Raw genomic sequence first — 171,455 nt, forward strand, 5'->3', positions numbered from 1 at the left:
GACCCGCACCCCGCCCGCTCGGGTTACCCTCGACTCAGCACGCCCGAGCATGGGGAATTACGTGACGGACACCCCTGGGGAATTACGTGACGGTCGACACTGGGGAGCCTCTCCGATCGCTCCGCGACGGAGTTGGAGTCGACCGCGATTATGTACAGGACGACCGATCACGCATACGCGGCTGAGCTCGATCGCACTCTTGTCGGGGAGAAGTGATGAGCAGCAATCCAGTCGATGCACTGACCGAACCCGATGGGTCCGACCCTGTTCCCGACATGCTCGAGAACGCCGTTGGGCTGTCGTTCCTGAGTCCCTCGTTCTACATCCAGCAGTTCTGCACCTCAGTGATCAAGTCCAATCCGTGGGACTGGGCGGCGGAACAGCTCTCGGGCGACTGGGATGGCGTGAAGCGCGCAGGGAACAGCGTCCAGAATCTGGCCGACTACAACGACCACTTCTCCGCAGCAATCCACGAGAGTCTTCGTGGCGTCGAGCCGTGGAGAGGCATCGCGGCCGACAACGCGCGCGGCTACTTTCAGAAGTTTGGTGACGCGGTCGGTAGCCAGGCGTCACCGCTTCGTTCCATTGCAGAACAGATCGACCAGATTTCCCTTGCCATGTATGAGCTGTCGAAGGCCGTAGGGGATGCCCTCTCCGCCATTACCGACATGGCAATCATCGCCCTCATCGAGATTGCCGCCGCAGAGGCGCTGACACTGACTGGTGTCGGCGTTGTCGGTTCAGGCGCAGCGATGGGCGCGGCCACGCTGCAGGTTCTGATGATCCTCGAAAAGTGGGGTGAGGTCCTCCAGTACTGGACAACAACATGGTCCGTCGTCCAGGCCCTTATGAGTGGTATCACCGGATCACTTGCCGGCAGCGAGTTCATCGATCTGCCCAGCCTTCCCGAAACTTCCTACGACCATCCGGGGGCGTGATGGATCAGCCTGAACGCACATTCGACGTGGCACGGGACGACCTCGGGGTGTCCCTTCACCTGAAGCAGTCGTTGACCGTCCTCGCGGCGAAGTCGCCGGATCCGGATTTTCGCCGCCTCGCTGCAGACGTCTTGTCGGGTGCCTTGGGCGTGCGCGACCTCGTAGCATCAGAGGCCTTCAACGCCACTCTCGACAGGGTGATCCCATTGGCCCTGGCCGACCTCGAATCACTTTCTGACGAGCAGCGCGAGCGACTTGCCGCAGAAACTCGCGAGCGGATGGACTCTCTCGCCGGCTCCATGGGCGCTCGCGACGACGCAGTGGCGCAGGGGGCGAACCCAGATGAACCGGCCGACGAGGACTGGAATCAGCAGGGCGGGATTCTGAGTTCCGACTGGTGACCCCACGTGAGTGGCAAAGCGTGCCCGAGCACGCCTTGCCACTCACGTCGGCGGGGTCATTTCCAGCCGCACACCGAGGAGTCGCACTTCCCGCTCGTGGTCGAGCCTGTCGACCAATGCTGTTGCCGCATCGGCGATCACGTCCGGGTCGAATGTCGGCTCCGGCAGCGGCTTGCTCGTCGTGTGGGTATCGAACGGGGCGTAGCGCACCTTCAACGCCACTCGCACCGCCCGGCGGTTCTCCGCGAGGATGTCCTCCCGGACCCGGGCGGCGAGACGACGGATCTCCTCGGTGACGGCCTCCCGGCCGGCGAGGTTCTGCTGGAAGGTCGTCTCCCGGCTGTGCGACCGGGCCACCCAGGGTTCCGCCGAGACCGGGGAGAGGTCGATGCCGCGACCGATCCTGGCGTACCACGGTCCCATGTTCGGACCGAGGGTCGCGGCCAATTCCTGATCCGAGGCGTCGGCGAGTTCCTGCACGGTGCTGATGCCCAGCGCGGTAAGCTTCTTCGCTGTCTTCTTTCCGATCCCCCACAGCGCGTCGGTGGGGCGCTCCCCCATGACGGCGAACCAGTTTTCCTCGGTGAGCCGATAGATGCCCTGCGGTTTGCCGAAGTCGGTCGCGATCTTGGCTCGTAACTTGTTGTCGCCGATACCTACTGAGCAGTGCAGCCCGGTCGCGTCGAGGACGGCGTCGTGCACGGTTCGCGCGAAGGCCTCCGGGTCGTCGGTCTCGACACCCAGAAACGCCTCGTCCCAGCCCATCACCTCGACGACGACGTCCAGTTTTCGCAACGTGTCCATCACGACGCCCGACACCTCGGTGTAGACCTCGGCGTCGACAGGTAGGAACACTGCGTCAGGGATCTTCCGCGCCGCAATCCGCATCGGCATTCCGGAACCGACACCGAACTCACGCGCCTCATACGACGCCGTCGACACCACCGCGCGCTCGGTGGGATCCCCGCGACCGCCCACGACGACGGGACGTCCCCGCAGTTCAGGATGCCGCAGCACCTCGACGGCGGCGATGAACTGGTCGAGATCGACATGCAACACCCACCGACGACGCGGCGGAATGCTCATGGAACCAGTGTGCCGGAATCGTCGTACCGCGACCCTCGAATCCTCGACTTCTGCGGCGGCGGAGGTCAGAACACGTCGTCGGCGTCGACAGACGGAATCAACTCGTCGGGGAACCGATACGAGCATCCGAGTTCACTGGTGGACCGGGTGCCCCAATTGTCCCGGAACCAGGCCACGCAGGTGTTCGCGATCAGGTTCACATCGCGACTGAAGAGATAGCCGTCCGTACAGTCTTCGAAGTGGCCGTCGAAATGCCACCTGTCGAGGGTCAGGTGCTCGGCCGAATAGTCGGCGAGCAGCAGGTGCCCGAGTTCGACGCGTGATCGCCTTAGCATCAACACACCGTCGGCCAGTACCTGAATCTGCGCGCAGACGACCTCTTCGTCGTCGTCCTCACTGACGTAGCTGTTCGGGCCGATCTCGACGATGAGCGCGACCGGTTGATCGACCAGCGAACCCGTCAACCACTCGACCATTCCCGCCCACGAAACCTCGGGCACCTCGGTGGAATCGACCATCGTCGTCAACCTCCCTCGCTCGCGACCGACTATTGCATGGACGTATCAAAGCAGAAGATTCCGACACATGTGGCCCGAAATCGTTCTGCGTCGAAGAGTGTCGTTTGCGTGATCGTCCGGCGACTGCCTGGAGCCATCGCCACCGCGTGAGTGCCATGTGGGCCGAAAGCAACTGCGCCCAAATAGGTTCGGGCGTAGTCCGGTGCTGTCACGACGTTGCCGACCTACATCGACAGCACCATCTGCGCGAGGAGCCGACCCCATTCGGGGTCCATGGGCTGGTCGCGCTGCACCCAGCCCTCGACCATTGCGCCGATCAGTTCGAGGAACGAGATCGTGGGACGTCCCATCCAGAAGACTTCTTCCCTGCCGACGATCGTGCCGTCGCTGGTCTGCCAGCCGAGGGCGGCGAGTCCCTCGGCGATCACGTCCCTGCGTTCGTCCGACGACGTGCCCGCGGCGAGTGTGAGAAGCACGAGGTATCCGGTCTCCCGCTCGATCTGTTCGGTGCCCAGCGGCAGTCGATCGAGCAGATGACGCCACATCTTTGTCGCGTTGTCCGCCATCGCCGTTCCGAGATTGGTTCGAACGAGCTTTCCCTTGTACTTGCGCACCAGTCCGAGTGTCTTGGCGTACTCACGGAGCAGGTGGACGGGCCGTTGGTCCGTCTCGCGGTTGCTGGTGGCGGGCCAGTCGTCGAAGCCCGGCAACGCCTGCCGCATCTCCGCCACCACGGCCGGGGGCAGGTAGCCCGCCTGAGTCAGCGTGATGCCGTCGGATCCGATGCGCTGCAGCAACCACCGCAGATGAAACGTCGCCGCTTCCTGGGCCGCAGGAAAGTCACCCTTCCGCGTCGTGAGCTGGGCGTGCTCGAGCAGCGAAAAGACGTGCGGGGCAGCTTGATGGGGGATCCGGCGCAGCAGTTCCGCGAACTTGGAATCGGTCACCGGACCGTGGTCACGAATCACGACTTCGATCCGCAGATTACGGTTCACGGCGTCGACGCCGAACGATTCGGGCGCGAAGCCCGGCCCGACCCACGCCCCGGCGTCGTGATGACCGGGGTGAGACGGGGTGGCCAGGACCGTCAGCAGGTCGGCGTATCCCCCCGGTCCGCCGCAATCCTCGGGCGGGCAGGCGCGGGCGCCGGCGAGGCAGGTCACCGTCGGCGCGGGCCCGTCGGCCTCGATCCGTTCGAGGACGATCGTATGGTCCCAGCCGTCGCCGAAGTCGTATTGATAGGACAGGAGCTCGCCGGGTTCGGCCAGAACCTGATCGAGCCGGACCGCGTCCTCGCACAGCTCGTCGTCCTCGTCGGCGAAGCCCTCTTCGATGCTCTCGCGCATCTCGTACCGCTCGGAGGCAGGCGGCTCACCGCCGACCCACGAATGCAGGTGGCTGTCCTGCCAGCCCATGACCGTCTGCACGATCGGATGCAGCTCGTTCAGCCGCAGGTTCGAGGGCACGACGAACTGCCGCCAGATGGCCGGCGACACGTCGTCGAGCTCGATCCGCAGGTGGAAACTCGCCACGTCTCGGCGACCCGGCCGCTCGGACGGCCGGACGATCACCGGCACGTCAGGAACGACGGACAGGTGTCGGCGTTTACCTGAAGCGGTCATGGCGTCATGTTAGACAGGAGGCAGCGGTGTCCGGCACAAGTGCTGACGATAGCGTGAGCACATGTCGGTGTCCGCAGTTCTCGCAGGTCGGTACGAGTTGCGGGGAGTGCTGGGGCGCGGCGGAATGGCCGACGTCCACGACGGATGGGACCTGCGCCTGCAGCGACCCGTGGCGATCAAAGTGCTGCGCCCGGAGCTCGCCTCCGTCCCCGACACGCGTCGGCGGTTCGAGGCCGAGGCCCGGCTCGCCGCCACCTTGAATCACCCCAACGTCGTCGCGGTGCACGACTGCGGCGAGGACGCCGGAATGGCGTACATCGTGATGGAGCGCCTGCCCGGGCGGACCCTCGCCGACGAGATCGCCGCCGGTCCCGTCCCGGACGCGCGGGTGCGGTCGATCCTCGCCGACGTGCTCGCCGCCCTCGGCGCCGCCCACGGAGCGGGAATCCTGCACCGCGACATCAAACCGGGAAACGTGCTGTTCACCGCCGCGGGCACGGTGAAGGTCGCCGACTTCGGCATCGCGAAGAGCGCCGCGTCCGACCACACCGCGACGGGACAGGTGCTGGGCACCGTGGCCTACCTCAGCCCGGACCGCATCATGGGCACACCCGCCACGACCTCCGACGACCTCTATGCCGTCGGCGTCGTCGGCTACGAAGCCGTCGCCGGGCACCGGCCGTTCGCCGGCGACAACATCTTGTCCCTCGCCCGGGCGATCATCGACGGCGCGACCCGACCGCTGCGCGAAGCCCGTCCGGACGCCGATCCGAACCTCGCCGACACGATCGAGCGGGCGATGGCCCGCGACCCTCAGCAGCGGTACGCCGACGCCCAAGCCATGCGGAATGCCGTCCTCGGAGCGTCCGGCCCGCATCCGCCGCCGACGAGAGCATTCACACCCACCACCTCCGTCCCTCAGCTGCCGCCCGAGCCACGGCGACCACGGCGGACCGGCCTGATCGTCGCCGCGATCGCCGCGGTGCTGGTGGCCGTGGTCGTGGCGGCGCTGGCCATCGCGTCTCAGAATCGGGACGGCACGGTCGGTCCCGGGCCGAGCACCACCGCGGTCGTCCCCGCTCCGGCGCCCGTCTCCGTCCCGAGCAGTGCGGTCGAGGTCAACCCGGTTGCGCCTCCCCCACCGACCGGCGCCCCGGCACCGAAGACCGGACTGGGAAACAACAACGGCAACAACGGCAACGGGAACAACAAGCCCAAGGACAAGGACAAGGAGAAGGACGGCAACTGAGCGAGTCGCGGTCGGGTCAAGCGCGGGCACCCGTTCCACGGCGCTCATCCACGGCGGCCCGAACGGCGGGCGCGACGTCGGTCGCGAACGTGCGGACCTGGGCGAGATCGTCGCCATCGGTGCCGAAGACGAACGTGTCCATGCCCGCGTCCACCGCGAGTTCCGTCAGTTGGCTCACCCACTGCTCGGCGGTTCCGTGGAACAACGTGTCCGACGGTGTGTCGCTCACCCCGCCGAACACGTTGTAGGCGCGGACGATCGAGCTCGGATCCCGGCCCGCATCCGCCGCGCCCGCGTCGATCCGCGCGTGCATGCCGGGCAGGACCTCGGGCGGAAAGTACGAACTCGACGGGACCCACCCGTCCGCCGAGCGTCCCAGCGCCCGCAGCAGCCGGGGGCCGCCGACGCCCAGCCAGATCCCGATCCGGTGCGCCGGGACCGGTCCGGGATGCACGCCCGCGAGGCGATAGTGCTCACCCTCGGAATACACGGCACGCTCACCGGACCACATCAGGCGGATCACCTCGACCGCCTCCTCCAACGCCGTCGCGGCCTGACCGGGCGTGCGCACGTCACCGCCCATCGCCCCGATCGCCTCCCAGAACGCGCCCGCACCCAACGCCAGTTCGAATCGGCCTCCCGACATCACGTCGAGGCTGGCCGCGGCCTTCGCCATCGTCGCCGGCGGGCGAAGCGGCAGGCAGGCGACGTCGGGGAACACGCGCACCCGCTCGGTCCGGGCCAGCAGCGTGCCCATCAGCGACCAGCAGTCGAGGAATTTCGCCTGGTACGGGTGATCTTGCACGCCGATCAGGTCGAGTCCGGTCTCGTCGGCGAGGGCGGCGAGTTCGAACGTGTTGGCCAGCAACTCCACCGACGGGGTCACGAACGCCCCGAACTGCACGGCCCTGCCGTAATCGGTCATGGCGGTCGCGTCCCCTCTCGGATCGCTGAGCTCCTACGATCATCCACCTCCGCGGCGTTCGGGAACACCCGCCGCGCAGCCGGAACCCCGCCGGGCGGCATAGTGGGTTCATGACAGACGACACGCAAGACGGCCCCGCACCCGACGTCCGGAACGCCCCCGAACTACACCGATTCGAGGTCCGCGTCGATGGTGAACTGGCCGGGTTCACCGAGTACCTCGACGACGCGAATCAACGGATCTTCTTCCACACCGAGATCGGCGAGCAGTTCGCGGGGCGCGGCCTCGCCAGCACCCTGATCCGCAGCGCACTCACCGAGACCGTCGGGGACGGCAAACGGATCGTGCCGATCTGCCCGTTCGTCGCCGGCTACCTGAAGAAGCACGACGACTTCGCCGACGACGTCGACCCGGTCACGCCGGCCGCGATCCAGGCTGTGAAGGATTCGCGCGGCTGATCAGGGTGCGCCGTCGGCAGCGCGCGCCTCTTCGAGCTGCCGGATGAGGGTGGCGGCGTCGTAGGGGCCGCTGTGCCGGGCGAGGTCGGTGCCCGTTGCACCGAGGTAGAACGTGGGGGTCCCCCGGAAATCGCTCGACTCGGCGTCGAGTTCGTCGTCGTCGATGCGGTGAACGTAGGTGCCCCTGCGGATGTCTTCCTCGAACCGGTCCATGTCGAGCCCCAGCTCGGCGGCGTAACCGAAGATCTCGTCCTCGGCGAGGGCGTCGCTGTTGGCGAACAGGTGGTCGTGCATCTCCCAGAACCGTCCCTGCGCGGCCGCCGCTTCGCTCGCCTGGGCGGCGAAACGCGCGTGCGGATGCACGGCGTCGAGGGGGAGATGCCGGAAGACGTAGCGGAGCTCGTCCCCGAAATGCGCCCGCACGTCCCGGATGCTGCCGGTGGCCTTGCTGCAGAACGGGCACTCGAAGTCGCCGTACTCGACGAGGGTGAGCGGCGCATCCACCGGCCCGCGCAGATGATCGCGGCCGGTGTCGACGGGCCGGAGCAGGGTGCGCCCGACGGCCTCCGTCGGCGGGTGCACCCAGTCCGACAGCCGGAACAGTGCCCAACCGAGGACGGTGGCGATGACCGCCGCCGTCAGGACACCCACCCGAGCGTCGTTGGCGAGCTCGGGTGAGTCGATGGCCAGGTCGACGATGAACAGCGAGATCGTGAAGCCGATGCCGGCCAGCGCGCTGCCACCGGCGATCTGGGACAGCGTCAGCCCGCGCGGCAGGCTACCGGGCCGCAGCTTCGAGAACAGGGCCGTGGCCGCGGTGATGCCGACGAGCTTGCCGACCACCAGGCCGAGCACGATGCCCCACGCCAGCGGAGACCGGGCCGCGTCCGCGAGGGTCTGCCCGGTGATGACCACACCGGCATTGGCGAGCGCGAAGATCGGGACGACGAGGAACGCCGTGTAGGGCTGGTAGAAGCGCAGCAACCGCTCGTTGACGGACACCGCGCGCAGCACACCGAGCTGGGCGGCGCGGGCGTAGTCGGAGTTGGGTGACTGCCGGAACGCGCGCGTGAGTTCACCCGCCCGCTCCACCTCGCTGCGCCGCGGCGGATACACGGGCAGGATCAGCGCGATCAGCACACCGACGAGGGTGGGGTGGACGCCGGACTCGTAGAACGCGACCCACGTGCCCGCCGCGACGATGAAGTAGGCGACACCACGCCACACCTCGAGCTTGCGCAACTGGATGATCAGCAGCAGTCCGACGCACCCGAGGAGCAGCGGCCCGAGCCGGAGGTTGTCGGTGTAGAAGAAGGCGATGATGGCCAGGGCACCGATGTCGTCGGCGACGGCCAGGGTCAGGAGGAACACGCGCAACCGGGCGGGGCATCGGGGTCCGACGAGTGCCAGTGCGCCCAGCACGAACGCCGTGTCGGTCGAGACGACGACGCCCCACGCGCTGGCCTCGGCGCCGCTGGGGTTGAGGATCAGGAACAGGACGGCGGGCAGCGCCAGACCCGCGATCGCGGCGAGAAGTGGGACGGCGGCACGGGCGCGATCGGTGAGTTCGCCCATCGTCAGCTCACGTTTCACCTCGAGCCCCACGACGAAGAAGAACAGCGTCATCAACCCGTCGTTGACCCAGTGCTTCAGGTCGAGGCTGATGCCGTAGTCGCTGATCTGGATGGTCACCGGGGTGTGCCAGAACGACTCGTACGAATCACCGATGTTGGCCCACACCAACGCCAGGATCGTGGCGACGAGGAGGAAACCGGCCGACAGCTTGTCGTCGTCGGTGTCGTCGCGGATCAGGGCCAACCGCGCCGACAGTCGCCGAAGTGTGGTGGGGCTGCTCTGCTCGACCGTCATCTGTCCCCTCGCTCACAGTTTCTGCCGCAGGTCAGCCTAATGCCCCTGCACATGAGCCGCCCCGCTGTCCGATCAACTCCGATCCGGCGGCGCCCAGGCACCTGTTCTCGGTCGCGTTATCATCTCGCCATGGGATCGAAGCGGAGTAGAAATCCGGGCCAGAAGCGTGCGGCAAAACAGCAGGCACGCCAACGAAGGAACCGCTCAACAGTCGCACCGCTGTTTCCCGCTTCCGCCGTCGACCCAGCGCTTATCGACAGCTTCGTTCAGTGGCTGCGCAGGGGCGATCTGACCGAGGACGCGGAACTCTTCGCACACCTCTTGGAGTCGACACTCACGAACCTCGCGCACGCCCACCCCGGTTTCCGTGCCACCGGCTGGCTCCCCGCGGACGCGCATACCCTCCTCGATGCCGCTGACGAACTAACCGCAGATAATTCCGAGGACATGGATGACATCGCATTGACGATTGTCGCCTCGGCACTGACGTTCCTCAACTTTCTCGACGAAAATCGGCTGTGGACCGGCACCGAAGAGAACCTCATACATTGCATCGAGGACCTCATCCATTTCGTCGAGCCGCAACCACCCGTCGTCCTTCCCGAAGACATCGCACTACCCGCCGTGGACGAGAAGGACGAACTACGCGCACTCACCTCCCTTCCGCTGATCGCCTCCCTCGTCGCACTCGTGGACTGGGTCGGGAAGGGTGCGGCCGTCACCTCGACCAAGGTGCCCAAACCCGCCTCTATCCCCGGTCTCGCTGACGCGTTGGGTGTCGATCTCGACCTCGACTCGGAGGGGTTTCCGCGTGCGCGCCGAATCCGCTCGATGCGCGACGTGCCCGAGATGCTGACCTACTGGGAAACTGCGGAAGAGATCGGCCTCATCACCGTCAACTCCACACGCGCGGTCCGCGGACCGAACGCGGAGCTGATCGCCGACCGGACGACCCGGGCGCTGCCGTTGATTCGTGCAGCTGTCACCGAATTCGTCCGCAGCCAACTCGTATCGACGCAACGTCACCCACTCGACCTCACGCAATTGACCGATGTGGTCGTGACGCAGGTGATCTTGGCGGGGATGACATCGGAGCCGCCTGTCGCCGACTCGGAAGACGCGCCATCCGGCGACGAGCAATCGCTCCTGGATGCCTTCGTCTATGACCGACTGGACAGGTTGGTGGAACAGAAGTGGCTGACCAAGGATGACGCATACCGGGTTCCGGCCGCGCTGCAGCCTGCCGTTCTTCGTGCCGTCCAACTCGCTGGCGCAGAGACCGAGTACGCACTGTCCGACATGGTGGATTCGCACGTTACATTGCGGATTTCATTGGAAGGCACCCACATTCCCGTCTGGCGCCGCGTTCGACTCGACGCCTCACTACCGCTTTCCGCTCTCCACGACATCATCCAGTCCGCGTTCGGCTGGGAAGACTGCCATCTACACGAGTTCTCTGCCGGGCCCGCGTACTCAGGCGGTAGGGTATTCATTCCGAATGAAGACTTCGCGCACCGCGACCTCGTAGGCCCCGCCGTCGCGGAGGAAGAGGTCCCCGTCGGTTCGCTGCTCAGCTCGGTCGGCGACCGTCTCACCTACCTGTACGATTTCGGTGACGACTGGATCCATCACATCGTCGTCGAATCGGTCGACAACCCCGCTCCCGAATCCCCTGTAGCGCTATGCCTCGACGGGCGCAATATGGCGCCGTACGAAGATTCCGGCGGCCCGTGGGGTTGGGCGAACATGATCGAAGCCAGCGCTGACCCGCATCACCAGGAACACTCGGAAATTCGGGACTGGCTGGGTCTGCGCCCCGATCAGCAACTCGATCCGACATCGTTCGATCGAAACGGGATCAATGAGGCCTTCGCGACGTTGTTCGGGTAGAGCGTCTGGCGGGTGTCCGCGCAGCACGCGCGGACCCCGACTCAGACATAGTTCTCGAGAACGAACTTGGTGAATCCCTTGCGGATCAAACGCACGGCCTGCTTCTGCCCCTGACGCAGCACGGACTTCGGCACCCACACCTTCGGCTCGACCGACATCGTGAGGTGAACCGACGTCCCGCGCGGGGTGGGGGTCAGCCGATACTCCCCCTCCTGGCACTTCTGCTTCTCGCTCTCGAGGAGCGTCCACGACATCTGCTCGTCCCCGAGCCACTTGTGCTCGGCCAGCTGCGTGTCCGCGACCCCGAGGACGGCGAGCGTCATCCGCACGGTGCGGGGGCGTCCGTCGTCGAATCGGGACTCGACGACCACCTTCTTGTGCACCACCGACCACTCGGGGATGCGTTCGACGTCCGCCAGCGCAGCCATCACCTGCTCCTGGGGCGCCTCGATCTCGAACTCGCCAGATACCGACAACGCCATCGATTGCTCTCCTTCTCGTCGGTTGTACATGCCCTACAGTTCGGACGCGTAGCGCTCCAGCATGGCAGCAAGTTCGCCGGGGCGCGCGAGTGCCGCCAGATGGCCCGTGTCGATGACGTCCGGTGCGATGCCCAGTCGCTCCCGGACGATCCGCTGCATGAATTCGAGCGGGAAGAGCCGATCGCGCCTCCCGGCGACGACCCGCGTCTTCACGTGCGGCCACCCGTCCGCCTGCCACACCGTCTCGAACGGGGTGTTCGACATGACGGGCTCCTCCTGGCTGAACGCCTCCTCGGTGACGTCGTCGGGCACGTCGTGGAAGAACAACACCCGCAGGTCGTCGGGCGCATCCGGGTCGCGACCCTCCAGCACGTCGAACGCCCGTTTCGCTTCGGCCTGACCGGTGGTCTCCCACCACTGCCCGGGTGCCTCCCCCGGCGCGGGCAGCATCGGTGCCAGGAGAACCAGCAGGTCGACGTCGACCTCGCCGCGCTGACAGACGATCGCGGCGGTGAACGCGGACATGGACTGCGCGACCAGCACGATCGAACCCTCGACGTCCTCGACCGCATCGACGACGACGTCGGCGAACTCGTACTGGCCCGCGTCGTCGTCGCCGTACGGAAGGTCGACGGCGATCACCGAGTGCCCGCTTCCCTCCAGGATCGGTGCGACGCGGTGCCAGTACCACGAGTCCGAGCCGGCGCCGGGCAGCAGAACGAAGGTTGCGGGCATCTCGACTCATCTCCTGTTTCCGGGACACGAACGAACGGTCGAGTCGAGCCTAAGCGCTACGTGCGCGCGAATGCGCGCCCCCTCACCTGCTCGTCGTGAAACGGAAGCGCCGCCGAGGGCGATACACCCAGTAGGTCGGACAAGAAAGTCCGACCGTGCCGGGATCCACCACACGTTACGAGAACTGAGCTGACATGTTCACCAACCATCTCTTCGGCGGAATGACCGAACAGGAAATCGACATCGAGATCGCCGACGAGCTGGCGGCCTGAGGTAGCTCCTTCGCACGCGAGTGGCGATGTGCACCCCGGCACGCTGCGCCACTCACCTACGAGTTACGTTCATGCTCAACACCGGTCGCCCGGTGAACCCTTCCGCACAGCGGTATCGGTGTCGTTGCGCTTCGAGGTTGCCGCCATCGGCGGCGTCGCGGGAGTCGTCGTTATGCCGGCTCTCTCATCACGCCGACGTGGCGCACCGTCCCGGAAAGGCCTGGGAGCTCTTGCACGGGTGACCAGGTGCGCAGCCCATCCGTGCTGTCGGAATAGAGATACTTTCCTTCGGTATAGGCGTCGAGATATATCCGCCAGGCGCCGCTCGGCAACTGAACCAGGGCTGGGCCCTCCACCAGCGAGCCCCAGTTTCCAGGCGGGACGAATGAATAGGGTCCCGTCACCGACGAAGCGACCGCATGCTCGACGACCTTCTTCGTCTCGTTCTTGGTAAACGCATGATAGGTCGATCCCACCTTGACCACGGTGGTGTCGATATGGTCCGCGCCGATCCCGGCGAGCGGAACAGGCGGGCTCCACAACCTGAGCGATGGTTCCAGCGCCGTCATCAGATACGGCACGAATCCTCCACCGGTCGACATCGACAGGATGACGTTGACCCGGTCGCCGTCCACGAACCATTCGGGTGCCCAGGCCTTGGTGGTGAACGGCGACAGCGACGGTCCGTCGCTGAACCCGGCCGACCCCGAGGAACCCGGCGGGCTCGCTGAGCCCGTTCCGTCTCCCGTGCCCGGCAGGAAGGCGCAGCAGAATGGGACCGGCCAGGCCCCAAGGAACTTCCAGTCCATGCGGTCACTGCTGCGTGCGAAGCCGATGTTCGCCCCGTCGATCGTCGTGTAGGTGAGGTAGTAGAACCCGTCCGTGTGCCGGAAGATGCTCGGGTCACGCACCACCCCTGACGGAGGCCGATATGCAGACAGTCGGAGGGGCTGGAACCCCGTGCCGTCCTCCGACTCGTATACATCCAGGTCGCGGTCGCTGACGTTGCTGAACGCCACCATCGTGGTTCGCCAGGCGAGCGGTGCGGCGCCGCTGCTCCCCGGGGCGGCGGCCAGCAAGCCTGCGACAGCGAGCATCACCATCGATATGGCGGAAAAGCAGGTTCGTTTGGGCAGCATCACCGGTGCAGTATCTATCACAGCAGGCGCACCATGCGTAACTTTGGCCGCAGGCAGCGGATCGTTACCGACGGCCGTGCAGTGACGCCGTATACGAACCCGAGGGCGCCACCCGCAGCAGCGGCGATCAATACTCCTGCGGCGCGGTCGGTCTACGCGCGAGCCTTATGCGTGACGGCATCTCGGCGTAGCGTCTCGGGGACACTGTCGACGGAGGAGTGCTCATGTCGGGCGAACTGTCATTCTTCGAATTGGGTGTGGCCAACACCGAGCAGGGCCGAAAGTTCTACTCGGCGTTGTTCGGCTGGGAATTCGAATCCGGGCCCGGCGGGTCGGGCTACTCCATCAACACACCGAACGTCCCAGGCGGGATCCACGGCGGCGACGAGGGCGCCGGCCCGTATGTCTTCTTCCGGGTGCCCGACCTCGACGCCGCGGTCGAGCAGGTACTGGCGCTGGGCGGCACCGTCGACGCCGTGGAGCTGGGCGAAGACCCCGATTCGGTGGCGAAGTTCGGGCGGTTCAAGCTGTGCCACGACGACCAGGGTTCCTCCTTCGGACTGCACGAACCGCCCTCCGGCAACTGAATCAGCGCGCCCCGGAACGGAGACTCCCGGGGCGCGCTGATTCGGATCGGTCGGTTTACGGCTCGTTCGGCGAGTCGCCTCCACCCTCGTCACCGCTGTAGGTGGCCGGTTGCGGCAGACCGTCCTCGGGTCCGTCGCACCAGTTGTCGTACTGGTTGTACGGGTCTGTGCCCCACGCCGGGACGTTGTTCTCGTACGGTTCCGCCCAGTCGTCGCAACCGGCCGGGCCGGTCGGCGGAACACCAGGAGGCAGTGGTGCAACCGTGTCCGGTGCGCGCACCGGTACGACTGCCGAGTCGAGCGCGTCACCCCAGGCGACACCGGATGTTCCCAAACCGATCGAGGCCGCGAACACAGCGACCGCAGCCAATCTCGAGCCGACCTTCATCGTTGCCTCCCATAGGTGAATAACGCTGCCTAAGGGCTGTACCCAAAGACAACGTAAACAATCCTTGAAGAGCGAATTTCGTGAATGAAATTTGACGGACGGTCGGTTTCAGTTCACGACCGGGTTACACGACGGCAAAATGCCTCGTGCGAACACTCACCGTCGAATCAGGGATTGACGATCCGGCCCTGCTCGTCATTGACCGGCGGCTGCTGCGCGGAAAGGCCGTCCTCGGGGCCGTCGCACCAGTTATCGAATTGGTTGTACGGATCGGTGCCCCACTGCGGCACGTTGTTCTCGTAGGGTTCCGCCCAGTCGTCGCATCCGATCGGACCGTTCTGCGGGAATCCGGGTGGCATCGGCTGAATGACATCCGGCCGGCGCACCGGCACGGCCGAGTCGAGACTGCCGCCCCAGGCGACACCGGATGCTCCCAATCCGATCGAAGCCGCGAATACCGCCACCGCGGCCACTCTCCTGCCCATTCTCATGACTGCCCTCCGTTGGTTACCTGGTCTTTCGTGGCGGTACCCAGAAACGCGAAAAACAATCCTCGAAGAGAGTGTTCGTCCAGAAAATTCGGCGATCAGTCGGTTTCCGGTCGGCAGCGCATGTACATCTCGGTCACCGAGGTCAAGACCTGCTTGCCGGATCCGTTGAAAATCTCCGCCGCGACGGTCACCAAGGCCCGTCCGCGATCGTCGGGCACCACATCCTCCACGACCAGCTTTCCGGTGAGCACATCACCCGGCTTCACCGGCCGGAGAAAGTTGACGTCGCGCATCCGCACCCCCGCAATAACGCTCCAGCCTGCATAAACAGTAGTCGCGGACAGTCGCTGGCACACCGCGATCGTGTGCACACCACTCGCGATGAGCCCACCGAAATAGCCGCCATCTGCAGACTCGCGGTCGATGTGGAAGGACTGCGGATCCCACTGCCCCGCGAACTCGACCAGTTCCTCCTCCGTCACCGTGTATGAGCCCAGCTCGAACTTCTCGCCCACCCGGAGGTCGTCCGCATACACGACGTCACATTTGCTGTCCACTACCAACCGTCCGATCATTCGCCCACGCCTCCACCGAACACGGAGGCTGACGTCGAGGATATGACCGGACGACGGCGGCGGTGACAGTGCCCTTCCGCCGACGGTGGGAAGAGGGCGTCAGTTCTCGTCGTAGCGCGGCCAGCCCGGATACGGAGCAAGCGTCGGGTAGGGGGTGTCGTGCGGGACGTTCGCCTTCTGCGGTCGCGCATCCCTCGCATCGGCCATGCGGAGTCACACTCCGCGTATGCGTTCTGATCGCGCGCGCCCTTTACGTGCTCAGCCAGCGTCCAACCGTCGAAGACATTGATGGTGGGCGCACGTTCCGGTCCGGAGGAATCTGCCGACGTCGCGGCCACGTCATTCGGTGCGATCACCTCCACAGTCTCCGCATTCACATACTTCGACCCGACGTTGTAGAACTTCCCGTCCTGACCCACTTCCATCACCGAGTAGTCGCCCGTGCAGATTGTGGCAAACCAACCACGCTCGGTCTTCGTCATCCACATCAAGTGTTGGAACTGGGTGCCGACGTATCGCCCTTCAGTCAGGTCGACGGGGTGGTCGAAGTCGGCTCGCTTGTGCTGGGGAACCGCCTCGGCGAATCCCGGATACGCGGCCGAGAGAGCGTTGGCGTCGATCGCTAGGTAGTAGGACTCCACATACGCACGAATGACCGTCGCCTGCCGGCTGTACAGATCGACGCCAGGGTCAGCAGACCACCGATAGTTGAACCCTATGTTGTTAGGAACCGAGTAGGCCGAGGCCGACTCGACCGCTGGGGGCTTGGTCCCACTCGATCCGCAACCTGCAACAGTCAAGACGATGGCCGCAAGGATCGGAAGCCGACTCTTCTCAAAATTCACGCGAATACCTTTTGCTCCCAAGCCGTTCGAGCGTTACCTGGGAGCCACCCACCCCCACCGACACTGATGTCATTCCTGGTCGCTCCTCGGCCAGCCTGGAATCGGCGCAAGCGACGGGTACGGGACGTCATGGGGCTGATTCACTTGCTGCGGCCGGGCCTCACGGGCGTCAGGCATGCGAGTGTCACACTGACGATCAGCTTCGATGTTGGCCGTAGCAGGTTGATGGTGTCGGATCGTCCATTCAGCGAACATGTCCCGCGAAGGTGCCCGCTCAGGTCCGGACGAATCTAGAGCACCACTCTCCGCGACGGGTGTGGGCGGTGCAACGATCTCGATCTCCTCGGTTCCGACAGCCGTGGATCCGACGTTGTAATACTTCCCGTCCTCGCCATGTTTCATCACCGCATAGTCACCAGTACACACAGTCGCAAACCATCCACTCGCGGTTGGGGACAGCCACAAGAGGTGTTCGAACTGGGTTCCGGTGTACTGATTGAGTGGCTGATTGCTCCTGCCGCCATAGTTCCAGCGTCCCAACTGCATAGCGGTCGCATCGGTGAAACCCGGGTAGCCCTTCTCCGAACTGTGGGCACCAAGCGCTATGTAGTACGACTCCAAATATGCCCTTACGACCGTCGATTCACGGCTGGTGAGATCGATACCCGACTCCGCTGTCCATCGAAAAGTGAAGCCGACGTTGTCCGGCACCGCGTACCCGCCCGATAGCGCTGGTTCTACTGGCCGATCGTCGGTATCACCACCGGGCCCGCAGCCAGTCAAGGCCATTACGACCATCGTCATCGCTACAAGGCGCGCCCTCATCGACCTGGCTCCGGCGCCAGAACTTCATCACGTCCGCCATTCACGGCGAGGGTGAACGAGTCGATGTCCGCCAAGCCGGCATTCACTATGTATCCGTTGAGTACGGCTTGTAGAACCGGCAGCGAACGTTCCGGCTCAACCGACGCGATCTCGTCGAAACTCTTCAGCGGACCGCCCGGGCTTTCAGTGAAGGAATCGAGTCGCGGGAACGGATCGAGAACGCCCCCGTTCTGCTGCTGAAGACCGAGTGCGATTTGGTAGTAGTGCTGAGCAAGACTCGTTTCGTATGTGACCTCGCCGTTTGCCTTGACAACAGCTTCGGGGACTGCGCCCATCACAGCACTCTTGAAGGTTGGATCGGCCAGATCCATACCGGTGGAGATCAAGGGGCCGGCCCCCGGGATGAACTCGACACCCTTTCCAATCGCAGTGCGGATGGTGTCGTACGCGACGCCTTTGTTCTCGAATCCTGCCGAGTTTTCGGAAGTGGCATCGCCCAGTCTGTCGTTGAACTCGAGATCGAGGCCCTTGTCGACGACCCCCTGAATGCGTCCGGCCCACGTGCCGTATTCCTGGGCCCAGTTCTCCGGATCATGCCCCCCGACCGCCCACGCCTGCTCGAGTTGTGCGGACATCCCGAAGGCCTGCGCATTGAGGTACGCCGCGGCATCAGCATTCGAATCGATCACCGAGAACAAGCGAGTGGCGTTATCGATGCCGAATCCTTCGTTGCCGGGCGGCCCTGCGAACCCATTGTTTCCGGTGAAGGCCTGTGGAGCACCCACCATTTCAGCCACGTAGGGAGCAACTACCTTCCCCAACGCCTGCGTGATTTCGGGGTTCACCTCACCGATTGCCTGCCCCTTCATTCCCGGGATGTCGAGCAGGTCGGCGTCTTTTGCGGCGAGGATTTGTGCGAGCCCGAATGCCGATTCGCCGGCTTGTGTGGACCGGAATATTTCGCCGGGATCGGACGGATCGGCGGGCCGGGCGTCGTCGGCGATCCAGTCGAACATCGCGGCGACGTTCTGTTCGCCGCCGTCGGCCCAATCGCGTTGGAGCAGGGGCATGATGACGTCGTCGCGGTTGTAGCCGGCCGGCATGCCGTCGCCGGACAGGATGTTGTGGACGGCGGCATGGTCGCGGCCACCGACGCCGACCATGTCCTGCAGGAGGGTGTCGACGCTGTCGCGGCCCAGAGCGTTGTGGTCGAAGGAGTCCCCGATCAGGAGGCTCTTGTCGTTGGTGGCCGAGGCGATCTCCCCGGCACGGGAGAGGAGGCTCTCGCTCAGCTCACTGCCCTGCTGCACGGCCGGGTCCGCCAGACCGAAGGCTTTGGTGAATCGTGCCAGGTCGTCGCCGTTGTTGACGACCACCGACGGTTGCGGTGCGTCGTGCGCGCCCTTCGTCAGGTTGCCGGTCGACGTCACCGGTCCCTCGAACAGTCCTCGAAGGCTTTCCGGAATGTGGCTCTGACCGCCGACGTCGCCGCTGGCACTGCCGACGTTGTAGTTCGACACCACAGCGAGGCCGTTGGACAGCGCGCTCGCGGCCTCGGTGCGTCCGTTCTCGCTGTACTGCTCGGACAGGGCGAGGAAGCCGTCCTTGCCGGCCGCGGTATAGAACTGCTGCAGGAAGTCGATCGTTCCCTGTGGAAGATCGGTGACCTTGCCGCCGTCGGCCAGCGTCTGCACTTGTGCGGGAGTAAGTCCCGCCGCCGCGATCTCCCGGGCGACACGGTCACGGACGTCCTGCGGAATGTCGGAACCGCCTCGCACCACCTGCTCGCCCAGCGCGGTGCCCTCGTGCCCCGACAGACCCGTGGTCGCCGGGGCACTCGCCGCCACGGCGCGCAGCGCGTCCCGGATCGCCGTCGCCATGTCCCGATCGGCATTGTCGAGTTCCGTCAGTGCTCCACCGAGTTGGCTGCGCCAGTACTCCATCAGCTCGGCATGCTCGGCGGCCTCGGCCTCGCTCATCGTCGTCGGCCGGCTGACGATCTGCCAGTCGTCGGAGACGGTGAATCCGTCGGTTGCCGCCTTGTCGATCACGGTGGCGACGTAGTCCCGCGCATGGCCGAGGCGATCGGCCCCACCGACGAGCGCGTTCGACAGATCCTCCAGATCGTCTGCGAGCCGGCGGATTTCCGTGCGCTCACTGTTCGCCCTCTGCTCGGCGGCCGCCTGCGCCGGACCGCGCCAGTCGTCGTGTCGGCCCAGATCTGCGACAGCACGCTGGACGTCGTCCGCCCGGCCCCGTGTGTCCTCGGCGGTCCGTCCGATCTCCTCGCCCGCCAGTGTCAGATCCCGCGGGTTCCAGACGTGCAGTTGCGACCGACGCGGAATCACATTTCCCCCATCGCCGACAGCTGCGACGCGAACGACGTGTCGGTGACCTCGTAGTTCTCGGCCCCGTCACCCGCGATGAACGCCATCTCGTCGATGCGACCGGCCGCGACTCCCAGCGCGGACGCGAGGATGTCGCCGGCTTCCTTGCATGCCGCCGCGGTGTCGGACCCCTCGACGGCCCGCACCGCGTGCTCGAAGCTACGCCGGCCACCCAACGCCTCGACCTCACGCGCGATGACGCCGAGCGCGGTGGACATCGCACGCAGCATGTCGGGGTCGACCTTGACGACCGCGACGTCCGGTCCACCGAGCACCGGCGCCAGCCCGGGGACGGCGGCCAGCGGAGGCTGCGTCGCACCGGTCCCGTCCAGCGACGCAATGACACTTTCCGGCCACGTCATATCGCCCTCTGACATCTACATCTCCCCCTGATAGCCGCATCGAGATCCACCCCCGGATCCGGGTCACCGACACGCTCGGCGACCCGGGGAGAGAATAGCGGACGCCGTCACACGGACGTGTGACCACAACACGGTTGTGCAACGGTTGGGCGGATTCGCAGATTGAGAATCGGGTGAACCGGGTATCGAGACCAGATGGCCATCACCGATATCAAGGAGTACAGCCACCTCACCGATGCGGATGTGGAGGCGCTGGGCGCGGAACTCGATGCGATCCGGGCAGACATCGAGGAGTCCCGCGGCGCCCGCGACGCGCGGTACATCGACCGGACGATCAAACTGCAGCGGTCGCTGGCGATCGCGGGCAGGGTCGTCCTGTTCGGCAGCCGGAAGAGACCGGCGTGGATCCTGGGTACCGCCTTGATGGGTGCGGCGAAGATCATCGAGAACATGGAACTCGGCCACAATGTCATTCACGGCCAATGGGATTGGATGAACGATCCCGAGATCCACTCGTCGAACTGGGAGTGGGACAACACGTGCCCGTCGTCGGGGTGGAAGCACTCGCACAACTACGTCCATCACAAGTTCACCAACATCGTCGGTCTCGACAGCGACGTCGGATACGGGATCCTGCGCATGACCCGCGACCAGAAGTGGTCGCCGGTGTACCTGGCGCAGCCGTTCTACAACGTGCTGCTGGCGTTGCTGTTCGAGTGGGGTGTCGCGCTGCACCACCTCGACGTGGAAAGCATCCGGCGCGGCGACTACGACCGCGCCGAAACCCTCCGCAACGCGAAGGAGGTGGGACGCAAGATCGCGCGGCAGGTCGGCAAGGACTATGTGGTGTTCCCGGCGCTCACCGGCCCGGCATGGAAGAGCACGCTGACAGCGAACATCACCGCCAACGTGATCCGCAACCTGTGGGCCTACGGTGTCATCTTCTGCGGCCACTTCCCGGACGGCGCGGAGAAGTTCACCAAGGAGGAATTCGAGAAGGAAACCAAGGCCGAGTGGTACCTGCGCCAGATGCTGGGCTCCGCCAACTTCAACGCCGGCCCGGTGCTGGCGTTCATGAGTGGCAACCTCTGCTACCAGATCGAGCACCATGCGTTTCCCGACCTGCCCAGTAACCGCTACGCCGAGATCGGCGTGAAGATGCGGGAACTGTGCGACAAGTACGACCTCCCCTATACGACGGGTTCGCTGCCCCACCAGTACGGACTCACCCTCCGCACCATCTTCAAGCTCGCCCTGCCCAACCGCTTCCTGTCGGCGTCCGCGGACGACGCACCGGAGACGGCCTCGGAACTCCGATTCCGCATCCGCGGTGGGATGAAGGAAGTGTTCGGCGTCGACCCTGCGACCGGGAAGCGGCGCGGACTGCGTACGGCGCTGGCGATGATTCGCAACTGACTCAGGACGTCCACGCGTACCGGAAGCGTTGCGCGACCTCGTCGACCGGTTTCTCCCGGTATTCGGCGTGCTCGTATTCCTTGACCGCCGCGAGCGCTTCCATGATCAGCGGTCCGAACAGGTCGCGCGCGAGCGCCGACGACTCGAACGCTCCGAGCACGTCGGACGGCAGGGTCGGGAGGAGATCCACGGCGCCGGTCAGGTCCGCGGGATCGACCGACACCTCGTCCGGGAGGGGAAGCGCACCGGCGATGCCGTCGTGCGCGGCGCCGAGAATGGCGGCGCTGCTCAGATACGGGTTCGCGGACGGGTCGATGGGTTTGATCTCCAGGTTCGCGCCGTGCGGGTTCCCGGCGGTGTCCGCGCAGAGGCGAACGGCGGCCTCGCGGTTCTCCAGGCCCCAGCAGCGGAACACGCCCGACCACATGCCCGGGCGCAACCGCAGGTGCGACAGCGCCGATCCGGCGAGAACGGCCGTGAACTCGGGTAGCGCCCGCAGAATCCCGGCGACCGCGGCGCCACCGGCAGGAGTCAGTCCGTGCGGGCCCGGGCCTCCCGACAGGATCGGCAGGTCACCCTCGGTGAACGACACGTGCTGGTGGGCACCATTACCCGCCCCGCCCGCGACGGGCATGGGTGAGAACGACGCCCGCAGTCCCTGGGCGCGTGCGATCCGGCTGATCAGGGCGCGGGCCAGCACCGCGTTGTCGGCCGCCTCGACGGGATCCGCGGGGGCGAGCGACACCTCGAATTGGCCGAGCCCGGCCTCGGCGTGGACCTGTTCGATCGGCAGGGCGGCCGTCGACGCCGCCGCGAGCAGGCGCTCGATGAATTCTTCTTGCGTGAGAACGGCATTGAGGCCGTAGGCGGACCATTCTTCCGTGGTCGCCGCGTCGAACAGCGCGAACTCGATCTCGTGGCCGATTCGTGCGGTCAGCCCGGACTCCGCCAGCCGCGCCGTCACCCGCCGCAGCGCGTACCGGGTGCAGGCGAGCGACGGCGTCCCGTCCTGCTCGGTCAGGCACGCCGGCGCCCAGTACGTGCCGTTGCCCAGGTCTCGCACGTCGTCGCCGTCGATCCGCAGCCGGAGGTCGCCGACGACGGAGAAGGATGGCGTGAATGCGAGGTGGTCGTCGACGCAGAACACAGTCCAGCTCGGCGATGCGCCTGCTCCGGAGTCGACGAAGGTGGACAGTCTCGAGATCGGCAGCACCTTCGCCCGGGAGACCCCGGCCATGTCGACGATCGAGCCGACGATGCGGTCCGTGTGGCCGAAACCATCCTCCGCGCCGGGCATCAGGCCCTCGCCACTGCGGTGGTCCGCGCGAGGAACCCGAGCACGCTGTGCACCGATTCGCGTTGCGCCCGGCCCTGACCTGCGCCCCCGCCGCCGAACGCGATGCCGCCGGTCCATTGCGCGTCGGCGGGGAACATTCCGAGGCGGAGGAGGTGGCCGGCGCCGTCGAACGTCCGGTGTTCGTCGCGGGTGCCGGATCGACGCCCGAGAACTGCCGTGGCCATCTCGTCCGACGGCCACAACTGGTCGTCCGCACCGGTCAGACACAGCACCGGCGCGGTCGCCCGTTCGGACCGCAGCGTCGCCTCGGCCGGTGCGGCCGCGAGCCCGGCCCGGTAGGCGGCACCCAGGCGCAGCAGGCTCGGGCGGTGCGCGGTGACGTCCTGGTGCGCCCGCCACGCGTTGCGGATCAGCTGGGGCATCAGCGTCCCACCCGGCAGCGGCGCCCACGGCACGGGCCGGCCGTTCCACGTCCACGACGGGGTGTCGGCGATCTCGCCGTCGGGGCCGATCGCCTGCCACGACACCGAACTCGGGCTGATCAGGATCAGCCCGGCGACGGGGAGGTCGCCGACGCACGCAGACGCCAACAGGCCCTCCGCACCCCGCGAAATGGCCATCGCGGTCACGCGATTCGCGTCCACCGACGGCTGCGCACCGAGAGCCTCGACCGCGGACGTGAACCGCTCGAGCGGAACGTTCACCAGCGTCGCGTCGGTGTTCGATTCGTCCACCCACGAATAGGCCAGTGCGGCATACCCGTTGGCAGCCAGCATTCCGACGGTGGAACGTTGGGAGTCGACGCCGCCCTCCGAGCCGCCGAAGCAGGCGACGCCCGGCCAACCGCCGCTCGGAGCGTCGCCGGCGGGCAGTGCGAGCAGCGCCGGTCGGTCGCCGACATCGAGGGAACGGACGGACACTCCCGGGGCGCTCACGTGACGCGTCACCGTCCGCCGCGACGTTCCGTCCGGAGTGCCCGCCTCGACGGTGACCAGCCAGGCGTCGGGCGGCGGCACGAAGAGGTCGGGAACCCGGCCCTCGGACACGAAACGCATGGCCCACAGCGGCGCGTCGGCGTCCGCCACGTCCCAGTCACCGTGGTCCGGAACCTGTCCGGCGACGTCGACGATTCCGTCGGCCGGGACGGTGAACGTGGCCTCCGCCCGCCACTGTCCACCGAACAGGTCGGTTCCGGTGGTGCGGACGGTCACCGACGATCCGGGCCGGGCGCCGCGGACGATCAGCGAGAACGCCTCGTCGTGACGCGACGACGCCGGAACGTCGAGTTCGAGGGACCCTGCCGACAGGTCCGCGGCCGGCGCGGGCTGCTCGGTTACCGCGGGCTCCGCCGAAGTGTGGGTCTCCAGCAGCTGCGACCGCTTCTCGAACCATCCGGGGAACACCGCGGACACGAGGCCCGCGACGCCCATGAGGGTGAACGGCAGCACCCAGTAGCAGACGACGGACAGGGTGTCGCCGGCGTCGCGCATGGTGGCGTCGCCGTCGACGATGGGTGGGATCAGCGAGAACACGGTCATCAGTCCGAACGCGGCCACCCACATCCACGTCATGGCCGTGGTGATGTATCGGAATCCGCCGCTCGCCGCCGTCCGGGCGTCCACGGTTGCCGCCGCGTACTCGCGCACGAACGGCCGCCCGATCAGAGCGCCCACCGCCGCGATCGCGAACAACCCGAAGTTGCTCAGCGGCTGAAGCCAGCGTTCGAGGACGGCGTCGTCCAGGGTGAGTGCCGCGATCAGCAACAGTGCGAAGACGGCGACGGTGCCGACCTCGAGGGTCCGCCAGGGCTGGCCCCGCAACCGTTGCAGCACCTGGCCTACGGCCGCGATACCGAACGCGATCGCTATGGCCGCGACGAATCCGGTGTTGCCCACCAGGATCCAGTAGACGATCCAGGGTGCGAATCCGATGATGAACCCCATTGCACTGCCCCACTGCTCGGCATATCCGAGCGGACGACGGCCGACCCACACATATTGTCGGCCCTCGGGCGGGCGCGGGGGCAGGATTCACCGAGCCGAGCGCGCGTCACCGCGCGAGAGTCTCCGCCAGTTCACAGAAACGCTGAACCGTGACGCCCGCGAACGTCGGGTTGTAGGCCACCGCCAACCCGATCGCGGGACGCGGCGCGGCGGGGACGAGCTGCCGGAACCGCACACGGGTACCCGCTCGCCGCGACGAGCTCGACGGAACGAGTGCCCAGCCGAACCCGCTCTCGACCAGAAACAACACCGTCTGCACTTGCACCGCCTCCTGGGAGACCCGGGGTGAGAACTTCGCTTCCTCGAACAGAATCGACGTCAGCGCGTGCAGGCCGGGCAGGTCCGAGGTGGTGTAGTCGATGAACGGCTCGTCCCGTAGGTCGTCGAGCGAGACCCCCTCCTTCGCTGCCAGCCGGTGTCGCGTGGGGAGGGCGACGACGAAGTGGTCACGCTCCACGGTGATGTAGCGAATATCGCTTCGCCGCGACAGTGGCACGCGCACGATCCCGACGTCGAGGTGATTTTGTTCGAGCGAGTCGATCAGCTCGGCGTTGGTGAGCTCCGAGAACTTCAACACGATGTCCGGATACTGCTTCTGGAATGCCGGCAGCAGCCGCGGGAGCAGGATGTTCTTGGCGGAACCGACGAAGCCCACGCGCAGCCCGCCGCTGAATCCGTGCGCCGTGGACCGCGCGACCCTGGCCACTTCCTCGGCGTGGAAAAGTGCCGCGCGCGCATCGGTCAGCGCCGCCTCGCCGGCCTTCGTGAGCCGCACCTGATGAGTTGACCGGACGAACAGTTCGGCACCGATCTCTTCCTCCAGCTTTCGGATTGACACGGACAGGGGCGGCTGCGTCATGTGCAGGCGTTCCGCCGCCGCCCGGAAGTTCAGGGTGTCGGCGACGGCGACGAATTGAGTCAGCTGACGTAACTCCATGGTGATACCCCGTCCGAATCAAGTGATGCCGATGAACACGCTTCGCTTGTATTAAACAGGTGCCGGGAAGCACTGTGACTCAGACAACAGTCTTCGAGCAATCATGCCCACCATCACCACGGAGGCCACCCATGCCACCTGAGAAACCAGTGCCCGCACTCGCCAATTTCGAGAAGGCGTTCCGCCCCCGATCCGTCGCGGTCATCGGCGCCTCCGACGATGCGACCCGCATCTCCGGACGCGCGCTGCACTACCTGATCCGCGCGGGATACCGCGGCGCCATCTATCCGGTCAACAACCGCCGCGAGACAGTGCAGGGCCTCCGCGCGTACGCCGCACTCGCCGACGTCCCCCAGACACCGGACATCGCATTGATCGCCCTTCCGTCCCGGCTGCTCGAGGGCGCCCTCACCGAGTGCTTGGAACAGGGCGTCGGCGCGGCAGTCGTCTACGCCGCGGGGTTCGCCGAGACCGGGTCCGACGGCGGTGCGCTCCAGGGCCGGCTCGCCGCGATCGCGGCGGCGGGCGACATCCGGCTGTTCGGCCCCAACTGTCTCGGCCTGCTTCACACCGACAGTGGATTCGCGGGCACATTCAGCAGCGCCTTCGACACGGCTCTGCCGACCCCCGGCGGCGCGGCCATCGTCAGCCAGAGCGGTGCCTACGGCGGGCATCTCGCGTACCTGTGCGAGAAGCGCGGAATCGGCGTCGGCTATTGGGTGTCCACCGGCAACGAGGCGGGCACCGACGTCGCCGACTGCATCCACTGGCTCGCCCTGCAGGACGACGTCAGCGTGATCCTGGCGTACGCGGAGGGCGTCCGTGACGGCGAGACCTTTCGTGCCGCCCTGCAGGCCGCACACGATCACCGCAAGCCGGTGGTGTTCATGAAGGTCGGCCAGTCCGCCGCCGGCGCAACCGCCGCACAGTCCCACACCGCGAGCCTCGCGGGAACCGACGCGGTATTCGACGCCCTCTGCAGGCAGTACGGGGTGTACCGGGCGCAGACCACACAGGAACAGGTCGATGTCGCGTACGCAGCCGACCGCGGACGCTTCCCGACGGGGCGCAGCCTCGGGATAATCACCGTGTCCGGTGGTTTCGGCGTGCAGTTGTGCGACGCCGCCGAACGCGGCGGGCTCGATGTCACTCCTCTCGCGGAATCGGGGCGGGCGAAGCTCCGCGAGCTCAATCCGATGGGCAGCGACAACAATCCCTGCGACACCACCGCCGGCTGGCTCAACGACATGAGTCTCATCACCAAGACGTTCGACGTCATGTACTCCGACGGCGGCTACGACAGCATCATCGGATCGTTCACCATGCTCCCCGACTCCCCCACCTACGGCGAGGAGATCCGCAAGGCCATCGGCGCCGGGACGAGCGAATTCCTCGACCGGCCGACGGCACTGTGCATGGAGGCGCGCACCGAGGTGGTCCGGGCGTACGAGCGCGACGGCTTCCTCGTCTTCGACGACTCCGAACGGGCCGTCACCGCGTTGAGCGCACTCGCGTACTTCGCCGAGCATTTCGACACGCCGGTCGTTCGCCGTGACCGAAAGCGAACCACGCGAGCCCCTCTCGGTAGCGATCCGCTGTCGGAACACGCCGCCCAGCAGATCCTGGCCGACGCCGGCATCCCCTTCCCCGCCTCGACCGTGGTCACCCACCCCGACGACGTCGCGAAGGCGGCCGCCGATCTCGGTTTCCCCCTGGTCATGAAGATCGTCTCGCCCGACATCGCACACAAGACGGAGATCGGCGGTGTCATCCTCGACGTCGAGGACGAGGCCCAGGCGAGCGCGGCTTATCTGACGCTTCTCGAACGCGCGAACGCAGCGGTGCCCGGTGCCCGCATCGAGGGTGTGCTCCTCGGCGTGATGTGCCCGAAGGGTGTCGAAACCATCGTGGGCGTGACCAACGATCCCGCCTTCGGCCCCACCGTCATGTTCGGGCTCGGTGGCATGCAGGCCGAATTGTTCCGCGACGTCGCGTTCCGCGTCGGTGAACTCGACCACGCCGAAGCTGTGAATCTGATCCGGGAGATCAAGGGTTATCCCCTTCTCACGGGGTTTCGCGGTGCTGCCCACGCGGATGTCGACGCGCTCGCGGACCTCCTGGTCGCCGTGTCGAGGTTCGCCGTCACCCACGCCGACCAACTCGACTCCCTCGACCTCAACCCGGTGCTGGTTCTCGAGGAGGGCCGCGGCGCGCTCGCCCTCGACGCACTGATCACGGTGCGGACCACCTCGTGATCACAGGCATCACCCCGACAACGAAGGCAGGAGCAATCCCATGGATCTGGAACTGACCGGCAAGGTCGCCATCGTCACCGGCTCGGCCCGCGGACTCGGCGAAGCCACCGCCCGAAGGCTCGCCGCGGAGGGCGCGCACGTCGTCGTCACCGACATCGACGGGGAGGCAGCGGCACTGACCGCCAAGGACATCGTCGCGCAGGGCCACAGCGCGCACAGCATCCGCGGCGACATCACCAAGTCCACCGACGTCGACGCTCTGGTCGTGGAGACAGTCGACCGCTTCGGCGGAATCCACATCCTGGTCAACAACGCCGGGTTTCCGCGCGACGGCGTTCTCACCAAGATGAGCGAAAGCGACTGGGACGACGTCGTCGACGTAATCCTCAAAGGCGCCTACTTCACCTGCAAATCGGTCATGCCGTATCTGATCGAGCAGCGGTGGCGCCGGATCGTCAACATCTCCTCACGCGCCCACTTCGGCAACCCCGGTCAGGCCAACTACGCCAGCGCGAAGGCCGGCCTCCTCGGGCTCACCCGCGCACTCGCACTCGAAGAGGGCCGGTTCGGAATCACCGTGAACGCCGTCGCGCCCGGTTTCGTTGCCACGGAGGCGGTCCGCTCGCTCGGACACTTCGAGAAGATCAAGGACAAGGCGATCGAGAGCACACCCCTGCGCCGCGTGGGGACGCCCGAGGACATCGCCGACGCCGTCGCCTTCCTCGCGTCCGAACGCGCGAGCTTCGTCAGCGGCGAAACGCTGCACGTGACCGGCGGCCGGTTCGGCTGACCCGACTCGACTTCCTCCCCCACCCCTCGACCTCGGAGACACCATGCCCCTCTCGGAGACCCACCCCAGTTCGGCGAGCCGCACGCGCCACACCGACGCACCCCCACCCGGCCGCACCAGAATCCGCTTCCTGATCGTCGCACTGCTCTTCATCGTGTCGACACTCAACAACGCCGACCGTGCGATCCTGTCGATCACCGGCACCGAGATCAAGGCCGATCTCGGTATCAGCGCCATCACCCTCGGCTACCTGTTCTCCGCGTTCGCGTGGGCGTACATGCTGGCGCAGATCCCCGGCGGACGGCTCGTCGACCGCTTCGGCGCCAAGCGGATGTATGCCATCAGCATCTTCGTCTGGTCACTCTTCACCCTGCTGCAGGGCTTCGTCCCGCTCATGGGGCTCGGCGCCGCGGTCGCCGCGCTGTTCGCCCTGCGCATCGGTGTCGGCATCGCGGAGGGGCCCGCCTACCCGTCTAATGGCCGCGTGGTAGCCACCTGGTTCCCGTCGTCCGAACGGGCCACCGCGTCCGCCATCTTCAATTCGTCTCAGTACGCGGCGGCGGTGGTGTTCACCCCGTTCATGGCGTGGCTCACGCACGCGCACGGATGGCACTCCGCGTACCTCGTCATGGGCGCCATCGGCATGGCGCTGAGCGCAGTGTGGCTGAAGTTCTACGACCAGCCACGCAAGCACAGAATGGCCAACGACGCCGAAATCGAGTACATCGCCGACGGCGGTGCGCTGGTCGACATCGAGGAGGCGAGTTCGGCACCGGACGCCCCGAAAATCAACACCTGGGAAGCGATTCGTCAGCTCCTCGGCAGCCGGATGATGCTCGGGCTGTATGCCGGCCAATTCTTCATCACCACCATCGTGTACTTCTTTCTCACCTGGTTCCCGATCTACCTCATCGAGGAACTCGGCATGCCCCTGCTCGACGCCGGACTCGCCGCGTCCATCCCCGCGATCTTCGGCTTCCTGGGCGGGATCCTCGGCGGAGTCCTGTCGGACCGCCTGCTCACCCGGGGCGTGTCCCTCACATGGGCCCGCAAGATTCCGATCATCACCGGTCTCACGCTGTCGACCGTCATCGTCCTGTGCAACTTCACCACTTCGCAGACCGTCGTCATCCTCTTCATGGTGCTGGCGTTCTTCGGCAAGGGACTCGGCAGCCTGGGCTGGACCATCGTCTCGGACACCTCCCCCAAGGAGGCGGCCGGACTGTCGGGCGGCCTGTTCAACACATTCGCGAATGCCGCGGGTATCACCACCCCGATCGCCATCGGCTACATCGTCGACACCACCGGCTCGTACGACGGAGCGCTGATCTTCGTCGGTGTCAGTGCGGCACTGGCGGTCTGCAGCTTCCTGTTCATCATGGGCAAGATCACCCGAGTCGAGTTGACTCCGGATCGGAACGGAGTCCGCCATGCCTGACGTGCACGTGCATCTCACGATCGAGAACGGTGTCGCGATACTGACCCTCGACAATCCACCGCTCAACGTCGTGACCCTGGAATTGACACGGCAGCTCGGCGACCGCCTCGACGCCCTCGCGATCGACGACACGGTGCGCGCCGTCGTCGTGACCGGTGCCGGAAGCCGGGCGTTCTGCGCCGGATCAGACATCTCCGAGTTCCACGAGATGATGGAACCGGGCCAGGTGGTGGAGAAGAAGCTGCGACGGCAGAATGAGATCTTCCAGTTCCTCGCACACTTCCCGAAGCCCACGGTGGCGGCCCTGGGCGGTCTCACCCTCGGCGGCGGACTCGAAATCGCCTGCTGCTGCGACCTGTTGATCGCCGAGGAACACGTCTCGCTGGCGCTACCGGAGATCAAGCTCGGGGTCTTCCCGAGCAGCGGCGGAACGTTCCGCACCACACGGCGGATCGGGATCGGCCGTGCCAAGCGGATGATGTTCTTCGGTGACCCGATCGATGCCCCGACCGCACTCGACTGGGGTCTGGTCGACGCTGTGGTTCCCCGGGGCACCGCACTTGCCGAGGCGCGGCGCTGGGCCGGGATCCTCACCCGTCGACCCGCTTTCGCTCTGGAGCTGTGCAAATCGGTGATCAATGCGGCCGGCGACCTGGACGAGGATCAGCTCGTGCAGAAATCCCTGACCGCGAGCGACCGTGTGTTCAGTTCCCCCGAATGCCGCGAAGGGGTGCGTGCCTTCTTCGCCAAGACGACCCCCGATTTTCGAATTCAGGAGCACTCATGAGAAGAGCCGCGATCGTCGCCCCGTCCCGGACCGCCATCGGCGCCTTCGGCGGTGCCCTGAAGAACGTCACCGTGGAGGATCTCGGTGCCGCGGTGGCCACAGCCGTGGTCGAGCGCAGCGGCATAGACCCCGCACTGATCGAGGACATGGTGTTCGCGCAGTCGTATGCGAACAGTGAGACACCGTGCGTCGGACGCTGGATCGCGCTACAGGCGGGCTTCCCCGTCGACGTCGCCGGAATGCAGCTGGACCGCCGATGTGGTGGCGGCCTGCAGTCGATCGCCACCGCGGCCATGATGGTGCAGAGCGGCGCCGCAGACGTGGTGATGGCCGGCGGCGTCGAATGCATGAGCAACGTCGAGTTCTACACCACCGACATGCGCTGGGGTTCCCGTCAGGGAACGGTGAAACTGCACGACCGCCTCGACCGCGGCCGGGAACGGTCTCAGCCCGTCGAACGATTCGGCTACATCTCCGGGATGATCGAGACGGTGGAGAACCTCGCGACCGGATACGGCATCTCCCGCGAGTCCGCCGACGCCTTCGCCGCTCAGAGTCATCACCGTGCCGCCGCCGCGTGGCACGAGGGACGCTTCACGGACGAGGTCGTGCCGATCAAGGTTCCGCAGCGCAGAGCCGAGCCCGTGATCTTCGACCGAGACGAGGGAATCCGGGCCGACTCGAGCGTCGAGAAGCTCGCGACGCTGCGCACCGTCATGCCGAACGGCACCGTCACGGCAGGCAACGCCTGCCAGCAGAACGATGCCGCCGCGGCGTGTCTCGTGGTCGCCGAGGATCAGCTGGGCCGGCTCGATCTCGAACCTCTCGGCTTCCTGCACGGGTGGGCAGCCGTCGGATGCGAACCCGCCGAAATGGGAATCGGCCCGGTCCCGGCGGTGCGGAAGCTGTTCCGAAGACTCGGACTGGGATTCGGCGACATGGACCTCGTCGAAGTCAACGAGGCCTTCGCAGTTCAGGTCCTCGCCGTGCTGCAGGGCTTCGGGTACGAAGACGAGTCGAAGGTCAACGTCAACGGCTCCGGAATCTCCCTCGGCCACCCCGTCGGCGCCACCGGTTCCCGGATCATGACAACACTGCTCCACGAACTGAAGCGTCGCGGCGGACGCTACGGACTGGAAACGATGTGCATCGGCGGCGGGCAGGGCATCGCCGCCGTCTTCGAATCCGCGTGAGCATTCGCGCTCGTCGTCCTGAACTCGGCGCGCATACCGGGGACAGCTTCACGGTCTCGCCCCGGATCGACGATGCGCGCCGGGTCTCGGCGAACTCGCCCCTCGATCAGCCGATCGGCTGCGGCATCCGGACTGTTCGGTAGCTGCAGCTGATTTCGTCACCGGTGGACGGATCACGCAGAGCGACCTTCCAGGAGTCGGCGAACTGGTTCACGCCGTGCCGCATCGAGATCGTCCCCGACACGAGAACGGTGCCCGGCGTGTGCAGTCCCCTCTCGCGAAGGACGTCGAGCCAGTACTTCGGTGCGAGCAGGTCGGCGAGCGTCCCGGTCTGGATCAGGGTGGACGGTTCGCCGTCGCCTTCGCCGACCCATGCCGACAGGGTGATGTCGTCGAGGCGGTCGGCGATATCCGACAACCGCCAGGCGCGGGACCCGAGAACGTCGGGTGCGGCGTTCTTGCTCCACGCCACGCTGTGTACCTCGAGGTCGCGGTCGGTGTGGTCGCAGGCGACGGTCAGCAGTACGTCGTCCTCGGTGATCACCAGGGCCCACTCGGCCTCTCCGGAGGTCCGGTCGTGCTGGACGAAGACCTCGGTGGTCTGCTGCGCAAGGTAGGGCGAGATGGGGTACATCGCAGGGATGGTCGTAGGCGCCGGTACGCCCAGTTCTGCAAGTTCGGCGATGTGCGACGCAACCTCTTCCTGGTTGCGTCCGGCATAACCGGCGTTGAGGAGGGTGGTGACCTCAACGGTGTCGACGGTGCCGTCCGGCAGGGTGAACGTGAGCTGCGACATTTGGAGAGTCTCCTGAAGTTCTGGCCCCGGTTCCCTCTCGAGATCAGGGCGTTTTGTTACTTTCTTGGTTTTTCTGCGCCGAGGGCTTGCGCATACGTCTTGTATACAGCAAGTATATGTCTAGTACAACGGCAGCGGTGAGCTGAACCACAGAAGAACCGGGCCGTGCGGGACCAGAATTCAACCCACAAGGAGTTGTCATGATCGGAGAGTCCACCTCCGTCGATGCCGGCAGGTCGGCACCCGTAGACAGGAAGGGACTGGCGAAAGCTTTCGCCGCCAGTCTCACGGGTACCGCATTGGAGTGGTACGACTTCGCGGTCTACTCGGCGGCGGCCGCCCTGATCTTTCCGCAGATATTCTTCCCGGACAGCGACCCCCTCACGGGAACCTTGCTCGCGTTCTCCACCTACGCCGTCGGCTACGTGGCGCGGCCGATCGGAGGGTTCGTCTTCGGACGCCTCGGCGACGTCATCGGACGCAAACAACTGCTGGTGATCACCCTGCTCCTGATCGGTGTGACGACCTTCGCGATCGGCCTGCTTCCCGGCTACGACCGTATCGGTATCGCGGCACCCGCCATTCTCGTGATCCTGCGGTTCGCGCAGGGCGTGGCGGTCGGCGGAGAGTGGGGCGGCGCCGTCCTCCTGTCGAGCGAATACGGCAACCCACGCCAACGCGGCTTCTGGTCATCCGCAGCTCAAATAGGACCTCCCGCAGGCAACCTGATGGCCAACGGAGCGCTCGCCCTCCTCACCATCTCCATGACCGAGGCCCAATTCGAGTCCTGGGGATGGCGTCTCGCCTTCCTTCTGTCCGCGCTACTCGTCGGCTTCGGCCTGTGGATTCGCCTGAAGCTCGAAGACACCCCTGTCTTCAAGGCCCTGCAGGAGTCCGGCGACCGCGCCGAAGCCCCCATCCGCGACGTACTCACAAAGCAGACCCGGCCACTCGTCGCCGCGATCCTGTCGCGTATCGCCCCGGACGTGATCTACGCACTCTTCACGGTCTTCGCGATCACGTACGGCACCCGTGAACTCGGCTTCGAGCGTGGCGAAGTACTCACCGCAATCCTGGTCGGCTCGGCATTCCAGCTGGGCCTGATCCCCCTTGCCGGGGCACTTTCGGATCGCATCAACCGCCGCCTGGTCTATGCCGTCGCCGCTGTCGGCGGTGTCGTTTGGAGCGCCCTCTTCTTCCTCGTCATCGGTGGCGGCTCATTCCCGCTGCTCATCGTCGGGGTGGTCGTCGGGCTCGCGTTCCACTCGTTCATGTACGGACCCCAGGCGGCGTTCGTCACCGAACAGTTCACGGTCGCCTTGCGCTCGACCGGCAGTTCACTCGCCTACACGATTGCCGGCGTGTTCGGCGGTGCGATGGCACCGCTGATCTTCACCTACCTGCTGAGCAGGACCGACAGCTGGGTGCCGATCGCCGTCTACGTGCTGATCGTCGGAGTGCTGACCCTGATCGGTCTCGCGCTGGGGCGCAACCCCGACCCGACCGAGGACGAGCACTACGCACTACTGGCCAGCGAGAACGCTAGGCACGCAAGAGAATCTGAAGCGTAACCTCGAGATGAGTGTTGATCTTCTCGTGCACCAGGCTCTCGTCGCCGGCTTCGAGCGCGTCGATGATGGCCTGGTGCTCGGCGCACACCCGATGTTGCCGATCGGGCGCACTGAAGAGCGCCGTCAGACCGACACGGAGCTGGCGCGCCCGGAGTCCGGAGTAGGTGCGCGACAGCAACTCGCTCCCGGCCGCATCGATGAGGAACTGATGGAAACGGCCATCCCAGTCGATGAAGGCACGGGCCGCTTCTGCGCTCGGATCGGTCGCGAACGCTTCCTGCTCCGCCAGCGCCGAACGCATCACTTCGAGGGGTACCCGCCCCTCCTCCAGGGCGCGGCTGGCGGCGTGACGTTCGAGGACACCGCGCAACTCCATCAGTTCCGCGATCTGCCGGCCCGACATCGCGGGGACGTGCGCCCCGCGCTTGGGCACCATTTCGACGAGGCCCTCCGCCTGAAGCATGAGCAGCGCCTCACGAACGGGAGTGCGGGACACGCCGACCCGCGTCGCGAGTTCCTGCTCGTTGAGAAAGGAACCGGTTGCCGCCGGCGACGTCAGCACCTGATCCCTGACGTACAGATAGGCCTTCTCTCGACCCGACAACTCGACAGCTGGACCCTCGGTCCCACCCATTTCTTGCATACAACATGTATACACCACATCACCAGCAGCTAGGAGCAATATAGTGACGCTACGCATCAGCCTCGCCCAGATCACCAGTTCGACGGACCCCGAGGCCAACCTGGCAGTGATCGACAAGCAGGTGGCGGCCGCCGTGGACGCGGGATCGCGTCTGGTGGTGTTTCCCGAGGCCGCCATGCAACGGTTCGGCGGACCGCTCACCCACGTCGCGCAACCGCTCGACGGGCCGTGGGCCGACGCCGTCCGCGAGTGCGCCGCCCGAGCCGGCGTCACCGTGGTCGCCGGTATGTTCACCCCCTCCGACGACGGCAGGGTCCGCAACACACTGCTCGTCACCGGCGGCGGCGTCGACACGCACTACGACAAGATTCATCTCTACGACGCCTTCGGGTTCGCAGAATCCGACACGGTCGCACCGGGAACCGAGCCGCTCGTCGTGACCGTCGACGGCGTCGGAGTCGGCATCGCCACCTGTTACGACATCCGCTTTCCCGGGCTCTTCCAAACGCTCGCCGATCGCGGTGCGGACCTGACCGTGGTCGCCGCGTCCTGGGGCAGCGGCCCCGGCAAGGTCGACCAGTGGACACTCCTCGCCCGGGCACGCGCCCTCGACTCCACGACGTTCATCGCTGCCTGCGATCAGGCCGACCCGGCAGCATCCGGCGAGGAAGTCCACGGCACGACGCCGCTCGGCGTCGGGCACAGCATCGTCGTATCACCCACGGGAGCTGTTCTGGGCCAACTCGACTCGGGCCCGGGGATGCTCACGGTGGACATCGACACGGACGTCGTCGCGCAGGTGCGAAAGGCATTGCCGGTCCTCGCCAATCGGCAGTTCTGATACACCCGGGTCGCGCGATCGGCGCGGTTACCGTCCGAGCAGCTGATGCGCCCGCAGACCGACGTACAGTTCGGCGGCGTCGATGGGATCGGAGAAATCGCGTCCCGTGAGGGTGTGGATCCTGCGCAGCCGGTACAGGACGGTGTTGCGGTGGTAGTGCAACTGGGTGGCCGCCGCGGTGGTGGAGCCGCGACAGGAGAACCACGCGTCGAGGGTGACGAGCAGACTCTCCTGTTCCTCGGCGGGTAGGGCCAGCACCGGTCCGAGGATCTGGTTCGATGCGAGCTTGCCGGCGTCGGGCACGCTGACCAGCAGCAGCGACACCGGCACCGACTCGTAGCGGGTGACGGTGCATCCGCCGTGTCCGGCGCAGCGACGGGCGATCCGTGCCTGCTCGACGGCCCGTCCCGTCCCGCCGGGACGTCCGAACACCGAGCTGACCCCGATCCATCCGTGACCGGTGCGGCCGAGGAGGTCCAGCGCGGATTCGAGCACCTCGGCGGTGGCCGCCCACAGCAGTCCGATCCGGCCGTCGACCTCCGTGTCCCACACCGAGTCGACACCCACACCGCGAAGGTCCGACTGGACGACGTCCGCGGCGGACGGGGACGCCGCCGCTTCCACGGACACGACGAGGAAGGTGCTGTTCTCCGGAATCCGGAACGTGCGGAGCGCGTCGGCGGCGCCGGCCGGGTTGGCGGTGTGGTCACCGAACAGCGTTCTGATCAGCCGACCGCGCGACTCGGCGTCCTCACGGGCGCGCAGGTCGGCGGTCTCCCGGTATGCCTCCGCGGCGCTGTCCGAGTAGACGTCCACGAGCGCCCACACCTGGGCGGCCATGTCGAGCAGGGCGTTGGTGGCGCGACCCTCCGAGCGGTCCATCAGTTCGTCCCAGATCAGGCGGCCGCCGAGCCGGAACGCGTGGAGCAATGCCGCGAGCGGCACACCCTGTTCGGCCTTCAACTGTCCGGCCGCACGCGCCGCCTCGAGCCGTACCGGAGCGCTACCCGCGAGGTTGCCCAGCATCGCCGTCAGATTGTCGACGCACGCCGCGTACAACTGCTCGGGGGTGAGGAGGGTCGCCTCCACGTAGCCGTGCTCGGCCGACAGGATGCGCGAGACGAGTTCCTCGGACAACTGGTCCACGGACTCCAGCATCGATCCCAGAAGATCGGTGGGCGACGGCGCGACATCCGAGCTGACAGTCATCCGGCAAGACTATCCACCGGGCGTGGTCCGCGCCATACCCTTTTTGTGCGACGGCATAGCCCGGATGTTCACATTGACAGCCGCTGCCTATGGCGCGGCGCCCGGAACTGGGACGAGAATCAGTAATCTACGCCACAGTAGTTTGTCCTTTCTGCGGCGCGGTCCTTCATGCACTCGACCCGAGCGGAGCTGTCCACAGTGAGCACTTCAGAACCCGAGGCCACCTCCAACACCCCCGGCGCGACTTCCCCACATCCGGACGTCGACGCGGCCCTCGCCGACCTCGCCGAGGGCGAGAAGACCTGGGCCGACCTCTCCCTCGCCGATCGCAGGAAACTTCTCGACACGGTGCACGACCTCACCGTGCAGCACGCCGCCGACTGGGTGGACGCCGCGGTCGCGATCAAGGGCCTGGACCCGAAGTCGCCGCTGGTCGGCGAGGAATGGATGTCCGGACCGTACCCGCTGGCCACCGGCACCGCGGCGCTGTCCGCGAGCCTGGCGAAACTCGAGGCCGGAACCAGCCCGCTGGACGGTGCCACATTCGGCACGGCCCCCGGCGGCCGCACCACGGTCAAGGCGCTGCCCCTGAACATCTTCGACAAGCTGCTGCTCAGCGGATTCAGCGCGGACGTGTGGTTGCAGCCGGGAATCGATCGTGCGACGGCACAGCGCGACGCCGGCCTCGCCCAGCGTGACCCGTCGCGGACACAGGGCATCGGCGTCGTCCTGGGCGCCGGCAACATCACCTCGATCGCCCCGCTCGACACCCTGTACGAACTGATCGCGCACAACCGCGTCGTCGCGCTCAAGCTCAACCCCATCACCGACCGCCTGCTGCCCGTGCTGACACGTGTCCTGGAACCGCTCATCTCGATCGGCGCGGTCCGGTTGCTGACCGGCGGCGCGGAGGTCGGGACGTATCTGGTGCACCACGACCTCGTCGACCACGTGCACATGACGGGCAGCGCGCTCACCCACGACGCGATCGTGTTCGGGACCGGCGAGGAGGGCGCGCGGCGCAAGGCTGCGAACGAGCCGATCCTCGGCAAGGCCATCTCCAGTGAACTCGGCGGTGTGTCCCCCACCATCGTGCTGCCCGGTGAATGGAGCCGCGCCGACATCAAGTTCCAGGCCGAACACATTGCGACGCAACGACTCCACAACGGCGGCTACAACTGTGTCGCGGCGCAGGCGGTGGTCGTGTCGTCCGAGTGGAAGCAGCGCGACGAGTTCGTCGCAGCCCTGAAGGAGGCCCTCGACACGGCACCGGACCGCGCCGCGTACTACCCCGGCAGCGACTCCCGGGTCGCCGGCGCCAAAGCGTCGTTCCCCACCGCCGCACGCCTGGGCGAGAACGGCGGACGCGTCCTGGTCACCGATCTTGAGCCCGGCGCATATGCCCCGCTCCTGCAGACCGAGTACTTCGCCCCGGTGCTCGGCGTGATCGACCTTCCCCACGGCGGCGCCGAGTTCGCGGCACACGCCGCGGACCTCGTGAACGAGGACTTCATCGGCACCCTCGGGGTCAACATCGTCGCCGCCCCGCAGACCATCCGCGAGCTGGGCGCGGAGTTCGACTCACTGCTCGAGAGCCTCCGCTACGGAACCATCGCCGTGAACGCGTGGACCGGCGTCGGGTACCTCACCGCCACCGCGACCTGGGGAGCCTTCCCCGGCCACACCCTCAACGACGTCCAGAGCGGCATCGGCGTGGTGCACAACGCCCTGCTCATCGACCGGCCGGAGCGCACCGTCGTCCGAGGCCCGTTCCGTCCGTCGCCGCGGTCGATCCTGAACCGTGAGATGTCCATCTCGCCCAAACCCCCGTGGTTCGTCACCAACCGAACCGCCGCCACGACAGGCCGATTGCTGACAGGATTTGCCGGTGCACCCTCATGGACCCGGCTGCCGGCGATCTTCGCGTCCGCGCTGCGTGGATGAGGGCTGCGTGTCCTCTATCCCTCACCCCCGTCGAAGTGGAGATGAACGATGAATCAGGAACTGTCTGTGGCCGACTACGTGATCGTGGGGTCGGGTTCGGCAGGTGCCGTGCTGGCCGACCGGCTCAGCGCCGACTCCGGCAGCGAGGTCGCGGTCCTCGAGGCCGGTGGTGAGGACAAGGACAAGTTCGCGCACATCCCCGCCGCGTTCTCGAAACTGTTTCGCAGCGAGATGGATTGGGACTACCTGACCGAGCCGCAACCCGGGCTCGGTGGGCGGAGTATCTACTGGCCGCGCGGCAAGATGCTCGGCGGCTCGTCGTCGATGAACGCGATGATGTGGGTGCGCGGATTCGCCGCCGACTACGACGAGTGGGCCGAACTCACCGACGACTCCTGGTCGTTCAAGGAAGTGGTCAAGTACTTCCGCCGCATCGAGAACGTGCAGGACGCGTCGGACGCCGACAGCGGAACCGGCGGACCGATCGTCGTCTCGCAGCAGCGGAGCCCGCGCGCTCTCACCGGGTCGTTCCTGGCGGCGGCCGAGGAGACCGGCTATCCCGTCGAGCGGGCGAACGCCACTCGACCCGAGGGTTTCTCACAGACCATGGTGACGCAGAAGCGGGGTGCTCGGTGGAGTACCGCCGACGCCTACCTCCGACCGGCGCTGAAACGGAAGAATCTGACCGTCCTCACCGGCGCCCAGGCCACCAGGGTTCTGTTCGAGGGCTCCGCGGCCGTCGGCGTCGAGTACGAGAAGGACGGGGTGCGACGCACCATCCGCGCCGCAAAGGAAGTGATCCTCGCCGGCGGGGCGATCAACTCCCCGCAACTCCTCATGCTGTCGGGCATCGGCGACGAGGCACAGTTGCGCGAGCACGGAATCGCGGTGCAGCAGCACCTGCCGGAGGTCGGGAAGAATCTGCTCGACCATCTGGTGTCGTTCCTCGGCTACAGCGTCGACTCGGACTCGCTGTTCGCCGCCGAGAAGATCCCCGAGCTGCTCAACTACCTGACCCGTCGCCGGGGCATGCTCACGTCGAACGTGGCCGAGGCGTACGGCTTCACGCGCAGTCGGGACGATCTGGCACTGCCCGACCTCGAGATGATCTTCGGGCCCGCGCCGTTCTTCGACGAGGGCCTCATCCCGGCAACCGGTCACGCCGCGGTGATCGGCACCATCCTCGTGAAACCCGAGAGTCGAGGCGAGATCTCGCTGCGGTCGGCCGATCCCCTCGCCAAGCCGATCATCGATCCCCGCTACCTCAGCGACAGCGGCGGAGTCGACCGGCGGGCGATGCTCGAAGGACTGCGCCTGTGCGACGCCCTCGCATCGGCTCCGGCGCTGAAGTCGCGGCTCGGCAACATGATTCGCCCGGCCGTCACGCCGAGCACGCCACTCGACGAGATTCTCGCCCGGGCACTGCAGGAGAACGCCCACACCCTCTACCACCCGGTCGGGACGTGCCGCATGGGCAACGACGACGCCAGCGTCGTCACGCCCGACCTGCGGGTGCGAGGGGTCGACAAACTGCGCGTCGCCGACGCGTCGATCATGCCCGCCATCATCCGCGGGCACACCCACGCACCGTCCGTTCTCATCGGTGAGCGGGCGTCGGATCTGATCCGGAACTCGTAGGGCGCTTCGCGCCCCGTGCGCCTTTTTGGTAGCGCTGGCAACCAGAAAGGCGCACGGGCGGCGGAGCCGCCTAGTACCGGCGCGCCGCGTAGAACGGCATCGAATCGAGGGGCGCCTGCTTCACCGGCTGCCCGGACGTGGGCGCGTGGACGACCGTGCCGTTCCCGGCGTAGAGCCCGACGTGGTTCGCCCCGTTGAACAGGACGAGATCACCCGGCTGCAGGCTGCCCTTGTCGACGGGCGATCCACCGTTCACCTGGTCGTAGGTGGTGCGAGGCACGGAGATGCCCGCCTGCTTGTACGCCCACTGCACCAGACCCGAGCAATCGAAGGCGTTCGGCCCCGTTGCGCCCCAGACGTACGGCGATCCGATCTTCGATTCGGCGGCCGCGAGAGCCTGCGCGCCGTGGGTGGACGGCAACGCCGGCGGGGCAGGCAACGGTCCCGGGAGAGGCCCAGGGTTCGGAGCCGGAGCCGGAGCCGGCGGCACCGGCGGCACGCCTGGTACCTCGAACGTCCCAATCCCTGGGATCGTGATCGGCTCCGCTGCAGCGGGAGCAACGGGAAGCAGAAATGCTCCCACTCCCACACCGGCGGCGATCAGAAGACCGCCGGTCGAAGACTGCAGACGATTGCCCCGACGCAATCTATGCTTGGCCATTGAGCTGAGTCCTTCAATTCATGAGGTTCCGGCGACATCAGCGCCGCTCGGACGAGACGTTAGATAACATCCCGGTCACGGACTCAGCGGACAACGGCCGAATGGCCCATACACATACCTATTTTCGCAATCCAGGTATATAACGATCAGATCTCGAACCGACCGGTCAGTCACGAAACTTCAGAAACAGGTATGCCTTCAGGCAATTCGGCCCGTTACCGAAGGCATGCGCGTCGTCCACGCTGTTGGGCGTGTCACTGATCCAGAATTCAGAACCCGAGATCTTCGGGGAACCCGCAGATGCGGACGCCGCGACCCTCACTGTCGTAGGGCGCGGCTCACCCGTCGTCTTCCTGCACGGATGGGGGCTCACCCCGCGGGTGTACGGCCGCAGCCTGTCAATGCTCACCCAGCAGGGGCATCGCGTCGTCACTCCGACCCTTCCCGGCTTCGGCGGAACTCCCGACCATCCGCCCGAGGCCCGCACCTTCGCGGGTTACGCGGCCTGGCTGGGACGGTTCCTCGACGAGGCGGGAATCAGCGAACCGGTGACACTGGTCGGCCACTCCTTCGGCGGGGGCGTCGCCATTCAGGCCGCCCACGACCTTCCGGAGCGGGTCGCGCGCCTGGTGCTCGTCAACTCCGTCGGCGGTGGCGCCTGGTCGTCCGACGGTTGGGGAATCCGGCCCATCGGCGAAAGGCCGCTGTGGGACTGGGGCGCTTCGGCGCTGGGTGAGGCGCTGTCGATCCGAACCATCGCGCACACGACGGCGTCGCTCGTCAACGGGTTCCTGCCCAACACGCTGCGGGATCCGCGTGCGGTCTGGCGCACCGCGCACCTGGCCAGACGGGCGGACCTGCGCCACGAACTCGGCGTCCTCGCCGACCGGGGCCTACCGGTCTCCCTCGTCTGGGGTCGCGCGGACCGGACGATTCCGCTCGCCAGCTTCGAGTCGATGCGGAAAGCACTCCGCAATCCGACCGTCCTCACCGTGACGGGCGGTCACGGCTGGCTGATCCACGACCCCACCTCGTTCGCCGACACCGTCCGCCGGGCACTCCGCAGCCCGTGAGTGGTTGACGAGTCCAGAGACTCGCTAACCACGCACGGGCGACGAAGCCACCGGTCGGACCAGCCGGGTCGATGAAGCGCTCGGCCGCCATGGGAACTGCGAGTACGCAGATTTCGACGCGTGGTGCCACAAGCCTCCGCGTCGGCCGTAACCTCGCTCCATGACCCCGCGCGAACCCCGCCGCAGTTCTGCGCGGCGAAGTCCAGTTCTCGTCGTCCTTGCCGGACTGCCGGGATCGGGAAAGTCGACGATCGCACGGGGGCTGGCGCAATCACTCGGTGCAGCACACGTGCGCATCGACAGCATCGAACAGGCCATTCTCGACTCGTCTCTTGCAGCACCGTCGGTCGCAGAGGCCGGCTACCGGGTGGGATACGCCGTGGCCCGCGACATCCTGCGCGGCAACGTCTCCGTTGTCGCCGACTCGGTCAATCCGATCGACGTGACCAGAGATGCGTGGCGGACAGTCGCGCGCGACCTCGATGCGTCACTCGCCGAGATCGAGGTCGTCTGCTCGGACGAGCAGGAACACCGGCGTCGCGTCGAGACCCGCGTCGTCGATGTGGCAGGTCTGCGGGTTCCCACTTGGTCGGACGTCGTCCGACGCGAATACCAGCCCGTCGATTCTTCCGTGCACGTCCTGGACACGGCAGGCCGGGACGCGACCGCGTGCATCGACGAAGCCTTGGCCGTGGTCAGCGCCGTGGGGCGCCCGCAGTAGCGGGACCGGGTCAGGACGCGACGGTGCGCAACCAGCGGAACCGGCTGCGGTGGAACACGATCGGCTCGATCTCGGACTGCACCCTCAGTTCGTTGATCCGCAGGACCACGATCGCGTGATCCCCGGCAGGCACCTGTTGGGTGACGGTGGTGTCCAGCCACACCGACGCTCCGTCGATGAACAGCGCACCGCCGTCGGTGGTTTCGGTGTCGAGGCCCGCGAACCGGTCGCCGGTCTTCGCGGCCAGCACGCGGGCGGCCGCGTCGTGCGCCTCACCGAGCACGCTGATCCCGACGTGGGCGAGGTCCGCGAGTTTCGGCCACGTGGTGGACGTGTTCTGCACGCAGAACGCGACCAGCGGCGGCTCCAGCGACACGGGCACGAACGTGCTCGCCGCCATCCCGACGCGCTCACCGTCGACTTCGGCGCAGACGGCGACGACACCGCTCGGGAAATGTCCGAACGCCTCCCGGAGCGAAGTCTTGTCCAGTGTGCCGTCCGCCTGCATCATGAGAGTTCCGTCCGGGTCCGGGCCGCCGCGGTGAGGATCGGACCCCACCGCTCGGCGTAGTCGGCGATACGTGAGTCGGTCGTGTAAGTGGTGTCGATGAGGTAGAGGCCCGGCGCCGGGGCCGTCGCGCCGAGTTCGACGAGCACCGGCTTGAGCAGCAGGTCCGGCGCCATGGCGTGGGCGGGCCCGCCCCCGAGCATCAGCGGCACCACCACGACGTCCTTCAGGCCGTCGCCGGTCGCGAACTGGTCGAGGAACAGCTTCAGCACGCCCGTGTACGACGCCTTGAACGTCGGGCTGGCGAACACGACGAGGTCCGACGACGCCACCGTCTCCACGGCCGCCGCGACCTTCTCGTCCCCCCACCCGAGCAGTCCCGCACCGAGCTCGATCAAGTCGACCGTGAAATCCGCGGCGGCACCCGTCACCGCGGTCGCGACCAGGCCGGCTGCGTCCAGCGTCCGTGAACCGGGCTTGGGATTGCCCGCCACTACCGTTACCTTCATTGCTTCATCACCTCTCGCATGCTTTCCCGCCACCCTAGAGCACTCGGTGGTTCCGGTCGAATACTGTAGGGCAGGAACGGAAGTCGAGACACGGTCCTTCGAATCAGGGCGATCCAAACCATTCCGCGCGGCGCCCGGAGGCGCTACCTTGCCAGTGGCCGCACTCCGTGGCCATTCGATCGATCGTGGGGATTTTCCGTGAAGTTCAGCCGTTCTCTCGCCCTTGCCGCCGTTCCTCTCCTGGCGGCACTGACAGCGTGCTCCGGTGGATCCGGCGGCGCCGACGGCGACACGGTCCGGATCGGAACCACCGAGGCCAGCGACCGCTCGTGGGAGATCTTCGAGGACAAGGCGAAGGACGCGGGTATCACGCTCGACGTCGTGAACTTTTCCGACTACTCGCAGCCGAACATCGCCCTGTCGCAGGGGCAGATCGACGCCAATCTCTTCCAGCACCTGCAGTTTCTCGGCGAGTACAACACCGGCGCCGACGACGACCTCACCCCGATCGGCGCCACCCAGATCGTGCCGCTCGGCCTGTACTCGCAGAAGCACCGGAGCCTCGCCGACATTCCGCAGGGCGGCGAGATCGCAATCCCCAACGACCCCAGCAACCAGGCTCGTGCCCTGTTCGTGCTGAAGGGCGCCGGCCTGCTCACGCTGACCGGCGACAACCCGTCCCCCACGCCCGCCGACATCGACACGACTGCGTCCAAGGTGAAGGTGACCCCGGTCGACGCCGCACAGACGGCGCTGTCGCTCGCATCCGTCGACGGCGCGATCGCCAACAACACATTCCTCGAGCGTTCGGGCATCGACCCCGCATCCGCTCTCTACAAGGACGACCCGTCGAGTCCCGCCGTAGATGACACCGATCGTCCGATTCGAATCCGTCACGAAAACCTTCCAGTCGGGAAAGAAGACGCTCACCGCTGTCGACGCCCTGGATCTCACCATCGAGAGGGGTGAGATCTTCGGGGTCATCGGCTACTCGGGCGCCGGGAAGAGCACGCTGGTTCGGCTGATCAACGGCCTGGAACGCCCGACGAGTGGGCGCGTCGTCGTCGACGACGTCGACATCACCGCGCTGTCGGAATCGAAACTCCGACACGTACGCGCGAAGATCGGGATGATCTTCCAGCAGTTCAACCTGTTCCGCTCGCGGACCGTCGCCGGGAATGTCGCGTACCCCCTCGTCGTGACGGGGTGGCCGCGGCAGAAGCGCCGCGAACGCGTCGCCGAACTGCGCACGTTCGTGGGCCTCTCCGACAAGGCACGGGTCTACCCCGACCAGTTGTCCGGCGGGCAGAAGCAGCGGGTCGGGATCGCCCGCGCGCGCGACGTCGCCGAACCTGCTGCTCGCCGACGAGTTCACCAGCGCCCTGGACCCGGAGACCACGCGGGACGTACTTAGTCTGCTCCGCAAGGTGAACCGGGAACTCGGGGTCACGATCGTGGTGATCACCCACGAGATGGACGTCGTCCGGGCCGTCGCGGATCGTGTCGCCGTCCTGGCGGAGGGTCGCGTCGTGGAGCTCGGCACGGTGTTCGACGTCTTCTCGGAACCACAGGCGCCGACGTCGAAGAGCTTCGTGAGCACGATCCTGCGCAACCGCCCGGAGCCCGCCGACCTGGAACGGCTGCGCTCGCGTTTCGGCGGCCGGATCGTCACCGCCGACGTGCGCGACGGCAGCCGGATCGGCGACGTTCTCTCCGACGCGGGCGGGCACGGTGTGCGGTTCGAGATCGTCTACGGCGGCATCACCACCCTGCAGGACCGCTCGTTCGGCAGTCTCACGCTCGAGCTCGTCGGTCCGGACGACGGCGTCGACGACGTGATCCGCCGGTTGCGGACCGTCACCGACGTCGAGGAAGTACAGGCATGACCACGAACTGGGACAAGCTGCGCCCCGTACTGTTCGAATCCATCGGCACGACCATCTACATGGTGGTGATCACGCTGGTGGTCGGCGGGCTGATCGGGCTCGTGGTGGGAACACTGGTGTACGCCACGAGGAAGGGCGGGATTCTCCAGAACACGGCGGCCTACACGGTGCTGAACATCCTGGTGAACATCGTCCGGCCGATTCCGTTCATCATCCTGCTCGCCGCACTGGGGCCCGTCACCCTTGCCGTGGTAGGCCGGACCATCGGAACCGAGGCCGCGATCTTCGTGATGATCATCGCGTCGTCGTTCGCCATCGCACGCATCGTGGAACAGAATCTGGTGACCGTCGACCCCGGCGTGATCGAGGCTGCCCGCGCGATGGGCGCGGGACCCCTGCGGATCATCGTCACCCTGCTGATCCCGGAAGCCCTGGGCCCGTTGATCCTCGGTTACACATTCGTCCTCATCGGCATCGTCGACATGTCCGCGATGGCGGGGACGATCGGCGGCGGCGGGCTCGGCGACTTCGCCATCGTCTACGGGTATCAGCGCTTCAACTGGCAGGTGACCCTTGTCGCCACCCTCGTCATCATCCTGCTCGTCCAGGCTTCCCAGTTCTTCGGCAACTGGCTGGCGCGAAAGGTGCTGCGCCGCTGACCCGTGAGTACTTGTTAACCGCCCGCGGTTAACAAGTACTCACGGGCGGGACGCCCTTGACCGGGATACTCGCCGCGAGTAAGGATGAATATGTTCTGTGCGCGGCGATGTCATTCCCGGAGAGAGGAATTCACACCCCCATGACCAATGGCGGCGCACCCGTTACCTACGGCCGCACGAGGGCCGCGCGCAGAGCGCGAGGGGATGTGTCATGGCAGACATCGAAGTCGACTATTGCGTCGTAGGCGCCGGATTCGCCGGACTGACGGCGGCACTGCGCTTGAAACAGGCCGGACAATCGGTCGCGCTGCTGGAGGCGCGTGACCGGATCGGCGGGCGGACGTTCACCATGGTCCGCGAGGACGGTTCGTGGATCGATCGGGGCGGTGCGTGGATCGGGCCGGGACAGGACCGGATCTACGCCCTGATGGACGAATTCGGCGTCAAGAGCTACAAGCAGTACACCGACGGCGAGGCGATGATGGTCGTCGACGGCAAGCAGTACCGGTACAAGGGGACGATTCCCCTGACGATGAGTCCCTGGGCGGCCGCGAATCTCGGCGCCGTGTTCGTCGAACTCGGCGAGATGTGCAAGACGATTCCGCTCGAGGCGCCGTGGGAGGCGAAGAAGGCAGCGAAGTGGGACGCGATCAGCCTCGCCAAATGGCTGGGCGACAACACGCTGTCCAAGCCGGCCCACGACCTTCTCGAGACCGCCATCGCCGGCTGCTACACGTCCGCGGCGTCCGAGGTGTCGATGCTGTTCGTCCTGTACCAGATGGCGTCCGGCGGCGGTCCGAGTTTCGTTCTCGGTGTGAAGGACGCGGCCGAGGACGCGCGGCCGGTCGGCGGAATGGGTGCCGTCTACCGTCCGATGGCGGCCGCGATCGGCGACGCACTCCATCTGTCACAACCCGTCCGGGACATCGCGCAGGACGGCGACGGCGTGACCGTCCGATCCGCGGATATGGCGGTGCGGGCCCGGAGGGCCATCGTCGCGGTCCCCCTCGCGATCGCGAGCCAGATCCTCTACGAGCCGCTCCTGCCGATGGATCGGTCCTTCCTGCACCAGAGGATGCCGAGCGGCGCGGTCATGAAGATCGCCGTCCTCTACGACGAACCCTTCTGGCGCGCGGACGGATTGTCCGGGCAGTCCGCGGCACCCGACTCCCCCGCGACCGTCACCATCGACGCGAGCACCGACACGGGGCGCCCCGGTGTTCTGTGCGTGATCGTCGAGGGACCGATCGCCCGCACGCTGGGGACGCTGTCGGAAGCGGAACGGAAGAAAGCGGTGCTCGGCGAGTTGACCGCGAGGTTCGGAGCCAAAGCTGCCTCCCCCGTCGACTACATCGAGCAGAACTGGAGCGTCGAGCGGTACTCCGGCGGCGGCATGCTCAGCCATGCGCCGACGGGAGTGCTCACCCAGTTCGGCCACGCCCTCCGCAAGCCGTGCGGTCGCATTCACTGGGCAGGCACGGAGAGTTCGTCCGTGATGTGCGGCTGGGTCGACGGGGCCATCCGGTCCGGGGAGCGCGCCGCCCGGGAAGTCACCGAACACGACGGCGCGCTGTCACCCGCCCGCGCTCAGTAATAGACGGCGCCCGGAGCACCCCCGCCGACGGCAACCGCGTCGCCGGTGATCCCGACGCTGCGCGGTGACGCCAGGAACGTGACGACGTCCGCGACCTCGCTCGCGTCGATCAACCGGTGGATCGAGTTGGTAGCCAGCCGCGACTCCAACTCGGCGACCGGCACACCTTCCGCCTCGGACTGCGCCGCCAGCCGGTCGACGAGCCGTTCCGTCCGCGTCAGCCCCGGATGCACCACCGTCACGTTGATTCCGTGCGGTCCCAGTTCGTCGGCGAGGTTCTTCGTCAGCGCCGACACACCGACGTTCCGCACGGTCTGCGCGATGGAATTGGCCTGGCGTGCACCGAGCCCGCTGATATTGATGATCCGTCCCCACCCCTGCTCCACGAGGTGCGGTGCCACCGCGCGGGCGGTCCGCAGGTAGCCGAGCACCTTGATCTCGAGTTCGGCGCGCACCACGTCGTCGGTGGTGGACGCGAAGTCGCTCGGCTTGCCCGCGCTCCACGGTGTGGCCGCGGCGTTCACGAGAATGTCGACGCCGCCGAGTTCGTCCACCGTCCGCTGCACGAGGGCGCGCACCGAATCATCGTCGCCGGTGTCGGTGGGTACCCCGATCACCCGCCGCCCGGTCTCCTGCGACAGCGTCTTCGCCGCCAGTTCCAGCGCCTCGACGCCCCTGGCCGCGAGCACCACGTCGACCCCCTCCGACGCGAGGCTGCGCGCGATCGCGAAACCGATTCCGCGGCTGCCGCCGGTGACGACGGCCCGCTTGCCGCCCAGACCGAGATCCATGTCGTTCTCCTCATCTCCGCTGTCCGCCCCTCGGTTCGAGGGTAGGACCGCGACGGTCGGGAGTCACCGATTCGGTTCAGCGTGAGGCCAATTGCGCTCCGCGCCCGTGCGCCTTTTTGGTAGCAGTCACTACCAAAAAGGCGCACGGGCGGCGAAGCCGCCTACCGCTGGATCGACTTGATCTCGAGGAACTCCTCGAAGTCGAGGACGCCGGCCTCGCGGCCGATGCCGAACTGCTTGTACCCGCCGAACGGGGCGTTGGTGTCGAACCTCCCGCCGTTCACCTCGACCTGGCCGGCGCGCAACTGTCGCGCGACGCGGTCGGCGCGGTCCTGGTCCCCGGACCAGATGCCGGCGGCGAGTCCGTACTCCGTTGCGTTGGCGATCCGCACCGCGTCGTCCTCGTCCCGGTACCCGATGATCGACAGGACGGGGCCGAAGATCTCCTCCTTGGCGACCACCTCGGGATGTCCGGCGATCGCCTCGCCCACGACGGGCCCGAATCCGCTGACGAGGTTGAACACGCCTGCCGGCAGACCGATTTCGTCGAAGATGTCGGTGAGCGCCTACGTGGCGAGCGGTGCCACCTCGGTCGGCTCGAGCACGACGGTGCATCCCGCGGCCAGAGCACCGCCGACCTTGAGCACCACCCGGTGGAGCGGGAAATTCCACGGGGTGATCGCCCCGACGACACCGACCGGCTCGCGCACGATCAGGGAGTTGCCCACCTCGTGGACGTCGAAGTCGGAGGTGGCGGCCAGTTCGGCGAACGCAGCGAGGTTCGCGAGCGGCATGCCGATCTGGATGGGCTTCGCGAATCCCAGCGGCATGCCCATGTCGCGGGACATCAGGGCGGTGAAGTCGTCGAGGCGCTCCTGGATCAGGGCAGCCGCTTTCTGGAGGTACTCGCCACGTTCCTTGCCGCTGAGCGCGGACGATGCGGGGAAGGCTGCTCGCGCGGCCTTCGCGGCGCGATCGACGTCGTCGGCGGTGCCCTCGGCGACTACCTGCGCCCCGCAGCCTACGACCGGATTCCTCCGGCAAGGGGCGAATGCGATCTCCCCGAACCCCGCACCGGGATGCCACCGATCGCGGACCATCGACGTACGGCAGCACATCAGCGAAGAGGAGCGATCAGATGCGCACGCAGTCACCGGCACGCACCCTTCTCGGCGTACTCGGAATCGCCGCCGTGCTCACCGCCTCGGCGTGCGGCTCGACGGACGACACGGGGACCGCCGAACCCTCGCGTGACATCACCTTCACGAGATCCGCGCCCACCGAGACGACCGCACCGCACCCCGACCGCTGCCTGATCGGCGAACTGCGGGTGACGCTCGGACAGGCGAGTGGGGCCGCCGGATCTCAGGAGATCCCGCTCGTCTTCACCAACACCGGCACCCGCGGCTGCGTCCTCCACGGATACCCGGGGGTCTCGTACGTCGCCGCCCCGAACGGTCCGCAGGTAGGTGCCGCGGCCGATCGGGACGGCGGCACCGAGCCTCCGGTGACGGTCGCCCCGGGCGCACGGGCCACCGCAGCGGTGCGTGCCACGGTGGTGCAGAACTATCCGGCCGAGACGTGTGACCCCACTCCGGTCGCAGGATTCCGGGTGTACCCACCCGACGACACCGGGTCGGTATTCCTCCCCTACCCCACCACCGGCTGTTCGCAGACCGGCGTGAAACAGCTGTCGGTGCAGCCCGTGATCGGGTGACCTGGTTCACCCGCCCCGGGTGAATCGGCTCACCCTGCCCTCGACCTACCGTCGGGCTACCGGCTCGCGTAGGAGGAAGGCGGAGGCATGTTCGAGATCATCCGCGAAGTGCATTCCGAAGTTCGGCACCGCCGTGGTCCGCGGCATCACCACCATCTCCTCACCCGAGCGGAGCGCCGGTCGCGGATCCTGAAGCACTTCCACATGTGATCCGCCGGGGCGGCCGACCCTCCGACCAGGCCTGTTCTTTGCCTTCGCTAACAATTGGCACGGATGGGTACTATCCGACGTCGTGACTGACAGCAGGCTGGAATCGGCGAAGGTGTCCAGAGACGACTCGGACGAGTCGCCGATCGGGACCCCGCCCCAGTCGTCTCCCCTCGATCAGTCGGTCCGCTCCGCCCGCCTTCTCGCGATCGTCGCCTCCGTCGTCGGAGTGCTGCTCACGTTGTCGCTCCCGTTCCTTCCGGTCGAGCAGGACAGCGCAACCCTCACCTGGCCGCAGAACGGCAGCACCGGAAGCGTCGAGGCACCGCTCGTCACCTACGCGCCGCTGAGCCTCGACGTGCAGATCCCCTGTTCGGCGGTCGGTGAACTCGCCGACCGCGGCGGGATCCTGACCTCCACCGCCCCCGCTGGCGCCGCCGACGCCGGGAGGTACGGACTGGTCGCCAGGGTGAATCCCGCGACCCCGGACGGTCCCGCCGGCGTCGAGGTGCTGTTGCGGAACAAGGTGCTGCTGTCGTCGCCGCTGGACCAGCTACCCGCAGACTGCGCGCTCGTGGTGTCGTCGGATTCCACGCGGACCACCGCGGGATTCGTCGCGGCGGGCCAGGACGCACCGACCGTCGTCGACGGCGACCTCCGCCCGCAGACGGTGGGCATCTTCAGCGACCTCGACGGTGCGGCGCCCGACGGACTGCAGGTGACGGCCCAGATCGACAGCCGCTTTTCGTCGACGCCGTCGACCCTCAAGTTCGTCGCCATGGTGGTGGGCGCGCTCGCGACGATTCTGGCGCTGGTGGCGCTGCACCGTCTCGACAACGTGGACGGGCGCCGGGCACGACGATTCCTTCCCACCCGCTGGTGGTCGTTCGGGGCCGTCGACGCCGTCGTCATCGGCACGCTGGTGCTGTGGCATTTCATCGGCGCCTCCACCTCCGACGACGGCTATCAGTTCAACATGGCCCGCACGTCCGAGGCGGCGGGCTACATGGCCAACTACTTCCGCTGGTACGGCGTCCCGGAGGCGCCGTTCGGGTCTCCGTATTACGACGTCCTCGCGGTGCTGGCGAACATCACCCCGGCGAGCCCGTTCGTGCGTCTGCCCGCGCTGCTCGCCGGCATCGTCGCCTGGCTGGTGATCAGCCGTGAGGTCGCACCGCGACTCGGCGCCGCGGTCCGGGGCAACCGGCTCGCGCTGTGGACCGGCGGACTGGTGTTCCTCGCGTTCTGGCTTCCGTACAACAACGGTCTGCGGCCCGAGCCGATCGTCGCGGTGGGCGTGCTGCTCACGTGGTGCTCGGTGGAACGTGCCGTCGCGACCCGGCGACTGCTGCCCGCCGCGGTGGCGATTCTGGTCGGTGCGGCCACGCTGACCGCGGGCCCGTCCGGGTTGATCTGTTTCGGCGCCCTGGTCGCGGGCGCCCGGCCGATCCTGCAGATCGTGATCGCGCGGGCCAAGACGGTCGGATACATCGCATTGCTGGCTCCGCTCGTCGCGTCGGGGACCGTGATCCTGGTGGCGGTGTTCGCCGACCAGACCCTCGCCGCCGTCATGGAGATGCAGCACGTTCACGCGATCGGCCCCAACGTCCCCTGGTTTGACGAATACCTCCGCTACCAGTACCTGCTGAACATCTCCGTCGACGGTTCGCTGTCGCGCCGGTTCGGCGTGTTCGTGATGGTGCTGAGCCTGGCCGTGACGGTCCTCGTGATGCTCCGCAAGGGCGGCCGGATTCCCGGGACGGCGGCCGGACCGTCGCGGCGGCTCATCGGCATCACGCTCGCCGCGATGGGGTTGATGATGTTCACGCCCACCAAGTGGACGCATCACTTCGGCATCTACGCCGGCCTCGCGGGGTCGCTCGCCGTCCTGGCGTCCGTGGCGGTGAGCACCGCCGTGGTGCGCTCGCCGCGCAACCGCGCGCTGTTCGCGGCCGTCGTGCTGTTCCTGCTGGCGATGTGCTTCACCAGCACCAACGGGTGGTGGTACGTGTCCAGCTACAGCGTCCCGTGGTGGGACAAGCCGGTGTCGATCGCCGGCCTCGGTGCCGGCACCATCCTGCTCGGCGCCACGCTGGTGATGCTGCTGATCGCGGCGTGGTGCTACTTCCGCGAGCCCTACACCCGGACCGAATCCGTGCGGCGACGCCGGTTGTGGGCGATTCCGCCGTTGACGGTGGCGGCCGCCGCGATGGTGCTGTTCGAGGTGCTGTCGATGGCGAAGGGCGCGGTCGCGCAGTACCCCGCGTTCTCCCTCGCCCGCTCCAATGTCGATGCCGTCACCGGCGCACCGTGCGGTCTCGCCAACGACGTCCTGCTCGAAACCGATCCGAACGCGTCGTTGCTGCAACCACTGTCCGGTGACGCCGCGACCGCTCTCGCGGGTGCGGGCACCGTCGGCTTCACGCCGAACGGCGTCGCCGGCGACCTCAGTGCCGACGAGGAATCGTCGGATGCGGGCGTCGCCAACTCCGTCAAGACCGACAACACCGAGCAGACGGCGTCGAGCAACGCCGCGGGCACCGGCGGCGGCGCCGGCGCGGTGGGTGTCAACGGCAGCGCCGTGGCTCTGCCGTTCGGCCTCGACCCCGACCGCACGCCCGTCCTCGGCAGCGACGGCAGCGACGGCGACGCGTCACTGACCACGGGCTGGTACCGGTTGCCGAACCCCGAATCGGACGCCGGGGCTGGTGACATCGTCTCCATCGCCGCAGCGGGCCGCATCCGCTCCGTCGACGCGGACGGCGTCGTCACCTACGGCCAGAACCTCGAGGTGGAATACGGCACCACGCAACCGGACGGCGCGGTCGCGGTGTCGGGACGCGTGACGCCGATCGATATCGGCCCGGCACCGTCCTGGCGGAATCTGCGCGTCCCGCTCGATTCCCTGCCGGACGATTCGGATGTCATCCGACTCGTGGCGTCGGATTCGGACAGTGATCCGCAGCAGTGGCTGGCGGTGACGCCGCCGCGTGTTCCCCGGACGCAGACACTGAACGACGTGATCGGATCCGACTCGCCCGTGATGATCGACTGGGCTGTGGGACTTGCATTTCCGTGCCAGCGACCGTTCGACCACCGCACGGGTGTCGCGGAGGCGCCCGAATACCGGATCCTCCCCGACCGTCCCGGCGCGATCATGACCAGCCTGTGGCAGGACCGGTACGGCGGAGGCCCGCTGGGCTGGATCGAGATGACCCGGGCGAGCCGCACCATACCGTCGTACCTGAGGGACGACTGGGACCGTGACTGGGGCGGAGTGGAGCAGTACTCCCCGCTCGACCCCGACGCGAAGACCGCGGAGATCGACACCACCCGGATTCAGCGTTCGGGCATGTGGAACCCGGCGCCGATCATCACGGCCTACTGAGCGTCGGTGACGCGCCCCTGAGCCGGGCGCGTCACCGATCACCTCAGAGTTCGAATTCCGCCGGAGCGATGCCGACGGCGAAACAGGCGTCGCGCACCACGTTTCGCTCGTGCTGGTCGAAGTTGCCGTCGGCGCCACCGATGACGATGCCGATCTGGATGACGGCACGTGCCTGATCCTGCTTGGACTTCAGCTTCGCGATGGTGGCGGTGGCCTCGATCTTGCCGAACTCGAAATCGGACTGCAGCTTGCTGCAGTACCAGTCGAACTTCTGGCTCAGCTCGTCCGACGGGAACACACTCAGCGCCTCGTTGCTGGTGATCAGCGCCGCAGTCTTCTGACGCTCGGACGGGTCGATGGTCCCGTCCGCCGCGGCGATGAGGGCGCACATGGCCATGCTGGCGTTGGCGAACTCCTTGTTCTGGAACTGTGCCGTCTTGGTCTTGAGCTGGCCGTTCATCTCGAACGCCTTTGCCTTCAGCTGATCCCAGAAAGCCATTGGACTCCTTCTTCGTGTGCCCACGCACGGTGCGTGTGGTGTCCAATTTGCCAGGTTTCACCCGAGGGCGTCGCCGCGGTCGGTCTACCAGCGCAGTCACAGGAATCCGCCGCTAGGGCCGCAACGCCTGCAGGCCTCCCGTCGGCACGTGGATCCACCCCTCCCGTTCGGCAATGGCGCGGTCGTCGCCCTCGGGTAGCGCTGTGCAGCCGACGGCCGCTGCCCGCGCGATGACGGCGGCCAGCACGGCGTCGAGAGCATCGTCCGATTCGCGGCAGATCGGCTGGAATGCACCGAGATCCATCCAGTCCGCGGCCGCCAGGAGCGCGTCGACCAACTCCCCCAGCGTCACCCGATTCTGCGCGCTCTTGTATCCGCGCGACACCAGGCCCCAGGTGCGCAGCGCGGCCGCCGGATACGCCTCGACCACGCGGCCGTCGACGCGTCCGACATCGACGCCGAGGTCACCGAGTTCCGCGAGGATTCCGGCGCAGCGTAACGCGACGTGCGCGATGAGATCGGCCGACACACTGAGCGGGGATATCCCCGTCGCGGCTTGCACCACGAGGTCGGTGCGTCGCTTGGTCAGCGGTCGACGCCCGTCGCGGTTGGCGAGACCGTTGGCCGCGGACAGTCGGCCGGCGTGGTGCTCGGACACCATCCGGACGAACGCGTCGGGCCAGCCGAACGGTGCATCGATACCGGTCCTGTCGCACGCCAGCACGGCCTCGATCACGGCGTCGTTCCCGGCTCCCAGCCGGACGGACTCGACGCGGGCCACACCGCCGGACCAGTCGATGATCGCCAGGGCGGTCTTCTTCGGTTCGGCCGCCAGGTCGACTCCCACGGTACGCATCGACCCAGGCTAGTCCGACCTGCTGAATCAGAATAAGTGATGCAACACATCAGTTAGTTGTTCTGTACAGATTCACTGCCTCCGACCATTGTGGTCTCCACTACTCGACCTAGAAGTGGCGCACTTGCGCCGTTCGGAGGATTGATGCCCGACACCCACGTCGCCCCGATGCTGGAGAAGCACACCATCGGGTTCGTCCCGGAATCCGATCGCCACGGCAAGGTTCGCGATCTGTTCACGCTGTGGTTCGGCGGCAACCTCGCCCCGCTACCGATCGTGACCGGTGCCCTCGGCCCCAGCCTGTTCGGACTCTCGCTGTGGTGGAGCCTCGTCGCATTCGTCGTCGGACATCTCGCCGGGGGCGCCCTGATGGCGTTGCATTCGGCGCAGGGACCCCAGATGGGGATCCCCCAGATGATCCAGAGCCGCGGACAGTTCGGCACGTTCGGGGCGCTCATCATCGTGGTGATCGCCGCCGTGATGTATCTCGGCTTCTTCTCGTCGAACATCGTCCTGGCCGGCCAGTCGATGCACGGGATCGTGAACGGCATACCCGTGGACGTGGGGATCGTGGCCGGCGCTCTCGGCTCCGCCGTCATCTGCGTCATCGGCTACCGGTTGATCCACATCCTCAACCGCATCGGAACCTGGGTCCTCGGAATCGGAATCCTGGTGGGCTTCTTCGCCATCCTCACCGGCGACCTGCCGTCGGACTTCCTCACGCGGGGCGACTTCAACTTCGCCGGTTGGCTGGCCACCGTGTCACTCGGCGCGCTCTGGCAGATCGCGTTCGCGCCCTACGTGTCCGACTACTCGCGGTACCTCCCCAAGGACGTCGGCGTGCCGTCGACGTTCTGGGCGACATACCTCGGCTGCACCCTCGGCTCGTTCCTCGCCTTCGCGTTCGGTGCGGTCGTCACGCTCGCCGCACCGATCGGCATGGGCACCATGGACGGCGTCAAGGCGACGACGGGAAGCCTCGGCAGCATCATGCTGGTGCTGTTCCTGCTCAGCGTCATCAGCCACAACGCGCTGAACCTGTACGGCGCCGTCCTCGCCATCATTACGTCCGTCCAGACATTCCGCGCCCGCTGGATTCCGACCGCCCGCGCCCGGGTGATCCTCTCGACGATCATCCTCGTCGCGGCCTCCGTCGTCGCCATCGCGCTGTCGGCCGACTTCGTGTCGCACTTCGTCGATCTGGTGGTCGTGCTTCTCGTCGTGCTGGTGCCGTGGACGGCGATCAACCTCATCGACTTCTACCTCATCCACAAGGGCGTCTACGACCTCGAGTCGATCTTCCGCTTCGACGGCGGCATCTACGGCCGCTTCAACTGGACGGCCGTCACCGCCTACCTGCTCGGCATCGTCGTCCAGATTCCGTTCATGGCCACGTCCCTCTACACGGGGCCCGTGTCCGCGTTCCTCGGCGGCGCCGACCTGTCCTGGGTCGCCGGGCTGGTGGTGACCGGGCCCATCTACCTGCTCCTCGCGCGGCGCGGCTCGACCGGAGCGAAGACCACCTCCGGCGCCACACCTGTGCCCGCCCGGCAGTAGTCCCCGAACACCGCACCGCCCGAGCCTGTTACAGGCTCGGGCGGTCTGCGTGGTGACCGCCCCTGTCCGCTCGGGCAGGATTCGCCGTTGTCCACCACCCGGCGGTGCCTGCTCGTTAGGGTCGAAAAAAGAGACCGTTCCGCCGGAGAGAGAGTTGTCGCAGATGTCCAATTTCCCGGGCCTCACCCACGTCGCGATCACCGTGTCCGACCTACCGGCCAGCACCGCCTGGTACACCGCACTGTTCGGATCGGCCCCCGTCCTCGACGAGGACGAGGAATCGGGGACCTTCCACCACACGGTGTTCGCGCTCGACGGCGGCATGCTCTTCGGCCTGCACACGCACCCCGACGCCGGCGCTTCCGCACGATTCGACGAACGGCAGGTCGGACTCGACCACATCGCGTTCCAGTGTTCCCCCGACGCACTGCCCCGGTGGGTGGAGCGGCTCGATGCCCTCGGCATCGAGCACGGGGGCATCAAGACAGCGCACTACGGTTCGGGCATCTCGTTCCGTGACCCCGACAACATCGCGCTCGAATTCTTTGCCCCACCCGTGAGTACTTCTTAACGTCGGGCGGTTAACAAGTACTCACGGGCGGCGGAGCCGCAGGCGTCGAGCAGTGTCAGGGCGAGGGCCAGCGCGCCGTCGACGGCCGCCCGGTCTGCAGCGGGCGCGGCGCTGGCCGCGGCGAACTCGGCCTGATGGTTGACCGCGGGCGCCGAGTCGATTCCGATATAGGGGTGGATCGCGGGAATCACCTGCGAGACGTTGCCCATGTCGGTGGAGGCCCGGTTCATCAGCGAGTCCGCGCCGGTGCGGAACACGCGGCCCAGTCCCTCCGCGTGCCGGACGTACGACGCGAGCAGCGCCTCGTCGGTGCGGAACTCCGAGTACGGTTCGCTTTCCGGGGCGATGGTCAGTTCACAGCCGGTTGCGACGGCGCCGGCCTCGAAGCAGCGGGCCACGCGGGGCTCGATGCGGGCCAGTTCCTCCAGCGTCTCCGCGCGCACGTACCAGCGACCTTCGGTGCGCTGGGGAATGGCGTTGGGCGCCTCTCCCCCGCGGGTCATCATTCCGTGCACTCGCGTGCTCGACGGAAGCTGTTGGCGGAGCAGCCCGATGGCGACCTGCGCCACCGTGAACGCGTCGGCCGCGTTGACACCCCGTTCGGGGTACGCCGCGGCGTGTGCCGCCTTGCCGTCGTACCGGATGTGGCTGTGGGACACCGCGTACGGTTCGGCCCGGGCGACGTCGACCGGGCCGGGGTGGGCCATGACGGCGGCATGGACGCCCTCGAACGCACCGCGTTTCAGCATGTCGATCTTGCCGCCCCCGCCTTCCTCGGCGGGGGTGCCGAGCACCGACAGGGTGATGCCGAGGTCGTCGACCAGCGGGGCGAGGGCCAACGCCGTCCCCACCGAGATGGCGGAGATGACGTTGTGCCCGCACGCGTGTCCGAGCCCGGGGAGCGCGTCGTATTCCGCGCAGACCGCGAGGTGCAGCGGTCCGGAGCCGACGTGTGCGCGGAACGCAGTGGGCAGTCCGACGTACTGCTGCTCGACCGTGAAACCGGCGTCCGAAAGCACCCCGGCCACCCGGACGCACGAGCGTTCCTCCTCCCACGCGACCTCGGGGTGGGCGTGGAGGTCGTGCGACAGAGCCAGGATCCGGTCTTCCGCCCTCCTGGCTCCGTCACGAACCGCGGCGTCGGCGCTCACAGGTCCCCCGGCACGCCGTAGGACGGGGCGGCCGTCGGGTCGACACCGCGCACCCGGTAGTCCCGCTTCTGCGGTTCCCACACCGTCCACAGCCGGCGCAGTTCGCCGACCGGGTCGTCGTGCCAGTCGACGCGCAGATCGGTGACGGGCCAAGGCACGTCCTCGACCACCTGGACTCCCGCCGAGTGCACGGGCCCCGCCTCCCCGCCCGCGGTGACGGCCGCGGTGAGTCCGTCGAGCAGTCTGCCCTCGAACGTCGGGGCGGTACTCGACACGTAGCCGAACAGCAGCGACCGGATGACGCCTTCGTCGCGAAGCATGTTGCCGGCGACGGCGGCGCCGTTGCCCTGCGCGCTGCTGTGGATGCCCAGCGTCTGCGCGCCCGAGTGCACCGCGGTGCCGCCGTCCGCATCGACGATGACGACCTGGCGGTAGTCCGGGAACTTCTCCTGCGCGAGTGCGGTTTTCAGTGCGGTCTCCGCGTTCGCACCCGAGGCGAGTGCGTCGAGACCGATCGGCCCCAGCTGCGGGTTGGTCACGTTCTGGGAGGCGACGACGCCGACCCCGGACCGCACGTGCAGGCAGCGTGCGGCCACGGCGGGGCTCGAGGAGCAGACGACCATCCCGAACGCGCCCCCGGGATCACGGGCGACGAGTGAGAACGTCATGAGCTGATCACGGCCGTCGCGTCGATCTCGACGAGCCATTCGGGCCGGGCGAGGGCGTCGACGACGATGCCGGTGGACACCGGGTGCACGCCCTTCAGCCAGCGTCCGACCACTCGGTAGACGGTCTCGCGGTACCGGACGTCCACCAGGTAGATGGTGACCTTGACGACGTCCTCCAGCCGGCTGCCCGATTCCTTCAGCAGCATCGCGATGTTCGCCATCGCCTTCTCGGCCTGGGCCTCGACGTCGCCGATTCCCACCGACTCCCGGGTGTCGAGGTCCTGTCCGATCTGCCCGCGGAGATACACGACTCCGCCGGCGACGACGGCCTGGGCGAGGTCGTTGTCGAGGTTCTGTTCCGGGTACGTGTCGCGGGTGTTGAACGAGCGGATGCGGGTGTGGGTGGTCATGCCGCACCTCCGTCGACGTTGTCCGACAGTCCCGCTGCGGCCTTGACCAGCCCGAGCGGACCGTCGAAGTCGAAGTTGCGGTAGACGGCGGCGAGCTGCGCGAAAGGCGGCGACTGGGCGAAGAGCTGGAACGTCAGGCGATGTCCCGCGTAATCGCTGTTGAGCAGGTCGCGGGCGAACGCGAGGAGCTTGCGACGGTCGTCGGCCACCCAGTTGTCGTTGATGGAGTAGAACTTCTCCAGCCACGGCGCGACGTCGGGGTCGGCGAACGTGGCGGCGTCCGGGGTGATGCAGATCTGGCCGCCGCACAGCTCGCGGGCGATGTGCATCATCGCGGGCAGCTGGCTGAGCGCCATCACCCGGCCGGTGTAGAGCAGGGACTGGTTGGGCATGAGCAGGCCGCCGGGGCTGGGCTCGGCGAGGGAGATGGCCGCGGTGAGGTGGGCGTTGATCGTCTCCCGGTAGCAGGCGAGCTGAGCGAGCTTCTCCTGCACCGCCTGCTGCTTCTCGAGCCCGCTCTGCTTGACGTTCCAGAGTGCGGATCCGATCATCAGATCGGCGAGGTGCAGGGTGCGTTGCACGAACGGGAATGCGCTGTAGCGGTGCAGGGTGGAGCGGATGAACGTGGCCGCCCGAGTGTGCCGGTAGAACAGCACGTCTTCCCAGGGGATCTCGACGTTGTCGAACACGACGAGGGACTCGACCTCGTCGACGCGGTTGGCGAGCGGGTAGTCGGCGGACGGCGCACGGCCGGCGAACCCGTTGCGGGAGATGTACTTCAGCCCCGGCGCACCCATGTCGAGCACGAATCCGACGGCGTAGTCGGACAGTTCGCTGTTGCCCCAGTTGGCGATGGTGGGTTTGGTGAACGCCTGGTTGGAGTAGGCGGCGGCGGTCTCGTACTTCGCGCCGCGCACGACGATGCCGTTGTCGGTCTCCTTCACGACGTGCAGGAGCATGTCGGGGTCCTGATCTTGCGGCGCCTTGGACCGGTCGCCCTTGGGGTCGGTGTTCGCCGACACGTGGAACGGGTCCTCCCGGACCGACCGGTCCAGGTGGCGGCGGATGTTCTCCGAGAATCGCGGGTCCACCTCGTTGAGGACGTCCTGGCCGTCGAACAGCGACCACATCTCACCGATGGTCTCGTCACCGACGCGGGTGACCACGCCCCGGGTGTCCTCGAGTACCAGGTCGACGGCGGCGCGCTTGTCGAGCCAGTCCTGCTGCGTGCGGGGAAGCTTGTTGGCGATGGCGTTGCGTTCGCCGGATTCGGGATCGACGTAGGTCATCGCGTCCTGCGTGGCCTCGTCGTGTGCGAGGTCGTAGATGCGTGCCCGCACGTCGACGATCGGCTTGAACATGGGATGGTTGGCCACGTCCTTGACGCGTTCCCCGTCGACCCAGACCTCGCGGCCGTCCCTGATGGACTCCCTGTATTCGTCTCCGGTGCGGATCATTTCGTGCTCCTGGTCCTCGGCGCGGGGTGTGCGTCCGGGTAGTCGGGGAAGGTGGAAGGTTCGAACGCTGCGGGCTTGCTGTAGGTGTGGGAGGCGTACACGAGCGGTTCACCGGGGTGCGCCTCCACGGCGGCGACGCGCCCGATGTAGACGCGGTGGGTGCCGGCCTCGATGACGTCGTGGACGGTGCAGTCGAACGACGCGATCGCGTCGTGGACGCGGGGTGAGCCGGATTCGGCCACGGTCCAGTGCCCGCAGGTGAAGTCCCACCGCTGCTTGCCGGGCCAGGGGCGGCCGGCGAAGGTGTCGGCGACGTGATCGTGCTGGGTGGCAAGCACATTGACGCAGAAGACGCCGTTCTCGGAGATCGCGTCGTTGACCGGGCTTCGTCCGTGCAGGCAGACCAGCACCAGCGCCGGGTCGGCCGAGACGGAGCACATCGCGCTCACGGTCTGCGCGGCGCGCCCGCCGCGGCCGTCGGTCGCGACGACGGTGACTCCGGTGGCGACGGCGCCCATGGCCGCGACGAAGTTGACGGTCGAGCTGTCCGGCATCGGTGCGGCCACCGATGTTCGGGCCGTCGTTTCGACGGCTGCGTGACGGTCAGCGATCGGCATGACGGGCTCCTTTCTGTGTGCGGTGAGCGAGGAGTTCGTGCCGTTGCACCAATCTTGAGGTGCCCGGTGAAATCTGTACAACACAGATAAGTGGCGCACTGCATAAGGAAAAGTGATGAAGTGGGAACCGATGCCGATCACGGCTTCGACCAGGGATAATTCCCTACATCAGCCGATGCGGACGGGGACGATCATGACGCCACTGCAACGCTATATCGCCGAAGAGATCGCGATCGACCATGCCGACGGGCTGCTGTCCCGCCGGGAGGCGTTGCGAAGACTCGGACTCATCGGCCTCGGCGTGGCGGCGGCGTCTTCGCTGCTCGCCGCGTGCGCCACCGACAGCGACGAGTCGCCGACCTCGGCGCCGGTGACGCCGGGCGGGGCGACGCCGCCGCCACCGGGAGCGGCCGAGGCCGTCGAGACCGAAGCGGTCACGTTCCCCGGCCCGGACGGCCGGGTCCTGCAGGGCGCGTGGGCCGACGCCGCCGCGCCCCGCGGAACGGTCCTCGTCATACACGAGAACAAGGGCCTGACCGACCACATTCGTTCGGTGGCAGGCCGATTCGCGGGTGCCGGTTACTCCGCGCTCGCCCTCGACCTGCTCTCGGAGGAGGGCGGGACCGCGACGTTCACCGATCAGGCGCAGGCCACCGCCGCGCTGGCCACCGTGCCGCCGGCACGCTTCGTCGCCGACATGAAGGCCGGGATCGACGAACTCGGGCGTCGGGTGCCGGACGGGAAGATGGCGGCGGTGGGGTTCTGCTTCGGCGGCGGGATGGTGTGGCGACTCCTCGCGTCCGGCGAGCCGCGGCTGGCGGCGGCGGTCCCCTTCTACGGTCCCCTGCCCGAGGGCGCCGACTTCTCCGGGTCGAAGGCCGCGGTCCTCGCCATCTACGCGGAATTGGACGCCCGGGTGAACGCGTCCCGCGACGCCGCGGCCGCCGCACTCGCGAAGGCGGGGCTACCGCACGAGATCGTCACGGTTCCGGGTGCCGATCACGCGTTCTTCAACGACACCGGGCCCCGCTACAACGCGACCGCGGCAGCCGAGGCCTACGAACGTGTCCTCGCCTGGTTCGGCGAATACCTGGGGTGAGGCGGGCGCATCAGCAGTGCGGCCACGAGGAAGCAGACGGCGCCCACGAACGTGCCCAGATCGGCGATCGTCGCGTTCTTCAGCGCGTCGGTGCCGGGCACGATGTACGCGCCCACCGCGGACACCCCGAACGCTATAGACCCGATCATGTTCAGCCAGGTGCTGCGCCAGTTGCGGGCATGCGGATCCCACAGCTTGTCGGTTTCGGTGGTGGCCACCACCGCCAGACCGCTGGCGACGAGGAACGCCGTCGACCCGAAGAGGTCGGGACGCCACCCCCACACCCGGTCCTGTTCGACGGTGAGGCTCTGGATCAGCACGACCCCGGTACTCACGTTGAACAGCAGGGTGCCGACGAACTGGATCAGCGCCGCCCACCAGTCGTAGCGTTCGACCGTCGCGGATTCCTCCCCGGGCACCGGCCTCCCGCTGAGCCGCAACTGGATGAATCCGGCGGTGGTGAAGAACAGCGACCCGACGAAGTAGGTGATGTTGTCGATCTCGGGGCCGACCGCCTGCCCGTACACCCGCGTGGCCGCCATCCCGAACAGGAAGGAGCCGATGACGAATCCCCAGGACTCCCGGCGCAGCCGGAGCGTTCGGCGAGGTGCGGACGAGGTGTGGTCACTCGACACCGTGACGTCACCCCCCTGACCGGTCGGCAAGGTCTCAGACTCTCCGAAGACACGCACCGGGTCAAGGTCGGACGCCGAAATTCGGCTGCGAGTCCACGTGGGGTGTGCCAGTGTCGGGACATGACGACGACCACCGCCGGCATCACGATCAGAACGGCGACCGAACAGGACTGGCCGAAGATCACCCTGCTCAACGAGATCTGCTTCGTGACGCCGCAGACCGAGGAGTTCACCGCCCACTGGAAGCAACTCGTCAGCGGCGCGCCGCCGATCATCGCGCTCGACGAGGACTCGGTGGTCGGCGCCACCATGGACATCCCCATGACCGTCACCGTTCCCGGTGGCGAGGGCGTTCCCGCGGCGGGTGTCACCGCGGTGACGGTCGCGCCCACCCATCGACGCCGCGGACTCCTTCGCGCGCTCTACGCCGAACATCACGCCCGCATCCGGACGTCGAGTGTCCCGCTGTCACTCCTCACGGCCAGTGAGGGCGGGATCTATGGACGCTTCGGGTACGGACCCGCGACCGTCGAGACCACGTCGAGCATCGACCGCCGGTTCGCCGTGCCGCACCCGAAGGCACCGGACCCGGGTGGTGTGCGGATGGTCCATCCGGCGGAGGCCCGGGTGGCGTTCACCGACGTCTACGACCGCTGGCAACGGGTGACCCCGGGGGCGCAGGTCCGGCCCGGGATCGTGTGGAATCGGATCTTCGCCGACCGCGAGAGCGAGCGCGGCGGCGGCACAAGCCTGTTCGGGCTCGTGCACCACGACGGCTACGTGCTCTACCGTCGCGTGTCCGGCGACAGCGGAACCGTCGCCCGGGTGGAGGAGATCCGCACGGTCACGCGGGACGCGCACGCGGCGTTGTGGCGGGCACTGCTCGGCCTGGACCTCGTGCGCCGCATCGAGGCACACCTCACCCCCGAGGACCCGCTGCCGTATCTGCTGACCGACGGCCGGCTGGTGCGCACCACCTCGCGCCACGACGAGCTGTGGGTCCGGATCATGGACGTGCCCGCCGCGCTCGAGGCCCGCAGGTACCGAACAGACGTCGACGTCGTGATCCAGGTCGACGACGGATTCCTGGACGCCGGTGGGCGGTTCGCGCTGACCGTGCGGGACGGCACCGCGATGTGCACCCCGACCGACTCCGCCCCGCAGGTGGTGCTCGACCTGGACGTGCTGGGCAGCCTGTATCTCGGCGCCCACCGGGCACGCACGTTCGCGGCCGCGAACCGGCTGCAGGCTGCGGACCCCGACGTCCTCGACCGTGTCGATCACGCCTTCGGCGCCGACCGCGACGCCCAGATGGGGTGGCCGTTCTAGCGGCCCGAACCGGCCTGTTTCGCGAACACCGCCCGCGCCCGTTCGGCGACGGCCCGGGCCCGCGCCGTGCTCCGCACACCCTTCAGCCGGGCGAGCACCACGGGCAGGCCGGGAACGTCGTCGGCAATCGGCAGCGTCGCGACGCGTCCGCCGTCGTAGGTCCGGCCCTCGGCGGGCCGCTGGTTGAGGATCGAGAAGCCGTGGCCGCGGGCGACGAGCCCGCGCACCGTTTCGTAGCTCGCGGATCGGTACCGGACCACCGGCGTGACCCCCGCCGCGGACAGCATCGCCAGGAAGTAGTCGCGGCTGCTCGGCAGGTCCAGCAACACCATGGGTTCGCCTTCGAGCTCGGCGAGCGTGATCGCGTCGTGCCCGGCCAGCCGGTGGTCGGGCGGAAGGATGACGTGCGGTCGGGCGACCCCGAGCGTCTCCGTCTCCATGTCGTCGCCCAGCGCGAGGTCGTACGTCAGGGCCAGTTCCGCGGTGCCGTTGCGCAGCGCCGCCCGCACCGCCTCCGCCTGCGTCTCGACCACCTCGACCTCCAGGTCGGGGTGCTGATCACGCAGGTCCGAGATCAGTGTCGGGAGGATGAACGGGGTGAGGGTGACGAAGCAGGCCAGGCGCACCGTTCCCCGGACGTTGTCCTCGTGGCCGCGGGCCGCGTCGAGAACCTCACCGAGGTGGGCGAGGACGCTGCGGGTGTCGCGGAGCATCTCCTCCCCCGCCGCGGTGAGGACCAGTCCGCGGGACCGTTGCCGGATGAAGAGCTGAGTGCCGATCTGGTGCTCGAGTTGGGAGATCGCCGAGGAGACCGCCGACTGCGCGACCATCAGTTCGTCGGCTGCCTTCGTCATGCTGGAGAAGTTCGCGGCCTCGACGAAATACCTGAGCTGGGTGAACGTCACGTCGGGTCGTCGTTGCATGCGCTCTCCTCGGGATCTGAGGCCACCAGGATTGCAGGTCTCCGACCGGGGAGCCACCCACGACACACGCGGCGGCCGCGACACCGTCAGCGGACGTCGGCCTTCACGAGGCCGGGATCCGGATCCGATCCGGGGCCGTCCTCCCGGGCGGGGCGCGGGCCGCTCGCGGACCGCACGGACTTGCCGCGCACGTATCCGACGGCGCCGAGGAGCGCGAGCCCGGCCAGCGTTCCGAGGGTGAACAGTTCGAACGTCCCCTGGCTCACTCCCCAGATCTCCTCGAAGTCGTAGTCCAGGCCGAACACCGATTCCAGGGTTCCGGGGAAGACGGCCACCCAGGAGCCGAGCAGCACCCATGTGAAGCAGAGGATGCCGAGCACGCGGAAGCCCGCGTTTGCGGTGGGAACCCGGAAGGGCCGCACGACGTCCGGGAATCGTGTGCGCAGGCGAACCGCCGAGGGGATGACGATCAGGTAGCTCAGCAGGAACGTCGAGATCGAGATGGTGAGCACGACCGCGAAGATGGAACCGCCGGAGCCGGTGATCTGCATGGCCGCGATCATGAAGACGGTGGCGACGAGTCCGGACAGGAAGTTGACGCGCACCGGCGTTCCGAGACGCGGGTGGAAGCGGCTGAAGAACCCGCCGAAGAACGCGCCGTCGGCCGCGGCCATGGCCTGCATGCGGTCGCTGATGATCATCCACGCCGCGCCCTGGGTCATCAGGATGACCGCGAAGATCACCCCGGTCACGGTGAGCATGGCGGGTGCGGCGGGACCGTAGACGCTGTACACGGTCGCGACCGCCTCGAGAAGTCCGCCGACACCGGTGATGTCGTCTGCGGGGACGACGAGCAGGATGGCGAAGATCGGGAGCAGGTAGGACGCGGCCGCGATGGCGCAGGCGCGGGCGATCGAGATCGGGACGTCGCGGGCGGGGTTCTTCATCTCCCCGGCGGCGCTGTTTCCGGATTCGAACCCGAGGTAGGAGAACAGCAGCAGCGGCGTCACGCCGAGGAGCCCGGTCAGGGTGGGGCTGAAGTCGCCCGCCGAGATGCCGGCGAATCCGTTCTTCGCGGCGTAGATGCCGGTGGTGACGAGGAAGAAGAGCAGGAAGACGATCTTGAGGAACGCGCCGACCGTCGGAATCCATTTGCCGCGAGCCAGACTCACGACGGCCGCGAGCACCGCCAGCCAGATGAAGACCACTTTAAACAGGTAGTCCGTCACCGATCCTTCCTCGAACGCGGTGACGTAGTGGTTCCAGGTCTCCGCGGCGATGAACGCCATGGACCCGCCGACCCACACCGGCTGGGTCACCCACGTCAGCAGCGATGCGAGGGCGGCGAGGGGCCGGCCGAACGCTCTCCGGACCCACACGTACACACCGCCCTCGCCGGTGAACGTGCTGCCGATCTCGGCGAAGATGAGGCCGTACGGCAGCAGGAAGAACACCGCGAGAACCAGTGCCCAGGTGAATGTCTCCGCGCCGAAGGTGGAGACCTGACCGAGAACCTCGACCGACACCACCGCCGCGACGATGAGGAAGACGATGTCGAAACGGCCGAGTGACTTCTGGAGATGTTGCGTCTGTTCGTCCGCCAGGGCGGTGGGGGTGTTGTCGCTCATCGATGTACCTCGTTGCTGGAGCCGATGGGAATGTGCTTGCGCGCTGCCGGTTTTCAGTCGGCCGGTTTCAGTCGGCGCGGTAGACGGTCCGCCCCTCCACCATGTCGGCGGCGCCGAAGATGCACCCTGTTTCAGCGGCTGCGGTCGAATCTGTGGTCATGACGTCTCTCTCGTTGCAGTGATGCCGGTCACTACTCTCGTCCGCACCCAGTAAATCTGTACAGCACAAAGATCCGGGGTACTGCATCAGTTCTCCAGATGCCGACGCCACCACGGTGGCATCTGAAAAACTGATGCAGTGGCACGAAAAGATCCTGTTGACTGTTGTGGTCGCGCGGACCGACGATTCTGGCACTGCACGAACCGAACAGCGTGAGGAACCCACCGTGCGTGATCCGCGATACGACATCCTTTTCGAACCGGTCAAGATCGGACCGGTCACCGCCCGCAACAGATTCTTCCAAGTCCCGCACTGCAACGGCATGGGCTACCGCGACCCCTCCGGGGAGGCGTACATGCGGCGCGTCAAGGCCGAGGGCGGCTGGGCCGTCGTCTGCACCGAGCAGGTCGAGATCCACCCCACCTCGGACATCGGCCCGTTCATCGAACTGCGGCTGTGGGACGACCAGGACCTGCCTGCCCTGACCAGGATCTCCGAGAAGATTCACGAGGGCGGCTCCCTCGCAGGCATCGAGCTCGCCCACAACGGCCTGAACAGTCCCAACCTGATCAGCCGCGAGACCCCGCTCGGCCCGCAGAATCTGCCCGTCGTCTCCTGGAACTACGACCCCGTCCAAGCCAGGGCGATGACCAAGTCGGATATCGCCGACCTCCGGCACTGGCACAAGGAGGCGGTCCGCCGATCCCTGAAGGCCGAATACGACATCGTCTACGTCTACGCCGGGCACGCGATCGGCGGCTTGCACCACTTCCTGTCCCGCCGCTACAACAACCGGTCGGACGTGTACGGCGGCAGCCTGACCAACCGGGTTCGCCTGCTCCGCGAGATCCTCGAGGATTCGCGTGAGGTCGCCGACGGGAAGGCCGCCGTGGCGTGCCGCATCTCGGTCGACGAACTCCTCGGCGACGAAGGAATCACCCGCAGCGAGATCGAGGACGTGATCGGCCTGCTCGGCGAGATCCCCGATCTGTGGGACTTCGTGCTGGGCAGCTGGGAGGACGACTCCGTCACCTCGCGGTTCGGTCCCGAGGCGGAGCAGGAACCGTATGTCCGCGGGCTGAAGCAACTCACCACGAAACCCGTCGTCGGCGTCGGCCGCTTCACCTCGCCCGACACGATGCTGCACCAGGTCAAGAGCGGCATCCTGGACTTCATCGGGGCGGCCCGCCCCTCGATCGCCGACCCGTACCTTCCCCGCAAGATCGAGGAGGGGAACCTCGAGGACATCCGGGAGTGCATCGGTTGCAACATCTGCGTGTCCGGTGACTTCACGATGTCCCCGATCCGCTGCACCCAGAACCCGACGATGGGCGAGGAGTTCCGGCGCGGCTGGCACCCGGAGCGGATCAAGGTCCGCTCGACCGATTCGAACGTCCTCGTCGTCGGCGCCGGCCCCGCCGGACTCGAGGCGGCTCGCGCGCTCGGGCAACGCGGCTACCACGTCAGCCTCGCCGAGGCGAGCAGGCAACTCGGCGGCCGTGTGACCCGCGAGTCCAAGCTGCCCGGCCTGTCCGCGTGGATCCGCGTGGTCGACTACCGCGAACAGCAACTCCGCAAGCTCCCCGACGTCGACGTGTTCATGGAGAGCGAGATGACCGCGGACGACGTCATCGAGAACGACTTCCATCACGTGGTCGTCGCCACGGGCTCGCACTGGCGCCGCGACGGCGTCGGCCGGTGGCACACCCACGCCGTCCCCGTCGACGAGCACGCCGACGTCCTGACCCCCGACGACGTGATGGCGGGGCTCCGCCCCCGGGGCAACAAGGTCGTGCTCTTCGACGACGACCACTACTACCTAGGCGCGGTCGTCGCCGAACTCCTCGCGAAGGAGGGATTCGACGTCACCCTGATCACCCCGGCCGCGCACGTGTCGCAGTGGACGACGAACACCATGGAAGTGGTCCGAATCCGCAAGCGAATCATCAAGGCCGGCGTGCACGTTCAGGTGAACCGCGCCGTCACCGCGGTCACCCCCCAGGGCGTCCGCACCGTGTGCGCGTTCACCGGCGACGAGCAGTTCGTCGACGCCGACAGCGTCGTCCTCGTCACCGCCAGACTCCCGCAGGACGGGTTGTTCCACGAACTGCAGTCCCGCGAATCCGAATGGGCCGACGCCGACCTGCGCAGTGTCCGCGGCATCGGCGACGCCTGGGCGCCGTCCACCATCGCGGCGGCGGTCTGGTCCGGGCACCGGTACGCCGAGGAACTGGACGAACCACCCGCCCCGGGTCCGGTCGCCTTCCGACGCGAAGTCACCGGACTGTCCATCGAACCCGTCGAGAAATTCTCCGTCGCCCCGCTCGCCACCGCACAGAACTGAGGAACACCATGACCGCAGTGCACCCGATCCCGACCGACGCCCGGAACATCGCGGCGATGACACCCAGCGCCTACGTCACCGCGGACACGCTCCAGGCAGGCGATCCGAAGGAACACGAAATGGTCCACCTGAGCAGCGGGGACGAGAAGTTCACCATCGGCTCGTGGCGTGCGGAGCCGTATCGCGAGTACATCGAGTCGTACCCGGGCGACGAATACACCCGGGTGCTGGAGGGTTCGGTGACGTTGACAGCGGACGACGGCGTCGCACACACCTTCGGACCCGGCGACGCGTTCACCCTGACCAAGGGGTGGCGCGGCGAGTACCGCGTCGACGAGCCCCTGCTCAAACAGTTCGCCATCTATGTTCCCTGAGCGCACACCACCACTTTCGAGCCCGAGGGATGACGATGCCTGATCCGACCACACTCGCCGACTGGACCCGGCTCGCCGCGACGATCACGCTGCGCCGGGAGCTTTTCATCGACGGCGCGTTCCGTCCCGCCAAGTCGGACGAGACGTTCGACTCGATCAACCCGGCCACCGGTGAGCTGCTGGCACGGGTGGCGGCCGCCGACGCCCCGGACGTCGACGCCGCGGTACGGTCTGCGCGCGAGGCGTTCGACTCGGGCGTCTGGTCGCGGAGCCCGGCGTCCCACCGCAAGCGGGTCCTGCTCCGGCTCGCCGAGCTGATCCTCGAACACCGGCACGAGCTCGCCCTGCTCGACTCCCTCGACATGGGCAAGCTCGTGGTGGAGGCGCTGACCGTCGACGTCCCCTCGGCCGCCGAGCTTTTCACGTTCTACGCCGAGGCCCTCGACAAGATCGGCGGGGAGATCGCGCCCACCGATCCCGGGAGTCTCGCGCTCGTCTCCCGTGAACCCCTCGGGGTCGTCGGGGCGGTGGTCCCGTGGAACTTCCCCCTCGACCTCGCGGTGTGGAAACTGGCGCCGGCCCTCGCGGCCGGCAACAGTGTCGTCCTCAAACCCGCCGAGCAGGCTCCGCTGTCGGTGCTGCGGCTGGCCGAGCTCGCCGCCGAGGCGGGGCTGCCCGATGGCGTCCTGGGTGTCGTCCCGGGGCTCGGCGCCACCGCCGGGGCGGCGCTGGGCCTGCATCCCGACATCGACGTAGTCGCCTTCACCGGCTCGACCGAGACCGGGAAACGGTTCCTCCGGTATGCGGCGGACTCGAATCTGAAGCAGGTCTGGCTCGAATGCGGAGGCAAGAGTCCCAACCTGGTCTTCGCGGACGCCGACCTCGACGACGCGGTGGAGAAAGCCGTCTTCGGTGCGTTCTACAACCAGGGTGCGGTGTGCTCGGCCAACTCCCGGTTGCTGGTCGAGGAGTCGGTGGCCGAACAGGTGACCGAGGCCCTCGTCCGCCGGGCGTCGTCGATCCGCCCCGGCAATCCGCTCGATCCCGCCTCCACGCTGGGCGCGATCGTCGACGAGAACCACGCTCGCACCGTGGCGGGGTTCATCGACCGCGCCCGGTCCGACGGCCGGGTGTTGCTGGGCGGCAACAGGACCACCGTCGACGGCCGCGGATCGTTCGTCGAACCGACGATCTTCGCGGACCTCGCACCCACGGCCGAGGTGGTGACCCAGGAGGTGTTCGGACCCGTCCTCACCGTCCAGACGTTCACCGACGAGGCCGACGCCGTCCGGATGGGCAACGACAGCATCTACGGGCTGGCCGCCTCGGTGTGGACCGAGAACCTGAACCGGGCGCACCGCGTCTCCGCGGCACTGCGGGCGGGAACCGTCTCCGTCAACACCGTCGACGCCATCAGCGCGCAGACCCCGTTCGGCGGGTTCAAACAGTCCGGGTTCGGCCGTGACCTCTCCCTACACGCGTTGGACAAGTACACCGGACTGAAGACGACGTGGATCCGGCTACGACAGTGAGCTCCCGACCTCGCCGGGCGAATGTACCCGTCGGCGCTGCCGAGGCGCCCGAAGGTACATTCGCCCCGAAACAGCACTTCATGGCGATACTTCTACGATTTCGCCGATCACCGTACGCAGGCTCGATGCGAGGGACTGGGGGTCGGTGCTTCGCATCTATTCGGAGGGCATCGCCGGCGGGCCGGCCACTTTCGACACCGAGACCCCGACGCGGTCGGAACTGGACGCGCGCTGGCTGGACGGCCACCGGTGGGTGGCCGAGGTGGACGGAACGGTCGCCGGGTGGGCGGCCCTGTCCCCCGTGTCCTCGCGGCGCGTCGGTGCTGGCCATGAACACCGGGTCCATCGCACTGCACCACGCGGTCGGCTACCGGACGGTCGGGGTGCGGCAACGCCTCGCGCAGATCGACGGCGTCTGGCACGACAGTGTGCTACTCGAGCGCCGCCGGGACACCTGACATTGCGACCACCCGGGGATACCGTGGAGGAATGCTCCCCGTCATCGATTTCGCCGAACTGGACACACCGGCCGGGCGGGAACGGCTGCGGGAGATCACCCATCACGTGGGGTTCTTCTACCTCGACGGGCACGGCGTCGACCGGGAGCTGCTCGATCGGGTATTCACCGTCGCCCGGGAGTTCTTCGCCCTGCCCGACGACTCCAAGCAGTCGATCGCGATGCTGAACAGCCCCCACTTCCGTGGCTACAATCGGGTGGGCGGTGAACTGACCAACGGCGAGACCGACTGGCGGGAACAGATCGACATCGGCCCCGAACGGCAACCGATCCCCGGCGCCGACGGCTACCTGAGACTGCAGGGTCCCAATCAATGGCCCGCGGACCTCCCCGACCTCGAGAAGACGATCGAGGCCCTGGACGCCGCGCTCACCGACGTCGGGATGCGGCTCCTGCGGCACTGGGCCGCGTCACTCGACGCCGATCCGGCGATCTTCGACGACGCCTTCGCGCACGCCCCCGCCACGCTGATCAAGGTCGTCCGCTACCCGGAACGGCCGAGCGCCGACCACACCGGCGAGCAGGGCGTCGGCGCCCACAAGGATTCGGGCGTACTGACGATGCTGCTCCTCGAACCCGGCTCGTCGGGACTCCAGGTCGAAACCGAGGACGGCGACTGGATCGACGCACCGGCCCGCGCCGGCTCGTTCGTGGTCAACATCGGCGAACTGCTCGAGGTCGCGACCGGCGGGTACCTCAGGGCCACCCGGCACCGGGTGCTCACCCCGGCCGGTGCGCCCGAGCGACTGTCGGTGCCGTACTTCCTCAATCCCGCTCTCGACGCCACGGTCCCGACCATCGAGCTGCCGCCGCACCTGGCCGAACGTGCCCGCGGCATCGAACTCGACCCGGCGAATCCGCTCTATCGCACGTACGGCGAGAACGCGTGGAAGAGCCGGACCCGCGCGCACCCCGACGTCTACGCCCGCTGGTATCCCGGCGAGGCGGAACCGGAGTAAACGCGCGCCGCCGCCGGGAGTATTGTTCCCGCAGTGTTGTTCCTGACCTCTCGGCGCTACGTCGACCTCCGCCTGCAGGCGAGCGCAATCTGTCCGCGCTCGCGCTGACGCACCTCTCCACTCAGGACTCTCTCTCGCCGTATCCGCCCCACCGGGCGACGTTCCACGGCCCCATGCGAAAGGCACACCCATGCCCAGTCCCGCGCTGTCCACGCGCGCCGAGAACACCTCTCGACGCCGGCTACCCCAGTGGGCCACCTCGTTCGGCCCCCAGATCGTCACCGGACTCGTCGTCGGCGTCATCCTCGGACTCGTCGCCCGCGCCATGCCCGTCGCCGCCGACGGCAACGAGAACTGGCTCGTCGGAACCGTCCACACCATCGGCTCCAGCTACGTGAAACTGCTTACCGTCGCGGTGATCCCGTTGGTGTTCACCGCCATCGTCAGTTCGATCGCCAACCTGCGCGAGGTGGCCAACGCCGCGCGCCTCGCCGTGCAGACGCTGCTGTGGTTCGCGATCACCGCGTTCATCGCCGTCGTCATCGGAATCGTCATCGGACTCGTCACCCAGCCCGGATCGCACACGACCGTCACCGGCGCCGGCAAGGAACCGGCCACCACCGGGTCGTGGTGGGCGTTCGTCACCGGCCTCGTACCCAGCAACTTCCTCGGCCTGAACGCCAAGACCACCCTCACCGAGGGCGCCGCCAGCACGTCGCTGAGTTTCAACGTGCTGCAGCTGCTCGTCGTCGCGGCCGCGATCGGCATCGCCGCACTGAAGGTCGGGGCAAAGGCCGAACCGTTCCTGCAGTTCAACGCGTCACTCCTCGCGATCGTGCAGAAGGTGCTGTGGTGGATCATCCGCCTCGCACCGATCGGGACCGCTGCGCTGATCGCGAACGCCGTCGCCACCTACGGCTGGGACGCCATCGGCTCGCTCGGCTGGTTCACCGCCGCCGTCTACATCGGCCTGGCCGTCGTGTTCCTCGTCGTCTACCCCGTCCTGATCCGCGCGCATGGACTGTCGGTGCGCGCCTTCTACTCCGGCGTCTGGCCCGCGACGCAGCTCGGCTTCGTGTCCCGTTCGTCGATCGGCACCCTGCCCCTCACCGAGCGGGTCACCGAACGCAATCTCGGTGTCCCCCGCGAGTACGCGTCGTTCGCGGTGCCGCTCGGGTCGACCACCAAGATGGACGGCTGCGCTGCCATCTATCCCGCGATCGCCGCGATCTTCGTCGCCGAGTTCTACGGTGTGCCTTTGTCGTTCACCGACTACCTGCTGATCATCGTCGTCTCCGTGATCGGATCCGCGGCCACCGCGGGCACCACCGGCGCGACGGTCATGCTCACGCTCACGCTGTCGACGCTGGGACTGCCCCTCGCCGGGGTGGGCCTGCTGCTCGCCGTCGAACCGATCGTCGACATGGGCCGCACCGCGGTCAACGTCACCGGCCAGGCTCTCGTCCCGACGATCGTCGCGAAGCGGGAAGGCATCCTCGACGAAGCCCGCTACAACGCCGAACGGACCGGCGACCCGTTCCAGGACGACGAACCGGTCGCAGCGAAGTAGCGAAACGCTCGACGAGAGCCTTCCCACGTGGAAGGCTCTCGTCATGGCCGACCTCGACGCGATCAAACGACGGATCGTCATGCAATTCCAGCGGCACGTCGCCAACCCGCTCTCCACGCGACTGTCGAGCCAGACGCTCCTCGAGACCACCGGCCGCGTCAGCGGACAGCCCCGCGTCACGCCCATCGGTGGCCGGCGACAGGGCACCGAATTCTGGCTGGTGTCCGAGTTCGGTGAGCGGTCGAATTACATCCGCAACATCCGCGCGAACAATGCCGTTCGCCTGCGGATCCACGGCACGTGGCATACGGGCACCGCGACGCTGCTGCCCGACGACGACGCCCGCGCCCGGCTGGCGCAGCTTCCCCGGATGAACAGCGTCGCCGTCCGGGCCGTCGGCACCGACCTGCTGACCGTCCGCATCGATCTCACCGACTGAGATCAGGTCCCGCACACGCCCACGGAATAGTCGTCCGCACCCGCAAAAGCGTCGGCATCTGACCAATGTCCGTGCATCTACGAGCGGGGCCCAGCGGCCTGGCCAGGTGTGATGTTCGCAACTCGGCGTTCGGCTGCACGCCCGGCGCGGATTTGCTACCGCTCGTCGGCTGCGGATCGAGCTACTTGCTCTCGAGACTTAGCCTCGGCTAATCTGCGATTTCGCGCGGACCTGCGAAAGTTCCGCACCTCAGACAACGACGTCTGCCTCACCGGCGTATCGGTTCGGGGCCGGTTCTCTGCCGTGATCCTCTCGCCGACGCCACCCGTGCGCCCAGCACGGCCCCATATTCGGCGAGTATCGCGAGGAGACAGTCGGTTGAACACGAGTGCCACCGAGTCCGGCCTGTACGACAGGACGCTCGACAAGAGCAGCTGCGGCGTGGGCTTCATCACCCGCAAGGACGGCATTCAGACCCATGACGTCCTCACCCGGGGCCATGAGGCCCTGTGTGCTGTTCCTCACCGTGGTGGCATGTCGGCCGAGGGTGTCGGCGACGGCGCCGGTGTCTGCGTCGACTTGTCGGTGCCGTTCTTCCGCACGCTGACCGGTCAGGACGATCTCGAGGCCGGCCGGTTCGGTGTCGGCAACTTCTTCCTCCCCACCGACGTGGCGTTCCACGGCGACGCGGAGGCCGTCATCGAGCGGGCTCTCGCCGATCAGGGTTTGCGGGTGCTGCTCGAGCGTGACGTGCCCGTCGACGCGACCGTGCTCCGGCCCGCCGCGATCCGGCACCAGCTGCCGATCCGGCAGTGGGTGTTCACCGCGCCCGACGCGTGCGCCGACGAGACCCAGTTCGACCGTCGCATCCACGACGCCCTGCTCGCGATCGAGGCCGTCGCGTACACCCAGCCGGATCTGGCCGGGCTGTACCCGCTGTCGCTCAGCGCCCGCACCCAGGTGCTCAAGGGCCGCCTCAACTCGAACGAGGTGATGCCCTACTTCCAGGACCTGGTGGACCCGGCGCATGCCATCCACACCCTGTACTTCCACACCCGGTTCTCGACGAATACCGACCCGCACCCGACGATGGCGCAGCCGTTCCGTCTGATGGCGCACAACGGCGAGCTCAACACGGACAAGAAGAACCGCCTGTCCGAGACGGCGCTCGCTCGCGCCCGTAACCGGGAGATCGTCCGCCCGCACGGCCAGTCCGACAGTTGCCGCCTGGACCAGACGCTGCAGAGCCGTGTCGTGGAGGACGGACTCGACCTGGTGACCGCGGTGGTGTCGATGATGCCGCCGGCGTGGGAGAACGACTCCACCCTGTCGCCCGAGGTGCGGGCGATGCTCGAGTACTTCTCGCTGTACGAGGAGAAGAACGACGGCCCGGCGGCGCTGATCTTCGGTGACGGCACCGTCGTCGGCGCCCGCCTCGACCGGCTCGGACTGCGTCCGCTGCGCTCGGTGGAGACGGACGAGTACCTGTGCGTCACGTCCGAGGCCGGGCAGATCGACTTCGACCCCGACACCGTCCTGCATCGCGGACGCATCGAGGCCGGTGGCATGCTGTACTTCGACCACCGCGAGGGCCGCTCGTACTCGACCGACGAGGCACTCGAGCTGCTCGCCTCCCGGAACGACTACCCGACGCTCGTCGCCGAGGCTCGCCGGACCATCGAGGCGCTGCCCGAGGTCGAGGCCGAGCCGGGACCGTTGCGCTACAACGGCGACCTCGAGCGCACCCAGCGCTACGTCGCGTACTCGCACAACCAGGAAAGCTTCAAGTTCATGATGGACCCGATGCTCGCGTCGGGTCAGGAGAAGATCTCCGCGATGGGCTACGGCAACGCCATCAACGCGCTCTCCGATCAGGAAGGCGGGGTGGCCAAGTACTTCTCGCAGCGTTTCGCTCAGGTCACGAACCCTTCGCTCGACAGCATCCGTGAGGCCGACGGCATGACGCTGCGCGTCGCGCTGGGCGCCAAGCCGAACAGCGGGGCGCGGTCGGCGCCGCAGATCGTGGTGCCGTCGCCGATCCTCACCCACATGGACATGCTGCGGATCCGCAAGCAGTCCGAGACGCCGGTGCAGCGATTCCCGATGCTGTACACCCCCGTCCACGGTGACTCCGCCGCCAACGCGGCCGCACTCGAGGCCGCGGTCGACGGGCTCTGCGACGAGGTGGAGGCGTTCGCCCGCGAGCAGGGCGGCATCGCGATCGTCACCGACCGTCACGTAGCCACCGACCGCGCCGCGCTGCCGATGATCGTGGCGATCTCCGCCGTCAACCAGCGGCTGATCGAGGAGGGCCTGCGCCTGCGGGTGTCCGTCGTCGCCGAGAGCGGTCAGATCTCGTCGTCGCACCACGTGGCCGCTGCCCTCGGTTTCGGCGCCGCCGCGATCTACCCGCTCGCCGTCCGTCTGCGCGCCGAGGAGAAGTTCGCCGACGAGGCGGATGTGGCGTTCAAGCGGTTCGCGAAGGCCGCTGAGAAGTCGCTGATGAAGACGATGGGCCGGGTCGGCCTGTGCACCGCCGAAAGCTACATCGGCGGCGAGTTCTTCGAACCCAACTACCTCGACACCGACGACCGGGTGCTGCGCCGCTACTTCGCGAACGTGAAGACGCCGGTGGGTGGCGTCGGGTTCACCGTCATCGCGCAAGCTGTCGCCGACTGGCACCAGCGCGCCCTGACGGTCACCGGGGAGAAGGACGTCCCGCTTCTCGGCCTGTTCAAGGAGCGCGCGGAGGGCGCGGGTCACTCGTACGGCACGGCGGCCGTGCGCGGCTTCGTCGACCTCACCGAGGAGCCCATCTCGTTCGACACGGCGGGCACGCAGGACCACACGGAATCGCTGCGACTGCTGCCGCTGAACCGGCTCGAGGACGCGTTCGGTCTCGACGACGACGCCTACCGCAACGCCGGCTTCCAGAAGCTGACCCCCGAGGCGATCGACCGCTTCGAGATCACCCCCGGCTACCGCGCCTTCGCGCGGACCATGGCGGAGGAGCGCACCCGTCGTCCCGCAGCGCTGCGGGACGTGCTGGATCTGCCTGCCGACGTCACGTTCCTCACCACGGCAGCCGAGTTCCGCAAGCAGATGGGCCGCTTCTCCCGCAAGGGCAACAACAGCTTCGCGGTGCGCGGACTCGAATCCGAGGCCGTCGGCGAGGACCGGTTCCGGCTCCGGCTCACCGGCCCCCACGCGGGCGAGGCCCGCGTGCTGGCGGCGCTCGGCGAATCGCTGGCGATGCGGTTCGGCGACGACCTCCGCGAGCACAGCGTGGACGGCGACGCTCTTGTCGTGCGCACGTCGGGTGAGGCGCTGCGATGTCTGTCGCTGCTGCGCACCGCTCCGGCGAGCCTGCCGATCGAGAAGGTGCAGAAGGCCAGCGACATCACCCCGTTCCTCACGTCCGGCGCCATGAGCCACGGCGCGTTGAACTCCAACGCGCACGAGGCCGTCGCGCACGGCACCAACATGGCCGGCGGCATGTCGAACAGCGGTGAGGGCGGCGAGCACATCTCCCGCTACGGCACCATCCGCGGTTCCAAGATCAAGCAGTTCGCGTCCGGCCGCTTCGGTGTGTGGGCCGGGTACCTGGCCGACCCGATGCTCGAGGAACTCGAGATCAAGATCGCGCAGGGCGCCAAGCCCGGCGAGGGCGGGCAGCTGCCCGCACCCAAGGTGACCGTCGAGATCGCGGCCGCGCGTGGCGGCACCCCCGGTGTCGAACTCGTTTCTCCCCCACCGCATCACGACACGTACTCCATCGAGGACCTCGCGCAGCTGATCCACGACTGCAAGGCGGCGCGGGTCCGCGTCATCGTCAAGCTCGTGTCCTCGGAGGGCATCGGCACCATCGCGGTGGGTGTCGCGAAGGCCGGCGCCGACGTCATCAACGTGGCGGGCAACACCGGCGGCACCGGTGCCGCCGCGGTGACCAGCCTCAAGTACGCCGGACGTTCGGCGGAGATCGGCGTCGCCGAGGTCCATCAAGCGTTGTGCGCCAACGGGTTGCGGCAGAAGGTGCTGCTGCGGTGTTCCGGCGCGCACCAGACGGCGAGCGACGTGGTGAAGTCGGCGCTGCTCGGCGCCGACAGCTTCGAGTTCGGCACCACCGCGCTGATGATGCTCAAGTGCGTCATGGCCAAGAACTGCAACGTCAAGTGCCCGGCCGGTCTGACCACCAATCCCGAGCTGTTCGACGGTGATCCGCGGGCGATGGCGCAGTACCTGCTGAACATCGCGCACGAGACCCGCGAGGTGCTGGCCGAGCTGGGAATGTCCTCGCTGCGCGAGGCCCGGGGCCGCTCGGATCTGCTGCAGCTCCTCGACCACCCGTCGAGCGTCGGCCAGCTCGACCTGCGCGCGATGCTCGCCGTGGTCGAGGAAGTGACCATCGGCGATCCGGTGTACCTGGAGAAGGACTACACCCTCGACGACGGCTGGCTCGTGCAGCTGCGCGCCGCGCTGATCGAGCAGGGCGAGGCCACGATCGAGCTCGGCGACGGAGTGCACCTGAGCAATCGCAACAAGAGCGTCGGCGCCCAGCTGGCAGTCGACATCGAGCGGATGCTGAACCACGAGCTCACCGATGTCGAGCTGCCCGCCGTGCTCCGCGACGAGCGCGGCCGCGGCTACCTCCGCGAGGGCAGCGTCCGGATCGCCACGTCCGGGTCCGCGGGCCTGTCGTACGGTGCGTTCTGCAACGACGGCATGACCCTCGTCCACACCGGCACCGCCAACGACGGCGTCGGCAAGGGCGCCAACGGTGGCAGCATCGTCGTGCGCTCGCCCGGTGGCGGCTCCGACCTGCACGGCGGCAACGTGCTGATCGGCAACTTCGCACTGTTCGGCGCCACCGGTGGGCGCACGTTCGTCGAGGGCCAGGCGGGTGACCGTTTCGCCGTCCGCAATTCGGGTGCCACCGCGGTGGTCGAGGGCGTCGGCGACTTCGCCTGCGAGTACATGACCAACGGCGCCGTCCTCAACCTCGGCGGCTTCGGCAAGGGCGTCGGCAACGGCATGAGCGGTGGCTTCGTCTACCAGTACGACCCCGAGGGCAAGCTGCCCGGCAAGGCCAGCGCGGACTCGATCCTGCTCGGCTCCATCACCGGCGACGACGAGCACGCGGCGCTGCACCGTCAGGCCGTGCACGTGCTGCTCGGGTGGCACCTCGAGGCCACCGGCTCCGCCAAAGCGGCATGGTTGCTCGAGAACTGGGAGACCGAACAGCACCACTTCGTGTACGGCATGCCGCGCGCGCTGCTGCAGTACCAGGACAGCGACGAGATCCTGAACGCCAAGCCCCGCAAGGACCTGGCCGACGAACTCGCCGCCGCGCTGGTCGCGCACCAGGTGCGCAAGTTCAAGCTGGACTACCGGGACGGTCACGCGGTGTTGGACGGCGCCGTGCCCGGCTACGGCGACGCCGACACCGACACCGAGGCCATGTTCGCGCTGCTGAACAACTACACCGTGCTGAACGCGGCGCAGGAGATGGCGCTGTCCAAGCTGCCGGGTGTCGCGGATCCGTCCGATCCGGCGGTCGACAAGGCCGTCCGCAACCTGCTGCTCACCGAGGACTTCTTCCTCGTGCAGCGGTTGCAGCGGTACGCGCGGGAAGCGTTGAAGGACTACAACGACGAGGACCTGGCCGTGATGGTGGCGGCCAAGCGTCTCGCCGACTACAAGGATGCGCTGCGCCGCCGCAACGTGCGGTCCATCGACGCCCCCGGCACGTACGGCTGGATCCTGCACCAGGATGCGAAGAACGTCGACAAGATCGGCCGGCTGCCCGGTTTCGAGGAGCTGTTCGCGCAGCACGCTCTCCCCGATCTGATCCCCACGAGAGACGTGGTCCCCTCATGAAGATGCCCTACATCCCCCAGGACGCCCCGTTCAGCGAGGACCAGCGCGTCTGGCTCACCGGCTTCCTCGCCGGCATGAGCTCGCGTCTGGTCGTCGGCGGCTCCGACGCGCCCGCCGCGGCGGGCGGTGGGCAGTTGCCCGCCATGCACGTGCTGTACGGCAGCCAGACCGGGAACGCCGAGGGTGTCGCGGAGGACGCTGCGGCCGCGGCACGTTCACAGGGCTTCGCGCCGGTCGTGAGCGCCCTCGACGACGTCGACACGGACGCCCTCGCCGCCATGCACCGCGTCCTCGTCGTCACCTCCACCTACGGTGAGGGTGAGATGCCGGACAACGCCGAGCTGTTCTGGCAGGCACTGTCCGCGGAGACGGCGCCACGACTGGAGAACACCGACTTCGCCGTGCTCGCGCTCGGCGACACCGGCTACGACGGGTACTGCCAGGCCGGCAAGATGATCGACACCCGGCTCGAGCAGCTCGGTGCCCGCCGCGTCACTCCGCGCGTCGACTGCGACGTCGACTACGAGGACGCGGCCGCCGCGTGGGTCGCCGAGACCCTCCCCCTGTTCGCGGCCGTCGAGGGCATTCGCGGCGAGTCCCCCGTCGCCGATGTCGCCGAGCCCGAGACGAAGCCGGCCCGCAAGCGGTCGCAGTGGAACCGCAAGAACCCCTACGCGTCCACGCTCTCCGTGAACCGTCGGCTGTCGAGCGACACGTCCGCGAAGGAGATCCGGCACTACGAGTTCGCGCTCGCCGACAGCGGTCTCGAGTACGAGGCCGGTGACGCGCTCGGTGTGATGCCGATCAACGATCCCGCGCTCGTCGACGCTCTGGTGTCCCGGCTGGGCATCCCGGCGGATGCCGCTGTCACCGGCAAGGAGCGGCCGTTCAGCGATCTCCTGCTGCACGGCTACGAGATCTCCACGCCGAGCCACGAATTCATCGACGAGATCGAGAAGCGGGCCGGCGACGAAGAACTGAGCCACGTGCTGCGGCACGGCGACAAGGAAGCCCTCGACGCCTGGTTGTGGGGCAAGGACGTGCTCGACCTGCTGCTCCTCGAACCGTCGGTGACCCTGACCGCGGACGAGTTCGTCGGGCTGCTGAAGCCGTTGCAGCACAGGGCGTATTCCATCTCGTCCAGCCCGCTCGCCAACCCCGGCAGCGTGCACCTGACCGTCGCCAGCGTCCGCCACAGCTCGGCCGGACGCGACCGCGGCGGCGTGTGCTCCACGTTCCTCGCCGATCGGATCGCCGACGGCGGCAGCGGCGGGATCTTCGTGTCGAAGAACAAGTCGTTCCGCGTCCCCGCGAACGACGACGCACCGATGATCATGGTCGGCCCCGGCACCGGCATCGCGCCGTTCCGCGCGTTCCTGCAGGAACGGCAGGCGCGGGGCGCGTCGGGACGCAACTGGCTGTTCTTCGGCGACCAGCACCGCGCGTCGGACTACATCTACGAGGACGAGATTGCCGCGATGAGCGACAGCGGTCTCCTCACCCGCCTCGACCTCGCCTTCTCCCGCGACCAGGCGGAGAAGATCTACGTGCAGAACCGGATGGTCGAGAACGGCGCGGAGTTGTTCGCCTGGCTCGAGGACGGCGGCCACTTCTACGTCTGTGGCGACGCCACGCGGATGGCGAAGGATGTCGACCGGGCCCTGCACGAGGTCATCGCCACCCATGGCACCCTTTCCCCCGAGCAGGCCGCCGACTACGTGACCACGCTCAAGAAGGAAAAGCGCTACCTGCGCGACGTGTACTGACCACGTCGGCAGCAACCCACGAGGAGCAAGAACAATGGCAGTGGTGATTCTGTACGGCAGCGAGGGCGGAACCTCCGAACTGGTGGCCGACAACATCGCCGACGTGCTCGGCGACTACGGCGACACGTCCCTGTACGACATGATGGAATTCGACGCGGGCGACCTCGACCCCGAGAACTTCCACGTCATCGTGTGCTCCACCTACGGTGAGGGCGAATTGCCCACCGGCGCGGAACCCTTCTTCGAGGGCCTCGAGGAGGACGAACCCGACCTCACCGGGATGCAGTTCGCGCTGTTCGGCCTCGGCGACAAGGTGTACGAGGAGACCTACAACCGCGGCGGCGAGATCATCGCGGAGAAGCTCGTCTCCCTCGGCGCGGTCCAGGTCGGCGAACACGGCAGGCACGACGGGTCCAGCTCGATCCGCCCGAAGGATCAGGCCGAGGAGTGGGCCAAGAACATCGGCGAGGAATTCCTCGGATAGCACCTCACACGGGTAGCCGCGACTGCACGCTCCGCACCCAGTCGCGGCTCCCGTCGAGGTAGCGGTCCCGCGCCGACGCGAACAGGCGGACACTGTCGGCGCCGGGCCAGGCCCCGGGCAGCATCCCGGCAGGCAGGCCCGGGTCGATGTACGGGATGATGCGCCATTCGTCGAGCAACGGGACGAAGCGGACGAATGCGTCGCGCGGCGACACCTCCTCTGCGGCAGACAGAGCGGCCCGGTGGCGGTCCAGGAAGTCGCGGTGCCGCGCGGCGATGCCGTCCAGGTCCCACCACCGCGTCGCCGCGTCCCCCATCGAATCGGGGACGAACACCGACGTGGACACGAACGTGGTCACGTACTCGGACAGGCCCAGCGCGGCGACGATGTCGTCGACCTCGCGGGCGAGGTACTCGGGGGCGATCCACAGGCCGGGCGACACGGTTCCGCAACCGATCCAGCCGAGCCGTCTGCGCAACTGGTGCCGCACCGCCCGTTGGGATTCGGGGATGGTGAACGAGATCAGCCGCCAGGGATCGCTGTCCGCCATCTGACGGAAGCCGAAGATCCGCGGATCGCCGCGTCTGAACATCGCCTCGGCCTGCTCGGTCACCTCGTATCCGCTCCGCCCGTCGCGGGTCAGCGGCCGCAGCACCCCCTTCTTCTTGAGGCGGGCCACCGCGATGCGCGTCGATTCGGACGGGATACCGACGGCGTGCATCAGTTCCACGAAGTCGGCGATCGCCACCCACCCGCCGAGGTCGCGCACATACGCGCCGAGGACGGTGCGGATCAGGGACGTCGCGCTGCCGGGCCGCGAATCGAAGTCGTCGAGGATCGCGCTCGCCGGTTCAGTCGGTGAGTTCATCACGGATCGCGAGTATCCCGGTGCACACCTCACCGAAGCTCGTGCTCAGCGGGCTCAGGCCGAGCCGCAGGCCCTGCGGGGCCCGGAAGTCGGGGATGACACCCTTCGTCCACAGTCGCTCGACGACCGCCTCGAACCGCGGGTGGTCGATGATGACGTGACCACCCCGCTCGGCGGAATCCACCGGCGATCCGATCTCCACGCCCAGCGGAACCAGTAACTCGCGCACGAGGTCGAGTGCGTACTCGGTGAGCGCGATCGACTTGGCGCGCACGGCCTCCATGCCGACGTCATCGAGGAGTGCGAGGGTGTCCTGCAGCGCGATCATGCCGAGGACCGACGGCGTTCCGCTGATCACGCGCCGGATGCCGGGCGCCGGTCGGTAGCCCTGCTCCATCGCGAACGGGTTGTCGCGGCCCATCCAGCCCCAGATCGGCTGCACGAAGTCCTGCTGATGGTCTGCACGAACGTAGGCGAACGCCGGTGAGCCCGGCCCGCCGTTCAGATACTTGTACGTGCACCCGACCGCCAGATCGACACCCCACGTGTCGAGTTCGAGGGGAACCGAGCCGACGGAGTGGCACAGGTCGAGCAGCAGGAGCGCACCGGCCTCGTGTGTCACGCGAGCGGCGCCGGCGGCGTCGACCAGGTAACCCGAGCGGTAGGCGACGTGGCTGAGCACGACGAGCGCGGTGTGTTCGGAGACCACGGACTTCAGGTCGTCGACGGTGACGCCGCCCCGGGTATCGGACTCGATCCACCGGAGCGTGAGCCCGAGTTCTCCGGCGACGGACTCGAGCACGTAGCGGTCCGTCGGAAAGTTGTCGCGGTCCACGACGATCTCGGTGCGGTCCGGGCGCAACGCGAGCGCACCGCGTGCCAGCTTGTACAGCAGGACCGTCGTCGAGTCGCCGATGGTGGTCTGTCCGGATGCCGCGCCGAGCACCACCCTCGCGAGGGTGTCACCGATTGTGATCGGCAGGTCGTACCACTCCTCGTCCCACCCGCGGATGAGCCGGCCGCCCCACGACTGGGTGACGAAGGCGGTGACCTGCTCGGCGCTCGCCTTGGTGGGCCGTCCGAGCGAGTTGCCGTCGAGGTAGGCGGGCACCGAGGGGTCGTCGGCGCCGATGAACAGGTCGCGATACGGGCGCAGCGGGTCCGCGGCGTCGAGTTCGGCGGCGCGGGCGGCCGGCACATCGGTCGAGGTAGTCATCATCGTCCGATCTCGGTGCGCACGGCCAGCAGTTCCGGGAAGAACGTCAGGTCCAGTGCCTTCTGCAGGAAACCCACTCCGCTGGATCCTCCCGTTCCGGATTTCATCCCGATGGTCCGCAGCACCGTGCGCATGTGGCGGAAGCGCCACAGCTGAAAGTTCTCCTCGAGGTCGACGAACTCTTCGAAGGCCTCGTAGACGGCCCAGTGTTCGTCGTGGTTCTCGTAGACGAACTTGATCAGGGGCAGCAGGTCTTCGTTCAGCGTGTAGGCGGTGGTCACGTCACGGTCCAGTGCGGAGGCCGGCACGTCGTACCCGAGCCGCGACAGGCACTGCCAGAACGCGTCGTACAGGCTCGGCTCGGTGAGGAGCCGTTCGAGCAGATCGTGGGCGGCGGGATCGGCGTCGAACACCGTCAGCATTCCGGCGTTCTTGTTGCCGAGCACGAACTCGACGGCGCGGTACTGGTACGACTGGAACCCGGACGAATTGCCGAGGAACTGGCGGAACTCCGAGTACTCGGTGGGGGTCAGGGTGGCCAGGACCGACCACTGTTCGGTCAGCGTCTTCTGGATGTGCTTGACGCGCGCCACGCACTTGAGCGCCCGGCCGATCTCGTCCTCGTCGAAAGCGGCTCGGGCGGCGAGTGTTTCGTGCAGGACGAGCTTCAGCCAGAGTTCGGTGGTCTGGTGCTGGATGATGAACAGCAGTTCGTCGTGATGTTCCGGACGGCTCACGGGCTTCTGCGCGCTGAGCAGGGTGTCGAGGTCGAGGTACGACCCGTAGCTCATCCGCTCGCTGAAGTCGGTGACGATGTCCTTCTCGATGGCTCTGGTGTTGGCCTGCACGCCCATGACCGTCCTCACTGCTGGTGTTCGAGTACCGGGCTCCCGACCTTCATATTACATAATCGTGGCGACCGCTATACAGATGTCATCAGCGAAAAGTACGGTGGGCTCGTGACCGAACCAGCGCGCAGAGTCGACATCGTCTTCGCCCCCGGCGTGGTGGCACACCGCGGAACCGCGGAGGAACTCGTGGGCCGGGCGCTGGATGCACGCGGCCTGACCGGTGAGTTGACGTTCGCCGCGGACACCGCCGGGCTGGAGCGGGCCGTGCGGTCGGCGGCGCGGCGAGGCGAGTTCGTCGTCGTGCCCGGCGCCGGGGCATCCTTCACCGCCCCGGCCGGCGGGGCGATCCGCGTCGATTTCGGAGAGTGCGAGGCCGACCGCTCGGCGGGCGCCCGGGTCCACATCCGGGGGCGGGGACTCGACGGACTCCGCTACGCCGTCGACAGCTGGTACCACCACCGCTTCCACCCCGGGCGGATCGTCCGGTACGGCGACCACCCCGATCAGCGAGTGGAACTGCGGATCCCCGATGGCGACGGCCCCTTCCCCGTCGCCGTGCTGATCCACGGCGGATTCTGGCGTCCTCGTTGGGAGTCCGACCTGACGGACGCGCTGGCAGTCGGCCTGACGGCCCGCGGGTACGTCACCTGGAACGTCGAGTACCGGCGAGGCGGGGAGAACCGTTGGGCCGCAATGGCGTCCGATGTCGCCGACGCTGTGCAGGCCGTCGCGACCGTCCCGGAAGCGGACCCGGAGCGTCTCGTGATCCTCGGCCACTCGGCCGGTGCTCAGCTCGCGCTCCGCGCCGCCGCCGACGCCGCTGCCGAGGAGGCAGCGGTTCGTCCGGCACTGGTAGTCAGCCTCGCCGGGGTGCTGAATCTGCGACTCGCCGGCGAACGCCACCTCGGTGAGGGCGCGGTGGCGGACGCCGTCGGCAGCGACTGGGCCGGCGACCGTGCGACGTACGAACGGTCGTCGCCGATCGCTCGACTGCCGCTGGGCATCCCTCAGCTGGTGGTGTGCGCCGTCGACGACGAGCCGGACATGCTGGAGATGAGCAGGGAGTACCACGAAGCCGCCGCGGCGACCCCCGACGACGTCGTCCGGATCGAGGGGCCCGGCGATCACTTCACCGTCGTCGATCCGGAGAGCGAGATCTGGCGAAGGACCGCCGAGGCGATCGACGCCCGGATCAGACCTCGGACAACGCCGACTCCGCCGCCCGCAGCCCGGCCCCGGCCCGGCCGCGGAGCAGATCCGCGCACCTCTCGGCCATCGTCATGACCGTGATGTTCGGGTTGACGTGCGGCAGTTTCGGCATCGCCGACGCATCGACCACTCGCAGTCCTCGAACCCCCTTGACCCGCAGTTCCGGGTCGAGCACCGCCATCGGATCGTCGACACCGCCCATACGTGCCGTGCCCGCGGGGTGATACACCGTGTTGTGGGTCTTGTGGATGTAGTCGAGGATCTCGGCGTCGGTCACCGCATCGGGTCCCGGCGCCAGTTCGCGGGCAATCCACCCGCGTAGCGCCTTCTGCTCGGCGATCTTCCGGGCCAGCTTCACCCCGGACAGCATCACCCGGTCGTCGTGGCCCTCGCTGTCGGTGAAGTACCGCGGATCGACCTTTGCGCGATCCCGGAAGTCCCGCGACCGCAGCCGGACCGTTCCGCGGGAGCGGCCCTGAGTGACGTTGGGTGTCAGGCAGAATCCGTTGTCGGTGGTCGGGTAACCCCACCGCAGGGTGTTCATGTCGAACGGGACGCTGCCGTAGTGCATCATCAGGTCGGGATGGTTCAGGCCCTCCCGGGTGGTTGCGAACAGGCCGATCTCCCACCACTGCGTCGATTCGGTGACCATCGGCTGGGACGCCTCCCAGAACACGAGCCCCTCGACGTGATCGTCGAGGTTCGAGCCGACTCCGGGCGAGTCGACGCGCACGGGAATCCCGAACTCCGCGAGATGCTCCGCCGGACCGATACCCGACAGCATCAGCAACTTCGGGGTGTCGATGGCCCCGGCCGTCACCACCACCTCCCGTCGCGCCGACACCGTGTCGTAGCCGGTGAGGTCGGGACGCTGGTACCGGACGCCCGTCGCCGTCTGCTGTTCGTCGAACAGGATCTCGCTCACCCAGCAGCCGGTCCGAACCTCCAGATTGGGCCGGGTTCCGAGGATCGGGTGCAGGTAGGCGTGCGACGACGACATCCGGGTGCCGTCCTCGGACGCGTTGATCTGGAACCACCCGGCGCCGTTGAGCACCGTTCCGCCGCGGTTGAACGCGACGGTCGGCAGTCCCACGGCGGCGGCGGCGTCGAGAACCGCTCGGCCGCACGGGTCGTTCGGCGGGACGTCGCGCAGCCGCACCGGCCCGCTGCGGCCGTGGCCGTCGCCGGGGGCGTCGTTGCTTTCCAGCCGGCTGACGTACGGGAGGATGTCACGCGCACCCCAGCCCGACGCCCCCATCGCCTCCCAGTCGTCCAGTGCCTCGGCGGGCGGCCAGAATGCGATACACGAGTTGTGGGACGAGCAGCCGCCGAGGACTTTGGCCCGGGCGTGCCGCATGAAGCTGTTGCCCTTCTCCTGCGGCTCGACGGGGTAGTCCCAGTCGTACCCGGAGTCGAGAAGATGCATCCACTGGGACAGCTCGAGGATCGCGCGGTCCCCGACGTCGGACGGGCCCGCCTCGAGCAGGCACACCGTCACCGACGGGTCTTCGCTGAGACGCGCCGCGAGAGCGCATCCCGCGCTGCCGCCGCCCGCGATCACGTAGTCGAATTCCCCTGCAGTGCTCTTCGATTCGCCGTCGGTCATCGGGCGAGCTCCTTGTCGTTCGGTTCGGATTCCGGCGCGGGCGTTACCACCGCCGCGCAGTGTGACGTCAACGTTCCGATGTGGTGCCGGCCGGTGGTGAGGTACCACAGCAGGCCGAACCCGAGGATGACGCCGATGTAGACGAAGGCGCCCCAGGTGTTGTACCAAGGTTCGCCGTACACGGCCTCCCGCGGCCAGGCAAGGTTGAGGGCCATCCCGATTCCCCACACGAGCGCGACGATGTTGACGGGTAGTCCCCATCTGCCCATCGTGAAGTAGCCGCCCTCCTTCAGGTCCCGCGGCGGCCACTCACCCCGCAGCCTCTTCTTCAGCATCGGTCCGGTCACCATCAGGTAGGCCAGGTAGATCATGATGATCGCGATGGAGGTCAGCACGGTGAAGATGTGCGGCTGGCCGATGTTGACCACCAGGATCAGCGCGGCCACCACCCCGATCGTCACCGCGGGCACGACGGGTGTCCGCGTTCTCGGGTGCACGCGGGCGAGCCGCTCGCCGAACGGGAGTGCGTTGTCGCGGGCCATGGCGAAGGTCAGCCGGATGGCGGCGGTATGCACCGCCAGCGAGCAGACGGTCACCGCGATCACGATGCACACCAGGAAGATCGTGCCCAGCGGCCCCCACATCACCTGCTCGACGATGTACTGCAGGCTGCCGTCCGACGCGCCGATCTTCGGATCGTCGAGGTCGGGTGCCGCCATCACGGCGAACACGAGGATCGCGCCGCCGATCACGAACGACGCGAGGATTGCGCGGAAAATCGCCTTGGGGGCGGTGCGGCGGGGTTCGACCGTCTCCTCGCCCAGCGAACTCGCGGTGTCGAAGCCGTACATCACGTAGCCCGACGCGAGCGTCGCCACCAGGAACGCGCCGAGATATCCACCGCTTTCGCCTGCGCCGTACCCGTGGGTGGAGAAGAACACCTGCGGGCCGCGGGTCATGTTGGCGGCGAGGATGATCGCGATCAGCACCGCCGCGATGATTTCGATGAACACACCGGCACTGTTGATCATCGCCATGAGACGGACACCGAGCGCATTGACGACGGTGGTGAAGCCGATCATCACGGTCCCGAGAATGACGGCGTTGGTGGCGAAGTCGTGTTCTCCGGTCCCGTCACCGACGATCTGGAAGCCGCTCCACAGCCGCGGCAGGTTGAGCTGCAGCGCCAGCACAACGGCCGACAGGGTGACGATCGACGCGGTGAGCATCAGCCAGCCCGCGGACCACCCCACTATTCTGCTGCCGAGCGTCTTCGCCCAGTTGTACACGGAGCCGGCGATCGGATACTTGGCGGCCAGCTCCATGAAGCACAGTGCCACGGCGAGCTGGCCGACGAACACCAGCGGCCACGACCACAGGTAGGCGGGGCCTGCGGTGCCGAATCCGAAGTAGAACAACTGGAAGGTGCCGGTCAGAATGGAAATGTAGCTGACGCCCGCGGCGAAGCTCGCGAACTTGCCGATACTGCGATCGAGGGACTCCTTGTAGCCGAAATCCTCGAGTCCACTGTCGTGATCGCCGGTCGTATTGTCGGTACTGGTCATTCGATCACTTCCTGAGAAGTTGAGTGGGCCTGCTCGCGCGCCCTGCCGGGGCACGTCAGGTCGCGGTGAACCAACCCGCGGCAGGCGAGGTCGTGTTGTTCCAGATGTGTTTGACTTCCTGGTATTCGGAGAGCCCGGCGGGTCCGAGTTCGCGGCCGTTGCCGGACTTCTTGAATCCGCCCCATTCCGCCGCCGCCGTGTAGTAGCCGAAGTCGTTGAGCCACACGGTCCCGTGGCGCAGGCGGCGCACCACCCGTTCGCCCCGGGCGGCGTCCGACGTCCGGACTCCGGCGGCGAGGCCGTACTCGGTGTCGTTGCCGAGCCGGACCGCGTCCTCCTCGGTGGTGAATCTCTCGACCGTGAGAATGGGCCCGAACGTTTCCTCCTGCACGATCCGCATGGAGCGGTCGCAGTGGTCGAAGATGGTGGGCAGGTAGTAGCTGCCGCCGTCGAGCGCGGGATCGGCGGGCCGGGAGCCACCCGTCCGGAGCGTCGCACCTTCGGAGATACCCAGTGCCACATAGTCTTCGATCTTGTCGCGCTGCGCCGCCGACACGAGAGGTCCGGTCTCACTGCTGGGATCGAGCCCCGGGCCGACGCGGATGGCCTCGGCGCGTGAGACGAGGGCGGCGACGAAGTCGTCGGCGATCGACTCCTCCACGATCAGCCGCGTCCCGGCCGAGCACACCTGCCCCGAGTGCAGGAAGACGCCGGTGAGCACCTGGTCGACCGAGGACTCCCATTCGGCGTCCGCGAACACGATGTGCGGGTTCTTCCCGCCCAGTTCCACGGCGACCTTCGTGACGTGCTTCGCGGCCATCTCCAGGATGGTGGTGCCGGTCGCGAGTCCACCGGTGAACGAGATGAAGTCGACGTCACCGGTATCGGTCAGCGCGGGGCCGAGGTCGGCGCCGCTGCCCTGCACGAGGTTGACGACACCGGCGGGCACACCCGCCTCCTCGATCAGCCGGGCGAACGCGATCGTGCTCAGCGGCGTGACCTCACTGGGCTTGAGCACCATCGTGCAGCCGGCGGCCAGCGCGGGTGCCACCTTCCAGGAGATCTGGAGCAGCGGGTAGTTCCAGGGTGCGATGAGGACGCACACCCCGATCGGTTCGCGAACGACCCGGGAGACGACCGCGGGGTCACCCACGTCGACCACTCGGTCGCTGGAGACGAGGGCGAGCCGGGCGTAGTACCGGAATACCGAGACGACGTCGTCGATGTCGATTCGGCTCTCCACCAAAGTCTTACCGGTGTCCAGCGTCTCGATCCGCGCCAATTCCTCCTTGTCGCGCTCGAGGAGATCTGCAATGCGCGACAGGAGCGACGATCGCACGGCGACCGCCGTCTCCGGCCAGCCCCCGGCATCGAAGGTCGCCCGGGCCGCCAGCACGGCTCGCCCGGCGTCTTCGGGTGACGCCTCGTCGACCGTGGCGATCACGTTCCCGCTTGCCGGGTCGATGCAGTCGCGGGTGCGCCCCGACGTCGCCGCGACCCACTCCCCCGCGATGAAATTCACCTTCCCGAACAACCTCGGGACGTCGAGATCCGCGGACAGTGCCGACATCTTCATACTGTGTCCGAAACCCTCTCGTGTGCAGACTTTTTCGATGAACCGACGATGAGCGGATCGCGGGAGACGTCCCGATACAGCGAGAAGCACAATCCGATCATCACCAGAAGGAACGGCGCCGCCGCGATGATCGTCATCGTCTGCAGCCCCTGAAGGGCGTCCGAGCCGCCGGTCCAGAGGATGAGTGCCGCGGTGCCCCCGGTGAGGGTTCCCCAGAAGATGACGACCCACGTGCTCGGTTCTCGTGCACCCCGCTGCGACAGCGTGCCCATCACCAGCGACGCGGCATCGGCGCCGGACACGAAGAAGATCGCGACCAGCACCATGACCAGCACGGTGGCGAATCCGGTCAGCGGTAGATGGTCGAGCATCCCGAACAACTGGCCTTCGGTCGACGAGCGCGCCGCCAGGTCGACTCCGTCCTGCTGCTGTCCGATCCCTGCGCCACCGAACACCGCGAACCACACGAGGCTGACCGAGGTGGGAATGACGATCACGCCGATCACGAACTGCCGGATGGTGCGGCCGCGGCTGATCCGGGCGAGGAACATTCCGACGAACGGAGTCCACGACACCCACCACGCCCAGTAGAAGATCGTCCACGACGACAACCAGGACGCCGTGTCGTCGCCGGCACTCGCGGCCGTCCGTCCCGACATGGTGGCGAGCTGCGCCGCATAGTCCGCGATCGCGGTGGGGAGCAGATTGAGGATGAGGACGGTCGGACCGAGCACGAACACGAACAGCGCGAGAATCACCGCCAGCACCATGTTGATGTTGGACAGCCAGTGGATGCCCCGCGCGACTCCCGACACCGCCGAACCGACGAACGCGAATGTCAGCAGCCCGACGAGGGCAACGAGCGCGAACGTGCCGACGTTGTCCATCCAGCCGATGATCTCGAGGCCGGAACCGATCTGCAGTGCGCCGAGCCCGAGCGACGCGGCAGTGCCGAACATCGTCGCGATGATCGCGAGGATGTCGATGACCTTCCCCACGGCGCCTTCCGAGCGGCGGCCGAGGAGAGGGAAGAACGCGGCGCTGATGAGTTGCTTGCGGCCGCGCCGGTAGGAGCCGTACGCAATCGACAACCCGACGACCGCGTAGATCGCCCACGGATGCAGCCCCCAGTGGAACATCGTCGTGGCCATCGCCGACCCCACCGAGCCGTCCGTTCCCGGCGGCGGGCTCACCAGATGGGCGAGCGGTTCGGCGACGCCGTAGAACATCAATCCGATTCCCATGCCGGCGCTGAACATCATCGCGATCCAGCTCACCGTGCGGAACTCCGGTTTCTCACCGTCGCGGCCGAGCGGAATCCGGCCGTACCGGGAGAACGCGAGGAACAGTGAGAAGACGACGAACGCCGACGACGCGGCGATGAACAGCCAACCGAGGTCGGCCACCAGCCAGTCCAGCGCCGCGGTCGACACGACCGAGAGGTTCTCCGGTGCCAGCAGTCCCCACAGGATGAGTCCGACACCGAGCGCCGCGGCCGTGCCGAACACCACCTTGTCGACGCTCCGCCGCCCCTCGCCGCCGGACGGCGCCGCCGGCTCCTGCTCCTGGTGCCGGGGTTGCGGATCGACATCGTTCACCCTGGGAGAGTCGGTCACCCTCGGTTGCTCGCCGGCGTAGGTCATCGGGGATCCCCGCTCAGCCTTTCGAGTAGCCAGTCGTGGAATTCGCCGATGTGGTGTTCCGCTGGCACCAGCACACCCCCGTTCCGGTACGCCTTCGACGCCATCGTGGGCTGGGTCCGCTCACAGGCGTCGAAGTCCTGCTGGTTGACCCGGTGGAACAGCTCCACCGAACGGGAGACGTCGCGACCCGAGGCGGTGACCTCCGGGGAGTACAGCCAGTCGCATTCGACGACGGTGCGATCCGCGGACACGGGGTACATGCGGTGGAAGATGACGTGGTCGGGCACGAGGTTGACGAAGACCTGCGGCCGGATCGTGATGGCGTAGTACTTACGGTCCTGGTCGGGACTGATGCCGGACAACGAGTCGAATCCGCCGCTTCCGTCGATGGTGAATCCCTCGACGTCGTCACCGAAGGCGGCACCGTGCCCCACGAAGTACTGTGCGGCAAGGCCGTCCGCGAACTCCGGAAGTACCTCGGTGAGCTCCGGGTGGATGGTCGCGCAGTGGTAGCACTCCATGAAGTTCTCGATGATCAGCTTCCAGTTGGCCGCGACGTCGTAGACGATCCGGCGGCCGAGTTCCAGGGTTCCGATCTGGTACCGGTCGATGGCCGCCGGATCACCGAGTCGTTCGGTGACGGCGCCGACGACCTCGTCCTCGAACGACGGCGGTTCGTCGGCCAGGCACACCCACGCGTAGCCGAGCCATTCGCGAAGCGCGACCGGCACCAGTCCGTACCGCACCCGGTCGATGTCGGCTCCGGTCTCGTCCCGCAGCGCGGCCATGTTGGGGGCCGCCACCAGTTTGCCGTCGAGTCCGTACGTCCACGCGTGGTAGGGGCACTGAAGGTTTCTGCGGATCTGCCCTTCGTCCTCGGTACACAGCATGGCGCCGCGGTGCCGGCAGATGTTGAGGAAGGCGCGCAGTTCCCCGTCGCGGCCGCGGACGAGGAGCACGCTCTCCCGGCCCACCGTGACCTTCCGGAAGGCTCCGGGGTCGGCGAGATCGGCGGCGCGGACGGCGCAGAACCACATCGCCTCGAACAGGTTCTCCTGTTCGTCCGTGAAGATGTCGGCGTCGGTGTAGTACCGGCCACCGAGGGTGGGGATCAGTGCCGGTGCGGGCGCGGAGGCGGGAGCGGGGGCTTGGACGTCCGGAGCGGACATAGATGTCACCGTTTCTTTCGTTGCCGGGAAAGATGCGTGTCGGTCGAGCTGTGACCTGATGTCTGTGTGCGTAGGGAGCGCAGATCGCAAGGGGCGTCGTTGCCGAGTGTGACGACATGTGTGCCCGATCCGCGGCGACCGTTCGGACAGCGGGCAGCCGTTCCTGCCGAGTCATCGCGGCGTCAGCATTGTTGCGTCATCAGCAACGCTATGCGATTTACACAACTTAGACTGTGGCCCGCGGACGTGTCAAACATCACATTCGGCACTTCTTTCGCGGACGCGACACGACCGAAACACCGCGTTAACCGCAGACGGCCGAAACCCGGGCAAACGGGACTATCCGTTCGTCCCACCTTGAGGGAGAAGCACTTCCGGGCGTTCAGTCACCCGTTCCGACGGATTGCTGCGCTTCGATCCGCGCGACCGCGTCGGCGAGTTCGAGCGCCACGGCCTCGAACCGCTCGGGTGCGAGGCGGTACTCCGGCCCGGATACACAGATCGACGCGACGATCCGGTTGGTGACCTTGCTCCGCACCGGCACGGCGATGGAATTGAGCCCCGCTTCGAGTTCCTCGGCCGTGGACGCCCACCCTCGCGACCGCACGCGCTCGAGTTCGACGTCGAACGCCCGGAAGTCGGTGATCGTGTTGGGAGTGAGCGGGCTCAAGTGCGGCCCCAGCCGGCTCCGGAGCTGGCCGGACGTCAATTCCGAGACCAGGACCTTGCCGGTCGCGGTCGCGTGCGCCGGGGTCACCTGACCCACCCACGTACGCAGCGCGACGTGGCGATCACTGCGGGCCTCGAGCACGTTGAGGGTCGCCGCACCGTCCAGCACGGCGAGGTTGACCGTCTCCCCGAAGGCGTCGGCCAGGCGGTCGCACTCCGGCTGCGCAACCTCGACGAGCCCGCTCTGCGCGACCGTGGCCTCAGCCAATCGCACCACCGCGAATCCGAGCTGATACTTGCCGCGGACACCCGCTTCCTCCACGAATCCTCGTTGCTGCAGCGATGCGATCAGGCGTGACACGGTCGATTTGTGCACGCCGAGCCGCACGGCGATCTCCGAGGCGCCGACACGGCCTTCTGCCGCGACGATCTCGAGTACGTCGATGGCGCGTTCCACCGCGTGCACGGTCTTCGCCTTTCCTTCCGTTCCCTGGGCCGCGGGCGCCGTTGCCTCGGATTCACTCATGCCCCGAGGTTATGCCCACCGACTTCGGGAACGCAGTTTTTACACGCGAATGCTTGACACCGTGGGGCAGCACCGGAGAGCATTGTGTTGCACACCTTGCAAGTCGTCGCGCATAGCGCAACAACCGCTCCACAACTTGTCCTTCCTCCCCGACGCTTTCGGAGGTATCGAGTGATTCTCGATAACGATTCCCCAGTTGTGACCCACCCCGGCGCCACGGCCTTCCCCGTGTGCGAACTCGTGACACTGCCCGTGGGCGAAGTCGTCACGGTGACCCCGCCGGGCATGGCTGCCATCTCCGTCTTCCACACCTCCGACGGTCTGTATGCCATCGACGACACCTGCACCCATCAGGACGCCTCCCTCGCCGACGGCTGGGTCGAAGGCTGCACCGTCGAGTGCCCGCTCCACGAAGCGTGCTTCGACCTGCGCACCGGAGTGCCGTCGGGTCCGCCGGCCAAGATCGCAGTCCGCACACACGATGTGTCGATCGTCGACGGCACCGTGCTGCTTCATCTCGAAGAGAAGGGCGACGCCCGATGAACACTGTCCCGAATTCCATTGTGGTACTAGGTGCTTCACTCGCCGGATTGTCGGCGGTCCGCGCACTGCGCGAGAAGGGATACGCAGGTCGCCTCGTCGTGGCCGGGAGCGAGCAGTCCCTGCCCTACGACCGGCCGCCCCTGTCCAAGGAATTTCTCACCGGCGACCTGACCGACGAGGACCTCCTGTTGATGAACAGCGACGACGACACACTCGACGTCGAATGGCGCATGAACCGAACGGCCACCGGTCTGGTTCGCTCCCCCGACGGGATCCACCGCGTCACGTTCGACGACGGGTCCCACTTCGACGCCGATGCCGTCGTCGTCGCGACGGGCGCGCGCGCCCGGACCCTGCCCGGACACTCCCGTCTCGCCGGCGTGCACACTCTCAGGTCGGTCGACGACGCACGCGCACTGCGGGATTCGCTGTCACGTGCGCAGAACCTCGTCATCGTGGGAGCCGGTTTCATCGGAGCGGAGGTGGCCTCCAGCGCGGCCGGCATGAGCCTGAACGTCACCGTCGTCGAGGCCTCGCCCACGCCCCTCGCCGGCCCGCTCGGCATCGAACTCGGGGCGATCTGCGCAGGACAGCATGCCGCACACGGCGTCCGGCTCCTCACCGGGGCAGTCGTCTCCGCACTGCTCGGTGACGACGCGGTCGAAGCCGTCCAACTGAGTGACGGAACGATCCTCCCCGCGGACGCCGTGGTGGTCGGAATCGGGGCCGTCCCCAACGTCGAATGGGCAAGCGATTCGGAACTGATGATCGAAGACGGTTTCCTCACCGACTCGTCGTGCCGCACGAACGTGCCCGGCGTGTACGCGATCGGCGACTGCGCACGGACTTTCGACGACGCCCACCAGGTGCACCACCGAAGCGAGCACTGGAGCAACGCCGTCGCACAGGCCGCCACCGTCGCCGACACGATCATGGCCACACCGTCCGGGCCCGCCGCGATCCCGTACTTCTGGTCCCACCAGTACGGCAAGATGCTGCAGTTCGCCGGGACGAGACACAGCACCGACGAGGTCCGATTCGTCGACGGCGACCCCGGAACCGGTACGTTCGTGGCCACCTACGACCGGGACGGCGACACCGTCGGCGTCTTCGCGATGAACAGTCCCCGGCTGTTCACCCGGTACAAGAAGCAACTCGCCAGGTCGCGGGCCTGATGCCGGCGCTACGAGACGGCATAGCCCAATCGGCTGCTGATCTGCTGGGACGTGTCGAGTGCGGCGCGGGCGACGTCCTCGAACCGTTCCGGCAGCAGCCGGTAGGCGGGGCCGGACACACTCAGAGCAGCAATCATTTTCGACGTGTAGTCCCGGATCGGGACGGACACCGCGTTCAGCCCGAGTTCGAGTTCCTCCTCGGATTCCGCCCACCCCCGCTCGCGAATGGTTTTCAGCGATTCCACGAGCGCAGGCACATCGGTGAGAGTTTTCTCCGTGAGAGCAATCGGAGTTTCTCCCACCCGCTCCGCGAGTTCGCTGTCGGACAATTCCGTCAGCAACAACTTTCCACTCGCCGTCGCATGTGCCGGGCTGCTCTGACCCACCCAGGTATTGGTACCGACGCCGGACGGACCGTCCGCTTTGACGATGCTCACCGATCGATTGCCGTCGAGTATCGACACATTGACGCTCTCTCCGACAGTTTCCGCCAGTTCGGCGCACAATTCCTGACTCTGCCGCACCAGATCGCCGTCCGGCGACGCGGTGCGGGCCAGACGGACGATGGAATTGCCGAGCTGGAATTTTCCCCGGTTCTTCAATTGGGCGACGTAACCTCGCGAATCCAGAACGGCGACGAGGCGCGACGCGGTCGACTTGTGGACACCCAGCTCGTCGGCGATTTCCGTGACGCCGGCGGTACCGAGCCTGGCCAGGATTTCGAGTACCGCCAGCGCGCGGTCCACTGACTGCACAGCGCCGGACGGCCGGCTCCGATCTCCATTCGAGTTATCGTCCAATTCAGTCATCGCGACTTCAGGATAGGCGACATCACCGTGCGACGGTTACCTCCATCCACACCCGGTTCCGCGTCATCACCGTCGCGCACGGTGCACATTTCCGCGGTCGATCGCGGAATTGCTGCTATTTCCTCAACCAATCATCGTGGAATTACCCGCAATTCGAGGTTGACCCCCTTACTCTTCCCGACCTAATGTGTTGATATATCAGTTGTCGATGTCGGGTTGGATCAGTCCGATCCGTTTCGCAATTCACAGTTCTTCCCGGCGCCGTTCGAGCCAACACCGAACACCGAATCTCCCGCTACCTCGCCACACACAGGCACCCACCCAACCAGGAGGACCATTATGGGGTCACCGCGCGTAGTGATCATCGGAGCCGGCATCGTCGGCGCGAACCTGGCCGACGAGCTCACCGCTCGCGGCTGGGATCGGATCACGGTTCTCGACCAGGGACCGTTGCCGCTCACCGGAGGCTCCACGTCACACGCACCGGGCCTGGTGTTCCAGACGAACGCGTCCAAGACGATGACCGAATTCGCCCGGTACACGGTGGAGAAGTTCGTCGGACTCGACGTGGACGGCGAATGGTGCTTCAACCAGCTCGGCGGGCTCGAGGTGGCCACCACCCCCGAGCGACTCGCCGATCTGCACCGCAAGCAGGGCTGGGCCACCTCCTGGGGCATCGAGGGCGCCGTCCTCGACCCGGCCGAGTGCGCGAAGCTGCACCCGCTGCTGGACGAGAAGCGGGTTCTCGGCGGGCTGTACGTGGAGACGGACGGCCTCGCGAAGGCGTCCCGTGTCGTCGTCGCGCTGGCCCGGCGGGCCGAGGCCCGCGGTGCCGTGTTCCAGGGTTCGACGAAGGTGATCGGCATCGAACAGAGCGGCGGCAAGGTGACCGGCGTCGCCACCGCCGACGGTGTGATCCCCGCCGACATCGTGGTGTCCTGCGCGGGCTTCTGGGGTCCCGACATCGGCGCGATGGTGGGCATGGACGTCCCGCTGCTTCCCCTGGCGCACCAGTACGCGAAGACCGAGCAGATTCCCGAACTCGTCGGCCGGAACACCGAACTCGCCGAGGCGGGCTTCCCGATCCTGCGCCACCAGGACCAGGATCTGTACTTCCGTGAGCACGTCGACCGCCTCGGTATCGGCACGTACGCTCACCGCCCGATGCCGGTGAACCTGCGCGACCTGGACGCGAGCGACGACGTGTCCGCGTCCGACATGCCGTCGATGCTGCCGTTCACGGAAGAAGACTTCGCGCCGTCGTGGGAGCAGAGCAAGTTGCTGCTGCCGTGCCTCGAATCCGCGAAACTGGAGGCCGGTTTCAACGGGGTCTTCTCGTTCACCCCGGACGGCGGACCGCTCATCGGCGAGTCCCCGGACGTCGCCGGGTTCTGGATCGCCGAGGCAGTGTGGGTGACACACTCCGCCGGTGTCGGCCGGGCGGTCGCGCAACTGCTCGTCGACGGCCGCTCCGAGGTCGAACTGCACGGCTGCGACGTGCACCGCTTCGAGGAGATCCAGCTCGCACCCGACTACGTCAGCGAGACGTCGCAGCAGAACTTCGTCGAGATCTACGACGTGCTGCACCCGCTGCAGCCCAAGGAGTCTCCCCGCGACCTGCGAGTCAGTCCCTTCCACGCTCGCCAGAAGGAACTCGGCGCCGTGTTCCTGGAGAGCTCCGGCTGGGAGCGCCCGCACTGGTTCGAATCCAACGCCCATCTGGTGCAGGACCTTCCGGCCGAATGGCAGCCGCCGGCCCGGGAACCGTGGGCGGCGATGTTCCACTCCCCCATCGCCGCGGCCGAGGCCTGGCGCACCCGCACGTCGGTGGCGATGTACGACATGACACCGCTGAAGCGGCTCGAGATCAGCGGTCCCGGCGCGCTGGCCCTGCTCGACCGGCTGACGACCGGCAAGATGGACAAGTCCGTCGGGTCCGTCACGTACACGCTCGCGCTCGACGAGACCGGTGGCGTCCGCAGCGACCTCACCGTCACGCGACTGTCCGACACCGTCTTCCAGGTCGGCGCCAACGGCAACCTCGATCTCGACTACTTCCGCCGCCAATCTCCGGACGACGGCAGTGTGCAGATCCGGGACATCACCGGCGGCACGTGCGGGATCGGGTTGTGGGGTCCGCGAGCCCGGGATCTGGTGCAGGCGCTGAGCTCCGACGACTTCACGAACGAGAACTTCAAGTATTTCCGCGCGAAGCAGGTCCGCATCGGCGGTGTTCCCGTCACGGCGATGCGTCTGTCGTACGTCGGCGAACTCGGCTGGGAGCTGTACACGTCCGCCGACAACGGTCTGCGACTGTGGGATCTGCTGTGGGCGGAGGGGCAGAAGTACGACGTCATCGCCGCGGGCCGCGCCGCGTTCAACAGCCTGCGGATGGAGAAGGGTTACCGCTCGTGGGGCAGTGACATGACCACCGAGCACAACCCCTACGAGGCCGGTCTCGGTTTCGCGGTCCGACTGCAGAAGGGCGACTTCCGTGGGCGTGACGCGCTCGACGGCGTCTCCGACGAGACGGTGGAGCGGCGCCTGGCGTGCCTCATGATCGACGACCGCACGTCGGTGGTCCTCGGCCACGAGCCGGTGTTCGTCGACGGACAGCCCGCCGGGTACGTCACGAGTGCCGCGTTCGGTCACACGGTGGGGGCGCCGATCGCCTACGCCTGGCTTCCCGCGAACGCGACCGTCGACACCGCGGTGGAGATCGAGTACTTCGGTCGCCGCATCCCGGCAACGGTCGTGGCCGAGCCGCTCGTCGACCCCGAGATGAAGAAGATCCGGTCATGACCCTCCGAGACGACACGATCGCCGGATTCCTGGACTCGCTCGCCGCTCGGACTCCCGCGCCCGGCGGCGGCGCGACCGGCGCGCTCCACCTCGGCCAGGCAGCCGCGCTGGTCTCGATGGTCGCCCGCTACACCACCGGCAAGAGGTACGCCGACCACGGGATGCTCGTCGAACGCATCTGCGCCTCAGCAGATGCGTTCCGCGAGAAGGCACTGCAGTTCGCCGAGGACGACATGGCGGCTTTCACGGCCGTCATCGACGCCTACCGCCTCCCCCAGGACACGGACGACGAAACGGGTGCCCGCACGTCGGCGATCGCGACCGCCCTCGCCGGCGCCGCCGCGGTCCCCGCCGAGGTGGTGGTCGCGGCAGGCGACGTCGTCGCACTCGCCGACGTCCTGCTGCCGGTGGCGAACCGCACCGTCGTCAGCGACGTCGCGGCCGCCGCCGAGGCTGCCCGCGCAGCCGCCACCACCGCCCGGGTCAACATCGAGGTGAACCTGCCGGGTATCACCGATCCGGATACCCGCCGGGCCCTCACCGAGTGCCTGTCCGGCGTCGACGCGATCGTCGAGCGTGCCGACGCAGTCACGACACGAGTACGAAAGCAGCTGAGTGCATGACCAGAAGCCTCGGTGGCGCCGAACTCGCCACCTCCATCCGCAACGACGCGTCCGTCGCCGCCGCAGCCCTCGCCGAAATCGGGGTCCGGCCCAAGCTGGCGGTCGTGCAGGCCACCGACGACGAATCGACCGCCTGGTACGTGCGTTCCATCGCGTCGGCCGCGAAACGCACCGGAATCCTCTGCGACATCGTCGATCTCGGCGCCGCGGCGTCGACCGAGCAGATCCGCAGCACGCTCGTCGAACTCGGCCACGACCCGGACGTCCACGGAATCATCCTGCAGACACCCCTGCCGGACGAAACCGACCTCGACGCCCTCCGGGAGGCGATCAACCCCGCCAAGGACGTCGACGGCGCGAACCCGGTCAGCCTCGGCCGCCTCGTCGCGCGTCTGCCCGCGTTCGCGCCCGCCACCGCACAGGCCGTGATCGCCCTCCTCGATCACCACGGAATCTCCCCGCACGGCAGGACGGCCGCGGTGGTCGGCAGATCGACGGTCGTCGGAAGTCCCGTCGCGCATCTGCTCGTGCAGCGCAACGCGACGGTGACCGTCTGCCACCGGCACACCACCGACCTCGCCGCCGGCACCCGTGACGCCGACATCCTCGTCGTCGCCGTCGGCATTCCCGGACTGATCACCGCCGACCACGTCGCCGACGGCGCCGTCGTCATCGATGTCGGGACCACCGCGACCGCGGACGGCCGACTGCTCGGTGACGTCGACGCCGCGGCCGTCGACGGCCGGGCGGGCGCGCTGACCCCGGTCCCCGGCGGGGTGGGACCGGTGACCACGGCGTTGCTGCTCAATCACACGGTCGACGCCGCCGCGACCCAGTACGCCCAGACTCGATCGGACTCCCTGCTCTCCGGGTTCCGTAGCAGCGTCTGACTCCGTCTCCACCCCTTGACCCGCTCGTCCAGCCTGAAATAGCATGGGCCCATTCTGATATATCAGTTCGCTCGGACTGACACCTTAAGTAGTGACACCATAACCAGTCCGGCATCGAGGAGACCCACATGACCCAGACCTTCACCCTGACGCTCAGCTGCGCTCAGCGTCCCGGGATCGTTCACGCAGTCAGCTCCTTTCTCTTCGAGCAGAACTGCGATATCGCCGAGCATCAGCAGTTCGACGACACCCGGAGCGACGCATTCTTCCTCCGCACGTCGTTCGTGTCGGCGGAAGATGTCGACATCGAGCGCCTCACGGCGGAATTCGGGAGCGTCGCCGCGAAATTCGGCATGACGTTCAACTTCAACGGCAGCGACCTGCCCCGGGTGATCGTGATGGTCTCCAAGATGGGTCACTGCCTCAACGACCTCATCTTCCGCTGGCGAGCAGGCAACCTCGGCGCCGAACTCGTCGCCGTCGTCTCCAATCACGAGGTGCTGCGACCGATGGCCGAGGCCGCCGGGCTGCCGTTCGTCCACGTCCCGGTCACACCGACCACCAAGCCGCAGGCCGAGGCCCGGCTGCTCGAACTCGTCGAGGAGTTCGACGCGGATCTCGTGGTCCTCGCCCGGTACATGCAGGTGCTGTCGGACGACGCGTGCCGCGCGCTACGCGGACGGGCCATCAACATCCACCACTCGTTCCTGCCCGGTTTCAAGGGCGCCAAGCCCTACCACCAGGCGTTCGATCGCGGCGTCAAGCAGGTGGGGGCCACCGCCCACTACGTGACACCCGATCTGGACGAGGGTCCCATCATCGAGCAGGAAGTCATCCGCATCGACCACTCCTTCGACCCGGCGCGACTCGCCACGGTCGGGCAGGACGCCGAGGCCCTCGCGCTGTCGCGGGCCGTGCGCTGGCACTGCGAGAACCGCGTCCTGCTGCACGGTCATCGGACGGTCGTCTTCAGCTGAGGCGCTTCGCGCCCGTGCGCCTTTTTGGTAGCTCCCGCTACCAAAAAGGCGCACGGGCCGGAGGCCTACAGCAGGTCGCGGATGGCCTTCTCGAAACCGGCGACGTGGGCGAGGGTGAGGGACGAGGCAGTGCTCTCGTCGCCGTCGACGATGGCCCGGAGCAGGGACACATGCTCGCGGACGTGGCTGGCGACGTCGGGCAGCCGGTCGAGGAAGAGGCACCAGATGCGGGTGGCATGCGCGTCGAGGCTGACGAGGATGTCCTCGAGGTGAGGGTTCCCGGACGCCCGGTAGATCTCGCGGTGGACGCGCACGTCCTTGCGCAGGACTTCGCGCGGATCTTCGCTGTCGTCTATCTCGGCGATCTCGTCGGCGAGCGCGGTCAGCCGGGCTCGCGCGTCCGGGGACGCCGTCCGGGCCGCCCGGGCCGCCGCGGTGGGTTCGAGTTGCTTGCGGATCTCGGAGATGTCGGCGAGGTCGGTCATGTCGACGGCGGTGGCGAACGTGCCGCGACGCGGGTAGGCGACGACGAGACGTTCCCGCTCGAGGCGCTTGAGCGCTTCCCGTACCGGTGTCCGGCCGAATCCGAGTTCCTCGGCGAGACGGTCGTCGTTGATCGGTTCGCCGGGCCGGATGTCCAGCATGACCAGGCGTTCGCGCACGATCTCGTACGCGCGGTCGGCGTTGGTGCCGCCGTTCGACGCCGTGTCCGCGACCGATGAATGCGCCAGGCTCATGTTCCGTCTCCCTGATTTTCCGGAGCTATTGACCTTTGTCCGGTGCTGACCTTACTCTACTTTCCAGTTGATATATCAGTTCGAAGTCAACTGACCTTCCAGAAAGGCGAACCATGACCGTGGACACCGCACACCTCACCGAGGTGGCAGCAGCGAACCCGACGCTGACTCATTCGCTCGCCGATCTCGACCCCGCCGTGCACCAGGCGATCGCGGCCGAGCTCGAGCGACAGCAGGGCACCCTGGAAATGATTGCCAGCGAGAACTTCGCCCCGCTCGCGGTGATGCAGGCGCAGGGGTCGGTACTGACGAACAAGTACGCCGAGGGCTACCCCGGACGCCGCTACTACGGCGGATGCGAGCACGTCGACGTCATCGAGCAGCTCGCCATCGACCGCCTCACCGCACTGTTCGGTGCGAAATTCGCCAACGTGCAACCGCACTCCGGAGCGCAGGCCAACGCCGCCGCGATGTCGGCACTGCTGAAGCCCGGCGACGGCATCCTCGGCCTGGACCTCGCGCACGGCGGTCACCTCACGCACGGAATGAAGCTGAACTTCTCCGGCAAGCTCTACGACGTCGCCGCGTACCACGTCCGCGAGGACGACCATCTCGTCGACATGGACGAGGTGGAGCGTCTGGCCCGGGAGCACCGCCCGAAGCTGATCCTCGCCGGCTGGTCCGCCTACACACGCCAGCTCGACTTCGCCGCGTTCCGTCGCATCGCCGACGAGGTCGGCGCGTACCTCATGGTCGACATGGCGCACTTCGCCGGACTCGTCGCCGCCGGACTGCATCCCTCCCCCGTCCCGCACGCCCACGTGGTCACGTCGACGACGCACAAGACGCTCGGCGGTCCGCGCGGCGGTGTCATTCTCACCAACGACGAGGCATTGGCGAAGAAGTTCAACTCCTCGGTGTTTCCCGGTCAGCAGGGTGGTCCGCTCGAGCACGTGATCGCCGGCAAGGCCGTCTCGTTCAAGCTCGCCGCCGAGCCCGAGTTCCGGGAGCGTCAGGAGCGCACGCTCGCCGGTGCGAAGATCCTCGCCGACCGCCTGCTGCAGGACGATTCGCGGGAGGCGGGCATCAACGTCGTGTCCGGCGGCACCGACGTGCATCTGGTGCTGGTGGATCTGCGCGAGTCCGAGCTCGACGGTAAGCAGGCCGAGGACCGGTTGCACCGAGTGGGAATCACGGTGAACCGCAACGCGGTCCCGTTCGACCCGCGGCCGCCGATGGTCAGCTCCGGGGTGCGTATCGGTACTCCCGCGCTCGCGACCCGCGGTTTCGACCTGGACGCGTTCACCGAGGTCGCCGACATCATCAGCTACGCGCTGCGGCCGGCCACCGACGAGGCCGGGCTCGACGAACTCCGCGGCCGCGTCGACGCTCTCGCGCTGCGTTTCCCGCTCTACCCCGACCTGACGGAGGCGAACTGATGAGTGCCACCCAGCCCCCCGGCGCCCACCTGCCCGACCATCCCGACTTCCTGTGGCGTAACCCGGAACCGAAGAAGTCGTACGACGTCGTCATCGTCGGCGGCGGCGGGCACGGCCTCGCCACCGCGCACTACCTGGCGAAGAATCACGGCATCACCAATGTCGCGGTGTTGGAGAAGGGCTGGCTCGCGGGCGGCAACATGGCCCGCAACACCACGCTGATCCGGTCGAACTATCTGTGGGACGAGAGCGCCAAGATCTACGAGCACGCCCTGAAGTTGTGGGAGGGCCTCGAGGACGATCTCGATTACCCGATCCTGTTCAGCCAGCGCGGCGTCCTCAATCTCGCGCACAGCCTGCAGGACGTCCGCGACAGCGTCCGCCGGGTGGAGGCGAACAAGCTCAACGGCATCGACGCCGAGTGGGTCGGACCCGACGAGGTCAAGAAGCTGTGCCCGCTGGTGAACATCTCGAGCGACATCCGCTACCCCGTCCTCGGCGCGACGTATCAGCCGCGGGCCGGGATCGCCAAGCATGACTACGTGGCCTGGGGTTTCGCGCGCCGCGCCGACGAGGCGGGCATCGACATCATCCAGAACTGTGAGGTCACCGGGTTCGTCACGGACGGCAACAAGGTGACCGGGGTGAGCACCACCCGCGGCGACATCGCCACCGGTCAGGTCGCGCTGTGCGCGGCCGGGCACACCTCGACGCTCACCGACATGCTCGGCATCGCCACCCCCGTGCAGTCCCACCCGCTGCAGGCGCTGGTCTCCGAACTGCTCGAGCCCGTGCACCCGACCATCGTGATGTCCAACGCCATCCACGTCTACGTCTCGCAGGCGCACAAGGGTGAATTGGTGATGGGCGCCGGTGTCGACTCCTACAACGGGTACGGCCAGCGCGGCGCGTTCCACATCATCGAACGTCAGATGGCGGCCGCGGTGGAGTTGTTCCCGGTGTTCGCCCGCGCGCATCTGCTGCGCACCTGGGGCGGCATCGTCGACGTGTGCCCCGACGCCTCCCCGATCGTCGGACGCACCCCATACGACAACGTGTATCTCAACTGCGGTTGGGGCACCGGCGGATTCAAGGCCACCCCGGGGTTGGGCTGGTGTCTGGCGGACACCATCGCGAACGACGAACCGCACGAGTTCATCGCACCGTTCAGCCTCGACCGGTTCGTCACCGGCGCCCTCGTCGACGAGCACGGCGCCGCGGCCGTCGCGCACTGATCCCCCGTCGCGTACTGAAATTCAGGAGCCACAATGCAACTCATCGAATGCCCGTGGTGCGGGTCCCGAGAGGAAACCGAGTTCCACTACGGGGGCGAAGCCCACGTCCTGTATCCCGAAGACCCCGAATCGCTGACGGACGAACAATGGGCACATTTCGTGTTCTTCCGCGCGAACCCGAAAGGTCTTTTCGCGGAACGGTGGAACCACAGCGCCGGCTGCCGGCGCTGGTTCAACGCCGTACGCGACACCGCCACCTACCGATTCCACAGCGTCTACCGCTTGGACGAGCAGAAGCCGACGATATCGTGAACGCACCCTTCCGCACCCGCCAGGGCGGTCGCCTCGACCGCGACACCTCCTACACCTTCACGTTCGACGGCCGGGAACTGACCGGTCACCCCGGTGACACGCTCGGTTCGGCCCTGCTCGCGAACGGCGTCCACCAGATCACCACCAGCATCAAGCTCGGCCGGCCCCGCGGCATCACCGCGGCGTGGGCGGAGGACACCGGCGGTCTCGTGCAGATCGAGGAGCCGTTCCCCGAGCCGATGCTGCTCGCCACCACGATCGAGTTGTTCGACGGTCTCGTCGCCCGCGGCATCCCCGGTCAGGGACGGCTCGCCGAGATCGCTGATTCGGCGAAGTACGACGCGAAGCACGTCCACACCGACGTCCTCGTCGCCGGCGCCGGACCGGCCGGTCTGGCCGCCGCTCTCACCGCGGCCCGGGCAGGTGCGCGGGTGGTGCTCGTCGACGAGCAGAGCGAAGCCGGCGGAGACCTGCTCGGCAGCACGGACCTCATCGACGGCGCCCCCGCCCTCGACTGGGTCGCGGCCGCGGTCGCCGAACTCGCGACCTACCCGGATGTGCTGCACCTGCAGCGCACCACCGCGTTCGGCAACTACGACGACGGCTTCGTCCTCGCGCTGCAGCGTCGCACCGATCACCTCGGTGTCGAGGCTCCCGCGGCGCTGAGCCGCCAACGGGTCTGGCGGATCCGCGCCCGGCACATTCTCGTCGCCGCCGGCGCGCACGAGCGTCCCGTCGTCTTCACCGACAACGACCGCCCGGGCATCATGCTCGCGCACGGCGCCCGCACCTTCCTGCACCGCTACGGTGTCAAGGTGGGCGAGCAGGCCGTCGTGTTCACCACCAACGACAGCGCGTACGAAGCCGCGATCGACCTGCACGACGCCGGGGTCCGCATCAACGCGATCGTCGAGGCCCGCGACGAGGCACCCGCCCGCTGGCAGCGCGAGTGCGACGCGCGCGGCATCACGATCCGTACGGCGTCGGTGGTGTCCGGCACCCGCGGCAACGGCCGGATCAGTCACGCCGTCGTGTCGCACCGCACGGACACCGATCACCGGTTCCGCGTCCCCCTCGCCTGCGACGTCCTGCTGGTCAGCGGCGGCTGGAACCCGGCCGTGCACCTGTTCTCCCAGGCCCGCGGCAAGCTCCGCTACGACGAGAACCTCGGTGCCTTCGTGCCCGGCGAGGACCTCGACGGAGTCTCCGTCGCCGGGTCCGCGAACGGTGTGTTCGACCTGGACGGGTGCCTGCGCGACGGGCAGACCGCCGGCCAGTCGATCATGCGCGACCTCGGCTACACCGTTCCCGAACGCACGATCGACCCGGAACCTGCACCCGCGATCGAACAGTCCACTCCGCTGGTGCTCTGGCGGGTGCGGGACGTCGCCGGTGAGGACACCCAGTTCGTCGACGTGCAGCGCGACGCGACGGTCGCCGCCCTCGCCCGCGCGGTCGGCGCCGGAATGACGTCGATGGAGCACATCAAGCGCTACACCACCATCGGCACCGCGCACGACCAGGGCAAGACGTCCGGTGTGATCTCCTCCGGCATCACGGCCGAACTGCTCGGCAGGCCGATCGAGACACTGGGCACCACCACGTTCCGGCCGCCCTACACCCCGGTCGCGTTCGCAGCCCTCGCCGGCCGCAGCCGCGGCGCCCTCTTCGACCCCGAACGGGTGACGGCACTGCACGATTGGCACGTCGGCCGCGGCGCGGTGTTCGAGGACGTCGGCCAGTGGAAGCGTCCCCGCTTCTACCCCCTCCCCGGGGAGGACATGGACGCCGCCGTGCTGCGCGAATGCGCCGCCGTGCGCCGCAGCATCGGCATCCTCGACGGCTCCACCCTCGGCAAGATCGACGTCCAGGGCCCCGACGCCGGGGTGCTGCTCGACATGGTCTACACGAACATGATGAGCACCCTGAAGGTCGGCATGGTCCGCTACGGCGTCATGTGCGGCGTCGACGGCATGGTCATCGACGACGGCACGGTGATGCGCCTGGACGACGACCGGTTCCAGGTCTTCACCACCACCGGCGGCGCCGCGAAGATCCTCGACTGGATGGAGGAATGGCTGCAGACGGAGTGGCCCCACCTGAAGGTGCGGCTCACCTCGGTCACCGAACAGTGGGCCACGTTCCCCGTCGTCGGACCGCGCTCCCGCGACGTGATCGGTGAGGTCTTCCCCGACCTCGACGTCACCAACGACGCGTTCCCGTTCATGGCGTGGCGCGACACCTCCCTCGGCGGCGTCCACGTACGGGTCGCGCGGATCAGCTTCTCCGGCGAACTCGCGTTCGAAGTCAACGTCGACGGCTGGCACGCTCCCGCGGTCTGGGCGCGCCTGATCGCCGCGGGCGAGAAGTTCGACATCACCCCGTACGGCACCGAGACCATGCACGTCCTCCGCGCCGAAAAGGGTTACCCGATCATCGGTCAGGACACCGACGGCACGGTCACCCCGCAGGACCTCGGGATGAGCTGGGCCGTGTCGAAGAAGAAGCGCGACTTCATCGGGAAGCGCTCCTTCACCCGGGCCGAAAACCAGAACCCGCTGCGCAAACAGTTCGTCGGGCTGCTGCCCCTCGACAAGCAGACCGTGCTGCCCGAGGGCGCACAGATCATCGAAGAGGCGTTGGACGGCATCCTGCCGCCCGCACCGGTGCCGATGCTCGGGCACGTCACGTCGAGCTACCTCAGCGCCGAACTCGGCCGCCCGTTCGGGCTCGCCCTCGTCAAGGGCGGCCGGGCCCGGCTCGGCGACACCCTGCACGTCCCGGTGGACGGAACCCTGGTCGCCGTCGAGGTCACCGGTTCCGTCCTCGTCGATCCCGAAGGAGCACGCCGCGATGGCTGACACCCTCGTCCCCCTCAGCCCCCTGCACGGTTGGGACCAGAAATTCTCCGAACTCCCCGAGTCGGTGACCATCACCGAGGAACCGTTCGTCGCGATGGTCGACCTGTGGGTCGACCCGGCCGGACCGGGAGCCGCGGCCGCCGCGGCGGTCCTCGGGTTCGACCTCCCCACCGCGGCGTCGACGTCCGCCGGCACCGACGCGATGACCGCGGTCTGGCTCGGTCCCGAGGAGTGGCTGGTCACCACGCGGTCACAGCCGGCGCCCGCGCTCGAATCGGACCTGCGGGCGGCGGCGGCCCCCCACGGCGGTGCCGCGATCGACGTCTCCGGACAGCGAACCACCCTGCGGCTGCGCGGCACTCACGCCCGCGACGTCCTCGAGAAGGGTTGCTCACTGGATCTGCATCCCACGGTGTTCGTCCGCAGCACTGCGGCGCAGACCATGCTCGGCCTCGCGGGCGTGATCCTGATCGCGCTCGACGACCGGGGAACCGACTACCGGATCCTCGTGCGGTCGTCGTTCGCCCGGTATCTCGCGGAGTGGCTGATCGACGCCGCCGAGGAGTTCGGCGTCGACCCCGTGTAAGCGACAGCGCCGGTTCGGTGGACGGCACGGCGTCGTCCACCGGACCGATCCCCCCCCCCTTCTGGAAGGAGGTGCGCCCGAATGGTTCCGTTCCCGACGCTCACCGCCACCGGCCCCGGCCGACTGCTCGAGGCTCTCGCACGCGATGTTCCCCTGGTCTGCGGCATCGTCAACGTGACCCCGGATTCGTTCTCCGACGGTGGCCGATACCTCGACACCGAGGCCGCGGTCGAGCACGCCCTGTCTCTGGTCGCGGAGGGCGCCGACCTCCTCGACGTCGGGGGCGAGTCGACCCGTCCCGGGTCCCGCCCGCCGTCCGTCGCGGAGGAGATCGCGCGCGTGGTGCCGGTAGTCGCGGCACTCGCGATGTCGACGTCGGTCCCGATCTCGGTCGACACCTCGAGACCGGACGTCATGCGGGAGGCGGTCGCCGCCGGCGCGTCGATGATCAACGACGTTCGTGCCCTCCGACTTCCGGGTGCGCTGCGGGCTGCCGCCGATCTCGACGTGCCCGTGTGCCTGATGCACATGCGCGGCGAGCCCGAAACGATGCAGACGTCGCCGGACTACGGCGACGTCGTGTCCGAGGTGCGCCGGTTCCTCGTCGACCGTGTCGGCGCCTGCCGGGGAGTGGGAATTCCCCTCGAGCACCTCATGGTCGACCCGGGTTTCGGCTTCGGCAAGACCCTCGCCCACAACCTTGCACTGTTGTCCGAACTTCGGCAGATGACGGATCTCGGTGTTCCCGTGATGGCCGGACTGTCCCGGAAAGGCATGCTGGGCACGATCACCGGTCGCAGCGTCCACCACCGTCAGGCCGCCTCGGTGGCCGCTGCGCTGATCGCCGCACAGAACGGGGCAGCTGTACTCCGGGTGCACGACGTGGCCGCCACCGTGGACGCGATGTCCGTGCTCCGCGCGCTCGTATATCCTGGTCGCGCAAACTCCAGTCCCGCGTCGAATCGAGCCTCCGCACTGTGAACAGCTCCGTGTCCGCCGCCGGTCTCGCGACCATCGATACCGCTGGGGTCCAGCCGATCGGTAGTGCTGAGGCACAGCTGATCGGTGCCGGTGCACAGCTGATGGAAACGATGTATCACGATCCGCGGACCGGCCTGCGGCACGCGGAGCGTCACCTGCGACGTCTGGCCCGTTCCGCGGCCGTGCTCGGGTACGAGTTCCGGGAACGTGACGTCCGGCGCCGACTCGCGCAGCGACTGTCCGGCGTCGGCGCGGCCCGGGTCCGCGTGCGCCTGCACCGCGACGGCGGTGTGGACGTCGACGTCTTCGGGCCGCCGGTCGCACCCGCGTCGGTGTCTCTCGTGCTCGACGACGAGCCCGTCGACTCCCGGGACGTCCTCCTCGGACACAAGACGACGTTGCGCGAGCGATACGACCGCAGACGACACCGCCATCCCGGGGCCGGCGACGTCGTGCTGGTCAACGAACTCGGGCACGTCACCGAGACCACGATCGCGAATCTCGCCGCCCGGATCGACGGCGTCTGGTGGACGCCACCATTGGCGTCGGGGTGCCTGCCGGGTGTCGAGCGGTCCTGGCAGCTCGACCGCGGGCTGATGCGCGAACGCATTCTCACGCCGGGCGATCTCCTGGCCGCCGAGGCGCTCGCCGTGACGAGCTCACTCAAAGGCGTGCTGCCCGCGACCCTCCGGCCGTAGCCTGCGTCGTTTCCGGATGTAGTGCACACCACCTCTTGACCCGCCTCCGCACCTGACCTACTGTTATCGCACACACTGATATATCAATATCAGACCTATTGGATCACACGCGCGACTCCGCGACCACAACGCCCGACTGTCAAAGGAAAAGGCATGAGAGCTGGAAAGATTCCCTCGGATCGACGGTTCACGGCGACACACAGCTGGTTGGCCCTCGCACCGGGACAGAGCTTCTCCGACTACCCGCTCCGGGCCGGGGTCACGGACACGGCACTCGACGAGATCGAGGTGGTCGGGCTTGAACTTCCGGCAGTGCGCAGCACGATCGAGGCGGGCGCACCCTGCGCGCTCGTCTGGACGTCCGCGCGGACCGTCGTCACGGTGTTTGCGCCGATCAGCGGACTCGTCACGATGACGAATGACGACGCCCTCGCGAACCCGCAACTCGTCGCCGACGACCCGTTCCATCGCGGCTGGCTGTTCGCCGTCCTCCCCTCACCGACGTCGTCCGCCTACGGACTTCTCACCCCCGCGCAATACACACACGAACTCAGTGAGGCGGTGTAATCCCATGACCATCAGCGTGTTCGACCTGTTCTCCGTCGGCATCGGCCCCTCGAGTTCGCACACCGTCGGACCGATGCGCGCCGCCGCACGGTTCGTCTCCGACCTCCGAGCTCTCGACGCCCTGCCCGCAGTCGCGGACATCCGCGTCGACCTGTACGGGTCGCTCGCAGCCACGGGAGCGGGCCACGGAACGATGTCCGCGGTGCTGCTCGGACTCGAGGGGTACTTTCCCGAGAAGATCGAGACCGAGGAGATGGAACGACGTCTCGAGGAGATGCGCAGTACCCGGCACATCAGGGTCGGCGGATCCCACGAGGTCGCGCTCGCCGAGGACGAGATCGTCCTCCATCCGCTGACCATCCTGCCGCTGCACCCGAACGGGATGAAAATCACCGCGTCCACCGCCACCGGCGTCGAGATCCACAGCGAAACCTACTTTTCCATCGGCGGCGGCTTCGTCGTCACCGAAGCGGAGAGCGCGGAGCCGCCGGCCACCGCCACCGGCGGTCTGTCGTTCGGGTCCGCCAAGGAACTCCTCGACGTCGCGGCCCGCCACGGCTACGCCATCAGTGACGTGATGCTCCAGTTCGAACGCGAAACGCGGTCGACCGTGGAGATCTACGAGCGACTCCTGCATATCCGCGACGTCATGGTGGAATGCGAGAAGCGCGGGATCGCGCGCGACGGAATTCTTCCCGGCGCTCTGCGCGTGCGCCGGCGCGCCCGGGACTGGTACCTGCGCCTGAATAAGGAAGACCCGCAACGTGATCCCGCATTCGCCGAGGACTGGGTCAACCTCGTCGCGCTGGCCGTCAACGAGGAGAACGCATCCGGTGGCCGGATCGTCACCGCGCCGACCAACGGGGCCGCGGGCATCATCCCCGCGGTGCTGCACTACGCCGTTCACTACACCCCGGCCGGGAAGTCGGATCCCGACGACACCGCGATCCGCTTCCTCCTCGCCGCCGGCGCCGTCGGATCGCTGTACAAGGAACGCGCGTCGATCTCCGGAGCCGAGGTCGGTTGCCAGGGCGAGGTGGGTTCCGCGGCGTCCATGGCCGCTGCCGGGCTTGCGGAGATCCTCGGCGGCACAATCGAACAGGTGGAGAATGCCGCGGAGATCGCGATGGAGCACAGCCTCGGACTCACCTGCGACCCCATCGAAGGACTGGTGCAGATTCCGTGCATCGAACGCAACGCGATCTCGGCGGGCAAGGCCATCAACGCCGCTCGCATGGCCCTGCGCGGCGACGGCACCCACCGGGTCAGCCTCGACCAGGTGATCGAGACGATGCGCTCGACCGGCGCAGACATGCTGTCGAAGTACAAGGAAACGTCGACCGGTGGTCTGGCCGTCAACGTCCCGGTCAACTATGTCGAGTGCTGACATGATCACCGACGAACTTCGCCTTCTCCCCGCCCGCGCCGCGCACTTCATCCGGCGGCACCCGGTTCCGAAGCGCGGCGACTTCGCACCCGAGACCCGTCTGTCAGTGCTCGACGTCCTCGTGCACTGCGCACCGGTCCGCGGCGACGCGTTCGTGGCCTTCCAGCTCCTCAGCCGGCGCGAGCTGCCCGGCTCGTACCTTCTCCACGTCGACGTCGTGGACGACGCGCTGTCCGCCCTCGACACGTTCGCCGTCACCGAGTACGAATGCGAGCAGAGTTTCGGCCCGAACTGGCAGGACGTCGTGCGACACGCCGTGGAAGCGGCAGCCCTCCTGCACGGGCACTTCGGAGCACTGACGCGGACGACAAGCGTCGCCGACAGCCGCAGGCGGCTCGGCGCCTGGGCCTGCGCACGCGATGCGGCCTGGGAAGCGGGCCGCATCAAATCCTGGTACCGCGCCCAGGACGCCGCGTGGGAACGACACTTCATGGACGAGGCGACAGTGCGCGAGGACGAGCAACTGTGCGCGGACATCGCGACCGCGGTGCGCGACGCGGCAGCAGCGCACGCCGTGTCGGATCTCGTCGGGCGGCACGATTTCACCAGCGCACACTTCGACACACTGCTCGCCCCGTGGCGGACGGCCGCCGCGCACCTGCTCCCGCGGGATGACTACTGCGCGGCCGCGAGCACAGTGTCGACGAACGTCCGCGGCAGGTCGGGATGACCGTTCTCCCGCAGCGCCGACAGCGCCGCGACGACGTTCGGGCCGCCGTCGGGTAGGAACCGGTTCAGCCCGTGCCGGGCGCACTCCACCGCCGCCGGCAGCAGCATCGCCTGCGCCTCGTCGCGGCGTCCGGCCGCCCACAGGCACGACACGAGCAACCGGACCGCCTGCAGGCAGGCCCGGTGCCGCCCGGTCCCGTCGAGTTGCCGAACCCAGTCGTTCGCCCATTCGCACGCGAGATCCGCGTCCGCCGGATCGCCCCGCGCCGCGAGCAACGTGATGGCCGCCTCTTCCTCGAGTTGTGCCGTCGCCAGGTCGAGGCCGTTCGCCGGGGTGCGCCGGGTCTCGCGTGTGACGGGCACGAACCCGGGTGCCGGGGGCAGCCCGATCCGCACCCGCTCATTGTCGACGGCGGCCCGCAGCCGGGGCAGGGAGAACGTCTCGGCCGTCCGCACCCCCTCGTCGAGTTGTCGTGCCGCGCCGTCGCGATCGCCGCGCACCGCCATGATCCGCGCCCTGAGGCAGTAGTGCCGGATCATGAAATCCGGTGCGCCACCGAGCGCGGCCGCGTCGAACGTCTCGTTGAGCAGCTCGTCCGCTTCATCGACCCGGCCCTGCTCGTAATGGACCTCGGCGAGTAGTGCGCGGGTGAGTCGCGCATGTTGCGACTGCGTGTTCTCCGCCTCCCGGACAAGCTGGAACGCCTTGCGGTACAGCTCCATCGCACCGCCGACGTCGAGCTGCTCGAACTTCGCGAGTCCGGCGAAACAGTACCCGTAGGCGACGGAGTACGGTCCCGTGTTCTGCCGGTGGTACGGGGCCGCCCAGCTCTGCCTGCGGTGGGCGTCCTCGAACCGGAATTCACACGTGTCCACGAACGTCTCGATGAGAGCGGCCATCGACACCACGAAGGGGTGGTACTCCGTGGGATGGGCGAGGCATTCGGTGACGAGCTCCCGCACCCCCTCGATGCGGTCGGCGGTCACCTCGATATCACCTTGCAGGACATCCGCTTCCACCCGGAGCTGGGCGGCGCGACGCTCGGGCATCTCGCCGCTGTCGATCTGCTCGAGCGCGCGGGTTCGGGCGGTTTGCGCGAGTTCGAGTCGCTGGAGTTCGCAGTTCGCCCATCCGATGGTGAGCTGCAGCCGCGGGCTTGCGTCCACCAGGTCGGCGGGCAGCTTCCCGATCAGGCAGAGCAGCGTCGACATCTGTGACCGATCGAGGAGGTAGAGGTCGTCCTCCTCGAGCAGTTCCACCGCTCGCTGCGGTTCACCGGCCGCGAGGATGTGGTCGACGGCCTCGCCCAGCCGGTGCCGTTTCCGGAACCAGTCGTATGCCCGGCGGTGCAGATCGGTGATGCGCCCGGGGTGGTCCCGTTCGAGACGCTGATGGAGGATCTGCGCGAACAGGTGGTGATAGCGATACCACTGGCGGTCGTCGCCCGTCCTCCCGAGGAACAGGTCACGGGCAACGACCTGCTCGAGTTTCGCTTGCCCGTCCTGCACGCCGCCCAGCGCCGACGCCAGATCGCCGCACACCTTGTCGGGGACGGACGTGGCGAGCATGAAGTCGAGCATGTCGGGTTCGAGGGCGTCGAGCACGTTCTCGGCGAGATACTCGCCGATCGCGTCGGTCCCCGTCCGGAGCTGTTCGATCAGGTTCTCCGGAGTTCCGGCTTCGCGCAACGACAACGAGGCCAACTGCAGTGCCGCGATCCAGCCGTCGGTCGATTCCCGGAGTTGTTCGATCTCGGTGTCCTTCAGGGGAACCTGTACCCGGTCCGACAGGAAGTTCTGCGATTCGCCGAAATCGAAACACAGGTCGTCGGACGCTATTTCGTTGAGTTCGTCGAGCACCCGCATCCGACTCAGCGGCAGCCCCGACCGGCTCCGGCTCGCCACGACGATCTTCAAGTGGTGGCAGCCGTTGTCGAGCAGGAACTTCATCGAGTCGATCGGCCCGGTGCCAGTGATGCGGTGCCAGTCGTCGATCACGACGACGAGGGTCTCCCCGCTGTCGTGAAGCCGGTTGATCAGGGACGTGAGGACGAACCGTTCGACCGCGTCCCCGTGCTCCTCGAGCGACTGGCCCAGATCGGTGACGACCTCCGGGCGTACCCGCCTGATCGCCTCGACGAGGTGGGTGAGAAACCACATCACGTTGTTGTCGTCCCGGTCCACGGTCAGCCACGCGACCGCCGTCCCGCCGTCGACCAGGTCGTCGCGCCACTGGGCGACCAGACTGCTCTTGCCGAACCCGGCCGGCGCGTGGACGAGCGTCAGCCTGCGGTCCCGGCCCGCGCGGAGGACGGCGAGGAGCCGCCGGCGCGGCACGAGCTGCCGGGTGGTGGTGGGCGGGCGGAACTTCGTCACCGGCGCGGGCGGGGTCGGCGGCGTCCGCACGTTGTACGGGAGCCCGGGGCCCCCGGACCGGGTGGATTCGCCCGCACGACCGTGCAGCTGCTCGGGTGCCCGCCGAACCGGGATGTACATGTCGTCGACGACGACACCGTTGCGTCGCTCGACCGCCCGGAGCTCGTTGCCGAAGTCGGCGGCGCCGCCCGGCCTGTCCTCGACCGCGCGGGCCATGGCATGTTCGACTGCGCTGCACACGTCGTCGGGGATTCCGGCATCCCGCAGGTCGGGGACCGCCTGCCTGGAGATCCGCAGGAACTGCCCGACGACCTGCTCACCGCTCCGGCGCTCGTACGCCGCATGCCCGGTCAACGCGCAGAACAGGGTGGACCCGAGACTGTAGACGTCCGACTCCACCGTCGGTGGCCTTCCTTCGAGCACCTCCGGCGCGGTGAACGCCGGGGACCCGGTGATCGAGCCTGCCGTCGTCTCGAATCCGCCGGAGACGCGGGCGATGCCGAAGTCGGTCAATTGCGGCTCGTCGTATTCGGTGAGCAGGATGTTCGCGGGTTTGACGTCGCGGTGGAGCATCCCACCGCGATGCGCGGTCTCGAGGGCGCCGGACATCTTGATCCCGAGCCGCAGCACCTCCTGCCACCCGAGGGGACCCGACCGACGGATCTGCGCATCGAGGGAACCGAACGAGTGGTACGGCATGACGAGGAACGGCCGCCTGCTCCGGGTGACACCGACCTGGTAGACGGCGACGATGTTCGGGTGCCCGGACGTCCGGCCCATCGCCCGTTGCTCGCGCACGAACCTCGTCACGTTGTCGGGGTCGAGGTTCGACGTCAGGACCTTGACGGCCACCGTGCGGTCGAGGTCCTCCTGCAGGCAGCGGTAGACGACCCCGAACCCGCCGCGGCCGATCTCCACGGCATCGTCGAACCCTGCCGCGGCCAGCTCGGTCGTGATCTCCGGCTGGCGCTGGGTTGCCCACGGATCGTCGTTCGTCATCGGCCCTGCACCACCTCTGACACGCTCCACCCAGAATAGTCCGCGGAGTCCATCCGACGAGCGGAGGCGATGCGGTCAGTCGCGGGTCGCGACGGGTGCCCCGAGTCGTGCCGACACCCGCCTGCCGGATTCCGCGACCGCCCGCCCGAGCGACTCGAGCATGGACTCGGGGACCCGGAACCGTGGGGCGGACAACATGACGGCCGCGACCAGTACGCCGCGATGATCGCGGACCGGCGCCGAGATGCCGACCTCCTCGATCGACGTGCGTCCGTCGTTGACGGCGTATCCGCGGTCGCGGGTGTCACTCAGCTCGTCGAAGTACTCGCCGCGTGACTCCTGCTCGTCGGGTCCGACGAGCAGACGCCGGTCGAACAGCCGCTCGGTCTCCGCCCGCGGCATCTCGGAGAGGAACACCTGGACGGACGAACTCGCATAGGTGTCGTAGCGGGTGCCCACCGCGGCGGTGTGCTTGACCTGCTTGGGACTGGGAATCTGTTCGACGACGACGGATTCGTGCCCGTTCCACACCATGAGCGCGCTGGTCTCGCCGGTGCGGCGGGTGAGTTCCTCCAGTTCCGGCTGCGCCACGCGGCGGACGTCGAGGTTGGCCAGCAGTGGCCCCGCGAGAGCGATGAGACCGAGGCCGAGTCGGTAGCGTCCGGTGCCCTCGTCACGCTCGACGTAGCCGGCTTTCTCGAGGGTGGCGAGCATGCGGGAGACGCTGCTCTTGTGCAGATCGACCTTGCGCGCGATCTCGGTGACGCCGAGGACCGGTTCCGCGATCGAGAAGGATTCGAGCACCCGCAGTCCGTTGAGGAGGACCGACGGGGACGGTTTCGCGTCACCGTCGTGCTCGCCCGGTCCGTTGTCCGCGAGTCGATCGACGTCGTCCACACTCATGATCGTTGCGCTCCTTCGGTTCCGCCTATACCACCGCCGACCCTGCCACACCCGTGGCAGGGCCGGTGTCCCGGTCAGACGCCGAGGATGTTGTGCTCGGGTCCGAACGGGAACCGGGTGATGTTCTCCGCGCTGGCCTCGCCGACGACCAGGATGTCGTGTTCGCGGTATCCGCCCGCGCCGGGCTGCCCCTCCGGCACCATGATCATCGGTTCCATCGACACCACCATGCCGGGCTCGAGGACCGTGTCGATGTCCTCCCGCAGCTCGAGTCCGGCCTCGCGCCCGTAGTAGTGCGAGAGCACGCCGAACGAGTGCCCGTACCCGAACGTGCGGTTCGGCAGCAGTCCCTCGGCCTCGTACATCTCGTTCAGCTCGGCCGCGATGTCCTTGCAGACCGCGCCCGGCTTGATCAGTTCGAGTCCGCGGCGGTGCACCGCGACGTTGACCTCCCACAAGCGCAGGTGCTCGGCCGACGGTTCCCGGTAGAAGAGGGTGCGTTCGAGCGCGGTGTAGTAGCCGGCGATCATCGGGAAACAGTTCAGCGACAGGATGTCTCCGCGCTCGACCTGCCGGCTGGTCGCCCAGTTGTGGGCGCCGTCGGTGTTGATGCCTGATTGGAACCACACCCAGGTGTCGCGCAGTTCGGCGTGCGGGAAGGTGGCCGCGATCTCGCGGATCATCGCGTTCGAGCCGGCGATCGCCACCTCGTATTCGGGGACCCCCTCGGTGATCGCCGCGCGGATCGCCTCGCCGCCGAGGTCACCGATCCGGGCCCCGTGCTTGATCAGTTCGATCTCCTCGGGCGACTTGATCATGCGCTGGCACATCGCGGCCTTCGCGACGTCGGTGAACGTCATCCCGGGCAGAACCGCCGCGATCCGGGTCCGCACGTCGGGGGTCAGGTGGTCGTCCTCGACACCGAGTGTGCCGCGCGAGATGCCCTGCTTCGCCAAGACCTGCTGCACGGCGTACTCGAAGTTGTCGCGGCGCCAGTCCGTGTAGACGACGTTCTCGCCGAACGACCGCCGCCACGGCATCCCGGCATCGATGTTGGCGGACACGGTGGTCGAGCCGTCCTGGCTGACGACCAGGGCGTACGGCCGCCCGAACGCCGTGTAGAGGAAGTCGGAGTAGTAGTTGATGTTGTGGTAGCTGGTGAAGAGCACGGCATCGAACCCGTTGTCCGCCATGTGCTTACGCAGGGCGACCAGCCTGCGGTCCATTTCCACCGGGGAGAACGTGGGAACGACCTTCTCGCCGTTGGGGATGCTCTTGATGCGCTCCAAGTTCATGATGTTCCTTTCGAGTTGCCGGCGGCATCGCGTGATGCCGCACTTCTGTGGGATCTACGGGTGGTCAGGTGTCGGCCAGGGGGCGCTGGGAGGTTTCGCGGGCCATGAGCATGGCCCCCATGGCGACGAGGGCCGCGGCGACGAGATACCAGGCGGGCGCGAGGGTGCTGCCGGTGAGCTCGATCAACAACGTGGCGACGAACGGCGCGGTGCCGCCGAACAGTGCATTGGCGGTGTTGAAGCTGAACGCGAAACCGCTGTAGCGGACCTGGGTCGGGAAGATCTCGGCCAGGAAGGTGGGAAGCGTGCCGTCGTTCATGGTGAGGAACGCGCACAGCACGATCTGGATGAGGACGATTCCGACGATTCCGACGGCGCCGAGTGCACTGAACAGCGGGACGGTGAACACCGCGAAGCAGACCGACGCGGCAATGAGAACTCGCTTGCGGCCGAAGCGGTCCGAGAGCGCACCCATCCCGAAGATGAAGACGATGTAGCAGGCGAGAGCGATCGACGCGGCGACGAACGAGGCCGTGTGGCCGACGTTCAACACCTCCGACAGATACGTCGGCATGTAGCTGAGGATCAGGTAGAAGCCGACCGCATTGAGGCAGGTGACACCGAACGCGATGGCGATCGCGCGCCGATGGTGGGTGAACAGGATCGACAACGGCGCGTTGGACTCCACCTTCTGTTCCATTTCCTGGAACTTCGGGGTGTCCTCGAGCTTCAACCGAATGTAGCGGCCGATCAGGCCCATCGGCGCCGCGAGCAGGAACGGCAGCCGCCAGCCCCAGCCCTCGAGCTGTTCCGTCGACAGCACCGCGGTCAGCAGTGCCGCGATCAACGATCCGAACAGCAGCCCGGCGGCCGTGGACGCGGGCACGACGCTCGTGAACAGCCCGCGCTTGCGGTCCGGGGCGTACTCGGCGAGGAACGCCGAGGCGCCCGCGTACTCGCCGGCGGCGGAGAATCCCTGCACCATGCGGACGAGCAGCAGCAGGACCGGTGCGAGGTAGCCGATCTGATCGAAGCCGGGGATCAGGCCGATGCAGAACGTCGACGCCGACATGATGAGGATCGACAGTGACAACGCCGTGCGACGTCCGATCTTGTCACCGAAGTGCCCCCAGACGAGTCCGCCGATCGGGCGGATGACGAACGAGATGGCGAACACGGCGAACGTGGCCAGCAGACCCGTCGTGGGCTCGGCCTCGGGGAAGAAGACCACCGCGATAACCGTTGCGAGATAGCCGTATACGGCGTAGTCGAACCATTCGACGAAGTTGCCGATGAAGCTCGCTGTGATGACCCGCCGGAGAACACGGGGCGAGGGGTTCACCGCGCCGTCCTCGTCCGATTGCGGCGGGGCTGAGGGGGAATTGAGGTTTTGGGCCATGCCCACTCCTTCTCGGGGCGTCGGCGCTTGCCGACTGCGACGAATGGCATTTGTTGCTTTCATTGCAACGACAATTCGTTCACCGACCATATTGTGCTCAGCATCACATGTCAACGATGTTTTGCTTCTCATGACCGGACCGCGGTTGCAAGGGGTGAACCAAGGTGACACCGCAGTAAACACGGACGGGCGCAGTTGCGCTACCCCGATCCGCGGTTCCCGGCGATGTTCACGGGAATGCAACACCGTTGCAACAGCTGAGTTCGGAGGTGGCTTTCCCGGTCACCCGTGAAAGTCAGAGCGCGCTCGCGTCGACCGCACCGCCCGAGATAGAGGCGGGTCGCGGGGTGCACGGCAGCGAGACGCGGCGAACCCGTCGGATCCTCGCCGAGTAGCGCGAAGATCTGATCGAGCCGCTGATACAGCGTCTGACGCTGCACATGCAGCCGGGCCGCCGCCTCGGTCTTGTTGCACCCGCACTGCAGGTAGACGTCCAGCGTGTCGATCAGACGGCGAGCACGTTCGGGCCCGACCGCGAGAAGCGGCCCGAGCAGTTCCCTGACGAACGACGTCAGCAGGGCCGGATCGCCGATTCGCCGGCCGAGGCGTTCGAGAGCGAGTTCCGCGGCGTCCACGATGGTGTCGGCGATACCCAGATCGGCCGCGAGGTCGAGCGCGAACCGCGCCTCCGCCAGCGTCTCGGGGAGCCCGATCAGACCGATGACCACCGGACCCACCGCAACCCGCGCCAACTCCGCCTGCGGTGTCGCGCGCAGCGATTCGACCAGCGACGCGCAGGAACCGACTCGGTCGTCGGCCCGGAGCACGACGATTGCGTGCAACTCGTCGCCGGCGATGGACGACACAGTTCCGGCCGCGTACCGGTGCAGTGCCGCATCGACAGCGCCGAGCGATACCGGACCGTCGACCGAACGTCCGACAACCCCCGACGTATGACGCTCCGTCGGCCATCCCGGCCGCGCGCGCCGCCGCAACGAGACGCTCCGGGGCAGGACTCGGCTGGCAGGCGATCCGCAGCAAGGCCTGCGAGCCGCGGACCGCGGCCGAGGGAGGAAACGATCGCAGGAGGGAGATCGCCAGCGCTGCCGGTGCTCGCTCGACGATCGCCTCTGCGGTGACGAGATCGGCCGGGTCGTCCGGAGACACCATGAGCGTCGCCACACCGACACCCTGAACGGACACCGCACGGCGAGCACGCCCGAGCCGGTGGCAGGGGCGGTGATCTCGTTCCCGAGGGCCGCGATCACGCCGCCGGTCGCGTCGAGCAGGGTCACGTCACCGGGCAAGAGTCGCGCGAGCACCTCGAGCAACTCGTCGGGTCCGCCACCGCGGGCCAACTCCTCGGACAACGCGTGCGCGACCGCGTCACCACGACGCAGTCGCTGCACCGATTCGTTGACCAGCAGGCCGTTGATCGCCTCGGCGACCTCGACGAACGGAACGACACCACGCAGTTCGACGACGGGCAAACCCGCCTCCGACCCCTCCTCGACCAGCGCAGGCGGGATCAGCGGCAGTTGCGACCCGGTCTCGATGGCCACTCCGGCGACACGGCGGGCCGACAGTTCACGCACGTACCGCCGCAGTCCGGCCGGGTCGGCAGACGCGAGTGCGAACCCGCCGGTCAGCAGCAACTCGCCGCCGCGAAGAAGGTGCGCGACGTCAACTGGACCACGATGGGATGCTTCGTCGCCGGAATCGCCGCAACGTGGCTGTTCATGTACGGCGCCACGAGCCTCACCCAGGGCTTCGCGGCTCGAGCACTCGGCGGGCTCGACCTGTCCTGGCTGGCCGGTGGCGGAGTTGCCGCCGCCCTCTACTCAGTCCTCGGCCCCCGAGCACACCGCCCCTACCGCATCACCGGCCAACCCCCGACACGATCGTCCGCGACCACCGACTCCCCCGACGTCCTCGCCGGCAACTGAACCCTCCCGACACCCCAGGAGCACACCGTGAACAACGACTTCACCTGGCCGCAGGGCCACACCGCAGCCGCCGCCTTCACTTTCGACGTCGACGCCGAATCCTGCGTCCTCGCCCACGATCCCACTTCGGCGAACCGTATGTCGCTGATGAGCCACCAGTCGTACGGGCCCCGCGTCGGTGTCCCCCGCATTCTGCGAATACTCGAACGTCAGGGACGTTCGCGCAACGTTCTTCGTGCCGGGATTCACCGCCGAGTGCTATCCCGACACGGTCCGCGCCATCATCGACGGCGGTCACGAGGTGGGGCACCACGGGTATCTACACGAACCGATGAAGGGCCTCGACCCTGCGACCGAGGCACGCTACCTCGACCGGGGGCTCGACACGCTCGAGGAGGTCGCGGGCATCCGCCCCGTCGGATATCGCGCACCCTGGTGGGAAATGAACTGGCACACACCCGAGTTGCTCGTCGATCGCGGGTTTCTGTACGACTCGAGCCTGCTCGACGGCGACAAGCCCTACCTGATGGCGACGAGCCCGGCGTCGGAACGAACACTGATCGAGATCCCCGTCGACTGGGCACTCGACGACTGGGAACAGTATGCGTTCTACCCCGGTGTCACCGGCAGCGGCGTCATCGAAAGCCCCGCCAAGGTCCTGGAGATGTGGACCCTCGAAGCGGAGGCCCACCATGCCGAAGGCGGGTGCTTCGCCCTCCAAGGCAGCCGCATTGGAACGACTCATCGAGAACGTCAAAGCGATGGACGGGATGTGGGTGACCACCCTCGCGGACATCGCGGCACACGCCCAGCGCGTCTGCACCGAACCCTTCGTACACACCCGATTCGAAATCCCCACCTTCCCCGACGTCCAGCTCCGGCGGACTTCCCCGGCCCCCGAAACTGTTCGTTCCGAACGGTGAGGGATCCTCAATCGTCGACCGTCACCCCGTACTCGGTGGCGAGCGTGGCGAGATCGTATTCGTACCCCTGCCCCACCGCGCGGAGACGCCACTGCCCGGCGCGTCGGTAGATCTCGGCGAAATGCATCGTCCGTTCGGTCGTGCCGGCGTCCAGAACGAACGATGCGATTGTGTGGTCCGGAGCGTCGACGGTCACCGAGATCGGACCGAGTTCACCGAAGGTGCGATCTCCGCCGATCGCCGCCGATACGGACACGCACTGGTAGTCGGAGTGCAGGGCAGCCAGTTCGATCCGCACTCCTTGCTCGCTGCTGCCGTCGCAGGACAATTCCACGGTGCCGTCCGAACTCGTCGGCGAGTTGTAGAAGAGGAAGTCCTCGTCGCAACCGACCCGGCCGTCTTCGCCGAGAAGAAGCGCAACCACATCCACGTCGAACGCATCGTCCTCGGTGTGGGCGCGCCAAGACGCGTTGACCGTCAGCGATGTCGTCTGTGGTGGCAGGTCGATCACCTCTCCGCGAGCGAGCAACGGCGCAACCCACTGAGAAGGCGGTCGGATCGGCTCGCGGAGCGCCCCCCGCGCGGGTGGTGCCGCCGGTTCGAGTGCGGAGTTCACATCGGGGGCGGTGAGCAGAGGCAACTGACGGGCCGACACTCGGTCCATGCGGGGATCGAGTTCACCACCGTCGAGAACGAGGACATCGGTGACTCCTGCGGAGAGATTGACCGACGGCTTGGCACCCAACTGCACGATGCGGGAGCGCATCAGAACGGAGTCCGCATGCGAGCCACCGACGATGAGCACTCTTCTTCCGTGCCAAGGCTTCGTGGAGGGAACAGTTGTCGCAGGTCGAGGCCACTGAACTTCGGACGGTGCCGCGGCCCCCTTCGGCTCACCCGGTGTCACGTGCAGCAACATCTCGCCGAGCTGCCGCTCGGTCAGGACAGGAATCCCGTCGGCCACCGCGCGGCGCACCTTTGCACTCGACGAGTGCGGGTCGTTGCAGACGACGACACTCGTCTGACGGCTGACCGAATTCATGACGTCCAGGCCGGCGGCGGTCAACCGTGCGGCGAGCGCAAGACGGGGAACATCCGTACTGCCGCTGATGACCAGTTTCATGCCCTGGACCAGTCCCGCCCCCGGATCCAGCCGACCCGGATTCCGCCACGGAGACTCCACGCGCGGAACCCGATCGGGGTACACCGCCCGCCGATCGGCGCAACCGACGACCGGCAGAGGAAGTCTGAGAGACTCGGCCAGCGAGGCGCTGTGCGCGAAGACCTCCGTCAGCACGAGGGCGTCGTCGTAAGCGTCGTGAGCCCGGTTCTGACGAACCTTCCAGTGCGCAGCCAGAGTGGACAACTTGTGATTGGGGACGTCGATCTCGAGGCGGCGCGACAGGGCGAGGGTGCAGAGCCTCTGCCGTGTCGGCATCGTCATCCCCGCCCGCCGTACCTCGGCGTCGAGGAAGCCGTAATCGAATGACGCATTGTGCGCGACCAGCGTCCGACCGTCGAGAAGCTCGAGCAGATCTTTCGCGACCTCTTCGAAACGGGGCGCCCCCGCCAGACGCTGTGGCGTGAGATTGTGGATATGGACCGGCCCCGGGTCGCAGCCCGGGTTGAGCAGAGTCACCAATTCACGCTCCACCGAACCGTCTTCACGCAACGCCAACGCCGCGACGCTGAGCACTCTGTGCGTGGACGAACGAAGACCGGAGGTCTCGACGTCCACGACGACCCAGCGGTGCCCCGTCGGCAATCGCGCCGGCCGGGTCATGGTCGAGGAGGCAGATGACAGCACAGAGCGACTATAGAGCCCGGTTCTCGCCGTTCTGATCGACGACACGGAAATATCCGGCACATATCGTGCCCATTCTGAATTTCTCGGTAGTTTTTTGTTCAAGTACAGGTCGAGGGTTGTGTCATTCGAGTGAATGACACAGAGGTCCATTGCGCCTCAACAGCTTTCGAAGTCCGTTACCAATTGGCTACTATCCTCGTCACACCGGATGGATTGGCCGTCGTGGCATTTCTCGACCATTCTGTGGAAGCCCCACCCCACCCCTGAACGAGGTAAACATGAAGGCTCGACGGTTAGTTCTCAGCGTCCTCGGTTGCGCCGCCATTTCGATGGCGGCCGCGCCCTCCGCACAGGCGGCGACGATCTTCGATTTCCTCCCCCCGGAGATTGCGTCCTTGATTCCGAGCGGTTCGGCCGACGCCGTGAACCCCCTCCTGCCGCCCGCGCCCGCCGCTCCGGCAGCACCGGCACCCGCGCCGCAGGTCGCGCCGGCCCCGCAGGCAGCCCCCGCACCGCAGGTGGCTCCGGCACCGCCGGCACCCGCGCCGCGGGCGGGGTACAAGAACTGCACCGAGGCCCGCAATGCGGGCGTGACGCCGATCTACCGCGGCCAGGACGGCTACGCGCCGCACCTCGACCGCGACAACGACGGCATCGCCTGCGAGTAGTCCGTCCCCGGCGCGCCGCCCTCCCACACACGCACCCCTTCTGCGCCCACGCACCCCTTTTCGAGCCCTGGAACGGGTGCGTCCACCGAGAAGGGGTGCGTCGATGTCTCGCAACGCCTCACCTGCGTGCAGGTGTCGCCATTCCCCGTGCGGCGCAGTGCGCTCGGCACTAAGTTCGGCGATGACGGTTGAGGTTCTACGCGAGGGGGCGGTCCGGCATGAGCAGGACACATTTCAGGGCTCTGACACTGGGCGCGGTCGCGCTGGCCGGGGGTGCCGCACTCACTGCGGGCACCGGAACGGCCGCGGCGGACGTCCTCACCGAGATCAACGGCTGCAGGATTGTGGCGAATCCTAATCCCGACGATCGCACGACCTGCCCCGGCGCCGATCTGAGTTCCGCGAACCTGGCGGGCCTGAACCTAAGCTTCGCCGACCTGTCGGGCGCGAACATGAAACGGGCGAACCTCACCGGCACCAACTTCGCCGCCGCGAATCTGTCGTACGCCGACCTGAGCGATGCGAACCTCACCGGAACGAACTTCACGGATTCGCAGCGCAACGCGGTGATCCTGTACAGCACGGACATCGACATCTTCGGCACGATCGTCGGGGACATGAACATCACGACCGAACCCGAATGGTCCACCGACGCCCACGAGCGCGCACTCGCCTCGGTCGTCCCGGTGACACCGACACCTGCGGCTCCGGCTTCGTAAACCACTCCTGACCCATTCACCCGGGCCGCGCACTGCGCGGTCCGGGTTTTCGTATGCCCACACCCCTTGACATTGGATACCCGCACTATCCACTATTAGATAGTATCGGTATCCAACATTGGGAGGCATCCGATGACGACGATCGACCCCACCCGTTCGACGCACCACTACGACGGCGAACTGGTGGTCTTCCTGATCGGGATGACCATCAACCGACCCTGGCGACCGGACCTGTGGCTGCCCACGTTCCTCGCGATGCCGAGGATGCTGCGTGAGCTGTCCGAAGACCCGGATTCGGGTCTGATGGGCTACCGCCTGACGTTCGAGGGCCGCGGCCCGACAGTGATCCAGTACTGGAACTCCGTCGACAAGCTGTACGCCTACGCCAGTGACAGCCAAGCGAAGCATCGTCCGGCCTGGGCCGCATTCAACCGGCGGGCCCGCAAGGCACCCGGTGCGGTCGGCGTCTGGCACGAGACCTATCCGGTGGACCGCGCCGAGTCGATCTACGTCGGCACGCCGGCGATGGGCCTGGCTCGCGCCACCGCACGTGTGCCCGTCGCACAGAAGTTCAGCCGCGCCCGAGACCGGCTGTCCCGCAGTAACAACGCCCACGAACAGTGATCGATTCAGGAGAAACCATGGAACCCTTGATCGCCCTCGTTGCCGTCACTCTGGCACTCCTCGTCGCAGGCGCGGCGGGTGTGCGCCGGTTCCGGCCGTGGCCCGTTGCCCTGAGGGGCGGACTCGCGGCCATGTTCACGCTGACCGGCATGGCCCACTTCGTGGGGATGCGCGCGGAACTCGTCGACATGGTCCCGCCGTCTCTGCCGAATCCCGGCCTGCTGGTGACCGTGACCGGTCTGCTCGAACTGGCCGGCGCCGCGGGACTGCTGATACGACGCACCGCGCCGTGGGCGGCGGGCTGCCTCACCGCCCTGCTGATCGTGATGTTCCCGGCGAACGTGTACGCCGCCGTGGAGGGACTCTCGACGGGACCGTTCGAAGCGCTGATCCCCCGCACACTCCTGCAGGTCGTCTTCGTGTCCGCGACTCTCGCCGTCGTGATCTCCTCCCTCCGGAGCCGTGCTACGGAATCGCCCTCCGAAGCCCACTCGCCCTCAGCACCCGACGTTGCACTCCCGCCCGCACTGCATCCTCGGACCCGATGATCCGCACGTGCTTTCGTGCCCGGGTGATCGCGGTGTACAGCAATTCGCGAGTCAGCAGCGACGACGCCTCGCCGGGAAGAACTACGGACACCGTGTCGTACTGACTGCCCTGACTGCGGTGAATCGTCATCGCGTACACCGTCTGCACGGCGGACAGATGCGTCGGATGCAACAGGAACGGTTCGTTGCCCCGCACGAATGCGGCGACGAGTTCGTCGTCGTCGCGGCGCACGATCACCCCGGTGTCGCCGTTGTAGATCTTCGTTTCGTGATCATTGGCAGTCACCATCAGCGGCTGGCCCGGAGACCAGCGATCCGGGTTCAGTCGCTGCCCGGTCGCCTCCCCTATCCACTCCATCGCCTGCCGCGCCCACCGCTGCACGCCGTACGGACCTTCGCGGTGCGCGCACAACAGCCGGTGCTCCTCCGAATGCCGCAGTGCAGCAAGGGCATCACCGGATTCCGCGGACCCGGTGACCGCGGCGGCCGTCCCCACCACGTCCGCCCGCAGTGCGTCCAGATCTTCGGGACCGTGGAACGACACCTCGGGGAAGCCGCTCGACAGGATCTCCATGACCTCGTCCGGTTCGCCCTTCCGTACCGCGACGGCCAGCTGCGCGATGCCGCCGCCGAACCGCCGCCCGCGGCTGAGCCGCACCACTCCGCCCCGCAATCTGTCCCGTTCTCCCGCACTCAAGGCGGCTTCGAGCGGGTCGTCGGCTGCCTCCAGGTCACCGCCAACGATCCTGGCGAGCACCGGATTCTCGGTTCCCGTCACCGGCCGGGCCACGAGATCGGCCAGGACCGCGCCCGCGTCGACTGACGTCAGCTGATCGGGGTCGCCGACGAGCACCAGCCGGGTGTCCGGGCGGACGGCCTCGAGGAGGCGGCACATCATCGTCAGCGACACCATCGACGTCTCGTCGACCACGATCGCGTCGTAGGGCAGGTGATTGTTCGCGTTGTAGCGGAACCGGCTACCACGTCCGCGCTGCCAGCCCAGCAGCCGATGCAGCGTCATCGCGGTCAGGTCGGGCGGCAACCCGAGTGCGTCGGACTGCTCGCGCACCGATTCCTGCAACCGCGCCGCGGCCTTCCCGGTGGGTGCGGCGAGCGCGATCCGGAGGCCCGGCCCGGGCTGCCTGGTCAGCAGCGCCAGCACCCGGGCGACGGTGTGCGTCTTGCCTGTTCCGGGTCCGCCGACCACCACCGACGTCCACTGTGTGGCGGCCACCGCGGCGGCGATCCGCTGCCGATCCGGAGCCGGGGCCGGCGCCCCGTGGTCGTGCTGGTCACGGAACAACGCGTCCAGGCCGTCCTGCAGCGACTGCTCGTCGACGAGGGGATGCCCGACCGCGCGCTGGTCGAGTACCCGCCGGATGGTCGCTTCCTGCCGGAAGTACCGGTCGAGGTAGAGCAGCCCGCCCTCGGCCGTGTCGACGAGCCGCAGCGGTCGCAGCGGACCCGCCGAACCACCCGTGACCAGCGGGCTCCGCCGCAGTGCCTCGACGACCGTGCCGTCGTCCGGCCACGGCAGTGCGTCGAGATCGACTTCGGACTCCTCGTCGACGGTCACCTCACGAATCCGCGTCAGGTCCAGGCACACCGAGCCGGACCGCACCGCCCGCACCGCCAGCGCCGTCGCCAGCACGACGTCTTCCGACAATTCGCCTCCGAGCGCCGACAACCGCAACGCGACGTGCACGTCCGCGGCGGCCAGCACACCGGCCTCGTTGAAGACCCGCAGCATCCCCTTGCCGCGCTGCGCCACCTGCACTTCGGTCATCGCGTCCCCTCGCGCTCGGAGGCCGACCCGGACAGCAGATCGGACAGCTCGGTGATCAGCGCGGCGGGCGGCGCCCAGTCGAAGACACCACAGCCGGGCGGGGTGCCGGGGCCGACCATTCCGCGAACGAACAGATACCGGACACCACCGAGGTGCACCGCCGGATCGTAGTCCGGTTGCCGCCAGCGCAGGTAGCGATGCAACGCAACGGAATACAGCAACGCCTGCAGCGGATAGTGCGCCCGCAACATTTCGGCGGCCATCCTCTCGCGGGTGTAGTGCGCGGTGGTCAGGTCGCCCTGCGCGAGGCGATTGGTCTTGTAGTCGACCACGGCGTACCGCGGTCCGGGCAACCGCAGCACGACGTCGATGCTGCCGGTGAGGTATCCGCGCAGCGGGGTCGGCTCGAGTGTCTGCACGGCATCGGCGTACGACCGCAGCGGATCGTCGACGGGAAGGTGGGTGCGCAGCAGCCTGCCGACGCCGTCGAGCATCACGGTGAGCGAGGGTGTGTCGCCACCGGCGAGCGGCAGTTCGAAGTCGAGCTCCGCCAGCAGGTCTGCGGGGGCGATGTCGGCGAGCGTGGGCTCGCCCCCCGCGCCGAGGGGAGTCCGCAGCACGGGCAGCAGCGCCGTCGCCAGCTGGGCGGGGTCGATGTCCGACAGCGTCGACGCGATCACGTCGCGGCAGCACCGCAGGACTTCTGCTTCCAGATCGGGTGCCGCGGTGTCGACGATCTCGAAGACGGCATGGACGAGCGTGCCGAACGTCGCGCCGCCGGGCAGTTCGTTCATCGTCGACGGCACCCCCGAAGTGACGTCGGCCGGCGCCTGCAACGGAGGCTCGTCCGGTTCGTCCGTCTTCTCCTCGACCTCGGCCTCACTACCCACTGCGGGCGCGTCGTGCGCAGATGCGGTCAACGCCGAGTACGACGTGCGACGCCAGCGCGTGTCGAGCAGCCGCCGGAAGCGCGCGGCTTCCAGGTCTCCGCTGGGCTCACGCTGTGGTGTCCACCCGACCCGCGCGATCGGGTCGGAACCCACCGCCTCGACGGTCACCGTCTCCGGAGCTTCCGTACCCCACGCGGACAACCGTTCCGCGACAACCGGATCCTCGGGGACGGTGACCTTCGGCGGGACCTCCCGCTGCCCGGGCTGCCGCCCCAGGATCATCCGGTGCAGCGGTGCGCCCGCCGTCGTGAACGCCGGTGCCCACCACACCACGAGCCCGCACATCGCCCGGGTCACGGCGACGTACAGCAGCCGCAACTCCTCCCCCGCCTCTTCCGCGTCGTGCCGGTTCCTGCGGTCCGCGTAACCGGGGCTGCCCGGACCGCCGACGTCGAGGATACGTCGCCCGTCGTCGTCGTGCAGCAGCAGTTTGCTCGGTTTCGAGATCTTCGCGGCGTCCCAGGCGTACGGCAGGTACACGAGCGGGAATTCGAGGCCCTTGCTGGCGTGGACGGTCGCGATCTGCACCGCTGCGGCGTCACTGTCGAGTCGCCGGCTGCGGTCCACCCCACCCGAGGACGGATCCTTCATCCGTTCGGTGAGCCAGCGGGTGACGGCCGTCAGACCGAGCGACTGCTCGACGGCGGCACTGTTGAGCAACTGCGCCACGTGCCGGAGATCGGTCAGTGCCCGCTCACCCGCTGCCACCCGAAGCAGTCTCGCCTCCAGCGCGCCGACCGCGGACAGTCGTTCGAACAGGGCCGCGAAACCGGACTGCGCGAACACCGCGCCGAGCTCGCGGAGCTGCCCGCCGACCTCGGCGACGATGTCGTCGCCGCGAGCGTCGAGTTCCTCGGCCGTGTGCCCGAGCAGCGGGGTGAGCGCGGCCAGCCGCACCCGGTCGGAACGATGCGGTTGCTCGATGGCCTGCAGAATCCAGAGCCAGTGCTGCGCAGCCGGAGTCGTGAAGACGCTGGCCCCGCCGGCGAGCACGGACGGCACACCCGCCCGGTCGAGGGCGTCGTGGACCAGTGTGATCTGCGCGTTGGTGCGCACCAGGACGGCGATGTCGCCCGGTTCGACGAGTCGGGCGCTCCCCCCGACGTCGAGTGTCGCGCCACCGTCGAGGAGGGCGACGATGTCGGCGGCGAGATCTGCCGCGATCCGCTTCCGGAGCGGCCCCACCGCGGGGTATCCCGACTTGTTGATCGGCCCGGCGCCGGTCCTCGGCAGATACCGCAGCCGCAGCGGCACGGCACCCGTCAGACGCGACTTCGGTCTCGCACCGTCGACGCGGTGCACCACGATCTCGGGATGCCCGAGCGCGGCGCCGCCGTGCAGATATTCGAGCCCGTCGAGGAGTTCCTGATCGCTGCGCCAGTTGGTGGTCAACTCCTGGTGACGGTCCGCCGACCGCACCGCGTCCAGATAGCTGAGCACCTCCGCCCCACGGAACGCGTAGATGGCCTGCTTCGGATCGCCGACGAGGACCAGAGTTCCGCTGCCGTGGAACGTTCGGCGCAGAATGTCCCACTGCAGCGGGTCGGTGTCCTGAAACTCGTCAACGAGCACGACGCCGTAGCGTTCGCGGACACGCCGGCACGCGGCCGCACCGTGCTCGGGATCGCTGAGGACGCGATGGAGCAGCATCGGGAGATCGTCGAAGTCACGCAGACCCACCGCACGTTTGCGCCGCTCGACTTCGGCGCGCACCGCCTCGGCGAACGCCACCCGATCCCCCGCCGGGGTGCCCCGCGCATCTTCCGGGGCGAGCACGGCCTGCGGGTCGAAGATGGCCGCCCGGGCGGCCGCGGTGGCTTCCGCCGGAGTGAACGGCGCCGACTCGACCCGACTGTAGGCCCGCAGGTACAGGTCGGCGATCACCTCCGTCGTGAGGTCGTCGGCGGCCTCGACCAGCACCGTGTCGGGGTCGCGTTCGCCCGCGATGCCGAGCCCGTCGAGCATGCGCTGGCAGAAGCTGTGGGTGGTGACGATGGTGGCGGCGTCGAAGTCCGACACTGCCTGCAGCAGGCGTCGGCGGCGCAGCGTCACCTCGTCGGTGTCGGCTTCGGCGAGATGCCGGATCAGTTGATCCGCGCTCAGTCGCGCCGCCGCGGGATCGGCCAATGCGGCTGCGGCGGAACCGAACCGCTCACGGGTGCGTTCCCGCAGCTCCTGCGTGGCCGCCCGGCTGAACGTCACCAGCAACAGCTGCGACAGGTCCACGCCACCCTCGGCGACGAAGCGGGCGGCCAGACCGACGATCGCGTACGTCTTGCCGGTGCCGGCGCTCGCCTCGAGCACCGTCGTGCCCTCCGGCAGCGGACCGAGGAGGTCGAAGCCTCGCGCGCCGGTCACGGCTGCGCCAACGTCTCGGCGGCGAGCAGCGGCGCCCACAACTGCCGGGCGTAGTTCTCGATGGTCACCGTGTCGCCGAGGACGTCGAGCCCGGGCGAAGCCCCGTACACGTACGTGATGTGCCGGTCGCGTGAGTCACCGAAGTCACTGCTCCATTCCTTCCGGGCCGCCTCGATCGCGTCCTCCATGCTGCTGCCGCCGTGGCGTCGTTCGGCATAGGCCGCCGACGCGCCCGTGGCGATCGGCAACGGCGCGTGCAGCCCCAGATCGCGCAGTTCGACGAGTCGCACCAACTCCTCCGCTGCGTTCTCGGGTGCGGTGAGGGTCGACCGCCACGCCGGACGGCTGTACGCGCCGCGGCCGGTCGTGACCGCAGTCCACTCGGTCTCGTTGTCGGACGCCGCGACCGCCAGCAACTGCGCCCAGGCGGCGAGACGGTGTTTCGGCCCCAACTTCGAATACGTGGTGCTCGCGATCACCGACCCGTGCACACCGCCGACGGTGCCGGTGAGGCGCCGTCCGGAGCCGAGATCGACATCGACGTCCACGGTCTCCGCGCGCCCGACGTGCACGGACCCGCTGACGGCGACGAGCGACTCGACCGCGTGCTCGATTCCGCCGAGCACCGACTCCCCCAACTTGAACGGCGGCAACGTCCCTCGGCGCCACTCCGCGGCGCGGAAGTCGGCCAGTTCGACTCCGGCCAGCCTCGCGACGAGCATCCTCTGGCCGAGATCCCACCGGGCCAGCGGATCGGGCGCCACGTCCAATGCGTCGGCGAGGTCCTCGTCCACGTCGGGGACCCGCAACCCGAGCCGTTGCCGCAGAAACGCCTGCGTCGGGTGCACCAGGAACGCGATGAGGTCGGCGAGATCGACGTCTCCCAGCGGCGGCGGCACCAACGGCGCCGGCAGGAACGCGGGCTCCGGTTCGGGCGGTTGCTGCGCGGCGCGGGCACCGGCCAGCGCCGCCCGGTCGAAACTGAACGGGTGCCCGGGCCGGAAGTTGCGTGCATCGAACGGCTGCAACGGATGCCGGGTCACGATGCCGGGCAGGGCATCGTTCCCGACGGTGGCCGCCACCGCGTCGAGCAGCTCGGACAGCGGGATCGCCGGCGGCCGCGACATGCCGGTGACGGGGTCGGCGCCCGTGTAGAACAGTAGGAGTTTCTCCCTCGCCGACATCACGGCGTCGAGCAGCAACTGCCGGTCCTCGCTGCGCGGATCGCGTTCACCGAGAAGGGGATTACGGGCCAGCACGTCGTCGCCGTCCACGCTCACACCCCGCGGGAACACCTCGTCGTCGAGGCCGAGGAGAACGACCACACGGTGCGGCACCGACCGCATCGGCACCATCGTGCACACCGTCAGCTCGCCCGTGCGGAAGTTCGCGCGGGTGGGGCGGCCCGCGAGCCGGGTGGCCAGCATGGCGCGCACGTCCGACAGTCGCAGGACCGCGTCGCCACCGTGTTCCATCGCCGCCCCGAGTTCTCGTCGCGCCTGCGCGAGTTGCCACGTGTCGGCGACGCTGACGTCGACGAGGAGGTCGAGCGCCCGGGTGAGCGCGCTCGACCAGTCCGTGACCGATTGCGGCCCGCCGAGCCCGCGCAGCGCGACGTCGAGCCGGTCGACGAATTCGGCCAGCCGCCCGGTGAGGTCGATGTCGTTGCTGTCGACGTCGTCGAGCGGCAGGGCCAGGGCGAGCCATTCGCCTTCGGACTCGTCGGCCGCGGCGCCGAGCAGGATGCGGTCGAGCGCGGTGGTGAACGTGTTCTGGGGGAATTCGCCGAGACCGAATGCGGCGCGCTGCCGCGGCCCGATTCCCCAGCGGGCGCCCGTCGCGGTCGCCCACTCCCGGATCCGTTCGAGGTCGTCGTCGCCGAACCGGAACCGCCTGCGCACCGGCGCGGCCGCCGACAGGTCCAGGACCTGACTCGCCGTCACCCTCGCGTCGGCGAGTTCGAGGAGAGTCGACACCACGGCGAGAACCGGATTGGTCTGGTGCAGGGCACGATCCGCGAGCCGGACCCGAAGTCGATGGCCGGGATGCCCGAGCACGTCCTGCCCGAACGCGGCCCGGATCAGGGGGGCGTACGACTCGACGTCGGGGCACATGACGAGCACGTCGCGCGGTTCGAGAGTCGGATCGTCCTCGAAGAGATGCAGGAGGCATTCACGCAGGACCTCCACCTGGCGGGCCGGTCCGTGGCACGCGTGGACCTGGACGGACGCGTCGGCCGTGCACTCGGCGAGCGCGGGCGCCCGGTCGTCCCGGACGTCCGCCTGCAGGCACCCCAGCAGGGAGTCGCGGGGCGCAGGTCCCTCGTGGTGGAGGTCGTCGACGTCGAGGCGGGTCAGCCTCGACTCGAGTTCGCGGACGTCCCGCGCCAGGCTCGACAGCAGCGGATGGGCGACGGACAGCGCGGTGTCGTCGTCGGCGCGTGCGAGAACGCTGGCTGCCGTGGACAGCGACGACCACATCGCGGGACTCGGATGCGGAAGCCACAGGTGCACATCACGATTGACGGCGAGGGCGGCGAGGACCGCGATCTGATCGGTCGCGAGGCGTGTCGGACCGAACAGCGACAGTCGGGCGGGGAGTTCGACGCGGTCCGGTTCCTCGCGCAGCCGGGCGCAGGCGGAGTCGAGCCGCTCGGCGGGAGCGGGGCTGCCGACACGCTCACGCAGCCGCCGCCACAGTTCGGCCTGCCAGAGAAGGTCGTCGTCGAGTGGACCACCCGCACCGTCGGTGTCGCGGCCTCCGGCCCAGTCGACCAGCATCGCCGGCCGCTGTGCGGCGTAACTGCGGAACAGATCGGTCAGGTGTGAGGCGGTGGCGTAGCGCCGGCCCGGCCGGTTATCGTCCGGGTCGCGGTCCCGGAGGCCGTGGCCGAGGTGTTTCGCGAGGATGGCACACCAGGGCTCACCGAGGCAGTCGTCGACGACGCCGAGCAATGACCACAGCACGCGGGACGGATTCCACGGGTCGTCGTCGGCGGCTACCCCCGTGGCGGCGGCGAGGCATTCGTCGACGAGCCGGGTCGGGGACGGGAAGTCGATGTTCGCGGCCACCCCGTCGCCGATGTCGGGCCGGGCACCGAGCGCGGTCGAGAGGCGCTGCGTGAGCCAGCGCTCCACCCCCTTCGCCGGGACCGCGACGACCTCCCGGGCGAACGGATCGGGCAGCGGGGTCGCGAGCACGTCGCCGAGAGCCGACGCGAGAGTGGTGGAACGCTCGGCGCGATGCAGTACGAGCACGTGGCCTCCCTTCGCTCCCCAACTCCGGCCGGCTCAGACTTACCACAACCCACCGACTCGGGAGGCCCACTCTGCAGGTGAGTGGCAAAGTGTGCCGGGGCACGCTTCGCCACTCACGTCAGCGGCCGGGGCGCGCCTGGGTGAGGTGCGGAACCCAGCCGTGGGTGGGCCACTTCTTCAGACCGACCTTGGCGGGGACGATTCGCTTGTTCACGAATTGGCTCTCCAGTTCGGTGTCGGGCTCGCCCGTGAACCGCCACAGCGCCGCGTCGCCCGGTCGGGCGACCGAGGACCAGGACTTGGCACGGTATGCGGCACGAACGATGTTGTCCGCGAACACGATCACCGGGATGTCGTCGGTGTTGCGGACGGCAGCGCCTGCCGCCCACGCGCCACGGGACAGTTCGTACACCTCCTCCGGCGTCACGCCGCGCCGGGACGCGGCGGGCACCTCGAGGACGACGCAGGGGGTCGGCAGGTTCGGGACGGGTTCTGCTGCGTATTGCAACACGAGGTCGTCGACGGGCACCGCACGATGCTCGCCCGCGCCACCGGCGAGATTGCTGAGCACCGCACCCTCGTTCAGCCCCAACGCGCCTACGATTCCGCCCCGCACCGCACCGGCGACGTCACCGGTGTCGGCGATCCGGTGGGCCACGATGTAATGCTCGACCTCGTGGCCGGAGTCGTAGATCTCGCGGATGCGGGCGATGGTCGCGGCCTTCACCTCGGCGCTGTCGGTCTCCGGATCCTCGAGCGTCTGCCGGTGCTCGTTCTCGGCCAACGCCTCCCACACGTAGCCGTACACCCGGGTGCCCCGCCCGGCGCCGACGTAGAACACCGACCTGTTGCGGGGATCGAGGAGCGCGTAGACGTAGGTGCCGAGTTCCTCGCCCACCCGCTTCGGGAACGGCTGCGGCGCGTGACGGGTCTGATACACCTCTTTCAGGATCAGGCGCAGCGCCGCCAGTTTCAACGCGACGGGGACGCCGCCGTCGATGCCGTCGAAGAGTGCGGTGGCCGCGCCCTGCACTGAGGAGAAGGTGTGCCCGATGTGGCGTTCCAGCGACTTCGTGACGTCCGCGAACTGCGCGAACCGCACCCGGGGGTCGGGTGCCGCGTTGTCCAGGTCGTTGGACGCGAGGAAAGTCTGGACCTCGGAATTGTCGAGCCAGCGAGAAGTGATGTCGATCGGGATCGTCCAGACGGTAGCCATGCCCCTACCGTAAGGGAAAACCTGGGTGAAGAACTCGCACGAGGAAGGCTCGAGGAGATTCGAACCCTTTCGACGTCCTACCGAGTGCGGGAGGATGGAGTTGTACCCATTGCGACGCAGGTTGGGAGAACATTCATGACAGCGCCCAGCTACTCCACCCGCACGGCCGTCGACATCGCGGTCGGCATCCTCATCGCCTACCGCGGATGCTCCGAGAACGACGCGTTCACCGAACTCGCGGAGACGTCCCGCAGGCACAAGGTCGCCCTCGCGCGCACCGCCCGCGCACTGATCGCGTTCATCCAGACCCATCACCACGACCTTCCCGCGTCCGACGTCACGGCTGCCGCTCTGCAGTGGAGCCACGCCACTCCGTACCGTGGCGCGTTCGGCACGGCGGCCTGAATTCGGTCGAAGTCTGAGAATTCTCTGGCTTCGACGGCGCGACGCTGCCCAAACCTTCAGACTCGATGTGAGACCGAACGACCAGCGCACCGAGATACGAAGAGGTAACTGAGTTGACGATCCGCAAAATCACGGTTGCCGCGGTAGCGATCGCCGCAGCCCTCACGATGTCCGCCTGTGGTTCCGACGAGCCGTCCGGGCCGAGCGCGACCACCACGTCCACGACCACGGCAGCGGCCGAGACCACCGACGACCTCGTTCTGCCGACCGCGGCCGAACTCAACGCCCTGCTGGCGAAGGGCCTCGACCCGGCCACTCCGCTCGAGGAGAAGATCGCGATGGTGGAGGGTTCGGAGCAGGACCCGAACCTGTTCAATCAGGTCGCTGCCGCCGCCCAGCAGGCGGGCGCGCAGGTCACGGTCTTGGACCCGGTGATCGACAACGGTGACGGCAGCGCCAGCGCGCAGCTGCAGCTGACGATCAACGGCCAGGTGCAGCAGAACACCCTGCCCGCGATCTTCGTGCCCGGCGAGAACGGGACGTGGAAATTGTCGAAGGCGACGGCATGTTCCATCGTGGCGATCGCGCAGCTGACGTCACCGGCCTGTCCGCCCGCCTGATCCGGACCTCCGCGTCACGCGCCTTCCAGGGCCTCCCCGATCTCCTGGACGGCGCGGTTGTGCTGATCGGTGATCAGGATGTGTCCTGCCGCGATGGTCAGGGCGACCGGCCATTCGATGATCTCGACGGCGGCGAGCAAGCCGATCGCCGCGAAGAATGCCAGTTGCTCGGGCCTCGGCAGCGGCACCCTGCCGAGGATCGGTAGCTGCACCGCGAAGCTGTGGGCCTCCCGCACCCGCTGGACGGCGTCGCTCTGCGATTCCGCCTGCGACGTTCGTTGGGCCATGGTTCGTCTCCCTTGTCCGTGCCGTTTCCCGGTCAGCCACCTTGATCGCGGACCGTGTCAGCTGTGCTGAGTTCCGTCGCCCAGACCGCTGCCGGTGTCTTCTCCGCCGCCGGGGACCCGTTGACCGGGGTGGTCACCCGCGTTCTCACCCCACCGCTGCGGGAGGTGTACGCCGTGCTGCTGCGGGCGGGTGTGATCGAGATCGTCGACTGATCGCCCGCAAGCTTTTCGAGCAACCCCGGTGCGAACGCGGCTGCCGCGGTCGCCGCACCCGCGCAGCCCAGCGCCTGGGCCCACCCGACCGGTCCGAGCGGGGTGCACCCGAGGAGCTGGCTGACCCCGGGAGTACTCACCATGACGGTGAGTGCGGCCAGTGAACCGCCCGCGGTGAGCACCACGAGCGGGCTCCGCGAATCGATCAGTGTCTGACCCAGCTGCGTGCCGACCAGCGCCACCAGCCCGACCGTCGACGCCCGGCGTTGCCTGCCCGTCACGCTCGCCAGCGCCCACGCCGTCGTCGCGCCTGCCGCGGTGGCGGCGCCGCGGATCGCGACGGTCCGCCACAGCGCAGCGCTGTCCGGGCCGCGGCCCTCTCCCCGGGCCTGTTCGTTGGGCGGGCTCACCGCGAGGGCGGCCGCGGGCAGGGCGTCCGTGAGCACGTTCACCAGCAGGAGCTGACGCGCGGTGAGCGGCGACCGTCCGGCGATCGCGCTGCCGATCAGGGCGAACGCCACCTCCCCGGCGTTCCCGCCGAGCAGCACCGACACCCCCGCCTGCACCCGCCGCCACAGCTGACGGCCCTCGTCGAGGGCGTCGAGCAACGCGTCGACACGGCCGTCGAGGAGCACCACGTCCGCGGCGCTGCGGGCCGGGTCGCTGCCGCGCGAGCTGACACCGATCCCCACGCTGGCCGCCCGGATCGCGGCCGCGTCGTTGGCGCCGTCGCCGACCATCGCGCAGACGTGACCGACTCGCTCGAGGGTCTGCACGATCTGCACCTTGTTCTCGGGCGACATCCGGGCGAAGACGACGCACTTCTCGACGGCATTCTCCTGCCCCCGGTGCGACAGGGTGTCCCAGTCGGTCCCGCTGATCACCTGCTCCGGCGACACGGCCAGTCCCAGCTCTTTCGTGATGGCGGTGGCGGTGACGGGATGGTCTCCGGTGATCAGCCGGACCCCGACCTGTCGCCCTTCCAGTGCCGGGAGCAGTCCGGCCGCTTCGGGGCGCGGGGTGTCCGCCAGCCCGAGCAGTCCGACGAGTTGCAGCCCACTGCCGCACAGATCGTCGAGCACCGCGGTGTCGTCGGCCGCGCGACGCGCCTGGAAGGGCGTGACGGTCCGGCGGGCGACGGCGATGACGCGTAACCCGTCGGCAGCCATGCCGAGAACGGTGTCGTGGACCTCGTCCGCGTCGATGCCGGTGCACGCCGCGACCACGACCTCCGGTGCACCCTTCACCGACACGTGTGTCCCGGACAGCGAGGCGGAGTAGGGCCGTCCGGAGCGGAACGGAAGGTAACTGCTCCGGTCCTCCTCCTGCGGTAGCAGGTCCACTGCAGCGTCGGCGATCGCGGCGTCGGTGGCATGCGCGGCCGGACTGCCGTCGGGGGTCACGGCGCTCCGGCCCGCGCACACGAGCACGTCCTCGCGATCGAACCCCGGCTCCGGGACGGCGATGACGACCCGCAGCCGGTTCTCGCTCAGGGTGCCCGTCTTGTCGAAGCACACCACGTCGACGCGGCCGAGCGCCTCGACGGACCGCGGCGTCCGCACCAGTGCGCCCGACCTCGTCAGTCTGCGTGCGGCGGCCTGCTGCGCGAGTGTCGCGACGAGCGGTAGACCCTCGGGAACCGCCGCCACCGCGACCGCGACGCCGCTCGTGACGGCCTGCCGCAGTCCGGTGCCGCGCAGGAACCCGACGGCGGTGACCAGCGCGCCGCCTCCCACGCTGACGGGCAGCACCCGGTCGGTGAGGCTTCTGAGCTGCGCCTGCAGACCCACGTGCGACGCACTCGCGGGGGTGAGGGCACCCGCGCGTCCCGCTTCCGTTGCGTCGCCCACCGCGGTGACGATCGCCGCCGCCGTGCCGGTGAGGATCGTGGTCCCCGCGAACACCATGCAGGCGCGGTCACTGAGTGGTGCGCCCGGAGTCGGCGACGTCTGCTTGCTCACCGGCAGCGATTCCCCGGTGAGCGAGGACTCGTCGACTTCGACGCCCGACGCCTCGACGAGCCGGCCGTCGGCGGGCACCACCTCGCCGGGACCGATCTCGATCACGTCGCCCGGCCGCAACCGCGACGCCTCCACCCGCTCGGTCACCCGGCGCTCCGGAGGCCCGGCGACGCGATGCGCGGGCGGATCGCCCGCCGCCAGCAACCGGTTCAGCAGACGTTCCGCGTGCAGGCGTTGCACGGCCGACAGCGCGGCGTTGCCCGCCAGCACGGACCCCACGAGCACCGCGTCGATCGGCGACCCCAGCAGGGCGCTCGCCGCCGATCCGGTGGCGAGGACGGGGGTCAGCGGATCCGACAGTTCCGTCCGCATCGCCCGGCCGAAATCCCAGGCCAGCCCGACCGGCCACGCCGTGAGCCGCCCGATCGCCTCGACCGGGGTCAGCACCAGATTCACCGACCGGCGCCGGGAGACCGCGGCCTCCTCCTCGTTGCGCGCGGGAAGCAGCCGGCGCACGTCCGGCACCGGCATCTCGTGCCAGGCGTGAACCGGGGCGGCGGGTGGAACCTCGGCCCGCAGCACAGCGCGCGCGAGGGAATGCCCCGTCCACAGTCCTGCCGCCGCGCCGACCGTGACGGGTCCGGGTCCACGCCCACGCACTCCCGGCAGCATGACGAGCGCACCGAGCATCGACGCCGCCGTTGCGATCTCGACGCCGCGCCTGCTCGCCGTCCGCGCGTCCGGCAGGGACCGCAGCACCCGCCACACTCCGACGAGGTCGTCGACCAGCAGGTCCGCGCACCACGGCGGCGGGGCGTCGTCGACGAGGACACCGATACCGACATCGGCGGACGACAGTGCGTGCGGCGCCCGGCCGGCGACCACCGCCACCGTCGCGCCGTTCGCCTGCAACTGCGCGACGGCGTCGCGCAGATCGACATCCAGTGACCCGCTCGAGGGCAGCAGATCGTCGAACGCCGAGCGGAGTCCGCCGAGCGTGTCCACGTTCACCGACACCACCTGGGCGCCCGACGTGCGAGCCTGCGCGAGCACGGCCGCCGCGCTCGGGTGGTGGGCGGGGGTCACCAGGACCGCGGAATCTTCGTCCACGGCTGCCACGGCGATATCGTCCGGAAGGTCGGTCAGCGCATGCCAGCCCACCCCGAGAGCGCCGGCCCCCACGGCAGAACGCGCGGCCTCCCACACTCTCGTCCGGTCGGCGTCCCGAACCGCACGGATACCGCTCACCCGGAGCTCGGCCGTGTGCAGCACCGACGGGTCCACGACCACCGCGTCGACCCGGTCCAGGCAGCGCAGCGCGCCGGGACGCAGGGCCAGCGCGGTGTGGCGATCGGCCAGCCCTCGGCCGAGCGTCGCGGCGAAGGCCTCGCGTGCGGTGCGCGCCGCCTTCGGCGCGGCGACCAGGGCCGCGTCCGCGGCGCCTGCGACACTTCGGGTCGCCGCCCCCACCGCGGTCGCGCCCACCCACTGCGCGATCGCCGCCCGGTCGACGTCCCGCTCGACCGGTCCCGATGTGCCGCGCGCGCGGGCGGGGCGATTCGTGTCGTCCGAGGGGTCCCGGGCCAGTTCGGGTTCGCGGCGGTGCCATACCCGCCGGCCCGACCACGCCTCAGCCGTGATCGCCGACCGCAGTGCCACGTCCACGGCGAGTGACGCAGGCGCCCGCCGCAGCACGTCGCCGACGGCATGAGCGGTGGCGAGCAGCAGTTCGGCGGCGTCCGGCCCGAGCCGGTTCTCGACCATGCTGCGCAATCGGGGCTGATAGTTGACGAACGTGACGGCGGCGGCAGGCACCGCCGACGGCAGGGCGGGCATCGGCAGCAGGCGAAGGCCGGCGGCCGCGACCAGCCCCGTCGTGACGGCGGCCAGTGCGAGCGCGCGTTCGGCAAGTGCGACGTCGTCGCCGGGAAGTTCTCCGGGCCGGTCACGGACGGCACCGCGAGCGATCGGTCGCGCGACATCCTCCGCGCCCGCGACCACGGCACACAACGCGGCCACCGACGGTCCGTGCTCGTCGACCGTCACCACCAGCCGGGACAGCGCACGGTTGAGTTCGGCTCCCGCCACACCGGCGGTCTCCCGGACGGCGCCGAGAACGGTCGCGGCCACGTCGTCCCCGCGAGGTCCGTCGAGTCCGCGGACCTCGATCCAGGCACGGCCGTGTCCGGAACTCGTGCGGCGGGCCGGGGTTCCTCCGAGCACCTCGGTGGCGATGTGTGTCGCGGTCCGGGCGGTGGTCGCCATCAGATCGGCAGCGACCGTGCCCCCGTAGGACGCCACCCCGAGTCCGACACCGGCGCCGCGCACCGGCAGGGATGCGGTGGCGCGGAGGTATCGACCGACTCCCACGGCAGCTACTGCCTGGAACCTGCGCCGAACTGCCGCAGCACGAGCGCCGCCCCGCCCACGGTGACCAGCACCGGCCACTCGACCAGTCCCGCCGCGCCGACGGCGGCCAGGGTCAGGGCGGCGGCGGGCGTCGAATGACTGCCGCTCTCCATGCCGGACCGGGCTCCGCTCGCCGCCCCGCGGACTCCGCCGACCACACCGCCGATCGCGGCGCCGCCGACCGCACCGACCGCGCTGGTCGTCGCGTTCGCAGCACCTGACACGGCGTGCACTGTGCCGTCGACGATTCGCATGACGAGCTCCCATCGGCCGTGGCCACTACCGCCGATGCGCGGCGGATCATGTCTGCGGTACCCACCTCAGGGTATTCTCAACCGCCGCGCGCCGGAACAGTTTCAGGGAACTCTCAGCGACTATCGGATGCTGTTCTGTCCCATGGGTATTCGATCACCTTGTTCGGTGCGCCAGAATTCCCAGCCGTCGTGGGTTTCGATGTCTCCGCTGATGTGACTGGCAACGGCGGTCGCCGCCGTCGTGGGGTCGGGAAACCGGCGGCCCTGCATCGGACCGCGCATGATCTCCAGAGTCTGCGTGTCGGGGTCGAACCGTCCGACCAGCCGATAACCCTCGAAGTCGGCCACGACCTCGAGGCGGGTATCGATCAGTTCCTCCAACGCCGCGGTCGCTTTGGCCGGCTTCTTCCGGGCGGAGGCGCGGGCAACGGCGTCGGCGCGCAACGTGGCCGCCGTCGTGGCGCGTTGCGCGTCGCTGTAGCGGCTGGGGTCTTTCTCCCCCGCCAGCCCGAGAAGATCCCAGCGCCCGCGACCGTGCGCGACCCGGCTCAGCGGAATCGCGTGATGTCCGGTCCGCGTGCGGCCCGGGGTGTCCATCATCCACAGATCCACCTCGGCGCGGATGTCGTCGGCCACCTCGGACGAGGGCACGACGAAGAACTCCTCCGGCGAACTCGCGAGATCCACGAACACCCAGAACTGCGAGCCGGTGTCGTCGTCGTCGAGCGATTCGTCCTGTTTGCGGGCCTGCCAGTCACCGCTGAGCTTGGAGCGCACCCGCACGATGCAGCTCGTGCCGTCGTCGCCCCAGACCTGGACGGGGTTACGTCGCGAGTGGGTGAGCCGGACTGCCTTGCCGCCCCGTTCCACGACATCGGCGATGAAAGCCTGGATTCCCCGGCTGGCGGTGTCTTCCACTGTCTACGTGTCCGTCCCTGATTCTGCGTCCCGTACGCAGGTGGAGAGAGGTGTGGCGACGGGTTTGCGCAGCACGACTCGGCGTTCTTCCCCTCACCTTACGTGCCGAGCCCGGCGCGCGGTGACTACCCGACCGCGCGGGCCGCTTCCGCCGCCTCGGCGAAGAACCACGACAGCACCAGGGCACCGGGGTCCACGACGCCGCGCGCCGCCTCCCCGATGTAGCTGGCCCGGCCGCGCCGCGCGGTGATGTCCGCGGTCGCCTCGGCGCCACGTGCGGCGGCGTCCGCGGCCTCGGCCAGACCGTCGGCCGGACTCTTCCCGGCCGGGGCGGCCGATTCGAGGGCGGCGACGGCCGGGTCGATGGCGTCGATCATCGTCTTGTCTCCGGGCTGCGCCCCGCCGAGTTCCTGGATCGTATCGAGGCCCGCCCGTGCCGCGGCGGCGATCGCCTTCAGGTCAACACCGTGCGGTGCGTCGGCGGCCACCCGGTAGAACTGCCGGAACCAGACACCGAACAGCGCGCCCGACGTGCCGCCCGCGTGACCGAGATAGGCGTCGGACAGTGACTCGAACACCGTCGGCGGGGAGTAGCTGTCGCGGATCCTGGGAACGTCGACGTGGTCGAGTGCGGCCGCCATGTTGGTGCCGAAGTCCCCGTCGCCAGCGCGGCGGTCGAGGTCGGTGAGGTTTGCCTCCTCGGCGAGCACCTTCTCCACGAACGCGCCGATCCACGCGCCCACCGCCGCACGGCCCAGCGTGTCGGCGGTGCCGGACACCTCCGGCTCGTCCTCACGGGAGGCGACGTTCGACCGGAACCGCACCTCGGATTCGTCTGCGATGCCACGGAATTCACCGGCCGGGGCGTTGGGCCATCCCGGTGCGGCGGTCGGTGCGTCCCACAGGTCGAGGAGCTGGTCGTCGCAGCGCACCAGTGTGATGGACGCGCCGTCCATGTCGAGGGCGGTGACGAAGCTGCCGACCAGCGAACGCCGGATCACCACACCCCGCTCCGCGAGGTGGTCGGCGAGTTCACCGAACAGCAGTTGCAGCTCCAGCGGATGCGCCGCGCCGAGCCCGTTGACGATCGCGATCACCGGCTCGCCCCGCTCCACGCCGAGCGAGGCGAGCACGGGGTCGGTGAGCCGGCGGACCAGTTCGGCCGCCCCCATCGCGTCGACCCGTTCGGTTCCGCGTTCGCCGTGGATGCCGATCCCGAGTTCGATCTGCCCGTCGGGGAGGTCGAACGACGGCGAGTCCGCCCCCGGGACCGTGCACGCTCTCAACGCGACCGCCATGCTGCGGGAATTCCGGGCGGTGCGTCGCCCGAACTCCGCGACGGTGGCGAGGTCGTCTCCGCGCTCGGCCGAAGCGCCGCAGATCTTCTCGACCGCGATCGTGGCAGCGGTGCCGCGACGTCCGGGCCCGTCCTCCCGTTCGGAGGCGACGTCGTCGTCGACGAGCACGTGCTCGACCCTGACGCCGTCCTCCGCCGCCAGTTCGCCGGCGATGCGGAAGTTGAGGACGTCGCCGGTGTAGTTCTTCACGATGTGCACGACTCCGCCGCCCGCGTCCACGGCCCGGGTCGCGGCCCGCACCTGCAGCGCGTTGGGCGAACTGAAGATCAGGCCGGGGCAGGCTCCGGTGAGCATGCCCCGGCCGACGAACCCGGCGTGCAGCGGTTCGTGCCCGGACCCGCCGCCCGACAGCAACGCGACCTGCCCGGACGGCATCGGTTCCCGCCGTGTGAGATAACCCGGTTCCGGATGCCATTCGAGATCGTCGGTGGTGGCGACGGCCCCGCGGAGCGCGTCGACGACGAAGGACTTGGGCGAGTTCAGGAACTGTGGGTGCGCCATGCTCCCAGGCTAAGCGTCCGCATGTGAGTGCCGCGGCGTGCCTGAGGACACTTTGCCACTCACGTGGGAGGCGGCGGCCAGTGCTTCCTCGAACTCCCGCCGGCCCGACTGCGATCCGAGCAGCAGCGCGAACCGGGTCAGGAATCCCTCGCGGTCCGATTCGCCCGCCTGGTCGAGCGCCTCGGACAGTCCCATCCACACGTTCTCGCGCAGCAGTTCGTCCGGCGTCGCCGTCGTCTCCGTGTGCGTGGGGACGACGCCCAGCGCGGGGGCGGTTGCCGTTTTCAGGTGGTCGCGGACGTCGCCGAGCAGCAACAGGTCCCGAACCCGACACAGGACGAGTCCGTCCGGGCGAATGACGAAGCACTCACCCGCGGCCGCACCGAGAGCCGTCGGCAGCGCACCGTCGGGGTCGTCGAGGACCGTCAGGTCGGCCGCCGCGGCCACCGCCGCACCCGGTGCCGGGACGACGACCGCCCGCACCGATTCGGGCGACAGCGCCATCGCGAGAGCGGATGCGTGTGCGGCGATCATCCGGGCACCGGCCGCGTCGACTCCGACACCGAAGAGCGCGAAACCCGTTCCCCGGACCCGGTTCAGCGACGACTCCACCGACCCGTCTGCGGTGACGACGCGGACGCGCCGGTCCTCCATCGGATCCCCGGGCAGCACGCCGGTCGTCCCCTCGGCCACCGGCCACGTGAGCGGCGACAGGTGCGCGTGCGTCGCACTCGACTGCCGCGGATTGATGAGGTGACCGAACTCCGGACGGGTCGTGGCCAGCGCCAGCACCGCGTCGCGGGTGGTGCGGTAGCCGTGGCTGCCGGGCGACATGATGAGCGTCGACTTGCCCGCGTTGTCGACGTTCTGCTGCCAGGCGGCGCGCCGCTCGGCCGAATATGCCCGCAGGAGAGATTTGTCCGCGGTCCCGTGGACGACGGCGGCCAGTGTCCAGGCCAGGGTCTCGGCGTCCTCCATGCCGGAGTTAAGCCCACGGACGCCGAAGATCGGCACCAGGTGGGCGGCGTCCCCGGCGAACAGGATGCGACCGTGCGTGAAGTCGTCGAGGGCGAGCGCGTGCGCGCGGTAGAAGCCGTGCCATTCGAGGGTCCACGGCACGTCGTTCTCGAGCCAGTCGAGGTGCCGGGTGATCCGGTCGCGGATGCGGTCTTCCTGTGTCTCGAGTTCGGCGTCGTCGGCGCTGTCGAGTTGGTAGTCGATGCGCCAGATGTCGCGGGGCTGCTGATGCATGATGATCGTCGAGCCGGGGTTGCTCGGCGGGTCGAACCACACCATCCGCTCGGCGGGCAGCGTCGATTCCCAGTGGATGTCGGCGATGACGTAATTGCCCTGATAGCTGTTTCCCTGCAACCGGATTCCGGCGAGTTCACGCATCCGGCTGCGACCGCCGTCGGCGGCCACCACCCAGCGCGCGCGCAGGCGGCGCGCACCGAACGCGGTGTCGACGTCGAGCGTCACGTCCTCGTCCGACCGCAGCACCCCGGCGACGCTCGACGACCAGTGGAACGTGATCAGCGGGTGCGCGAGCAGTGTGTCCGTCATGATCTGCTCGATCTCGGACTGCGACACGTTGACCATGGGCCCGCGGACGTCGTGGTCGCCGTGCGCCATCTCGAAGTGCAGCACCTGCTCGTCGCGGTAGAAGCTGCGACCACCCACCCAGGGGAGCACGATCTTCTCGAGTTCCGGCCCGAAGCCGAGCCGGGCGGCCACCTCGAGGCTGTGCCGGGAGATACAAATGGCGCGGCTGCCGAACGACACCTGGTCGGCGGCCTCGAGCACGGTGACGGGGATGCCGCGCTGCGCGAGGCCGAGTGCCACGCCCATGCCGACCGGTCCCGCGCCCACGACGACGACGGGCAGGGCCTCGTCGGTTGCACCGGTCGACGCGAACTCCGTCGCCGGGTACTTCTGTGGCTGAAAGTAGGTGGACATGTCAGGCGGCCTCCGCTTCCCGGCGCTTGGTGTTGGTTTCCGGCAACAGCAGGATCGAGACGAGACTGACCACGGCGATCACCACGAAGTAGGCGGTGACGGCCGTCGAAGTGCCGAACGCTTCGAACAGCCACGTCGCCATGAACGGTGCGAGCCCACCGCCGAGGATGGCGCCGATCTGGTAGCCGAGAGACGCACCGCTGTAGCGGATGTGGGCGGGGAAGAGTTCCGCGAACAGTGCCGACTGCGGCCCCGCGGTGGTGCCGAGCACCGCCGCCATCACGATCATCGCGAGCAGCATGACGGGGATCGACGCCGTGTCGATGAGCGGGAAGAACACCGCGGCCACGATCACGAGCGCGATCGAACTCCACGTGTACACGCGGCGCCGGCCGAGCACGTCCGACTTCCAGGCCGACACGGCCATGCCCGCCATCCAGACCGGGCACGCGATGATCAGCAGTGTGAGCATGGTGGCGCGGCTGTATCCGAGTTCCTTGGTGCCGTACGTCAGGACGTACACCATGAACACGTAGGCGATGCCGTTGGTCGCGATGAACGTGCCGGCCGCGAGCAGCACCGTCCGCCAGTTGCGGGTCAGCACCTCGACGATCGGCATCTTCACGATCGTGTTGCTCTCCTTGGCCTCCGCGAACGCCGGGGACTCGAAGACGCCGAGGCGAATCCACATCGCGACGCCGACGAGCACGGCGCTCATCAGGAACGGCACCCGCCAGCCCCACGTCTGGAACGCGTCGTCGGACAGCAACTGGGTGACGGCGAGGAACACGACGTTCGCCATGATCACTCCGGCCGGAACGCCCATCTGCGGTGCCGCGCCGTACAGGCCGCGCTTGCCTTCCGGGGCGTGTTCGGTGGCCATGAGCACCGCGCCGCCCCATTCGCCGCCGACGCCGATGCCCTGGACGAACCGCAACGCCACCAGCAGGATGGGTGCGGCCACCCCGATGGCCTCGAAGTTCGGGAGCAGGCCGATGCCGACGGTCGCGGCGCCCATCATGGTCAGCGACAGCACCAGCATCGACTTGCGTCCGATGCGGTCACCGAAGTGCCCCATGACGACACCGCCGATCGGGCGGGCGATGAAGCCGACCGCGAACGTAGCGAATGCGGCGAGGGTTCCGGCGAACGTCGACGCGCCGGGGAAGAACTGCGGTCCGATCACCAGGGCTGCGGCGGTGCCGTAGATGAAGAAGTCGTACCACTCGATCGCGGTACCGACGAAGCTCGACAGGACTGCCCTGCGTGCTTCCTTGTGAGACACCGGCGGTGTCGCCTCGGTGATTGCCGTCATCGTCTGCCTTCCCGGTTCTGCTGCGCGCGCACTCATCGCGCTACCGGAAAACAATGACCCGACTCACATACATCTGAAAAGCGGGACTATCCCCACATGAATTGCAGAAAAACCGTGGAAGGCGTGAATGCGCAGCTCAGGGTGTGACGAACCGGATGAATGCCCGCGCGACCCGGCTCAGCGTCGCCTCCTGATGCCACGCCACCACCACGGCCACCGACGCCGGTTTCGGGTCGGCGATCGGTTTCACGACGACGGGCAGCCCCTCGTACGTGACATCCACCCGGGGTCGTTGCAGCAGCAGCGTCCACCCCAGACCGCGTCCGACGAAGGCCCGCGCCGTCTCGAAGTTCGCGGTCCGATACGCCACCCGGGGCGCGAATCCGGCCTCCCGGCAGACGTCCATCGCATGGTTGGTGCTCGGTGGCGCGTCCAGCAGCACCATCGGGTGCTCGGCCAGATCCGCGAGGCGCACCGGCCCGTCGACACCCGCCAGCGGATGCTCCGCCCCGAGCACCACCATCGGCTCGCGGGTCATGAGCGGCACGGTCTGCCACTCCGGGGAGAGGTCGAGGTCGTAGACGATGGCGACGTCCAGTTCGCCGCCCTCGAGCTGCGTCCGCAACCGGTTCTGGGTGTCTTCCCGGAACTCCACGGACGCCCGCGGGTACTCCGCGGTGAACGCGTACAACATCGACGGCAGGATCGTCGGGCCGAGCGCCGGGTAGCAGCCGACGGCGATCGGCCCGGCCACGACACCGCCCTCCCCGGATGCGTCGGCCTGCAACTCCCCCGCCTGCTGCAACAGGGCACGCGCCCGCGACAGCACCGCCTCCCCCGTCGGGGTCAGCTGCACACCGCGGGCCCGCCGGCGCACACACAACTGCGCCTTCAGTGCCTTCTCCAGGTCCGTCACCGCCGCGGACAACGCCGACTGCGACAGGTGCATCCGCTCGGCCGCACCACTGATCGTCCCGGTCTCCGCGACCGCCACGAACGCCGCCAGCTGGCGCATCGTGTACACGGGGACGTTGTCGGGGCGGGGCATGCAAGAACGGTAGCGCGGACAATTCAGTGTCCGGTGGCCGCCGGGACCTGCGCGAGCACCTCCCGGGTGGCGGCGACCAGCCGCGCGAGCCACGCGTCCGTGCCGACGACCCGCCGGAGCGGCTCGTTGGGGAGTTCGATGCTCACCGGCAGGCCCGCCGGCAACGTCGCCCAGATGTCGGCGAGCGGGATGCCGCCCGACCCCGGTACCAGCCGCTCTTCGCGCGCCTGACGGATCAGTTCGGCGTCGTCCGTGGGCGCAGGCACCGAGCCGTCGCACATCTGGGCGTAGTGCAGCCACTCCCTCGGGATCGCCGCCAGGTCGTCGAGCGTGGTGCTCGACCGTCCGACGTGCAGCCCGTCCACCAGCACGCTGCGCGCCGGCCCGTCGGCCTGCGACACGATCTCGACCGCGGTGGTCGCGTCGGGCACGGCCGTCCACGGCATGAACTCGAGGCTCGCGACGATGCCGTACTGCGCGCACAGTTCCGCGAGCCGGGCGTAGGAGTCGGTGAGCCGGGAACGGTCGCGGTCGTCGCCGCCGACGAGCACGGCCTTCACACCGAGGCGTGCGCCCGCCTCGAGCAGCGGAACGTACGACTTCGGGTCGAAATCGGCACCCAGCCGGATGATTTCGAGGTCGAACACCTCGATCGACGAATCGTCGAGACGCCGGACCAGCGCGTCGAGGGCGGCGTCGTCCTCGTGCAGCGGGTAGGCGGTGGTGCCGGGCGCGGCGGGCAGCAGCCGGATGCCGATGGTGTCGAGGCCGTGCTTCTCGGCGAGGTCCACCTGCTGCAACGGCGCGGTGTCGAGCACGGTGAGTGCGGCAAGGCCGAGTGGGGCGGTCATCGCAGATCTCCTGTCGTCGAGGCGAGGCGGCGACCGGTGAGGTAGCCGAAAGTCATGGCCGGGCCGAGGTTGATGCCGCCGGACGGGTAGTGGCCGCCCATGACGCTGGACTGGTCGACCCCGACGGCGAACAGCCCGTCGATCGGCTGGTCGTCGTCGTTCAGCACCCGCGACGCCCTGTCGGTGACCAGACCGGCGAACGTGCCGAAGCTGCCGGGCACCACCTTGACCGCGTAGAACGGGCCTTCTTCGAGCGGTGCGAGGGAGGCGTTGGGCCACGGATTGTCGGCGTCCCCGGACCCGACGGTGAACGGGGTGGTGCCACGACCGAACTCGGGGTCGACGCCGTCGCGGGCGCCCTCGTTGAACGCTGCGACCGTCTTCTCCAGGCCGTCGGGGTCGACGCCGATCTTCTCGGCCAGCTCGCGCACCGTGCGGCCGCGGGTGAGGTAGCCGGACTTCAGGTACGGCCACGTGGGGATCGGCAGCGGCTTGGCCATGCCGAGCGGGAAGTACCGCAGGTACCGTTGGTCGGCGATCAACCAGGAGCAGACCTCGTCGCCGTCGGGGACCTGTTCGACCATCGCCAGAGTGTAGTCGTGGTAGCCGAGGGCCTCGTTGACGAAGCGGCGACCGTCGGCGAGAACGCCGATGGCGCCGGGCTTTCCGCGGTCGAGGATGTGCGGGAACACGCCCTCCTTGCCGTTGCGGTATCGGATGATCGACACCGGGCAGTACGCCACCGGCGATGCGACCGAGCGGTCGAGTCGGCCGCCGACCGACTCGCCGAGGGTGACGCCGTCGCCGGTGGTCGTGGACGGGGTGAGGGTCCAGTGTTCACGGCCCGTGGGTGTGCGGGGGAAGAGTTCGCGGCGCCGGTCGACGTCGCGACTGAAGCCGCCCGTCGCGAGGACGACTCCGCGGCGGGCGGACACGGAGTAGGCCCCGTCCGGGCCCTCCAGCCGGACACCGGTGACGGTGCCCGCGTAGTCGGTGGTCAGCGCGGTGGCCGCCGTGCTCACGCGGATCTCGACGCCGGCGTCGAGCGCCGACCGCAGCAGCCGGCCGACGAGCGCGGTGCCGTTGACGAGCTGCTGGCCGCGGCGTGTGGTGGCGAGGTCGAGCAGGTGCGTGGACACCCTGCGGGCGCAGTGCACGAACGCCTTCGCCGAACGCGTCGAGTGCAGGAAGGCCTGCAGGTCCGGGCCGGCCATGATGCCCATACCGAGGAACGACGTCTCGTAGAGCTGCCGTCGGAGCAGCGCCGCGACGTCGGGGCCGAGCTTCCGGAGGCTCACCGGCTTCGGCCCGACGGAGCGGTGTCCCGTGCCCGCACCCGGTGTGTCGCCGTGGATGTCGGCGATCTTCGCGCCCGGAACGAATTGCAGCGCCGTCTTCTTCTCGAAGAACTCGACCATCTCGGGTGCGCCGTCGAGCAGGGCATCGACCTTGGCGGCGTCGAAGTTCTCGCCGAGTCGGTGCTCGAGATAGGTGCGCGGCAGCGAGCGATCCTCGTTCACGCCGTCGGCTTGCGCGAACAGGTTCCGCGGCGTCCACATCCAGCCGCCGGACCACGCTGTCGCGCCGCCGCACGTGTCCGCCTTCTCGACGACGAGGACGGAGGCTCCCCCGTCGGCTGCGGCCACGGCGGCGGACAGACCGCCCGCTCCGGAGCCGATGACGACGACGTCGTAGGTGGCGATGGTGTGTTCGGGGGTCATAGCGTCTCCTGAGCGGATGTCGTTGCGAAAGTCGTTGCGGGCGTGAGGTCGACGACCCGGCCGGTGCGCGAAGACTCGTAGATCGCCGCGATGATCGCCAGCGAGGCGCGCGCGTCACGTCCGGTGACGGCAGGATCGCGACCGGTCAGGACGGCGTCCGCGAAGTCCTGCACCTGGAGTGTGTGGAAGTCGGCGAGTCCGGCGTTGACTTCGGTGACGTCGAGATTGGCGCGGACGCCGGCTGGGAACGGGGCACGGAGCTCCACTTCGCCGGGGACCGTCCAGATCTCGTTGACGCCCTCCCGGCCCTCCGGGAACTCGAGGACGCTCGCAATCGCACCGGTCTGCCCGATCACGGTGACCCGGTTGCCGAGGTTGTGGTTGGCGCCGGTGGTCGCGGTGACGGTAGCCGTGCCGCCCGACGCGAACGAGACGACGGCGGACGCGCTGTCCTCGGTCTCGATGTGGTCGCCGTGTGTGTGGGTGCGGATGAAGCCGCTCACCGACACGGCCTCACCCATGAACCATTGGAGCATGTCGATCTGGTGGACGGCTTGCGTCATCAGGACACCGCCGCCGTCGGTGTCCCACCGTCCGCGCCACTCGTCGGCGGAGTAGTAGGACGACGGGCGGTGGAGAAGCACCGACGCCTCACCGAGCACCGGAATGCCGATCCGGCCGTCGTCGATGGCCGTCCTGATCCGCCTCGCGGCCGGCCAGAACCGGCGCTGGAACAGCACACCGAACGTGATGCCCGCGCGGTCGGCGGCCGCGATCATCCGGTCGGCCGCGGCGACGTCGACCGCGATCGGCTTCTCGCACAGCACGTGGATCCCGGCCCCGGCGGCCGCGACGACCACCTGCTCGTGCACCGGATGCGGGGTGCAGACGGTGCACGCATCGAGGCCGAGGGCGATCAATTCCTCCACCGAACCGACGGCCCGCGCGATGCCGTGCGCGGATGCGAACTCGCGGGCGCGGTCGACGTCGGGGTCGCAGCAGCCGACCACCTCGACGCCGGTCACCTGCTGCAGGGCCCGTGCGTGGTTGCCGGCGATCTTTCCGCAGCCGACGATGCCGATACGTAGTGCCATCAGTAGTGCTCCTCGGTTTCGACGTCCCTGGCCGCGGACTCGCCGCGGTCGAGACGGTTCAGGGCGTCGACGTCCGCGCCGGTGAGCCGCACGTCGAGGGCGGCCAGGTTCTCGGCCTGGCGCGCGGGATTCGCGGATCTCGCGACCGGCACGACACCCTGCGCGAAGTGCCAGGCCAGGACCACCTGCGCGGGGGTGCGGTCGAGGCGCCGGGCGATGTCGGTGACCACGGGCGAGTCGAGCACCTCGCCGCGGCCCAGCGGGCTCCACGCCTGCGTGAACACGCCGAGTTCGTCGTTCGCGCGCCGGACGGGCAGCCGGGCGAGCGACGGGTCCATCTGGATCTGGTTGACTGCCGGCGCTTCTCCGGTTTCGGTGACGACGCGACGCAGGTGCGTCTCCAGGAAATTGGAGACGCCGACGTAGCGGACGAGGCCGGCGTCGCGGCACGCGAGCATCGCCTCGAACGCCGCCACGTACCTGTCGTGGCGGGGCAGCGGCCAGTGGATGAGGAACAGGTCGAGCCGATCGAGTCCCAGATTCTTCAGGCTGCGCTCGACCGCGCCGCGGATGTCACCCGACACGTGATCGCTCCCCCGCAGTTTCGTGGTGACGAACAGCTCCTCGCGGGGCAGTCCGCACTCCGCGAGCGCCACACCCACAGCGTCCTCGTTGTCATAGATCGTGGCGGTGTCGACGAGCCGGTAGCCGGCCTCGATACCGGACAGCACGGCCCGGGTGGCGTCCGGGCCGGTCAGTGGCCAGGTCCCGAGACCGAGGGGCGGGATGTCCATCATGCGCTGACCTCCTCGCGAGCTTCGGCGGCCGCGGTGATCTTCGCGGCGACGTCGGCTGCGGTGACGAGAGCGGCGTGGATGGAGCCGCCGTCGCCACTCGCGTCACCGACCGTGTGGACGCCGAGTCGCGGTGCCAGCGACCGCACTGCGGCGAGCAGGTCGGTGCGCGGCTCGACGCCGTGCGAGATCAGCAGTTCGCCGGGAGCGTCCACCACCCGCTCGACCCCGGCGGTCGAGATCACCACCCGGTCTTCCTCGATCCGCGTCACGATCGACGACAGATGGGTGGTGAGGTTCGCACTCGCCGCGAGCCGCGGCAGCAGCACGATCTTGCCGCGACGGCCGACATCGTGAGCGATCGTCTCCTGCGGGCCGATCATGACCACCTTCGTGCCGTGCTGGAGCAGGTCGTCGGCGACCGCGGCCGCCTCCCGGTCGGCGCCGAAGATCGTGATCGCCTCGGGTGCAGGGTCTCCGCATTCCAGGAACTCGCGAACGTCGCGGACCCTCCGGGTGTCGGCCCCGGGGAGGTCGACCTCGGGTCCGCGGCCGCCCGTCGCGAGCACGACGGCGTCGAAGTCGAGTTCCGCCAGTGCGGCGGCGTCGACCCGCGTGCCGGTGTGGCAGGTGATGTCGAGGTCGGCGATCTCGGCGAGGTACCAGTCGACGATCCGTGCGTACTCGGGGTACTCGTGCAGTCGCGAGGCCAGCGCGAAATCGCCACCGAGACTGCCGCGTTCGTCGTACAGGTCGACGCGGTGCCCGGCGAGCGCGAGGTCGCGGGCGGCCGCCATGCCCGACGGCCCGCCGCCGACGACGGCGACACGCACCGCCACGTCCGCCGGCTTCGACGGCTGCTCGAGTTCGCGGCCCACCCACGGATTGACCGAGCACGGAACGGGTCCGGCGGCGAGGCTGTCGATGCAGTAGTTGCAGGCGATGCAAGGCCGGTACCGGCCGCCGTCCAGCGCGCGGTTCGGGAAGTCCGGGTCGGCGTGCAGGGTGCGGGCCATGCTGACGAAGTCGGCCTGCCCGGATTCGATGATCTGCGCCGCGACCTCGGGTGAGCTGATCCGGCCTGCGACTCCGACGGGGAGGTCGAAGTCCCGCGTGTACTGCTCGGAGAACGGGGCGAGGAGCCCGCGCGGCCACTCGCCGGGTTGGATGATCCACTGCCCGGATTCGTAGTTGCCGGCGGAGACGTCGAGGAAGTCGAGCCGGTCGGTGGCGATCGCGTCGATCCGGGCGCGGGTCGTCTCCGCGTCGAGACCGCCGTCGACGGCCTCGAACGCCGAGAATCGCAGTCCGAGAGCGATACCCGGTGCCATCGCGCGCACGGCGTCGATCACCTTGTTGACGAACAGTGCCGGATCGGCCCACTCGTCGTCGCGGTGGTTGTACGCCGGCGAGAGAAACTGGTGGATGAGGTAGCCGTGACCGCCGTGCAGCGAGATCACGTCGACCCCGGCCTGCTGACAGCGCGCGGCGGCCTCACCGAAGCATTCGATGATGTGCTCGATGTCGTCGCCGTCGAGTTGCTCGGGCATTCCGCCGCCGACCACCGCGCACGGGATCGGTGACGGTGCGACAGGGACGAATCCGCTGACGGAACTCTGCGCAGTGCGGCCGCCGTGATTGAGTTCGACGCCGACAAGGGCACCCTGCGCATGAATCGCCTCGGCCATCTTCGCGATGCCCGGGATGCGTTCGTCGACGTCCACACCCATCTGCCGGACACGGCCCTTGCCGTCGGCCCGCACGTAGCTGGCCTCGGTGAAGACGAGTGCTGCGCCGCCCGCCGCACGGCGCTCGAGGTACGCGATGTACTCGTCGGTCATCGTGCCGTCGACCTCGCAGTAGTTGCGCTCCATCGGCGCCGACACGAAGCGGTTGCGCAGTCGCACGTTACCCAGGTCGAGTGGTGCGGCGAACGGACGCGCGGTCATCGGGACTCCTCGAGTACGGTCGGGGCGCACTGATCGGCGAGCAGTTCGCCGAGGTGACGTCGCATGCGGTCGGGGTCGGGCGTGACCCCGGTGAGGAGGGCGAACGTGTCGGCCGCCTGAGCGACGAGCATCTGACCGCCGTCGAGCACGGCGCAGCCGAGAGCGCTTGCTGCCGCGACGAGTTCGGTCCGCAGGGGGCGGTAGACGATGTCGGCGACCCACAGTCCGGGATGGAGCGCGTCGGTGTCGAACGGCGTTCCAGGATGTCCGACCATGCCGATCGGGGAGGCGTTGACGACGCCGTCGCAGCGTTCCAGGTTCGCTTCGATCGCGCCGAGGGGGATGGCCGTGACCCGCGTCTGCGGAAAGGCCGCCACGAGGCGCGTGCAGACGTCCGCCGCGCGGGCCGGGTCGAGGTCGGCGACCCGCAGGTCCGTCACTCCGGCGGCGGCGAGCGCGTAGGCGACGGCCGAACCGGCACCGCCCGCACCGGCGAGGACGACGCGGCCGAGCGTGGCATCGGGCAGTCCCCGGCGCAGCGCCGCGAGGAATCCGCTGTGGTCGGTGTTGTGACCGATCAGCCGCCCGTCACGGACGACGACGGTGTTGACGGCACCGAGAAGTCGCGCGTTGTCGGACAATTCGTCGAGGGAGTCGACGACCACCTGCTTGCACGGGTGGGTGACGTTGAGTCCGGTGCAACCCGCTGCGACGGCCTGCCGCAGCGTGTCGCCGGAACGGTCGACGGGGATGCCCTCCGCCGCGACGTCGAGCAGGTCGTAGCGGTAGTCGGTCAGGCCGAGGGCGGCGGCCTCGTGCTCGTGCAGCGCCGGCGACAGGGACGTGGCGATCCCTGCCCCGACGAGGCGGATCCGGTGCCGGGTGGATACGGGGTGCATGAAAATCTCCTGCAGTGGTGAAGGTCAGGTCAGGCGTCGGTGCGGACGAGCGCCTGATGCCGGGTGCCGACCGTCGTCGTGCCGGGTTCGCCGAGCTGCTCGGTGGGTGTGCGGTACGTCTCGGGGCCGGTGAGCGCGGCGACCGACGACAGCAGCGCGAAGCCCAGGCACATCCAGGCGACCGGGGTCCAGTTCGCGGTGTCGCCCGCCGACAGCCACTGCGCGATGGCCGGGGTGAAGCCGGCGACCAACAGTCCCAGCATGAGGCTCACGGCCATTCCCGTGTACCGGACCTTGGCGGGGAACTGCTCGGGGAAGTACGCCGGGTACACGCCGTTGGGCATCGCGTAGAACAGGCCGATCAGGACGATGCCGGCCGCGAACACCATCGGCGCGCTGCCCGTCCCGATCGCGTGGAAGAACACGAACACCATGCCCGCGGCACCGACGGCGCCCGTCACGAACACCGGTTTGCGGCCGATCCGGTCGGCGAGCATTCCGAACAGCGGCTGGGTGAGGACCGCGACGAAGTTGGCGACGGCGATGGCCCACAGCATCGTGGAGCGTTCGAGCCCGGCGACCTGCACGGCGTACGCCAGCGCGAAGACATTGACGATGGTGTTGATCATCGCGAATGTCGCGCTGAGGCTGATGCGGATCACGGTGCGCCAGTGCGAGCGGAACATCTCGACGACGGGAATGCCCGCCGTGTCGTCGTGTTCCTTCAGCTCCTCGAAGACCTCCGGCTCGTCGAGCTTGCGACGCAGCCAGACCGCAACACCCGTCACGAAGATGCTGAGCAGGAAGGGCACACGCCAGCCCCACGAGTAGAGCGCGTCGTCGGGCAGCGCGGCCACGGGAATGAACACCAGGCTCGAGATGACGATGCCGAACATGATGCCGCTCATGGTGAATGAGGTGTAGAACGAGCGACGGTTGTCCGGTGCGTGTTCGAGCGTCAACGCGGACGATCCTGGCGATTCGCCGCCGGCCGACAGGCCCTGCAGCAATCGCAGGAGCACCAGGATGATGGGCGCGGCGATACCGATCTGGTCGTACGTGGGCAGGCACCCGACGACCACGGTCGCGATACCCATGAGCAGGAGGCACGCCAGCAGCGAATTCTTGCGCCCGTATCGATCCCCGAGATGTCCCCACAGCACTGCGCCGAGTGGACGCGCGATGTACGCCACACCGAGCGTGCCGATCGACAGCAGGGTCGCCGTGGCGCCACCGCCCGGGAAGAAGATCCGCGGGAAGACCAGCGCTGCCGCGGACCCGTAGATGAAGAAGTCGTAGTACTCGAGCGTGCTGCCGAGGAATCCCGAGACGGCGGCCCGGCGGGCGTTCTCGTTCGGTTGTCCCCCGGTGTCGCGAGTAGACGTGCTTGCCATGGTGTTCCTTTCGTCCCAGGGATCCGGTGCGCCGCAAGGCTTCTTCGGAGGTGACCCACCTCACACGAAGTTCCGGACCGTGACGAGCGTGTCATGGCGGACTATGCGCAGTCCAGCGCAAAAAAAGTCTTAGATATAGACCGAAAATGTCCTAATCGGGAGTCGGGAGAATGTCCTCCGATACCGCGAGGGCCACCCGGAGCGCGTCGGAGACCCGACGCGGGGACCAGGCGAGTCCGTGGTTCATGTAGATCGGCTCGCCGGTGAGCGGCACGAACACCGTGCCCGGGGGCGTGAGCGCGGCAATACCCGACGTCATGAGCGCCACGCCGACACCCGTCGCCACGAGCATCAGGATCATGTACGGGTCGGTGATCTCCTGCACCACGCGGGGACGGAATCCCGCATCGACACAGGCCCGCATCGCGACCTCCTGCAATGCCGAGCCTGCCGACAGCGGTGTCGTGACGAACCCGTCTTCGGCGAGGTCGCGCAAGTCGATCTCCCGCTCCGACGCGAGCGGGTGGTCCGCCGGGAGCACCGCCCCGAACGGCTCGCGGCGGATCAACCGGGTGGACACCGAGGCGGTCTCCACGGGAAGTCCGACGAACGCGAGATCGAGTGCGCCACTGTCGAGTTGAGTGATGGCGTCGCGGGTCATGATGCGTCCGACGAGGGTGAGTTCGATGTCGGGGTAGCGCTGCCGGAGTGCACGGGTGAGCGGGGGCAGCGACAGGTGATTGAGCACGCCCGTGAAGCCGATCTTGATGCGGCCGTACACGCCCCCGGCGGACGCGCGGGTGGCCTGCCGCGCGATGTCGACACTCTCGAGAATGCGGTAGGCGTGCGGCAGGAACGTGTGGCCGGCCGACGTCAGGGCCACACTGCGGGTGCTCCGCTCGAACAACGGCACGCCGATGTCCTTCTCGAGTTTGCGCACCGTCTGACTCAGCGGCGACTGGGCCATCTGGAGCCGCGCGGCGGCCCTGCCGAAATGCAGTTCTTCGGCGACGGCGACGAACGCTTGCAGCCAGCGAATCTCCATCGGATTCCCTTCGCGAGTTTGACGAGTGTGACTCAGCCCATATATTCCAATTCGCACACAGTGTGAAACCGATCATTCTGATTTCGCACATAGAACAAGACTAATGCGCACACAGTCGCGAGGAGAGACCACCATGGCCACGTATCCCGAGGGCGCGACCGCGCTCGTCACCGGCGGAGCGAGCGGAATCGGTGCGGCGTGCGCGAAACGCCTCGCCGGCGCCGGGGTCCGCGTCGTCACCGCCGACGTCGCCGCCGGGGCCGACGAGCAACTCGACGTCACCGACGCCGACGCCGTCGAGAAGCTCGCCGCCCGGCTCGGCAGCGTCGACATCCTCGTCAACAGCGCCGGTGTCGTGGGACCGTCCGCTCCCCTGGTGGCCGTCGACCTCGAGGACTGGCGCCGCACGTTCCGCATCAACGTCGACGGGACGTTCCTCCTCTGCCGCGCGTTCGTGCCGGCCATGGCCGACGCAGGCTGGGGGCGGGTCGTGAATCTGGCGAGCATCGCGGCGAAGGATGGAAATCCCAACCAGAGCGCCTACTCGGCGTCGAAGGCGGCCGTGGTCGCGCTGACGAAATCGCTCGGCAAGGAGGTCGCGCAAACCGGTGTCCTGGCCAACGTGGTGGCCCCCGCCGCGGTGGAGAGCCCGATGAATGCCGGCACCGACCCGGCGATCCTCGCGCGGTCACAGAGCCTGACCCCGATGGCCCGGATGGGTCGGCCCGAGGAGATCGCCGAACTCGTCGCATGGCTGTGCTCGGAGGCGCTCAGCTTCTCGACCGGCGCCGTCTACGACGCCAGCGGTGGCCGGGCGTCGTACTAGCGGGACACTCGCTCCAGCAAGTTCGGCAATGGACCGCCATGGTCACCAGCGACGGCGGCGCCGCCCGACAGTTCCAGAACGAGGTCGAGGTCGGCATGGTCGGCATCGACGTCCCCATCCGCGTCCCCACCGCGTACTACTCCTTCGGTGGCCGCCGCCGGCGCCGCCGATGCTCGCTAATGATGAACTCCGAGGCGGCGCCGGCATGCACCTTGGCGTGGTCACCCACATTCACAAGTGCGCGGGTTCCCGGATTCTCGGTCCTCCCCTGCCATCTCCGCGCACGATTCCCCGGTCAGCCTCGATTCTCGAGCACCGGCCCACGCAAATCCTCGTTGCTGTACGACTCGCGAACCCCACTCGACGGTAGTTGCGAACCTGCACGTCAGCACGCCGAATAGCGCGGGATCCTGCGCTGTCCCCGCGTGCGGTGGTCACTTTCGCGATCAATCCCTCTCAACTCTCGATGCCTTGACAACGGCGATGCAGTGTGACCACCATTACCGCATCATGTGATAGAGGTTATCACACTATGAGAGGAAATTATGAAGGTTGCGATCCTCGGCTTGGGCGAAGCCGGAAGTCTCTACTCGTCGGGATTCCTCGCGAAGGGCTGGGAGGTGACCGGGTTCGACCCGGCCGACACCGCCACCCCCGCGGGAGTGCTGCGCTTCGACGACGTCGCCGACACCGTGCGAGGTGCGGATCTGGTGCTGAGTCTGGCCAGCGCGAAGGTGGCGGTGCGGGCGGCGACCGACGCCGCACCGCATCTGTCGGACGGCATTTGCTATGCGGACATGAATGCCGCGCCAGCCGAGATCAAGGCGCAGGTCGCCGACGTGGTCGGCGCGGCCGGCGCTGCGTTCGCCGATGTCGCGGTGGTCGGGTCCGTCCCCGCCCACGGGGCGCGTACCGCCCTGGTGGTCAGTGGCGACGGATCGACCGCGGCGGCCGCGTATTTCGAGGCACTCGGCGCCACGGTCGAGGACATCTCCGGTGCGCCCGGGGACGCGTCGAACCGCAAGCTGCTGCGCAGCGCGTTCATGAAGGGCCTCGGCGCGTTGATCGTCGAATCGGTCGATGCCGGGATCGCTGCCGACGCCGAGCAGTGGGTGCGTGCGCAGATCGCCGGTGAGCTGTCCGGCAGCTTCTCGGCCCTGGACCGGCTGCGGGACGGCACCCGCAAGCACGCCGCCCGACGCTCGGTGGAGGCGGCCGCCTCGGTCGAGCTCCTCGACACCCTTGGTGTCCGCCCGGTCCTCGCGTCCGCGACGACCGAGGTGCACCGCACCCTCGCCGATGCGAATGGACGCGCCACCGACGAGTTGCTCGAGGCCTACGCCGGGCTCCCGGTCGCCAACATCGGCGACGCCCGCCAGCGCATGGGCATGGTCGATTCGGGTATCCATGCCATGTGGAAGGGCGCACGGATCGTCGGCCGTGCCCGCACGGTGTGGACCCGGGCCGGCGACAACAAGGCGCTGCATGAAGCGCTGGCGAAGGTGCAGCCTGGTGAGGTGATTGTCATCAACGGACAGGGCGACCAGAATCGGGCCTTGATGGGTGAGTTGATCGCCGAACGCGCCCGCTCCCGCGGCTGCGTCGGCATGATCATCGACGGCGCCGCCCGCGACATCGATGTCCTGCAGGAGATCGGGTTCGGCGTGTGGGCCCGTGCGGTGAACCCCTCGGGCCCCTACAAGGACGGCCCCGGCAAGATCGACGTCCCGGTCGCGGTCGGCGGTGTCGTCTGCGCCCCCGGCGACCTCGTCGTCGCGGACGACGACGGCGTCATCATCATCCCGGCGGCCGAAGCGTTCACCAGCCTGGCGGGTGGCCGGGCGGTCGAAGCCGACGAGGCGCAGCGTCGGGCCGCGATCATCGCCGCCCGTAAGGTCGCGGCATGATTGCCATCTGGGCGTTGCTGGCGTTCATAGCGTCCATCGTCTTCTGGAATGCGGTGCTCAAACGCAACATCGGTGAGGCGATGATCGTCGGGTTCGTCGTCGTCGGTGCGTTCGCCGGCCGTGACGCTCCGAAGTACATGTGGGAGGGCTTCGTCAATTCGATGCAGGAGGAAGTGACGTTCGCCGGGCTGGCGTTCATCTTCATGAGCTTCATCCTCGCGAAGACCCCGGTGCTGGACCGGCTCATCGACATCCTCAACTCGTTCCTCGGCCGCCTGCGCGGCGGTCCGATCTACACGTCCACCGTCGCCGGCGGCATGTTCGGTGCCATCGCGCATGTCGGCGCTTCGGTCACCGCCGCGGTCGGCTCAGTCACCGTGCCGTGGATGAAACGCTCCGGCGTCAGCGGCGAACTCTCCGCCACCGTCGTCGCCGGCTGCGCGGGCATGGGCGTGACGTTCCCGTTCAGCGCGACCATGTTCATCCTGGTCGGGTCCAGCACCGTCACCGGGATGATGGCCGCCGACGACATCATCGTCCCGCTCGCCATCGCCGGCCTCTGGTGCCTCGGCTACCGACTGGTGCTGAGCTACTACCTGGTCCGCAAGAACGGCCTGCAGCCGATCGCACCGGAAGACCGGATCCCGGTGAAGCGGAGCCTGCGGGTCGGGTGGACCTCGCTGTTGCTGTTCGTCCCGATCCTGATCCCGCTGCTGCTCACCCGCGGTCCGGTCGCCGCACCCATCGCGCACTACACCGACCTGGTGATGTCGAGTGCCCTGAGCCTGATCACCTGGATCCCCGTCCTGATGATCCTGCTGGTGCTCTTCCTCGGGCGCCGGCACCTGCCCAAGACCAGCACGGGCTGGTGGAAGGTCCTCGGCGACGCCGCCCCCCAGTTCGGCGTCATCGGTATCACCATCGTTGCCGCGTTCTCCGCGTCGGCGGTGCTCGCCAAGCTGAAACTGCCTCAGCAGCTGACCGCGATGCTCGAAAGCCTCAGCGCACCGTCCTGGCTGATGGCGATCCTCGTCGGGATCATCATCGTCATCATCGCGATCCCGCTGACCGCCTCTGCCACCATGGCCTCGGTCGGCCCCGTCGCCGTCGCCGCCCTGGTCGGCACCGGTATCGCCGCCCCCGTGGCCGCGGCCGCCGTCTTGGTCTTCGCGTCCACCGAGGGCGCCTCCCCACCCTCGGGCGCTCCCATCTACGTCGCCTCCGGGATCGCCCGGATCGACCCGTCGAAGATTTTCATGCCGCTCCTGAAGTACTACTGCATTCCCATCCTCGGCATCGGGGTACTGATCGCCCTCGGCCTCCTCCCCGTCTGATCCCGCGACAGGACACGTCATGTTCCAGAAAAGCTTCTCTACCCTCTTCCGCATCAGCGTCGTCGCGTTCCTGCTCGGCGGACTGGCGATCGTGCTCGGTCAATCCGTCGGACTGATCCTCGGCGACGGCGTCGTCGTCACCCACGTCGAGGAACTGCTCGCCCCGTACGCCTACGGTGCCGCAGGCATCGCCGGACTGCTCGCCTTCGTCTTGTCGTACTTCCACCACGGCGGAGAGGAGGACGCCCTCGGAAACGAGGACTCTCCCGCCCGCACCGCCGAACACGTCGGATGACCAGGTCGATGAGCACGATCGGTGCCGACTCCACCTACGCCGACCTGTGCGCCCGCACCGACGGCGCCCCGGCCGGGTCGAGTTGGGGAGTCTTCGACAACCGGGACCGGGGGACGGCGAACTTCGCCGGCCCCGGGCAGGTCCGCGACGCCGCCACCCTGGTCACCCGGGGTGCGGTGTTCGCCCTCGACTATCCGCTCGGCGCGTTCGACCCACCGATGGCCCGGTCGCGCACGGCGCCGAAGCACACAATCGTCTCCGCGCACGCCGAATCCCGCGACGACCTCCTCGACGGTTTCTACCTGCAAGCCAGCAGTCACCTCGACGGATTGCGCCACCGACGGGTGTCCGGGCAAGGCTTCTACGGGGGTATTCCCGACGACCAGGTCACCGAAGGGTCCCCGGCGCTCGGGATCCAGGCCTGGTCGCAGGACCCGATCGTCGGCCGCGGCTTGCTCCTCGACCTCGAAGCGCTTCACGCCGAGCGCGGGCATCCGCTCGACCACGCCCAGGGTCCGGCGCTCGACCCTGCCGACCTGGACGCCGCCGCGCAGCGCCAAGGCTGCGAGATCCGCGGCGGTGACCTGATTCTCGTCCACACCGGCTGGGCACACTGGTACCTCACCGCCACCGACGACCAACGCAACGAGGTCCGCTCCGGTCGCCGCTCCACCGGCTTCGCACAGAGCCGCTACCTCGCACAGTGGTTGTGGAACAACAAGATCGCGCTCTTCGGCACCGACACCTTCGCCGTCGAAGTTCTCCCCGTCCTCCCCGACAGCCCGTTCACGGAGTCCGCTCCCGAGGATGCCGGAATGATGCACCAGGAACTGATCGGCAAACTCGGCGTCCCCCTCGGCGAACTGTGGAACCTCACCGCACTCGCCGTGGACAGCCGCCGCACTCACACCTGGGACGCCCTGGTCACCGTCAAACCACTCAACTTCGTCGGCGGGGTCGGTTCGCCCTGCAACGCGACCGCCATCCGCTGACAGGTTTATCGCACAATGATAAGTTTCATCGAAAGTGGGTGAATCGAGGAGGAAACATGGCGGCGCCGACCAACAACATGCGATCACTGGACCGCGCGTTCGACGTGCTCGGCGTTCTCCAAGAGGCAAAGCAGCCCCTGCGGCTCAGCGAAGTCGCCCGCCACGCATCACTGCACGTCGCCACCGTGCAGCGGATCCTCGGCGTGCTCCTCGAACGCGGGTACGCCGCCCGCATCGGCGACACCTACACCGCCGGGCCCGCTGCGCTCGCGGTCGCGCACGCGTTCATGGTCACCAACCCGCTCAGTGTCCTTGCCCAGCCCATGCTGCAGCAGCTCGCCGCGAGTACGGGGTTCACCGCGTCGATGTATGTGAAGGTCGAATCCTCCCGAGTGCTCATCGCGCGGGTGGAAAGCGACCATCCGCTCAACTACATCCTCCCCGTCGGTGAGCGCCTGCCGCTCTACCTGGGCGGCGCCGGGAAGACGATCCTCGCTCATCTCGACACCGCGGAGGTCGACGAGATCCTCGGCGGTGTCGGCGACATGGCCCTCGCCAGCGGTGCGACCGTGTCGAAAGCGGAACTGTTCGCCCAACTCGAAAAGATCCGCAGCGACGGCTTCGCCGTGTCGGTCAGCGAACGCCTCTACGGCATCGCCTCCGTCACCGCCCCCGTCCGTGCCGCCGACGGCACCCTCGTCGCCGTCCTCGGCGTCACCGGACCCGCCGACACACTCACCGACACCCAGATCGACCACCTGATCCCCGAAGTCCGCCGCGCCGCAACCACTCTCGGCACACGGGTACCCGTCGCCGGCTAGCCGGACAGTTCGCTTCCGGCCGACGATTCCTGTTCAGACCGGCTACCCCGACAGGCAAACCAGCAATCGGAGCAATGGCCAAACCTTCACGTAGTCAAGACATCGTCGCCTTCGCCCAAACCTGGGCGCCGTTCGGCGATGTTCGCCGCACCGGGTTATGCCCGGGCGCCGAGTGTTTCGAGGAAATCCGCAATGGCCGCTTCCGGCCGTTCCGTGTGGTTGCGTCGCGTGGTGGTGAGTCGGGATCGCGCCATCGCCGGTCTGCTTCGGAGGTGCCACCCCAGACGCCGTAGGGTTCGCCCACGGTGATTGCGTGGGTGTGGCACTCGCGTTGCACGGGACAGGTGGCGCAGACGGCTTTCGCCTGCCGTTCGCGGCGGATGCGCGCGCCTCGACCTTCGCCGTCGCGGGCGAAGAACAGCTCGGCGCCGGTGTCCCGGCACCGAGCGTGCATCTGCCAGTCCCAGAGCTGGGTACAAGGCTGGGGTAGGCACGGTCAGGCTGAGTGATGGCATCGTCCCGCTCCACTTCGGTCAGCTCGAGGTCAGTTCGGAAAGTAGCTACTCAGTGTCCCGGCCAGACCGAGGAGTTCGACGGTGGAGGCACCCTCGGCGATCTGTTCGCGGAACTTGGTTTCCTTGTCCTCGCGGGCCTGGGCGAGCTCGAGGGCGGATTCGACCTCGCCGGCGTAGACCACAACCAGGCCGTCGCGGTCCCCGACGATGATGTCGCCGTTGTGCACGGTAGTGCCCGCGATGTCGACGGGTTGGCCGATGCTGCCCTTGTAGGCCTTGGTCGTGCCCCGAATCGACAGGCCCTTGGCGAAGAGCGGGAACTTCATGCCGATGATCTCCTCGGCGTCGCGGACCGCGCCGTGGATGACGAGGCCGGCGATCCCTGCCTTCTGCGCTGCGGCGGTGAGCACGTCACCCCAGGCTCCGGCGTCGAGGAAGCCGCGCGCGTCGGCGACGAGGATGTCGCCGGGGCGGGCGTGCTGCAGGGCGGCGTGCAGCATGAGGTTGTCGGCGGGACCGGCGTCCACTGTGAGCGCGGGACCGGCAAGCTTCATCGACGGGTCGATCGGCTTGATCACGGCATCGATGGAGCCGCGCTGCCCCTGGGCCTCGTAGATGGTGGCGGCACCCAGCTCGCGGAGGCGGGCGAGTTGCTCGTCGGTGGGTCGAGTGCTCATGGTGTTCTCCTGTTTCTGCGCGGTCGTGCCGTCGCGACTGTGGTGGGGTCTGCCGAAGATGTTGCGGCTCTGCAGATGTGGGGTGCGACCGGCGGACTGCGGACCGGCGGTCACGGGGTGGAGCTTCGGATTTGTGGAGCCGCTCCGGTGCTGCGCGGTTGGCGCGGGTCACCGGAACCGGAGGACGAGGGCTTCCACCGCTGCCGGGTGCGGTGGCACCTGGTAACTGATCTGACAAAAAAGTACATTATCAGAACAATCTCTGTCACCATAGAGATCCGAACAGGTAGTTGACGGGCCGTTGCCGGACTATCGCTCATATTTTGTACTCACTCTGAGGTAGGAGAAGATCATGAAGTTGGCGATCATCGGATGCGGTGAAGTGGGCCGCCTGTATGCCCGGGTCGCGGCGGAGTCCTTCGAGGTCGTCCTCTGCGATGCGTATCCGTCACCGGCGGCGCGCGATCTGGCGATCGATCTGGGCTTGACGCTTCACGAGCGTCTGGGCGACTGGCTCGCCGGCGTGGACCGGATGTGGTCGTGCGTGACCGGCGACGTCGCCGCGGCGGTGGCCGAGCAGTCCGGAGCCTTCGTGTCACCCGGGGCAATGTTCGTCGATCTGAGTACCGCCACCCCGGCGGACAAACTGCGCTCGTCGGAGCTTCTGCACACCAAGGGGATCGAGTACGCGGATGCGGTGATCATGGGTGCCATCGGCATGACGGGCCTGCGCACGTCCCTGCTGGTTTCGGGGGAGGCGGCTGCGACGGCGGTGGCCGACTTCGCCACCATCGGGGCGCCGGCGCGGGCGCTGGAGAACGCCCGGCCCGGGGATGCGGCGGCGTTGAAGCTGCTGCGCACCGTGCTGACCAAGGGGATCGAGGCGCTGGCGGTCGAGTGCCTGGTGTCGGCGGAGAAGCAGGGTGTGCGTGAGGAGCTCTACCGCGTACTCGGCGACATCGACACCCAAGGATTCACCACCTTCCTCGATGCGGTGGTGCGCAGTCACCTCCTGCACGCCGAGCGCCGCTCGCACGAGGTCGAACGCGCCGTCGCCCAGCTCGACCAGGCTCATCTGCCCTCGTCGGTACTCGCGGGCACGCGCACGCTCTACGAGCGCACGGTGCATTCACTG

Annotated in this window: 142 protein-coding genes and 4 pseudogenes; 71 read left to right on the plus strand and 75 right to left on the minus strand. The window is 68.0% G+C overall.

Translation table 11 applies throughout. From position 1 onward, the window contains the following. The first annotated feature begins 215 nt into the window (after positions 1-215). Positions 216-938, plus strand: a complete 723-nt coding sequence (locus tag G9373_RS04290) for a hypothetical protein (RefSeq protein WP_043788679.1) — start codon at positions 216-218, stop codon at positions 936-938. Continuing rightward, positions 938-1,339 (plus strand): hypothetical protein, encoded by a 402-nt coding sequence (locus G9373_RS04295; protein ID WP_206031577.1) that lies wholly within the window; start codon positions 938-940, stop codon positions 1,337-1,339. Before G9373_RS04290 ends, G9373_RS04295 begins: the two co-directional genes overlap by 1 nt. A 42-nt stretch (positions 1,340-1,381) precedes the next feature. Here the strand turns inward: G9373_RS04295 and G9373_RS04300 are convergent, their stop codons facing one another. From G9373_RS04300 to G9373_RS04310, 3 genes are all read right to left on the minus strand, one after another. Further along, positions 1,382-2,425, minus strand: a complete 1,044-nt coding sequence (locus tag G9373_RS04300) for a DNA polymerase IV (protein WP_005564516.1) — start codon at positions 2,423-2,425, stop codon at positions 1,382-1,384. Between the two features lie 65 nt (positions 2,426-2,490). Continuing rightward, on the minus strand, positions 2,491-2,943 hold the full coding sequence (locus tag G9373_RS04305; protein ID WP_005564514.1) for a hypothetical protein: 453 nt from the start codon (positions 2,941-2,943) through the stop codon (positions 2,491-2,493). A 224-nt stretch (positions 2,944-3,167) separates the two neighbouring features. Continuing rightward, on the minus strand, positions 3,168-4,565 hold the full coding sequence (locus G9373_RS04310) for a plasmid pRiA4b ORF-3 family protein (RefSeq protein WP_167114037.1): 1,398 nt from the start codon (positions 4,563-4,565) through the stop codon (positions 3,168-3,170). A gap of 61 nt (positions 4,566-4,626) precedes the next feature. Between G9373_RS04310 and G9373_RS04315 the strand changes: the two genes are divergently transcribed. Next, positions 4,627-5,814, plus strand: coding sequence for a serine/threonine-protein kinase (locus G9373_RS04315; RefSeq protein WP_167114039.1), 1,188 nt, complete (start codon positions 4,627-4,629; stop codon positions 5,812-5,814). Positions 5,815-5,830: 16 nt separating this feature from the next. Here the strand turns inward: G9373_RS04315 and G9373_RS04320 are convergent, their stop codons facing one another. Next, on the minus strand, positions 5,831-6,739 hold the full coding sequence (locus tag G9373_RS04320) for an LLM class flavin-dependent oxidoreductase (protein ID WP_167114042.1): 909 nt from the start codon (positions 6,737-6,739) through the stop codon (positions 5,831-5,833). Between the two features lie 110 nt (positions 6,740-6,849). Here G9373_RS04320 and G9373_RS04325 point away from each other — a divergent pair, with 110 nt between their 5' ends. Continuing rightward, entirely contained in the window at positions 6,850-7,197 is a 348-nt protein-coding gene (locus tag G9373_RS04325; protein ID WP_120660586.1) for a GNAT family N-acetyltransferase, read from the plus strand. On the opposite strand, the gene nhaA is transcribed toward G9373_RS04325, so the two are convergent. Then, positions 7,198-9,066 (minus strand): Na+/H+ antiporter NhaA, encoded by a 1,869-nt coding sequence (gene nhaA, locus G9373_RS04330; protein ID WP_120660585.1) that lies wholly within the window; start codon positions 9,064-9,066, stop codon positions 7,198-7,200. Between the two features lie 129 nt (positions 9,067-9,195). Here nhaA and G9373_RS04335 point away from each other — a divergent pair, with 129 nt between their 5' ends. Further along, complete coding sequence (locus tag G9373_RS04335) at positions 9,196-10,956, plus strand: plasmid pRiA4b ORF-3 family protein (RefSeq protein WP_167114045.1); 1,761 nt, start codon at positions 9,196-9,198, stop codon at positions 10,954-10,956. A gap of 41 nt (positions 10,957-10,997) precedes the next feature. Here G9373_RS04335 and G9373_RS04340 read toward each other — a convergent pair whose 3' ends face one another. From G9373_RS04340 to G9373_RS04350, 3 genes are all read right to left on the minus strand, one after another. Next, entirely contained in the window at positions 10,998-11,438 is a 441-nt protein-coding gene (locus G9373_RS04340) for an SRPBCC family protein (RefSeq protein ID WP_005252560.1), read from the minus strand. 33 nt (positions 11,439-11,471) lie between these two features. Beyond that, positions 11,472-12,173, minus strand: a complete 702-nt coding sequence (locus G9373_RS04345) for an alpha/beta hydrolase (protein ID WP_167114047.1) — start codon at positions 12,171-12,173, stop codon at positions 11,472-11,474. Positions 12,174-12,615: 442 nt separating this feature from the next. Beyond that, positions 12,616-13,548: an arabinofuranosidase gene (locus tag G9373_RS04350; RefSeq protein WP_065491917.1), complete on the minus strand. Its 933-nt coding sequence runs from the start codon at positions 13,546-13,548 to the stop codon at positions 12,616-12,618. Between the two features lie 260 nt (positions 13,549-13,808). Here G9373_RS04350 and G9373_RS04355 point away from each other — a divergent pair, with 260 nt between their 5' ends. Beyond that, positions 13,809-14,171 carry a VOC family protein gene (locus G9373_RS04355; protein ID WP_054245693.1) on the plus strand — a complete coding sequence of 121 codons (363 nt, stop codon included), beginning with the start codon at positions 13,809-13,811 and terminating at the stop codon, positions 14,169-14,171. 55 nt (positions 14,172-14,226) lie between these two features. On the opposite strand, the gene G9373_RS04360 is transcribed toward G9373_RS04355, so the two are convergent. The 7 genes from G9373_RS04360 to G9373_RS04390 form a co-directional block, all read right to left on the minus strand. Then, positions 14,227-14,559, minus strand: a complete 333-nt coding sequence (locus G9373_RS04360) for a hypothetical protein (protein WP_005252545.1) — start codon at positions 14,557-14,559, stop codon at positions 14,227-14,229. Between the two features lie 167 nt (positions 14,560-14,726). Beyond that, the gene (locus G9373_RS04365) at positions 14,727-15,050 is read right to left on the minus strand and encodes a hypothetical protein (protein ID WP_037203105.1); all 324 of its coding nucleotides are present in this window, start codon (positions 15,048-15,050) and stop codon (positions 14,727-14,729) included. Positions 15,051-15,145: 95 nt separating this feature from the next. Further along, on the minus strand, positions 15,146-15,625 hold the full coding sequence (locus G9373_RS04370) for a MaoC/PaaZ C-terminal domain-containing protein (RefSeq protein ID WP_005254050.1): 480 nt from the start codon (positions 15,623-15,625) through the stop codon (positions 15,146-15,148). Further along, the gene (locus G9373_RS04375; protein WP_240960358.1) at positions 15,622-16,470 is read right to left on the minus strand and encodes a hypothetical protein; all 849 of its coding nucleotides are present in this window, start codon (positions 16,468-16,470) and stop codon (positions 15,622-15,624) included. The genes G9373_RS04370 and G9373_RS04375 overlap by 4 nt, the downstream gene beginning before the upstream one ends. Positions 16,471-16,539: 69 nt before the next feature. Further along, positions 16,540-17,274, minus strand: coding sequence for a hypothetical protein (locus tag G9373_RS04380; protein ID WP_167114051.1), 735 nt, complete (start codon positions 17,272-17,274; stop codon positions 16,540-16,542). A gap of 17 nt (positions 17,275-17,291) precedes the next feature. After that, positions 17,292-19,643 carry a hypothetical protein gene (locus G9373_RS04385; protein ID WP_167114054.1) on the minus strand — a complete coding sequence of 784 codons (2,352 nt, stop codon included), beginning with the start codon at positions 19,641-19,643 and terminating at the stop codon, positions 17,292-17,294. Then, a complete protein-coding gene (locus G9373_RS04390) occupies positions 19,640-20,059 on the minus strand; it encodes a hypothetical protein (RefSeq protein WP_240960359.1) in 420 nt (139 codons plus the stop codon). Before G9373_RS04390 ends, G9373_RS04385 begins: the two co-directional genes overlap by 4 nt. A 180-nt stretch (positions 20,060-20,239) precedes the next feature. Here G9373_RS04390 and G9373_RS04395 point away from each other — a divergent pair, with 180 nt between their 5' ends. Further along, positions 20,240-21,460, plus strand: coding sequence for a fatty acid desaturase (locus G9373_RS04395; protein ID WP_005252532.1), 1,221 nt, complete (start codon positions 20,240-20,242; stop codon positions 21,458-21,460). A 1-nt stretch (position 21,461) separates the two neighbouring features. Here G9373_RS04395 and G9373_RS04400 read toward each other — a convergent pair whose 3' ends face one another. From G9373_RS04400 to G9373_RS04410, 3 genes are all read right to left on the minus strand, one after another. Beyond that, on the minus strand, positions 21,462-22,757 hold the full coding sequence (locus G9373_RS04400; RefSeq protein ID WP_133984825.1) for a glutamine synthetase family protein: 1,296 nt from the start codon (positions 22,755-22,757) through the stop codon (positions 21,462-21,464). Then, positions 22,757-24,700 (minus strand): acyl-CoA thioesterase/bile acid-CoA:amino acid N-acyltransferase family protein, encoded by a 1,944-nt coding sequence (locus tag G9373_RS04405; protein WP_167114057.1) that lies wholly within the window; start codon positions 24,698-24,700, stop codon positions 22,757-22,759. Before G9373_RS04405 ends, G9373_RS04400 begins: the two co-directional genes overlap by 1 nt. Before the next feature lie 106 nt (positions 24,701-24,806). Next, on the minus strand, positions 24,807-25,697 hold the full coding sequence (locus G9373_RS04410) for a LysR family transcriptional regulator (RefSeq protein WP_167114060.1): 891 nt from the start codon (positions 25,695-25,697) through the stop codon (positions 24,807-24,809). A 131-nt stretch (positions 25,698-25,828) separates the two neighbouring features. On the opposite strand from G9373_RS04410, the gene G9373_RS04415 reads away from it, so the two are divergent. Genes G9373_RS04415 through G9373_RS04435 form a run of 5 tightly spaced genes read left to right on the plus strand, consistent with a single transcriptional unit; the run spans position 25,829 to position 32,160 of the window. Continuing rightward, a complete protein-coding gene (locus tag G9373_RS04415) occupies positions 25,829-27,952 on the plus strand; it encodes an acetate--CoA ligase family protein (protein WP_167114063.1) in 2,124 nt (707 codons plus the stop codon). A 40-nt stretch (positions 27,953-27,992) separates the two neighbouring features. Then, complete coding sequence (fabG, locus tag G9373_RS04420) at positions 27,993-28,742, plus strand: 3-oxoacyl-ACP reductase FabG (RefSeq protein ID WP_167114066.1); 750 nt, start codon at positions 27,993-27,995, stop codon at positions 28,740-28,742. 43 nt (positions 28,743-28,785) lie between these two features. Beyond that, a complete protein-coding gene (locus tag G9373_RS04425; RefSeq protein WP_005254041.1) occupies positions 28,786-30,180 on the plus strand; it encodes an MFS transporter in 1,395 nt (464 codons plus the stop codon). Beyond that, entirely contained in the window at positions 30,173-30,967 is a 795-nt protein-coding gene (locus G9373_RS04430) for an enoyl-CoA hydratase-related protein (RefSeq protein WP_005254040.1), read from the plus strand. Before G9373_RS04425 ends, G9373_RS04430 begins: the two co-directional genes overlap by 8 nt. Then, the gene (locus tag G9373_RS04435) at positions 30,964-32,160 is read left to right on the plus strand and encodes an acetyl-CoA C-acetyltransferase (RefSeq protein ID WP_167114069.1); all 1,197 of its coding nucleotides are present in this window, start codon (positions 30,964-30,966) and stop codon (positions 32,158-32,160) included. Before G9373_RS04430 ends, G9373_RS04435 begins: the two co-directional genes overlap by 4 nt. 106 nt (positions 32,161-32,266) lie before the next feature. Here the strand turns inward: G9373_RS04435 and G9373_RS04440 are convergent, their stop codons facing one another. Further along, complete coding sequence (locus tag G9373_RS04440; RefSeq protein ID WP_005254038.1) at positions 32,267-32,956, minus strand: DUF2848 domain-containing protein; 690 nt, start codon at positions 32,954-32,956, stop codon at positions 32,267-32,269. Between the two features lie 200 nt (positions 32,957-33,156). On the opposite strand from G9373_RS04440, the gene G9373_RS04445 reads away from it, so the two are divergent. Next, the gene (locus G9373_RS04445) at positions 33,157-34,527 is read left to right on the plus strand and encodes an MFS transporter (protein ID WP_005570205.1); all 1,371 of its coding nucleotides are present in this window, start codon (positions 33,157-33,159) and stop codon (positions 34,525-34,527) included. On the opposite strand, the gene G9373_RS04450 is transcribed toward G9373_RS04445, so the two are convergent. Continuing rightward, positions 34,499-35,170 carry a GntR family transcriptional regulator gene (locus tag G9373_RS04450; RefSeq protein WP_166680620.1) on the minus strand — a complete coding sequence of 224 codons (672 nt, stop codon included), beginning with the start codon at positions 35,168-35,170 and terminating at the stop codon, positions 34,499-34,501. The genes G9373_RS04445 and G9373_RS04450 overlap by 29 nt on opposite strands. A gap of 43 nt (positions 35,171-35,213) precedes the next feature. Here G9373_RS04450 and G9373_RS04455 point away from each other — a divergent pair, with 43 nt between their 5' ends. Then, positions 35,214-36,011: a carbon-nitrogen hydrolase family protein gene (locus G9373_RS04455; RefSeq protein ID WP_167114072.1), complete on the plus strand. Its 798-nt coding sequence runs from the start codon at positions 35,214-35,216 to the stop codon at positions 36,009-36,011. Between the two features lie 27 nt (positions 36,012-36,038). On the opposite strand, the gene G9373_RS04460 is transcribed toward G9373_RS04455, so the two are convergent. After that, positions 36,039-37,220: a helix-turn-helix domain-containing protein gene (locus G9373_RS04460; protein WP_167114075.1), complete on the minus strand. Its 1,182-nt coding sequence runs from the start codon at positions 37,218-37,220 to the stop codon at positions 36,039-36,041. 198 nt (positions 37,221-37,418) lie between these two features. Between G9373_RS04460 and G9373_RS04465 the strand changes: the two genes are divergently transcribed. Together G9373_RS04465 and G9373_RS04470 are read left to right on the plus strand one after the other, a co-directional pair. Beyond that, complete coding sequence (locus G9373_RS04465; protein ID WP_005254033.1) at positions 37,419-39,164, plus strand: aldehyde dehydrogenase family protein; 1,746 nt, start codon at positions 37,419-37,421, stop codon at positions 39,162-39,164. Positions 39,165-39,212: 48 nt separating this feature from the next. Continuing rightward, positions 39,213-40,802 (plus strand): GMC family oxidoreductase N-terminal domain-containing protein, encoded by a 1,590-nt coding sequence (locus tag G9373_RS04470; RefSeq protein ID WP_005254032.1) that lies wholly within the window; start codon positions 39,213-39,215, stop codon positions 40,800-40,802. A gap of 70 nt (positions 40,803-40,872) precedes the next feature. On the opposite strand, the gene G9373_RS04475 is transcribed toward G9373_RS04470, so the two are convergent. After that, complete coding sequence (locus G9373_RS04475) at positions 40,873-41,463, minus strand: C40 family peptidase (RefSeq protein ID WP_167114078.1); 591 nt, start codon at positions 41,461-41,463, stop codon at positions 40,873-40,875. A 245-nt stretch (positions 41,464-41,708) separates the two neighbouring features. Between G9373_RS04475 and G9373_RS04480 the strand changes: the two genes are divergently transcribed. Together G9373_RS04480 and G9373_RS04485 are read left to right on the plus strand one after the other, a co-directional pair. Then, complete coding sequence (locus tag G9373_RS04480; protein ID WP_182625283.1) at positions 41,709-42,536, plus strand: alpha/beta hydrolase; 828 nt, start codon at positions 41,709-41,711, stop codon at positions 42,534-42,536. Between the two features lie 160 nt (positions 42,537-42,696). Beyond that, positions 42,697-43,257, plus strand: coding sequence for an AAA family ATPase (locus tag G9373_RS04485; RefSeq protein WP_081315414.1), 561 nt, complete (start codon positions 42,697-42,699; stop codon positions 43,255-43,257). Between the two features lie 10 nt (positions 43,258-43,267). On the opposite strand, the gene G9373_RS04490 is transcribed toward G9373_RS04485, so the two are convergent. Both G9373_RS04490 and G9373_RS04495 read right to left on the minus strand, forming a co-directional pair. Beyond that, on the minus strand, positions 43,268-43,765 hold the full coding sequence (locus G9373_RS04490; RefSeq protein ID WP_182625305.1) for a flavin reductase family protein: 498 nt from the start codon (positions 43,763-43,765) through the stop codon (positions 43,268-43,270). Further along, a complete protein-coding gene (locus G9373_RS04495) occupies positions 43,765-44,274 on the minus strand; it encodes an NAD(P)H-dependent oxidoreductase (RefSeq protein WP_054247176.1) in 510 nt (169 codons plus the stop codon). The genes G9373_RS04490 and G9373_RS04495 overlap by 1 nt, the downstream gene beginning before the upstream one ends. A 198-nt stretch (positions 44,275-44,472) precedes the next feature. On the opposite strand from G9373_RS04495, the gene G9373_RS04500 reads away from it, so the two are divergent. The 4 genes and pseudogenes from G9373_RS04500 (at position 44,473) to G9373_RS04515 (ending at position 48,413) form a co-directional block, all read left to right on the plus strand. After that, positions 44,473-45,243, plus strand: a complete 771-nt coding sequence (locus G9373_RS04500) for a MetQ/NlpA family ABC transporter substrate-binding protein (protein ID WP_054247178.1) — start codon at positions 44,473-44,475, stop codon at positions 45,241-45,243. Further along, positions 45,140-46,160: pseudogene (locus tag G9373_RS04505) on the plus strand (methionine ABC transporter ATP-binding protein). The gene G9373_RS04500 and the pseudogene G9373_RS04505 overlap by 104 nt, the downstream one beginning before the upstream one ends. Next, entirely contained in the window at positions 46,157-46,819 is a 663-nt protein-coding gene (locus G9373_RS04510) for a methionine ABC transporter permease (protein ID WP_005570222.1), read from the plus strand. Before G9373_RS04505 ends, G9373_RS04510 begins: the two are co-directional and overlap by 4 nt. A 211-nt stretch (positions 46,820-47,030) precedes the next feature. After that, entirely contained in the window at positions 47,031-48,413 is a 1,383-nt protein-coding gene (locus G9373_RS04515) for an FAD-dependent oxidoreductase (protein WP_054247180.1), read from the plus strand. On the opposite strand, the gene G9373_RS04520 is transcribed toward G9373_RS04515, so the two are convergent. Both G9373_RS04520 and G9373_RS48100 read right to left on the minus strand, forming a co-directional pair. Further along, complete coding sequence (locus G9373_RS04520) at positions 48,407-49,204, minus strand: SDR family oxidoreductase (RefSeq protein WP_005570226.1); 798 nt, start codon at positions 49,202-49,204, stop codon at positions 48,407-48,409. The genes G9373_RS04515 and G9373_RS04520 overlap by 7 nt on opposite strands. 161 nt (positions 49,205-49,365) lie before the next feature. Next, a pseudogene (locus G9373_RS48100) lies at positions 49,366-50,211 on the minus strand (aldehyde dehydrogenase family protein); the annotation flags it as partial. Between the two features lie 131 nt (positions 50,212-50,342). On the opposite strand from G9373_RS48100, the gene G9373_RS04530 reads away from it, so the two are divergent. Together G9373_RS04530 and G9373_RS04535 are read left to right on the plus strand one after the other, a co-directional pair. Further along, positions 50,343-50,921 carry a DUF4232 domain-containing protein gene (locus G9373_RS04530; RefSeq protein WP_133984842.1) on the plus strand — a complete coding sequence of 193 codons (579 nt, stop codon included), beginning with the start codon at positions 50,343-50,345 and terminating at the stop codon, positions 50,919-50,921. A 322-nt stretch (positions 50,922-51,243) separates the two neighbouring features. Continuing rightward, positions 51,244-54,516 carry an arabinosyltransferase domain-containing protein gene (locus G9373_RS04535; protein ID WP_054247188.1) on the plus strand — a complete coding sequence of 1,091 codons (3,273 nt, stop codon included), beginning with the start codon at positions 51,244-51,246 and terminating at the stop codon, positions 54,514-54,516. Between the two features lie 43 nt (positions 54,517-54,559). On the opposite strand, the gene G9373_RS04540 is transcribed toward G9373_RS04535, so the two are convergent. Both G9373_RS04540 and G9373_RS04545 read right to left on the minus strand, forming a co-directional pair. Continuing rightward, complete coding sequence (locus tag G9373_RS04540) at positions 54,560-55,015, minus strand: tellurite resistance TerB family protein (protein WP_005254018.1); 456 nt, start codon at positions 55,013-55,015, stop codon at positions 54,560-54,562. 112 nt (positions 55,016-55,127) lie between these two features. Further along, entirely contained in the window at positions 55,128-55,871 is a 744-nt protein-coding gene (locus G9373_RS04545) for a DUF429 domain-containing protein (protein ID WP_043792373.1), read from the minus strand. A gap of 144 nt (positions 55,872-56,015) precedes the next feature. On the opposite strand from G9373_RS04545, the gene G9373_RS04550 reads away from it, so the two are divergent. After that, the gene (locus tag G9373_RS04550) at positions 56,016-57,428 is read left to right on the plus strand and encodes a cytosine permease (protein WP_005571287.1); all 1,413 of its coding nucleotides are present in this window, start codon (positions 56,016-56,018) and stop codon (positions 57,426-57,428) included. 163 nt (positions 57,429-57,591) lie between these two features. Then, on the plus strand, positions 57,592-57,999 hold the full coding sequence (locus G9373_RS04555) for a VOC family protein (RefSeq protein ID WP_167114079.1): 408 nt from the start codon (positions 57,592-57,594) through the stop codon (positions 57,997-57,999). Here G9373_RS04555 and G9373_RS04560 read toward each other — a convergent pair. Genes G9373_RS04560 through G9373_RS04580 form a run of 5 tightly spaced genes read right to left on the minus strand, consistent with a single transcriptional unit; the run spans position 57,996 to position 62,302 of the window. Next, positions 57,996-59,150, minus strand: a complete 1,155-nt coding sequence (locus G9373_RS04560) for a M20 family metallopeptidase (protein WP_005571283.1) — start codon at positions 59,148-59,150, stop codon at positions 57,996-57,998. The two genes, G9373_RS04555 and G9373_RS04560, sit on opposite strands and share 4 nt — an antisense overlap. Continuing rightward, positions 59,147-59,818, minus strand: coding sequence for a DUF1028 domain-containing protein (locus tag G9373_RS04565; RefSeq protein WP_005571282.1), 672 nt, complete (start codon positions 59,816-59,818; stop codon positions 59,147-59,149). Before G9373_RS04565 ends, G9373_RS04560 begins: the two co-directional genes overlap by 4 nt. Beyond that, a complete protein-coding gene (locus tag G9373_RS04570; RefSeq protein ID WP_005571280.1) occupies positions 59,815-60,228 on the minus strand; it encodes a RidA family protein in 414 nt (137 codons plus the stop codon). The genes G9373_RS04565 and G9373_RS04570 overlap by 4 nt, the downstream gene beginning before the upstream one ends. Beyond that, positions 60,225-61,685 (minus strand): 4-hydroxyphenylacetate 3-hydroxylase family protein, encoded by a 1,461-nt coding sequence (locus G9373_RS04575; protein WP_005254011.1) that lies wholly within the window; start codon positions 61,683-61,685, stop codon positions 60,225-60,227. The genes G9373_RS04570 and G9373_RS04575 overlap by 4 nt, the downstream gene beginning before the upstream one ends. Next, the gene (locus G9373_RS04580; RefSeq protein ID WP_167114082.1) at positions 61,682-62,302 is read right to left on the minus strand and encodes a flavin reductase family protein; all 621 of its coding nucleotides are present in this window, start codon (positions 62,300-62,302) and stop codon (positions 61,682-61,684) included. Before G9373_RS04580 ends, G9373_RS04575 begins: the two co-directional genes overlap by 4 nt. Positions 62,303-62,495: 193 nt before the next feature. Between G9373_RS04580 and G9373_RS04585 the strand changes: the two genes are divergently transcribed. Continuing rightward, a complete protein-coding gene (locus tag G9373_RS04585; protein ID WP_133984850.1) occupies positions 62,496-63,401 on the plus strand; it encodes a dienelactone hydrolase family protein in 906 nt (301 codons plus the stop codon). Here the strand turns inward: G9373_RS04585 and G9373_RS04590 are convergent. Then, a complete protein-coding gene (locus G9373_RS04590) occupies positions 63,359-64,036 on the minus strand; it encodes a YrhK family protein (RefSeq protein ID WP_054247912.1) in 678 nt (225 codons plus the stop codon). The two genes, G9373_RS04585 and G9373_RS04590, sit on opposite strands and share 43 nt — an antisense overlap. A 120-nt stretch (positions 64,037-64,156) precedes the next feature. Between G9373_RS04590 and G9373_RS04595 the strand changes: the two genes are divergently transcribed. Continuing rightward, the gene (locus G9373_RS04595) at positions 64,157-65,365 is read left to right on the plus strand and encodes an enhanced intracellular survival protein Eis (RefSeq protein WP_054247906.1); all 1,209 of its coding nucleotides are present in this window, start codon (positions 64,157-64,159) and stop codon (positions 65,363-65,365) included. Here G9373_RS04595 and G9373_RS04600 read toward each other — a convergent pair. Continuing rightward, entirely contained in the window at positions 65,362-66,288 is a 927-nt protein-coding gene (locus tag G9373_RS04600; RefSeq protein WP_005254006.1) for a LysR family transcriptional regulator, read from the minus strand. The two genes, G9373_RS04595 and G9373_RS04600, sit on opposite strands and share 4 nt — an antisense overlap. Positions 66,289-66,374: 86 nt before the next feature. Beyond that, positions 66,375-67,916 carry an APC family permease gene (locus tag G9373_RS04605; RefSeq protein WP_167114086.1) on the minus strand — a complete coding sequence of 514 codons (1,542 nt, stop codon included), beginning with the start codon at positions 67,914-67,916 and terminating at the stop codon, positions 66,375-66,377. A gap of 386 nt (positions 67,917-68,302) precedes the next feature. Between G9373_RS04605 and G9373_RS04610 the strand changes: the two genes are divergently transcribed. The 10 genes from G9373_RS04610 (at position 68,303) to G9373_RS04655 (ending at position 83,938) form a co-directional block, all read left to right on the plus strand. Then, on the plus strand, positions 68,303-70,420 hold the full coding sequence (locus tag G9373_RS04610) for an FAD-dependent oxidoreductase (protein WP_054247913.1): 2,118 nt from the start codon (positions 68,303-68,305) through the stop codon (positions 70,418-70,420). Positions 70,421-70,428: 8 nt separating this feature from the next. Then, positions 70,429-70,794, plus strand: a complete 366-nt coding sequence (locus G9373_RS04615) for a cupin domain-containing protein (RefSeq protein WP_005571269.1) — start codon at positions 70,429-70,431, stop codon at positions 70,792-70,794. A 35-nt stretch (positions 70,795-70,829) separates the two neighbouring features. Next, positions 70,830-72,326: an aldehyde dehydrogenase gene (locus G9373_RS04620; protein ID WP_206031574.1), complete on the plus strand. Its 1,497-nt coding sequence runs from the start codon at positions 70,830-70,832 to the stop codon at positions 72,324-72,326. A gap of 329 nt (positions 72,327-72,655) precedes the next feature. Further along, positions 72,656-72,784, plus strand: a complete 129-nt coding sequence (locus tag G9373_RS47600) for a hypothetical protein (RefSeq protein ID WP_257237506.1) — start codon at positions 72,656-72,658, stop codon at positions 72,782-72,784. 31 nt (positions 72,785-72,815) lie between these two features. Continuing rightward, entirely contained in the window at positions 72,816-73,802 is a 987-nt protein-coding gene (locus G9373_RS04630; RefSeq protein ID WP_005571264.1) for a 2-oxoglutarate and iron-dependent oxygenase domain-containing protein, read from the plus strand. Between the two features lie 190 nt (positions 73,803-73,992). Next, positions 73,993-75,372, plus strand: a complete 1,380-nt coding sequence (locus G9373_RS04635; protein ID WP_167114092.1) for a dicarboxylate/amino acid:cation symporter — start codon at positions 73,993-73,995, stop codon at positions 75,370-75,372. Positions 75,373-75,415: 43 nt separating this feature from the next. Then, the gene (locus G9373_RS04640; RefSeq protein WP_007300419.1) at positions 75,416-75,811 is read left to right on the plus strand and encodes a nitroreductase/quinone reductase family protein; all 396 of its coding nucleotides are present in this window, start codon (positions 75,416-75,418) and stop codon (positions 75,809-75,811) included. Positions 75,812-76,189: 378 nt separating this feature from the next. Then, positions 76,190-81,688, plus strand: a complete 5,499-nt coding sequence (locus G9373_RS04645; RefSeq protein ID WP_167114096.1) for a glutamate synthase-related protein — start codon at positions 76,190-76,192, stop codon at positions 81,686-81,688. Continuing rightward, positions 81,685-83,454, plus strand: coding sequence for a sulfite reductase subunit alpha (locus tag G9373_RS04650; RefSeq protein ID WP_054247910.1), 1,770 nt, complete (start codon positions 81,685-81,687; stop codon positions 83,452-83,454). The genes G9373_RS04645 and G9373_RS04650 overlap by 4 nt, the downstream gene beginning before the upstream one ends. A 34-nt stretch (positions 83,455-83,488) precedes the next feature. Further along, the gene (locus G9373_RS04655) at positions 83,489-83,938 is read left to right on the plus strand and encodes a flavodoxin domain-containing protein (RefSeq protein WP_005253993.1); all 450 of its coding nucleotides are present in this window, start codon (positions 83,489-83,491) and stop codon (positions 83,936-83,938) included. A 4-nt stretch (positions 83,939-83,942) separates the two neighbouring features. On the opposite strand, the gene G9373_RS04660 is transcribed toward G9373_RS04655, so the two are convergent. The 3 genes from G9373_RS04660 to G9373_RS04670 are packed head-to-tail and all read right to left on the minus strand — an operon-like array spanning position 83,943 to position 86,876. Then, complete coding sequence (locus G9373_RS04660; RefSeq protein WP_167114100.1) at positions 83,943-84,806, minus strand: PaaX family transcriptional regulator C-terminal domain-containing protein; 864 nt, start codon at positions 84,804-84,806, stop codon at positions 83,943-83,945. Continuing rightward, a complete protein-coding gene (locus G9373_RS04665; protein ID WP_065491945.1) occupies positions 84,790-86,025 on the minus strand; it encodes an aminotransferase class V-fold PLP-dependent enzyme in 1,236 nt (411 codons plus the stop codon). The genes G9373_RS04660 and G9373_RS04665 overlap by 17 nt, the downstream gene beginning before the upstream one ends. Continuing rightward, positions 86,022-86,876: a tryptophan 2,3-dioxygenase family protein gene (locus G9373_RS04670; RefSeq protein WP_005252409.1), complete on the minus strand. Its 855-nt coding sequence runs from the start codon at positions 86,874-86,876 to the stop codon at positions 86,022-86,024. The genes G9373_RS04665 and G9373_RS04670 overlap by 4 nt, the downstream gene beginning before the upstream one ends. Before the next feature lie 105 nt (positions 86,877-86,981). Between G9373_RS04670 and G9373_RS04675 the strand changes: the two genes are divergently transcribed. Then, positions 86,982-88,157 carry an alpha/beta hydrolase gene (locus G9373_RS04675; RefSeq protein WP_167114102.1) on the plus strand — a complete coding sequence of 392 codons (1,176 nt, stop codon included), beginning with the start codon at positions 86,982-86,984 and terminating at the stop codon, positions 88,155-88,157. Here the strand turns inward: G9373_RS04675 and G9373_RS04680 are convergent. The 6 genes from G9373_RS04680 to G9373_RS04705 all read right to left on the minus strand — a co-directional run bounded on the left by G9373_RS04680 (position 88,066) and on the right by G9373_RS04705 (position 96,836). Continuing rightward, positions 88,066-89,688 carry a GMC family oxidoreductase N-terminal domain-containing protein gene (locus tag G9373_RS04680; protein WP_120660562.1) on the minus strand — a complete coding sequence of 541 codons (1,623 nt, stop codon included), beginning with the start codon at positions 89,686-89,688 and terminating at the stop codon, positions 88,066-88,068. The genes G9373_RS04675 and G9373_RS04680 overlap by 92 nt on opposite strands. Continuing rightward, positions 89,685-91,253 carry an APC family permease gene (locus G9373_RS04685; protein ID WP_005253988.1) on the minus strand — a complete coding sequence of 523 codons (1,569 nt, stop codon included), beginning with the start codon at positions 91,251-91,253 and terminating at the stop codon, positions 89,685-89,687. Before G9373_RS04685 ends, G9373_RS04680 begins: the two co-directional genes overlap by 4 nt. 55 nt (positions 91,254-91,308) lie before the next feature. After that, positions 91,309-92,829 carry an aldehyde dehydrogenase family protein gene (locus tag G9373_RS04690; RefSeq protein ID WP_206031575.1) on the minus strand — a complete coding sequence of 507 codons (1,521 nt, stop codon included), beginning with the start codon at positions 92,827-92,829 and terminating at the stop codon, positions 91,309-91,311. After that, complete coding sequence (locus G9373_RS04695) at positions 92,826-94,472, minus strand: BCCT family transporter (protein ID WP_167114105.1); 1,647 nt, start codon at positions 94,470-94,472, stop codon at positions 92,826-92,828. Before G9373_RS04695 ends, G9373_RS04690 begins: the two co-directional genes overlap by 4 nt. Continuing rightward, the gene (locus G9373_RS04700; protein ID WP_005573691.1) at positions 94,469-95,641 is read right to left on the minus strand and encodes an aromatic ring-hydroxylating dioxygenase subunit alpha; all 1,173 of its coding nucleotides are present in this window, start codon (positions 95,639-95,641) and stop codon (positions 94,469-94,471) included. The genes G9373_RS04695 and G9373_RS04700 overlap by 4 nt, the downstream gene beginning before the upstream one ends. A 382-nt stretch (positions 95,642-96,023) precedes the next feature. Beyond that, on the minus strand, positions 96,024-96,836 hold the full coding sequence (locus tag G9373_RS04705) for an IclR family transcriptional regulator (RefSeq protein ID WP_005573693.1): 813 nt from the start codon (positions 96,834-96,836) through the stop codon (positions 96,024-96,026). 198 nt (positions 96,837-97,034) lie between these two features. Between G9373_RS04705 and G9373_RS04710 the strand changes: the two genes are divergently transcribed. Together G9373_RS04710 and G9373_RS04715 are read left to right on the plus strand one after the other, a co-directional pair. Beyond that, a complete protein-coding gene (locus G9373_RS04710) occupies positions 97,035-97,379 on the plus strand; it encodes a bifunctional 3-phenylpropionate/cinnamic acid dioxygenase ferredoxin subunit (protein ID WP_005253983.1) in 345 nt (114 codons plus the stop codon). Beyond that, entirely contained in the window at positions 97,376-98,554 is a 1,179-nt protein-coding gene (locus G9373_RS04715; RefSeq protein WP_005253982.1) for an FAD-dependent oxidoreductase, read from the plus strand. The genes G9373_RS04710 and G9373_RS04715 overlap by 4 nt, the downstream gene beginning before the upstream one ends. An 8-nt stretch (positions 98,555-98,562) precedes the next feature. Here G9373_RS04715 and G9373_RS04720 read toward each other — a convergent pair whose 3' ends face one another. Then, the gene (locus G9373_RS04720) at positions 98,563-99,363 is read right to left on the minus strand and encodes an IclR family transcriptional regulator (RefSeq protein WP_043793547.1); all 801 of its coding nucleotides are present in this window, start codon (positions 99,361-99,363) and stop codon (positions 98,563-98,565) included. 339 nt (positions 99,364-99,702) lie between these two features. Between G9373_RS04720 and G9373_RS04725 the strand changes: the two genes are divergently transcribed. The 4 genes from G9373_RS04725 to purU all read left to right on the plus strand — a co-directional run bounded on the left by G9373_RS04725 (position 99,703) and on the right by purU (position 104,655). Beyond that, positions 99,703-102,165, plus strand: a complete 2,463-nt coding sequence (locus G9373_RS04725) for an FAD-dependent oxidoreductase (RefSeq protein WP_043793549.1) — start codon at positions 99,703-99,705, stop codon at positions 102,163-102,165. Then, positions 102,162-102,788 carry a cyclodeaminase/cyclohydrolase family protein gene (locus G9373_RS04730; RefSeq protein ID WP_054247197.1) on the plus strand — a complete coding sequence of 209 codons (627 nt, stop codon included), beginning with the start codon at positions 102,162-102,164 and terminating at the stop codon, positions 102,786-102,788. Before G9373_RS04725 ends, G9373_RS04730 begins: the two co-directional genes overlap by 4 nt. Next, the gene (locus G9373_RS04735) at positions 102,785-103,678 is read left to right on the plus strand and encodes a bifunctional 5,10-methylenetetrahydrofolate dehydrogenase/5,10-methenyltetrahydrofolate cyclohydrolase (protein ID WP_054247199.1); all 894 of its coding nucleotides are present in this window, start codon (positions 102,785-102,787) and stop codon (positions 103,676-103,678) included. The genes G9373_RS04730 and G9373_RS04735 overlap by 4 nt, the downstream gene beginning before the upstream one ends. A gap of 128 nt (positions 103,679-103,806) precedes the next feature. After that, complete coding sequence (gene purU / locus G9373_RS04740) at positions 103,807-104,655, plus strand: formyltetrahydrofolate deformylase (protein WP_005572856.1); 849 nt, start codon at positions 103,807-103,809, stop codon at positions 104,653-104,655. A 65-nt stretch (positions 104,656-104,720) separates the two neighbouring features. Here purU and G9373_RS04745 read toward each other — a convergent pair whose 3' ends face one another. Further along, complete coding sequence (locus G9373_RS04745; RefSeq protein WP_005253976.1) at positions 104,721-105,392, minus strand: GntR family transcriptional regulator; 672 nt, start codon at positions 105,390-105,392, stop codon at positions 104,721-104,723. Positions 105,393-105,505: 113 nt separating this feature from the next. On the opposite strand from G9373_RS04745, the gene glyA reads away from it, so the two are divergent. The 10 genes from glyA (at position 105,506) to G9373_RS04795 (ending at position 116,188) form a co-directional block, all read left to right on the plus strand. Further along, positions 105,506-106,831, plus strand: a complete 1,326-nt coding sequence (glyA, locus tag G9373_RS04750) for a serine hydroxymethyltransferase (protein WP_005253975.1) — start codon at positions 105,506-105,508, stop codon at positions 106,829-106,831. Further along, positions 106,831-108,066 (plus strand): sarcosine oxidase subunit beta family protein, encoded by a 1,236-nt coding sequence (locus G9373_RS04755; protein WP_054247201.1) that lies wholly within the window; start codon positions 106,831-106,833, stop codon positions 108,064-108,066. The genes glyA and G9373_RS04755 overlap by 1 nt, the downstream gene beginning before the upstream one ends. 33 nt (positions 108,067-108,099) lie before the next feature. Beyond that, positions 108,100-108,378: a sarcosine oxidase subunit delta gene (locus G9373_RS04760; RefSeq protein ID WP_005253973.1), complete on the plus strand. Its 279-nt coding sequence runs from the start codon at positions 108,100-108,102 to the stop codon at positions 108,376-108,378. Then, a complete protein-coding gene (locus G9373_RS04765) occupies positions 108,375-111,239 on the plus strand; it encodes a 2Fe-2S iron-sulfur cluster-binding protein (protein ID WP_167114108.1) in 2,865 nt (954 codons plus the stop codon). The genes G9373_RS04760 and G9373_RS04765 overlap by 4 nt, the downstream gene beginning before the upstream one ends. After that, the gene (locus tag G9373_RS04770; RefSeq protein ID WP_005572859.1) at positions 111,232-111,825 is read left to right on the plus strand and encodes a sarcosine oxidase subunit gamma family protein; all 594 of its coding nucleotides are present in this window, start codon (positions 111,232-111,234) and stop codon (positions 111,823-111,825) included. Before G9373_RS04765 ends, G9373_RS04770 begins: the two co-directional genes overlap by 8 nt. A gap of 81 nt (positions 111,826-111,906) precedes the next feature. After that, complete coding sequence (gene folP / locus G9373_RS04775; protein ID WP_167114112.1) at positions 111,907-112,806, plus strand: dihydropteroate synthase; 900 nt, start codon at positions 111,907-111,909, stop codon at positions 112,804-112,806. After that, on the plus strand, positions 112,803-113,504 hold the full coding sequence (locus G9373_RS04780) for an aminotransferase class IV (protein WP_167114115.1): 702 nt from the start codon (positions 112,803-112,805) through the stop codon (positions 113,502-113,504). Before folP ends, G9373_RS04780 begins: the two co-directional genes overlap by 4 nt. Positions 113,505-113,657: 153 nt before the next feature. After that, entirely contained in the window at positions 113,658-114,071 is a 414-nt protein-coding gene (locus G9373_RS04785; protein ID WP_005253968.1) for a glycine cleavage system protein H, read from the plus strand. Positions 114,072-114,075: 4 nt separating this feature from the next. Continuing rightward, the gene (locus G9373_RS04790; RefSeq protein WP_054247213.1) at positions 114,076-115,458 is read left to right on the plus strand and encodes an L-serine ammonia-lyase; all 1,383 of its coding nucleotides are present in this window, start codon (positions 114,076-114,078) and stop codon (positions 115,456-115,458) included. 1 nt (position 115,459) lies between these two features. Further along, a complete protein-coding gene (locus G9373_RS04795; protein ID WP_005572863.1) occupies positions 115,460-116,188 on the plus strand; it encodes a hypothetical protein in 729 nt (242 codons plus the stop codon). On the opposite strand, the gene G9373_RS04800 is transcribed toward G9373_RS04795, so the two are convergent. The 5 genes from G9373_RS04800 to G9373_RS04820 all read right to left on the minus strand — a co-directional run bounded on the left by G9373_RS04800 (position 116,134) and on the right by G9373_RS04820 (position 124,814). Beyond that, positions 116,134-119,562, minus strand: coding sequence for a serine/threonine-protein kinase (locus tag G9373_RS04800; protein WP_167114118.1), 3,429 nt, complete (start codon positions 119,560-119,562; stop codon positions 116,134-116,136). The two genes, G9373_RS04795 and G9373_RS04800, sit on opposite strands and share 55 nt — an antisense overlap. Before the next feature lie 75 nt (positions 119,563-119,637). Then, a complete protein-coding gene (locus G9373_RS04805; protein WP_167114120.1) occupies positions 119,638-120,465 on the minus strand; it encodes an IclR family transcriptional regulator in 828 nt (275 codons plus the stop codon). Between the two features lie 74 nt (positions 120,466-120,539). Then, positions 120,540-121,760 carry a M24 family metallopeptidase gene (locus G9373_RS04810; protein ID WP_167114123.1) on the minus strand — a complete coding sequence of 407 codons (1,221 nt, stop codon included), beginning with the start codon at positions 121,758-121,760 and terminating at the stop codon, positions 120,540-120,542. A 64-nt stretch (positions 121,761-121,824) separates the two neighbouring features. Next, positions 121,825-123,159, minus strand: coding sequence for an MFS transporter (locus G9373_RS04815; RefSeq protein ID WP_005574211.1), 1,335 nt, complete (start codon positions 123,157-123,159; stop codon positions 121,825-121,827). A gap of 200 nt (positions 123,160-123,359) precedes the next feature. Next, complete coding sequence (locus tag G9373_RS04820) at positions 123,360-124,814, minus strand: PucR family transcriptional regulator (protein WP_240960360.1); 1,455 nt, start codon at positions 124,812-124,814, stop codon at positions 123,360-123,362. A gap of 60 nt (positions 124,815-124,874) precedes the next feature. Here G9373_RS04820 and G9373_RS04825 point away from each other — a divergent pair. Together G9373_RS04825 and G9373_RS04830 are read left to right on the plus strand one after the other, a co-directional pair. Further along, positions 124,875-125,105: pseudogene (locus tag G9373_RS04825) on the plus strand (cytosine permease); the annotation flags it as partial. A 27-nt stretch (positions 125,106-125,132) separates the two neighbouring features. Then, positions 125,133-126,028: pseudogene (locus G9373_RS04830) on the plus strand (polysaccharide deacetylase). A gap of 7 nt (positions 126,029-126,035) precedes the next feature. Here the strand turns inward: G9373_RS04830 and G9373_RS04835 are convergent. Continuing rightward, positions 126,036-127,811 (minus strand): TerD family protein, encoded by a 1,776-nt coding sequence (locus G9373_RS04835; protein ID WP_120660560.1) that lies wholly within the window; start codon positions 127,809-127,811, stop codon positions 126,036-126,038. Positions 127,812-128,113: 302 nt separating this feature from the next. Here G9373_RS04835 and G9373_RS04840 point away from each other — a divergent pair, with 302 nt between their 5' ends. From G9373_RS04840 to G9373_RS04855, 4 genes are all read left to right on the plus strand, one after another. Beyond that, on the plus strand, positions 128,114-128,503 hold the full coding sequence (locus tag G9373_RS04840) for an excalibur calcium-binding domain-containing protein (RefSeq protein ID WP_005253957.1): 390 nt from the start codon (positions 128,114-128,116) through the stop codon (positions 128,501-128,503). Positions 128,504-128,721: 218 nt separating this feature from the next. Beyond that, positions 128,722-129,222, plus strand: a complete 501-nt coding sequence (locus G9373_RS04845) for a pentapeptide repeat-containing protein (RefSeq protein WP_120660559.1) — start codon at positions 128,722-128,724, stop codon at positions 129,220-129,222. A 132-nt stretch (positions 129,223-129,354) separates the two neighbouring features. Continuing rightward, on the plus strand, positions 129,355-129,846 hold the full coding sequence (locus G9373_RS04850) for a DUF4188 domain-containing protein (protein WP_005573424.1): 492 nt from the start codon (positions 129,355-129,357) through the stop codon (positions 129,844-129,846). 17 nt (positions 129,847-129,863) lie between these two features. Further along, positions 129,864-130,394 (plus strand): DoxX family protein, encoded by a 531-nt coding sequence (locus G9373_RS04855; protein WP_065491966.1) that lies wholly within the window; start codon positions 129,864-129,866, stop codon positions 130,392-130,394. Here G9373_RS04855 and recD read toward each other — a convergent pair. From recD to G9373_RS04875, 4 genes are all read right to left on the minus strand, one after another. Continuing rightward, positions 130,312-132,180 carry an exodeoxyribonuclease V subunit alpha gene (gene recD / locus G9373_RS04860; protein WP_167114126.1) on the minus strand — a complete coding sequence of 623 codons (1,869 nt, stop codon included), beginning with the start codon at positions 132,178-132,180 and terminating at the stop codon, positions 130,312-130,314. The two genes, G9373_RS04855 and recD, sit on opposite strands and share 83 nt — an antisense overlap. Further along, positions 132,177-135,488 carry a UvrD-helicase domain-containing protein gene (locus G9373_RS04865; protein ID WP_346842802.1) on the minus strand — a complete coding sequence of 1,104 codons (3,312 nt, stop codon included), beginning with the start codon at positions 135,486-135,488 and terminating at the stop codon, positions 132,177-132,179. The genes recD and G9373_RS04865 overlap by 4 nt, the downstream gene beginning before the upstream one ends. After that, positions 135,485-138,745, minus strand: coding sequence for an exodeoxyribonuclease V subunit gamma (gene recC, locus G9373_RS04870; RefSeq protein ID WP_167114132.1), 3,261 nt, complete (start codon positions 138,743-138,745; stop codon positions 135,485-135,487). Before recC ends, G9373_RS04865 begins: the two co-directional genes overlap by 4 nt. A gap of 118 nt (positions 138,746-138,863) precedes the next feature. Beyond that, entirely contained in the window at positions 138,864-139,961 is a 1,098-nt protein-coding gene (locus tag G9373_RS04875) for a GIY-YIG nuclease family protein (protein WP_007300381.1), read from the minus strand. Positions 139,962-140,096: 135 nt separating this feature from the next. On the opposite strand from G9373_RS04875, the gene G9373_RS04880 reads away from it, so the two are divergent. After that, entirely contained in the window at positions 140,097-140,366 is a 270-nt protein-coding gene (locus tag G9373_RS04880; protein ID WP_005563493.1) for an ANTAR domain-containing protein, read from the plus strand. 113 nt (positions 140,367-140,479) lie between these two features. Then, positions 140,480-140,986: a hypothetical protein gene (locus G9373_RS04885; RefSeq protein WP_005252352.1), complete on the plus strand. Its 507-nt coding sequence runs from the start codon at positions 140,480-140,482 to the stop codon at positions 140,984-140,986. 14 nt (positions 140,987-141,000) lie between these two features. Here G9373_RS04885 and G9373_RS04890 read toward each other — a convergent pair whose 3' ends face one another. From G9373_RS04890 to G9373_RS04965, 16 genes are all read right to left on the minus strand, one after another. After that, positions 141,001-141,273, minus strand: a complete 273-nt coding sequence (locus tag G9373_RS04890; protein ID WP_133984883.1) for a hypothetical protein — start codon at positions 141,271-141,273, stop codon at positions 141,001-141,003. Between the two features lie 32 nt (positions 141,274-141,305). After that, complete coding sequence (locus tag G9373_RS04895; protein WP_133984885.1) at positions 141,306-145,817, minus strand: cation-translocating P-type ATPase; 4,512 nt, start codon at positions 145,815-145,817, stop codon at positions 141,306-141,308. A gap of 5 nt (positions 145,818-145,822) precedes the next feature. Beyond that, complete coding sequence (locus tag G9373_RS04900; RefSeq protein WP_120660553.1) at positions 145,823-146,110, minus strand: hypothetical protein; 288 nt, start codon at positions 146,108-146,110, stop codon at positions 145,823-145,825. A gap of 120 nt (positions 146,111-146,230) precedes the next feature. Next, on the minus strand, positions 146,231-147,028 hold the full coding sequence (locus tag G9373_RS04905) for a hypothetical protein (RefSeq protein WP_005253944.1): 798 nt from the start codon (positions 147,026-147,028) through the stop codon (positions 146,231-146,233). Positions 147,029-147,153: 125 nt separating this feature from the next. Further along, on the minus strand, positions 147,154-148,887 hold the full coding sequence (gene dhaL / locus G9373_RS04910; RefSeq protein ID WP_133984887.1) for a dihydroxyacetone kinase subunit DhaL: 1,734 nt from the start codon (positions 148,885-148,887) through the stop codon (positions 147,154-147,156). 9 nt (positions 148,888-148,896) lie between these two features. After that, positions 148,897-150,843, minus strand: coding sequence for an FAD-dependent monooxygenase (locus tag G9373_RS04915; RefSeq protein WP_167114136.1), 1,947 nt, complete (start codon positions 150,841-150,843; stop codon positions 148,897-148,899). 1 nt (position 150,844) lies between these two features. Then, the gene (locus tag G9373_RS04920) at positions 150,845-152,158 is read right to left on the minus strand and encodes an MFS transporter (RefSeq protein ID WP_167114139.1); all 1,314 of its coding nucleotides are present in this window, start codon (positions 152,156-152,158) and stop codon (positions 150,845-150,847) included. A gap of 136 nt (positions 152,159-152,294) precedes the next feature. Next, a complete protein-coding gene (locus G9373_RS04925; RefSeq protein WP_005253940.1) occupies positions 152,295-153,206 on the minus strand; it encodes a LysR substrate-binding domain-containing protein in 912 nt (303 codons plus the stop codon). Between the two features lie 23 nt (positions 153,207-153,229). Beyond that, positions 153,230-154,057, minus strand: coding sequence for a TIM barrel protein (locus G9373_RS04930; protein ID WP_133984892.1), 828 nt, complete (start codon positions 154,055-154,057; stop codon positions 153,230-153,232). Continuing rightward, positions 154,054-155,778 (minus strand): FAD-dependent oxidoreductase, encoded by a 1,725-nt coding sequence (locus tag G9373_RS04935; RefSeq protein WP_167114143.1) that lies wholly within the window; start codon positions 155,776-155,778, stop codon positions 154,054-154,056. Before G9373_RS04935 ends, G9373_RS04930 begins: the two co-directional genes overlap by 4 nt. Next, entirely contained in the window at positions 155,775-156,872 is a 1,098-nt protein-coding gene (locus G9373_RS04940; protein ID WP_120660549.1) for a Gfo/Idh/MocA family oxidoreductase, read from the minus strand. Before G9373_RS04940 ends, G9373_RS04935 begins: the two co-directional genes overlap by 4 nt. Further along, positions 156,872-157,669: an aldo/keto reductase gene (locus tag G9373_RS04945; protein ID WP_120660548.1), complete on the minus strand. Its 798-nt coding sequence runs from the start codon at positions 157,667-157,669 to the stop codon at positions 156,872-156,874. Before G9373_RS04945 ends, G9373_RS04940 begins: the two co-directional genes overlap by 1 nt. Further along, on the minus strand, positions 157,666-159,615 hold the full coding sequence (locus G9373_RS04950) for an FAD-dependent oxidoreductase (RefSeq protein ID WP_133984894.1): 1,950 nt from the start codon (positions 159,613-159,615) through the stop codon (positions 157,666-157,668). The genes G9373_RS04945 and G9373_RS04950 overlap by 4 nt, the downstream gene beginning before the upstream one ends. Further along, the gene (locus tag G9373_RS04955) at positions 159,612-160,514 is read right to left on the minus strand and encodes a shikimate dehydrogenase (protein WP_120660546.1); all 903 of its coding nucleotides are present in this window, start codon (positions 160,512-160,514) and stop codon (positions 159,612-159,614) included. Before G9373_RS04955 ends, G9373_RS04950 begins: the two co-directional genes overlap by 4 nt. Positions 160,515-160,543: 29 nt before the next feature. Further along, positions 160,544-161,908, minus strand: coding sequence for an MFS transporter (locus tag G9373_RS04960; RefSeq protein WP_005253933.1), 1,365 nt, complete (start codon positions 161,906-161,908; stop codon positions 160,544-160,546). 151 nt (positions 161,909-162,059) lie between these two features. Then, complete coding sequence (locus G9373_RS04965) at positions 162,060-162,953, minus strand: LysR family transcriptional regulator (protein ID WP_054248008.1); 894 nt, start codon at positions 162,951-162,953, stop codon at positions 162,060-162,062. 133 nt (positions 162,954-163,086) lie between these two features. Here G9373_RS04965 and G9373_RS04970 point away from each other — a divergent pair, with 133 nt between their 5' ends. The 7 genes from G9373_RS04970 (at position 163,087) to G9373_RS05000 (ending at position 169,128) form a co-directional block, all read left to right on the plus strand. Further along, positions 163,087-163,779 (plus strand): SDR family NAD(P)-dependent oxidoreductase, encoded by a 693-nt coding sequence (locus G9373_RS04970; protein ID WP_054248009.1) that lies wholly within the window; start codon positions 163,087-163,089, stop codon positions 163,777-163,779. A gap of 38 nt (positions 163,780-163,817) precedes the next feature. Beyond that, positions 163,818-164,180 carry a hypothetical protein gene (locus tag G9373_RS04975; RefSeq protein WP_166680579.1) on the plus strand — a complete coding sequence of 121 codons (363 nt, stop codon included), beginning with the start codon at positions 163,818-163,820 and terminating at the stop codon, positions 164,178-164,180. A gap of 144 nt (positions 164,181-164,324) precedes the next feature. Then, positions 164,325-165,686: an NAD(P)-binding domain-containing protein gene (locus G9373_RS04980; protein WP_133984898.1), complete on the plus strand. Its 1,362-nt coding sequence runs from the start codon at positions 164,325-164,327 to the stop codon at positions 165,684-165,686. Then, positions 165,683-167,020, plus strand: coding sequence for a TRAP transporter large permease subunit (locus G9373_RS04985; protein WP_054248011.1), 1,338 nt, complete (start codon positions 165,683-165,685; stop codon positions 167,018-167,020). The genes G9373_RS04980 and G9373_RS04985 overlap by 4 nt, the downstream gene beginning before the upstream one ends. 19 nt (positions 167,021-167,039) lie before the next feature. Next, positions 167,040-167,315, plus strand: coding sequence for a hypothetical protein (locus G9373_RS04990; protein ID WP_005560578.1), 276 nt, complete (start codon positions 167,040-167,042; stop codon positions 167,313-167,315). An 8-nt stretch (positions 167,316-167,323) separates the two neighbouring features. Next, entirely contained in the window at positions 167,324-168,307 is a 984-nt protein-coding gene (locus G9373_RS04995; RefSeq protein WP_043786859.1) for a cyclase family protein, read from the plus strand. 56 nt (positions 168,308-168,363) lie between these two features. After that, the gene (locus G9373_RS05000; RefSeq protein WP_133984902.1) at positions 168,364-169,128 is read left to right on the plus strand and encodes an IclR family transcriptional regulator; all 765 of its coding nucleotides are present in this window, start codon (positions 168,364-168,366) and stop codon (positions 169,126-169,128) included. 94 nt (positions 169,129-169,222) lie between these two features. On the opposite strand, the gene G9373_RS05005 is transcribed toward G9373_RS05000, so the two are convergent. Both G9373_RS05005 and G9373_RS05010 read right to left on the minus strand, forming a co-directional pair. After that, positions 169,223-169,582 carry a WhiB family transcriptional regulator gene (locus G9373_RS05005; RefSeq protein WP_081276556.1) on the minus strand — a complete coding sequence of 120 codons (360 nt, stop codon included), beginning with the start codon at positions 169,580-169,582 and terminating at the stop codon, positions 169,223-169,225. Between the two features lie 90 nt (positions 169,583-169,672). After that, positions 169,673-170,320 carry a 4-carboxy-4-hydroxy-2-oxoadipate aldolase/oxaloacetate decarboxylase gene (locus G9373_RS05010; RefSeq protein WP_054248017.1) on the minus strand — a complete coding sequence of 216 codons (648 nt, stop codon included), beginning with the start codon at positions 170,318-170,320 and terminating at the stop codon, positions 169,673-169,675. Between the two features lie 352 nt (positions 170,321-170,672). On the opposite strand from G9373_RS05010, the gene G9373_RS05015 reads away from it, so the two are divergent. After that, positions 170,673-171,455 (plus strand): NAD(P)-dependent oxidoreductase (locus tag G9373_RS05015; protein ID WP_167114146.1); only part of this gene is annotated, 783 nt, incomplete at its 3' end.

It is taken from the genome of Rhodococcus sp. A14 (assembly GCF_011603105.1).
In the GTDB taxonomy this organism is placed as follows: domain Bacteria; phylum Actinomycetota; class Actinomycetes; order Mycobacteriales; family Mycobacteriaceae; genus Rhodococcus_F; species Rhodococcus_F opacus.

Excerpts from the sequence above, each read along its gene's own strand:
- G9373_RS04290 (WP_043788679.1), top strand. The coding sequence starts at position 216 with ATGAGCAGCAATCCAGTCGATGCACTGACCGAACCCGATGGGTCCGAC.
- G9373_RS04295 (WP_206031577.1), top strand. The coding sequence starts at position 938 with ATGGATCAGCCTGAACGCACATTCGACGTGGCACGGGACGACCTCGGG.
- G9373_RS04300 (WP_005564516.1), bottom strand. The coding sequence starts at position 2,425 with ATGAGCATTCCGCCGCGTCGTCGGTGGGTGTTGCATGTCGATCTCGAC.
- G9373_RS04305 (WP_005564514.1), bottom strand. The coding sequence starts at position 2,943 with ATGGTCGATTCCACCGAGGTGCCCGAGGTTTCGTGGGCGGGAATGGTC.
- G9373_RS04310 (WP_167114037.1), bottom strand. The coding sequence starts at position 4,565 with ATGACCGCTTCAGGTAAACGCCGACACCTGTCCGTCGTTCCTGACGTG.
- G9373_RS04315 (WP_167114039.1), top strand. The coding sequence starts at position 4,627 with ATGTCGGTGTCCGCAGTTCTCGCAGGTCGGTACGAGTTGCGGGGAGTG.
- G9373_RS04320 (WP_167114042.1), bottom strand. The coding sequence starts at position 6,739 with ATGACCGATTACGGCAGGGCCGTGCAGTTCGGGGCGTTCGTGACCCCG.
- G9373_RS04325 (WP_120660586.1), top strand. The coding sequence starts at position 6,850 with ATGACAGACGACACGCAAGACGGCCCCGCACCCGACGTCCGGAACGCC.
- nhaA (WP_120660585.1), bottom strand. The coding sequence starts at position 9,066 with ATGACGGTCGAGCAGAGCAGCCCCACCACACTTCGGCGACTGTCGGCG.
- G9373_RS04335 (WP_167114045.1), top strand. The coding sequence starts at position 9,196 with ATGGGATCGAAGCGGAGTAGAAATCCGGGCCAGAAGCGTGCGGCAAAA.
- G9373_RS04340 (WP_005252560.1), bottom strand. The coding sequence starts at position 11,438 with ATGGCGTTGTCGGTATCTGGCGAGTTCGAGATCGAGGCGCCCCAGGAG.
- G9373_RS04345 (WP_167114047.1), bottom strand. The coding sequence starts at position 12,173 with ATGCCCGCAACCTTCGTTCTGCTGCCCGGCGCCGGCTCGGACTCGTGG.
- G9373_RS04350 (WP_065491917.1), bottom strand. The coding sequence starts at position 13,548 with ATGGTGATGCTCGCTGTCGCAGGCTTGCTGGCCGCCGCCCCGGGGAGC.
- G9373_RS04355 (WP_054245693.1), top strand. The coding sequence starts at position 13,809 with ATGTCGGGCGAACTGTCATTCTTCGAATTGGGTGTGGCCAACACCGAG.
- G9373_RS04360 (WP_005252545.1), bottom strand. The coding sequence starts at position 14,559 with ATGAAGGTCGGCTCGAGATTGGCTGCGGTCGCTGTGTTCGCGGCCTCG.
- G9373_RS04365 (WP_037203105.1), bottom strand. The coding sequence starts at position 15,050 with ATGAGAATGGGCAGGAGAGTGGCCGCGGTGGCGGTATTCGCGGCTTCG.
- G9373_RS04370 (WP_005254050.1), bottom strand. The coding sequence starts at position 15,625 with ATGATCGGACGGTTGGTAGTGGACAGCAAATGTGACGTCGTGTATGCG.
- G9373_RS04380 (WP_167114051.1), bottom strand. The coding sequence starts at position 17,274 with ATGACGATGGTCGTAATGGCCTTGACTGGCTGCGGGCCCGGTGGTGAT.
- G9373_RS04390 (WP_240960359.1), bottom strand. The coding sequence starts at position 20,059 with ATGTCAGAGGGCGATATGACGTGGCCGGAAAGTGTCATTGCGTCGCTG.
- G9373_RS04395 (WP_005252532.1), top strand. The coding sequence starts at position 20,240 with ATGGCCATCACCGATATCAAGGAGTACAGCCACCTCACCGATGCGGAT.
- G9373_RS04400 (WP_133984825.1), bottom strand. The coding sequence starts at position 22,757 with ATGCCCGGCGCGGAGGATGGTTTCGGCCACACGGACCGCATCGTCGGC.
- G9373_RS04405 (WP_167114057.1), bottom strand. The coding sequence starts at position 24,700 with ATGGGGTTCATCATCGGATTCGCACCCTGGATCGTCTACTGGATCCTG.
- G9373_RS04410 (WP_167114060.1), bottom strand. The coding sequence starts at position 25,697 with ATGGAGTTACGTCAGCTGACTCAATTCGTCGCCGTCGCCGACACCCTG.
- G9373_RS04415 (WP_167114063.1), top strand. The coding sequence starts at position 25,829 with ATGCCACCTGAGAAACCAGTGCCCGCACTCGCCAATTTCGAGAAGGCG.
- fabG (WP_167114066.1), top strand. The coding sequence starts at position 27,993 with ATGGATCTGGAACTGACCGGCAAGGTCGCCATCGTCACCGGCTCGGCC.
- G9373_RS04425 (WP_005254041.1), top strand. The coding sequence starts at position 28,786 with ATGCCCCTCTCGGAGACCCACCCCAGTTCGGCGAGCCGCACGCGCCAC.
- G9373_RS04430 (WP_005254040.1), top strand. The coding sequence starts at position 30,173 with ATGCCTGACGTGCACGTGCATCTCACGATCGAGAACGGTGTCGCGATA.
- G9373_RS04435 (WP_167114069.1), top strand. The coding sequence starts at position 30,964 with ATGAGAAGAGCCGCGATCGTCGCCCCGTCCCGGACCGCCATCGGCGCC.
- G9373_RS04440 (WP_005254038.1), bottom strand. The coding sequence starts at position 32,956 with ATGTCGCAGCTCACGTTCACCCTGCCGGACGGCACCGTCGACACCGTT.
- G9373_RS04445 (WP_005570205.1), top strand. The coding sequence starts at position 33,157 with ATGATCGGAGAGTCCACCTCCGTCGATGCCGGCAGGTCGGCACCCGTA.
- G9373_RS04450 (WP_166680620.1), bottom strand. The coding sequence starts at position 35,170 with ATGCAAGAAATGGGTGGGACCGAGGGTCCAGCTGTCGAGTTGTCGGGT.
- G9373_RS04460 (WP_167114075.1), bottom strand. The coding sequence starts at position 37,220 with ATGACTGTCAGCTCGGATGTCGCGCCGTCGCCCACCGATCTTCTGGGA.
- G9373_RS04470 (WP_005254032.1), top strand. The coding sequence starts at position 39,213 with ATGAATCAGGAACTGTCTGTGGCCGACTACGTGATCGTGGGGTCGGGT.
- G9373_RS04475 (WP_167114078.1), bottom strand. The coding sequence starts at position 41,463 with ATGGCCAAGCATAGATTGCGTCGGGGCAATCGTCTGCAGTCTTCGACC.
- G9373_RS04485 (WP_081315414.1), top strand. The coding sequence starts at position 42,697 with ATGACCCCGCGCGAACCCCGCCGCAGTTCTGCGCGGCGAAGTCCAGTT.
- G9373_RS04490 (WP_182625305.1), bottom strand. The coding sequence starts at position 43,765 with ATGCAGGCGGACGGCACACTGGACAAGACTTCGCTCCGGGAGGCGTTC.
- G9373_RS04495 (WP_054247176.1), bottom strand. The coding sequence starts at position 44,274 with ATGAAGGTAACGGTAGTGGCGGGCAATCCCAAGCCCGGTTCACGGACG.
- G9373_RS04510 (WP_005570222.1), top strand. The coding sequence starts at position 46,157 with ATGACCACGAACTGGGACAAGCTGCGCCCCGTACTGTTCGAATCCATC.
- G9373_RS04515 (WP_054247180.1), top strand. The coding sequence starts at position 47,031 with ATGGCAGACATCGAAGTCGACTATTGCGTCGTAGGCGCCGGATTCGCC.
- G9373_RS04520 (WP_005570226.1), bottom strand. The coding sequence starts at position 49,204 with ATGGATCTCGGTCTGGGCGGCAAGCGGGCCGTCGTCACCGGCGGCAGC.
- G9373_RS04530 (WP_133984842.1), top strand. The coding sequence starts at position 50,343 with ATGCGCACGCAGTCACCGGCACGCACCCTTCTCGGCGTACTCGGAATC.
- G9373_RS04540 (WP_005254018.1), bottom strand. The coding sequence starts at position 55,015 with ATGGCTTTCTGGGATCAGCTGAAGGCAAAGGCGTTCGAGATGAACGGC.
- G9373_RS04545 (WP_043792373.1), bottom strand. The coding sequence starts at position 55,871 with ATGCGTACCGTGGGAGTCGACCTGGCGGCCGAACCGAAGAAGACCGCC.
- G9373_RS04550 (WP_005571287.1), top strand. The coding sequence starts at position 56,016 with ATGCCCGACACCCACGTCGCCCCGATGCTGGAGAAGCACACCATCGGG.
- G9373_RS04555 (WP_167114079.1), top strand. The coding sequence starts at position 57,592 with ATGTCCAATTTCCCGGGCCTCACCCACGTCGCGATCACCGTGTCCGAC.
- G9373_RS04565 (WP_005571282.1), bottom strand. The coding sequence starts at position 59,818 with ATGACGTTCTCACTCGTCGCCCGTGATCCCGGGGGCGCGTTCGGGATG.
- G9373_RS04570 (WP_005571280.1), bottom strand. The coding sequence starts at position 60,228 with ATGACCACCCACACCCGCATCCGCTCGTTCAACACCCGCGACACGTAC.
- G9373_RS04575 (WP_005254011.1), bottom strand. The coding sequence starts at position 61,685 with ATGATCCGCACCGGAGACGAATACAGGGAGTCCATCAGGGACGGCCGC.
- G9373_RS04580 (WP_167114082.1), bottom strand. The coding sequence starts at position 62,302 with ATGCCGATCGCTGACCGTCACGCAGCCGTCGAAACGACGGCCCGAACA.
- G9373_RS04585 (WP_133984850.1), top strand. The coding sequence starts at position 62,496 with ATGACGCCACTGCAACGCTATATCGCCGAAGAGATCGCGATCGACCAT.
- G9373_RS04595 (WP_054247906.1), top strand. The coding sequence starts at position 64,157 with ATGACGACGACCACCGCCGGCATCACGATCAGAACGGCGACCGAACAG.
- G9373_RS04600 (WP_005254006.1), bottom strand. The coding sequence starts at position 66,288 with ATGCAACGACGACCCGACGTGACGTTCACCCAGCTCAGGTATTTCGTC.
- G9373_RS04605 (WP_167114086.1), bottom strand. The coding sequence starts at position 67,916 with ATGAGCGACAACACCCCCACCGCCCTGGCGGACGAACAGACGCAACAT.
- G9373_RS04615 (WP_005571269.1), top strand. The coding sequence starts at position 70,429 with ATGACCGCAGTGCACCCGATCCCGACCGACGCCCGGAACATCGCGGCG.
- G9373_RS04620 (WP_206031574.1), top strand. The coding sequence starts at position 70,830 with ATGCCTGATCCGACCACACTCGCCGACTGGACCCGGCTCGCCGCGACG.
- G9373_RS47600 (WP_257237506.1), top strand. The coding sequence starts at position 72,656 with ATGAACACCGGGTCCATCGCACTGCACCACGCGGTCGGCTACCGGACG.
- G9373_RS04630 (WP_005571264.1), top strand. The coding sequence starts at position 72,816 with ATGCTCCCCGTCATCGATTTCGCCGAACTGGACACACCGGCCGGGCGG.
- G9373_RS04635 (WP_167114092.1), top strand. The coding sequence starts at position 73,993 with ATGCCCAGTCCCGCGCTGTCCACGCGCGCCGAGAACACCTCTCGACGC.
- G9373_RS04640 (WP_007300419.1), top strand. The coding sequence starts at position 75,416 with ATGGCCGACCTCGACGCGATCAAACGACGGATCGTCATGCAATTCCAG.
- G9373_RS04650 (WP_054247910.1), top strand. The coding sequence starts at position 81,685 with ATGAAGATGCCCTACATCCCCCAGGACGCCCCGTTCAGCGAGGACCAG.
- G9373_RS04655 (WP_005253993.1), top strand. The coding sequence starts at position 83,489 with ATGGCAGTGGTGATTCTGTACGGCAGCGAGGGCGGAACCTCCGAACTG.
- G9373_RS04660 (WP_167114100.1), bottom strand. The coding sequence starts at position 84,806 with ATGAACTCACCGACTGAACCGGCGAGCGCGATCCTCGACGACTTCGAT.
- G9373_RS04665 (WP_065491945.1), bottom strand. The coding sequence starts at position 86,025 with ATGATGACTACCTCGACCGATGTGCCGGCCGCCCGCGCCGCCGAACTC.
- G9373_RS04670 (WP_005252409.1), bottom strand. The coding sequence starts at position 86,876 with ATGGGCGTGCAGGCCAACACCAGAGCCATCGAGAAGGACATCGTCACC.
- G9373_RS04680 (WP_120660562.1), bottom strand. The coding sequence starts at position 89,688 with ATGACCGACGGCGAATCGAAGAGCACTGCAGGGGAATTCGACTACGTG.
- G9373_RS04685 (WP_005253988.1), bottom strand. The coding sequence starts at position 91,253 with ATGACCAGTACCGACAATACGACCGGCGATCACGACAGTGGACTCGAG.
- G9373_RS04690 (WP_206031575.1), bottom strand. The coding sequence starts at position 92,829 with ATGAAGATGTCGGCACTGTCCGCGGATCTCGACGTCCCGAGGTTGTTC.
- G9373_RS04695 (WP_167114105.1), bottom strand. The coding sequence starts at position 94,472 with ATGACCTACGCCGGCGAGCAACCGAGGGTGACCGACTCTCCCAGGGTG.
- G9373_RS04700 (WP_005573691.1), bottom strand. The coding sequence starts at position 95,641 with ATGTCCGCTCCGGACGTCCAAGCCCCCGCTCCCGCCTCCGCGCCCGCA.
- G9373_RS04705 (WP_005573693.1), bottom strand. The coding sequence starts at position 96,836 with ATGAGTGAATCCGAGGCAACGGCGCCCGCGGCCCAGGGAACGGAAGGA.
- G9373_RS04715 (WP_005253982.1), top strand. The coding sequence starts at position 97,376 with ATGAACACTGTCCCGAATTCCATTGTGGTACTAGGTGCTTCACTCGCC.
- G9373_RS04720 (WP_043793547.1), bottom strand. The coding sequence starts at position 99,363 with ATGACTGAATTGGACGATAACTCGAATGGAGATCGGAGCCGGCCGTCC.
- G9373_RS04725 (WP_043793549.1), top strand. The coding sequence starts at position 99,703 with ATGGGGTCACCGCGCGTAGTGATCATCGGAGCCGGCATCGTCGGCGCG.
- G9373_RS04730 (WP_054247197.1), top strand. The coding sequence starts at position 102,162 with ATGACCCTCCGAGACGACACGATCGCCGGATTCCTGGACTCGCTCGCC.
- G9373_RS04735 (WP_054247199.1), top strand. The coding sequence starts at position 102,785 with ATGACCAGAAGCCTCGGTGGCGCCGAACTCGCCACCTCCATCCGCAAC.
- purU (WP_005572856.1), top strand. The coding sequence starts at position 103,807 with ATGACCCAGACCTTCACCCTGACGCTCAGCTGCGCTCAGCGTCCCGGG.
- G9373_RS04745 (WP_005253976.1), bottom strand. The coding sequence starts at position 105,392 with ATGAGCCTGGCGCATTCATCGGTCGCGGACACGGCGTCGAACGGCGGC.
- glyA (WP_005253975.1), top strand. The coding sequence starts at position 105,506 with ATGACCGTGGACACCGCACACCTCACCGAGGTGGCAGCAGCGAACCCG.
- G9373_RS04755 (WP_054247201.1), top strand. The coding sequence starts at position 106,831 with ATGAGTGCCACCCAGCCCCCCGGCGCCCACCTGCCCGACCATCCCGAC.
- G9373_RS04760 (WP_005253973.1), top strand. The coding sequence starts at position 108,100 with ATGCAACTCATCGAATGCCCGTGGTGCGGGTCCCGAGAGGAAACCGAG.
- G9373_RS04770 (WP_005572859.1), top strand. The coding sequence starts at position 111,232 with ATGGCTGACACCCTCGTCCCCCTCAGCCCCCTGCACGGTTGGGACCAG.
- folP (WP_167114112.1), top strand. The coding sequence starts at position 111,907 with ATGGTTCCGTTCCCGACGCTCACCGCCACCGGCCCCGGCCGACTGCTC.
- G9373_RS04785 (WP_005253968.1), top strand. The coding sequence starts at position 113,658 with ATGAGAGCTGGAAAGATTCCCTCGGATCGACGGTTCACGGCGACACAC.
- G9373_RS04790 (WP_054247213.1), top strand. The coding sequence starts at position 114,076 with ATGACCATCAGCGTGTTCGACCTGTTCTCCGTCGGCATCGGCCCCTCG.
- G9373_RS04795 (WP_005572863.1), top strand. The coding sequence starts at position 115,460 with ATGATCACCGACGAACTTCGCCTTCTCCCCGCCCGCGCCGCGCACTTC.
- G9373_RS04800 (WP_167114118.1), bottom strand. The coding sequence starts at position 119,562 with ATGACGAACGACGATCCGTGGGCAACCCAGCGCCAGCCGGAGATCACG.
- G9373_RS04805 (WP_167114120.1), bottom strand. The coding sequence starts at position 120,465 with ATGAGTGTGGACGACGTCGATCGACTCGCGGACAACGGACCGGGCGAG.
- G9373_RS04810 (WP_167114123.1), bottom strand. The coding sequence starts at position 121,760 with ATGAACTTGGAGCGCATCAAGAGCATCCCCAACGGCGAGAAGGTCGTT.
- G9373_RS04815 (WP_005574211.1), bottom strand. The coding sequence starts at position 123,159 with ATGGCCCAAAACCTCAATTCCCCCTCAGCCCCGCCGCAATCGGACGAG.
- G9373_RS04835 (WP_120660560.1), bottom strand. The coding sequence starts at position 127,811 with ATGACCCGGCCGGCGCGATTGCCGACGGGGCACCGCTGGGTCGTCGTG.
- G9373_RS04840 (WP_005253957.1), top strand. The coding sequence starts at position 128,114 with ATGAAGGCTCGACGGTTAGTTCTCAGCGTCCTCGGTTGCGCCGCCATT.
- G9373_RS04845 (WP_120660559.1), top strand. The coding sequence starts at position 128,722 with ATGAGCAGGACACATTTCAGGGCTCTGACACTGGGCGCGGTCGCGCTG.
- G9373_RS04850 (WP_005573424.1), top strand. The coding sequence starts at position 129,355 with ATGACGACGATCGACCCCACCCGTTCGACGCACCACTACGACGGCGAA.
- G9373_RS04855 (WP_065491966.1), top strand. The coding sequence starts at position 129,864 with ATGGAACCCTTGATCGCCCTCGTTGCCGTCACTCTGGCACTCCTCGTC.
- recD (WP_167114126.1), bottom strand. The coding sequence starts at position 132,180 with ATGACCGAAGTGCAGGTGGCGCAGCGCGGCAAGGGGATGCTGCGGGTC.
- G9373_RS04875 (WP_007300381.1), bottom strand. The coding sequence starts at position 139,961 with ATGGCTACCGTCTGGACGATCCCGATCGACATCACTTCTCGCTGGCTC.
- G9373_RS04880 (WP_005563493.1), top strand. The coding sequence starts at position 140,097 with ATGACAGCGCCCAGCTACTCCACCCGCACGGCCGTCGACATCGCGGTC.
- G9373_RS04890 (WP_133984883.1), bottom strand. The coding sequence starts at position 141,273 with ATGGCCCAACGAACGTCGCAGGCGGAATCGCAGAGCGACGCCGTCCAG.
- G9373_RS04900 (WP_120660553.1), bottom strand. The coding sequence starts at position 146,110 with ATGCGAATCGTCGACGGCACAGTGCACGCCGTGTCAGGTGCTGCGAAC.
- dhaL (WP_133984887.1), bottom strand. The coding sequence starts at position 148,887 with ATGGCGCACCCACAGTTCCTGAACTCGCCCAAGTCCTTCGTCGTCGAC.
- G9373_RS04915 (WP_167114136.1), bottom strand. The coding sequence starts at position 150,843 with ATGTCCACCTACTTTCAGCCACAGAAGTACCCGGCGACGGAGTTCGCG.
- G9373_RS04920 (WP_167114139.1), bottom strand. The coding sequence starts at position 152,158 with ATGACGGCAATCACCGAGGCGACACCGCCGGTGTCTCACAAGGAAGCA.
- G9373_RS04925 (WP_005253940.1), bottom strand. The coding sequence starts at position 153,206 with ATGCCCCGCCCCGACAACGTCCCCGTGTACACGATGCGCCAGCTGGCG.
- G9373_RS04930 (WP_133984892.1), bottom strand. The coding sequence starts at position 154,057 with ATGACCGCCCCACTCGGCCTTGCCGCACTCACCGTGCTCGACACCGCG.
- G9373_RS04935 (WP_167114143.1), bottom strand. The coding sequence starts at position 155,778 with ATGACCCCCGAACACACCATCGCCACCTACGACGTCGTCGTCATCGGC.
- G9373_RS04940 (WP_120660549.1), bottom strand. The coding sequence starts at position 156,872 with ATGGCACTACGTATCGGCATCGTCGGCTGCGGAAAGATCGCCGGCAAC.
- G9373_RS04945 (WP_120660548.1), bottom strand. The coding sequence starts at position 157,669 with ATGATGGACATCCCGCCCCTCGGTCTCGGGACCTGGCCACTGACCGGC.
- G9373_RS04950 (WP_133984894.1), bottom strand. The coding sequence starts at position 159,615 with ATGACCGCGCGTCCGTTCGCCGCACCACTCGACCTGGGTAACGTGCGA.
- G9373_RS04955 (WP_120660546.1), bottom strand. The coding sequence starts at position 160,514 with ATGCACCCCGTATCCACCCGGCACCGGATCCGCCTCGTCGGGGCAGGG.
- G9373_RS04960 (WP_005253933.1), bottom strand. The coding sequence starts at position 161,908 with ATGGCAAGCACGTCTACTCGCGACACCGGGGGACAACCGAACGAGAAC.
- G9373_RS04965 (WP_054248008.1), bottom strand. The coding sequence starts at position 162,953 with ATGGAGATTCGCTGGCTGCAAGCGTTCGTCGCCGTCGCCGAAGAACTG.
- G9373_RS04970 (WP_054248009.1), top strand. The coding sequence starts at position 163,087 with ATGGCCACGTATCCCGAGGGCGCGACCGCGCTCGTCACCGGCGGAGCG.
- G9373_RS04975 (WP_166680579.1), top strand. The coding sequence starts at position 163,818 with ATGGTCACCAGCGACGGCGGCGCCGCCCGACAGTTCCAGAACGAGGTC.
- G9373_RS04980 (WP_133984898.1), top strand. The coding sequence starts at position 164,325 with ATGAAGGTTGCGATCCTCGGCTTGGGCGAAGCCGGAAGTCTCTACTCG.
- G9373_RS04985 (WP_054248011.1), top strand. The coding sequence starts at position 165,683 with ATGATTGCCATCTGGGCGTTGCTGGCGTTCATAGCGTCCATCGTCTTC.
- G9373_RS04990 (WP_005560578.1), top strand. The coding sequence starts at position 167,040 with ATGTTCCAGAAAAGCTTCTCTACCCTCTTCCGCATCAGCGTCGTCGCG.
- G9373_RS04995 (WP_043786859.1), top strand. The coding sequence starts at position 167,324 with ATGAGCACGATCGGTGCCGACTCCACCTACGCCGACCTGTGCGCCCGC.
- G9373_RS05000 (WP_133984902.1), top strand. The coding sequence starts at position 168,364 with ATGGCGGCGCCGACCAACAACATGCGATCACTGGACCGCGCGTTCGAC.
- G9373_RS05005 (WP_081276556.1), bottom strand. The coding sequence starts at position 169,582 with ATGCACGCTCGGTGCCGGGACACCGGCGCCGAGCTGTTCTTCGCCCGC.
- G9373_RS05010 (WP_054248017.1), bottom strand. The coding sequence starts at position 170,320 with ATGAGCACTCGACCCACCGACGAGCAACTCGCCCGCCTCCGCGAGCTG.